General features: G+C 66.6%; 159 protein-coding genes and 85 pseudogenes (2 of these 244 running past the window's edge). 114 read left to right on the top strand and 130 right to left on the bottom strand.

Translation table 11 applies throughout. The features are described from left to right. From OG985_RS48085 to OG985_RS48070, 4 genes and pseudogenes are all read right to left on the bottom strand, one after another. A pseudogene (locus OG985_RS48085) lies at positions 1-249 on the bottom strand (IS30 family transposase); it reaches 949 nt to the left of the window's first position. 169 nt (positions 250-418) lie between these two features. Beyond that, entirely contained in the window at positions 419-1,117 is a 699-nt protein-coding gene (locus OG985_RS48080) for an IS3 family transposase (RefSeq protein WP_371666452.1), read from the bottom strand. Positions 1,118-1,290: 173 nt separating this feature from the next. Beyond that, positions 1,291-1,964, bottom strand: a pseudogene (locus OG985_RS48075) (IS630 family transposase); the annotation flags it as partial. A 47-nt stretch (positions 1,965-2,011) separates the two neighbouring features. Next, positions 2,012-2,630 (bottom strand): annotated as a pseudogene (locus tag OG985_RS48070) (IS256 family transposase); the annotation flags it as partial. A 53-nt stretch (positions 2,631-2,683) separates the two neighbouring features. Between OG985_RS48070 and OG985_RS48065 the strand changes: the two are divergent. The 3 genes and pseudogenes from OG985_RS48065 to OG985_RS48055 all read left to right on the top strand — a co-directional run bounded on the left by OG985_RS48065 (position 2,684) and on the right by OG985_RS48055 (position 4,507). After that, positions 2,684-3,307 carry a hypothetical protein gene (locus OG985_RS48065; RefSeq protein WP_371674707.1) on the top strand — a complete coding sequence of 208 codons (624 nt, stop codon included), beginning with the start codon at positions 2,684-2,686 and terminating at the stop codon, positions 3,305-3,307. 121 nt (positions 3,308-3,428) lie between these two features. Beyond that, a pseudogene (locus OG985_RS48060) lies at positions 3,429-3,884 on the top strand (transposase); the annotation flags it as partial. Next, a complete protein-coding gene (locus tag OG985_RS48055; protein ID WP_371666453.1) occupies positions 3,884-4,507 on the top strand; it encodes a transposase in 624 nt (207 codons plus the stop codon). The pseudogene OG985_RS48060 and the gene OG985_RS48055, both read left to right, overlap by 1 nt. Before the next feature lie 32 nt (positions 4,508-4,539). Here the strand turns inward: OG985_RS48055 and OG985_RS48050 are convergent, their stop codons facing one another. Beyond that, positions 4,540-5,949, bottom strand: a complete 1,410-nt coding sequence (locus tag OG985_RS48050; RefSeq protein WP_371666454.1) for an IS701 family transposase — start codon at positions 5,947-5,949, stop codon at positions 4,540-4,542. A 109-nt stretch (positions 5,950-6,058) separates the two neighbouring features. Between OG985_RS48050 and istB (OG985_RS48045) the strand changes: the two genes are divergently transcribed. The 3 genes from istB (OG985_RS48045) (at position 6,059) to OG985_RS48035 (ending at position 9,422) form a co-directional block, all read left to right on the top strand. Further along, on the top strand, positions 6,059-6,754 hold the full coding sequence (istB, locus tag OG985_RS48045) for an IS21-like element helper ATPase IstB (protein WP_371674203.1): 696 nt from the start codon (positions 6,059-6,061) through the stop codon (positions 6,752-6,754). Positions 6,755-7,458: 704 nt separating this feature from the next. Further along, positions 7,459-7,791, top strand: a complete 333-nt coding sequence (locus OG985_RS48040; RefSeq protein WP_371666455.1) for a hypothetical protein — start codon at positions 7,459-7,461, stop codon at positions 7,789-7,791. Then, positions 7,773-9,422, top strand: coding sequence for a recombinase family protein (locus OG985_RS48035; RefSeq protein WP_371666456.1), 1,650 nt, complete (start codon positions 7,773-7,775; stop codon positions 9,420-9,422). Before OG985_RS48040 ends, OG985_RS48035 begins: the two co-directional genes overlap by 19 nt. Positions 9,423-9,671: 249 nt before the next feature. On the opposite strand, the pseudogene OG985_RS48030 reads toward OG985_RS48035, so the two are convergent. The 6 genes and pseudogenes from OG985_RS48030 to OG985_RS48005 all read right to left on the bottom strand — a co-directional run. Continuing rightward, positions 9,672-10,172 (bottom strand): annotated as a pseudogene (locus tag OG985_RS48030) (transcriptional regulator); the annotation flags it as partial. Between the two features lie 194 nt (positions 10,173-10,366). After that, positions 10,367-17,239, bottom strand: a complete 6,873-nt coding sequence (locus tag OG985_RS48025; RefSeq protein WP_371666457.1) for an FG-GAP-like repeat-containing protein — start codon at positions 17,237-17,239, stop codon at positions 10,367-10,369. 401 nt (positions 17,240-17,640) lie between these two features. Further along, a complete protein-coding gene (locus OG985_RS48020; protein WP_371666458.1) occupies positions 17,641-18,015 on the bottom strand; it encodes a Rieske (2Fe-2S) protein in 375 nt (124 codons plus the stop codon). A 508-nt stretch (positions 18,016-18,523) separates the two neighbouring features. Then, positions 18,524-19,006, bottom strand: a pseudogene (locus OG985_RS48015) (transposase); the annotation flags it as partial. Next, positions 18,904-19,671: pseudogene (locus OG985_RS48010) on the bottom strand (ISAs1 family transposase); the annotation flags it as partial. The pseudogenes OG985_RS48010 and OG985_RS48015, both read right to left, overlap by 103 nt. Before the next feature lie 248 nt (positions 19,672-19,919). Then, positions 19,920-20,555 (bottom strand): annotated as a pseudogene (locus tag OG985_RS48005) (IS256 family transposase); the annotation flags it as partial. A gap of 89 nt (positions 20,556-20,644) precedes the next feature. On the opposite strand from OG985_RS48005, the gene OG985_RS48000 reads away from it, so the two are divergent. Beyond that, the gene (locus OG985_RS48000; protein ID WP_371666459.1) at positions 20,645-22,216 is read left to right on the top strand and encodes an ISL3 family transposase; all 1,572 of its coding nucleotides are present in this window, start codon (positions 20,645-20,647) and stop codon (positions 22,214-22,216) included. 131 nt (positions 22,217-22,347) lie between these two features. Next, a complete protein-coding gene (locus OG985_RS47995) occupies positions 22,348-23,508 on the top strand; it encodes an IS30 family transposase (RefSeq protein ID WP_371674193.1) in 1,161 nt (386 codons plus the stop codon). Between the two features lie 29 nt (positions 23,509-23,537). On the opposite strand, the pseudogene OG985_RS47990 reads toward OG985_RS47995, so the two are convergent. From OG985_RS47990 to OG985_RS47920, 15 genes and pseudogenes are all read right to left on the bottom strand, one after another. Further along, positions 23,538-24,080: pseudogene (locus OG985_RS47990) on the bottom strand (transposase); the annotation flags it as partial. 68 nt (positions 24,081-24,148) lie between these two features. Further along, on the bottom strand, positions 24,149-24,301 hold the full coding sequence (locus OG985_RS47985; RefSeq protein WP_371666461.1) for a hypothetical protein: 153 nt from the start codon (positions 24,299-24,301) through the stop codon (positions 24,149-24,151). Between the two features lie 435 nt (positions 24,302-24,736). Further along, positions 24,737-25,888 carry an ISAs1 family transposase gene (locus tag OG985_RS47980; protein ID WP_371666462.1) on the bottom strand — a complete coding sequence of 384 codons (1,152 nt, stop codon included), beginning with the start codon at positions 25,886-25,888 and terminating at the stop codon, positions 24,737-24,739. A gap of 472 nt (positions 25,889-26,360) precedes the next feature. Continuing rightward, positions 26,361-28,499 (bottom strand): peptidase domain-containing ABC transporter, encoded by a 2,139-nt coding sequence (locus OG985_RS47975; RefSeq protein WP_371666463.1) that lies wholly within the window; start codon positions 28,497-28,499, stop codon positions 26,361-26,363. Between the two features lie 186 nt (positions 28,500-28,685). Continuing rightward, complete coding sequence (locus tag OG985_RS47970) at positions 28,686-31,715, bottom strand: lantibiotic dehydratase (protein WP_371674204.1); 3,030 nt, start codon at positions 31,713-31,715, stop codon at positions 28,686-28,688. Positions 31,716-31,727: 12 nt separating this feature from the next. After that, positions 31,728-32,897: a lanthionine synthetase C family protein gene (locus OG985_RS47965; RefSeq protein ID WP_371666464.1), complete on the bottom strand. Its 1,170-nt coding sequence runs from the start codon at positions 32,895-32,897 to the stop codon at positions 31,728-31,730. Between the two features lie 873 nt (positions 32,898-33,770). Then, a pseudogene (locus tag OG985_RS47960) lies at positions 33,771-33,869 on the bottom strand (DDE-type integrase/transposase/recombinase); the annotation flags it as partial. 153 nt (positions 33,870-34,022) lie between these two features. After that, positions 34,023-34,424, bottom strand: coding sequence for a hypothetical protein (locus OG985_RS47955; RefSeq protein WP_371666465.1), 402 nt, complete (start codon positions 34,422-34,424; stop codon positions 34,023-34,025). Between the two features lie 415 nt (positions 34,425-34,839). Continuing rightward, entirely contained in the window at positions 34,840-35,502 is a 663-nt protein-coding gene (locus OG985_RS47950) for a nucleotidyl transferase AbiEii/AbiGii toxin family protein (protein WP_371674205.1), read from the bottom strand. A gap of 5 nt (positions 35,503-35,507) precedes the next feature. Further along, entirely contained in the window at positions 35,508-35,900 is a 393-nt protein-coding gene (locus OG985_RS47945) for a hypothetical protein (protein ID WP_371666466.1), read from the bottom strand. Between the two features lie 65 nt (positions 35,901-35,965). Next, positions 35,966-36,424, bottom strand: a pseudogene (locus OG985_RS47940) (transposase); the annotation flags it as partial. Positions 36,425-36,432: 8 nt separating this feature from the next. Further along, positions 36,433-37,340, bottom strand: a pseudogene (locus OG985_RS47935) (IS256 family transposase); the annotation flags it as partial. 60 nt (positions 37,341-37,400) lie between these two features. Further along, a pseudogene (locus tag OG985_RS47930) lies at positions 37,401-38,438 on the bottom strand (transposase); the annotation flags it as partial. Between the two features lie 471 nt (positions 38,439-38,909). After that, positions 38,910-39,473: a reverse transcriptase domain-containing protein gene (locus OG985_RS47925; RefSeq protein ID WP_371666468.1), complete on the bottom strand. Its 564-nt coding sequence runs from the start codon at positions 39,471-39,473 to the stop codon at positions 38,910-38,912. 594 nt (positions 39,474-40,067) lie between these two features. After that, entirely contained in the window at positions 40,068-41,066 is a 999-nt protein-coding gene (locus OG985_RS47920; protein ID WP_371666469.1) for a transposase, read from the bottom strand. Between OG985_RS47920 and OG985_RS47915 the strand changes: the two are divergent. The 7 genes and pseudogenes from OG985_RS47915 to OG985_RS47885 form a co-directional block, all read left to right on the top strand. Further along, positions 40,956-41,922 (top strand): annotated as a pseudogene (locus tag OG985_RS47915) (IS3 family transposase); the annotation flags it as partial. The gene OG985_RS47920 and the pseudogene OG985_RS47915 overlap by 111 nt on opposite strands. A gap of 223 nt (positions 41,923-42,145) precedes the next feature. Further along, a pseudogene (locus OG985_RS47910) lies at positions 42,146-42,889 on the top strand (IS30 family transposase); the annotation flags it as partial. Continuing rightward, positions 42,890-43,468 (top strand): annotated as a pseudogene (locus tag OG985_RS47905) (transposase); the annotation flags it as partial. It abuts the pseudogene before it with no gap. 81 nt (positions 43,469-43,549) lie between these two features. Then, positions 43,550-44,743, top strand: a pseudogene (locus OG985_RS47900) (ISAzo13 family transposase); the annotation flags it as partial. Positions 44,744-44,832: 89 nt separating this feature from the next. Continuing rightward, the gene (locus OG985_RS47895) at positions 44,833-45,045 is read left to right on the top strand and encodes a type II toxin-antitoxin system CcdA family antitoxin (RefSeq protein ID WP_371666470.1); all 213 of its coding nucleotides are present in this window, start codon (positions 44,833-44,835) and stop codon (positions 45,043-45,045) included. Continuing rightward, positions 45,042-45,362 carry a type II toxin-antitoxin system PemK/MazF family toxin gene (locus tag OG985_RS47890; RefSeq protein ID WP_371666471.1) on the top strand — a complete coding sequence of 107 codons (321 nt, stop codon included), beginning with the start codon at positions 45,042-45,044 and terminating at the stop codon, positions 45,360-45,362. The genes OG985_RS47895 and OG985_RS47890 overlap by 4 nt, the downstream gene beginning before the upstream one ends. A gap of 471 nt (positions 45,363-45,833) precedes the next feature. Next, the gene (locus OG985_RS47885; RefSeq protein WP_371666472.1) at positions 45,834-46,055 is read left to right on the top strand and encodes a hypothetical protein; all 222 of its coding nucleotides are present in this window, start codon (positions 45,834-45,836) and stop codon (positions 46,053-46,055) included. Between the two features lie 42 nt (positions 46,056-46,097). On the opposite strand, the gene OG985_RS47880 is transcribed toward OG985_RS47885, so the two are convergent. The 9 genes from OG985_RS47880 to OG985_RS47840 all read right to left on the bottom strand — a co-directional run bounded on the left by OG985_RS47880 (position 46,098) and on the right by OG985_RS47840 (position 53,264). Beyond that, on the bottom strand, positions 46,098-46,796 hold the full coding sequence (locus OG985_RS47880) for a hypothetical protein (RefSeq protein WP_371666473.1): 699 nt from the start codon (positions 46,794-46,796) through the stop codon (positions 46,098-46,100). Further along, positions 46,793-47,314: a SigE family RNA polymerase sigma factor gene (locus tag OG985_RS47875; RefSeq protein WP_371666474.1), complete on the bottom strand. Its 522-nt coding sequence runs from the start codon at positions 47,312-47,314 to the stop codon at positions 46,793-46,795. Before OG985_RS47875 ends, OG985_RS47880 begins: the two co-directional genes overlap by 4 nt. A 93-nt stretch (positions 47,315-47,407) precedes the next feature. Then, entirely contained in the window at positions 47,408-48,010 is a 603-nt protein-coding gene (locus OG985_RS47870) for a hypothetical protein (protein WP_371666475.1), read from the bottom strand. Positions 48,011-48,430: 420 nt separating this feature from the next. Continuing rightward, positions 48,431-48,955, bottom strand: a complete 525-nt coding sequence (locus OG985_RS47865) for a recombinase family protein (RefSeq protein ID WP_371666476.1) — start codon at positions 48,953-48,955, stop codon at positions 48,431-48,433. Continuing rightward, the gene (locus tag OG985_RS47860) at positions 48,865-49,164 is read right to left on the bottom strand and encodes a recombinase family protein (protein WP_371674206.1); all 300 of its coding nucleotides are present in this window, start codon (positions 49,162-49,164) and stop codon (positions 48,865-48,867) included. Before OG985_RS47860 ends, OG985_RS47865 begins: the two co-directional genes overlap by 91 nt. A gap of 40 nt (positions 49,165-49,204) precedes the next feature. Then, on the bottom strand, positions 49,205-50,512 hold the full coding sequence (locus OG985_RS47855) for a helicase-associated domain-containing protein (protein WP_371666477.1): 1,308 nt from the start codon (positions 50,510-50,512) through the stop codon (positions 49,205-49,207). 151 nt (positions 50,513-50,663) lie between these two features. Next, positions 50,664-51,844, bottom strand: a protein-coding gene (locus OG985_RS47850) for an IS3 family transposase (RefSeq protein ID WP_371666478.1) whose coding sequence is annotated in 2 segments (ribosomal slippage) — positions 50,664-51,580 and positions 51,580-51,844 — 1,182 coding nt in all. Because the reading frame shifts where the segments join, the coding sequence is not laid out codon by codon here. A gap of 127 nt (positions 51,845-51,971) precedes the next feature. After that, positions 51,972-52,709, bottom strand: coding sequence for a transposase (locus OG985_RS47845; protein ID WP_371666479.1), 738 nt, complete (start codon positions 52,707-52,709; stop codon positions 51,972-51,974). A gap of 159 nt (positions 52,710-52,868) precedes the next feature. Further along, positions 52,869-53,264 carry a DUF6444 domain-containing protein gene (locus OG985_RS47840; RefSeq protein ID WP_371674706.1) on the bottom strand — a complete coding sequence of 132 codons (396 nt, stop codon included), beginning with the start codon at positions 53,262-53,264 and terminating at the stop codon, positions 52,869-52,871. On the opposite strand from OG985_RS47840, the gene OG985_RS47835 reads away from it, so the two are divergent. Further along, a complete protein-coding gene (locus OG985_RS47835) occupies positions 53,209-53,385 on the top strand; it encodes a hypothetical protein (protein ID WP_371666480.1) in 177 nt (58 codons plus the stop codon). The two genes, OG985_RS47840 and OG985_RS47835, sit on opposite strands and share 56 nt — an antisense overlap. A 765-nt stretch (positions 53,386-54,150) precedes the next feature. On the opposite strand, the gene OG985_RS47830 is transcribed toward OG985_RS47835, so the two are convergent. Beyond that, positions 54,151-54,318 (bottom strand): hypothetical protein, encoded by a 168-nt coding sequence (locus OG985_RS47830; protein WP_371666481.1) that lies wholly within the window; start codon positions 54,316-54,318, stop codon positions 54,151-54,153. 704 nt (positions 54,319-55,022) lie between these two features. On the opposite strand from OG985_RS47830, the gene OG985_RS47825 reads away from it, so the two are divergent. The 3 genes from OG985_RS47825 to OG985_RS47815 all read left to right on the top strand — a co-directional run bounded on the left by OG985_RS47825 (position 55,023) and on the right by OG985_RS47815 (position 57,938). Next, a complete protein-coding gene (locus OG985_RS47825) occupies positions 55,023-55,184 on the top strand; it encodes a DUF1918 domain-containing protein (protein ID WP_371666482.1) in 162 nt (53 codons plus the stop codon). 617 nt (positions 55,185-55,801) lie between these two features. Continuing rightward, positions 55,802-57,421, top strand: a complete 1,620-nt coding sequence (locus OG985_RS47820) for an ISL3 family transposase (protein ID WP_371666483.1) — start codon at positions 55,802-55,804, stop codon at positions 57,419-57,421. A 217-nt stretch (positions 57,422-57,638) separates the two neighbouring features. Continuing rightward, the gene (locus tag OG985_RS47815; RefSeq protein ID WP_371666484.1) at positions 57,639-57,938 is read left to right on the top strand and encodes a hypothetical protein; all 300 of its coding nucleotides are present in this window, start codon (positions 57,639-57,641) and stop codon (positions 57,936-57,938) included. A gap of 129 nt (positions 57,939-58,067) precedes the next feature. Here the strand turns inward: OG985_RS47815 and OG985_RS47810 are convergent, their stop codons facing one another. The 3 genes and pseudogenes from OG985_RS47810 to OG985_RS47800 all read right to left on the bottom strand — a co-directional run. Continuing rightward, positions 58,068-58,823: a transposase family protein gene (locus OG985_RS47810; protein ID WP_371666485.1), complete on the bottom strand. Its 756-nt coding sequence runs from the start codon at positions 58,821-58,823 to the stop codon at positions 58,068-58,070. Positions 58,824-59,158: 335 nt separating this feature from the next. Then, positions 59,159-60,871 (bottom strand): group II intron reverse transcriptase/maturase, encoded by a 1,713-nt coding sequence (gene ltrA / locus OG985_RS47805; protein ID WP_371674221.1) that lies wholly within the window; start codon positions 60,869-60,871, stop codon positions 59,159-59,161. Between the two features lie 723 nt (positions 60,872-61,594). Continuing rightward, positions 61,595-62,521: pseudogene (locus tag OG985_RS47800) on the bottom strand (IS630 family transposase); the annotation flags it as partial. Positions 62,522-62,624: 103 nt separating this feature from the next. Here OG985_RS47800 and OG985_RS47795 point away from each other — a divergent pair. The 5 genes from OG985_RS47795 (at position 62,625) to OG985_RS47775 (ending at position 67,649) form a co-directional block, all read left to right on the top strand. Next, a complete protein-coding gene (locus tag OG985_RS47795; protein ID WP_371666487.1) occupies positions 62,625-63,890 on the top strand; it encodes an IS701 family transposase in 1,266 nt (421 codons plus the stop codon). 283 nt (positions 63,891-64,173) lie between these two features. Continuing rightward, on the top strand, positions 64,174-64,656 hold the full coding sequence (locus OG985_RS47790; RefSeq protein ID WP_371666488.1) for a transposase: 483 nt from the start codon (positions 64,174-64,176) through the stop codon (positions 64,654-64,656). Between the two features lie 55 nt (positions 64,657-64,711). Then, positions 64,712-65,227 carry a transposase gene (locus tag OG985_RS47785; RefSeq protein ID WP_371674705.1) on the top strand — a complete coding sequence of 172 codons (516 nt, stop codon included), beginning with the start codon at positions 64,712-64,714 and terminating at the stop codon, positions 65,225-65,227. Positions 65,228-65,230: 3 nt separating this feature from the next. Further along, entirely contained in the window at positions 65,231-65,368 is a 138-nt protein-coding gene (locus tag OG985_RS47780; RefSeq protein WP_371666489.1) for a hypothetical protein, read from the top strand. A 940-nt stretch (positions 65,369-66,308) separates the two neighbouring features. Then, complete coding sequence (locus OG985_RS47775) at positions 66,309-67,649, top strand: FAD-dependent oxidoreductase (protein WP_371666490.1); 1,341 nt, start codon at positions 66,309-66,311, stop codon at positions 67,647-67,649. A gap of 89 nt (positions 67,650-67,738) precedes the next feature. On the opposite strand, the pseudogene OG985_RS47770 reads toward OG985_RS47775, so the two are convergent. Continuing rightward, positions 67,739-68,982: pseudogene (locus OG985_RS47770) on the bottom strand (IS110 family transposase). 643 nt (positions 68,983-69,625) lie between these two features. On the opposite strand from OG985_RS47770, the pseudogene OG985_RS47765 reads away from it, so the two are divergent. The 3 genes and pseudogenes from OG985_RS47765 to OG985_RS47755 all read left to right on the top strand — a co-directional run. Then, positions 69,626-70,084, top strand: a pseudogene (locus OG985_RS47765) (transposase); the annotation flags it as partial. Further along, the gene (locus OG985_RS47760; protein WP_371666491.1) at positions 70,015-70,407 is read left to right on the top strand and encodes a hypothetical protein; all 393 of its coding nucleotides are present in this window, start codon (positions 70,015-70,017) and stop codon (positions 70,405-70,407) included. The pseudogene OG985_RS47765 and the gene OG985_RS47760, both read left to right, overlap by 70 nt. Beyond that, positions 70,344-70,601: a transposase gene (locus tag OG985_RS47755; protein ID WP_371674209.1), complete on the top strand. Its 258-nt coding sequence runs from the start codon at positions 70,344-70,346 to the stop codon at positions 70,599-70,601. The genes OG985_RS47760 and OG985_RS47755 overlap by 64 nt, the downstream gene beginning before the upstream one ends. A 343-nt stretch (positions 70,602-70,944) precedes the next feature. Here OG985_RS47755 and OG985_RS47750 read toward each other — a convergent pair whose 3' ends face one another. Beyond that, positions 70,945-71,157 carry a hypothetical protein gene (locus OG985_RS47750; protein WP_371666492.1) on the bottom strand — a complete coding sequence of 71 codons (213 nt, stop codon included), beginning with the start codon at positions 71,155-71,157 and terminating at the stop codon, positions 70,945-70,947. Between the two features lie 79 nt (positions 71,158-71,236). Here OG985_RS47750 and OG985_RS47745 point away from each other — a divergent pair, with 79 nt between their 5' ends. After that, positions 71,237-71,707 carry a single-stranded DNA-binding protein gene (locus OG985_RS47745; protein WP_371666493.1) on the top strand — a complete coding sequence of 157 codons (471 nt, stop codon included), beginning with the start codon at positions 71,237-71,239 and terminating at the stop codon, positions 71,705-71,707. Positions 71,708-72,231: 524 nt separating this feature from the next. On the opposite strand, the gene OG985_RS47740 is transcribed toward OG985_RS47745, so the two are convergent. Continuing rightward, complete coding sequence (locus OG985_RS47740) at positions 72,232-72,654, bottom strand: SSI family serine proteinase inhibitor (protein ID WP_371666494.1); 423 nt, start codon at positions 72,652-72,654, stop codon at positions 72,232-72,234. Between the two features lie 326 nt (positions 72,655-72,980). Beyond that, positions 72,981-73,215, bottom strand: a pseudogene (locus OG985_RS47735) (IS3 family transposase); the annotation flags it as partial. 56 nt (positions 73,216-73,271) lie between these two features. Between OG985_RS47735 and OG985_RS47730 the strand changes: the two are divergent. Then, a pseudogene (locus OG985_RS47730) lies at positions 73,272-74,465 on the top strand (ISAzo13 family transposase); the annotation flags it as partial. A 326-nt stretch (positions 74,466-74,791) separates the two neighbouring features. Here OG985_RS47730 and OG985_RS47725 read toward each other — a convergent pair. The 3 genes from OG985_RS47725 to OG985_RS47715 all read right to left on the bottom strand — a co-directional run bounded on the left by OG985_RS47725 (position 74,792) and on the right by OG985_RS47715 (position 76,798). Then, positions 74,792-76,135, bottom strand: coding sequence for an endonuclease domain-containing protein (locus tag OG985_RS47725; protein ID WP_371666495.1), 1,344 nt, complete (start codon positions 76,133-76,135; stop codon positions 74,792-74,794). Between the two features lie 67 nt (positions 76,136-76,202). After that, entirely contained in the window at positions 76,203-76,394 is a 192-nt protein-coding gene (locus OG985_RS47720; protein ID WP_371666496.1) for a hypothetical protein, read from the bottom strand. Between the two features lie 122 nt (positions 76,395-76,516). Continuing rightward, positions 76,517-76,798, bottom strand: a complete 282-nt coding sequence (locus tag OG985_RS47715) for a hypothetical protein (RefSeq protein WP_371666497.1) — start codon at positions 76,796-76,798, stop codon at positions 76,517-76,519. Between the two features lie 340 nt (positions 76,799-77,138). Between OG985_RS47715 and OG985_RS47710 the strand changes: the two genes are divergently transcribed. The 8 genes and pseudogenes from OG985_RS47710 to OG985_RS47675 all read left to right on the top strand — a co-directional run bounded on the left by OG985_RS47710 (position 77,139) and on the right by OG985_RS47675 (position 81,792). Beyond that, on the top strand, positions 77,139-77,561 hold the full coding sequence (locus tag OG985_RS47710; protein WP_371666498.1) for an ATP-binding protein: 423 nt from the start codon (positions 77,139-77,141) through the stop codon (positions 77,559-77,561). A 171-nt stretch (positions 77,562-77,732) separates the two neighbouring features. Further along, positions 77,733-78,127 (top strand): annotated as a pseudogene (locus tag OG985_RS47705) (IS6 family transposase); the annotation flags it as partial. A gap of 177 nt (positions 78,128-78,304) precedes the next feature. Further along, positions 78,305-78,787: a transposase gene (locus OG985_RS47700; RefSeq protein WP_371666488.1), complete on the top strand. Its 483-nt coding sequence runs from the start codon at positions 78,305-78,307 to the stop codon at positions 78,785-78,787. A gap of 55 nt (positions 78,788-78,842) precedes the next feature. Continuing rightward, positions 78,843-79,373 carry a transposase gene (locus OG985_RS47695; RefSeq protein WP_371674704.1) on the top strand — a complete coding sequence of 177 codons (531 nt, stop codon included), beginning with the start codon at positions 78,843-78,845 and terminating at the stop codon, positions 79,371-79,373. Positions 79,374-79,404: 31 nt separating this feature from the next. Continuing rightward, positions 79,405-79,548: pseudogene (locus OG985_RS47690) on the top strand (IS6 family transposase); the annotation flags it as partial. Between the two features lie 309 nt (positions 79,549-79,857). After that, on the top strand, positions 79,858-81,021 hold the full coding sequence (locus tag OG985_RS47685; RefSeq protein WP_371666499.1) for an acyltransferase family protein: 1,164 nt from the start codon (positions 79,858-79,860) through the stop codon (positions 81,019-81,021). A gap of 165 nt (positions 81,022-81,186) precedes the next feature. Then, positions 81,187-81,357: a hypothetical protein gene (locus OG985_RS47680; protein WP_371674211.1), complete on the top strand. Its 171-nt coding sequence runs from the start codon at positions 81,187-81,189 to the stop codon at positions 81,355-81,357. Positions 81,358-81,480: 123 nt separating this feature from the next. Next, positions 81,481-81,792: a hypothetical protein gene (locus OG985_RS47675; protein WP_371666500.1), complete on the top strand. Its 312-nt coding sequence runs from the start codon at positions 81,481-81,483 to the stop codon at positions 81,790-81,792. Between the two features lie 98 nt (positions 81,793-81,890). Here OG985_RS47675 and OG985_RS47670 read toward each other — a convergent pair. After that, a pseudogene (locus tag OG985_RS47670) lies at positions 81,891-82,239 on the bottom strand (transposase family protein). A 670-nt stretch (positions 82,240-82,909) separates the two neighbouring features. Further along, positions 82,910-83,242, bottom strand: a pseudogene (locus OG985_RS47665) (transposase family protein); the annotation flags it as partial. A gap of 1,069 nt (positions 83,243-84,311) precedes the next feature. On the opposite strand from OG985_RS47665, the gene OG985_RS47660 reads away from it, so the two are divergent. The 3 genes from OG985_RS47660 to OG985_RS47650 all read left to right on the top strand — a co-directional run bounded on the left by OG985_RS47660 (position 84,312) and on the right by OG985_RS47650 (position 88,685). Next, complete coding sequence (locus tag OG985_RS47660) at positions 84,312-86,333, top strand: neutral/alkaline ceramidase (RefSeq protein WP_371666501.1); 2,022 nt, start codon at positions 84,312-84,314, stop codon at positions 86,331-86,333. A 446-nt stretch (positions 86,334-86,779) separates the two neighbouring features. Beyond that, a complete protein-coding gene (sph, locus tag OG985_RS47655) occupies positions 86,780-87,748 on the top strand; it encodes a sphingomyelin phosphodiesterase (RefSeq protein ID WP_371666502.1) in 969 nt (322 codons plus the stop codon). Positions 87,749-87,935: 187 nt separating this feature from the next. After that, on the top strand, positions 87,936-88,685 hold the full coding sequence (locus OG985_RS47650; RefSeq protein WP_371666503.1) for a transposase family protein: 750 nt from the start codon (positions 87,936-87,938) through the stop codon (positions 88,683-88,685). Positions 88,686-88,700: 15 nt separating this feature from the next. Here the strand turns inward: OG985_RS47650 and OG985_RS47645 are convergent. The 4 genes and pseudogenes from OG985_RS47645 to OG985_RS47630 form a co-directional block, all read right to left on the bottom strand. Further along, positions 88,701-89,413 (bottom strand): annotated as a pseudogene (locus OG985_RS47645) (IS256 family transposase); the annotation flags it as partial. A 37-nt stretch (positions 89,414-89,450) separates the two neighbouring features. Continuing rightward, positions 89,451-91,022, bottom strand: coding sequence for an ISL3 family transposase (locus OG985_RS47640; protein WP_371666459.1), 1,572 nt, complete (start codon positions 91,020-91,022; stop codon positions 89,451-89,453). Between the two features lie 160 nt (positions 91,023-91,182). After that, positions 91,183-92,193, bottom strand: a complete 1,011-nt coding sequence (locus tag OG985_RS47635) for an IS30 family transposase (RefSeq protein ID WP_371674192.1) — start codon at positions 92,191-92,193, stop codon at positions 91,183-91,185. Positions 92,194-92,636: 443 nt separating this feature from the next. Next, a pseudogene (locus OG985_RS47630) lies at positions 92,637-92,924 on the bottom strand (transposase); the annotation flags it as partial. 127 nt (positions 92,925-93,051) lie between these two features. Here OG985_RS47630 and istA (OG985_RS47625) point away from each other — a divergent pair. Both istA (OG985_RS47625) and istB (OG985_RS47620) read left to right on the top strand, forming a co-directional pair. After that, positions 93,052-94,470, top strand: a complete 1,419-nt coding sequence (istA, locus tag OG985_RS47625; RefSeq protein WP_331719138.1) for an IS21 family transposase — start codon at positions 93,052-93,054, stop codon at positions 94,468-94,470. Then, positions 94,467-95,237 (top strand): IS21-like element helper ATPase IstB, encoded by a 771-nt coding sequence (istB, locus tag OG985_RS47620; RefSeq protein WP_189845846.1) that lies wholly within the window; start codon positions 94,467-94,469, stop codon positions 95,235-95,237. Before istA (OG985_RS47625) ends, istB (OG985_RS47620) begins: the two co-directional genes overlap by 4 nt. 13 nt (positions 95,238-95,250) lie before the next feature. On the opposite strand, the gene OG985_RS47615 is transcribed toward istB (OG985_RS47620), so the two are convergent. The 7 genes and pseudogenes from OG985_RS47615 to OG985_RS47585 all read right to left on the bottom strand — a co-directional run bounded on the left by OG985_RS47615 (position 95,251) and on the right by OG985_RS47585 (position 99,166). Further along, a complete protein-coding gene (locus OG985_RS47615) occupies positions 95,251-95,514 on the bottom strand; it encodes a hypothetical protein (protein ID WP_371666505.1) in 264 nt (87 codons plus the stop codon). A 56-nt stretch (positions 95,515-95,570) separates the two neighbouring features. Further along, complete coding sequence (locus OG985_RS47610; RefSeq protein WP_371666506.1) at positions 95,571-96,026, bottom strand: transposase; 456 nt, start codon at positions 96,024-96,026, stop codon at positions 95,571-95,573. 220 nt (positions 96,027-96,246) lie between these two features. Continuing rightward, positions 96,247-97,440: pseudogene (locus OG985_RS47605) on the bottom strand (ISAzo13 family transposase); the annotation flags it as partial. Positions 97,441-97,542: 102 nt separating this feature from the next. Then, a pseudogene (locus OG985_RS47600) lies at positions 97,543-97,953 on the bottom strand (transposase); the annotation flags it as partial. Positions 97,954-98,182: 229 nt separating this feature from the next. Further along, a complete protein-coding gene (locus OG985_RS47595) occupies positions 98,183-98,485 on the bottom strand; it encodes a hypothetical protein (RefSeq protein ID WP_371666507.1) in 303 nt (100 codons plus the stop codon). Between the two features lie 127 nt (positions 98,486-98,612). After that, the gene (locus tag OG985_RS47590) at positions 98,613-98,882 is read right to left on the bottom strand and encodes a hypothetical protein (RefSeq protein ID WP_371666508.1); all 270 of its coding nucleotides are present in this window, start codon (positions 98,880-98,882) and stop codon (positions 98,613-98,615) included. A 5-nt stretch (positions 98,883-98,887) separates the two neighbouring features. Further along, positions 98,888-99,166 carry a transposase gene (locus OG985_RS47585; RefSeq protein ID WP_371666509.1) on the bottom strand — a complete coding sequence of 93 codons (279 nt, stop codon included), beginning with the start codon at positions 99,164-99,166 and terminating at the stop codon, positions 98,888-98,890. An 86-nt stretch (positions 99,167-99,252) separates the two neighbouring features. On the opposite strand from OG985_RS47585, the pseudogene OG985_RS47580 reads away from it, so the two are divergent. The 3 genes and pseudogenes from OG985_RS47580 to OG985_RS47570 all read left to right on the top strand — a co-directional run. Further along, positions 99,253-100,464, top strand: a pseudogene (locus tag OG985_RS47580) (ISAzo13 family transposase); the annotation flags it as partial. A gap of 54 nt (positions 100,465-100,518) precedes the next feature. Continuing rightward, a complete protein-coding gene (locus OG985_RS47575; RefSeq protein ID WP_371674708.1) occupies positions 100,519-100,890 on the top strand; it encodes a hypothetical protein in 372 nt (123 codons plus the stop codon). 306 nt (positions 100,891-101,196) lie between these two features. After that, positions 101,197-101,697: an ISAs1 family transposase gene (locus OG985_RS47570; RefSeq protein WP_371674703.1), complete on the top strand. Its 501-nt coding sequence runs from the start codon at positions 101,197-101,199 to the stop codon at positions 101,695-101,697. A 179-nt stretch (positions 101,698-101,876) separates the two neighbouring features. On the opposite strand, the gene OG985_RS47565 is transcribed toward OG985_RS47570, so the two are convergent. Further along, positions 101,877-102,326 (bottom strand): SRPBCC family protein, encoded by a 450-nt coding sequence (locus OG985_RS47565; RefSeq protein WP_371666510.1) that lies wholly within the window; start codon positions 102,324-102,326, stop codon positions 101,877-101,879. Between the two features lie 297 nt (positions 102,327-102,623). Between OG985_RS47565 and OG985_RS47560 the strand changes: the two are divergent. Together OG985_RS47560 and OG985_RS47555 are read left to right on the top strand one after the other, a co-directional pair. Next, a pseudogene (locus OG985_RS47560) lies at positions 102,624-102,890 on the top strand (IS5/IS1182 family transposase); the annotation flags it as partial. 182 nt (positions 102,891-103,072) lie between these two features. Continuing rightward, positions 103,073-103,823 (top strand): annotated as a pseudogene (locus OG985_RS47555) (transposase family protein). Between the two features lie 6 nt (positions 103,824-103,829). Here OG985_RS47555 and OG985_RS47550 read toward each other — a convergent pair. Continuing rightward, entirely contained in the window at positions 103,830-104,405 is a 576-nt protein-coding gene (locus OG985_RS47550; protein WP_371674702.1) for a transposase, read from the bottom strand. A gap of 418 nt (positions 104,406-104,823) precedes the next feature. Continuing rightward, positions 104,824-105,843: an ISAs1 family transposase gene (locus OG985_RS47545; protein WP_371674191.1), complete on the bottom strand. Its 1,020-nt coding sequence runs from the start codon at positions 105,841-105,843 to the stop codon at positions 104,824-104,826. 670 nt (positions 105,844-106,513) lie between these two features. Here OG985_RS47545 and OG985_RS47540 point away from each other — a divergent pair. Continuing rightward, positions 106,514-106,738: a ubiquinol-cytochrome c reductase iron-sulfur subunit gene (locus tag OG985_RS47540; RefSeq protein ID WP_371666513.1), complete on the top strand. Its 225-nt coding sequence runs from the start codon at positions 106,514-106,516 to the stop codon at positions 106,736-106,738. Between the two features lie 228 nt (positions 106,739-106,966). Here the strand turns inward: OG985_RS47540 and OG985_RS47535 are convergent, their stop codons facing one another. After that, positions 106,967-108,346: an IS1380 family transposase gene (locus tag OG985_RS47535; protein WP_371666514.1), complete on the bottom strand. Its 1,380-nt coding sequence runs from the start codon at positions 108,344-108,346 to the stop codon at positions 106,967-106,969. Positions 108,347-108,842: 496 nt separating this feature from the next. Between OG985_RS47535 and OG985_RS47530 the strand changes: the two genes are divergently transcribed. The 4 genes and pseudogenes from OG985_RS47530 to OG985_RS47515 all read left to right on the top strand — a co-directional run bounded on the left by OG985_RS47530 (position 108,843) and on the right by OG985_RS47515 (position 118,401). Then, the gene (locus OG985_RS47530) at positions 108,843-109,862 is read left to right on the top strand and encodes an FKBP-type peptidyl-prolyl cis-trans isomerase (RefSeq protein WP_371674190.1); all 1,020 of its coding nucleotides are present in this window, start codon (positions 108,843-108,845) and stop codon (positions 109,860-109,862) included. Between the two features lie 120 nt (positions 109,863-109,982). After that, the gene (locus OG985_RS47525) at positions 109,983-116,939 is read left to right on the top strand and encodes an FG-GAP-like repeat-containing protein (RefSeq protein WP_371666515.1); all 6,957 of its coding nucleotides are present in this window, start codon (positions 109,983-109,985) and stop codon (positions 116,937-116,939) included. Positions 116,940-117,348: 409 nt separating this feature from the next. After that, positions 117,349-117,537 (top strand): annotated as a pseudogene (locus OG985_RS47520) (ISAzo13 family transposase); the annotation flags it as partial. Positions 117,538-117,651: 114 nt separating this feature from the next. Beyond that, positions 117,652-118,401: pseudogene (locus tag OG985_RS47515) on the top strand (transposase family protein). A gap of 868 nt (positions 118,402-119,269) precedes the next feature. On the opposite strand, the pseudogene OG985_RS47510 reads toward OG985_RS47515, so the two are convergent. After that, a pseudogene (locus tag OG985_RS47510) lies at positions 119,270-120,020 on the bottom strand (transposase family protein). A gap of 308 nt (positions 120,021-120,328) precedes the next feature. Between OG985_RS47510 and OG985_RS47505 the strand changes: the two are divergent. Beyond that, positions 120,329-121,705, top strand: a complete 1,377-nt coding sequence (locus OG985_RS47505) for an IS1380 family transposase (RefSeq protein ID WP_371666516.1) — start codon at positions 120,329-120,331, stop codon at positions 121,703-121,705. A 613-nt stretch (positions 121,706-122,318) separates the two neighbouring features. Here the strand turns inward: OG985_RS47505 and OG985_RS47500 are convergent. The 6 genes and pseudogenes from OG985_RS47500 to OG985_RS47475 all read right to left on the bottom strand — a co-directional run. Further along, positions 122,319-123,014 (bottom strand): L,D-transpeptidase family protein, encoded by a 696-nt coding sequence (locus tag OG985_RS47500; protein WP_371666517.1) that lies wholly within the window; start codon positions 123,012-123,014, stop codon positions 122,319-122,321. Between the two features lie 435 nt (positions 123,015-123,449). Further along, positions 123,450-123,557: pseudogene (locus tag OG985_RS47495) on the bottom strand (winged helix-turn-helix domain-containing protein); the annotation flags it as partial. A 111-nt stretch (positions 123,558-123,668) separates the two neighbouring features. After that, positions 123,669-123,830, bottom strand: a pseudogene (locus OG985_RS47490) (helix-turn-helix domain-containing protein); the annotation flags it as partial. A gap of 60 nt (positions 123,831-123,890) precedes the next feature. Continuing rightward, on the bottom strand, positions 123,891-124,232 hold the full coding sequence (locus OG985_RS47485) for a hypothetical protein (protein ID WP_371666518.1): 342 nt from the start codon (positions 124,230-124,232) through the stop codon (positions 123,891-123,893). Positions 124,233-124,658: 426 nt separating this feature from the next. Beyond that, positions 124,659-125,852 (bottom strand): annotated as a pseudogene (locus OG985_RS47480) (ISAzo13 family transposase); the annotation flags it as partial. A 420-nt stretch (positions 125,853-126,272) separates the two neighbouring features. Further along, positions 126,273-126,473, bottom strand: a pseudogene (locus OG985_RS47475) (DUF5372 family protein); the annotation flags it as partial. A gap of 124 nt (positions 126,474-126,597) precedes the next feature. On the opposite strand from OG985_RS47475, the pseudogene OG985_RS47470 reads away from it, so the two are divergent. Continuing rightward, positions 126,598-127,348 (top strand): annotated as a pseudogene (locus OG985_RS47470) (transposase family protein). Positions 127,349-127,500: 152 nt separating this feature from the next. On the opposite strand, the gene OG985_RS47465 reads toward OG985_RS47470, so the two are convergent. After that, entirely contained in the window at positions 127,501-127,974 is a 474-nt protein-coding gene (locus OG985_RS47465) for a hypothetical protein (protein ID WP_371666519.1), read from the bottom strand. Positions 127,975-128,198: 224 nt separating this feature from the next. Here OG985_RS47465 and OG985_RS47460 point away from each other — a divergent pair. Next, positions 128,199-128,425: pseudogene (locus OG985_RS47460) on the top strand (DDE-type integrase/transposase/recombinase); the annotation flags it as partial. A gap of 83 nt (positions 128,426-128,508) precedes the next feature. Here OG985_RS47460 and OG985_RS47455 read toward each other — a convergent pair. From OG985_RS47455 to OG985_RS47445, 3 genes and pseudogenes are all read right to left on the bottom strand, one after another. Then, complete coding sequence (locus OG985_RS47455) at positions 128,509-128,838, bottom strand: transposase (protein ID WP_371666520.1); 330 nt, start codon at positions 128,836-128,838, stop codon at positions 128,509-128,511. Positions 128,839-128,899: 61 nt separating this feature from the next. Then, positions 128,900-129,650 (bottom strand): annotated as a pseudogene (locus OG985_RS47450) (transposase family protein). A 112-nt stretch (positions 129,651-129,762) separates the two neighbouring features. Next, entirely contained in the window at positions 129,763-129,906 is a 144-nt protein-coding gene (locus OG985_RS47445; RefSeq protein WP_371666521.1) for a hypothetical protein, read from the bottom strand. Positions 129,907-129,968: 62 nt separating this feature from the next. On the opposite strand from OG985_RS47445, the pseudogene OG985_RS47440 reads away from it, so the two are divergent. Next, positions 129,969-131,413: pseudogene (locus OG985_RS47440) on the top strand (ISAzo13 family transposase). Positions 131,414-131,442: 29 nt separating this feature from the next. Then, on the top strand, positions 131,443-131,622 hold the full coding sequence (locus OG985_RS47435) for a hypothetical protein (protein WP_371666522.1): 180 nt from the start codon (positions 131,443-131,445) through the stop codon (positions 131,620-131,622). A gap of 315 nt (positions 131,623-131,937) precedes the next feature. On the opposite strand, the gene OG985_RS47430 is transcribed toward OG985_RS47435, so the two are convergent. The 4 genes and pseudogenes from OG985_RS47430 to OG985_RS47415 all read right to left on the bottom strand — a co-directional run. After that, a complete protein-coding gene (locus OG985_RS47430) occupies positions 131,938-132,312 on the bottom strand; it encodes a Rieske (2Fe-2S) protein (protein ID WP_371666523.1) in 375 nt (124 codons plus the stop codon). A gap of 819 nt (positions 132,313-133,131) precedes the next feature. Beyond that, a pseudogene (locus OG985_RS47425) lies at positions 133,132-133,351 on the bottom strand (transposase); the annotation flags it as partial. A gap of 3 nt (positions 133,352-133,354) precedes the next feature. Continuing rightward, the gene (locus OG985_RS47420) at positions 133,355-134,800 is read right to left on the bottom strand and encodes an NF041680 family putative transposase (RefSeq protein WP_371674215.1); all 1,446 of its coding nucleotides are present in this window, start codon (positions 134,798-134,800) and stop codon (positions 133,355-133,357) included. Between the two features lie 94 nt (positions 134,801-134,894). Continuing rightward, positions 134,895-135,357, bottom strand: a pseudogene (locus tag OG985_RS47415) (transposase); the annotation flags it as partial. 1 nt (position 135,358) lies between these two features. Between OG985_RS47415 and OG985_RS47410 the strand changes: the two are divergent. From OG985_RS47410 to OG985_RS47370, 9 genes and pseudogenes are all read left to right on the top strand, one after another. Continuing rightward, positions 135,359-135,573 (top strand): annotated as a pseudogene (locus tag OG985_RS47410) (transposase); the annotation flags it as partial. Positions 135,574-135,722: 149 nt separating this feature from the next. Continuing rightward, a pseudogene (locus OG985_RS47405) lies at positions 135,723-136,051 on the top strand (IS6 family transposase); the annotation flags it as partial. Positions 136,052-136,088: 37 nt separating this feature from the next. Further along, complete coding sequence (locus OG985_RS47400) at positions 136,089-136,331, top strand: type II toxin-antitoxin system Phd/YefM family antitoxin (protein ID WP_371666524.1); 243 nt, start codon at positions 136,089-136,091, stop codon at positions 136,329-136,331. Continuing rightward, entirely contained in the window at positions 136,328-136,774 is a 447-nt protein-coding gene (locus tag OG985_RS47395; RefSeq protein ID WP_371674216.1) for a PIN domain-containing protein, read from the top strand. Before OG985_RS47400 ends, OG985_RS47395 begins: the two co-directional genes overlap by 4 nt. 30 nt (positions 136,775-136,804) lie before the next feature. Beyond that, a pseudogene (locus OG985_RS47390) lies at positions 136,805-137,002 on the top strand (ABC transporter substrate-binding protein); the annotation flags it as partial. A 475-nt stretch (positions 137,003-137,477) separates the two neighbouring features. After that, positions 137,478-137,741, top strand: coding sequence for a hypothetical protein (locus OG985_RS47385; protein WP_371666525.1), 264 nt, complete (start codon positions 137,478-137,480; stop codon positions 137,739-137,741). Further along, on the top strand, positions 137,738-138,325 hold the full coding sequence (locus OG985_RS47380; RefSeq protein WP_371666526.1) for a hypothetical protein: 588 nt from the start codon (positions 137,738-137,740) through the stop codon (positions 138,323-138,325). The genes OG985_RS47385 and OG985_RS47380 overlap by 4 nt, the downstream gene beginning before the upstream one ends. A gap of 6 nt (positions 138,326-138,331) precedes the next feature. After that, positions 138,332-138,537: pseudogene (locus OG985_RS47375) on the top strand (transposase); the annotation flags it as partial. Between the two features lie 9 nt (positions 138,538-138,546). Beyond that, positions 138,547-139,092: pseudogene (locus tag OG985_RS47370) on the top strand (transposase family protein); the annotation flags it as partial. A gap of 63 nt (positions 139,093-139,155) precedes the next feature. Here OG985_RS47370 and OG985_RS47365 read toward each other — a convergent pair. The 4 genes from OG985_RS47365 to OG985_RS47350 all read right to left on the bottom strand — a co-directional run bounded on the left by OG985_RS47365 (position 139,156) and on the right by OG985_RS47350 (position 143,198). Continuing rightward, positions 139,156-140,451: an ISAs1 family transposase gene (locus tag OG985_RS47365; RefSeq protein WP_371666527.1), complete on the bottom strand. Its 1,296-nt coding sequence runs from the start codon at positions 140,449-140,451 to the stop codon at positions 139,156-139,158. Positions 140,452-140,945: 494 nt separating this feature from the next. Next, the gene (locus OG985_RS47360; protein WP_371666528.1) at positions 140,946-141,500 is read right to left on the bottom strand and encodes a hypothetical protein; all 555 of its coding nucleotides are present in this window, start codon (positions 141,498-141,500) and stop codon (positions 140,946-140,948) included. Next, the gene (locus tag OG985_RS47355) at positions 141,497-141,829 is read right to left on the bottom strand and encodes a helix-turn-helix transcriptional regulator (RefSeq protein WP_371666529.1); all 333 of its coding nucleotides are present in this window, start codon (positions 141,827-141,829) and stop codon (positions 141,497-141,499) included. The genes OG985_RS47360 and OG985_RS47355 overlap by 4 nt, the downstream gene beginning before the upstream one ends. 130 nt (positions 141,830-141,959) lie before the next feature. Next, positions 141,960-143,198: an IS256 family transposase gene (locus tag OG985_RS47350; protein WP_371674217.1), complete on the bottom strand. Its 1,239-nt coding sequence runs from the start codon at positions 143,196-143,198 to the stop codon at positions 141,960-141,962. A 305-nt stretch (positions 143,199-143,503) separates the two neighbouring features. Here OG985_RS47350 and OG985_RS47345 point away from each other — a divergent pair, with 305 nt between their 5' ends. From OG985_RS47345 to OG985_RS47335, 3 genes are read left to right on the top strand one after another with little or no spacing between them, the layout of a single operon-like run. Further along, positions 143,504-144,031 (top strand): transposase family protein, encoded by a 528-nt coding sequence (locus OG985_RS47345; protein ID WP_371666530.1) that lies wholly within the window; start codon positions 143,504-143,506, stop codon positions 144,029-144,031. Positions 144,032-144,041: 10 nt separating this feature from the next. Continuing rightward, on the top strand, positions 144,042-144,200 hold the full coding sequence (locus tag OG985_RS47340; protein WP_371666531.1) for a hypothetical protein: 159 nt from the start codon (positions 144,042-144,044) through the stop codon (positions 144,198-144,200). Next, positions 144,197-144,376, top strand: a complete 180-nt coding sequence (locus OG985_RS47335) for a hypothetical protein (RefSeq protein ID WP_371666532.1) — start codon at positions 144,197-144,199, stop codon at positions 144,374-144,376. Before OG985_RS47340 ends, OG985_RS47335 begins: the two co-directional genes overlap by 4 nt. Positions 144,377-144,450: 74 nt before the next feature. Here OG985_RS47335 and OG985_RS47330 read toward each other — a convergent pair whose 3' ends face one another. Together OG985_RS47330 and OG985_RS47325 are read right to left on the bottom strand one after the other, a co-directional pair. Beyond that, positions 144,451-144,630: a hypothetical protein gene (locus OG985_RS47330; RefSeq protein ID WP_371666522.1), complete on the bottom strand. Its 180-nt coding sequence runs from the start codon at positions 144,628-144,630 to the stop codon at positions 144,451-144,453. Positions 144,631-144,659: 29 nt separating this feature from the next. After that, positions 144,660-146,068: pseudogene (locus OG985_RS47325) on the bottom strand (ISAzo13 family transposase). Between the two features lie 480 nt (positions 146,069-146,548). Here OG985_RS47325 and OG985_RS47320 point away from each other — a divergent pair. From OG985_RS47320 to OG985_RS47300, 5 genes and pseudogenes are all read left to right on the top strand, one after another. Then, positions 146,549-147,550 (top strand): transposase, encoded by a 1,002-nt coding sequence (locus OG985_RS47320; protein ID WP_371674218.1) that lies wholly within the window; start codon positions 146,549-146,551, stop codon positions 147,548-147,550. A 209-nt stretch (positions 147,551-147,759) separates the two neighbouring features. Beyond that, complete coding sequence (locus OG985_RS47315; RefSeq protein ID WP_371666533.1) at positions 147,760-148,032, top strand: hypothetical protein; 273 nt, start codon at positions 147,760-147,762, stop codon at positions 148,030-148,032. 130 nt (positions 148,033-148,162) lie between these two features. After that, a pseudogene (locus tag OG985_RS47310) lies at positions 148,163-148,246 on the top strand (hypothetical protein); the annotation flags it as partial. A gap of 26 nt (positions 148,247-148,272) precedes the next feature. Continuing rightward, positions 148,273-149,081 (top strand): annotated as a pseudogene (locus OG985_RS47305) (ISAs1 family transposase); the annotation flags it as partial. Between the two features lie 317 nt (positions 149,082-149,398). Further along, positions 149,399-150,082, top strand: coding sequence for a transposase family protein (locus OG985_RS47300; protein ID WP_371666534.1), 684 nt, complete (start codon positions 149,399-149,401; stop codon positions 150,080-150,082). An 85-nt stretch (positions 150,083-150,167) separates the two neighbouring features. Here OG985_RS47300 and OG985_RS47295 read toward each other — a convergent pair. Continuing rightward, positions 150,168-151,080: pseudogene (locus tag OG985_RS47295) on the bottom strand (IS1380 family transposase); the annotation flags it as partial. Positions 151,081-151,244: 164 nt separating this feature from the next. Between OG985_RS47295 and OG985_RS47290 the strand changes: the two are divergent. The 3 genes from OG985_RS47290 (at position 151,245) to OG985_RS47280 (ending at position 153,842) form a co-directional block, all read left to right on the top strand. Further along, positions 151,245-151,721 carry an ATP-binding protein gene (locus tag OG985_RS47290; protein ID WP_371666535.1) on the top strand — a complete coding sequence of 159 codons (477 nt, stop codon included), beginning with the start codon at positions 151,245-151,247 and terminating at the stop codon, positions 151,719-151,721. 331 nt (positions 151,722-152,052) lie between these two features. Then, positions 152,053-153,687 (top strand): (2,3-dihydroxybenzoyl)adenylate synthase, encoded by a 1,635-nt coding sequence (locus tag OG985_RS47285; protein WP_371666536.1) that lies wholly within the window; start codon positions 152,053-152,055, stop codon positions 153,685-153,687. Continuing rightward, on the top strand, positions 153,687-153,842 hold the full coding sequence (locus OG985_RS47280; RefSeq protein ID WP_371666537.1) for a hypothetical protein: 156 nt from the start codon (positions 153,687-153,689) through the stop codon (positions 153,840-153,842). The genes OG985_RS47285 and OG985_RS47280 overlap by 1 nt, the downstream gene beginning before the upstream one ends. Before the next feature lie 52 nt (positions 153,843-153,894). On the opposite strand, the pseudogene OG985_RS47275 reads toward OG985_RS47280, so the two are convergent. Beyond that, a pseudogene (locus OG985_RS47275) lies at positions 153,895-154,008 on the bottom strand (IS5/IS1182 family transposase); the annotation flags it as partial. 318 nt (positions 154,009-154,326) lie between these two features. Between OG985_RS47275 and OG985_RS47270 the strand changes: the two are divergent. Both OG985_RS47270 and OG985_RS47265 read left to right on the top strand, forming a co-directional pair. Then, positions 154,327-154,950, top strand: a complete 624-nt coding sequence (locus OG985_RS47270) for a transposase (protein ID WP_371666538.1) — start codon at positions 154,327-154,329, stop codon at positions 154,948-154,950. Next, positions 154,865-155,389: a hypothetical protein gene (locus OG985_RS47265; protein WP_371666539.1), complete on the top strand. Its 525-nt coding sequence runs from the start codon at positions 154,865-154,867 to the stop codon at positions 155,387-155,389. Before OG985_RS47270 ends, OG985_RS47265 begins: the two co-directional genes overlap by 86 nt. Before the next feature lie 46 nt (positions 155,390-155,435). Here OG985_RS47265 and OG985_RS47260 read toward each other — a convergent pair whose 3' ends face one another. Continuing rightward, positions 155,436-155,798 carry a transposase gene (locus tag OG985_RS47260; RefSeq protein WP_371666540.1) on the bottom strand — a complete coding sequence of 121 codons (363 nt, stop codon included), beginning with the start codon at positions 155,796-155,798 and terminating at the stop codon, positions 155,436-155,438. A gap of 360 nt (positions 155,799-156,158) precedes the next feature. On the opposite strand from OG985_RS47260, the gene OG985_RS47255 reads away from it, so the two are divergent. After that, the gene (locus tag OG985_RS47255) at positions 156,159-156,914 is read left to right on the top strand and encodes a transposase family protein (RefSeq protein ID WP_371666485.1); all 756 of its coding nucleotides are present in this window, start codon (positions 156,159-156,161) and stop codon (positions 156,912-156,914) included. On the opposite strand, the gene OG985_RS47250 is transcribed toward OG985_RS47255, so the two are convergent. The 5 genes and pseudogenes from OG985_RS47250 to OG985_RS47230 all read right to left on the bottom strand — a co-directional run bounded on the left by OG985_RS47250 (position 156,892) and on the right by OG985_RS47230 (position 160,419). After that, positions 156,892-157,479, bottom strand: coding sequence for a transposase (locus OG985_RS47250; protein WP_371674189.1), 588 nt, complete (start codon positions 157,477-157,479; stop codon positions 156,892-156,894). The genes OG985_RS47255 and OG985_RS47250 overlap by 23 nt on opposite strands. A gap of 94 nt (positions 157,480-157,573) precedes the next feature. Continuing rightward, positions 157,574-157,825 (bottom strand): annotated as a pseudogene (locus OG985_RS47245) (IS110 family transposase); the annotation flags it as partial. 8 nt (positions 157,826-157,833) lie between these two features. Beyond that, entirely contained in the window at positions 157,834-158,589 is a 756-nt protein-coding gene (locus OG985_RS47240; RefSeq protein ID WP_371666485.1) for a transposase family protein, read from the bottom strand. A gap of 108 nt (positions 158,590-158,697) precedes the next feature. Continuing rightward, positions 158,698-159,707: pseudogene (locus OG985_RS47235) on the bottom strand (IS110 family transposase); the annotation flags it as partial. 253 nt (positions 159,708-159,960) lie between these two features. Next, a complete protein-coding gene (locus tag OG985_RS47230) occupies positions 159,961-160,419 on the bottom strand; it encodes a transposase family protein (RefSeq protein WP_371666542.1) in 459 nt (152 codons plus the stop codon). Positions 160,420-160,997: 578 nt separating this feature from the next. Between OG985_RS47230 and OG985_RS47225 the strand changes: the two are divergent. The 5 genes and pseudogenes from OG985_RS47225 to OG985_RS47205 all read left to right on the top strand — a co-directional run. Beyond that, positions 160,998-161,238 (top strand): annotated as a pseudogene (locus OG985_RS47225) (ISL3 family transposase); the annotation flags it as partial. Positions 161,239-161,474: 236 nt separating this feature from the next. Next, positions 161,475-162,677 carry an IS110 family transposase gene (locus OG985_RS47220; RefSeq protein WP_371674219.1) on the top strand — a complete coding sequence of 401 codons (1,203 nt, stop codon included), beginning with the start codon at positions 161,475-161,477 and terminating at the stop codon, positions 162,675-162,677. Between the two features lie 505 nt (positions 162,678-163,182). Continuing rightward, a pseudogene (locus OG985_RS47215) lies at positions 163,183-163,373 on the top strand (ISL3 family transposase); the annotation flags it as partial. A 50-nt stretch (positions 163,374-163,423) separates the two neighbouring features. Continuing rightward, positions 163,424-163,774 carry a DUF6444 domain-containing protein gene (locus OG985_RS47210; RefSeq protein ID WP_371666543.1) on the top strand — a complete coding sequence of 117 codons (351 nt, stop codon included), beginning with the start codon at positions 163,424-163,426 and terminating at the stop codon, positions 163,772-163,774. Between the two features lie 118 nt (positions 163,775-163,892). Further along, positions 163,893-164,288 carry a transposase gene (locus tag OG985_RS47205; protein WP_371674188.1) on the top strand — a complete coding sequence of 132 codons (396 nt, stop codon included), beginning with the start codon at positions 163,893-163,895 and terminating at the stop codon, positions 164,286-164,288. Here the strand turns inward: OG985_RS47205 and OG985_RS47200 are convergent. From OG985_RS47200 to OG985_RS47190, 3 genes and pseudogenes are all read right to left on the bottom strand, one after another. After that, positions 164,225-164,992 (bottom strand): sterol desaturase family protein, encoded by a 768-nt coding sequence (locus OG985_RS47200; RefSeq protein ID WP_371666544.1) that lies wholly within the window; start codon positions 164,990-164,992, stop codon positions 164,225-164,227. The genes OG985_RS47205 and OG985_RS47200 overlap by 64 nt on opposite strands. Continuing rightward, positions 164,979-165,710: a FadR/GntR family transcriptional regulator gene (locus OG985_RS47195; RefSeq protein ID WP_371666545.1), complete on the bottom strand. Its 732-nt coding sequence runs from the start codon at positions 165,708-165,710 to the stop codon at positions 164,979-164,981. The genes OG985_RS47200 and OG985_RS47195 overlap by 14 nt, the downstream gene beginning before the upstream one ends. Positions 165,711-165,998: 288 nt before the next feature. Next, positions 165,999-166,355 (bottom strand): annotated as a pseudogene (locus OG985_RS47190) (ISAs1 family transposase); the annotation flags it as partial. A gap of 36 nt (positions 166,356-166,391) precedes the next feature. On the opposite strand from OG985_RS47190, the gene OG985_RS47185 reads away from it, so the two are divergent. Then, positions 166,392-166,580 (top strand): hypothetical protein, encoded by a 189-nt coding sequence (locus OG985_RS47185; RefSeq protein ID WP_371666546.1) that lies wholly within the window; start codon positions 166,392-166,394, stop codon positions 166,578-166,580. Between the two features lie 40 nt (positions 166,581-166,620). Here the strand turns inward: OG985_RS47185 and OG985_RS47180 are convergent. Together OG985_RS47180 and OG985_RS47175 are read right to left on the bottom strand one after the other, a co-directional pair. Beyond that, a protein-coding gene (locus OG985_RS47180; RefSeq protein ID WP_371666478.1) for an IS3 family transposase occupies positions 166,621-167,801 on the bottom strand; the annotation gives its coding sequence in 2 pieces (ribosomal slippage) (positions 166,621-167,537 and positions 167,537-167,801; 1,182 coding nt in all). 63 nt (positions 167,802-167,864) lie between these two features. Continuing rightward, positions 167,865-168,386 (bottom strand): transposase family protein, encoded by a 522-nt coding sequence (locus OG985_RS47175; protein WP_371666547.1) that lies wholly within the window; start codon positions 168,384-168,386, stop codon positions 167,865-167,867. On the opposite strand from OG985_RS47175, the gene OG985_RS47170 reads away from it, so the two are divergent. Both OG985_RS47170 and OG985_RS47165 read left to right on the top strand, forming a co-directional pair. After that, entirely contained in the window at positions 168,361-168,888 is a 528-nt protein-coding gene (locus OG985_RS47170) for a transposase family protein (protein ID WP_371666548.1), read from the top strand. The genes OG985_RS47175 and OG985_RS47170 overlap by 26 nt on opposite strands. A gap of 10 nt (positions 168,889-168,898) precedes the next feature. After that, positions 168,899-169,606, top strand: coding sequence for an ISAs1 family transposase (locus OG985_RS47165; protein WP_371666549.1), 708 nt, complete (start codon positions 168,899-168,901; stop codon positions 169,604-169,606). Here the strand turns inward: OG985_RS47165 and OG985_RS47160 are convergent. Continuing rightward, a pseudogene (locus tag OG985_RS47160) lies at positions 169,584-170,334 on the bottom strand (transposase family protein). The gene OG985_RS47165 and the pseudogene OG985_RS47160 overlap by 23 nt on opposite strands. A gap of 275 nt (positions 170,335-170,609) precedes the next feature. Between OG985_RS47160 and OG985_RS47155 the strand changes: the two are divergent. Next, on the top strand, positions 170,610-171,302 hold the full coding sequence (locus tag OG985_RS47155; RefSeq protein ID WP_371666550.1) for a hypothetical protein: 693 nt from the start codon (positions 170,610-170,612) through the stop codon (positions 171,300-171,302). 88 nt (positions 171,303-171,390) lie between these two features. Here the strand turns inward: OG985_RS47155 and OG985_RS47150 are convergent, their stop codons facing one another. From OG985_RS47150 to OG985_RS47140, 3 genes and pseudogenes are all read right to left on the bottom strand, one after another. Continuing rightward, on the bottom strand, positions 171,391-171,594 hold the full coding sequence (locus OG985_RS47150; protein WP_371666551.1) for a group II intron maturase-specific domain-containing protein: 204 nt from the start codon (positions 171,592-171,594) through the stop codon (positions 171,391-171,393). 47 nt (positions 171,595-171,641) lie between these two features. Further along, a pseudogene (locus OG985_RS47145) lies at positions 171,642-171,833 on the bottom strand (IS6 family transposase); the annotation flags it as partial. A 315-nt stretch (positions 171,834-172,148) separates the two neighbouring features. Continuing rightward, positions 172,149-178,745, bottom strand: coding sequence for an FG-GAP-like repeat-containing protein (locus tag OG985_RS47140; protein WP_371674701.1), 6,597 nt, complete (start codon positions 178,743-178,745; stop codon positions 172,149-172,151). A gap of 495 nt (positions 178,746-179,240) precedes the next feature. Here OG985_RS47140 and OG985_RS47135 point away from each other — a divergent pair, with 495 nt between their 5' ends. Together OG985_RS47135 and OG985_RS47130 are read left to right on the top strand one after the other, a co-directional pair. After that, on the top strand, positions 179,241-180,083 hold the full coding sequence (locus OG985_RS47135; protein ID WP_371666553.1) for an IS5 family transposase: 843 nt from the start codon (positions 179,241-179,243) through the stop codon (positions 180,081-180,083). A gap of 94 nt (positions 180,084-180,177) precedes the next feature. Next, positions 180,178-180,720, top strand: a complete 543-nt coding sequence (locus tag OG985_RS47130; protein ID WP_331718632.1) for a hypothetical protein — start codon at positions 180,178-180,180, stop codon at positions 180,718-180,720. 518 nt (positions 180,721-181,238) lie between these two features. Here OG985_RS47130 and OG985_RS47125 read toward each other — a convergent pair. The 6 genes and pseudogenes from OG985_RS47125 to OG985_RS47100 all read right to left on the bottom strand — a co-directional run. Next, complete coding sequence (locus tag OG985_RS47125; protein ID WP_371666554.1) at positions 181,239-181,487, bottom strand: type II toxin-antitoxin system RelE/ParE family toxin; 249 nt, start codon at positions 181,485-181,487, stop codon at positions 181,239-181,241. Beyond that, a complete protein-coding gene (locus OG985_RS47120; RefSeq protein ID WP_371666555.1) occupies positions 181,484-181,750 on the bottom strand; it encodes a type II toxin-antitoxin system Phd/YefM family antitoxin in 267 nt (88 codons plus the stop codon). Before OG985_RS47120 ends, OG985_RS47125 begins: the two co-directional genes overlap by 4 nt. A gap of 57 nt (positions 181,751-181,807) precedes the next feature. Then, positions 181,808-182,284 (bottom strand): annotated as a pseudogene (locus tag OG985_RS47115) (transposase); the annotation flags it as partial. Between the two features lie 43 nt (positions 182,285-182,327). Further along, positions 182,328-182,498: pseudogene (locus OG985_RS47110) on the bottom strand (IS630 family transposase); the annotation flags it as partial. A 116-nt stretch (positions 182,499-182,614) separates the two neighbouring features. Next, a complete protein-coding gene (gene ltrA, locus OG985_RS47105; RefSeq protein WP_371674221.1) occupies positions 182,615-184,327 on the bottom strand; it encodes a group II intron reverse transcriptase/maturase in 1,713 nt (570 codons plus the stop codon). A 723-nt stretch (positions 184,328-185,050) separates the two neighbouring features. After that, positions 185,051-186,185 (bottom strand): annotated as a pseudogene (locus tag OG985_RS47100) (IS630 family transposase); the annotation flags it as partial. Between the two features lie 396 nt (positions 186,186-186,581). On the opposite strand from OG985_RS47100, the pseudogene OG985_RS47095 reads away from it, so the two are divergent. After that, positions 186,582-187,332: pseudogene (locus OG985_RS47095) on the top strand (transposase family protein). Positions 187,333-187,426: 94 nt separating this feature from the next. Further along, positions 187,427-187,510 (top strand): annotated as a pseudogene (locus OG985_RS47090) (hypothetical protein); the annotation flags it as partial. Positions 187,511-187,613: 103 nt separating this feature from the next. Here OG985_RS47090 and OG985_RS47085 read toward each other — a convergent pair. Further along, positions 187,614-187,835 (bottom strand): hypothetical protein, encoded by a 222-nt coding sequence (locus OG985_RS47085; RefSeq protein WP_371666556.1) that lies wholly within the window; start codon positions 187,833-187,835, stop codon positions 187,614-187,616. A gap of 374 nt (positions 187,836-188,209) precedes the next feature. Here OG985_RS47085 and OG985_RS47080 point away from each other — a divergent pair. Then, positions 188,210-188,404, top strand: a pseudogene (locus OG985_RS47080) (transposase); the annotation flags it as partial. Here OG985_RS47080 and OG985_RS47075 read toward each other — a convergent pair. Continuing rightward, a pseudogene (locus tag OG985_RS47075) lies at positions 188,352-188,465 on the bottom strand (IS6 family transposase); the annotation flags it as partial. The pseudogenes OG985_RS47080 and OG985_RS47075 overlap by 53 nt on opposite strands. A 296-nt stretch (positions 188,466-188,761) precedes the next feature. Here OG985_RS47075 and OG985_RS47070 point away from each other — a divergent pair. The 5 genes and pseudogenes from OG985_RS47070 to OG985_RS47050 form a co-directional block, all read left to right on the top strand. Next, positions 188,762-189,517 (top strand): HD domain-containing protein, encoded by a 756-nt coding sequence (locus OG985_RS47070; RefSeq protein ID WP_371666557.1) that lies wholly within the window; start codon positions 188,762-188,764, stop codon positions 189,515-189,517. 265 nt (positions 189,518-189,782) lie between these two features. Next, positions 189,783-190,100, top strand: a complete 318-nt coding sequence (locus tag OG985_RS47065) for a transposase (RefSeq protein WP_371666558.1) — start codon at positions 189,783-189,785, stop codon at positions 190,098-190,100. Beyond that, positions 190,097-190,624 (top strand): annotated as a pseudogene (locus tag OG985_RS47060) (transposase); the annotation flags it as partial. The gene OG985_RS47065 and the pseudogene OG985_RS47060, both read left to right, overlap by 4 nt. 142 nt (positions 190,625-190,766) lie before the next feature. Next, a pseudogene (locus OG985_RS47055) lies at positions 190,767-191,088 on the top strand (IS5/IS1182 family transposase); the annotation flags it as partial. Positions 191,089-191,178: 90 nt separating this feature from the next. Then, positions 191,179-191,824, top strand: a pseudogene (locus OG985_RS47050) (transposase family protein); the annotation flags it as partial. On the opposite strand, the gene OG985_RS47045 reads toward OG985_RS47050, so the two are convergent. The 3 genes from OG985_RS47045 to OG985_RS47035 all read right to left on the bottom strand — a co-directional run bounded on the left by OG985_RS47045 (position 191,798) and on the right by OG985_RS47035 (position 192,675). Beyond that, complete coding sequence (locus OG985_RS47045) at positions 191,798-191,989, bottom strand: hypothetical protein (protein ID WP_371666496.1); 192 nt, start codon at positions 191,987-191,989, stop codon at positions 191,798-191,800. The pseudogene OG985_RS47050 and the gene OG985_RS47045 overlap by 27 nt on opposite strands. Positions 191,990-192,111: 122 nt before the next feature. Continuing rightward, positions 192,112-192,393, bottom strand: coding sequence for a hypothetical protein (locus OG985_RS47040; RefSeq protein ID WP_371666497.1), 282 nt, complete (start codon positions 192,391-192,393; stop codon positions 192,112-192,114). A gap of 105 nt (positions 192,394-192,498) precedes the next feature. Further along, positions 192,499-192,675: a hypothetical protein gene (locus OG985_RS47035; protein WP_371674187.1), complete on the bottom strand. Its 177-nt coding sequence runs from the start codon at positions 192,673-192,675 to the stop codon at positions 192,499-192,501. On the opposite strand from OG985_RS47035, the gene OG985_RS47030 reads away from it, so the two are divergent. Then, positions 192,665-193,141 (top strand): ATP-binding protein, encoded by a 477-nt coding sequence (locus OG985_RS47030; protein ID WP_371666559.1) that lies wholly within the window; start codon positions 192,665-192,667, stop codon positions 193,139-193,141. The genes OG985_RS47035 and OG985_RS47030 overlap by 11 nt on opposite strands. A 477-nt stretch (positions 193,142-193,618) precedes the next feature. Here OG985_RS47030 and OG985_RS47025 read toward each other — a convergent pair whose 3' ends face one another. Then, complete coding sequence (locus OG985_RS47025; protein WP_371666560.1) at positions 193,619-193,831, bottom strand: hypothetical protein; 213 nt, start codon at positions 193,829-193,831, stop codon at positions 193,619-193,621. A 10-nt stretch (positions 193,832-193,841) separates the two neighbouring features. Between OG985_RS47025 and OG985_RS47020 the strand changes: the two genes are divergently transcribed. Then, positions 193,842-194,168: a hypothetical protein gene (locus tag OG985_RS47020; RefSeq protein WP_371666561.1), complete on the top strand. Its 327-nt coding sequence runs from the start codon at positions 193,842-193,844 to the stop codon at positions 194,166-194,168. A 253-nt stretch (positions 194,169-194,421) separates the two neighbouring features. On the opposite strand, the gene istB (OG985_RS47015) is transcribed toward OG985_RS47020, so the two are convergent. After that, the gene (gene istB / locus OG985_RS47015) at positions 194,422-195,192 is read right to left on the bottom strand and encodes an IS21-like element helper ATPase IstB (protein WP_189845846.1); all 771 of its coding nucleotides are present in this window, start codon (positions 195,190-195,192) and stop codon (positions 194,422-194,424) included. After that, positions 195,189-196,607, bottom strand: a complete 1,419-nt coding sequence (istA, locus tag OG985_RS47010; protein WP_331719138.1) for an IS21 family transposase — start codon at positions 196,605-196,607, stop codon at positions 195,189-195,191. The genes istB (OG985_RS47015) and istA (OG985_RS47010) overlap by 4 nt, the downstream gene beginning before the upstream one ends. Positions 196,608-196,665: 58 nt before the next feature. Here istA (OG985_RS47010) and OG985_RS47005 point away from each other — a divergent pair. From OG985_RS47005 to OG985_RS46995, 3 pseudogenes are all read left to right on the top strand, one after another. Continuing rightward, positions 196,666-197,010 (top strand): annotated as a pseudogene (locus OG985_RS47005) (transposase); the annotation flags it as partial. 115 nt (positions 197,011-197,125) lie between these two features. Continuing rightward, positions 197,126-197,874, top strand: a pseudogene (locus OG985_RS47000) (transposase family protein). A gap of 5 nt (positions 197,875-197,879) precedes the next feature. Next, positions 197,880-198,764 (top strand): annotated as a pseudogene (locus OG985_RS46995) (IS701 family transposase); the annotation flags it as partial. 386 nt (positions 198,765-199,150) lie between these two features. Here OG985_RS46995 and OG985_RS46990 read toward each other — a convergent pair. Beyond that, positions 199,151-199,514, bottom strand: a pseudogene (locus tag OG985_RS46990) (transposase); the annotation flags it as partial. A gap of 1,118 nt (positions 199,515-200,632) precedes the next feature. Here OG985_RS46990 and OG985_RS46985 point away from each other — a divergent pair. From OG985_RS46985 to OG985_RS46975, 3 genes are read left to right on the top strand one after another with little or no spacing between them, the layout of a single operon-like run. Next, positions 200,633-202,270, top strand: coding sequence for a transposase (locus OG985_RS46985; RefSeq protein ID WP_371666562.1), 1,638 nt, complete (start codon positions 200,633-200,635; stop codon positions 202,268-202,270). A gap of 53 nt (positions 202,271-202,323) precedes the next feature. Further along, complete coding sequence (locus OG985_RS46980) at positions 202,324-202,578, top strand: hypothetical protein (RefSeq protein WP_371666563.1); 255 nt, start codon at positions 202,324-202,326, stop codon at positions 202,576-202,578. Further along, positions 202,575-202,949 carry a PIN domain-containing protein gene (locus OG985_RS46975; RefSeq protein ID WP_371666564.1) on the top strand — a complete coding sequence of 125 codons (375 nt, stop codon included), beginning with the start codon at positions 202,575-202,577 and terminating at the stop codon, positions 202,947-202,949. Before OG985_RS46980 ends, OG985_RS46975 begins: the two co-directional genes overlap by 4 nt. A 151-nt stretch (positions 202,950-203,100) precedes the next feature. Here OG985_RS46975 and OG985_RS46970 read toward each other — a convergent pair whose 3' ends face one another. Then, the gene (locus OG985_RS46970) at positions 203,101-203,547 is read right to left on the bottom strand and encodes a transposase (RefSeq protein WP_371666565.1); all 447 of its coding nucleotides are present in this window, start codon (positions 203,545-203,547) and stop codon (positions 203,101-203,103) included. A 13-nt stretch (positions 203,548-203,560) separates the two neighbouring features. Further along, positions 203,561-203,929, bottom strand: a complete 369-nt coding sequence (locus tag OG985_RS46965) for a transposase (RefSeq protein ID WP_371666566.1) — start codon at positions 203,927-203,929, stop codon at positions 203,561-203,563. Positions 203,930-204,235: 306 nt separating this feature from the next. On the opposite strand from OG985_RS46965, the pseudogene OG985_RS46960 reads away from it, so the two are divergent. Continuing rightward, positions 204,236-205,320: pseudogene (locus tag OG985_RS46960) on the top strand (IS110 family transposase). A 36-nt stretch (positions 205,321-205,356) separates the two neighbouring features. On the opposite strand, the pseudogene OG985_RS46955 reads toward OG985_RS46960, so the two are convergent. The 7 genes and pseudogenes from OG985_RS46955 to OG985_RS46925 form a co-directional block, all read right to left on the bottom strand. Next, a pseudogene (locus OG985_RS46955) lies at positions 205,357-205,530 on the bottom strand (IS6 family transposase); the annotation flags it as partial. A gap of 34 nt (positions 205,531-205,564) precedes the next feature. Beyond that, a complete protein-coding gene (locus OG985_RS46950) occupies positions 205,565-208,264 on the bottom strand; it encodes a LuxR C-terminal-related transcriptional regulator (RefSeq protein WP_371666567.1) in 2,700 nt (899 codons plus the stop codon). A 537-nt stretch (positions 208,265-208,801) separates the two neighbouring features. Next, the gene (locus OG985_RS46945) at positions 208,802-210,544 is read right to left on the bottom strand and encodes an IS1634 family transposase (RefSeq protein ID WP_331719078.1); all 1,743 of its coding nucleotides are present in this window, start codon (positions 210,542-210,544) and stop codon (positions 208,802-208,804) included. Positions 210,545-210,637: 93 nt separating this feature from the next. After that, positions 210,638-211,105 carry a hypothetical protein gene (locus tag OG985_RS46940; protein ID WP_371666568.1) on the bottom strand — a complete coding sequence of 156 codons (468 nt, stop codon included), beginning with the start codon at positions 211,103-211,105 and terminating at the stop codon, positions 210,638-210,640. A 208-nt stretch (positions 211,106-211,313) separates the two neighbouring features. Then, positions 211,314-211,673 carry a transposase gene (locus OG985_RS46935; protein WP_371666569.1) on the bottom strand — a complete coding sequence of 120 codons (360 nt, stop codon included), beginning with the start codon at positions 211,671-211,673 and terminating at the stop codon, positions 211,314-211,316. 284 nt (positions 211,674-211,957) lie between these two features. Then, the gene (locus OG985_RS46930) at positions 211,958-212,290 is read right to left on the bottom strand and encodes an STAS domain-containing protein (protein WP_371666570.1); all 333 of its coding nucleotides are present in this window, start codon (positions 212,288-212,290) and stop codon (positions 211,958-211,960) included. A gap of 95 nt (positions 212,291-212,385) precedes the next feature. Then, on the bottom strand, positions 212,386-212,880 hold the full coding sequence (locus OG985_RS46925; protein WP_371666571.1) for an ATP-binding protein: 495 nt from the start codon (positions 212,878-212,880) through the stop codon (positions 212,386-212,388). Positions 212,881-213,209: 329 nt separating this feature from the next. Here OG985_RS46925 and OG985_RS46920 point away from each other — a divergent pair. The 4 genes and pseudogenes from OG985_RS46920 to OG985_RS46905 all read left to right on the top strand — a co-directional run. Next, positions 213,210-214,646: pseudogene (locus tag OG985_RS46920) on the top strand (IS1380 family transposase). Between the two features lie 1,183 nt (positions 214,647-215,829). Further along, positions 215,830-216,578, top strand: a pseudogene (locus tag OG985_RS46915) (transposase family protein). A 424-nt stretch (positions 216,579-217,002) separates the two neighbouring features. Next, positions 217,003-218,382: an IS1380 family transposase gene (locus tag OG985_RS46910; protein ID WP_371666514.1), complete on the top strand. Its 1,380-nt coding sequence runs from the start codon at positions 217,003-217,005 to the stop codon at positions 218,380-218,382. A gap of 173 nt (positions 218,383-218,555) precedes the next feature. Beyond that, positions 218,556-218,918: pseudogene (locus OG985_RS46905) on the top strand (transposase); the annotation flags it as partial. 29 nt (positions 218,919-218,947) lie between these two features. Here the strand turns inward: OG985_RS46905 and OG985_RS46900 are convergent. Continuing rightward, positions 218,948-219,958 carry an IS30 family transposase gene (locus OG985_RS46900; RefSeq protein WP_371666572.1) on the bottom strand — a complete coding sequence of 337 codons (1,011 nt, stop codon included), beginning with the start codon at positions 219,956-219,958 and terminating at the stop codon, positions 218,948-218,950. A gap of 281 nt (positions 219,959-220,239) precedes the next feature. Continuing rightward, a complete protein-coding gene (locus OG985_RS46895) occupies positions 220,240-221,811 on the bottom strand; it encodes an ISL3 family transposase (protein ID WP_371666459.1) in 1,572 nt (523 codons plus the stop codon). 89 nt (positions 221,812-221,900) lie between these two features. Here OG985_RS46895 and OG985_RS46890 point away from each other — a divergent pair. Both OG985_RS46890 and OG985_RS46885 read left to right on the top strand, forming a co-directional pair. After that, positions 221,901-222,617: pseudogene (locus OG985_RS46890) on the top strand (IS256 family transposase); the annotation flags it as partial. Positions 222,618-222,815: 198 nt separating this feature from the next. Then, positions 222,816-223,565, top strand: coding sequence for a transposase family protein (locus OG985_RS46885; RefSeq protein WP_371666503.1), 750 nt, complete (start codon positions 222,816-222,818; stop codon positions 223,563-223,565). 6 nt (positions 223,566-223,571) lie between these two features. Here OG985_RS46885 and OG985_RS46880 read toward each other — a convergent pair. The 3 genes and pseudogenes from OG985_RS46880 to OG985_RS46870 form a co-directional block, all read right to left on the bottom strand. Then, a pseudogene (locus OG985_RS46880) lies at positions 223,572-223,701 on the bottom strand (IS5/IS1182 family transposase); the annotation flags it as partial. A gap of 396 nt (positions 223,702-224,097) precedes the next feature. Then, positions 224,098-225,186, bottom strand: a pseudogene (locus OG985_RS46875) (RHS repeat-associated core domain-containing protein); the annotation flags it as partial. A 112-nt stretch (positions 225,187-225,298) separates the two neighbouring features. Continuing rightward, positions 225,299-230,686: the 3' portion of an FG-GAP-like repeat-containing protein gene (locus OG985_RS46870; RefSeq protein WP_371674186.1), read on the bottom strand. The gene runs 1,635 nt beyond the window's last position; the window shows 5,388 of its 7,023 coding nt (coding positions 1,636-7,023); the start codon falls outside the window, past its right edge; its stop codon occupies positions 225,299-225,301.

Raw genomic sequence — 230,686 nt, 5'->3', positions numbered from 1 at the left:
TTTCGCGTTCCTCGGGCGCTTGGCCGCCTGCTGAGCCTTCCACTGGGCGACCGTCGCGCGGTATTCCTGCTTGCCGCCGCGCGTGGCGGCGTTGCGGCGCAGTTCGCGAGAGATTGTCCCGGGGTCTCGCCCCAGGGCGCGGGCGATCTCGCGCACGCCCTTGCTCATCGCCATGAGGATCGCGATCTCCTCGCGCTCTTCGAACGTGAGGTACCGGCCCGCGGGCTCGGCCAACGAGATCGGAGGCATGCCGCCAGCGTGACGAAACCACCTCGCACCCACCGGCCACGACACGCCGACCACCAACGACGCCTCCACCGTCGTGACCCCCGTGGCGATCAGTCGCCAGAACTGGCGCTGCACGACCCGAGAAGGATCAGGCCGCCCCGGCGAACGCATCGCCGGCCGCAACGCACGGTCAGCGCGCCACTGCCGACGCCGCCCCTCCGGAACATCGCTGGTCTTCAAACTCCAGTCCGCCGTGGCCACGTCGCACACCTCCGAGATCAGGGTGTTGCGACGACCAGTTGAATCCACCGTTACTTCCGCGATCCGAGTGAAATATCGCGTCGGCCGAGAGGTTCCTGTTCCGTGCCGCGTTACGGATCGCCCTGGATATCAGTGGGGTTTGGTAGTGGTCGTCCATCGCGTAACCGATGACTTCCTTCGTGCAGCAGTCGATTACCGTCGCGAGGTACAGCCAGCCTTCCCCGGTCCCGATATAAGTAATGTCACCGACGAGCTTTTCGCCGGGCGCGTCCGCGGTGAAGTTGCGGCCGACGAGGTCCGGCACCTGGCCGGCCGCGGCCTTGGTGAGGTTGAACCTCTTCGGCTGTGGCTGGCAGGACTCAAGTCCCAGCTCGCGCATCAGGCGGCGGACCAGTTCCAGGCCGACGCTGATGCCCCAGCGGTGCAGCTGGGCTTGGATGCGACGGTGGCCGTAGGTGCTGTCGGAAATGTCGAAGGCTTTCTTGATGAGCAGTTTCAGTTCCTCGCGCCGCTGTGCCGTCGCGGATTCCGGGCGGGATCGCCAGTCGTAGTAGCCGGATCTGGAGACGCCGAGTCTGCCGCACATGAACTCGACGCTATATGCGCACTCCGCAGTGTCGAGCCGCATCTCATCGATGAACTGTACTTGCTTGCTACCGGGGATCCTTCGCGAAGTACGCCGCGCATTTTTTCAGGAAGGAGTTTTCCATCTCCAGCTCACGGTTCCGCCGTTCGAGTTCCTTCAGGCGTACCCGCTCGTTCACCGTCAATTCTGCATCGGGAGCCGGTTCCTGCTGCTTCTGGGGCGCCGTCGGGCCGGGCGGCCCGGATCGACTTCAGGGCCGCCAGGCTGTGGTCGCCGCCTTTGCGGCGGCGGGTCACACCCCAGAGCTGGTCGTCACCGATGGAGTAAGCAGCCGTGGAAGTAGCGGATGCCGTGCGTGCGGTGGTAGGTGGCCGGCAATCGCTCAGGTCTCTTCTCCGGAGCCCAGGCGGAGCCGTGGCAAGGGCGGATCGACAGCGGGCCGAACTGGTCGAAGGCGAAGCACCGATCCGGGAAATGCCTGGTCACGTGCTCGATACGGTCGAGCTTGGCTTCCTTGTCGGGGTCTTTTGGACTCCTTCCAGGTCCGCGTGCGCTGGAAGGAGATCCCGTGCTCGCGCAGGATCTGCCGCAGCCGCTCCCGGCCGATCCTGACCGTCCGGACCCGGTTGCGGGCCAGGTGGTCGGCGAGCTTGCGCAGACTCCAGTGCGTGAACGGACGTCCCAGCGTTGCGGGGCGGGTCTTGGCCGTCGCAATGATGAACTTGCGTTCCTCATCATTGATCAGGCGGGGACAGCCTCCCGCCCACCGAGGGTCCAGCGCAGCCAGGCCCTTCTTGTTGAAGGCGTGAATCACGTCGCGGACGGTGTCCTCGTGAGCAGCCACCAACCGGGCGATCGCCGTGACCGGGGTACCCGACGCCGACGCCATGATGATCAGAGCCCGCCTGACAGCGCCTTTGGGTATGTGCGCGAAGCAATTGCGCAGGAAGTGAACGCGGCACCGCTGATACGAGGAGCCCAGCATCACCTTGCGGATCGCCGCGATCAGTCCGCTGTGGTGGTCCGCGATGACCAGGCGGACGCCGCCCAGGCCGCGGGCACGGAGCGAGCGCAGGAACTCACTCCAGAACGCTTCGGTCTCGCTGTCCCCCACGGCGGTCCCGAGGACTTCGCGGCCGCCGTCTTCAGTGATGCCGGTGGCGATGACCACAGCCTGCGAGACGATCTGATGGTTCACCCGCACCTTGCAGTACGTCGCGTCCAGGTAGAGGTAGGGGAACCGGGTGTGGTCCAGAGGGCGGGTGCGGAACGCGGTCAGCGGCTCGTCGAGCTCGCCGCAGATGCGGGAGACCTCGCTCTTCGATATGCCACTGTCCCCGCCCAGGGCCTTGACCAGGTCATCGACCGAGCGGGTGGAGACCCCATGGACATATGCTTCCATGATCACGGCATAGAGGGCCTGGTCGATGCGCCGTCGGCGTTCCAGCAGGCTGGGGAAGAAGCTGCCGGTGCGGAGCTTGGGAATCTCCAGGTCCAGATCGCCGGCCGGCGTGGTCAGGGTCTTGTCCCGGTGCCCGTTGCGCCACGCTGTCCGGGAACCGCGCCCTGACCTGGAAGGGTGCCAGACGCCCTGGCGACTGGACGGCCGTGGAGCGTCACTTCCGCGACGGGCACACCGAGACCTGGTGGGCCGCCGATGCCCGACTGGGCGGCTACGGTCCCGACTCGCCCTGCCGACTGGTCGTGGCCACCACCGACCCAGCCCGGCTGCCGGAGAAGGCCACCTGGTACCTGGCCACCAACCTGCCCCACCCCGACGCACCCCACGCCGCCACCAGCCCGCATCCGCCGGCCGACCTCGCCGAGATCGTCCGCCTCTACGGCCTGCGGCCATGGATCGAGCAGAGCTACAAACAGATCAAGGACGAACTCGGCTGGGCCGACTTCCAGGTCCGCTCCGATCGCGCCATCCGCCGCCACCAGACCCTGGTCAACTGTGCCTTCTCCTTCTGCTGGGACCAGTGGTTCAACCCACCCGGACCCCTGGATGACACCGCCCCGGACCCGTGCCCCGACGAGGGGCCAGAGAGGGGGACCAACCGAACCCCACCCACCCCAACTGCCCTGCTGGCCCAAGGCATTACGTTCGGTCCGCGCCTGGCTCACCCCCGCCACCACCCTGAACCGATGGTGGCGATCCTGGACGGACAGAGACCCACCCCCCGACCTCCAGGCCCTGATCGACGCGGTCACCACCGGACACGGCCTTGATCTCTACCTCCGGATTTAACGAACTACCGGTAACGGTAGTTCGTTACTGACTTCGGCTCGTTAGGGTGATCTTCTTCGACGTCCCTGATGGGCCTGGAGTGTTGTCTGTATTCCGTGGTGTATGAGGTATGCGGATGGGGGCGGCCTGACCCCTGTGGGACGTCAGCGCCGGGAGACGGTACGGATGCAGGCGGCGGAGCTGTTCGAGCAGGACATCAAGCCGCCGGAAGTCGCACGGCGCCTGAGGGTGAGCCCGAAGTCGGCCTACCAGTGGCAGCAGATGTGGCGGGACGGTGGCGTGCAGGCTCTGGTCTCTCGTGGCTCGAGTGGATCGCGATGCCGTCTGTCCCCGGGCTGTCTGGAAAAGCTGGCTGCGTACCTCGATGAGGGGCCTGCCGCGCATGGCTGGGTGGAGGACCAGGTGTGGACGGCTGCCCGGGTGGCCACGCTGATCGGCAGGAAGTTCCACGTCTCCTACAGCGTCTCGGGTGCCACGAGGCTGATGCACCGGCTCGGCTTCAGTCCTCAAGTACCCGCGCGGCGGGTGGCCGAGCGCGATGAGCAGGCCGTGACCGTGTGGAAGGAGGCGACCTGGGCCGAGGTAAAAGAGCCCGGGCGGCGTGCGGGGGCTACGTCTGCTTCGAGGACGAGGCGGGCTTCACGCGACGACCGCCCAAAGGACGCACCTGGGGCCGGCGCGGCCGCACCCCGCAGGTCACGGTGAGCGGGCGACGCTCGGGCCGCCTGTCGGTGGCCGGACTCATCGCGATGCGGCCCGGCTCCCGCACCCGGCTGTGTCACCGCCTGCGCACCCATCCCGCGGGCAAAGGCAAACGCCGCAGCATAGGCGAACGGGACTTCATCGCGCTGATCGACGGAGTCCACCACCTCGTCAAGGCCCCGATCGTGCTGGTCTGGGACCGGCTGAACACCCACGTCTCCCACGCCATACGTGAGTTGATCGCCGAGCGTGAATGGCTGACGGTATTCCTGCTGCCCGCCTACTCGCCCGACCTCAACCCCGTCGAGTGGGTATGGGCACATGTCAAGCGCAGCCTGGCCAACCTCGCCGTCGTCGCCCTCGACCGGCTCGAAGTCCTCGTACGCAACCGGCTCAAACGCCTCCAGTACCGGCCCGACACTCTTGACGGCTTCATAGCAGGCACCGGCCTGACCTTCGACGACCCAGCGTCACCCTGATGCGCCGAAGTCAGTAAATCCGGAGGTAGAGATCAAGGCCGTGTCCGGTGGTGACCGCGTCGATCAGGGCCTGGAGGTCGGGGGGTGGGTCTCTGTCCGTCCAGGATCGCCACCATCGGTTCGGGGTGGTGGCGGGGGTGAGCCAGGCGCGGACCGAACGTAATGCCTTGGGCCAGCAGGGCAGTTGGGGTGGGTGGGGTTCGGTTGGTCCCCCTCTCTGGCCCCTCGTCGGGGCACGGGTCCGGGGCGGTGTCATCCAGGGGTCCGGGTGGGTTGAACCACTGGTCCCAGCAGAAGGAGAAGGCACAGTTGACCAGGGTCTGGTGGCGGCGGATGGCGCGATCGGAGCGGACCTGGAAGTCGGCCCAGCCGAGTTCGTCCTTGATCTGTTTGTAGCTCTGCTCGATCCATGGCCGCAGGCCGTAGAGGCGGACGATCTCGGCGAGGTCGGCCGGCGGATGCGGGCTGGTGGCGGCGTGGGGTGCGTCGGGGTGGGGCAGGTTGGTGGCCAGGTACCAGGTGGCCTTCTCCGGCAGCCGGGCTGGGTCGGTGGTGGCCACGACCAGTCGGCAGGGCGAGTCGGGACCGTAGCCGCCCAGGCGGGCATCGGCGGCCCACCAGGTCTCGGTGTGCCCGTCGCGGAAGTGACGCTCCACGGCCGTCCAGTCGCCAGGGCGTCTGGCACCCTTCCAGGTCAGGGCGTGCGCGGCCTCGATGGGGGTGTGCGGCTGGTCGGCCGGAGCCCAGGTGCCGCGGTGCGGCTTGAGCGCGACCACGTAGGCCAGGCCGGCCTCGCGCAGCGCGAGATACCAGTCGTCGCTGACGGAGTAGGCGCAGTCGGCGACCACGGCCCGGCAGCCGAAGCCCGCATCCTTCCCGCGGGCCGCGAGAGCGGCGGCCAGCTGCGGTTTCGTACGGAAGGCCAGATCAGCCCGGCCGCGGGCGAAGTGATGGGCGGGGGTGTAGGGAGTCGCGTGCAGCGGGTAGTACACGCGGCCGTCGGTCCACACCGTGGTCACCGTGACGACGCCGTTGTCCGTCTTGCCCAGCCGGCCCAGCCACTGCCGGCCCACGTGCGCGGTCGCGGTGCCGTCCTTGCGGTCTCCGGAATCGTCGATCACGATGACCCCGCCGTCGTGCGGAGCGGTCGCCGGCTCCTCGTGCAGCAGCTCAAGCCGCCGGTCGTTGATCTGCTCGGCCTCCCAGGGCGACTCGGACAGGAAGAACTGCAGCCGCTGCACCCCTGGCATTCCTGCACCTGCCACCGGTTCCGCCCCTGCCAGGCAGGTGATCGTCTTGTTCCGCTCTCTCGGTGCCAGCAGCCCGGTCAGGTATTCGCGAAACCCCCGCCGCTGGGCCAGGCTGAAGAAGAGGTCGTCGAACCGGGCCGCGTACTCCTCCAACGGACCCGGCGCGGGCGGACACGGACGGCGAGCAGTCATCTTCAGCCCCCAGCAAGGCAGTTGACTCCTACCACCGGCCTACGACCAACCCAACCCGTCGTCAATCCCCACCACCGGCCGGATTTAACGAACTACCGGTAACGAGGCGATCGAGCTCACCCGACGGCTTCGGCTCCCGCACGTGAGACGGCAGCTGAGCGACCTCATCCCCACCGCACGCGCCCAGCGCTGGGACCCCGCCGAACTCGTCCGCGTCCTGCTGGCGGAAGAGGCCGCCGGCCGGGACGCCGCGATGCTGGTCAACCGGCGCAAAAAGGCAGGCTTCCCAGCCGGGAAGACCTTCCAGGTGTGGGACGAGACGAAGTCCTCCATCCCCACCGCAACCCAGACCGCCTTGCGCACCCTGGAATGGATCTCACGGCAAGAGAACCTCTGCATCGTGGGACCCTCCGGCACGGGCAAGAGCCACTGGTGCGAAGCACTCGGCCACGCGGCCATCGAGGCCGGGATGACCACCTGCTGGTTCACCATCGAAGACCTCGGCACACTGGTGCGACGCCACCGCGCGGACGACTCCATGGCCAAGGCCATGTCCAGGATCATGCGGGCAGACCTCGTCATCGTTGACGACATCGGACTCCTGCCCATCGCGCCGGACGCCGCCGAGGGCTTCTACCGCCTGGTGGATGCCGCCTACGAAAAACGCTCTCTCGCGGTCTCCAGCAACCTCCACCCGGCTGGTTTCGAAGAGATCATGCCCAAGACCCTCGCCACCGCGACCGTCGACCGGCTCCTCCACCACGCCCACGTCGTCGTCACCAACGGAACGCAAAGCTGTACTTGACGGTCACGCTGGCATCCGAGGAGTCGGTGGAGGGGCTGTACTCGCGTCCTGAGCACCGTCGACGTCTTCGACGACCCATCGTGGAGAGGGTCCCAGATGTGCAGTGACCGTTGCCGCCGTGTTCAGCGAGAAGCACCGCTTCATGACCTCGGTATTCGGTGCGAGGAGCCGTCAACAGGGCGTGCGCTGTTGGTAGTTCCGGCGCGTTCAAAGAGTGCGGCGGGAAACGGTCGACACGGACTCGCGGCCGCCTTACCTTCCGAAGTAGGAGGCGGGGCCGATGAGCGAACCGACGAGAGTGAAGGTCCTGGAAACCTCCGGACTGCTGCACCCGAACCCGGAGATGGTCACCTCGCCGCTGTTCGCAGAGGGCGGCTTCTTCCTGGCCCACGACAAGGTCCAGGTCAAGTACGAGATGCTCCGGGCGCACGTGGTCGAGGGCCGGAGCGTGAGCGCCACAGCGGCGGCTCACGGCTATTCACGTTCGGCGTTCTACCTGGTAAAGGCGTCCTTCACACAAGCAGGCATGACGGGTCTGCTGGACGGGCGGCCCGGACGGCACGGCCCGGTCAAGGTCACCGAGGACATCGTGCCTTCATCCAGGCGGCACCCGCGGGCCTCTCGAGTGCAGTGTTGGCCGACGAGGTGGAACGAATCTTCGGCGAGCTGTTGCACCGGCGCACGGTGGAACGGATCCGGCGGCCATGACCACATCGTCGGGGCAGGGCTGGTTTCCGCTGCCGGGCGAGCACGCACAGGCCGAGTACGAACTGCTCCGCAGTCACGTCCTCGAACACAGCAGGATGCCGTCCTCGCTGGCTGCGGCCCGCTTCGCCCGCCGCGGACTGGTCGGACTCATCTCCTGGCCGGCCGGTGAGACAGACTTTATGGCCGAACTGTCCGGAGCGCGTCGACCTGCATGGACACCGCACCATGACCCGCGAATGGACGTGCTTGCCGCCGTGTTCGCGGTGCTGCTGGAGGCCGCCGACCGTCTCGGCTTCGGGAGTGATCAGGCATGGAGGTGGGTGCGGTGAAGGCCGCGCTCTATGCGCGGGTGTCCACCGAGGGGCAGCAGGCCCGCGGCACCATCGGCTCTCAACTGGCCGTGCTGCACGAACGGGTGGCCGCCGAGGGCGACGAGCTGGTCGCCGAGTTCACCGACGACGGCTGCTCGGGAGCCCACCTGGACCGGCCGGGCCTGGACGCGCTGCGGGACGCGGCCGAGGCCGGGCTGTTCGAGCGGGTGTGGTGCCTGTCGCCGGACCGACTCGCCCGGGTCTATGCCTACCAGGTCGTCGTCCTGGACGAACTGGCCCGCCTGCAGGTGAAAGTCTGCTTCACCGACGCCCCGCCGATCACAGACGATCCACAGGCAATCTTGCTGACACAGGTCCAGGGCGTGATCGCCGAGTACGAACGGGCCAAGATCGCTGAACGCTACCGGCGCGGCAAACTCTTCCGCTCTCGCGCCGGCGAGGTTATCTCCTGGCGCACGCCCTACGGCTACCGGCGACTTCCCCGAGAGGGTGAACGGGCCGCTCACCTGGAGGTCTTCGAGCCGGAGGCCGCAGTGGTCCGGCGGATCTTCGAGGACTACGCGGTGCGCGATCTGTCGATGCGCGAGATCATCCACGGGCTCGCCGCCGACCGCATCCCCACCCCGAAGAAGGGCAACGGCGTCTGGGGATCCTCCACCATCGCCCGGCTCCTTCACAACGAGGCATACGTCGGCCGGGTCTACTTCAACCGCACCACCACGGTTCCCGACCCGCGCCCAGAACGCCGTCCCCGCCAGGTCCCCAGGCCGCGGGAGGACTGGACCGCCATCACGGTGCCCGCCCTCATCAGCGAAGAGACCTTCCTCGCGGTCGGTCGCGTGAGCCGTAACAACAGCAAGTGGAGCCCGCGCCGGACCGAGCCCGGCCAGTGGATGCTGCGCGGACTGGTCAAATGCGGCTCCTGCCACGTGGGCACGAACTGTCACAAGATGCGCGGCCGCAACGGCGCCTTCCACCGCTATTACTACTGCCGCAACCACGACCCGATCCGAGCCGGCGGCAGCGACCGCCGCTGCACCGAACGCAACATCCGCGCCGACGTCCTGGACGCCTTCGTCATCGCCCAGGTCCGCGACGTCCTCCTGCGTCCCGACGTCCTCCTCGCTGGCCAGCACGCAATCGCGCAGAAGGCATCCAGCGATGAACTGCTGGCGAAGGAACTGAGTGGCCTCGACCGCAAGATCGCCGCGACTCAAGCCGAGCGGAGCCGTTTGGCGGATCTCTATCAGGCCGGTCTGATCGACCTCCTCGACCTGCAACGACGCGCCACCGCGATCGACCACCGCCGCCACGACCTGGCCCAGCGACGTGACGCACTCGCAGCCCGGCGCCACGAACTTGCCCAGACAGGCCAACTCCGCGACAGGATCGCCGACTTCACCAGTCGGGCCCGCGCCGGAATCGACGCCCTCGACTTCGACCGGCAACAAGCCCTCCTCCGCACAGTCATCGAGGAGATCGAAGTCACCGGCCGGCACGTCAAGATCCACCTACGGATCCCACTCGACGAGCCACCTCAGCAGCCCACCCCACCCAGTCCCTGGCCCCGCCGCCCCGCACCGTCCAGCCAAGACCATCTGCGTTCCGTTGGTGGCCACCCAGGGTGACAGCTTCCGGCTCACCCAGGCCACCGCAGGAGAGGGGGTGGTCCCCTTGAACTAGCTCTCACCTGGGGAAACGGCCTGTCCATCGGCGGGGAGATCTGCTGTCCATCAGTGGGGATGTGATCAGTCCGCCATCGGGGAGAAGCCCGTGTCCATTGACAGGCACGTATCCCATCCTCTCTGATGGCTCACAACGGAGCGGCAGAGAAGTCGGAACGGTTCAGGGCTCCACGCTACGAGGGGAAGCACACACCAGGCCTCCCCAGGTTCCACCTCGTAGCCCAGCTCCATCGCGTAGGCCACGGTGGGGGGCCATACCAAGCTGGGCCCTTGGGACGTTGGCCGGTCGGCGTGAGCGGCTGGGCAACAGGTCGCCGTCGAGGTCGCGCTACTGCTTGCCGACCTTTACCCGGTTCAGATCGACGTGGGAGAGGTCGACCAGCCATGGGCCCGGCAGCGCCGCATCGAAAGCCGGATCGGTGACGTGCACGGGCGGCGAGGCCAGGCCGACGACGGCGCCGTTGGCGGCCGCACCGAAGGCGAGGCTGAGTCGATACCGAGCAGGTGGCGCTTCATGCATTCCTTGTCGGGCAGGTCCCGCGCCCAGTCATAGGGCCTCCTCGAAACAGCTTTCCGTCGGGCCGCTCACATGGAACCGTGGCAGGTGCGCCGGGACGGGTGCCAGTCGGTCGCCTCTCTCGGCGCCGGGTCCATCGGGTCCGTGCCCGGCAAGCCAGGCGGGTGTTCGGTGTGCAACGCATCGAAGCTCCGTTGGTGACAAGCGATTGATGAATCGCTCGCCCCAACAGAGCTTCGATCTATTCGGTCACACCCCGCCTGACCAGCGCCTTAACGCGAGATCACGCCGACCTTACAAGAGCCCTGAACGAGAAGGGCCGCCTATGTGATCACGGCGCCTTGCAGTGCGATGATCATTTCAATATCGGTCAATGATTCACGAACGGCTCGTGCGAATAGTCCACTGCTACGAGGCCCGTTGGACCATTGGGATATCCCGCAAGATTCCTGGCCTGCGTTCGCCAAGCCCACCCATAGAGGGAAAGAGGCTGCACGGTTGTAACCACACGACTAGCTCCTGGCGCGTAGCCTCGCTGCATTAGCAGTACATCGTCACCTGACGAGAATGTACTGAAGCTCACATGAGCTCCCGGTCCGTCAATATGCCCAGGAAGTGTCACGAACGTGAAGCTTGTCGGGGTGGCTGAAATTACCCGTACCGGACTGTTTGAAATAGTCGGAAGCCACCCCTTCGGCGCGACTACACTTTCAGTCTCGACATTGTATAGATTATATTCATTCCCCACTCGGACCCTTCTGGCGCTTGCCGGGGGGAGGCCTGAATCCCATGACTGATGAGTGCTAGGGTCAACGGGTTGCACCGTGAAAGGGAAGATTGCGTTCGGATCTTCTTGCATGACGCCCATCTTGCTTTCTGCGGTGTCCCCAGCCTCAATCGAACCAACCCTCCAGACGAACGCATAATTTGCACCTTCCGTCACCCACATGGGTCCCGTGCCTATCAGGCGATTATCTCCAGAAAACCCGACTCTGGCATTTGCATTTTCCAGCTCTGTTTGTACCGGAGACAGGGCCTCCCCCGTTTCGAGGGGGCCTATAGCGGGTGAAAAGTCTCCGTCGGGGCCGCCGTAGGGGTTGACGTTGTAGCCGGCGTTGCGGAGGGCTTGGTTGAAGACGGCGTTGGTGCCGTCGCCGATTTGGACGGTGGTGTAGCCGTTGCTGTCGCTGCCGGTGTTGCCGCTGCCGCATGCGGGTCCGGTGGCGATGATGCTGGCGCAGGGGTTGATGGTCATGGTGGAGGAGGTGTCGATGGCTTCGCCGGTGACGGTTATTTCGTCGGCGGTGTAGGTGGCCATGGGCTGGTTGTAGGTGGCGAGGTCGTCGTATCCGGTGGGGTCGGTGGCGTTGAGGGGGTTGGAGTTGACGTAGGTGTAGGGGTGGTTGGTGGTGACGGGGTCGGGGGTGAGGAAGGTTTTGGCGGAGGCGTTGTAGATGCGTCCGTTCATGTTGATTTGGGCGGGGTTGTCGTGTTCGTGGCCGGTGAAGCCGCGGGTGAGGGTGCCCAGGGGGGTGGTGTCGGGGGTGCCGTCGGCTTTGATGCGGCCGCCGTAGGGGTCGTTGTAGGTGGTCTGCTGGATGGTGCCGGTGGCGTCGGTGACGGTGTTGGTGGAGCCGAGGTGGTCGGCGTGGGTGTACTGGATGGTGGTGCCGGTGGTGTCGGTGACGGCCTGGCCGATGGGTCCGTCGGGGCCGGTGAGGTAGTGGATGTAGCTGGTTTTGTTGTTTTTGTCGGTGCGTTGTTCGAAGAGTTTGCCGGCGTAGAGGGTGGTGCCGTTGGGGCCGGACTTGGAGACGCGGGTGCCGAAGGCGTCGTAGAGGTAGGTGGTGGGTGTGGTGTCACCGCGGAAGGTCTGGGTGCGGGGTAGGTCGAAGGGGGTGTAGGTGGTGGTGGCCTGTGATCCTTGTTCGTCGTTGGTTTCCTGGATGCGGTTGAGGTCGTCGTAGACGAATTTTTCTTTGTCCCGTGCGGTCAGTGCGTGGGGCAGGGTGCCGTCGGGGCGGCCGATGGTGCGGGTTTCGGCCTGGTTGGCTCCGGTGACGCCGGTGAGGTTACCGATGGTGTCGTAGCTGTAGGTGACGGGTTTTTCGGGGTCGGTGGCGTTGGCCAGGGTCCAGTTGGTGAGCCGGCCCATCGAGTCGTAGTCGAAGGTTTCGCCGCGTTTGGCGGTGGGGTCGTCCTGGATGCGGTCCTTGACCATTCCGTCGGGATGGAAGGTGTAGTGCAGGTCGAGGATTTTGGTGCCGTTGCTGGGTTTGGTGATGTCGATGTCGGTGAGCCGGCCGGTGGTGTCGTAGCCCTGGGTGCGGTTGAGGGCGTTGGGGCCGACGGTTGCGGTGGCCAGGGAGAGGTCGGCGTTGCGGCCGGTGGTCTTCCACAGCTGCTTGGCGCTCTGGCCGGGGGTGGTGTCGGTGACGGTTTCGGGGTAGCCGCTGGCGTTGTAGCCGGTGGTGAGGAACATACGGCTGGCGCCCGCGGCGGGGTAGATGAGGTCCTTGACCCGGCCGAGGGAGTCGTAGGTGGTGTCGGCGCGCAGTGTCTTGGTGGTGGCGCCGGTGGGCACGCTCAGGTTGGTGGTCTCCAGGCGGCCGAGGGTGTCGTAGCCGAAGGCGGTGGTGACCTGGTCGGGGCTGGTGGCCGAGGCCATCTGTCCGCTGCCGTTGGCGGCGGTGTCCCACACGAAGCTGGTGGTGAGGGTTTTGCCGGCGAGTTTGTCGGTGTCGGTGACGGTGGTCTGGCGGCCCAGGTCGTCATAGTCGTAGCTGGAGACGATCGCGTCGGTGCCGTTGGTCTTGAGCCGGGCGCTCTGGCGGACCTCGCCGCTGCCGAAGTACTGGGTGGTGCTGGTGCCGCGGTCGGGGTCGGTGTACTTGACCGTCCGGCCCAGGATGTCGAAGTCGCTGGTGGTGACGTTGCCCTTGGTGTCGGTGGCCTTCGCCTGCAGCCGGGGGTAGGTGTAGGTGGTGGTGACGGGGGTGGTGGAGCCGTCCTTGTTCTTCAGGACGGCGGTGGCGCTGACGGGCCGGCCGTCGACGTCGACGGTGGACCGGGTGGTGTTGCCGCGCGGGGACTGCACCTGGCTGGTGAAGAACGACGGGTAGGTGAACACGGTGGACTTGTGGTCTGGGCTCTCGGTCTGGATCGGCCGGTCCAGGCTGTCGAAGGTGGTCACCGTGACGCCCGAGGAACCGTCGTAGGGGTCGGCAGCGGTGGAGGGGCGTGAGTGCACAAACACCCGGCCCAGCAGGTCGTAGTCGGTGACCGACACACTGGCGGTGCCGTTGAAACCCTTCACCGAACTGGTCCGTGGCCGGCCGGCCGGGTCGCTCACGCTCACGGCCTGGCCGCCGTCGGTACTGGTGGTCTTGACCTCCGTGCCGGTGATGTTGCCGGCGTCGAGGTGTGCACTGTAGGCGGTGGTCACCGACGGCCTGCCGGTGGTCGCCGCCGTCAAGGGCCGGCCCAGGTCGTCCCAGGAGGAGACGGTGGAATCAACGCCGTTGACGTCTTCCGAGGCGACCGCGAACCCGAACGCCGGATGCATCGCCTGCCACACCGAGGGCCGGTGCGCGGCCACACTGTGCTCAGACCACACCTGCGAGACGAACATGCCCTCATCCGGCTGATCGCTGAACGCCGGCGCGTACTCGGTGTGGGTGACCCGGTCCGGCCGGCCCGGCGTCGTGGCGGTCACCTTCGACACCATGCCCAGGCCGGTGTAGTCGGTTTTCACGCTGCTGCGCAGATCCGCGTTGCCCGGCTCAGTGTTGTCCGGCTCAGTGTTGACTGCGGTCCGCCGGCCCAGATCATCGTGAGTGAACCCGGTCACCCGCACCACCGGAGTGGTGCTGCCGTGCTCGGTCCGCTGCACCGTCGTCTTGGACGGCAGTCCGGTCAGCCAGTCCTGCTGGCGTTGCGGGGAGAGGTCGTAGTCGGTGTGCGACTCGACGGCCGCACCTCCCACCGTCACGCTCTTGGCGTCGGTCTGGTTGCCGTAGTCGTCGAACGTGGTGGTGGAGTCCACCTGCCGCTTCACATCCGCCGGGTCGGGAACCTGCAGGCCGCCGACATGGCTCGAGGCCGCCGCATCCCAGTCGAGGCTGACGTTCTGCTCCCACACCTGGGTAGACGACGTCTTGGGGAACACCGCGAATGTCTTCCCGCCGTCCAGCGGACGGAACTCCGGCGTATTCGCCACCCGGGTGACCCGTGCGGTCGCCGAGGCCACCTTGCTGTTGACCTGATTCTGCGTCAGCACCGGAGTGGCGGTCATGGTATTCTTCGCCAGCGAGGCGAACGGATAGTGTTTCCCGCCGTCCTTCGTGGTCCGCAGATCATAGTTGGTGACCGTTATCGAGGGCCGGGTCGGATCCCACACCGACACCTGTCCGAACCCGAGACCGCCCTGCCGAACATGCGCCACCGGATCCCGGTACGAATAAAACACCGAACGCGCATTCTCCGACGCGTTCTTGAACGATCCTTCCCGCGACGTCACCTGACGCACCACCGTCATACCCCGGTGCACACACATCAGCGGGAAGTCACACTCGGCGTTTCCGGCACCAGCCTGGTCACTGAAGTCACTGGAATACGTCACCGACTCCCGGTTCCAGCCCGCGCCCTCGTCCCGGACCTTGGTGATCCGGGTGCCGGAGTCGGAGGTCTGCGTCAAAAGCTCCAGCTGGTTGGCCTCGGCCTTGAGGATGTCCGTGTTCCCGTCGCCATTGAAATCTCCCAGCCTGGCGATGCGGTCCATCGGCCCGGCGGCGACCTTCTCCAGGTCGAACGTACCGTCGCCCTTGGACAGCAGCAGGGACACCGACGACGTGCCGGTCTTGGCGAAGGTGACCACATCGTCGCGGCCGTCCTTGTTGACGTCCGCGATCTGCACGGTGGAATCCTGCCACAAGTCGATCGCATCGTGATCGATCTGCAGGCTGTCGTCGAGTGTCTTGCCGTCCCAGAACAGACCCTCGCCCGTGTTCCACAGGATGACGTCGTGGTAGCCGGGCACCCTCCCCATCAACAAAGTGTCCTTGAGGCCGTCCCCGTTGAGGTCGGCCTGGTAGGAATGCCACCCGTAGACGCCGTTTTCGTCAGCGGTCGGGAAGGGGGGAACATTGTGTCCTTCGAGGTCCTTCATCTCCCTTTCCCACTCGGGGTGCTGCGGTGCGAGCGGAGGGAACTTCCAGCCGGGATCACCAACATTGCTGTCCGAGCCCCGACCGAGCTCGATCTTGAGGGCACCCTGATCGTCCACGTGGACCGCATTGGTGTGGAATCCCACACCGCATACGTACTTGCCGTTCCGGTCCTTGACGAGCAGCGGCGTGTCGATGATCATGTCCGCTCGGCCGTCGCCATCAACGTCCGCGATCCTGGCTCCGGGGCACTTGCCTTTGATGGTGGAATCGACGCGGTTGGCGAAATGGTTGTCGCCCTTGTTCAACCGCACCGACAGATCCCTACGGTTGTCCGGGTCGTCACTTCCTGCCGCAACATCCGCGGCAATACGGTCCACCAGGCCATCGCCGTTGACATCCGCATAGTTGGAGTAGTACCCGTCATCGTCGAAAACGAGGCCGGTGCTCTCGAACTCGTGCTTGGCCTGATTCCAGTGCAGCACCTTCTCGTGCAGGCCCGTCAGGTCCGCCGAGCGGACCATGAATTCTGTTTTGCCGTCCCCGTCCGAGTCCAGGGGCCGTCCCTGTGCGAGGTCCAGCCCCGGATTGGCGCCCTGCGGCTCGACCGGAGGAAACGCACCGACCCCGCTCACCGCACGCACATCCGACAGCGGCGCCACCGAGCTGCCGTCGCGGACACCGAGGCGGGCTTGCACCCCCCGGCCGGTCGACAGGTTGTTCTGCGTCAGAATGTCATCGACGCCGTCCCCGTCCAGGTCCTGAACGGACATCACCGGGTCCATCGACGTGTCGCCGTCCGTCGGTGAAGCGGGCGCGGGATGCCAGGTACCCCCGAGGAACTGTCCGTCAAACGACGGCCTGTTCTCCGCATTGAACCAGTCGAACTCCTTGAACGGCAGACAGCCGCTCAGCGCACCGCACTCCTGAACTCGCCAGAGCAGACTTCGCGTCTTATCGTGATCAGCAGTCCCCGCACCAAGGTAAGAGAGATTGTACGTCCGCACCAAAGCCTTTTTACCCGGATTCGGCGCAAACATTTTGATCGTCTTGAGTCGCTGCGTATTGCTGTAACGGACACCAGCCACATACGAAGACGTCGGGTCGGGTCTGCTCTCATACCCGAACTCAACTGACCGCTCCGCCTGACGGCCCGGACCGAACGTGTAGTCGATCGCCTTCGGCAAGAAGCGGTTCCCGAAAAGCAGAGAAGTCTGCACGTCGTAGGAGTACCGCATCTCATTGCCGTTGCGGTCTGCCATCTTCTTCAGCAGCCACACCACACGCGGCGTGGAAACCTCATCGGAATGCTGCTGCAGGAACTGATCCGACAATTTGTCTCGAACCGTCCCCTTCTCGGTGAACGGGGTACCGGGGCTTCCATCAGGTTTAGGCGGGCCGGGCGTAGTCGCCGTGACCTCCCGGTCCACCAGCCAACTCTTCGTCAACGTCGCCGAATCCGCACCGACGCGCACCCCGGTCTGCGCCTCATACGTGCTGATCAGACCGTTCTTCCCGGCAACCACAAACTTGTCCGGACCACTGTCCAAACTCGCACTCGACCCGTCGTCGTTCACCGACACGATCTTGGCAAAACTCGATTCCGCGGTGTTGTACACCGTTCCGTCGGCACCATAATCACCCGACGTCCCCTGCTCCGCATCCACCCCGACGAGCCTGGCCCCGTCGAGACAAAACCGGTCGTTCTTGTCGTAATGCACACCGCTGCGGGTCCCGTCATCCTCCGGATTCTTCCCACACCGACTAATCGACGACGACATCCCGGACGCCGACCAGCCCAGCCCGAAAACCCCATCATGCCCGGCACTGGAATAATTCAGTGACAGACCCGGCTCCACACCAGCCCGGCCCGCCGGCACACTCAACGGCACCCGGTAAGTGAACGCACCACCCGGACCCACCCCACCCGAACCCGCCAGAAAACCAGCCTTCGCCCCAGCCACCTGCGGCAACTCCGCCGGCAACTTGACCGGATGCTTCGCCACCGGCGGCCCATCCACCGCCCATGCACCGGAAGAAAACACCACCCCCGGCACCACACCCACCAACAACCCCAAAGCGGCAGCAAACGCCGAACCACGACGCCTCCCGCCTCCTCTGCCAACCCTCGACAACATACGAAATGGCTCCTTGAAATGTACTGAGAAAACACAACGAAACTCGTAACTGCAGACGCCCTGATATCTTCCGGTCGAAATTCAATTCGCGGAAGAAACGAAAAACCACAGCGCCCGTCTAAACGGCACCACCTTTACCGGATGTAAGTGCACAACAATATCGAGTTTCGGAATTGCCCGGTTGGTCTTGGACCGCTGAAGGGTCAGCCTGCCGCGGGAGTAGGACTGCCAGGGGCACTTTGCCGAACCATGCTTGCGAGAACGTGCAGGCGGATCGATTCATGGGACGTCGGGCAGCCGCCTCCGTCGTCCTGTCCCTACCGAACGCTTGCTGCAGCGGCTCAGCCCTTGACGATCACTCCGTCCCGTTCGGTGACCTTCACCACGGGCAGGGCCTTAGTCGCCGGGCCGTGAACCGGCCGCCCCGTCACGGCATCGAATCGGCTGCCGTGGCACGGGCAAAGGATCTTCCCATCGCTCACCTCCGCGACGACGCAGCCCGCGTGAGTACAAATCGCGGAAAAAGCGCGTAGCTCACCACCCTCACCACGGGTCAGAACCACATTGGCCGACGGCACCACCAAACCCCCACCGCGCGGAACCTCATCCGCACGGGCCAACTCCGCAGCCGCCGCAGCCGCCGCCTCCCGCACCGCCCCCTCCTTCTCCTGCCTGCCACATCCGGCCAGCACCGTCACCGCCGCGGCGACAGCCAACCCCTCAACCACCACCCTCCGCCTCGACGCACAACCCGCTCCCGGACCAGTGCCAGCCGCTTCCGAACTCGACGCCATACACATCCCACTCCAGCAGTTTCAAACGCTGCCAACACCAGCAGCGACCACGCCACATCGGGAGATCTGCGCAACCGGCAACCTCTCGGCCACCGAAGAAACCACGCTTCCGACTACGCTCACAGCCGTCGCACATCACACCCGCGCCATGAGTATCCGGGCAGACAACACCTGCATCCTGAGTAACCACTGCCTGACCGATCGGCCTTTCTTCGCGTTCCGGGCATCGCGGGACTGTCCAATGGGTCTGTCAAACGAGCGGTGTAACTGGGTAGTTGGGGTTACTGACGGGCTGCGGAGAGGCGGCCGTCGAAGGTGATGTCGAAGGCGTTCAGCGCGGTCTTCCAGCGCATGGTCCAGCGGGCCTGGCCTTTGCCGGTGGGATCGAGGGACACAGGGCCCCGGCGTGTGCCTGGATCGTCCGGTTTGGTTATGTGATGCCGTAGAGGGCGAGGACGCGGGGGCGCTCGGTGTGGGCTCGTCGTCCGGCGGCGGTGTTGACGTAGCCGGCGAGCTTGAGCGCGCTGCGGATCAGGTCGCGGAGGGTAGCGAGTACGGCGGGCGCGTTGCGGGTTCTGACCTGGGACTTGTCCTCGTTGAAAGTGACATCTCGACACCAGTGGACGGTATTTTCCACGGTCCAGTGCCCGCGAGCCCAGGACGCGATCTCGGCTGCGTTCGCTTCCTCGGCGGGCAGGTCGGTGATGGCGTAGACGGTCTCGCTGGACCATTTTTCGCCCCGTAGAGACGGCGTCGGCGCTGGATCCGCAGGACCTGGGCCGCGTGCGGGAAGAGCAGGCCCTCGACGGTGACGACCTGCACGAGCCGCTGCTCGTGACGGCCGTGGCCCCGGGCGTCGTCGCGGTGGATCACAGGGATCTCCTTCCAGGGCAGGGCGTGGAGTTGACGGGCCTGGCCGCGCTGGTTGTTCTTGATGGTCAGCAGGTAGTGAGCGCCGCGTTCGCGCAGGTAGATGGCGTGGTCGCGTTGGGCGTGGAGGGCATCGGCGGTAACGACCACCCCCGTGAGATCCGCGTCGTCGATCTGGTCGAGGAGAGGTGCGAACTCGGGGATTTCGTTGGTCTTCGCGCCGATCTCGCGGGAGGCGAGAGTGACACCGTCGCCGTGACGGACGGCGGACAGGACGAAGACGCGGCTGCCGTCCGGGCGCCTCGCGCCGCGCAGGCACTTGCCGTCCACCGCGATCGCCCGCCGCCGGAGCCGTACCGGCTCGGCGCGGGCGGCCGCCCGGTGAGCCCGGCGCTGTTCACGTTCGGTGCCACCGTCGGGCATCACCGGCTCCGGCCGGCGGGGCTGTGCGGACAGCAGAGGCCGAAGGTAGTCGTAACCGGCCGCGCCGATCTCACCGGGATCGAGTCGCCCCAGGACGCTGCGCAGGGTTTTCTCGCTCGGCACCCGGTAGCGGCCAAGGAGTGGGTGGTAGGGCAGGCCGAAGGCGGCCAGTTCCTCCGGCGCCGCACGTCGGCACCACTCCGCCGCCGCGGTGATCGAGTCGTGGCCGGACGGGGTCATCGCGCAGACCACCAGGGCCAGCAGCGAGGAGAGCCGGTACCGCACTCCGCAAGCCCCTCTCGGATCGGTGACCGACTCGAACTCGGCGACCAGGCAGCGCACTTGCTCCTTGGCGGCACCCTCGCCGAGGGCTTCCAGGCAGGGCGCACAAGGCACGGGGACAGCGACAAGGGATGATGGAGAAACGAACACGGCACCTTCGTGGATCTTGCAGCGTAGAGAACTACATGATCCACAGGTGCCGTGTTCACCTGCTTCCGGGGCCCACCACCGAGATCAACACCCCAGACCGGGACGATCCAGGCACTCGCCGGGGCCCTGTCGAGGGACATGATCGCCATGTAGACGCATTTCAACGCGGCCTGCTCGTTGGGGAAGTGTCCGCGGGCCTTGACCGCCCGTCGGATCCGCGCGTTCACCGACTCGATCGCGTTCGTCGTGCAGACGATGCGGCGGATCTCGGTGTCGAACCGCAGGAACGGAGTGAACTCCTCCCAGGCGTTCTCCCACAGTCTCACGATCGCCGGATACTTCCGGCCCCAGGCGTCGGCGAACTCGGCGAACCGGTCCAAGGCGGCCTCTTCGGTGGGAGCGGTGTAGACGGGCTTGAGGAGCTTGGCGATCTTGTCCCAGTCCTGGCGGGCGGCATAGCGGAACGAGTTCCGCAGCAGGTGCACCACGCAGGTCTGCACGATCGTCCGCGGCCAAACGGTCTCCACTGCCTCGGGCAGGCCCTTGAGCCCGTCGCAGACCAGCATGAGGACGTCGCTGACGCCGCGGTTCTTGATCTCGGTGAGGACGTGCAGCCAGTGTTTGGCGCCCTCGCCGCCGTCGCCGGCCCAGAGCCCCAGGATCTCGCGCCGGCCCTCGGTAGTGACGGCCAGGGCCACGTAGATGGGCCGGTTGGCGACCGCGCCGTCGCGGATCTTGGTTCTGGCGACGATCTTGTGATCCGGACGCTTGTGCAGGTCGTTTCAGATGTTCGCGATCATGCATCGCGTGCTCTCGTAATGTGCTGTTGGAGTTGTTTCCCTACCTGTCCGCGTTGCTGATCGAGGAGGTCCAGCGGCGGCCCGACAAGGTGGTGCTGAGGACGCGCGCGCGAGCGACGACCGCGGCTTGCCGGTGCGGCCAAAGCTCGGCACGGGTGCACGGCCGGTATGTACGCCGGCTGCGTGATGTCGCCGTGGGCGGGCTCGGCGTCGTGATCGAGTTAGGCATACGCCGCTTCCGCTGTGAGAACCCTGCCTGCACGGCGGTGACGTTTGCCGAGCAGATCGCGGGACTGACCACCCCGCACAGCCGACATACCCCGCAGCTGCGTGGGGTGTTGACGCAGATCGGCCTGTCCCTGGCCGGCCGGGCAGGAGCCCGTTTGGCGGCCGCGGTCGGCCTCACCGTGGGCAGGGATACGCTGTTGCGGCTGGTCAGGTCCCTGCCCGAGCCGGAGATCGGCGAGGTGGAGATCCTCGGGGTCGACGACTTCGCCTTCCGCAAGGGCCGCCACTACGGCACGGTCCTGATCGACATGGCCACCCACCGTCCGCTGCACATCTACGACGGCCGCGACGGGGAGGACCTGGCCGCCTGGCTCCGCGATCACCCAGAGGTGAGGGTCATTTGCCGAGACCGTTCCAGCGGTTACGGGGAGGGCGCTCGGGTCGGGGCGCCGCAGGCCGAACAGGTCGCGGATCGCTATCACCTGTGGGCCAACCTCGGCCAAGCGGTTGAGAAGACGGTCAACGCCCATCGCTCCCACCTGACCGAACCGCATCCCGGCTCAGCCTCCGGCCCCGACCTCGTGGAGGTGGAACCCGAGGTGGTCCAGCCGCCGAAAGAGCTGAAGATCGTGATCCGGCTGCGTGAGCAGCATGCTGCCGCCCACGAACTGTGGCAGCAGGGGATGTCGAAGGCGGCGATCGGCCGGAAGCTCGGGCTGCACCAGGCCACCGTCCGCAAACTGGTCAACGCACGCTCCGCCGACGATGTCGTGGCCAAGAACCTCCAACGAGCGCATGTCGTTGATCCGTACGTCGGCTACCTGCACCGGCGCTGGAACGAGGGTGTCAGAAACGCTGCCCAGCTCTACCGGGAGATCAAGCAACTCGGTTATTCCGGCGGCGAGTTGGCCGTTCAGCGGCATCTGCGGCGTTACCGGACCGGGCGCGGACACGCACCCGATCCGGGACCGAAGCCTCCCTCGGTCCGCGAGGTCACCTCCTGGATCATGACGCACCCCGAGCACCTGCGGGACGAGGACGCTGACAACCTGCACCGGTTGCGTGAGCGCGATCCTGAACTTGACCGGCTCACTCTTCACGTCAGGAAGTTCGCCGCGATGATGACCGGACGGCACGGCGACCGCCTCGAAGACTGGATCATCGACGTCGAACAGGACAGTCTGGCTCCGCTTGCGGGCTTCGCGCGCAACCTCCGCCGCGACTTCGACGCAGTCCGCAACGGGCTGTCTCTACCGCACAGTTCCGGCGCCGTCGAGGGCAACATCAACCGGCTGAAGATGCTGAAACGCCAGATGTTCGGCAGGGCCAGTCTCGATCTCCTTCGCAAACGCGTCCTGCTCACACGGTGAGCCCCACCGCCCGAATCACAAGATCATCGCCAGAACCCAGATCTTCACGTTGATGCAGTCGATGAAGATGACCGGATAGACGGCTTGAGTTCTATTGGTTGTTGCGAACGCTCCGGAAGGAGAGTGTTTGCATGCCGAGGTACGCCCCCAACAGAGTGCCGACTGCGGTGAAGAAGAGGTACTTCGAGCTGCTGCACGCGGGGTATCGAGGTGCGGCTGCCGCCCGCCAGGTCGGGGTGTCCACGAGCTGCGGTTCGTTGTGGTTCATCGATGCTGGGAGCATGATCATTGCTGACCCCGGCCCGATATCGCCGCGCTTCCTCACCCAGGACGACCGCATCGCGATCGCCGACGGCCTGCACTCCGATCAGAGCGTGAAGCGGATCGCGGCCTCGATCGGGAAGAGCTTTCAGAGCGTCTACCGGGAGATCGAGCGCAACAGCAAGCCGGACGGCCGCTACAACCCCTGGTGGGCCCACAATCGCGCCCTCCTGCGTCGCAGGCGTCCCAAAGAGGAGAAGATCCGGGTCGGCGAGCCGCTGCGGACGTTCGTGCGCGAGAAGCTCACTGAGAAGTGGTCTCCTCAGCAGATCTCGCGTCACCTGGCCCGCGAACACGCCCACGACACATCGATGCGGGCATGCCCGGAGACGATCTACCGGGCCCTGTTTGCCGGCCTCCTCGGCCGGCGCGACGCCAAGCTCCGCACCGGCCGAACCCGACGCAAGAAGCAGCGTCGCGGCGTGCCCACCCTGAACAAGATCAAGAACATGACGCTGATCCACCGGCGCCCCGTTGAGGTCAACGACCGCAGATCTCCCGGGCATTGGGAGGGAGACCTCATCATCGGCCGCGGACAGGGCTCGGCGATCGGCACCCTGGTCGAGCGCACCACCCGTTACGTTCACCTGATCCACCTGCCCGGCGGCTGGAAGGCCCCGCAGGTGCGCAACGCGCTGATCACGCAGACCGCGCATATCCCGCCCCAGATGAAGAGAACCCTCACCTGGGACCAGGGGCGCGAACTGACGCTCCACGAGGACATCGAGGCCCTCACCGGCTTCCGGATCTACTTCTGCGACCCTCACTCGCCCTGGCAGCGCGGCACCAACGAGAACATGAACGGCCTGCTGCGGCAGTACTTTCCCAAAGGCACCGATCTGTCAGTCCACACCGCACAAGACCTTCGCGCCGTCGCCCGCCAACTCAACCACCGACCCCGCATCGTCCTCGGGGACAAGACCCCGGCCGAGGCCATGCAAGAATGCCTCACAGGCCCATTGACCAGGTGATTCGCAACCACTGATGGAAACCGCCCGGCGTCGAGCGGGCGGCTCTGCCATTCGGCCATGCCCTCCAGGACCTTGTCGGTGATGGTGGAGATGGTCTGGCGGGAAACGTCGGCCCCATAGACCTCGGCCAGGTGGGCCTGGACCTCGCCGGTGGTCAAGCCCTTCGCGGCCAGCGAGATAACCATCTCGTCGACGCCGGTCAGGCGCTTCTGTCGCTTCTTGACGATCTTCGGTTCGAAGGAGCCGTCGCGGTCGCGGGGCACGGTTATCTCCACCGGGCCGACGTCGGTCAGCACGGTCTTGGAGCGTTTGCCGTTGCGGGAGTTGCCGCCGTTCTTGCCCGCCGGATCGTGCTTGTCATAGCCGAGATGGTCGGTGATCTCGCCTTCCAGAGCGGACTCGAGCAGCCGCTTGGTCAGCTGCTGCAGCAGCCCGCCCTCGCCGGTCAGCTGCAGGCCCTCGGCCTGGGCACGGCCCACCAGCTCGTCGATCAACTGGTCGTCCACGGCCTTCACCGACGCAGCCTGCGTGGGCTCGACACTCTCGGACTCGGACTCGTTCTCACTGGTCATCGATGCATCTTCCATGATCGGGAGTTACACCGAACGATTCACAGTCCCGCTCGCCGAGTCCTTGACCATCAGCAGCCCTGAACCATGTTCCGGCAGGTCAGCCGGGCTTCCCGGCGCGGGAAGCACCCCGCGACCCGGCCCATCAGGACCTCGAAGGACTCGTCCCACACGGCGTGCGCTAGCGTGGCCTGCACGGCCACCGCGTCTTGATTCGTCGTCACAAACGATCACGATGCAGGTGGCCGTACCTCTGCCCTCAGGCACCCCATCCACCACTCTGACGAGTGACGACGTTCTACGCCTCACGAACTACAGCTGCCGTGTCCTTGCACTTCGAAAGCAGGTCAGGTGGGGGATCCAAAGATTCTGGCACCCCCCGTTCCGCTGACTACCCTCAGCTCAGGCAGCGCCCCCTGACTAGAGCAGCCGATACTCGATAGCGTGAACTGTCAGGGTTTTCTGGATCTGATCCGAAAATGAAGTAGTGCCCGGGCAGGTCGAGTTGACTCTCCGGCGTCGGTGTCCTGATGGATGCGGCAGGCGGGGAGGGTTCAGGTGGTGGCGGGGCAGGATTTTGGAACAGCCCTGGGCCCCACCTGATCAAGGGGTCGGTGTCCAGGGCGATTGCAAAGTCCTTCGATCGTGTGTCGCGCAGGTCAGTTGAGGCCGAGTAGGGCCAGTGGCCGCTCGTAGGGGCGGAGGGCTGTGGTGCGGAGTCCGGCGGCGATGTTGGTGTGGCCGGCGTCGCGGAGTTGGTTGATGGCGAAGCTGCGGAGGGTGGCCATGTTCTCCGGGCTGTGCCCGGTGCGGATCTTGGAGGCGTCTTCGCGGAAGGCGGTGTCGCGGACGAAGTGGAGCCTGTTTTCGATCACCCAGTGCGCCCTCAAGATCGTTGCGATCCGTTCGGGAGACGCCTGGCGGCTGGTCAGGTCGGTGATCACGTAGACCGTTTCCCGGCTCTGCTTGCCGGTCTTGGTGTCGGTGCGGTGGCGTACGACCTTGGCGACCTGGGCGGCGTGGGGGAAGTCGACGCCGAGGCCGGTGACGGTCAGGGCCTGCACGACCCGGGTCTCCTTACGTCCGTGGCCGGTGGTGCGGTCGTAGAACTTCGCCGCCGCCTGCCCCCAGGGCAGGGTCCGCAGCTGCTCGTAGAGGTTCTTCTGGTTCCGCTTCACGGTGAAGGCGTAGTGCGCCTTCTTGACGTCGACGAGGAAGCGGGCGTGCTCGCGCTGGGTGTGCAGAGCATCGCCGGTCACGGTGACACCCTGCAGGTCAAAGGGGTCCAGCAGGGCGGCGAAGCAGGTGATTTCGTTGGTCTTTTCCGGAACCCGGAGCTGGGTGACGGTCATCCCGGTGCCGGTCATCGCGGCCAGCAGGTGCGCGGCCGGGGTGGTGCCGTGGCGCGAGCCGCGGGCGCTCTTGCCGTCCAGGGCCAGGGTGTCGGTGCCGGCCGGGTCATGGCCGAGGAGGTCGGCCAGGCCGCCGGGGCAGGTGTCCTTGACGACCCGACGGATGGTCGCGCCGCTGGGCGGGACACGTACGGACAGGTCGGTCGCGGTACGGGCACCGAGCCGGGCCAGGACATCCTGCGGGGCCTCGGCCGCCCACTCGCTGATCGCCACGAAACTCCTCGCACCGGTGACCACGGCGGAGCAGGCGATCAGCAGCACTGCCACGAAAGGGTGACGCTTCCCGCGCCGGTACCGCGGATCGGCAAGTGCCCGCAGCCGCCCGGCCAGCGGGCCGATCACACGGTGCTGACGGGTGGGCGACTTGACCAGACAGACGGTGGCAGACTGACGGCACATCGAAGCTCCGTTGCGGGACGGCGACTTGGGAAGGTCACCCCCACAACGGAGCTTCGTTGCGTCCGGTCGCGCACCCGACCAGCATCCACACCGCCGTGACATGCGCATCCGAGAGATCACCACGACTTTGCAATCGCCCTGACCAGAGCCCCAAGGCTGAAGAGTTGACGCGTAGACACCTCGCTCAACAGCCCCGGGGCTCTGCCCGTTCCGCCCTCACCACACGTCACCCGATCAGTGGCCGAACTGAACAAGCTCAGTGTCCGAAAAGGTCGGCGAGGCCGCCGGGACACACCAGGATCAGCACCCGGCGCACAGTCGAAGGCGAGGCCGGCGAACCGCACCCCGAGCGGTCCGCGGGCATGAAACCCCAGGCGGGCGAGGGTGTCCTGCGGCGCGTGTGACGGGCCGGCAGCTCAGACAGTGCCTCTGCCGCTCTTCGGGGCTGGCTCTCCCAGGGTATGTCGCCGATTCACGATACTCCCGCTTCGTTGGAGACCAAACGGTGGTAGAGGCCTTCGAGGATCATCAGGTCGTCGTGGGTTCCCTGTTCGGCGATGGTGCCATGGTTCATGACTACGATCAGATCAGCGTGGGCGAGGGTCCTGAGACTGTGGGCGATCATGATTCGGGTGCACCCGAGCTGGGCGAGGTTGTCGTAGACCTGGCGTTCGGTGATGGGGTCAAGGGCACTGGTTGCTTCGTCGAGAAGGAGGATCGACGGTTCGTGGACGAGTGCCCGGGCCAGGGCGATGCGCTGTCGCTGGCCTCCGGACAGGGATGCGCCAGCGTCGATGAGTGGGGTTTCGTAGCCCATGGGCAGGGCTGTGATGTCGGCGTCGATGCAGGCCAGTGCGGCGGCACGGACGACAGCTTCAAAAGGAGCGCTGGGGTCGGCGAGCGCTATGTTGTCCCGGATGCTTGCTCCGAAGACGTACGCGTTCTGGGTGACGATGCCAAGCTGTTGCCGCACGGAGCGGGTGTCCATCGCGGACAGGTCCACACCGTCATAGCGGACTGTGCCGCTTTCGGGCTGGTAGAGGCCAAGCAGGAGGTGAGCGAGCGTGGATTTCCCGGAGGCGGACGGTCCGACGATCGCCACGGACTGCCCGGGCCGGATCTCCAGTGAGATGTCATGGACGGCTGGAGTGGCGAAGCCGTTGTACCGGAACGTCACTGCTTCGGCAGTGATACGTCCGGACAGATGCCCAGGTTTCCGCGGATTTTGGGATGCCTGCTCAGTCGGGGTGTCGAGCACGTCGTTGATGCGTTCGAAGTAGCTGGCCAGCCGTTGCAGATCCAGGACAGTGATCACCAGTGCGGTTAGTGGTTCGAGGAATCCAGCCGCCACGGCGACCAGTCCCAGCATGGTGCCCACGGAAAGCGCTCCGTCGAGGACCTGATATCCGCCGATGGCAAGGACCGCCAGCGGGGAGCCGAAACGAAAGCTGGCCAATGCGGAGTCAACCAGCGCGGAAAGGCGGCCTCGCTTGACGGCCGTGCTGACCTCGGCGATGTACAGGTTCGTCCAGTGGTCAAACCCGCGCCGTTCCGCTCCTGCCGCCTTGAGTGACTCGATGCCCGCCAGGAGCTGGTACACGTAGCCTTGGGAGCGAGCCTCGGCCTGCAGGCCCTCGGCCATCAGTTGTCGGTTGCGCTTGCGCGCGGCCACGAGCAGCGCCGCCTGCAGCCCGCCCAGCGTCAGCGCCAACGCACCGATGGGTGGGCTGAGAGCAAACAGGACGACGAGGTAGAGCGTGGCCAGGCCGCCGTCCAGCAGGGTCGAGATCGCTCCGTTAGCCAGGCTTTCGCGGATCACGCTGTTGGACTTGAGCCGCATCATCAGGTCCCCCGCTGAGCGCTGGAGGAAGAATGCATAGGGCAGGTCGACCAGATGCCCCATGAATCCAAGGGTCATCTGCAGGTCGAGGTCGGTGCGTAGTTGCAGCAGCAGCCGGGAACGCAGGAACGCGGTGATGAAGTGGTAGCCGGTCAGGACGCACATGGCAGTCACGAGAACGGCAAGCAGGTGGTGGTGGCCGTCGGGCAGAGTCCGGTTGACCAGAGTGGCGGTGAGCAGTGGCACGGCGAGTGAGAAAACCCGCAACAGCAGTGAGGTTACGAGAATGCGCCGCAGGTTCCGCGACTGTGCCAGCAACGGTCTTAGGTAGCGGAACAATCCCTTGGGAGCTCGGCCCCGGGGTGACAGGGTGGGCGTGGGCTCAAGCGTGATGGCGACGCCGGTGTAGGACTGATGAAGCTGGCCGGCCGGGACCCGGGTCCGTCCCGCTCGCGGGTCGATGATCTCGGCGGTGCCCCGGCGCCACCGGTCGAATACGACGAAGTGGTTGAACTCCCAATGAAGAATCGACCCTTGAGGCAGGCGGCACAGGTCGTCGATATCGGCGCGCACAGCGCGGGCTTGGAGTCCATACCGTCGGGCGACATTGACAAGTATCGCAGCGGTCGAGCCGTCGCGTCCGGTCCCGGTCGCGTCACGGACCTCGCTGAGGGGAACGTGACGGCCGTGGTGCGCGAGTACCATGGCCAGGCAAGCTGGCCCGCAGTCGGTCAGCCCCATGCCGGCGATGTACGGGATACCTTTAGCCATGGCCGGTCACGAGGCCTAGAAGCGACTGACCGTCGACCTGGTATGTCAAAGCGAGCAGGACACCGCCAGCCACGGTGACCAACAGGAGCCGGTAGGCGGTTGTCATCCACGACGCTCCGACTGGCAGCAGTTCGCCAGTGGGGCACCCACGCTGATAGTCCCGCGCCTCCTGGCGGAAGAGGTCCTTCATGCTTGCCTCTGGTGCAATCGGGCGTTGTACAGACGGTGGAGCAGGTCGTAGATCACGAATTCCTGGGCGCGGTGCTGGGAGCGCAGCAGCCGGTTGGCGTGCATGTGCGCGTAGCTGGCTGCAAGCTGTGCAACGGGCAGCCCGCGGCGCTGCAACTCGTGAACCACTGGTGTCAGCCCGGAGGAGCGGCGGCGCAGGATCGACAGGCCCGGCAGTAGGCCATGGGTGGAATCGGCGCCGTTCAGCAACTCGTTCAGGCCACGCCGCTCAGTGCGGAATCGTCGGCCGATCTGCCCGCCGAGCGCACCATTGGCCCGGAACTCGGCCGCGAAGGCATCCCGGCGCTCGCATGCCCATGTCGCTTTCTGCGAAAGGTCAAAGCCCAGGTTGGTCAGCAGTAGGTCGATACCGGCGAGGGTCAATCGCCAGCGTGCATCGGCGGCCGTGCCACTGGGCAGCGTTTCGACGATCGCCAGCACAGCCTCGCTGTCGTGACGGAACAGGTGCTCGGATAGCTCGATGCCGGCATCACCGCCGTACCGCTCGAGTTCCCGCTGGTAGGTGTCCAACTGCAGGCGCCGCAGGCGTCCGTCGTCCAGCAGCGGCGCGGCCGCATTGTGCAGCAAAGGCAGGACTTCTGCGGTCAGTCCGCCACGCGGACCGTGTAGGCGTAGCCGGATGTGCCAGTCGGGGTCGCCGTAACGGATGAAGAACCACGAGTCCACCGCATCGGAGCCGATAGCCTGATCGACCACGGGCCGCACCAGCTCGGTCAGCACCTGGTCGGCGGTGGCTGTGCCGGTGTAGAGCTTGGCATACAGCCACTCCGCACCGGGAGGAAAGTCGCGCCGAATACGCGACCTACGTGCAGGGGTCACTGACTTGACCGTTGCACTGGTTCGCACGAATGGCACGATCAGCTCGTGTGTAAACCGGCCCTCCCGCCCGGTCACACACAGTGTCTGTGGGCTGGCCAGCGCCTCGACCAGGGTCGCTCTCGTACGCCCCTTCAGCTGAGCCTCCAGCATCTCCACGGACTGCCGACTATCCAGGTCAGCAATCAGTTCGTTATCGCCGTCGGCGAGGGCGACCAGCTGCGGCAGCTGCCCTTCCGCACGGCGTTGAGTGATCTGGCGGATCTGTTCTTTGTGCAGCGTCCATCGCGCCCGCGACAGGACAAGCCTTCCGTAGGTAACCCGGGGCAGATACGGTGCCCCGTTCAGCGGGCCCCAGTCCCAAGAGGTTTTGCGCACGGTTCCGTCTCCGGCCAATGCGCACAGGAACCGGTACATTCCCAGAGTGCGGCGGTCGGCATTGTGAGCCGTGGTCATGCGGGGCACGACCTCGCACCCCAGGCGCCCGGACCGGAGCACGAACCTGTTGTTTCGCACTGAGAGCGTCAGATCAGCCACCGGAATCTGGGTCTCCGCAGGTGCCCCCGATCGGCCCAGGTACGGGATCTCGTATCGCCGCAGGACGGGACGGCACAGTATGTTGCCCATCCGCCCTTCTGGCAGGTGCACCACCTCGGCGAACACAGCGTCCGGACGTAGCTCTTCCTCCCTGCGCAGGTGCATCTTCACGGCTTGATGGAGGGCATCGTCCGCGTGACAGAACCGGCCCAGTAGCCCCGCCCCGGGGGCTCCGTCGACGCCACGGACGATCAGCCGAAAGTCGCCGCGGTCCACGGACTGCGTGGACGCGGCAGCGAGTACGGCCATCACAGAAATCGCATCTGGCGGGGCGGGGCGGTCGGCGGTCTCCAGCGAAGCTATGTCGTCATCGGTCAATGAGATCTCGTCTCGGTCGTCCCGGAGGGCACCAGTGAGCATGCCGAGTAGCACCCGGTCACGTGGGATCCAGATCTCCGAGAGATCCCCGGTGGGAGGGAAGTTCAGCCCGCGCAGCAGCGGCGAGGCCTCGTAGATTGGCCCCTCGAAGAAACCGAGGCCGATATCCTCATCGAGCGCCTCCGCGAGAGACACCTCACGGTCCTCGTATCGTTCAACGAAACGCTCACGAAACCGCCTCAACGCATCATTCGAGGAAGGGCGAGTCAGCCTCAACAGCACCTGGGCCGCATGGCCCATCTCAGCGATGACCTGCGGGCCGAGCTCTGCCCTGACTGCAGGCTTGATCATATCGACTTGAAAGAGCCGCGCCGGATCCGGCTGAGCAGGCAGCGGATCGAGTAGCCGTCGCACCCGTAGATACTCCGCGGGCGCCGCACCCATCCCTCCCGCGTCCAGCTTCTCCAACGCGACACGGACATTCTCAAGCAGTTCCGCCAGGTGACGCGTGGACTCCTGCTGGACAAGCCGATCGATGAGCACCGTCAGTGGCTCTGGACCCGTGACGGGCAACTGCAGGTCTGACACCAGCATCTGAGCGCTGGTCAATTCATCGATGAATGCCGTTGCCATCCGGGCTGTGACCTGGTCATCAACCAGAGAAAGGACCAACTCGTCAATCGTGGCTCCACGGCTGGCACGTTCCAGGGTCGCCTCGAGGTGAGCGGACCTGTCGACGGCGACCAGGTGATAGGTGCGCCGCCTACCCGACCAGCTGGCCTCGGCATAATGCAGGCGTCCGCCCAACGGGTACAGACTCGAGTTAGGCATCCACTTCAGAACCCGGCGCACCACCGGGTCAGCCTCCAGCGCCGCAATCAGCGCGAACAGGAAGTCATTGTCGAGTCTGGTACGTCTCCTGTAGTCAGCCTGCGGAGCAAGCTCCAAACGCGTGCCTTCGCCCACCGTGCCCATCGTGCAGCCGGCGAACAAACCAAAGGGCGTCGCGCGGGTACGCGCCCGGACCATATAAGCCGTCAGCGCGTGCAACGCCCTCGGTGACGACTGCTCGGGACTGTCCAGTGCCTCCACCAGCGCCGACGAGGCCAAATGCAGTGCCTCACGAATCACCGGATCCCGCAAACCCTGTTCAGAAGGTGCTTCATACGGCAACAACGGGGTGCGCAGGACAAAGAACCCCGACGGCGCATACTGCAGGACTCCGGCACTCATCATCGACTCCAAATTTCAGGACAGCAGCAAGACGCGGTCCCAGGCAGGCTCGGTCCCTTCCAGCGCTGCCAGCATCACCAGAGCGACTCCAGCCCTGCCCTCCAGGAAACCGGCCCCGGTGTTTGATGGAAGAAGCTCCACTGCCCGGTTAATCCAGCGACGGGCGGCATCAGCCAGAACTTTTTCGCCCGTGCTCTGGTACAGGCGGTTAAACACGTGGCCCAGACCAGCCGCACCGTGACAGATGCCCGCCTCACTCACAGAAGTCGCCTCAGGCCGTAGATGTACAGCGCTCAAGGCCATCTCCACCGCTGCCTCCTCCCATTCGGCGTGACCGAATACCCGGGCCGCCGCGAACAGCACCCCAGCCACCCCGGGGGCTCCGTAACACCAAGCGAACGGACGCGCCTCCCCTGCCTCACCGGAAGGGCCGACAAACGACGGAAGCCCGCCGTCCCCGCCCAAGGGGCGACGCTGGCTTAGAATCCAATGCACCGCTGCATCGGCCAGTGCGCTGGCAGTCTCGCTCCGTACACCCGCTCGGGCCGCGTGCGCCAGCAGCCAGACAACACCCGGAACACCGTGCGCAACACCCATGTTGTAATAGCCATGGGGGGCAAGCTGCCGGTTCCTCTCCGGCAACGCTTCCGGGCCCGTGAACCACGCGGCCCCTTCCTCCCGATAGACCGCCGCCATCGCCAAATGGTCCACAATCCGTTCGAGGCATGTCACGGCGGTAGGCCGAGGCAGCCGCTGCAGCACGTAGACACCAAGCCCGACGAGACCTGACACAAGGTCGTACTCCCGCGGCATCGACTCACCGGACAAAAACGCCAACAATGCGAGATCAACTGAATCGAGGACGTCCTCGTCAGCCAGATCGAACAGCAACCCGTTCAAGTGGGCGGTGACCCATGCAACCCCCGTCACCCCACAATAAAGCGATGTAGGAGCCGCCCCGCTGGTCACCGACCGAGACCAAGACGACTCAATCAGTGGCACCGCTGACGGACACGCTTTCCCTGCACAGGAAGCATATGCGTGCGCCAACGCGACGCCAGCATCGCCAGTTGCCAGAGAACCATCACGAAATGGGCCGACCAGCCCTTCCAGCGCAACCACTGTCGGGTGACTCACCGCGGATCCGACGTTGCCGAACTCGTCGATTATCGAATGCCATGCCATGTCTTTTTCATTTCACGTAACTTGCACTCGACAAGAACCCGATTGCCGGACGCACCCTCAGGGCGCGGGATTTAGTGCGCAATCTAATCATCGAAATCATTCATTAAAGGGGGGGGCGGGACGTTCTCGTCCCGCCCCTCACTTCTTCATAAATCCGCCACTGGACGTAGCGCACCACGAATCAGGATTACCCCTGCAGGTCAGTAGCCGCACATAGGGAAACCAGTAGGAGGCGGACAGCCTTCGGAACAAAGCGCACTAGCGCCTCCAGTGTCCATCATCATGCCGCCGACGACAACATCCATTTCCTCAAGAGTCAGCTCCTTGAGGGTCTCACGGGAAAAGCTGAGCTCAGGCCTGTCAACGCCGAGACCATTTCGGTTGAATTCATCGGCCGCCGCCATATCGGTCCTCCCATTTTCATTTCGTCGATCAACCGCAATTGCACATTAGGCGGGAAATACCTAAAGATTCCCGCTCCGACTGCTGCTACGCGTTCAGCTACAGAACCCACGTCGACTCACTTTAAGCCTTTGAAGGGCTAGCTACTATAGCCAGGGCGCAGATGCAGGCAATTCTGAATTGTATTGATGAGGGCGCCGTGCCCCCTGAGCAATCAATGCTCAACAAGTGAGGTTTTCCCGTGCGCCCAGTACTGATCTTTAAGGTCTTGCTTGACGATCTGTCAGTTCGGGCATATAGGCGGTATGGGGAGGGGTGTTGTCAGGTCGGGCGGGCCGTCGGTGGTGTGGTCCGGTTCGGGGCGTGTCCGGCCGTGGTGGTGGCGGTTGGCTCAGGCCGTGGCGGGCAGGCGGACGGTGCCGGCGATCTGGTCCCAGATCGCGAAGCGGATGATCCATCAGTTTCCGGAAGAAAGCGCCTGGCCGCGGGCTCGTCGCGGCGGTTCTGCAACAGGATGCCGAGCACGTTCCCGTCCTGGTCGACGGCCCGCCACAGGTACTTCTGCACGCCGTACCGAGCATCGCGATCAGGCCGGAGGCGAGGTAGCTGGCGGCGGCGTCCGTGAAGGAGAACAGGGCGCCCATCTGCGAGTTGGCGGACGCGAGCTTGTCACCTCGGGCGAGCGACGGTAAATAGCTGATCCCGGCCGTAGAGGAGACGTCGTTAACGGCGGCGAGCAAGGAGGCCGACGACACACAGCAGTGGCAGCGACAACCAACCGAGGTACGCGGCGAGCGGCACGCACAGCAACAGGACTCCGCCCCCTACCTTGCCCCAGGTCAGCAAGACGAGTTTGCGGTGCCGGTCGACCAGCACCCCGCCGAACAGGGCCGTCACCGCGGGCGGGAACCGCTGGGCGGCGTAGAGCACGCTCATCTCCAGCGGTGTCGCCTTCAGTGTGAGAAGGGCCAGAGTGAGCAGCGCGACGGATGTGACCGCGCCGCCCAGCACGCCGACTGCCAGCCCGTTGTTGAACAGCACGAGGTCCCGGTTGACCGTGTCGTCGGCGGCCACCGGCGCTGAAGCTGCGGCGGTATGCGGGAGTGGTTCATCGGAAGCCGTCACGCACAGCCTCCTTCGACCTCGGCCAGCAGGCTCAGCACGCGTGGGTGGCCTGGTCTTTGCTGCGGTGTCGAATGGTGGTTGCTCATTCCAGCTCCGCCGGGGCTGGGACGGATGGGGAACCGGGAAGAAGGAACTTCGCCGACTTGGCGGCCAGATGCCGGTCGAGGTATTCCGCGGCGTCGTCGGGACGCATGCGGGCCAGGGCGACCATGGCCGTGATGGCTACATCCGCGACTTCCGCATGAGCCTCCTCCCATGGAGTGGTCCCTTTGCGGGGGTTGGTGCCGCGGGCGCCGATGACTGCCTGGGAGGCTTCCCCGGTCTCCTCGGCGATCTTGAGGACCTGCAGGCTCCATTGCAGTGTGACAAGCTTTGCGATTTGTTTGCAGCTGTGATCTCATCAGGACGCGATCAGTCAGTCCGGATCATAGGCTTCTTCAAGGAGCCGGGTCGCGAGGTCGTCGGCCCACTCCAGGGCCCATGTGCGGAGAGCACTGATGGCGGCCTCGTCCAGGCCGTAGGCGGTGAAGGCTTCGTCGTCAGTCCACTCGGCGCCCGTGAGATTCGACTGCAGGTCCTCGCGCTCGAAGCGGCCGCGGGCGTGGCGGCGGCCGAACTCCTCAAGCTCGGCATTGGTCCAGCGGCGCGAGGCTGCGAACACGTCGATCAGATCACGGGGTGCTCCGCGGTCGGCCAGAGCGCGGACCTTGGTCCCGATCACGTCCTCCTCCGCGAGGACGGGCCCGTACGGGCTCTGAGCGACCGGCCGCCAGAAGATCTCCTTGAGGATGTCGACTTCGCAGTCTTGCCCGGTGGCCGGATCAGTCACGGTGAAGCGGGCAGACAGTGGGGCGGTCTCCAGCGCCTGCACCTGCCAACCGCGGGCTTCCAGGCCGGCGCGGAGCGTGGCCGCGATGTCGGCCATGGGCGCCGGGTTCTCGGTGGCGACGTCCAGGTCCTGGCTGGGGCGGTTCACGAGGTGGTGCGCCCGCACGGCGTACCCGCCGGTCAGAACCAGGGGGTACGCGGAGCCGAGGGCGATCACGTCCGCCAGGAGCCGCCTGTGCAGCTCCGGCATGTCCGTCACGCGGCTGCCTGGGTGCGGGAGGCGAGCTGGGGGAAGGCGTCTTCCCAGACGGTGCGCACGGTGCGGCCGACGAGGGTGCGCAGTACCGGCCACAGCTGAAGGAGCAGGTCCCGGTTGAGATACCGGGGCAGGTCGTCACGTAGGCCCTCGTGCAGGACGGTGCGGTACAGGCCCATGCGCTGACGAGGCTTGCTCATGTCGTACGAGGTCATCCCCGACCAGGCCAGGTGCAGCGGCAGCTCTACGACTCCCTGAGTCGGGCCGTGCAACTCGTCCAGCGACTCCGGCAGACGCAGCCGGAACTTCTCCCGATAGAGCGCGAGGTCCTCGGCGACCGCGCCCGAGAGGTCGCTCGCTGTGGGTGCGGGGTGCTGGGGGCTCGAGGGCATGAGTCCATTATGGCGGCCGGAAAAGTGGCGCGGGGGCGTTGTCAGACATCCCATGGCGTTGGGTGTCAACTCGTGGCGAGGTTGGCGTGGTGGGCCCAGGCGGTGGCCTCGTCGTAGCGGGTGCGGGTCTTGAGGCATCCGTGGAGGATGCCGACGAGGCGGTTGCCGACCTGACGCAGGGCGGGGTTGTAGTCGAGTTCGCGGGCTCGCTGCTTGTTGTAGTAGCGGCGGACTCCGGGTGAGTTCTGCAGCGCGCAGAACGCCTGGCGCTGCAGTGCGTCGGCGAGGCGGTTGTTGCGGACGAAGCGGGCCTGGACGGTGTGGCTCCTGCCGGAAGCGCGGGTGACCGGGCTGGTGCCGGCGTAGTTCTTGCGTGCCTTCGCGGACGCGTAGCGGGCGGGGTCGTCCCCGAACTCGGCGAGCACCCGGGCCCCGACGATCTCGCCGATGCCGGGCATCGACAGGTAGATCTCAGCGTCCGGGTGTGCCCGAAAATGTGCCTTCACTTCACCCTCCCTCGTGGTGTGGCCGATCATTCGGTGGGGTCGTTGGTGGTGTGGGGTGGTGCGGTGGCGCTTTCGGGGAGCTCTGGGTAGAGCTTGGCCATGCTTCCCTCCGGCAGGTAGCGGCGGGGAAGGCGATCCACTCGTCGTGCAGTTCGAAGAGAACGGCGGTGACCAGGCGCTCGAGCGCCCCGGGATTGGGGAAGACCTGTACGACGTCGGTGCGGCGTTTGATCTCCCGGTTCAGCCGTTCCAGGGGGTTGGTCGACTGGATCTTCTTCCAGTGCTGGAGCGGGAAGACCGCGAAAGCGGTCAGGTCTGTCTTCGCCGTCAGCAGCATCTCTTTCACCTTGGGGAACTGCTCGCCGAGCATGTCGGCAACGGTGTCCAGCTGGGTGGCGACCAGTTCCGCAGTGGGCTGGGCGAAGACGGTCCGGATCGTCGCGGCGACCATTTCACCAGCGCCTTTGGGTATGTGCGCGAAGCAGTTGCGCAGGAAGTGAACGCGGCACCGCTGATACGAGGAGCCCAGCATCACCTTGCGGATCGCCGCGATCAGTCCGCTGTGGTGGTCCGCGATGACCAGGCGGACGCCGCCCAGGCCGCGGGCACGGAGCGAGCGCAGGAACTCACTCCAGAACGCTTCGGTCTCGCTGTCCCCCACGGCGGTCCCGAGGACTTCGCGGCCGCCGTCCTCGGTGATGCCGGTGGCGATGACCACAGTCTGCGAGACGATCTGATGGTTCACCCGCACCTTGCAGTACGTCGCGTCCAGGTAGAGGTAGGGGAACCGGGTGTGGTCCAGAGGGCGGGTGCGGAACGCGGTCAGCGGCTCGTCGAGCTCGCCGCGGATGCGGGAGACCTCGCTCTTCGATATGCCACTGTCCCCGCCCAGGGCCTTGACCAGGTCATCGACCGAGCGGGTGGAGACCCCATGGACCCAGCAGTCCAGGTCGTGGCCGATGTTCGCGGCGAGCATCCACCCCTGGTTGACCTGCCACTTCTTGGACGGCAGGTTACGCAGGCCCATCGCCTTGTCACCACGCACGCGGTCCTCGACCGTGGCGTGGGAGCGGCTGAGGGCATCGAGCCACTGCGGCTGGTGGGAGCCGGCGATGCCCCACATGTGGCGGATGTTCGTGGCGACGATGCTGTACTTCCAGCCGGTCTTCTTCTCGAACGCGGTCAGCTTCTTGACCTGCCGCCCGGACGGTTTGACCCGGCGGACCAGCAGCCGCATCCCGTCCGGCCAGCCCGGCCGCCGGTTCAGCCCGGTCAACTCCGCGACCCCATAGCTTTCGTGGGGTGTGCCGTCCTGTTCGAGCAGCGCGTCCCAGGCTGCGGCCGGCAGTTTCACGATGGCCTGCTCGTCGTCGGCGGTGATGGTCCAGCCGGTCAGGTAGCGCACGGTGCGCCGGGCGGTGTTCAGCTTCTCCAGGTGCTCCAGCAGTTCGTGGGTGGCGCCCGCGCCGTCGACGCGGACCAGGATCTTCGCGCGGGAGCTGTCGGGGATCTGCCGAAGCGCGTCCGCGAGCACGGCGAGGTGGTCGGCGACCGTGTTCGAGCCCGCGTTGCCCTCGCGCAGCAGCATGGCCAACGACTCCTGGGTGTTGGCACACCACGCCGCGAGCGGGTGGAAGCCGAACGTCTTCTTGAAGGTGGCCGCGGCGCCCTCCTTCTTGGAGGACGCGTTGATGATCGTGGCGTCGATGTCGATCACGATCCAGCCGGTCAGCACCTTGCCGGCCACCGTCAGCCAGGGGAAGCCGCCGGAACGCAGCGCGAGCACGTCCCACACCCGGCGGCGTACCCGCGCGCGGGCTTTCGCGATCCGCCCGCGCGCCCGCCGGTCGAGGTCGGCCAGCAGACGGTGCGCGGTGGAGTCCGACGCGGCCGGGCCGAAGATCGCCTGGTGGTGGGCCTGGAGTTGCCCGGCGTCGGACAGGTTCGTCGCCCCGAGCACGATCGCCGAGGCCAGGCCCAGCAGCACGTGCGTACGGTCCCGCCAGTTCGCGCTCCCGCCTGCCGGCCACAGCCGCGCAAGCGCGGCGGTCAGCCCGACCTGGTCCGCGACCCGTGCAGCAGCACCCCGGCATGCCCGACCAGCCCCTTCCCATCAGCCGTCACAGACAGCCGCCGGTCCCACCCGGTACGCTCACTCACCAGAAAGGTGCACCTGACTCTTGCGCTGATACGACCTCGACACTCGCATCCTCGCAGGCCACGGGGCACCTTTCGCTAACTCCGAGTCAGACCGGCTCGCCCGGCTGAATACCCGAGGTTCGCTCTGCCACGCTGCGGACGAGCTCGATTCCGTCGGACGAGCGTAGTGACTCCAGCAGCCTTATCAGGTCAGACTGGGACAGGGCCATCACCTACTCCTCATGGTTGAACTGGGCGTTCACCAAGAAGAGTTACGTGATGGCCCTCCTCGCGTCAGGGAGCGTCGGACACCAGCAGAAGTGCGCCCCGGGCACCCGCCCGCGCACGCCCACAACTTGATCGGCTACACCACCAAGCGGGACATGACCAGCCAGCGTCGCACGTACAGCAGGACCCAGGACTGGGACGGATTGGACGGATCAGTGTGGGCGGCGACCGCCTTGAGTACCAGGTCCCACGGAACGCTGTCGAAGAATGCGCGGATATCCAGGTCGATGACCCAGTCCGCCTTCCAGCAGCGCTCCCGGCACCGGCCCACAGCATCAATCGCCGACCGCCCAGGACGGTAACCGTAGGAGTCGGGATGAAAGACCGGCTCGGCCTTGGCCTCCAGCACCCCGGCAACCACCGTCTGGGCTATACGATCCCCGATCGTGGGCACGCCCAATATCCGGACGCCCTCTTTCTTGGGGATCTCCACCGCACGCACCGGAGGCGGAAAATAGGTGCCGGAGGAAAGATGATTCCAGATCTTGTATAGATTGTTCTTCAGATCCTTCTCGAATTCTTCCATCGACACCGCATCCACGCCCGCTGCGCCCTTGTTCGACCTGACTTTCTCGTACGCCTCCCAGACGGAATGCTTGGAAATATTGAACGGCTTGCCTGACGCTTTCACCTCGTTCACACGACTCCTCCCGGGTAACGTCCGGTTGATCGAATAAACACAGTCACGAACGACCCGGCCCCTTCGCTCCGCCCCCGTTACAGGGGTTTCATCACTACTACGAGCCGGTCCGCCGGCGTACTTGGCGTCGGTACTCAGTCCCTCACGGCTTCGGACCGCCCGGGACGCTCCCTCTCTCCCCGCTCACCAGCGGAGACGTATCCAAGCCCGCCTTCTCCTGTTCCGTACGAAGGCCGCAGACCGGGCTCGCGTCGCCTGCATGCCGGACACCGCCTGGCCAATAAACGGGCACCCGCCAGACTCATCCCGGGACTGCCTTGACACCCCGGTTCTGATGTCGACTCTACTTTTCGACACGTCAGCAGCGATTCGCTTGCGCTCGCCTTCCCGATCCCCACCTGACGTCTCAATGGACGCCTTTTCCTCATCGTTCACCACGGCAGTCTTCAGCTAGCGCAGCATGAGGTGGTTTAAATTCTCCCCCCGCAGGGTGAATTTGAAGGGCCATACCTTCATCCTCCGTACAACATCGCTACAAGAAGAGTTCCTACATGCTTCTTCCTTTCACGTTCAGGACACAACAAGGCCGTGAAGTTACGGGCTGATCGTTGGCGTCAGGATGTTGATGCTGAGGGTGGCTTTGTAGGTGCGTCGGTCGACCTTGAGGCTTTTGTATGCGTATCGGGACAGGGGGCGTTTCACTGCGCGGGGGCTGACGCGGAGGCGGCGGGCGGGCATGAGCTGGTCCAGGACGGCTCGGCCGATCGTCCCGACGAGGTCGGTCACGGTGTCGGCGATGATGCCCGCGGCCTGGATGATCTGGCCGCGGGCGCATCGGAGCGCGACGCTGAAGCTGGCTCTGTCCGGGTCTGCTCCGGGTGTGGTCCCGGTGGCGTCGGCGATCGCGATCCGCAGGACCTGGTAGGCGCTCAGCAGAGCGTAGACCTCCTGGGCGATGCCGGCCCAGGTCTTCGAGCGCAGGACCCGGCGGCCCAGCATCGATTTCTTGATCGCGAAAAAGGCCGACTCCACTTCCCACCTCTCGTGATAGAGGCTGACCAGGTCTGATGCCGGATAGCGGTGGTGGTCAAGGAGGTTGGTGGCCAGCCGGTAGAGACCGGTCCGGCGGCCCTGGCTGGTGGTGATGGTGACCTCGCACTCGATGATGCGGACCTCGATGTCGCCGAAGCGGGAGAGGAAGGAGCCGTCGTCGTAGCGGGCCAGGACCGGCGGTCTGCGGGCGGCGGAGGCGCGGGCGAGGAAGGCGGCCTCGGTGGCGGCGACCGCAGCCAGGAACGTGTTCGAGGAGAAGCCCCGGTCCAGTAACACGATCATGCCGGTGTGCAGCGAGCGCATCAGCCGCTTGCCGTAGACGCTCTCGCCGCTGGACCGGGAGCCGAAGGCGGCGTACAGGGGGGTTAACCCTTGATCGTGGACACCCTGATCATTGGATCGTGAGGATCCGAAGAACAGGAGTTCCCGTTGGGGACGTCGAAGTACTCGCCTGAGTTCCGGGCCGATGCCGTCGCGCTGTACCGGGCCACGACCGGGGGTACCTACGCCTCGGTGGCCACGGACCTGGGCGTCAGTCACGAGACGCTCCGCACGTGGGTGCGCGACGCCGAGCCGGCCGCCCAGCCCGGTGCCGCCGAGGCGGGCGCGATGGAGAAGGAGAACCGGCAGCTGCGGGGGCGGGTGAAGGAACTCGAGCTGGAGCGGGAGATCCTGCGGAGGGCCGCGAAGTATTTTGCGGGCCGGACCAGCTGGTGAGCAGCCGCTTCCAGTTCGTTGACGATCATCGTGGCGCCTTCGGCGTCAAGCGGCTGTGCCGGATCCTGCATCTCTCGCGGTCCGGGTTCTACCGGTGGCTGGACGGCGCTAACGCGCGGGCCGGGCGGGTCCGGGCGGATGCCGACCTGGCCGAGCGGATCACCGCCATCCACGTCGAGTCCGACGGGACTTACGGCGCCCCGCGGGTCACCGCCGAGCTCCGCGAGGCCGGAGTACAGGTCAACCACAAACGCGTAGCCCGGGTCATGCGTGCGCGGGGGGGGCATCGTCGGCTTCCACCTGCGCAAGAAGGTCCGCACCACCATCCCGGAGCCGTCGGCGACACCGGTTCCCGACCTGCTGCGGCGCGATTTCACCGCGAAGACGCCGAACACGAAGTACGTGGGTGACATAACGTATCTCCCCGTCGGGAACGGCCAATTCCTCTACCTGGCCACGGTGCTGGACCTGTGCTCGAAACGCCTGGCGGGCTGGTCGATCGCCGACCACATGCGCAACCGGGCTGATCACCGACGCGCTCAAGGCTGCGGCGGCGGCCCGGGGCACCGACGGCCTGCACGGAGCGACCTTCCACAGCGACAACGGGGCGCAAGGTGGATTCAACTGGTCGTCGCAACACCCTGATCTCGGAGGTGTGCGACGTGGCCACGGCGGACTGGAGTTTGAAGACCAGCGATGTTCCGGAGGGGCGGCGTCGGCAGTGGCGCGCTGACCGTGCGTTGCGGCCGGCGATGCGTTCGCCGGGGCGGCCTGATCCTTCTCGGGTCGTGCAGCGCCAGTTCTGGCGACTGATCGCCACGGGGGTCACGACGGTGGAGGCGTCGTTGGTGGTCGGCGTGTCGTGGCCGGTGGGTGCGAGGTGGTTTCGTCACGCTGGCGGCATGCCTCCGATCTCGTTGGCCGAGCCCTCGAGCCGGTACCTCACGTTCGAAGAGCGCGAGGAGATCGCGATCCTCATGGCGATGAGCAAGGGCGTGCGCGAGATCGCCCGCGCCCTGGGGCGAGACCCCGGGACAATCTCTCGCGAACTGCGCCGCAACGCCGCCACGCGCGGCGGCAAGCAGGAATACCGCGCGACGGTCGCCCAGTGGAAGGCTCAGCAGGCGGCCAAGCGCCCGAAGAACGCGAAACTCCTGGGTAACGACCGGTTGCGTGAGTACGTAGAGGACCGGCTCGCCGGCAGCATCCGTCGCCCCGACAAGATGACCGTCACCGGGCCCAAGACGCCCGCATGGAAAGGGCTGAACAAGCCGCACCGTCAGGACAGACGTTGGGCGACGGCATGGAGTCCGGAGCAGATTTCGCACCGACTCCGTGTCGACTTCCCCGATGATGAGTCCATGCGCATCAGCCACGAAGCGATCTACCAGGCGCTGTTCATCGAAGGCCGTGGCGCGCTCAAGCGGGAACTGGTGACGTGCCTGCGCACCGGCCGGGCGCTGCGGGCTCCCCGTGCACGGTCGCAGAACAAGCCGCAGGGGCATGTCACCGCGGACGTCGTCCTCAGCGAACGCCCCGCCGAGGCCACGGACCGCGCGGTCCCCGGACACTGGGAAGGCGATTTGATTATCGGGACGGGCCGCTCCGCGATCGGCACGCTTGTCGAGCGCAGCAGCCGCTCCACGCAGATCGCGCTGGAGTCTTACGACCGGATCGTGGGCCTCGTCCTGGACCAGATCGCCGTCGACGGCTCGATCACCAAGGCCCCCGGCGGCGGCGAGGTCGCCGGGCGTTCCCCCGTGGACCGCGGCAAACAGGGCCTGAAGCGCTCGGGCATGACGGATGGTTACGGCATTCCGCTGGGCCGCGTCCTGGCCGGAGCCAACCGGCATGACTCCCCGCTGCTCGCTCCGACCCTGGACCGCCTGGACGACCTCGGACCGCTGCCCGATGACATCACCATCCATCTGGACGCCGGCTACGACTCCGACAAGACCCGTACTCTGCTCGATGAACGCGGCCTGCACGGCCGGATTGCGCGCAAAGGCGAAAAGGCGCCGGTCCAGGCAAGCTGGAGGTGGCACGTGGAGCGTACCCATGCCTGGCAGAACGCCTTCCACCGCCTCGCCCGCTGCTACGAGCGCCGGGCCACCGTCATCGACGCCTTCTTCGATCTCGCCGACACGATCATCACCGTCCGCAGCCTGATCCGCCAGGCATGGACAACCCACCGCTGGGACGAACGCCCCCACCGCCGTCCATGAGTACACGCTATCTGTGCGACCTCTTAGGGCTCGTAGCGAAACAAGTTATGAATCAGTCGCGCGGCGCGTACGTTTCCTGCTATGCCGATCGATATGGAGTCCCTGGCCCGGCGCTACGAGGCGATCCGGGATCACCTGACCGAGCGGCAGCGACGGTTGTGGCTCGGCAACGAGGCTCGTGAGCTGGGTGGCGGCGGTGCACGGATCGTCTGTGAGGCGACCGGGGTGTCCCAGGACACGATCCGACGGGGCCGCGGGGAACTGGACGATCCGCAGCCGCTGGCGGTCGGGCGGTCCCGGGGGCCGGGAGGCGGCCGCAGACGGGCCGAGGTCCTGGACCCGCAACTGGCCGTGGACCTGGATGCCCTGGTCGAGCCGGAGACTCGTGGTGATCCGATGAACCCGCTGCGCTGGACCACGAAATCGCTGTCGCACCTGGTTGCCGAGCTGGTCAATCGGGGACACCGGTGCACCGAGAACGTCGTGGCCCGACTGCTGCACGAGGCCGGCTACTCCTTGCAGGGCAACGCCAAAACCGTCGAGGGCAAGCAGCACCCCGACCGCGACGCCCAGTTCCGCTACCTCAACGATCAGGTCAGGGCGGCCCTCGCTGCCGGACAGCCCGTCGTGTCCGTGGACTGCAAGAAAAAGGAACTGATCGGGAACTTCAAGAACGTCGGCAAGGAATGGCGACCGCCTGGGGACCCGGTGAAGGTCAACGTCCACGACTTCCCCGGACCGGCCGGCAAAGCCATCCCCTACGGCGTCTACGACATCGGCGCCAACGCCGGCTGGGTCAGCGTCGGCATGGATCACGACACCGCCGCGTTCGCCGTGAACACCCTGCGGACCTGGTGGAACAACGTCGGCCGGGCCGCATATCCGCAGGCCACGACACTGACGATCACCGCGGACAGCGGCGGATCCAACGGCAGCCGACTACGGGCCTGGAAGACCGGGCTGGCTGCCCTCGCCGCCGAGACCGGCCTGTCGATCACCGTGCTGCACCTGCCGCCGGGTACTTCGAAGTGGAATCGCATAGAGCACCGGCTGTTCTCCGCAATCACCATGAACTGGCGCGGGACACCACTGACCAGCCACGAGGCCGCCGTTTCCCTGATCGGTGCGACGACGACCGAGACCGGCCTGACCGTGTCCGCGGCCCTGGACACCGGTGTCTACCCCACAGGCATCAAGATCAGCGACAAGGCCATGAAGGCCCTCCCGCTGACCCGTCACGAAACCCACGGCCAGTGGAACTACACCATCAGCCCACCCGCCGACACTCCCGAACCCGCAGACGTTAAATCACACTGAGCCCTTAGGTCCATAACATTGCTCACACTGAGCGTATGATGGCAGGTATGACGATGAAGGAGCGGGTTACCGTATCAATCCCAGCTGATCTTCTTGCCTGGGCTAAAGGCGCGTCCAGTGGAAACTTCTCTGCCTACGTCGAACGAGCTCTGCGTGCCCAGGCGCTCAGTGAGGCCTCGCAAGCCGTGGCCCAGTGGCGCGGGGACGCCACGGCCGCCATCGAAGAACTCGCTGACGTCTTTGGTGAGGAAGTCGCTTGAACGTCGCACGCGGCCAGGTGTGGCGAGTCTTGCTGGCCACCAAAACCAGAGCAGTGCTGGTCGTCGAGTCGGACGCGGCGATCAGAGCTCTGCCGGCCACGGTTGTCTGCATGATGATCGACGAGACCGGAGGTGCGCCCGACACCGTGATCACCGTTCCACTGGTCGAGCCGGTCGAGGGCGCGGCGGTTGCCGTCGATCTCGTGGCATTGACCGACAAGCGCATCCGTTCCGGCGCACTGATAGGAACTGTCGACTCCGTCACAATGGAACGGGTGTCATCGGCCCTGCGTGTCGTTCTCGACCTTACCGACTGAGCTCCTTCCGGGGGCGTTGTCATCTTTCGCCAGACGGACAACGCCAGCGGTGAGTCTTACGCAGTTCGGCGACCTGCTCGGTCGGCAGCGTCGTGATGCGAGTTGAGCGCGTCGGCGTTGACGGCCCGCCACAGGTACTTCTACTCCCCGCTGATCCCGCAGCAGCGAGCGGAGCTGGTTGGCGATACGGCATGGAGGAATGGGCTTTCCGGTGCGTATGTGGGTCTTCGAAGTCAAGCGGTGCGACATGGTCATGCCAACACGATGAGTCGTCGACCGGACGCCGCTCAGGCCAGTCGTTGCGCGGATGGCGCACCGCTTCAGCCGCCCGTCGGACAGCTGTCATGTACGCGTGCACCCGCTTAACTTCGAAGACCCGCATATGTGGCCGGTTGGCGGGTGAGCAGTAGGCCACCACCGCCCGCCCGCGCACGGAATGACGCCAGCTGTTTCATAGCGGCACGCGGTCACATGACGGTGCGCTGCCGACAGGGAAATGGGGCACTTCAGCGCGGCTGGGACAGCGGGCCCTGGGCGGTCGGCACCACCGTCTGGGAGAGCCGGGCAGCGGCCTGCGCCGACGTCTTCCACTTCATCGAGGTCGAGTACAACCGCACCAGGCTCCGCAAGCACCCCGACTTCGGGTACCTCATCCCACTCGAAACCCGCGCCCTGCTGCAGCAAGACCTCTGAGCCGCCCCGCGTAGAAACCCGCCGTTCAAGAACAGGGGAACGTCACATGTACTTGGGAAGGATGGTCTGGGCGACGATGTGACCCGCGGTGTCGTAGACGGTGACGCTGCGGACGAAGCTGTGTACCTGCTTCTTGTCTGACACGCTCAGATGCGGAAGCTTAGGGAGCTTGCTGGTGGCGTACCAGGCGCCCCAGCCGGGCTTGCCGGCGAGCTTCACCACGGTGCCGGCGATGGTGCCGTCCTGGGTGACGACCTTGACCCGGGCCGCGTCGCCCTTGCCCATGTAGAGCCCGGACAGGAAGTAGTTCTTGCCCACGGGTTCCTGCTGCATGCTGGCACCCTGGCCACCCATGTTGCCGTCGACCGCGCTACGGAACTGGCCCTCCGGCATATCCGGGGTGGACCAGTGCTTGCCGTCCTTGGTCAGCCACAGCTTCACCCCCGGGGCGGCCTGCACCCGCTCACCCGGCGCCACCACCCGCACCGCCGAAGCCGACGGGATCGTGGTTGCCGGACGCGCTGCGGTGTGGGTCTGTACCGGCGCGGCGATGTGAGGGGCGGTGATCGCCAGGGGCGCCAGCAGCAGGCCGCAGCCGACCGCCAGTCCTGCGGCCCGACGGCGGCGTCGTGCGTGGCTGGCCTTCTCGATGGCGGCCAGCGGGACGGGAGACGGTGTGATGTCGTAGGCGGCGTCGGCGAACACCTCACGCAGCCGCTCGGTGTCGGGCCGGGAAGTCATCGGCTTGCTCCAGAAGAAGTGGCGGGGGCGAAGAGGGGGTGGGCGCGCAGTGCCTGCAGTCCCCGGCGGGCGTGGGTCTTGACCGTGCCGAGTGAACAGTTCAGGACCTGGGCGATGTCCTGCTCGCTCAGGTCCTCCCAGTAGCGCAGTACCATCACGGTCCGCTGGCGGGCCGGCAGGGACGAAAGCGCCTGGGCGACTGCGGTGCGGTGTTCGACGTCCTCGGCGTGTCCGCCGTGCGAGCGGTGCATCGTCTCGGGAAGGAACGGCATCAGCAGGTGAGCGACGCGTTTCTTGCGGATCCGGCTGAGGTTGTTGTTGACCAGCGCGCGGCGCACGTACACATCGACCTCATCGCGCGGGATGCGTCCCCACCGGGTATGGACTTTGACCAGGGTGGTCTGCACCAGGTCCTCGGCCTCGTGAAAGTCGCCGGTGAGCATGTGCGCGGTCCGCACCAGCCGTGGCCAGGACACAGCGGCGAACTCGGCGAACTCGCCACGGCTCTCGTGCGTCACAACCAGCAGTTCCTTACAAGTGGGGCATACGCGGAGCGAAGAAGGTCGAAGAAGGTGGGGGCCTGGTCTGTGCCGGGCCCCCACCTAGTGGGGTCACATGTACTTGGGAAGGATGGTCTGGGCGACGATGTGACCCGCGGTGTCGTAGACGGTGACGCTGCGGACGAAGCTGTGTACCTGCTTCTTGTCTGACACGCTCAGATGCGGAAGCTTAGGGAGCTTGCTGGTGGCGTACCAGGCGCCCCAGCCGGGCTTGCCGGCGAGCTTCACCACGGTGCCGGCGATGGTGCCGTCCTGGGTGACGACCTTGACCCGGGCCGCGTCGCCCTTGCCCATGTAGAGCCCGGACAGGAAGTAGTTCTTGCCCACGGGTTCCTGCTGCATGCTGGCACCCTGGCCACCCATGTTGCCGTCGACCGCGCTACGGAACTGGCCCTCCGGCATATCCGGGGTGGACCAGTGCTTGCCGTCCTTGGTCAGCCACAGCTTCACCCCCGGGGCGGCCTGCACCCGCTCACCCGGCGCCACCACCCGCACCGCCGAAGCGGACTTGGAGGCCTTGGCCTTGGCGACAGCGGCCACCTGCGCAGTCGCCACCGAGGCCTTGGCCGGCGCGAACGCGTGCGCCATCGTCGGGACCCCCACCAGCGCGGCCGCGATCGCCGCGGCCGCCACGTACTTCTTCATCCGTGTCATGAATAAAATCTCCTTGCAGATCTCAATGAACAAGGTGGAGGGCGCCTCTCCACCCTCCTAAACCCCATCCACCCCAGACCTGGATGACACAAACCCGAAGATTTTTTCCGTCTCTCTCTGGCGCCTGCGCACACTGCATACAGCCCCCACACAGGGTCGGTAGAGCCGTCGTTTGCCAACACGGCCGCTCCAGCGAGTTCCACGGCGCTGGCCAACACGAACGAGCCGCAGCTCAAGGACGTCTGGAAGGGTTTCAGCTCAGCCCCTCCGGCTGGCGGTCGGGGCGCGTGAGGCGACGCAGTCCCGTGACGACCGACCGTCACTCTGTCCTCGTCGCCGCAGCGATCCGGTCGGCATACGCACGGTACGCCTTGCGTCCGGCCGGGGTGGAATCGTCGCTGACGAGGGTGGCGCACTACTTCAGCGCGGACTCATGGAGCGCAAGCGGAGCGGTAACGCGCACCGAGTAGCCCTGCCCGCGGCGAATGATCCGGCTGCTGCGCAGCGCCTCGTGGACGGCGGTGTCCCGCACGCCCTGAAGGTGTTCGGCGAGCAAGCCGGCACGTCGATGGTGTGCGGCCGCTCGGGCGCCTGTTCCTGGTCCTCGACCTGGCAGGCCACGCCGTCGAGTTCTTCCAGGACGTCGCCAACGTCGCGGGCGCCGGCCGCGTCGAGCACTCTACGGATGGTCTTGGGTGCGACGCCGTGCTGCCGGGCGAGCGCTTTCACCGCGGCGCCGGCGCGGTACGCGTTCGCGGCCTCGGCGGCCTGATCTCCGTCGAGCGCGGCCGGGCGCCCCAGGGTCCTGTCCGCAGCCTCGGCGGCGGCGACGCCTTCCTTCGTGTTCTCCGAGATCATGTCGCGCTGGAACTCCAGGACCCCGGCGAGCATCGTGACGAACAGCTTGGTCTGCGGGTCCTCACCGCGAGATCGAAGCCGGACCATGCGCCGGTCGCAATGCGCAGGTGCAGGCCGCGCCGCCCAAGGACCTCCCGGATCTGGATGACGTCCTTGGTCGAGCGGAACAGCCAGGCGGCGTCCGCGATGCGGATGGTGTCGCCGACCGCCGCCTCGTCGAGGAGCCGGCGGAACCCGGATCGGTTGACCGCGTAGACGCGGGACGACGTGGCCGGGTCCTCGTACGGTGGCTTGATCGCCTGCGGGAGGGAGGGGAGTTGGCGGGGTGAGTGGCTTTCAGGTGACGGGGTGTCCGAGGGTGAGGGCGGCTTTGCGGAAGCGGTCGAGTTTGTCGGCGGGGACGGAAAGGCGGGTGGCGAGCGCGCGGATGCGCCGGTCGCTGGCCAGCAGTGCGCAGGTGGCTGTGTCCGCGCACTCGATGAGGTGGACGGGTCCGAGATCGCGGGCTGCGCTGACGCGCCGCTCGGCGTCGGCCAGGAGCGTGGCGACTGTGTCCGGTAGGGCGGTGGCGGCGTGGTCGAGGTAGGTGCGTAGTTCGGCGAGGTTGCGTCCGGCGTGCACGGCGGCCAGCAGCGAGGCGGGGCTCAGGGCCCAGGTCCGGTCGCCGGTGCGGGTGGCGAAGGCGTTTAGGAGCAGGGCCTGGGCCGGGGGGAGGCCGTCGAGGGCGACCAGGTCGTGGTTGGCGAGGACCTTCAGCCCTGTGGCGCCCCCGGCGGTGGCCGGTTCGGGGGCCGGCCCGGGGAGGTAGGTGGGGGTCTGGCCGGTGGCGTAGGCGCCGAGAGGGGTCAGGCGGATCGCGCGCAGGCCGTCGTAGCGGCTGAGCCGCTCCAGCCAGTCGCCGCCCCAGTTGTGCCGGTAGTCGTCGCGCGCCCCGGCAGGGTCCACGTACTCGACGTCGATCAGCCCCAGGGGTGCGGCGTACTCGAACAGCACGGCCATGGTGTAGCGGCCCTGGAGCAGCGCCCAGGGGTGGTGGCCGTCGTAGCCGAGGCTGCCGTACTCGGGGTCTTCCAGGTAGAGCTTCCACAGAGCCCGTTCGGAACGTGCGACCGAGGGGTTGTGCCCCGCTGTGCGCATGGTGGTGAAGAGCTGGTCGACGGTGGTCCACTCGCCGGCGGCCAGGGCAGCCAGCGCGGCGCCGACGTGGCCGCGCCGTGGCTTGAGTGCGCTGAGCACGTTCGCGGCGCGCTGCCCTTTGACCGCTTCGACGCGGGAGAACTCGTCCAGGATCGTGCTGGAAAGCCAGCGTTGCCACAGGTGGGCCAGCACCTGGTGCGCGGGCTGGGTAAGGGCCTGCCGGCCGCGCACGGTCAGCGCGAGCTTGCCTGCGGCCAGCTGGGCCAGGCCGCCGGCCTGCAGGAGCAGGGGCCAGGCGAAGGCGGCTATCGGCTCATCGGCGTAGAAGTCGCCTGCGTCCAGTACCTGGGCCACCTGGGCGATGGTCGCGGCAGACGGGCGAACTGTCTTGGCGCTGCATTTCACCCGGCCCGCGGCGCACAGTTGCAGCAGGGTCCGCAGATCGGCCTGGGCTCGGTGTTCGGTGAGGCGGATCTGCGGGGTCTCGGTGTCGTGCGGGTGGGTCACATCGGCCCCGAGGCGAGAAGGTAGTGGTAGTTGCCCGCGCCGCGGGTGCGCTCCAAGGTGGCCAGCACCGTGCGAGCGTCGTCGCGGGGACCGTTGAGATAGAGTGACTGAGGGGCCTCGCGTTTTCCGGACAGGCTTCTGACCGTTTATTTCACGCGGCGATTCGCAACTTCTCGTACTCGGCATGGACTTCGCGTGGAGGGCGGTACCCCACCGCCGAGTGGAGGCGTTTGCGATTGTACCAGAATTCGATGTAGCGAGTGATGTCCTGCCGGGCGACCTCGCGGGTCAGGTAAGTCACCCTTGATACGCGCTCGTTCTTCAGGGCGCCGAAGAATGATTCGGCCATGGCGTTGTCGAAACAGATCCCGGTGCGGCCGGCAGATCTGCGGAGCCCGAACCGGTTTAGCGTCCTCCCGAACTCGGCTGACATGTAGTTACTTCCGCGATCCGAGTGAAATATCGCGTCGGCCGAGAGGTTCCTGTTCCGTGCCGCGTTACGGATCGCCTTGGATATCAGTGGGGTTTGGTAGTGGTCGTCCATCGCGTAACCGATGACTTCCTTCGTGCAGCAGTCGATTACCGTCGCGAGGTACAGCCAGCCTTCCCCGGTCCCGATATAAGTAATGTCACCGACGAGCTTTTCGCCGGGTGCGTCCGCGGTGAAGTTGCGGCCGACGAGGTCCGGCACTTGGCCGGCCGCGGCCTTGGTGAGGTTGAACCTCTTCGGCTGTGGCTGGCAGGACTCAAGTCCCAGCTCGCGCATCAGGCGGCGGACCAGTTCCAGGCCGACGCTGATGCCCCAGCGGTGCAGCTGGGCTTGGATGCGACGGTGGCCGTAGGTGCTGTCGGAAATGTCGAAGGCTTTCTTGATGAGCAGTTTCAGTTCCTCGCGCCGCTGTGCCGTCGCGGATTCCGGGCGGGATCGCCAGTCGTAGTAGCCGGATCTGGAGACGCCGAGTCTGCCGCACATGAACTCGACGCTGTATGCGCACTCCGCAGTGTCGAGCCGCATCTCATCGATGAACTCGTACTTGCTTGCTACCGGGGATCCTTCGCGAAGTACGCCGCGCATTTTTTCAGGAAGGAGTTTTCCATCTCCAGCTCACGGTTCCGCCGTTCGAGTTCCTTCAGGCGTACCCGCTCGTTCACCGTCAATTCTGCATCGGGAGCCGGTTCCTGCTGCTTCTGGTGCTTCTTCACCCAGCCGCGTAGCGTCTCCGAGTTCAGCTCAAGCTCCCGGGCAACTTCGGAGATCGTCTTGCTTGACCTCAACGCGATCTGGACTGCTTCCTCACGGAACTCCGGCGAGTACTTACTGGGTGGCGGCACTTCTTCCTCGTTTCCTGTTCAGGACAACCCTATTGGGTCCCTGTCCGGAAACTTCGGGGCCCCTCAGACTGTATAGCTGCCCCTGCTCGGGGCATGCCTGATCTTCGGTCGGCGGGACCGGTGGAGATCAGGTGGTGGCGGGCGTCCAGGGTCTGCCTCGCATGGCCTGGCTGAGGACGTCGAGCATGTTCTGGCCGTGACGGTCGGCGGTGGCCAGGTAGGTCCGGATCGCCGCGAAGTCCTGAGCCCCGCGCAGGGTCCGCAGGCTCCCGGACACCTTGATCCGCAGTTTCGCCATCCTGATCGTCTGCTCGGCCGGGTTGTTGTCGAAGGGCAGGTCCAGGTCGTGGACCCAGCGCAGGTAGTCGTCCCAGCGGCTGTGCAGTCGCTTGAAGAGCGCGTTGTGCTTGCACTCGGTCTTCGAGGAGCGTGCGACCGTGGCCTTGACCCCGTCGCGGACCGCCGTCCGCAGCGCCTTCAGCTCCCCGGCCTTGAGCCGGTCCGCGATCCGCTCAGCGCAGGCGGCGTGGGCAGCGTCGGCTGCCCTCTTCAGCGCCAGCAGCGCGTCGATGGACCGGTAGGCCGCGCAGCGGGCCTGTCCGGACCCGCATTCGGTGACCGCGACCAGCTCGCGCAGGGCATGCGCGGAGCACAGCGCGTGGGTGGCCTCGGTGTAGGTGTCGTACGGGGCCCAGGCGTCGTGCATGGCCACCCCGCGAAACGCGGGCAGGATCCCCGCGGCGTCGATCGCCTGGGTGCCGCGCCGCCGGTGCACGCTCAGGTGCACGAACATCCCGGTGGAGGCGGAGTGCAGCCAGTGCAGTCGGCCGGCGGTGCGGAACCTGGTCTCGTCGAAGAACGCCAACGGCGCGGCCCACCCGCCCGGCGACCAGGCGGCCGAACGTGTCCAGGGTCTTCGCGCAGCGGCGCACCCAGCCCGCCACGGTGGCCACCGCGACCGGAGCACCGAACAGGTCAGCCAGCGCGCGGGCAGTACGGTCCTTGGACAGGAACTGCCCATGCATCAGATACACCCCGACGGCGGCCAGCCGGGGCCCGTACTGCACCGGGGCGGCCCCGTCCGGAGCGAGGGCCCGGGCCTTCGTCCCGCAGGCGCACCGACCGAGAGCAGCCGGTGCTCGGTGACCCGCGGCCGTATCTCCTCGGGCAGGTCGAAGACCTGGCGGCGCTCCACCGAGACCACGGGCGCGTCGTCGAGGCCGGCCCCGCAGCCGGTGCAGGGCCCGGGCCGGTGAGTCACGGTCTCATCCGGGGTCTCGGTCTGCCGCAGCGTGGTGCCCGGCTGCCCCTTCGGACGGCCCGGGCCACGCCCGGACTTCCCGCGCAGCGACCTCGGGGCGGGCTTGGCCAGGCCGTCCGAGGACGGCGGCTTCGAGGAGTTCGAGGAGTTCTGGCCCAGCCGGGCCTCCAGATCCGCGATCCCGCGCTGCCGCCAACTCGGCGCGTACCGTGGTCAGCTCGCTCCGCAACTCAACTACCAGCGCCACGACTTCCTCATAGCTGGGGAGCAGCGCGACTGAGGACATGAGACCCAATGATCACGAAACCGGGCGTCGAGAGCAACTCGCCTACCAGTGACCAGCTATCCAGTCACGAGATAGAAAGGCATCCCCTGGTTCCCGAAGCCGATCTGCGGTAGCGCGCCGGCTGGTTCCCCCAGCACATCGGCGGCTTGTGTGAAGCCGGGGGCCGGCTCGAACCCGAGCTCGTGGGCGTAGGCGACGGCCCCGTAGACGATGGCCTGGGCCTGCTCGATGCCGATCGGCAGGGAGGGTTCCTCGAACGCGCTGTAGTCATGGTGCGGGGCTCGATCACGTTCTTGACGCCCAGGCAGTACACGTCCACCAGCACACCGGTCACCCTCACCCGGCTTGCCCGCTCCCGGCGTGCCACCAGCACCTGCGCGAACCCCGCCCCGGTTGCCTCCTCACTCGCTGAGGGATCCTGCGCCGCCCACCCAGGGCAGGCCGACAGGTCCAGCCCGCTGCTCCAGCCCGGGCTCACCCAGCAGCCCACCACCGGCCGGTCTCCCGCTTTAACCGCCTGGTCGGCTGCGGCGGCCCGCCGCACCAGCACCCCCGTCTGCCCGGGGCGAAGCCCCAACGCCCTCGCCACCTGCTTGGGACCGCTGCCGGCTGCCCGCAACGCCCGTACCCGTTCCAGCAGCTCTGTGTCATCGTCTTCGCGCACCGCGCCATTGTGCCCGACCAGCCCGAACCCCTTCGCCGCCGACCGCGGACCCCGGCGGCGCCTGGTACCGTGCCCGGGCACGACCTGGCAGGGCGTCAGCAGTCCGCCCAGCGGCGGTAGGCCTCGATCCATTGCGCGCCGCTCGGTGCGGGAGTGGGCAGGGGCAGATCCAGAAGTCCGATGGCCTGCCGCTGTCTACCGCGGGCGCAGGCCGCCACGATCCCACTCGCGGTGAGGTCGACGCCGATGACGCTCACCTCCACTCACGGGACCGTCGTGGCGAACGCATGGCCAGATGCTCCTCGACCATCGTGAACAGGCCCGACTTCCTCGTCCTCGCCGTAGGCCCTGAAAACCAACTACCCGTTTTGCGGTGTTTTGTACTGACTGGTTCGCGGTGCTCAGCGCGTGGGACCCCTATGGGCGGATGCCGTGGGTTGCCTCGTTGGGGCTGGTGCGGTCGTGTCGGACGTGGGTGACGTGACCGCACGAGTCGTGTTGACACCCCGCGTGTCCTTGACGAGGCCGGGCGCGTTGAGCAGGCGACACGACGCGTGCAACGTGTTGGCGGTCTCGATCTGTCTCTGCCCGGTGGCGGGTCGGGCCGCGCTATTACCTGGCGCACCGGCCGGGTGACGCGGCGGCCCCGGGACGTCATGGCAAAGACCCCGGGGCCGTCTTCGTGTCTGACCGTGCCGGGCCACAGCCCCGGGCTGGCATAACCGGGTCGACGGGTGCCGGTCCACGCCCCCTGGACCAGGCCTGTTGCCGAACTGTGCGGCGCTCCGCGCTCCGCGCTCTGGTCGGGCTCGGCGACTTCGCGCGCCTGGGGTGCGACACGGTCGCGGGGGCGGGACACTGCCCATGCTGGACTGGTTTTTCCGGCCCCGGCCGGGCAACAGACAAGGGGGCCTGTCATGGGCTCAAGTGGGTGATGTGCTGCGGTTCGCCGGCCCGCAGGGTCGGGATGGCCGAGCAGCGGGCGGTGGTGACCGTCGTGCTGGGCTCAGACGGGCAGCCGCCGTACCGGGTGCAGTACGAAGACGGCCGCCAGACGGAGATCTTCCCCGGCCCGGGCTGCTGTGTCGAGACCGGTGAGGCCCACCGGGTCTCCCCGCGCGGGGACTGACAGGGCGGTGCGGCATGCCGCGGCGGCTGATGTCGGTGGAGCTGACACGGACGGATATGTGATCTCGTGCCCCGGGTCGGATGTGGTCGGGCGCGGGCCAACCGAGTCGGACGCGTGGCGGGATTTCTGGGCTGCGGCGCGGGCGAGCTGGACGCCGCCGCCCACAGACGGACTGCCGGCAGCCTCGGGTGACTGGCTGCCTCCGCGCCGGTTGACCTGGCGAAGGATCCACACGATCCGGGTGCGGGACCTGTTCGGCTGACCCGCCAGGCGGCTTCCCCGGCCGATATTCCCGTGTGCCGCGGTCCACCCTGTGCTTCAGCCACAGGGCGGTCGTGCCATGTCTGCGGCCTCGGCCAGAGCGCCGGACGGGGAGGATGCCGGGGCCGGGGCCCCGACCGCAGGCCCCATATCAGACGGGTGGATGTCATCGCCTCCTTGATGCGCTTCCTCGTCTCCGGTACCCCACCATCCAAACGGTCCCAGCTCGCCGGGGCCACGGGCCCCTAGCGCTGCCGGTCCCTTCTTTCGGTGCTCTGCGCTGATCATGCCGGGTTCTGGATCACTTTCAGTGCTGGGGCCACGGAGGGTCACCGAAACCGCGATCATGAACGGTCGTGGGTGATGTTCTCCTCCAGAACCTGTGGTTCCACCAGGTCCAAGGTGTCGTGATCGAAAACGTTGTGCCTGACGGCGAGTTGGTGGCCGTGCGGGCCCGGGCGGTTGCGGAGCGGGTCGTATGTCCAGCGTGCGGGACGCTGTCGTCTCGGGTGCACAGCCGGTACGTACGGCGGCTCGCCGACAGCTCGGTCAGAGGGCGTCCGGTGCTGATCGAGTTACAGGTGCGGCGGTTCCGCTGCGGCCAACGTTTGTGCAGACAGGCGACGTTCGCCGAGCAGGTCGACGGACTGACCGTCCGGCACGGCCGACGCAGCGCCGGGCTGCAGACAGTGCTGGAGCGTGTGGCGGTGATGCTGGCCGGCCGTGCCGGTGCCCGCCTCTCCCAGACTCTGGCCGCCGGGGTGAGCAGGTCGACACTGCTGCGGTTGATCCGTCGCCTGCCGGAGCCCGAGACCTCGACACCGCGGGTGCTCGGGGTGGACGACTTCGCGCTGCGCAAGGGCCACAAGTACGGCACGATCCTGATCGACATCGAAACCCGTCAGCCCATCGACCTGCTGCCGGACCGGACGACGTCGACGGTCGCCAAGTGGCTCGCCGACCATCCCGGCATCGAGGTGATCTGTCGGGACCGCTCCACCGCCTATGCCGAGGCCGGACGGCTCGGCGCCCCGAACGCCATCCACGTCGCGGACCGATGGCACATCTGGTCGAACCTTACTGAGGCCGTCGAGAAGACAGTCGTTCAACACCGCGCTCTGCTACGTGAGCCGCACGACGCCGCCACGGCCCAGGCCGTCGCGGACACGGAGAACACGAACCTCGATCCGCCCTCTCCCAGAGGGCCGCGGACAACCGGCCGACTCTCCGACCGCATCCGGGAACAGCACGCGGCTATCCACGCTCTCCTCGAGCAGGGCATCGGACTGCGCGCGATCGCCCGCCAACAGGGGCTGGCCCGCAATACCGTCCGCCGCTTCGCCAACGCGGCAAGCGCGGACGAACTCCTGGTTGGCCGGTGGACCGGCCGAGCCAGCATTCTCGACCCCTACAAGCCTTACCTGCACCAGCGGTGGGCGGAGGGCTGCACCGTCGCCCGCCGCCTGTTCGAGGAAGTACGCGAACGTGGCTACCCCGGCGGCGAGAACGTGGTGAAGGTCTACGTGGCCAAACTCCGCGAGAACTTTCCGCACGACCCGCCCCACAAGACGCCGTCCGTGCGGAATGTGACCAGCTGGCTCACCCGCCATCCCGACCGCCTCACCGAGGACCAGACCCAGCAGCTCAAAGCGATCCTGGCTCGCTGCCCCGCGCTCGACCGCACCGCCCACCACGTCCGCACGTTTGCCGAGCTCATGAACAACCGTCAGGGCCGGGACCTGAACAAGTGGATCACGAGCGTCCGGGCCGAGGACCTGCCAGCCCTTCATACCTTCGTCACCGGTCTCGGCCAGGATCTCGATGCCGTCGTCGCCGGCCTCAGCCTTCGCTACAGCTCCGGCGCGGTCGAGGGTCAGAACAACAAGATCAAGATGTTGAAGCGGCAGATGTTCGGCCGAGCCAACTTCGACCTGCTCCGCAAACGGGTCCTCCTCACCGCGCGATGCCGTTCATGATCGCGGTTTCGGTGACCCTCCGTGGCCCTAGCACTGAAAGTGATCCAGAACCAGGATTCAGGCGTCGCCGAGACGGATGGAGCCGCCGGACTGACGAAGTCTGCACCTTCTCCTGACCGCGAGCCCCTGAGGCTTGCTTGAGCCGTGTGCGGTGAACAGCTGCTTGCACGGTTCTGAGGGGGCGGGGACGCAGCGATGCGTCCCCGCTACCCGACTGATGCGGGCCGTGATCCCCGCCCGGCGGACCGTATCGCACGAGACCCCGACCCGGTCCGCGATCACCACCCGCGGAGCGACCGCGCCGGCCGAGGTGTCCAACGCGAGCAGCACCCGCGCCCGCCTGATCATCGACGCGCTGCGGACCCCCGTCGTCGTCACGCGCTCCAAAGCCCGACGATCTTCGGCACACAACGCGACCGGATACTTCTTCTGCGAGGACACGGCACCCCTGCCCGGCCGAACGGAAGCGACAAGTGACGCTCGCTCGGCCAACTCCACCAACCAGGAAGACACTTAGTCGCGACAGCCTACTAGTGTCCTGCGCCAGAGATTCGTCGGCAGAGGCGGGCGAGGGAGTCGAGGATCTCTTCGGCTGTCTTGGTCCAGATGAACGGCTTGGGGTCTTGGTTCCAGTCATTGAGGATTTTCAGCAGTAGCTCTCAAGGGTGAGGACGGCTTTGGCTGCGGTGGTGAGCCAGGTGGGGCTGCAGCGGGCTTTGCGGAAGATCCGCCAGGTCTTCAATCGGGCCATGCCGCGCTCGACCGGGTAGCGCAGGCGGGCATGAGCCCTGTTCAGCGATAGCTGCCGGCGGTTGAGTTCTTTGCCGGGAGAACGTCGGATCGGGGTGGTGATGGTGCCGCCGGCACCGAGGTAGCCGAGGTCGGCCAGGACCGGGATACCGAGTCTGCGGCAGGTGTCGATGATCCGGTGGGTGCGGGCGGCGGTGAGGTCGTGGGTGCGACCGGGCAGCGCCTTCGAGATCCATACGATGGTGCCGTCCGGATCGGTGACGACCTGCAGGTTCACACCGTGACGCCGGTGCTTTCCCGAGTAGTCCCCGCGGCCGTCACCGACCCGGTCGCACTCCGCGAGGGTGCCGTCCACCAGCACGTATTCCGCCCGGGCCTTCACTTCACGCAGGGCCCGCGTCAGCCCCGGAGCCCGGCGCGCCAGCAGGCCCACCACGGAGCGGACATAGGCGTGCGCGGTCCCGACGCTGATGCGGAAACCAGCGGCGATCTGGGCCAGCGTGGTGTGCTGGCGCAAGTACACGAGCGCGACAACCGCACGCGCGGACGGACGGAGCTTGCACCGGCGGTCACCCTCACGAAGGACGATCAGCATCGTGACCGTCTCCACGAGGGCATGCGGGAGGTCGAGTGCGGCAGGATACGTAATCAACGGGGCTCCCCGGCAACCGAGATCGCATGTCAGATACCTCTCTCAACTGCCTGGGAGCCTCGTCCGTTGCCCTGCCAGCCATCCCCTTGCATCACTCGATCAGTGGCCACCCTGAAAACGCTCATTGACCCAGGACCGGATGTCGGCTTCGAGGGCCTGAATGTTCTTGTGTGCGCCGCGGCGGATCATCTGGTGGGCGAGGTAGCCGAACCACCGCTCGTCGGGTAGGACCGCTGCATTGCTGCAGCGGTCCCCCCTCAGAACCGGCCGTGCCCGCTTTCCGAGCAACCGGCTCAAGCAAGCCCCTTGGGCTCGCGGGCGAACAGAAGTGCTGGTCACCGGCCGGGGCCAGTGGCCAGCCGACGCTGGCAGTGGGTGTGTATCAGGCGTGAGGCGGCGGGTTTGTCCGGCTTGCCGTTGCCCGCATCGGTAGTGATCGCGTGTTTGCGGATCGCGGTGCGGGTGACCTTGAGCCACTGCTCCCACTGGTCGGGGGTTTGCGGCTCGTGGTCGGCGTGCAGCAGCAGCCCTCCGCAGAGCGGGCATCGGCCGTCTTGCATCTGCAGCAGATGCAAGGTGCCTTTGCCCAGCGGGAGTTTGCCGCGGCGGCGCCGCTTGGCCCAGAAGTCGGCCAGGGCGGGATCGTCGGTTGACGCTCTCCCTGGCACCATCCGGTGCCGGACGATCGGCGTCCAGGCGAACTTGTAGAGGTAGAAACCGCTGGTGCGGTCCCCGAATACCCATGTGTCCTGCCTGAACGGGTTGAACATGCCGAAGTACCGGGCGGTCACCCAGCGCATCGGCTTGTTCGGGTGGGAGAACTTGGCCCACTTGTAGACCAGTCTCCACACGTAGGCGTCCAGCGAGTTGAACGCCCGCTTGGACACCCCGATCCGGTAGTAAGCGACCCAGCCCTTGATGATCGGGTTGAGCTTGGCGATCACCGCGTCGGCGTTGGCCCCTCGCAGGGCCAGCACTTCGGCGGCAAGCCGTTCCCGGATCCGCCGCAGGGCCGCGTTGCTCGGCTTGGTCAGCAACTTTCCGCGATAGCGTCGGATGTTGAACCCCAGGAAGTCGCAGCCCTCATCGAGGTGGACAATGCGCGTCTTGTCCTCATTGAAAGCCAGCCCCCGGGGCGCGAGCCACGCGGCCAGCCGAGCCTTGACCTGCTCGGCCTGTTCCCGAGAATGACACAGGGCGAGAAGGTCGTCGGCGTAGACGACCAGAACCGGAGAATCGCGCGCCAGAATCGTGGCATCACTGCCGAGAGCCTGGTAGCGGACTCCAGCGGCCTTTCCCATTCCGTGCAAGGCGATGTTCAACAACGCGGGACTGATCACCCCGCCCTGGGGAGTTCCCTCCACCGTCGGGGTGAACCAACCTTTCTCGACCACACCGGCCTTCAGCCATCCGGCAACCATTCCCCTCGCGGGAAAGTCCCCCAATGACGCGAGCAGGTGATCGTGGTCGATTCGGTCGAATGCCGCTTTCAAGTCAGCGTCGAGCACCCACAGGCGTTTAGCATTCTTGCCGCTCGCCGTCGTGTGGATGGCAACGATCGCGTCATGGCAGCCGCGACCGGGGCGAAATCCGTAGACCTTCGGTTCCAGCCGTGCCTCCCACTCGGGCTCCAGTGCATTCAGCGTCAGAGCTTGTAGGCATCTGTCTGCGATCACGGGAATTCCGAGTGGGCGCTGTTTCCCATTCGCCTTGGCTATATACACCCGCTTGACGGGCTTGGGCTTCCACGGGGCCGCGTCATGCTGGACCCAGTCGGCCAAATCGGCCTTTCCCTGGGGCAGCAGGACGACTTTCCCGTCGATGCCCGCCGTCTTGCGGCCATCGTTGACCTCCGTGACCCGCCGCACACTCGCGAGTGTGTTGGCGCGGGAGCGGAGCATCAACTTCTGCAGGTTCCGGACCTTGGCCAGGTCTCCTGCCTGCGATGCCGTAAAGATGCGTTGCCGCAGACGCCGTACGTCGTCCTCGACCTTCCGCCAGTCGATCGACGGCCAGTCGGTGATCTCGTCCTCCGGTCCGTTCGCCATGCCGGCTGCGGTCGCAGCGGCTTGCGCCGCCCCAGCCACGTGTGTCGTCACGGCGTCCAACTTGCCCTTCGGTTCAGGTGTCTTTGGTCATCGTTTCTTCACGGGCTCACCAGACCCACGTCAGCACCTTTTCAGGTCGAGGCATCGGCCCCTATCCGGCCAGTTATGCGGGAACCGCCGACGGAGGTGTCGGCATATGGTTCCCGGTTTCCTGCTGCCTTTCGGCGACCGGCATTCGCTTGTTGGGTCTTCCTGCATCCGCTGGAGAGTTGGGCCTTCCTCGCGGTTGGCTTACCAGGCCAGAACTGCATTGCCTGGACTCCATCGGGGTTGTCACGTTCCGCATGAGAGAGATGCTGCCGGGGAGGGCGCCCTCTGCACCCCGGGGACGGCGGTGCACTCCCGACCGGTCAAGTATCTCCAGTCGGCGCCTGCCGCTTTCCAACGGCCAGTCCCTATCTCCCGCTGAAACAACCCATCGGCGAGAGTGATCATGACGAGGCATCATCAAGGGTTCATTCGCATTCACCCGTCCGGCATTTCCCAGCCTGTAACCCCCGGATGGAACGAGGATCCTTGGGCATTTCCTCAGGCTTCGCACCCCGCGATTACTCGCAACGCACGCTGAGGCGGGAACGAGCCTTGCACACTGGCTCGGGTCCTACACCTTCGACATCGGCCGAACCTCCTTGGTGATTACCACTCTTCTCAAGCGACTTCGTGTCGCACGACCTGGTTGATCCAGGAAGAGCCGGTCGGGGTGAAGTGCAGCTCGAACCGCGGGTGCTTGGCCAGCCAGGCCTTGATCGCCGGGGTCTTGTGGGTGCCGTAGTTGTCCACGATCAGGTGGATCTGCAGGTGCGCGGGCACCGCCTTGTCGATCCGGATCAGGAACTTCTTGAACTCCACGGCCCGGTGCCGGCGGTGCAGGGCGGTGATGACCTCACCGGTGGCGACGTCGAAGGCAGCGAAGATGGTGGTCAGGCCGTTGCGGACGTAGTCGTGGGTGCGCCGCTCGGGCATGCCCGGCATTATCGGCAGCACCGGCTGGGACCGGTCCAGGGCCTGGATCTGCGACTTCTCGTCCACCGAGAGCACCACCGCACCCTCGGGCGGGTTGAAGTACAACCCCACGACGTCATAGACCTTCTCCACGAACAGCGGGTCCGTCGACAGCTTGAACGTGTCCGCCAGATGCGGCTTGAGCTGGAACTGCCGCCAGATCCGGCCGACGGTCGACTTGGACAGGCCGCTGTGCTGGGCCATCGATGTCCGCGACCAGTGGGTGGCGTTCTTCGGGAGCTGTTCCAGCGTGGTGACCACCACCGCTTCCACCTGGTCGACGCTGATGGTGGGCGGCCGGCCCGGTCGGGGCTCGTCGACCAGTCCGTCCAGTCGCTGGGTGAGGAAGCGTCGCCGCCACTTGCGGACCGTGTCCGCGGTCACCCGCAGATACCGGGCGACCGCGACGATCGGCGGGATTTCCGGCCCCGCGCATGCCAGCACGATCCGTGCCCGCAGGGCCAGGGCCTGGGCCGATGTCGCCCGGCGCGTCCACCGCTCCAACTCTGCCCGCTCGTCATCAGACAGCAGCAACGGCTCGAGTTTCGGGCCCCGACGAGGAACTGACGCACCAGCAGTAGAAGTCACACCACTACTAACGAGCAACTACTGGCGCAGGACACTAGTAGGGCTTGGTCAGGTCGGTTGTGGTGGTGCGTGTCCTTTGGGCCCGGTGTGGCGTTGAGTGTGTGTGACTCCGGACGAGATTGCTGTGGTGCGTGGTGAGTTGGAGGCGTTTGCGGCGGAGGTGTTCGAGCCGTTCGCGCGCAAGGATCAGCGCCGGTGGGGGCAGGTTTATCTGCGGGGGCTGCTGACCGACGGACAGCGTAAGTCGGTCGAGCCGATGGCCGCCCGGCTCGGCCAGGACGGCAATCGTCAGGCGCTGGCCAACTTCATCACCACCAGTCCCTGGGACCCGGCACGTATCCGGGCCCAGCTCGCCTGGCGGATGGAGGAGGCGATCGGACCCGAGGCCCTGGTCTTCGACGACACCGGGTTTTTGAAGGACGGCCAAGCCTCGGCGTGTGTGTCGCGGCAGTACACCGGAACGGCGGGAAAGGTCACCAACTGCCAGGTCGGCGTCTCGCTCCATTTGGCCTCCGACCACGCCTCGGCGGCGGTCAACTGGCGGCTGTTTGTGCCCCAGAGCTGGGATCCGGCCTCGCCGAAGGCCGATGCGGGCAAGGTCGCCCGCCGTGCCGCCTGCCGGATCCCGGACGATGTGGGGCATGTGGAGAAGTGGCAGCTGGCCCTGGACATGCTCGATGAGACCCGCTCCTGGGGACTCGACGTGCCGCTGGCCGTCGCGGACGCCGGATACGGTGATGCCGCCGCGTTCCGGCACGGAGTGCAGGCCCGCGGCCTGAACTATGTAGTGGGGATCTCCAGCACGCTGTCGGCCCAGAGCGCCGACGCGGTGGCGGTGGCTGAGCCGTACTCCGGCAGCGGACGCCCGCCGGTGGCGAAGTATCCCGACACGGCGCGGTCGGTGAAGGAGCTGGTCATCGCGGCGGGCCGGAAGGCAGCCAGGCCGGTGCAGTGGCGGGAGGGCTCCCGGCCCGGCGCCGGCCCCTCGGGCCGCAAGCGGATGTACTCCCGCTTCGTGGCCCTGCGGATCCGGCCCGCCGGACGCGAGGTCCGCCAGCACACCGACGGCCCGGAACTGCCCGTGTGCTGGCTGCTGGCCGAATGGCCCGCCGACGCGAGCGAGCCGGTGCAGTACTGGCTCTCCGACCTGCCCTCCGGCATGCCTTTGACCACACTGGTCCGCCTCGCCAAACTCCGCTGGCGCATCGAGCATGACTACCGGGAGATGAAACAGGCCCTGGGACTTGCCCACTTCGAGGGCCGCACCTGGAACGGATGGCACCACCACGTCACCCTCGTCTCCGCCGCGCACGCCTTCTGCACCCTGCAACGACTGGCCCGCGCCCCAAAAGACGCGGCGCCGGCCTGAGCCTCTACCAGATCGTCCGCGAGCTACAGACACTCCTCGCCCTCTTGACCGGCGCCTGCCCCACCTGCCACCACGGCATACCCACACCACTACGAACCTGACCAAGCCCTACTAGTGCTGGATTCCGCTTTGGTTGGGTATATGTCTTGGTGGCGGGGTAGTTGATGGTGCTCGGGGGCGGGTGCTGGGCATGGTGTTATGGGCACGGCCGGGCTGTGACGAGGACGAACGGGCAGTTGTCCGTCGGTTGTCGCGGGCGCGGAAGGCGCCGCGGGATGTGGTGATGCGGGCCCGGATGATCGACCTGAGCTGGTCGGGGCTGCGGGTGCCGGCGATCGCGGTGGAGCTGGGCTGCAGCGAGAAAACGGTCCGCTGCTGGCTGCACCGCTTCAACCGCTCCGGGCTGGAGGGGCTGGATGATCTGGGCGGGCAGGGCCGCAAGCGGCGGATCACCGAGGCCGAGCGATCCCGGATCATCGCTCTGGTCAAACAGGTGCCGCCGGGCCGGCTGCGGTGGGAGCCGGGCGGGGAACTGTGGGCGGCCGACGAAGCCGGGCCGGCCGAGTGGACGCTGGACTCCCTGGCCGCCCAGGCCCGGCAGCTGGGTATCGAGGTCGGCCGCTCCCAGGTGCGCAGGATCCTGGTTGCCGAGGGGGTGCGCTGGCGCCGTACCCGATCCTGGACCCGTTCAAAGGACCCGGACTTCGCGGGAAAAGGACGCGGATCATCGGCCTCTACACCCAGCCACCCGACGGCGCGACGGTGATCTGCGCTGACGAACTGGGGCCGGTGATCCCCCGCACTTTTCCGCCCGCACCGGGCTGGTCACCCGACGGGCACCGGATCAAGTCCGAGCTCGACTCCGGCCGCGGGCCAGAAAAGACCTGGGTCTACGGGGCTTTACGCATCCGGGACGGCCAGCAGATCACCATGGCCGCATCCTCCCGCAACAGCGTCTTCTACCAGCAATTCCTTCAACTGGTCGAGGACGCCAATCCGGCCTCGAGGACGCCAATCCGGCCGGTGAGATCTGGATCGTCACCGACAACCTGTCCTCCCACAACAGCCTGTCCACCCGGACCTGGCTGGAGGACCACCCCCGCATCCACCACGCGTTCATCCCGGTCGGCGCCTGCTGGCTGAACCTGCAGGAAGGCTGGTGGCGGATCTTCCGCAAGACCGCCCTGGCCGGACGGTCCTTCGCCAACCCCGACGACATCACCCAGGCCACAGCCGTAGCCACCCGGCAACTCAACGCCCGAGCCCGCCCCTGGATCTGGGGCCGGCCAGCCCCGCCCACCCGCCAACTACGACGCCGATATGCGTACATCCAATGAGGAATGCAGCACTACGCCGCGCTGCGCGAGCTCCTGGCCGACGACGCTGAGACCGGTCAGACCGAGGTACTGCCCGACGTCACCGTCTACAGCGTGGACATCGGGAAATGGCTCGCCAAGCAGCGGAAGCCCGCTGCCTGAGCAACCCTGACGGACGGGCAGCGTAAGCGCCTGAAACAACCCGGCATCACGACGCCACCCCGGAGCCGAAAACGGCGGTGAAGCCGTCCACGGCGACCATGAGCGCCTTCGAGAAGGGCGTTGCCGCCCTCGCGCAGTACAAGGCCCGCACCGGCGCCGTGACCGTCCCCACAGCCCACGCAGAGACATTGCCGGACGGGTCGGAGGTCAAGCTCGGGGTGTTCCTGTCGAACACGAAGTCAAGGCGCGCCAAGCTCACACAGACAAGCTCGCTGCTCTCAGCGCCCTCAGACTCGACTGGGCGGAGACGTAACGCTGCCACGAGAAGGAGCGGCCCCGGCCACATTGCGCCCCGTCACGGGGACCGGGGCCCATCCCGCGCACTCCCTACCGGCACGGGCCGAAGCCGAGCGTAGCCCCGTCCAAGCGAGAGGCGGAAAGCTGACCCAAGTACGCATGCAGGGTCTTTACGGCTGAATCCAATCGCCACACGGCTGACCGTGCCGGTTCCGTCCTGACCAACCGCCAAGAACGCCCCCAGCCGCAGACCAGACCATGACTACAGATGAAGTAGCGATCACTCACCCAAAAGACGGAACCCCATGATCATCTGGGATGGACACAACAGGTTACCCCCGCAGTGTCAGGCGCGGGGTTGTCCCGGCAGGGGCCGGGACAACCCCGCAGCCCCAACAACAACGAACAAGCCAGCTGGCTTCAGACGCAGAAGCAGCACTCGTGTGCTTGGTCATCTGAAGGACTGGAAGATCACCAGACCAGTGGGTAAGGGCGCGACACAAAATGCCGGTTCTACCCCTCCGAACAGCGCCCACCACTGTCGGCGATAACTGGATGGAGCCAGGCCGGCTAACCGTGACTGTCATGCTCTCGTCTTGCAGGCGACCTTCCCTTACCGCTCACCTGAACAGGATTCCTTCGCATGAAGTCACCGAACGAAATCGGGCGCCGCAGGCTGCTGCTCGGCTCGGCTCTCGCCATGGCCGTCACGGGGACGGTGGCTTCCTGTAAGCCGAGCACAACGCCAAGACGCGGCAACCGGGCGGTTCCGGAACCGGTGGCGTACCTACGAACGTCCTGGTCCATCGACCCCTTCGCCCATTGCTCCTACTCCTATCTTGCGCCCAGCAGCCTGGGTGCGCGGGCCCGCACAATGCTTGCTGCGCCGGTGGATGACCGTCTGTACTTCGCCGGTGAAGCGACGTCTTCCGAAGCACCTTCCACAGCCCATGGCGCCCTGGAAAGCGGACGACGCGCAGCCGCACAAGTCATCAGCGCCGCCGAAGAGGGCGAGCACATCGTGATCATCGGGTCCGGATTCGCCGGACTCGGCTGCGCTCGCGCTCTTGTCGACGAGGACTACCAGGTGACGGTTCTCGAAGGGCGAAATCGAGTCGGCGGGCGCATATGGACGCGGCACATCGCTGGAGCGCCTGCGGAGATGGGAGCATCCTGGATCCACGGCTCCTCGGGCAACGTCATGACTAAAATTCTCAGAGAAACCGGCGACCCGAGCTACACCTTCGACTATGAGAATTCCGCTGGCCAACATGAACACGCGATGCGTGAACTCGCCCACTATGAAGAGAAACTCGACGATGTCGATGATCCGAACGAAGTCACCGTCGCCTCCGTGATGCCGCACAGTCCTTCAGCCGCGCTGCGCACCGCGCTAAACATCAACTATCCGTTGGAGTACGCCGCGGAGCCGAGCCAGCTCTCAGTGGAGGCCACTCTCGAGGGCAGGGATCTGAGGGGCCCCGATCTTCTACTCCCGCGGGGCTACGACCGGATGCTCGCGCACGTCCGCGGCGATATCCCGGTGCGCATACGGCAGGTCGTCGCCAGCATTCAGTACGGCCCGCACGGGGTGAGCGTGACCCTGCGGGACGGCAACACCGTACAGGCCGACCGCGCGGTGATCACCGTCCCGATCGGCGTACTCAAGGCCGCAACCATCGCCTTCGAGCCGGCCCTGCCCGATGCCAAACAGAAGGCCATCAAAGCACTGGGAGCCGGTCTGCTCGACAAACTGTGGCTCGAATTCCCCAAGCCCTTCTGGGACAAAGACGTCGACGTCATCGAATGGTTCGACCCCAAGCACCCCAACCTATGGTCCTGGTGGGTCAACGGATACAAGGCCTTCGGCAAGCCTGTACTCCTCGGCCTCAACGGCGGCGATCAGGCTCACCAACTCGCCCGTGCATCCGACGACGAGGTCATCGACAGCGCAATGAGAGCCCTGCACCACATGCACTCCTGACGCGTAAATAGCAGCAGGTCAGGGTGGGGGTAGGCAGGGCTGGGTGCCCGGTGGCTGTGGCGCTCGCCGGGTGTCTGGGTGCGGGTCGGTCAGGCCGCGCCTTCCAGCGGGTTGAGGGTGACGGTGTAGCCGAGCTGATTGAGCGCACTGATCGCGCGGCGGGTGGCGCGTTCGGGGTCGCGCTGGGCGAAGTAGGTGCCGCCGAGCTCGTGGTAGGTGACGTTGTCGGTGAGCATGTGCCAGATCGCGGTGATGATCGAGTGCTCGACGGCGACCAAGGCTCGCATCGGGCCGCGGCGGGCGGTGAGCCGCTTGTAACGGGCCTGCAGGTAGGTGTCCTTGGTTCTCACCGCGCCGAGTGCGGCGAGTCCGAGGGCGCCTTTGAGATAGGGATGCCGGGTCGGACTTTGGTGCTCTTGGTTCGGCCGGCGGACTCGTGGTGGCCTGGGCAGACGCCGGCCCAGGACGCGAGGTGCCTGGCGGAGGCGAACCGGCTCATGTCCCCGCCGGTCTCCGCGATGATCACCTCGGCGACGGCCCGGTTGATCCCGGGGATGGTGTCGAGGAGGTCGAGCGAGGGACGAAAGGGAGCCATCGCCCCCTCGATCCGCTCGTCCAGCTGCCGGATCGCGTCGGTGAGCTGGTCGTAGTGGTCCAGGTGCAGCCGGGCCAGGAAGGCATGGTGGCTGCGGAAGCGTCCGGTCAGCGCCTCGGTCAGCTCGGGGATCTTGTTGCGGAGCTTGCGTTTGGCCAGCTCCGCGAGGACCTGCGGGCCGCGTTCCCCGCCGATGAGGGCTTCGAGCATGGCCCGGCCAGAGACCCCCATGATGTCGGAGGCGACCGCGGACAGCTTGATCCCGGTGTCCTCCAGCAGCTTCTCCAGCCGCTGCACGATCTGGCCGCGCTCGCGGGTCATCTGGGTGCGAGCCCGGGTCAGGTCTCGCAGCTCGCGCACCGGCTGGGGCGGCACGAACGAGGCCCGCACCAGGCCATGCGCACCGAGCTGGGCCAGCCAGGCCGCATCCGAGACGTCCGTCTTGCGGCCGGGCAGGTTCTTGACCTGCCGCGCGTTGACCAGGATCACGTTCAACTCCCCGGCCAGAAGGTAGTAGAAGAGCTTCCAGTAGTCCGACGTCGCCTCGATCACGACCAGGGTGACCTCGGCGGCGAGCAGGTGATCGCGCAGGGCGAGCACCGCGTTCGTCGTCGAACCCCACGTCGTGGTCTCGGTCGCGAAGGCCCCCCGCCGCTTGGTACTCGGGGTGCGGACACACGCCTTGGCATCCTTCTTGCTGATGTCCACACCGGCGCAGCGCTCGTGCAGCACATCCACGTCCCTGTCCCTCCCTCAACGGCCGAGTGGTACGCCGTTCCGGGGGGACCAAGGTGAATCAGGAATTCTGACGCACGTGCTCGCAGCAACACTCCACGGTTCCCGTGGACGGCCCCCAGCACCACGCTGACCTGCGAGCTCACCGGCATCACAGAGCATTCGGTTTCGGCCGGAACGAACCCCACCAGCGTCCCGCAGCGGTATCAGCCCGCGTCAGAGGCAGACGGAAGCACCCCAGCGCGCGCCACAGGATTTACCACGCCCCCGGCGCGCACCGACGGTGCGCTGGACCGCTGACTTGTTGAATCGACCCCAGACGCGCGATCTGCAGCCGTAGCGTCCAGGGTGCCGACCGGCACGGGCTCGCGTGACCTCATGCCGCCCCAACTCGGGCTGGCTCATGATGAGTTTGCCGCCGCCGGCCGGCACCCGCGCGGTGTGGCTCGACAGAGGCGTGACCAATGGACGCTGAGACTTCAAGTCAGAGTGCCCACCGCACCCCTCCCATCCCGTTCGACCTGGGCAAGGTGCACGTGATCACCATCGGTATCGATCCCCACAAGTCGTCCCACACCGCCGTCGCGTCGACGCCGCAGGACACCAGCTCGCCCAGCGCCGCTTCGTCGTCAACGCAGGGACCGGCCGGCAGCTGATGGGCTGGTGCGAGCGGTGGCCCGAGCACCGCTTCGCCGTAGAGGGTGCCAAAGGACTCGGCCGCAGCCTCGCCCAGCAGCTGGCCTCCACCGGCGAGCATGTGGTGGACGTGCCCTCCACCCTTTCCGCCCGGGCCCGGCTCCTGGCCACCGGCGGGGACCGCAAGACCGATGCAGCCGACGCCCTGCACGTCTCTCAGGTCGCCCTCTTCCGGCACGACCTGCGCAAGGTGGAGCCGGAGGACCAGTCGACGATCCTGCGGCTGCTGACCGAGCGGCACGATGACCTGGTCGACGAACGCACCCGCATCATCAACCGCCTCCATGCCGTGCTGACCTGGTCGACGAACGCACCCGCATCATCAACCGCCTCCATGCCGTGCTGCGAGACCTGCTGCCCGGCGGTGCCCCCATCCGTCTGTCCGCGGAGAAGGCCGCCGCCCTCATGAAGGGCATCCGTCCAGCCACGGCCACCGACTGCTGCCGCCGTGACCTCGCCTGGGATCTCCTCGCCGACCTGCGGCGCGTCGACCGGCAGGTCCGCGATAACGAAGGCCAGATGCGTGACGCCCTGGCCGCCGCCCGCACCGCGCTGACCGCTCTGCCCGGCGTGGGCACCGTGCTCGCCGCCAAGCTCCTCGGACACGTCGGCGACGCACGCGCTTTCCCACCGAGCACCACTTCGCCAGCTACACCGGTACGGCACCGCTGGACGCGTCCAGCGGCAAGAACACCCGCCACCGCCTCAACACCGGAGGCAACCGCGCGTTGAACTCCGTACTGCACATCATCGCGGTCTGCCAGATCCGCGACGGCGGCCGAGGTCAGGACTACTACTACCTGCGGAAGATCGCCGAAGGCAAGACGCCTGCAGAGGCCCGCAGGGCCCTCAAACGGCGCCTGTCGAACGTCGTCTACCGCACCCTTAAACGTGACCGCCATACGACTCTCGCTGCGGCCGCTTGACACACAGAGGCACTCATCAGTCCCACCTGACCCTCTGTCACCACACTCCGCATCTCGGGGACGACAGGACGTCCACGGCCGACACGCCGACTTCCGGAACCTGCCGGGACATCCTCTGTTGAGTCAGACCGTGGCCGGACACCGGGCCGGCGGCACACCCCGAGCGGGCCAGCCCCGAGAGGCGGCAGGAACCTCACGAGCCATCCAACCCAGCGTCCTAACGGAACGCTACGAGCGGCCAACCCGACCGCGCTCCGCTACGGCCAATACAAGTCGGAACCTCAAGGCGAAGCGACTCCGGGGTGAGGGTCGGCTGCGGGGGAACCTCGCCGCGACAACTGGTCTACCTGCGACGGGATGCCTGGGCGGCGGCCAGCAGATTCCGGATCTCGATGATGTGCCTACCGGTGCGCATCGCGATCCGGGCTGCCGACTCCCCACCCTGGTATGCGGCCACGATCGCCGCGGTCAGGTTCCGGCGAGCCGTGTGGACGGCTTCCTGCGCATCGTGCAGTGCCTGGGCTGCCGTCTCCAGCGTGTGCTCCTCGCTCGTCATACGGTCATCGTGCCAGCCAGGGTGCAGGGCCGGTACGGTGGGCGTATTGCGGTGAGCGGACGGCAAAGAGGGTGGCGGTATGGCGGGCGAGACGCTGGTGACGGTGGTGGGCAACCTGACCGCCGACGTGGAACTGCGCTACACCAACTCCGGTATCCCGGTGGCCGGGTTCACCGTGGCATCCACCCCCCGCGTCTTCGACCGTGACCGCAATGAGTTCGTCGACGGGCAAACCCTTTTCCTGCGCTGCTCGCTGTGGCGACAGGCCGGCGAAAATGCCGCGCAGTCGCTGGCCAAGGGGATGCGTGTCATCGTTCAGGGCCGCCTCAAACAACGCACTTACGATGGCAAGGAAGGCCAGCGCCGCACCGTCCTTGAGATCGACGTCGAGGAAGTCGCCGCATCCCTGGCGCATGCGACCGCGACCATCACCAAGACCTACCGCCCAGGAATGCCCGCCCAGGGCCAGCCCGCCCCAACGGCCAGACCCGACTCCGCTCCAGCACAGTCGCCGTCGAGCCCGGCTCCCGCGGAACCGCACCCGTTCTGACCAACAGCTGACCAGTCCCAGAACGCCTGACACGGATCGTCCAATAGGGCCAGAGCATCGTCCAGAGACCTGGGCCCTTGCCCCAAGGCCGGGTAGCTACTGGCTTCGGCGCTTCGGGGTCTGGATCTGTGTCGGGACCAGTGACGCGGTCCGTCCGAGCGGGGGTTAGCCAGGTCAAGCCCCAAGGACGGCTTGCGTAGAGGGCAGAAGGCCGCTTCAGCGGGGCCGCAGGGGGGTAGAACCGGGAGGTGATGGGTGCTCGGCCCGTACCCCCACAGTACGGGCCGAGCAGCATGAAGCGAGCTGATGCCTGCTGTGATACTCCCCAGTTCCACAGGGCAGACAACTCGCCTCCTGTCGAACTGCTCATGCCTGGGACGAGCAGTTCGAACTTTGAGGGTTGTGCTCACCGGAGGGCGCTGCGGGAGATGAGCGGACCCAAGACACGGAAAAAACAGGACGAGAGGCTGGGCAAGTAGCGGCGGCGAGCGGTATCAGGTCACGTTGGAAAGCCGGCTCCGGGATCATGTGGGCGGCGGGTGGCGTGGCTGCGCCCGGGTTTCAGAAGGCGGAAGACGGTGTTCGCGCTGATGGCTGCGTCCTTCTCGCAGGCGTTGGCGAAGGTGAGCTCCAGGGATCGTCACGGGCCGGTAGGTCTTTACGCAGGGCCGGTCGTCCGCAAGGGAGAGAAGAGTGCCGACGTCGCCGGCCGTAGCTCTTTGCATGCCACAGCAGGCAAGGGGTGGGTTCCTGTAGGGCGCGGCGCGCGCACAGCTGAGAGTCACCGCCCGCTCGACAACGGCGTGGGCCCCCTCACCACGGGAGGTAGTCAAGACGAGCGCCGAGGGCGCATACAGGCCGAAAGACTCAGCGTGAGCGGACGGAACGACCACCGCAAGCCCGGCCGCAGCGAGCGCCGTCGCAGCGAGGCCCGTGAATTTACGCATGAAGGGTTTGCTCCTCCTTTAAGAGTGCCGAGGTCGAAGTGGAGTGAGTCTGTCGTACCCGAGGCACCACCATCACCCGGACCGCCTCCTTCCAGACGCACGATGGACGCGGGCAGCCAGTGGGAGAACAGGAGAGGATATGTGCAGGTCGTGGGGGACTTGAAAAAGTCACGAAGGAATGTATTCAGCTACCTCGAACATGACTTGCTCTAGTCTTTGCTTGAGTAAGCCCTTCCTTTTAGTGCCAGGTTGGCCAGAAGTGGGCAAGCTGAGAGACACCTGGCACGTGTTGCCGGTCACACCCGAACCGTACGGCCGAGACCTCACAGCACCCCAATATCGCCGACGTACTTCGCGTTCACCGTGGATGCGGTGAAATCGCGGCCGATCAGGTCCGGGGCCTTCACCGCGGCCGGGTCCGCGACGGTGGTGCGGTGCCGGCGCCGCAGACGCACTCCGGCGAGCCCGACGGCCCGCACGACGCGGGCGACGCGGGCGACGCGCTTGTGGTTCACGGCCTGGCCGCCGTCGGAGTTCGGCAGTAACCCTGGGGACACCGTAAGGGCTCGTAGCGAAACAAGTTATGAATCAGTCGCGCGGCGCGTACGTTTCCTGCTATGCCGATCGATATGGAGTCCCTGGCCCGGCGCTACGAGGCGATCCGGGATCACCTGACCGAGCGGCAGCGACGGTTGTGGCTCGGCAACGAGGCTCGTGAGCTGGGTGGCGGCGGTGCACGGATCGTCTGTGAGGCGACCGGGGTGTCCCAGGACACGATCCGACGGGGCCGCGGGGAACTGGACGATCCGCAGCCGCTGGCGGTCGGGCGGTCCCGGGGGCCGGGAGGCGGCCGCAGACGGGCCGAGGTCCTGGACCCGCAACTGGCCGTGGACCTGGATGCCCTGGTCGAGCCGGAGACTCGTGGTGATCCGATGAACCCGCTGCGCTGGACCACGAAATCGCTGTCGCACCTGGTTGCCGAGCTGGTCAATCGGGGACACCGGTGCACCGAGAACGTCGTGGCCCGACTGCTGCACGAGGCCGGCTACTCCTTGCAGGGCAACGCCAAAACCGTCGAGGGCAAGCAGCACCCCGACCGCGACGCCCAGTTCCGCTACCTCAACGATCAGGTCAGGGCGGCCCTCGCTGCCGGACAGCCCGTCGTGTCCGTGGACTGCAAGAAAAAGGAACTGATCGGGAACTTCAAGAACGTCGGCAAGGAATGGCGACCGCCTGGGGACCCGGTGAAGGTCAACGTCCACGACTTCCCCGGACCGGCCGGCAAAGCCATCCCCTACGGCGTCTACGACATCGGCGCCAACGCCGGCTGGGTCAGCGTCGGCATGGATCACGACACCGCCGCGTTCGCCGTGAACACCCTGCGGACCTGGTGGAACAACGTCGGCCGGGCCGCATATCCGCAGGCCACGACACTGACGATCACCGCGGACAGCGGCGGATCCAACGGCAGCCGACTACGGGCCTGGAAGACCGGGCTGGCTGCCCTCGCCGCCGAGACCGGCCTGTCGATCACCGTGCTGCACCTGCCGCCGGGTACTTCGAAGTGGAATCGCATAGAGCACCGGCTGTTCTCCGCAATCACCATGAACTGGCGCGGGACACCACTGACCAGCCACGAGGCCGCCGTTTCCCTGATCGGTGCGACGACGACCGAGACCGGCCTGACCGTGTCCGCGGCCCTGGACACCGGTGTCTACCCCACAGGCATCAAGATCAGCGACAAGGCCATGAAGGCCCTCCCGCTGACCCGTCACGAAACCCACGGCCAGTGGAACTACACCATCAGCCCACCCGCCGACACTCCCGAACCCGCAGACGTTAAATCACACTGAGCCCTAAGTCCCGTCCGAGTCCCGGGGGACGTGGCGCATCCGGGCCGCGAGCCGGGCGGTCCGCCGCCTGGCGGGCGGACCGCCCGGGGGCGGTGCCGCGCCAGGAAGAGAAGCTGGACTGGGTGATGCCGAGGATGGTGCACAGCCGCTGCCGTGCAAGCAGAATGCAGAACTGCGGCAGGAGCGGGGCCCGACCGGACCGTACGACGCCAGGCCAATGCGGCCCGTCACCCCCAGCCGGGCGGGTACGGGCTGGGGTTGATGCAGGGTCACTTGTCGTTCGTTCAGAACAGCGCCAGGCCTTCACCCCTGGTGTCGGCGATGACCGGCCGGGACTGGGCGGGCAGGTCGTCCAGGCGGTCGGGTCCGGCCGCGGCGGCCACGGCCGGGGCGGCCTGTGCCAGCCAGATGCGGAACTGCTCGGCGGCTTCGCGGTAGGGGACTCGCGCCAGGACCCGGTGCTCGCCGGAAGGACAGAAGTCGACGGCAACCGTGAGCAGGCAGGATCCGGGTGCGTTGTGGTCGCCTGTCCAGGACACGCGCAGCACCCCGCAGGGTTTGCGCCTGCTGGAGCCGCGGGGTGCGCGGTGGGTGGGGCGCAGCGGTCGGCAGGCTATGTGGGCGGTCCAGGCGGCGAGGTGGGCCAGTGGCAGGGTGGTGCGGGCGCGGCAGCCGCAGCAGCGGTGCCAGTGAGGCAGCCAGTCGGCGACGTCGGTGTCGAAGAGGCGTGTGTAGTGGCCAGCCACGCGGATGTCGTTGCTGTACAGGTGGTCGGGCCGTTCCTGCGTGTTACAGGAGTGACAGACCGGGGCGCGGACATAGCCGTGTTCATGGCAGTGATCCAGGACCGCGGCGGGTGCCGTGCGGCAGACAGCACAGGCCCACCCAGCCACCTTGCCGGAGATACCAGGCTTCCTGCTGAGTACCGAGTACAACCGGCCCTTCAGCTCCCCGTTGTACAGACGCAGTGCGGTGGCCGGGCCGTTCGTGGTCGTCGTCTCTGGGCCGTCGGCGGTTTGAGCCTGCCGGTGGGAGGAGGGCGGTTCAGTCACGGCCTCACCTGGCTGCCGTACGGCTTGCAGCCACTGCCTTTCGGCATGCCCGGCGGCGTCCAGCAGCCTGACCACAGAGCGCGGCAGCCACCATGACCCCGCAGTCCGCCCGTCGGGCTGCTCTACGAGTATCCGGCGCCAGTCGACCCCCGCCGGGTGGTACGACTGGCCGCCTTCACCTCGTGCCGCCCCCTCAGGGCCAGGCTCCTGCAGTTCCCCGGCCACACGCTGACGCCACCGCAGCAGCATCCCCTCCATACGCTCCTGCCGCGGCAGGCCACGGAACGGACCGATACGGACCAGGTCCCGGCGGTCCACCTCCACCGCGCACAGTGCCGCAGCCGCCCGGCGCACCTCCATCTCCACAACACTCCACTGCTCGGCACCTGCCTTCACCGCCGCCACCACACGACCACCGAGCAGGACATACCCCAGCCGGGCATCAGCAGGAGAGCAGGTGAACGGTGCAGAAGCCGTCGGGACAGCACTATCGGCCGTTAAGCTGGCCCACAAGGCGTCCGCAGCGCTCAGGGAGATCAGGCCGCCGCCACTGCCCGGGATGACACGCTCTGACATATCAGCAGGCTAACGGCGAGCAGCGGCACGTGAAGCTGGTGATCAACATCGGCATCGTGCTGTGCGGTCAGCGTACCGGCCACGGGGAGCGGCGGGTGAGGGTCGTCCACTCCTCGTCCGCCCGGCCGGGCACGGCCCGCCCGGCGCCGGCCCACCGGGCGGCGAGTTCAGTGAAGATCGGCTCCAGCTCGGGGCGGGAAACCGCACTGCCACTGTGCTGGGCGCCGGGAAGGGACGGAAGCCGCATCGTCTTGGTCACACCGGATTCAACGTCTTCCGCACCATCCCAGTCACCCACGGCCGGGGCGGGCCTCGTGGAGGCCCGCGCGGACAACAGCGGCCGCAGCCACCGCGCGCGTTTCCGATCCCGAGTGGTGGGGTCTACGCGATGTTCGTAGCGAACAGGCGTTGCATCGCCGTGGATACTCCGGTCACCTCCAGCGCGATACCCACCTTCTGGCACATGCGGTGGGCCCGGAGGGCGGCGCTGAGCGTGGCGGGTGCCGGCTCCCCAGCGGGAACGCTGAGGATCACGCAGCGGGGCCGGCAGGCACGGACGAAGGCCTCGATCTCCTGGACGGCCGCGGCCCGCGTGGCGATGTCGAGATTGCAGTGCAGGGTCACCCGCAGCACGTCGCCGTCCAGGCTGTGACTGAGCAGCATGATGGCCTCCACTCCGGCGGTGAACTCACCCCCGTATTCCCGCTCCGGCCCGGCCCGGGGTTGTCTGACCTGGCAAGGATGACAGCCAGGGCGCGTCACCGCAGCTCACGGCGCGCCCTGCGACCAGCAACCGGCCAGGGGAAACAACGGCATACCAAACCACCGATTTTTGGTTTTGGGTATGGACTGCTCAGGGAGCCTGCGCTCGACGGGAGTGTGCTGGAAGTACCAGAAGAAGCATTCCGGCCCCCTTCCGGACAGGCAGTGATCTTGATGACGACCACCACGATCTCCCGCAGCCGGCAGCCCCGCGCCGCACGCCGCCGCGGCCGGTGCGCGCGTGTTCAGCCTGCCACTGGAACACGGACCGCTCGCACCGGCCACCGCCCGCCGTGCCGCCCGCCCCATCCTGGCCTCCTGGGGACTGGACGAAGACCAGCTCTACGACGCCCTGCTGGTCATCTCCGAACTGGTCACCAACGCCGTCACCCACGCCCTGCCCCCCGTCGCCCTGCACCTGCACACCACCACCAACGGCCCAGGCCGCGTCCAAGTCCACGTCAGCGACGGCGGCCCCCACACCGCCTCCCCCACCACCAGCTGGGCCACCACCCGCCCCACAGACGAACACGGCCGCGGCACCACCATCATCACCACCCTCGCCCACCACACCGGCACCACCCCCAACACCAACAACGACAACGACACCAACACCGACACCGACGGTCTCATCGACCACTGGGCCGACCTCGGCGCCGCCTGACCCCACCAGGCATCCTGGAAGAACCCCGCCCCACACGCGGGAGCACCAGGAAGCCAGCCAGCCCTGGCCCACCCGAACATCTCCGGAGGCGGCCATGCGAGCGGACCAACTGCTCCAGACCCACACCCTGTGGCACGGAGACACCGTCCTGCTCCGCCTGACCGGAGAACTCGCGGCGTCATCGTCTCGTATGAGACGGTGCGCCGGTGGTGCCTGAAGTTCAGCCAGGCCTCCTACGCCAACGGCCTGCACCGCCGGCGCCCCCGGCCCGGCGAAAAGTGGCACCTGGACGAGGTCTTCATCAGGATAAACGGAGACAGAAGTAGCTGTGGTGGGCCGTCGACCAGGACGGCGATGTGCTCGACATCCTGGTCCAGAACCGGCGCGACAAGGCCGCGGCCAGGCGTTTCTTCCGCAGACTCGTCAAGGAGACAGGCACGGTACCGCGGGTGGTCGTCACCCACAAGCTCCGCTCCTACGGAGCCGCCCACTGCGAGGTAATGCCGTCGATGGAGCACCGCTCCCACAAAGGGTTGAACAACCGGGCCGAGAACTCGCACCAGCCCACTAGCTAGTGCTGGATTCCGCTTTGGTTGGGTATATGTCTTGGTGGCGGGGTAGTTGATGGTGCTCGGGGGCGGGTGCTGGGCATGGTGTTATGGGCACGGCCGGGCTGTGACGAGGACGAACGGGCAGTTGTCCGTCGGTTGTCGCGGGCGCGGAAGGCGCCGCGGGATGTGGTGATGCGGGCCCGGATGATCGACCTGAGCTGGTCGGGGCTGCGGGTGCCGGCGATCGCGGTGGAGCTGGGCTGCAGCGAGAAAACGGTCCGCTGCTGGCTGCACCGCTTCAACCGCTCCGGGCTGGAGGGGCTGGATGATCTGGGCGGGCAGGGCCGCAAGCGGCGGATCACCGAGGCCGAGCGATCCCGGATCATCGCTCTGGTCAAACAGGTGCCGCCGGGCCGGCTGCGGTGGGAGCCGGGCGGGGAACTGTGGGCGGCCGACGAAGCCGGGCCGGCCGAGTGGACGCTGGACTCCCTGGCCGCCCAGGCCCGGCAGCTGGGTATCGAGGTCGGCCGCTCCCAGGTGCGCAGGATCCTGGTTGCCGAGGGGGTGCGCTGGCGCCGTACCCGATCCTGGACCCGTTCAAAGGACCCGGACTTCGCGGGAAAAGGACGCGGATCATCGGCCTCTACACCCAGCCACCCGACGGCGCGACGGTGATCTGCGCTGACGAACTGGGGCCGGTGATCCCCCGCACTTTTCCGCCCGCACCGGGCTGGTCACCCGACGGGCACCGGATCAAGTCCGAGCTCGACTCCGGCCGCGGGCCAGAAAAGACCTGGGTCTACGGGGCTTTACGCATCCGGGACGGCCAGCAGATCACCATGGCCGCATCCTCCCGCAACAGCGTCTTCTACCAGCAATTCCTTCAACTGGTCGAGGACGCCAATCCGGCCTCGAGGACGCCAATCCGGCCGGTGAGATCTGGATCGTCACCGACAACCTGTCCTCCCACAACAGCCTGTCCACCCGGACCTGGCTGGAGGACCACCCCCGCATCCACCACGCGTTCATCCCGGTCGGCGCCTGCTGGCTGAACCTGCAGGAAGGCTGGTGGCGGATCTTCCGCAAGACCGCCCTGGCCGGACGGTCCTTCGCCAACCCCGACGACATCACCCAGGCCACAGCCGTAGCCACCCGGCAACTCAACGCCCGAGCCCGCCCCTGGATCTGGGGCCGGCCAGCCCCGCCCACCCGCCAACTACGACGCCGATATGCGTACATCCAAAGAGGAATGCAGCACTAGGTAACGCGAAGGCGCGATGAAGGGCTTCTAGGTCGGCGAAGCCCAACGGTTCGTGGCCGCGTTCAGCGGCATATCACCCCACTTCCGGCCCGGCCGCCACCGCCTCGAGATGACCATTCGATTCACGATCTGGGACCAGATCACCGGCGCCGCCGGCCTGCCCGCCGCGGCCTGACCGAGAACTGACAGCCGACTCGACCACGCCCTGACGCACCGCCAGACGCCACACCCACGACAACGTGACGACGCCGGCGCTTGAACATCCATAGGGGCATCAACGCCCCGTGGAGAATTCCTACAACTGCGGTGACCTAGATTCGATAAGCGGCTCTGGCGCATAGCGATCAATTGAGCATTATGTACTCGCGCCAAGATCGGCTCCAGCCGTCAGCATTCGAACAGGCCTTTCCCTCTTGATCTCGAAACGGACTGCATGAAGAATGCTTCAGGTCCCTCATCTGGGCTGGGCGAACCACCCAGACGCGTGACGTCCGGCCGGGGCTTCCCGTCCGCTGCCGCACGCGGCGGCCGGGTCGACGGGCTCGACGGCCTGAGGACAGTGGCGGTGGCGATGGTCCTCGTCTACCACGTCAGGCCGGACCTGCTGCCCGGCGGCTCGGTCGCGGTGGACGTGTTCTTCACCATCAGCGGGTTCGTCATCACCCGCCTGCTGATCGCCGAGTACTCCCGCACGGGCGGCATCGACCTGCGACGTTTCTACCGGCGGCGCCGGCAGAGACTCGTCCCCGCCCTGCTGGCCGTGTGCGCGGCGTGCGTCGTGCTGTCGCTGACCACATCGCTGTGGGCCTTCGACGGCGCCTCGGCGGCGGCCGGACTCGCGGCGGTCTTCGTCGTGAACATCGTGCGGGCCGGGGACGACGGCGCGTACTCCGACGTGACTGGTCCGCTGGCGCACACCTGGTCCCTCAGCGTAGAGGAGCAGTTCTACCTGCTGTGGCCGCTCGTCCTGCTGTTCCTGCTGCGGCGGTTCCGGGCCCGCACGGCCCTGGTGTGGACGGCCGTGCTGTGCGCGGCGCCGGTGCTGTGGCGGTACACGCTGTGGAACCCGGACGCGGCCCACCGCATCTACAACGGCACCGACACCCGCGCCGACCAGCTGCTCGCCGGCGCCCTGGTGGCCGTCGTCCTGGCCCGCCTCCACGCGGACGGCCCCCGGCTGGAAGCCCTGCGCGGATGGGCCGGCCGACTGGCCCCGCCGGCCCTGGGCCTGCTGTGCATGGTCGCCTGGAAGGTACCCGTCACCGGTGACGAGGGCGCCTGGACCGCCGCCTGGTACACCGTCGGATTCCTGGCGGTCGCGATGGTGTCCGCGACGCTCGTCACGGGACTCGAACTGCGCCGCGACGGACACCTCTCACGGCTTTTGTCCCTGGCTCCGCTCGCCTGGACGGGCCGCAATCTCAGCTACGGCATGTACTTGTGGCACTACCCGATCGTGCGCCTGCTGGCCTCCCTCGGCGTACAAGACGGCCGCCTGTCGGCCACGGTCGTGCTGTCCACCGCCATGGCCCTCCTGTCGTACGCCGTCATCGAGGCACCTCTCCAGCGCCGAGCCCGACGGCTCGGCTCGGTGCCTGGACACTGCTCGGCGCTGGGCACCTCGACAACAGCACCTCCCCCGACATAGCCCGCTGCCGACCGAGGCGGCCAACAGCGTCACACCGCCGAACCCGAGGACTGCGATCGCACGGGCTGCGGCCTGGGCCGGTGCGCGACGCGCTGCTGGCGCTGCCGCGCGAGGTGGTGATGCCGCAGGCGTACGTGCGGTGCAGAGCGCGTACCGACGGCGCTCATCGAGCAACTCGCATCCGGCGGCCAGCTCCTCGTGCACGTCACCAGCGCGTCGCCGTCATGGCCGGGCCTCGCCGTCGTGGAGCGCACCTGCGACGGGCGGATCGCGGCGGAGCTGCGGGCCGTGGAGTTCGCGCACCGGGCAGGCCACGGCATGGAGCGGATTGGCTGAGCGAGGAATTCCGCCAGCACATCAACGCCGAGCCGGGCACCCGGACTCAGCGAACCATACTGACACCGCCGGCCGACCGACCGGAGCCTATGGCTGGCCGCGTACCACCTCCTCGGCGGGCTGGTGCGGGACTTCAGCGCCGAGCATCTGGTGATCGGCGCGCCCGCCTGCGGCTCGTGGCTGCGCGTGGAACCGGTGGGCCACAAGCGCTGGAACGTCACCACCCAGGGGCCGCGCGACATCTGGAAGGCACTTCAGGACCTGGCGGCCCGGTGGCGGGCGGCCGGCAGCCCCAGCCGTACCGCCTCCACCTCGATCCGAACGGCGGCCAGCGGGCAGCCTCGGCGTGCGACCGCCGGTGTCGGAGATCCGGCGCTCGTAACGACTGTGGACCCGGGCCGACGAAGCCCCGCAGCTAGAGCAGGCAGCCGATAGCTCGCTGCCTCGGACCTGCAGCCGCACCGTCCGGCCGCTCACCCTGACGAAGTCGACGTGGAGCCTGACGAAGTGCGGGAACAGAACAGTGAGCTTCTTCAGCGTTGCTTCTCCAGGGTGAGGACGGCCTTGGCGATTGACGTGAGTGTGTTGGGGCTGACGCGGGCTTTTGCGGAAGATCCGCCAGGCTTTGAGTCGTGCGAAGGCCCGTTCGACGGGCGAGCGGAGTCGGGCGTGTGCCCGGTTGACGGCCTTCTCTTTGACGGTGAGCTCACGGTTTCGGTGTCTTTTGACGGGTGTGGCGAACGTTCCGCCGGCACCCTGGTACGCCTTGTCCGCGAGGGCGGGGATCTTCAGTCGCTCGCGTAGGTACACGAGCGTGATGAGGGCCCGCTGAGAGGCCGGCAGTTTGCACCGGCGGTCACCCTCGCGGGTGATGATCAGCATCGTGACCTACTCCACGAGGGCATGCGGAAGGTCGAGTGCGGCAGGATAGGTAACCAACAAGGCTCCCTGACAAATGAGTTGAGACGTGAGATCTCTCGCTCAACTGTCCGGGAGCCTTGTCCGTTACGAGCCCTTGTCTGTCACCCGATCGGTGGCCAACTCGAAGAAGCTCAGTGATGAGCTCAGCAACAGTCACCCAGCATGATCACGAGTCTTCATGATCGACATCTCGGGTTTCACGGAACTGATGCTGTTGGTGATCTCTAGGCCGTCAGCCTTTGGCAGAGCTGCCGGAAGTGGCTTGGTGGTCGTAGTGAAGCCGATGTGGTGCCGGGCGGGAAGCATTCGCTGAGTCGGACGATGAACCGCCCCGGGTTCGGTAGAGATCTCGGTTGGTGGTCGTGACCTGGGGTTTCGTGGTTGTCAGGTAGTAGTCGGTTTCGTACTCGACGGGTGGGACGTGGCCTATCTCACCGTGCAGGCGTCGGTGGCAGTACCAGTCGACCCACTCGGCGGTGGCCAGCTCGACCTGGCTGACGGTCCGGCCGGCGGCGGTGACGGCGGACAGCAGGTGGGCGGCGGGCCCGGTATCGGTGCGCGATCCGCGGGCACTCTTGCCGTCCACCGCGACCGTCTCCGCCCCGGCCGGGCCGTGTCCGAGAAAGTCGGCGAGGGCGCCGGGACACACCAGGACCAGCACCCGGCGCAGAGTGGAGAGCGAGGCCGCACGGCGTACCTGGAGAGGCCCGCGTGCATGAAACCCCGGGCGGGCGAGGGTGTCCTGGGGTGCGTGGCGGGCCCACTCGCCGATGGCCAGGTAGGAGCGGGCGCCGGCCAGGACCGCGCACGCGGCGGTCAGTAACACCGAGGTGAGCGTGTGGCGGCGTCCGCGCCGGCCACGGGGATCGGCCAGGGCACCCAGCCGGGCAGCCGTGTCCGACAGCTCACGCTGCTGACGGGTGGGCGACTTGATCAGACAGATGGTGGCAGACTGGCGGCACATCGAAGCTCCGGTGGTCGGGCGACTTGGTAGGTCTCCCTGATCATCGGAGCTTCGTTGCGTGCGGCATTGCCGGAGTGAAGGTTCGTCACATCCCTGTGACCTGCTGGTTCTCGCAGCCGTAAGGACTTTGAATCAGCCCTGATCCACGGGCCGGCCAACTCGACGATGAGCGCCCCGAGTCGACGCCTCGAGATGCCGTGCAGATGCGATGCAAGAGAGCCGTACGGGCCAAGGATCGCTTCACAACCATCCCAACCCGTACGGCTCTCCTCACGTTCCCCACCAGCCAAAACCGCTTTCGTACACCACACCGTTACTCCAACTCGCCTGCAGCATCATCTGTTTGAGGCGACTCAGAACCTCATTGTGAAACGATCAGTAAGCCGCCCGCAGGAAAGGTTCCGCTCTTCCGATAGTGGGCATAACTAGAACACGTCCGCCTATACGATTCCGGCGATACGGTACATGCCTACAGCCCTGTGGTCGCCGTGAATGCAATTGGCATGTGAGTTCAGCCGTTCCATGCAAGATCCGCCCCGCATTGGGAATGTGCCACAGTCTGATGGTCAATGGCACAACCTTGCTCTGATAGTCGACGGCTTGCCGAGCAGGGCAGATGTCGTGCTGTGATCTCGGCGTCGGCAGGCCCGCTATCGCAGTGACGTTGATCAGTGGCAGGGCGCCACCTTTGATCCTGTGCAAGTTTCGATGTGATCAACGTTGCCGACTCCGGCGGCCAGCAGCACCGGATATTTCTTCACCTTCGACAAGATTATTCTTGCGCATCTCGCGCAGCCTGGAAGAGAGTCCGGTGCCGCATATCAAGTTCCTGCCACTGTGGAATAGATACAAAGATCTTGAAATCCGATCCTTCCGTATCGGCCAACGTCGCTCTGATAGGAGGTCTGCCGAGATCGCACCAGTACATCTGCCCTGTTCAGCAAGCTATCGACCGGCGCAAGCAGAGTGACGTTGCACGTAGCGGCAGGCTGGTATTCATCGGCAGTTGCGAGTGGTCAGTGCCCTCCGGAAACGAGACCCCCTAACCCGACAGGAGAGGACTGCGCTCATGTCAATGAGTAGGAGGCGTCTACTGACCGGTGTAGCCGGCCTGTCGGTCGCCGCCCACGTGTTCAACTCCGCGGCGCCCGTCGCGGCACAAGGCGAGTATCTGGTCGGGCGCGGGATCTCGGATGTGACCGGGCCAGGGGCCGAGAACGGCATGATGGGTTACTCCTTGACCCAGCAGAAGACCACCGGGATCCATATTCGCTGCAGGGCTCGGGCGTATGTAGTGGTGGATTCTTCGGGCCGACGCGTCGTGTTCGTCACCGCCGATCTGGCTGCGATCTTCCAATCCGTGCATCAGGGTGTGCTGGCACGGCTGGCGAAGATGTACGGGGGCCTCTACACCGATCAGAACGTTCTGCTGAATGCCACGCACACACACTCCGCGTCTGGTGGCGAATCACATTACGCGCTGTACAATCTTGCGATCCTCGGATTCCAGCAGCAGACCTTTAGCAGCGTTGTCACGGGGATCGTCGAGGCGATCAGCAAAGCGCACAACGATCTCGAGCCTGGAAGCATGATGATCGGGCGCACTGAGCTCACCGACGCCAGTGTCAACCGGTCGAGGGTGGCGTTCGAGCGCAACCCTGCAGAAGACAGGACGCAGTTCCCGTTGGCGATCGATCCCGCTGTGACGGTGCTGCGGTTCAGGCAGGGCGGTCACGATGTCGGTTCGATCAACTGGTTTGCTACGCATGGCACGTCGATGACGGGTGCTAACCGGCTCATCAGCGGTGACAACAAGGGCTACGCCGCCTATGCGTGGGAGCATGACTACGCCGGGGTTCGCTACCTCGATGGTGTGCCTGGTTTCGTCGCGAGCTTTCCGCAGACCAATTCCGGGGACATGTCGCCGAATCTGAACCTTCGACCGGGGTCGGGACCGACGGAGAACGAGTTCGAGAATACTCGGATCATCGGCGACCGCCAGTTCCGTGCGGCACTGCGCGCATTCGGCTCGGCGACCGAGCAGGTCACCGGAGGGGTGGACTCCCGGCTGTGCTATGTGGACATGTCCGCGGTGGCGGTGGCCGGGCAGTACACGCCGGACGGGAGACTGCACTCGACGTGTACAGCCGCGATCGGCGTATCCATGCTGGCGGGCAGCACCGAGGATGGACCCGGAATCCCCGTGCCGGAAGGTGCCAAGAACCCGCTCGTCGAGGCGCTCGGCGGACTGGACGCGCCGATCCCGCAGGCTCTTGCCGATGCCCAGGCTCCGAAGCTCGTGGCCCTGCCCACCGGGGCAATGCGGCCATACCCATGGACACCAGATGTGCTGCCGTTGCAGATCCTTCGCATCGGTCAGCTGCACCTCGTCGCGGGACCCGCCGAGTACACGATCGTCGCCGGGCTGCGTATCCGCCGAACCGTGGCCGCGGAACTTGGTGTCCCGCTAGAGCACGTGCTCCTCCAGGGGTACGCCAACGCCTACAGCCAGTACGTCACGACACCCGAGGAGTACGACTCCCAACAGTACGAGGGCGGATCGACACTCTTCGGCCGCTACACCCTCCCCGCCTACCAACAGGAGTTCGCAAAACTCGCGGCCTCGCTCCGCACGGGAACGTTCCCCGACCAAGGCCCCGTCCCACGTGACCTGTCCGGAAGTCAGCTCAACTTTCAGACTGGCGTCGTCTTCGACGACCCGACGCCGTTCAGGAACTTCGGTGACGTCCTCACTCCGCCCAAGAGCAGCTACCGTCGCGGTGAGCGGGTCTCAGTGGGGTTCGTCACCGGCCATCCCAAAAACAACCTGCACCGCGGCGGAACCTTCCTCGAAGTACAACGTCTCACCGGTGGACAGTGGATCCGCCACGCCGACGACGGCGACTGGGCCACGAAATACCGCTGGACTCGCACCCTCGGCGCCACCTCCACCGCAACGATCACCTGGGACATCCCCGCGGACACACCCGTCGGCACCTACCGCATCCTCCACCACGGCGACTGGAAAAACGGACTCACCGGCCACATCACATCCCTCAGCGGCACCTCACATGCATTCACCATCTCTTGAAACCTCCGCGCCGCGCAGAACCCGTAACCGCGAAGGCTGACTTGGCGGATAGACACCCGCATGGAGGGTCTTCGCACGTGGCCGACCGGCTCGGATCCCCGGAGCTACTTGCGCGCCCTGGACACCGGAAAACCCATGACCACCCCACCCAGGCCCGCCGCCCGGTCCAAGTACCAGCGGTGAACCAGCCTGCACGCCCAGCCGCCGACGCGAAAACCGCCGAGCCTGGGAGCACACCGGGCTTCCTGCCCACTTCTGCCGACAGAACGGTCTCACCGAATAGGGGATGGAAAGCCCCGAGCTGAGCCGGCCTCAGTCAGACGACTCACGGACACCGTAATCAACCCTCGACGGAAAGTGACACGTCGGAGTCCGAACTGACCCCTTCGAGTCGGATCAGCGGCTGTCAACAGCGCGTCGCCGGAATCGACAAGAGAGGCATCAGCATGAAGACCAGATCCTCCACACTGGCCGTGGCGGCCACTTGTCTCGCGGCCGCCACGGTGTTCGGCACCACCGCGAGCGCCGAGGCGGCGCCCCGGAGCACAGCCGCCATAGCTCCGTCCCTGAACATCGTGTCCAGCAACACGATGCTGCTCCCGTCCGTGGTCGTCGACCAGTGGGCGCAGGACTTCCGTGGCGGCCTCATTGGCACATCAAGCTATACGCAGAACCACGACGTCGTCGTCTTCCAGGAACTGTTCGACAACAGCGCCTCAAACATCCTGCAGAACAAGATGAAGGCGCAATACCCGTACCAGACGCCGGTGATCGGCCGTTCCACCAGCGGGTGGGACTCCACACAAGGCGACTACTCCTTCTTCACCCCGGAAGACGGCGGCGTCGGCGTCATGAGCCGCTGGCCGATCACCAAGAAGGTGCAGTTCATCTACAACGAGTCCTGCGGCAACGACAGCCTCTCCGGAAAAGGCTTCGCCTACGTCCGGCTCAACGTCAACGGAACCGCGGTCAACGTCATTGGAACCCACCTCCAGTCGGACGACGACGGCTGCGACGCCAGCGAGCCAGCACGGGTGCGGACGGCCCAGCTCAGGGAGATCCGGGCCTTCGTCGACAAGCTCAAACTCCCGGCGAGCGAAGAAGTCGTCTACGCCGGCGACATGAACATCGACCGCTACAGGCCCGAGTATTCGACCCTGCTGTCGACCCTGAACGCCGCAGCGCCCTCCTTCGCCGGTGTGCCATACACCATGGATCCGGCCACCAACTCGATCGCCAAAGCCCGCTACACCGGCGAGCCACGCCAGTGGCTCGACTACATCCTCTTCAGCAACTCGCACGCCCGCCCTGCGACCTGGACCAACACTGGGCTCAACGTCCACCCCCACACCTGGACATTGAACGACACGCAGTACTACGACTACTCGGACCACTACCCGATCCAGGGCTCGTGATCAGGCCTTTCACCGCTCGTTCGGGGTCTGTCCAGTAAACGGTGTAAGCGGTTTGGTTTCTGGAGCCTTTTCCATGTGTACGGCTGGCGGGTGAGGTGGTGGGGCGGCGTTGACTGTGGCGTGACGAACGGGGCATCCCGCTGGTTTGGAAAGTCGCCAAACGTATCCTCACCTGCGGAGATGCCCCGTGTTCTTCTATCCTGCCGCATGCGACCTCGACGAAGAGCTCCTCGAACTGGTGACGATGGCGATCGTCGCGTGTGACGGTGACCGTGCCTGCAAGCTGCGCCCGTACGATCGGGCCCGGTGCACGCTGGTCTACCTGCGCAAGCACGACACCTTCGAACAGCTCGCCGCAGGGTTTGGTATCGGTGTGGCCACGGCCTGGCGCTACACGAACGACACGATCGAGTGCCTAGCTGCTTTCGCCCCGTCGTTGACCGAGGCGCTGACCAGCCATCACGCCGACGGATACGTGCTGCTGGACGGCACCGTCGCGGAGACCGACCGGGTCCAGGAGCCAGGCCACTTCTCCGGGAAGGTCCACCGTGAGGGCGTGAACCTGCAGGTCATCACCGCGGAAGAGGGGAAGCTGCTGTGGCTCTCGCCCGCCCTGCCCGGAGGCACCCACGACGTGAAGGCCGCCCGCGAGCACGGCATCATCGACACCTGCGCACAGCTGGATCTCGAGGTCCTGGCGGACAAGGGCTACGCCGGAGCCGGCGGCACGGTCATCACTCCGATCAAGCGCCGCCCGAAGACCGAGCTCAGCGACAAGCACAAGAAGTCGAACAAGGTCCACGCGGCCCTGCGGGCTCCCATCGAACGGACGATCTCCCGGATCAAGCGGTGGCGGATCTTTCGCCACGCCCGTACCAGTCCGAACAGGCTCACGTCAGCCGCCGCAGCGATCCTCACCCTCATGATCTACACGTGAAAAACGCTCCTGGGTTCAGATTCGGTTGTTGGTGAGGCGTCCGTCGAAGGCGATATCGAAGGCCTGGAGGGCTCGTTTCCAGCGGGTGGTCCAGCGTTTTCGGCCGGTGCCGGTCGGGTCGAGGGACATCACCGCGAGGTAGACGCACTTCAGAGCGGCGTTCTCGGAGGGGAAGTGGCCGCGGGCCCGGACCGCCCGGCGGATCCGTGCGTGGACCGACTCAATGGCGTTGGTGGTGCAGACGATCCGGCGGATCTCCGCGTCGAACTGCAGGAACGGCACGAATTCGGCCCACGCGTTCTCCCACAACCGCACGATCGCAGGGTATTTGCTGCCCCATTCCTCGCTGAATTCGAGGAACCGGCTGGGGGCCGCGTCCTCGGTCGGCGCCGTGCAGACCGGCTTCAGTGCTTTGGCGATCTTGTCCCAGTCCTGGGGCTGGCATAGCGGAACGATGCCCGCAGGAGGTGGACGACGCAGGTCTGGACGACGGCCCGCGGCCAGACCTCGCCGACCGCGTCGGGCAGGCCCTTGAGCCCGTCGCAGACCAGCATGAGGACGTCTTCGGCGCCGCGGTTTTTCAGCTCGGTCAGGACGCGGAGCCAGTGCTTGGCGCCTTCGCCTCCCTCGCCGCCGGCCCACAGTCCCAGGATGTCGCGGTGCCCCTCGGCCGTGACTGCCAGAGCCATGTATATCGGCCTGTTGGCGACCTGGCCCTCGCAGATCTTGGTTCTGGCGATGATCTTGTGATTCGGGCGGTGGGGCTCACCGTGTGAGCAGGACGCGTTTGCGAAGGAGATCGAGACTGGCCCTGCCGAACATCTGGCGTTTCAGCATCTTCAGCCGGTTGATGTTGCCCTCGACGGCGCCGGAACTGTGCGGTAGAGACAGCCCGTTGCGGACTGCGTCGAAGTCGCGGCGGAGGTTGCGCGCGAAGCCCGCAAGCGGAGCCAGACTGTCCTGTTCGACGTCGATGATCCAGTCTTCGAGGCGGTCGCCGTGCCGTCCGGTCATCATCGCGGCGAACTTCCTGACGTGAAGAGTGAGCCGGTCAAGTTCAGGATCGCGCTCACGCAACCGGTGCAGGTTGTCAGCGTCCTCGTCCCGCAGGTGCTCGGGGTGCGTCATGATCCAGGAGGTGACCTCGCGGACCGAGGGAGGCTTCGGTCCCGGATCGGGTGCGTGTCCGCGCCCGGTCCGGTAACGCCGCAGATGCCGCTGAACGGCCAACTCGCCGCCGGAATAACCGAGTTGCTTGATCTCCCGGTAGAGCTGGGCAGCGTTTCTGACACCCTCGTTCCAGCGCCGGTGCAGGTAGCCGACGTACGGATCAACGACATGCGCTCGTTGGAGGTTCTTGGCCACGACATCGTCGGCGGAGCGTGCGTTGACCAGTTTGCGGACGGTGGCCTGGTGCAGCCCGAGCTTCCGGCCGATCGCCGCCTTCGACATCCCCTGCTGCCACAGTTCGTGGGCGGCAGCATGCTGCTCACGCAGCCGGATCACGATCTTCAGCTCTTTCGGCGGCTGGACCACCTCGGGTTCCACCTCCACGAGGTCGGGGCCGGAGGCTGAGCCGGGATGCGGTTCGGTCAGGTGGGAGCGATGGGCGTTGACCGTCTTCTCAACCGCTTGGCCGAGGTTGGCCCACAGGTGATAGCGATCCGCGACCTGTTCGGCCTGCGGCGCCCCGACCCGAGCGCCCTCCCCGTAACCGCTGGAACGGTCTCGGCAAATGACCCTCACCTCTGGGTGATCGCGGAGCCAGGCGGCCAGGTCCTCCCCGTCGCGGCCGTCGTAGATGTGCAGCGGACGGTGGGTGGCCATGTCGATCAGGACCGTGCCGTAGTGGCGGCCCTTGCGGAAGGCGAAGTCGTCGACCCCGAGGATCTCCACCTCGCCGATCTCCGGCTCGGGCAGGGACCTGACCAGCCGCAACAGCGTATCCCTGCCCACGGTGAGGCCGACCGCGGCCGCCAAACGGGCTCCTGCCCGGCCGGCCAGGGACAGGCCGATCTGCGTCAACACCCCACGCAGCTGCGGGGTATGTCGGCTGTGCGGGGTGGTCAGTCCCGCGATCTGCTCGGCAAACGTCACCGCCGTGCAGGCAGGGTTCTCACAGCGGAAGCGGCGTATGCCTAACTCGATCACGACGCCGAGCCCGCCCACGGCGACATCACGCAGCCGGCGTACATACCGGCCGTGCACCCGTGCCGAGCTTTGGCCGCACCGGCAAGCCGCGGTCGTCGCTCGCGCGCGCGTCCTCAGCACCACCTTGTCGGGCCGCCGCTGGACCTCCTCGATCAGCAACGCGGACAGGTAGGGAAACAACTCCAACAGCACATTACGAGAGCACGCGATGCATGATCGCGAACATCTGAAACGACCTGCACAAGCGTCCGGATCACAAGATCGTCGCCAGAACCCAGATCTTCACGTTGATGCAGTCGATGAAGACGACCGGGTAGACGCGGCGGTTTCCATCAGTGGTTGCGAATCACCTGGTCAATGGGCCTGTGAGGCATTCTTGCATGGCCTCGGCCGGGGTCTTGTCCCCGAGGACGATGCGGGGTCGGTGGTTGAGTTGGCGGGCGACGGCGCGAAGGTCTTGTGCGGTGTGGACTGACAGATCGGTGCCTTTGGGAAAGTACTGCCGCAGCAGGCCGTTCATGTTCTCGTTGGTGCCGCGCTGCCAGGGCGAGTGAGGGTCGCAGAAGTAGATCCGGAAGCCGGTGAGGGCCTCGATGTCCTCGTGGAGCGTCAGTTCGCGCCCCTGGTCCCAGGTGAGGGTTCTCTTCATCTGGGGCGGGATATGCGCGGTCGGCGTGATCAGCGCGTTGCGCACCTGCGGGGCCTTCCAGCCGCCGGGCAGGTGGATCAGGTGAACGTAACGGGTGGTGCGCTCGACCAGGGTGCCGATCGCCGAGCCCTGTCCGCGGCCGATGATGAGGTCTCCCTCCCAATGCCCGGGAGATCTGCGGTCGTTGACCTCAACGGGGCGCCGGTGGATCAGCGTCATGTTCTTGATCTTGTTCAGGGTGGGCACGCCGCGACGCTGCTTCTTGCGTCGGGTTCGGCCGGTGCGGAGCTTGGCGTCGCGCCGGCCGAGGAGGCCGGCAAACAGGGCCCGGTAGATCGTCTCCGGGCATGCCCGCATCGATGTGTCGTGGGCGTGTTCGCGGGCCAGGTGACGCGAGATCTGCTGAGGAGACCACTTCTCAGTGAGCTTCTCGCGCACGAACGTCCGCAGCGGCTCGCCGACCCGGATCTTCTCCTCTTTGGGACGCCTGCGACGCAGGAGGGCGCGATTGTGGGCCCACCAGGGGTTGTAGCGGCCGTCCGGCTTGCTGTTGCGCTCGATCTCCCGGTAGACGCTCTGAAAGCTCTTCCCGATCGAGGCCGCGATCCGCTTCACGCTCTGATCGGAGTGCAGGCCGTCGGCGATCGCGATGCGGTCGTCCTGGGTGAGGAAGCGCGGCGATATCGGGCCGGGGTCAGCAATGATCATGCTCCCAGCATCGATGAACCACAACGAACCGCAGCTCGTGGACACCCCGACCTGGCGGGCGGCAGCCGCACCTCGATACCCCGCGTGCAGCAGCTCGAAGTACCTCTTCTTCACCGCAGTCGGCACTCTGTTGGGGGCGTACCTCGGCATGCAAACACTCTCCTTCCGGAGCGTTCGCAACAACCAATAGAACTCAAGCACGGTCGAGAGGACGGCTCTGCCATTCCGCCATGCCGTCCATGACCTTGATGCTCCTATCGTTGGTGCGGCAGCGAGCCAGCTGCGATAGGCGTCGGCGAAGGTGTCATCGCGTCGGAGGCCCGTTCGATGTTGGAGATGACGGCGGGCCAGACGCCGAGGTGGTTCGCTGCGGCGGTGAGCGTGATGTTCTTGGCCTGGCGGGCGAGCCTGAGATCCGCGACCTCAGGAACCTGGACTGCAGTTGTCAATAGACGGAAGACCTCCCGGGCGATGGCGCGTTTGAGGAGCCGGATGATTTCCTTCTTCGCCCGACCGGCATCGGTTTGACGCTCCACGTAGTCACGGGTGCGCTGGTCGCGGCGCATGCGGACGAGCGCAATGCGGTAGAGGGCTCCGTTCGCGGCGCGGTCGCCGCCGCGTGAGAGCCGGTGACGGCTGGTCTTGCCGCTGGAGGCCGGAACCGGGGCGACACCGCACAGAGCGGCGAAGGACGCTTCGGTGCGCAGGCGGGCGGGGTTGTCACCGGCGGTGTGTCGGCGTACACACGATCGTCCCCGGTCGCGTACGAGTGAAAAGGGACGCTTGATGGTGCGGTGAATCGTGGTGCCCGGCACTCTTCTGCTCGTCCGGTGAAGGGTGGCGGAGGGTGGTGACGCGGTGGTTTTGGACCCGCAGCGCTGGCTGGAACTGCGGCGGTTCCGTGCTCTGGTCGAGTCAGGGGCGGTCAGTCTGACCGAGGTGGCCAAGGAGACTGGGCTGGACCGCAAGACGGTCCGCAAGTATCTGTCGAGCACGGCGGCGTCGGTGCCGCCGAGGCGGACGTCGAACGGCCGGCCCCGGAAGAAGGCGGTCGACGAGGTCGCCCCGTTGATCGACGCGATGCTGCGGGCAGAGATCCTCATCAAGGGTGCTGTGGTGCACGAACGCCTGGTGAAGGAGTACGGCTCGACGATCAACTACCAGCGGGTCAAGCTCTATCTGCAGGAGGCCCGGCCGCGGATCGCGGGTGAACTGGGGATCGAGCCGCGGGAGTTGGCGGGTATGCACCGCCGCTTCGAGGTGGTTCCCGGGGCCCAGGCTCAGGTCGACTGGGGCGATGAAGGCAAGATCCTCGCCCACCTGGGAATCCCGAAGGTCTACTCGTTCCATATGGTGCTGTCGTACTCGCGCGATCCGTTCTGCTGCTTCACCACGAGCCAGGACCTGCAGACCTTCTTCGACTGCCACCGGCGGGCATTTGCGCACTTCGGCGGGGTGCCGATGTCGATCGTCTACGACCGGACCAAGACCGTCGTGCGCCGGCACGTCGCTCCCGGTGAGGCGGTTCCGCTGCATCCGGAAGCGGTCGGCTTCGCCGGCCACTACGACTTCGACATCGACGTGCTGGCCGCCTACCGGCCCACCGGGAAGGGTCGGGTCGAACGCCAGGTGTTGATCGTGCGTGATCACGTGCTGGCCGGGCGGGCGTTCTCCTCGCTCGAGGAGTTGGATGCCGCGTTCTTGGCGTGGGTGCCGCAGCGACGCGCCCGCACCCACGCCACCCACCACGAGGTCATCGGACACCGGGCCGCCCGGGATCACGCCGCCCTGAAGCCGTTGCCGTCCTCGCCCTATCTGGTGGCCGAGCGGCATCTGCGGCCGGTGGGCAAGGACTGTCTGGTCGCGTTCGGCGGGAACCTCTACTCGGTGCCCGCCCGCAAGGTCCGCCCGCGTCAGCTGGTGGAGATCAGAGCGACGAAATCCCAGGTCATGCTGCACACGACCGTCCCCGATGCCAGCGGCGAGACGTTGCTGTCCAGCCATCCGCGGGCGGTCGGCCGCGGCGTGGTTGTCAAGCAGGATGAGCACTGGGACGGCCTGCCAACCGGCAAGAACCGCCGCACTACGACGGGCGACGAGCCGCCACCACCGCAGAGCGAGTTCCCCGCGGCGGGTCGCATCGGGCCCTTGCAGGCCCTGTTGAACCGGGCCGCTGCAACCCAGATCGAGGTCGGGCGGCGGCCGCTGTCGGTCTATGACGAACTGACCGGCACCCGGCCCTTCACCACCAACTCCCCGACGAAGGAGTCGTCTTGAGCGAGCTGACCGGCAACCGCATCCGCACCACGGCCGGCAAGCTCGGCCTGCCCCACCTGGCGGAGACCATCAACGAGTACACCCGCCGAGCCGACGAGGCGAAGATGGGCTACCTCGACTTCCTCGACCTGGTCCTTTCCGAAGAGCTCGCCGTCCGCGACGACCGCCGCTTCCGCCAGGGCCTGCGACTGTCCAAGCTGCCACACCACAAGACGCTGGACGAATACGACTTCTCGTTCCAGCCCGAGCTCGACCCGCGCAAGGTCAAAGACCTCGCCAGCCTCTCCTTCGTCGACGGCAAGGCGAACGCCGCGCTGCTGGGGCCACCGGGAGTGGGCAAGACGCATATCGCTGTCGCTCTCGCTGTCGCGGCCTGCCGGGCCGGCTACTCGATCTACTTCACCAGTCTCGACGACATGGTCCGCAATCTGAAGGCTGCCGAGTCGGCCGGACGGCTGGTCAACAAACTCGGCACCTACCTGCGGCCGAGCGTCCTTGTGATCGATGAGGTGGGCTACCAGCCCCTCGAACGGGCCGAGGCGAACCTGGTCTTTCAGGTCATCTCCAAGCGTTACGAGAAGGGCTCCATCATCCTGACCTCCAACAAGACCTTCAGCGAATGGGGACAGGTGTTCGGCGACGAGGTCCTCGCCACCGCGATCCTCGACCGGCTCCTCCACCACTGCGAAGTGATCGCGATCAACGGCCCGAGCTACCGGCTCAAGAACCGCCTCCAGGCCATCGAGCGGGAGAACGAAGTGGCCTAACACCTGGGGACGTTCAAACGTACCGGCCCGGCCCGAAGCGAGAGTACGCCGACACGGTGATCAGTAGTTGCGTAGCGGTGTCGGGACCGATGCCGTAGGTGGCACGCAGGCCAGGGTTGAGTCGCGTGACCAGGACGTCCAACTCCGCGGTCAGAGCGGCGTGTTCGGTGGTCAGATTTTCAACGCGTTGTGCGAGCACGCGCAGAGAGATCAAGATCGGGTCGCTGCCGGCCCGGAGCCGGACCAGGGCGTCGATACGCCTGTCACCGCGCAGCACCTCGTACTTCGCGCGGATATTCTCGGGCGCGCTGATCAGGATGTGTCCGATCTGGTTCAGCGCTGCTGTACGGGCCTTGATCGCGGATCGTGCCGCATTGTGCAGAGCCCGGATTCCGGCAATGGCATCGCCTTGGGAGCACTGCTGGCCCGGCCGGACACGACCGCACGAGCTGCGGCGTAGGCATCAATCGGATCAGATTTCCCGATCCTGCGGCGCTCGGCCTTGTCCGGCCCGTTGACTTCGACCACGGTGACGCCGGCCTCGCGGGCCGCGCGCGTGAAGCCCGCCCCGTAGGAGGACGTGCCCTCCACCCCGACGGCAGCAACGCTGCCGTGGGCTGCGAGGAAGGCCAGAGCAGCCTTGTATCCGGCGGCCGTTGTGGGAAACTCAGCATCAGCGACCTGCCCACCGCGGTCTGTCACCACGGCGACGTGGACAGTGTCGGCATGAGAGTCCACACCGCCGATCACCACGTGCTCGATAGCTGCTGCAGTGTCCGTTCCTGTCATGCTGAAGATGCCTTCCTGACCGGAGGTGGCTCCAGCCGGGTGGGGCAGACAGGACAGTGATGGGGCCTCTGACCAGGCTCCTATGAGGTCATGATCCACCCGGCCGGGGCCTCGGGAACGGGCCCCGGCAGCCGGACAGACCAAGGCGAAGACAGTCCAGCAGGACGTCAGTAAGGGCTCAGTGTGATTTAACGTCTGCGGGTTCGGGAGTGTCGGCGGGTGGGCTGATGGTGTAGTTCCACTGGCCGTGGGTTTCGTGACGGGTCAGCGGGAGGGCCTTCATGGCCTTGTCGCTGATCTTGATGCCTGTGGGGTAGACACCGGTGTCCAGGGCCGCGGACACGGTCAGGCCGGTCTCGGTCGTCGTCGCACCGATCAGGGAAACGGCGGCCTCGTGGCTGGTCAGTGGTGTCCCGCGCCAGTTCATGGTGATTGCGGAGAACAGCCGGTGCTCTATGCGATTCCACTTCGAAGTACCCGGCGGCAGGTGCAGCACGGTGATCGACAGGCCGGTCTCGGCGGCGAGGGCAGCCAGCCCGGTCTTCCAGGCCCGTAGTCGGCTGCCGTTGGATCCGCCGCTGTCCGCGGTGATCGTCAGTGTCGTGGCCTGCGGATATGCGGCCCGGCCGACGTTGTTCCACCAGGTCCGCAGGGTGTTCACGGCGAACGCGGCGGTGTCGTGATCCATGCCGACGCTGACCCAGCCGGCGTTGGCGCCGATGTCGTAGACGCCGTAGGGGATGGCTTTGCCGGCCGGTCCGGGGAAGTCGTGGACGTTGACCTTCACCGGGTCCCCAGGCGGTCGCCATTCCTTGCCGACGTTCTTGAAGTTCCCGATCAGTTCCTTTTTCTTGCAGTCCACGGACACGACGGGCTGTCCGGCAGCGAGGGCCGCCCTGACCTGATCGTTGAGGTAGCGGAACTGGGCGTCGCGGTCGGGGTGCTGCTTGCCCTCGACGGTTTTGGCGTTGCCCTGCAAGGAGTAGCCGGCCTCGTGCAGCAGTCGGGCCACGACGTTCTCGGTGCACCGGTGTCCCCGATTGACCAGCTCGGCAACCAGGTGCGACAGCGATTTCGTGGTCCAGCGCAGCGGGTTCATCGGATCACCACGAGTCTCCGGCTCGACCAGGGCATCCAGGTCCACGGCCAGTTGCGGGTCCAGGACCTCGGCCCGTCTGCGGCCGCCTCCCGGCCCCCGGGACCGCCCGACCGCCAGCGGCTGCGGATCGTCCAGTTCCCCGCGGCCCCGTCGGATCGTGTCCTGGGACACCCCGGTCGCCTCACAGACGATCCGTGCACCGCCGCCACCCAGCTCACGAGCCTCGTTGCCGAGCCACAACCGTCGCTGCCGCTCGGTCAGGTGATCCCGGATCGCCTCGTAGCGCCGGGCCAGGGACTCCATATCGATCGGCATAGCAGGAAACGTACGCGCCGCGCGACTGATTCATAACTTGTTTCGCTACGAGCCCTAAGTGATCGAGCCACGACCACCGGGAACCCGGATACCACTATCACTGTCGGTGATGGTGGAGATGGTCTGCTTGGAGACCTCCGCCCCGTAGACCTCGGCCAGGTGAGCGGCGATCTCCCCATGGGTGAGGCCCTTCGCCGAGAGCGACAGGACCATCTCGTCGACTCCGGTCAGCCGCCGCTGTCGCTTCCTGACGATCTGCGGCTCGAACGTGCCCGAGGTGTCACGCGGGACCTTGACCTCGACCGGCCCGACGTCGGTCAGCACGGTCTTGGCTCGGCTCCCGTTGCGGGAGTTGCCGCTGCCCCGGCCGCCGGCATCGTGCTTCTCATAGCCGAGGTGATCAGTGATCTCACCTTCCAGGGCAGATTCCAAGACCCGCTTGGTCAACTGCTGCAGCAGCCCACCCTGCCCGGTCAACTGCAGTCCCTCCGACCGGGCCCGTTCCACCAACATCGCGACCAGCTGCTCATCGGACACGGGCGCAGGCTTCCCGGACGGGACGCTCTCGACAGGTTCCACGGTCTCCAACTCCACGGCGGTGTCGGTCACTTGACGTCTCTCCCATGATCGTCGGATCCGCCGTTAGATTTACACTCCCCCGGGCGAGGAAGGTAATGACCGATGTCGGCCCGGTGGTGGTGAACGTGCCCGTGACCGGCTCGGGACCTTCCGTCCCGGACTGCTACGGCAGCTGTAGATAGCCGCTGCTGAGTTCTGATAATGGTGTGGCGTCGGCGTATGTGTGCCAATTCCGGTGGCAGAGGCGGGCGCGGTGTTGATGGCGGCGGCGCCAGATGGACCACCACAGCAGGTGGTCGGGGTCTCGTCGGGGTGGCGGAAGGATCAAGACCCGTAGCAGGCGGAGGAGTTCGTGGCTGCTGAGCGGGACGAGGTCGGCTTCGGCGGGGTCGTCGCGGGTGGTCTGGGCGGCGCGTTCGAGGGCGGCGGTGACGGCCGGGAAGGCGTAGGCGACCAGGGCGATCACGTTTCAGCGGTGCCAAGAGTTCCAGCAGGTGACCTGCCTTTGTCGAGGTGGCAGGTCTCCTTCGCGTCCTGGAAGTCGTCCTCTACCCGCCACCTGCGGCACACCAGTGACACCAGTCGCGCCAGCGTTACCGGCCCGGGGGCGAAGCAGCGGTAGTGGGACACGGTGCGGGTGTAGCGGTGCCGGCGGACCAGCAGCACGGACGTCCCGTGTCGTGATCGTGCCCGCCGGGGGTGTCGTCGGCGGTGACCTCGATCATCGCCCAGTCGTAGTCGCGTACGCCCTTCTGGCCCGCGCCGGTCCGCATCCGCTGCCAGGCCCGCTTGGGCAAGAGGGTGACGGCCTGGGCCACGCTCAGCTTCGTGGCCGGGGTGGTGACCTGGTGATTGGAGCGCACTGCCACTAGCCCAGGCCCAGCTCGCGGCAGGCGGTATGCAGTTCCCGTCCTCCGTAGACCTCATCCCCGAGGAAGAACGAGGCGGATACGCCGCCCTGCCCGATGGCGCTGCGGAGCATGTCCACCGCGAGCTGAGGCTTGGTCGCAAAGCACAGCTCGTCGGGGACACCGGTCAGCTCGCGGCGTTCCTCGTCACCGGCCCATTCCTTGGTGAAGTACAGGCGCCGGTCGATCAGGCAGTGCCCGGCGGCTGTGGCGAAGGTGAGGTGCACAGCGACTGGCACAGATCCACGCCGCCGAGGGCCTGTCCATAAATAACTTTCAGAGTTGACCTGCGAGATGGTCGTCAGTGGGACGCTGGAATGTGACTGTGCCTTCGCAAGTCCGTTTTCCCGCTGCCGAGTTGCAGTGCAGGTTCGAGCAGGTTCTGCCGCATCTCGATGAGCGCCGTCGCCGGCTTTACCTCGCCAGCGAGGCCGTCTCGCTCGGTCATGGCGGAATCACCCTGGTAGCTGCCGCCTCCCGAACCAGCACCGCCACCATCGCGCGCGGCATCGCCGAACTGGAGACGCACGTGGCGCCGACGCACCGTATCCGGGCTCCGGGAGGCGGGCGCAAGCCGTTGACGGCCACCGACACCGGTCTGCTGCCGGCTCTGGAGATGCTGATCGAGCCGCATACCCGCGGCGATCCAGTCTCCCCGCTCCGCTGGACCACACTGTCGCTGCGGAGCTTGGCCCGGGCCCTGTCCGCGCAGGGGCACCTGGTCGGCGCTACGACCGTCGGACGTCTGCTGCACGCGATGGGATATAGCCTGCAAGGCACGGCCAAATCATTGAAGGCGCACGCCATCCGGACCGCGACGCCCAGTTCGCCCAAATCAACGCCACCGCCACCGCCTTCCTTGACGACGGCGAGCCGGTGATCAGCGTTGACACCAAGGCCAAGGAGTGGATCGGCAACCGCGACCGGCCCGGCCGTGTCTGGCGCCCCGGCAAGGACCCGATCAAGGTGGACTGTCACTCCCACCTCTTCGATGACGACCAACCGGCGGCCATTCCCTATGGGGTCTATGACCTGGCCACCAACACCGGCTGGGTCAACGTCGGGATCGACCATGACACCGCCGAGTTCGCCACCGAATGCATCCGCCGCTGGTGGCACCGCCGCGGGCGAGTGGACCATCCGGATGCGGACCGGTTGCTGATCACCGCGGGACGCCGACGGCTCGAACAACCCCCGCTACTGGACCTGGAATAAGCAGTTGCACACCTTCGCCCGCGAGAGCGGACTGGAGATAACCGTGTGTCACTTTTCCGCCGGGTACTTCGAAGTGGAACAAAATCGAGCACCGAATGTTCTGCCATATCACCGCCAATTGGCGCGGTCGGCCGCTGACCAGCTACCAAGTCGTGCTCGAGACCATCGCCGCAACGACCACTGCGACCGGGCTGAGGATCGGTGCCGAACTGGACACTGGCGACTACGCCCTCGGCACCACCGTCACGACCGCCGAGTTCCACGCCCCCTGCCGATCACACCCGATGCGTTCCACGGCAACTGGAATTACGTTCTGGCCCCGGATCCCCCAAGCCCTTCCGAAGCACCGGCGACTCGTCGGCCGATCGATCCCGCTGTGACCTCGATGCTTTCCGATCCGGCGCTGACCGGCATGGCTCGCTCCGAGTTCGCACGCCTCGTGGCGATCTCGGAACCGTACTGGGACGCCCTGGCCGAGGCAGCCTTCCAGCGTCGCTTCCACTGCCCACGGGGCTACCTCCTCGCCGCCGCAAGGCCGCAAGGCCGCAAGGCCGCAACCAGCACCCTGATGGCTCAGATCCTGAGCGTCACACGCACCAACCTGTCCAACCTGTTCCAGGACGGCCACCGAATTCTCGACCTGCACCGCATCCCCGTCACGCCGATACCCGGCTCACCAGCACGCACGCTCCAGCAACTGCAAACTCGTCTAACGTCCGTGGAGAACACCCCCACAGATCAACTCTGACAGTTATTTACGGACAAGCTGTCGGTGACGTGCGCAACTGCCAGGTCATGGTGATGCTCACCTACGCCTCCCGCGCATACACACCTTCATCGACCGGCGCCTGTACCTGCTCCATGAGTGGGCCGACGACCCCGAGCGCCGCCGCGAGGCCGGTGTCCCCGACACCGTCAGGGGTCTGTCGTTCTCGCGATTGGCGGGGAATGATCAGTTGAGTCCGAGGGCGGTCGGCGGCCGGGTCATGCCCGCCCGTGACTACAGGGTCCTCATTCGACCAACCAGCCCACCGCCCACCGTCAGCCGGCGGCCCTGCCGTGGCGGGACATCCCCGTCCAGCACACCGCCTCCGGGGCAGGACACGGCAGGCGCGAGTCCCGCTCGATCAAGACCTGCGCCGTCGCGGACGAACTCGGCGGGATTGCCTTTCCCTACGCCCGCCTGGCCATCCGCGTCCACCGCCGCCGCAAGCAGACCGGCAAGCGCGAGACCCGTGAGAACGTCTACGCCGTCACCAGCCTCGACGCCCACCAGGCCGGCCCGACAGACCTGGCCGCCGCAATCCGCGGGCACTGGGGAGTGGAGAACTCCTCGCACCACATCAGAGATGTCACCTTCGCCGAGGACGCCTGCACCGTCCACGCCGGAACCGCACCACGGGCCATGGCGACCCTTCGCAACCTCGCCATCGGCGTACTGAAGACCCTCGGAGCCGACAACATCGCCAAGACCACCCGGGTGATCCGCGATGAACCCCAGCGAGCACTCCCCATCCTGGGCATCACCAACGATCCGGACACCTACGGAACTTGATCAAGCCCTGGCACCTTCACCCCACAGAGACAGGATGGAAACGGCTCAATGAGCCTCTTCAGCGGGCACTCCCCAAGGTGAATGGGTGCCCGAAGGTTGACCGCGGCACGGCCTGCAGCGATCGGCAAGCTTTGCGGAGACGGCCGTCACCCGATCGGTGCCAAGCTGAAGAAGCTCAATCACGCGTTTCGGCAGGCTTGATCGAATTCTTGATCTATCGCCAGACGCAGCCGCTCCATCCCTTCCGGGACGCCGCCTTCCATCCCTGCAGAAACGGCCGCCTCGTAATCTTTTGCCAACTCCCCATGCAATGATAGAACCTGAGAAATCTTACACCCTCTGGGCAAGGTGGGCGAGGAGGAGAATACCCACTTGGCAAGAAGTTTCGTCCTGGGGACTGGGAACATTATTTCCGCCTGCGATCCCTTAATTACGTTCACTATTTCCCAACGTACGGGATCGCCTTCTTTGGTCACGGTAACGCCTTGACCACCAATGGAAAAAGTACCCTCCAGGCGGACCTCAATAATCGCCGGATCTACGTTCACCCAATTTTCGACGTTCGACCAAAAGTCCCAAGCGAACTTGCGGGACGCCTTGGTTTCAATTTCACTAGAGAATGACCACACTGACGGAATTCCTTTAATGGGATGAATCCTGAGAGATGCGGGCAATATTACCGGACCGCCTGGGCTCGTGGGACTGATCCTTTTCAGCCTGGCGTGTGTGCCGGTGGGAAGAGATTGCCGGAGGCCTTTTACTGAGGTCTTCTCACCGAAACTTATTGCCAGGTGTTGTTGAGGGCGCGGGCGGTGGTGGGGCGGGGCATGGGGGTGCTGGCAGACGGTGCGGGTGCCGAGATCAACGGAGCCGCCAGGATGAGAAAATACGTCAGGCCGCGCATTGTAGTGTGCTGATCTATGTGGACCCGTACCCTGCTCGATGAACGCGGCCTGCACGGCCGGATTGCGCGCAAAGGCGAAAAGGCGCCGGTCCAGGCAAGCCGGAGGTGGCACGTGGAGCGCACCCATGCCTGGCAGAACGCCTTCCACCGCCTCGCCCGCTGCTACGAGCGCCGGGCCACCGTCATCGACGCCTTCTTCGATCTCGCCGACACAATCATCACCGTCCGCAGCCTGATCCGCCAGGCATGGACAACCCACCGCTGGGACGAACGCCCCCACCGCCGTCCATCAGTACACGCCTATCTGCGCGACCTCTTAAGCCGTAGGCCGTGGGTTCGAGCCCCACCCGCCCCACTGAGCTTGTTCAGTTCGGCTACTGATCGGGTGAGGTGTGGTGAGGGCGGAACGGGCAGAGCCCCAGGGCTGTTGAGCGAGGTGTCTACGCTCAACTCTTCAGCCTTGGGGCTCTGTTGGTTCCTTATCGTGCCGTACTCGATGTTCCGCATGCCCTGGTGGAGTGGGTCACGATGCTCATTGTCACCCGTGAAGGTGACCGCAGGTGCAAGCTGCCAGCGTCCGAGCGCGCCCTGGTCGCACTGGTATACCTGCGGAAGAACGACACCCTGCGTCAGCTCGCGGCCGGCTTCGGTATCAGCCTGGGCACCGCACACGCCCACGTGCACGCCGTGATCGGCCACCTCGCAGAGCTCGCGCCCGGTCTGACCGCGGCCCTGAGATCGCCCCGACGCCCGCTACCTGCTGCTGGACGGGACACTCGCCGAGTGCGACCGGACCGGCGACGGCCGGGCGGACTACTGGGGAAAGCACCGCCGGCACGGCGTGAACCTGCAGGTGGTGACCGCTCCCGACGGCACGCTGGTGTGGATCTCGCCCGCGCTGCCCGGCCGGACCCACGATCTGACCGCGGCCAGACGGCACCGGATCATCGCTACGTGTATCCGCCTGGGCATCCCGATCCTGGCCGACCGCGGCTACCAGGGCGCCGGTGACATCGTCGTCGTGCCCCACAGACGACGACCGGGCAAAGACCTCACCGTCAAACAGAGAAGCGTCAACCGGGCGCACTCGCGTCTGCGGTGGTCCGTCGAGAGATCCATCGCATCGGTCAAGACCTGGCGGATCCTCCGCAAAGCCCGCTGCAACCCGAGCCGGATGACGTCAATCGCCAGAGCCATTCTCACCCTGGAGACTCACCGCTGAACAAGCTCACTGATTCCTAATGCCGATTGTCAAGTAAGCATTCAGAAGGTCGGCCGTGCGTCCGTCTCCTGACGATGTGACAGGTGCGGGGTGGGTGCGGCAGGATCCGTGGTCATGCTGTCCGGGCTGGAGTCTGCGTCGCGTGAGGATCTCCTCGCGATCGGGCTGCTTTAGCGACAGGTGGCGGCCGTGGAGGCTCAGGCGGCGGAACTGGCCGCGGCCAACGATCGGTTGACGGCGCGGGTGGCGGAGCTGGAGCGTCGCCTGGGGCGTAACTCCGGGAACTCCTAGATGCCGCCGTCCTCGGACACCTTCGGCTGCGGTTTGGTGCGGAAGGCTGGATCCGAGCGGCCGCGGGCGAAGTGATGGGCAGGGGTGTAAGGAGTCGCGTGCATTCGGGTAGTACACGCGGCCGTCGGTCCACACCGTGGTCACAGTGGCAACGCCGTTGTCCGTCTTGCCCAGCCGGCCCAGCCACTGCCCGCCCACGTGCGCGGTCGCCGTGCCGTCCTTGCGGTCCCCGCAATCGTCGACCACGATGACTCCGCCGTCGTGCGGAGCCGTCGCCGACTCCTCGCGCAGCAGCTCAAGCCGCCGCTCGTTGACCAGCTCGGCCTCCCACGGCGACTCCGACAGGAAGAACTTGCCACTGCACCCCCGGCATCCCCGCGCCTGCCACCGGCTCTGCTCCTGCCAGGCAGGTGATCGTCTTGTTCCGCTCCCGCGGCGCCAGCAACCCGGTCAGATACTCGCGAAATCCTCGCCGCTGGGCCAGGCTGAAGAAGAGGTCGTCGAACCGGGCCGCGTACTCCTCCAACGGCCCCGGCGCAGGCGGGACACGGACGGCGAGCAGTCATCTTCAGCCCCCGGCAAAGCAGTTGACTCCTACCACCGGCCTACGACCAACCCGACCTGCCACCAACCCACACCACCACCGAATTTAACGAACTACCGGTAACGCAGGGCGATTGCAAAGTCCTTCGATCGTGTGTCGCGCAGGTCAGTTGAGGCCGAGTAGGGCCAGTGGCCGCTCGTAGGGGCGGAGGGCTGTGGTGCGGAGTCCGGCGGCGATGTTGGTGTGGCCGGCGTCGCGGAGTTGGTTGATGGCGAAGCTGCGGAGGGTGGCCATGTTCTCCGGGCTGTGCCCGGTGCGGATCTTGGAGGCGTCTTCGCGGAAGGCGGTGTCGCGGACGAAGTGGAGCCTGTTTTCGATCACCCAGTGCGTCCTCAAGATCGTTGCGATCCGTTCGGGAGACGCCTGGCGGCTGGTCAGGTCGGTGATCACGTAGACCGTTTCCCGGCTCTGCTTGCCGGTCTTGGTGTCGGTGCGGTGGCGTACGACCTTGGCGACCTGGGCGGCGTGGGGGAAGTCGACGCCGAGGCCGGTGACGGTCAGGGCCTGCACGACCCGGGTCTCCTTACGTCCGTGGCCGGTGGTGCGGTCGTAGAACTTCGCCGCCGCCTGCCCCCAGGGCAGGGTCCGCAGCTGCTCGTAGAGGTTCTTCTGGTTCCGCTTCACGGTGAAGGCGTAGTGCGCCTTCTTGACGTCGACGAGGAAGCGGGCGTGCTCGCGCTGGGTGTGCAGAGCATCGCCGGTCACGGTGACACCCTGCAGGTCAAAGGGGTCCAGCAGGGCGGCGAAGCAGGTGATTTCGTTGGTCTTTTCCGGAACCCGGAGCTGGGTGACGGTCATCCCGGTGCCGGTCATCGCGGCCAGCAGGTGCGCGGCCGGGGTGGTGCCGTGGCGCGAGCCGCGGGCGCTCTTGCCGTCCAGGGCCAGGGTGTCGGTGCCGGCCGGGTCATGGCCGAGGAGGTCGGCCAGGCCGCCGGGGCAGGTGTCCTTGACGACCCGACGGATGGTCGCGCCGCTGGGCGGGACACGTACGGACAGGTCGGTCGCGGTACGGGCACCGAGCCGGGCCAGGACATCCTGCGGGGCCTCGGCCGCCCACTCGCTGATCGCCACGAAACTCCTCGCACCGGTGACCACGGCGGAGCAGGCGATCAGCAGCACTGCCACGAAAGGGTGACGCTTCCCGCGCCGGTACCGCGGATCGGCAAGTGCCCGCAGCCGCCCGGCCAGCAGACCCGTCGCACCATGTTGACGGGTGGGCGACTTGACCAGACAGACGGGCAGACTGACGGCACATCGAAGCTCCGTTGCGGGACGGCGACTTGGGAAGGTCACCCCCACAACGGAGCTTCGTTGCGTCCGGTCGCGCACCCGACCAGCATCCACACCGCCGTGACATGCGCATCCGAGAGATCACCACGACTTTGCAATCGCCCTGCGGTAACGCCATGTAAGTAAGGGCTGCTCACGTTTTGCGATCTCTGTTTTGAGATCCTGCAGATCCGGGTTGCTGGCGGACGGATTGGTTCAGGTGGAGGGCAGTCCGGCCTGTGCAGTCCGTTGTCCGTGTTTGCTGGTGTTGTGCACGGGTTGGCGGTTAGAGAGGGACGTTCATGGAGGCGGGTTGCAGATCCGGGTGGGTCGGGGTTGCGGCCGGTGTGGGGCGGCGGGCGGTGGTGAGGGACGGACTGGCCGTTGCTGGGCCGTGACGGTACTGGCGGGCTGCGGCAGACGGGAGAAGCAGGGCGCGGTGCGGTAGGAGGCGGCTGCTGCGGCTGCGGAGCTGGCGCGTGGGGATGAGGTGCCTCGGGGCGGGGGCTGGTGGCGCCCGCTGGCAATGTGGTGCTTGCGCGCGGCGAGGACGGCGAGCTGTGCGCTTTTTTTGGTGGTGTGCACGCATGCGGGATGCGTGGTGGCCGAGGTGGCTGATGGAGAAATTCTCTGCCCGTGCCATGGGGACCGGTTCGCTCCGGCGGCGGAGAGGCCGGTCCGCGGCCTGGCCAGGAAACTGCTGCGGAAAGTGTCCGTCGCTGAACCTGATGGGGTGATCGTCACTCGCTGAGTTCCTGGCAATTGACCTTTTCCAGCGGTCGCTCCTGGGTGAACGGTCCTCTTAGCCTCGATCGTTCATGAGTCCTTGTCGGTTTGTTGACGGGGACTCTGCGTTTGTGTGGTGGGGTCTTTTCGGGGCTGGGGCAGGCCGAGGGCCCGGCTCTCGCGTCGGATGGGCGCCGGGTTCCACTTCACCGGTGTGGTGGTGCGGGTTTGTCGGGACGGGCGATGTGGCTGGTCAACCGGGGTTCGGCAGGGCGTGGAGCCTGACGATCGCGTGGCTGATGACAGCGGTCCAGGGCCATCGGGCGGGCAGGCGGAGCCAGCGGCGACGGCCGGTGTTCACGAGCTGAGCGGCGGCGGAGAACAGCCGCAGCCGGAGCTTCTTGGGTTCCCAGCGGCGGGCCTCGCCGGTCAGCGCGAGCATCGGCATCCAGGCGAGGAGGTCGAGCGCGAGGGAGACGATCTCCAGCCAGATCTGGTTCTGGGCCGTGTCGTGCAGGGGCAGATTGCGCAGGCCGGTGGCACGGGCGCCTCGGATGCGGTCCTCGCAGCGTGCCCGTCTGCGGTGACGCAGTTCGAGGTCGGCGAGCTGGCCGCCTTTCGTGTTGGTCGCGAAGCAGGTGAGCCGGTTGCCGTCGAGGTCGGTGAAGCGCAACTGGGCGCCGGGGTGCGGGCGTTCTTTGCGGACGATCAGCCGCATGCCCGTGGGCCAGGTACTCAGGTCGGGCATGTCGGTGATCTCGGCGACCCAGGCGCCGGGCCGCTCGGTGCCGTCGGCGTCGTAGGCGGGTGTCCATGCCTTCTTCGGGATCTTCAGTACGGCCTGGTGGATGGCGTCGGTGGTGGTCATTCCGACGGAATACGACAGCCACCGGCCCCGGCGGGAGAGCCAGTCGAGGAAGGTGTGGGTGCCGCCGGCGGAGTCGGTGCGGATCAGTGTCTGCCGTCCCCGCCGCAGGTGTTTGGGCAGTTGGGCCAGGGCGAGTTGGGCGGTTTCGATGTGGTCGGCGGCGGTGTTGGAGCCCGCGTTGCCGGGCCGCAGCAGGGCGGCCACCGGTTCCCCGGATCCGGCTGGGCCGTGGTCGACGAACGCGACGAGCGGGTGATGGCCGAAGGTCTTCTTCCAGGTCGGGGTGGCGTCCTGCTTCTCGGAGTGTGCGAGCACCAGTACCCCGTCGATGTCCACGATCACTTGGCCGTCGGCGGCCGGACTGCTTGTCCCGGCCAACTCCCAGACCCGCGTGCGTACTTCGGAACGTGCGCCCCGGATTGCCGCAAGAGCCTTCGGGCCGGAGGCGGCGAGCGCGTCGACGAGGCGGGAGACGGTCGGATCGGAGGCCACCGGGCCGAACACAGCCGGCTCGGCCCGCAGCATGCCGACGTCTGCCAGACAGTTGCCGCCGAGCGCGACGGCCAGCGCCACATCCAGCAGGATCTTGCCTGGGTCGTGCACGGCCCGCGGCTTGCGCCACGGTGCCAGTGCCGCCGCTATCGCACCGTCCAGGCCACACTTGCGGGCCGTCTCGACCAGCAGCACCGCCCCGGCCTGCGAGACCACCCCGCGGCCGCCGCCCTCGACACGGACGCGCGGGTACGACCCGCTACTCTTCTTCACCTGGAGAGTGCTTCTTTCCTTGCAGTGACAGGACCCTCGACAAGTCCCATCGTTGCAGGTCAGCAGCACTCTCCGCTTTTTTGATCAAGACCCGGACAGACCCACTCGCGAAAGCGCGAGGTTAGTAGGTTGGCTTCCTCCCGACCTGTGGCAGGAGTCGGCTCCTGCCGGAAGCAGCTGTTACCCGATCGGTGGTCACTTCGAAAAAGGTTTGCGGCTTAGCCGGGGTTCTGGCCGCCCCAAGTGTGGTGTTCGGGCCCGTCGGGGAGTCGGTGATTTTTGGTCCCGCCGGTGGGGGTATGCATTCCGTCGGTTTCATTCGGTTGCCGTTATAGGCCGAATGGGTTGGCGGCCTCTGCTGAGGAATCCCGCCGCGCAGAGTCCTGGCGAGGATAACGCTCGAGGCTCTCGATTGCTGTGCCGGTCTCATTCGCGTGATTCGGATGGTGGATTCCGTAAACCTTTCCCTTTGTATGTTTGAGCGGTATTGAGAGGCGTGATTGTGGCTGGCTGGTTGCGGTATCGGCGGTTTTGGTGTGTGCCGGTGGTGGTGTTTGCGGTGGGTGTGGCTGGGGGCTGTGATGCGGGTGCGGGTGGGGGGCGGTCGGCTGCTGCCCGGCATTCCCCGTCTCCGGTTGCGGTGCCGGCGCCGGTGGCTTCTGCTGCGGTGCTGCCTGTGGTGTCGGGGAAGGCGGGCGGCAGGCCGGTGGTCGGGATTCCGCGTGAGGCGCCGGGTAGGGCGTTCGTGGTGCGTACCGTGTCGGCCGGGAAGGGGCCGGAGGTTCGGAAGGGCCGGGTGGTGGTGGCGCACTATGTGGCGAAGGTGTGGAAGTCCGGCCGGACGGTGATGGATTCCCGGCGCGGTGGCGGGAGGCCGCAGGTGTTCACTGCGGGTGGGGGTTCGCTGTTGCCCGCTTTGGAGCGGGCGGTGGCCGGCCGGCGGGCGGGGAGCCGGGTGATGGCAGTGGTTCCGCCGGGTGGGGTGTTCGGCCTGGACCGGTTGCAGTCGGCCGGTGTGTCGGCGAAGGACACACTAGTTTTTGTTCTTGACATTGCCGCGGTGATCGATCCGGTTACGGCGGTGGCAGGCACCGCGCGTCCGGCTGCGGGTCTGCCGCGGGTGGACAGTTCGGCGCCGGGGCAGTTCGCCCTGACGGTGCCGGAGGGTTCGCCGCCCCGGCGTCTGGTGGCCCGCACGCTGATCGCGGGTTCGGGCCGGCCGGTGGGGCCGCGCAGCAGGGTGTTGGTGCACTACGCCGGAGCCGTCTGGGCGTCCGGCCGCGGCAAGCCGGCCGAGGTGTTCGACTCCACCGCCCAGCGGGGGCAGCCGGTGCTGGTGCGTATGGGTGCCGGTGAGGTGATCAAGGGCTGGGAGGAGGGGCTGCGCGACCAGAAGGCCGGCAGCCGGGTCCTGCTCGTGGTCCCTCCGGGCAAGGCGTACGGGACGCGGTCACACGCCGGCGTCCCGGCGGGCTCCACTTTGGTGTTCGCCGTCGACATCCTTGCCGTCCTGTAACTGCCGGAATCTGTTGTTTCCAGCGCGTGAGAATTCCGACCCTCGCCACCTCCGTGTTGGGGAAATCGAGGTGGGAGGTCGGGGTGTGAGGGGCTCTTCGAGGGTCCTGCTTTCGGCGCGGTGCGCGAAGTGACTGGGCAGGCCGGTCGCCAGGTGCTGCGCCCTTTCTTGTTTTCCTCTTCTTCTGAAAGTCGTGTCATGTGGAAATTGAAGAGACGGTTGTTGAGATCGTCGGTGGCGGCGGGAGTTGCTGCTGCTCTGGTGGGGTCGATTGGACCGGTGGTGTTTGCGCCGGGTGCGGTTGCGGCCGATGGCCCGCCGGTACCGAAGCATCCTCTGCCGGTTCCGTCGGGTGATCCCGCGGCGGCGGCGAAGGCGGGTTATCTGCCGGGTTCGGGGAGTGTGGGGCCGAACGGGGCGTTTACCTATGGGATGCCGCTGACTGTGCCCGAGGGCCGGGCCGGGGTGCAGCCGCAGCTGTCGTTGAACTATTCCAGCAGCGGGGGTGATGGGGCTTTCGGGCTGGGCTGGTCGTTGTCGGGGATGGGCTCGTCGATCACCCGGTGCGCCACGGCTCCGGACAGTGAGGGCGCCCGGTCGGGTATTTCCTACGACAAGAAGGACCGGTACTGCCTGGACGGGGCGAAGCTGGTCGGTGTGGGTGCGTCCGGGCCGGGGCAGTCCGGCGAGTACGGGGCTGACGGCACCGAGTACCGGACCGAGAGCGACGGTTTCGCCAAGATTGTTTCGGTGAACGCCAATAATCCGGATATGGGCCCGGACAAGTTCCTGGTCTACGGCAAGGATGGCCGGATCAGCACGTATGAGGCGCAGGCGGCGCTGCGTACCACCGATTCCGTCAATCTGGCGAAGGAGTGGGAAGAGCTCAGGACGGAGGTGTATCACACCCCGGACGGGACGGTTTTCACCAAGCGGATACCGGACATCATGTCCGCGCCGTATGTGAAGCAGCATTCGACGGTGCATTCGATGCCGCGGGTGATCTGGCTGCTGAAGAGTGTGAAGGACCGTTCGGGCAATGAGATGCGGTACACCTATGACCCGACGACGTCTGCTCAGTTCGGCAACAAGTATCCGCTGAAGAAGATTGATTACACGTTCGGGCCGGGCCGGGATGCGGCCCGGAGTGTCGAGTTCGCCTACGAGTCCCGTCATGATGCGACGTCCGCGTGGGTGAACGGGGTGCGGTACGTCAACGACGAACGCGTCAAGTCCGTCACGATGAAGGCGCCCAACCCGACGGCCACCACCGCGGTGCGCACCTACAATTTCACCTACCGGGGTGCGGGCACCGCGGACCATGACAAGACGCGCAGTCTGTTGTGGAAGGTCCAGGAGTGCGGGGCGAAGGGCGGCTGCCTGCCGTACAGAGAATTCAGGTGGACGGGGGCGGAGGATCTGCCGTCGTTCACCACCTCATCTTTGGGGAACTGGAATCCTGCTTCCGAGCCGAGCCCCGACGGCCTGCGTCCGTCTGCGCAGGTGCTGGACGTGGACGGTGACGGCAGCGACGACCTCCTGACCCAGAACAGCAGTGCCACCGGACGGCAGGTCGAGGCGCGGCTGGGTTCGCGCAATGCGGCGGGAGTTGTCTCGCCGCTTGCGGACCGGCGGCAGGTCAGCGGGGTGGGAGGGTTCCCGGACGTCCTGCCGGTCGGTAACGCGCCGGGGCTGGACCTGCGGGAGGGCCGGCCGGTGGACATCGAGGGTGATGGCACACCGGAGTTCATGGTCAAGACAGTGGATCTGACCGGGACGCATGAGCGGATGCTGCGCTGGAACAAGGGGGCGCACCGGTTCGACAGCACCAGTCTGGTCTTCGACGCCGACGGCTATTTCTCCGATTTTGCGGACCTTGACGGCGACGGTTTGATGGACCGGATCTCGGCGGATGTTCCCAGCGCGAGTCCGGATGAGGGCAACCGGCGGACCTTGTCGGTGCGGATGAACAAGGGCGGTGGCACCTTCGGTCCCTCGGTCAACTCCGACATCCCCGGCAAGTGCCCGGGGGCGCGTGTGTCCGACACTGATGGTGACGGACGAGCGGACCTGATCCTGGACAAGCCGCTGACCACCCCCGACTACAACGGCAAGTTCGCGTGTTCGACGGGGCAGCACACCGTTGCGGTGCGTGCCGGCAGTGACGGCTCGGGCGCTCTTCAGGCTGTGCCGGGCAAGGGCGCGGATGACGCCGTGGGGACGGGCGGCTGGAAGTTTTCACCCCTTGCGCCGCAGGGAGTGTCTTCGCGGAAGGTTTCCTCACCGGACGACGCCGAGGGTGGTCTCTATCTCGGCTACAGGTTCAATGCACTGGCCAATTGGATTATCCGGCCCGGGGACTATAACGGCGACGGCCTGCAGGACACTCTGATGATGTCCAAAGTGCAAGGTGCGGACAGTGTCATGCTGTGGAACACCGGTGCCGGTCTCTTCTGGGACGGCAAGGCCGTGCAGATTCCTCTGGGGAGCCTTCCCGCCACGGAAGAAAATGTTCAGGTCGCCGACGTGAACGGTGACGGCCGGGACGACGTCGTCGGTTTCCGGTCGGAAATCGACGGTCCGGTGCAGAAATATGTGGCCATCATGCTGTCGAAGGGGGACGGCACGTTCTCGGTCGATGAGGTCACGGCCGGTCCGATCGACCGGATGGCGAAGCTGGGTGACTTCAACGGCGACGGCCTTCTCGATCTGCTGCGTGCCGAGAAGACCGCACTGAAAGTCATGATCCAGAACGCGCCTCAGTCCGGCGGAACGCGGATCAGTGATGTGCGCGACGAGGATGCACCATATTCCCGGAATGTAGTCACTTACTCGCAGGAGTGGAATGACCACCCGGATCTGATGGGTGAGGACACCTGCCAGGCACCGTTGCAGTGTATGCGGCGGGGGATGACGGTGGTGCGGGAGCTGCTCACCCGTGAGCACGGGCTGATGACGTCGCTGGGTTCGAGTGAGTACTTCTCCTACCGGGATCCGGTCGCGCATGTCCGGCAGGGTTTCCTCGGTTTTGGTGAAGTAACCAGCTGGAAGCCCACCCGGCCGTCGCAGACGGTCACCACCTACGATCTGCGGACCACGTTCGACGGGGGGAAGCGGTATCCGTTCGCGGGGCGCCCCAAGACGGTGACCACGGTGACGCCGATCCTCAGCCAGAACGAGGTGGCGGACAAGCCGGCCGCGGCGAATGCCCGGATTTCGGTGACCGGCAGCAGTGACGAGTACCGGCCCGGCAACGGCGGCAAGACGTTCGCGGTGTTCCCGAAGAACACCGGCACCGACGTGTGGGATCAGAGCGTCGCGATCAACTGGGGCGAGTCACTGGCCGGCTCTGAGAATGCACAGCACGTCGAGTGGGTGGAGCACCAGCCGCAGAGCGGCCCCGACAAGCAGGTCAAGGCCTCGAGCACGTATGACTCCTACGGCAATCTCACCGACACCACCAGTGCCACGACCGGTGGGGTCAGCGGCAGCACACACACCGATTTCGACCTCTCGCCGCAGCGGCAGCTCGACTGGCTGGTCGGCCTGCCCGAGAAACAGACCGCACAGCAGACCGAGGCCGGCACCAGCAGCCCGGTGACCACCGTCACCGGTTTCGAGCACGACGAGCGTGGTCTGCCCACCGCAGTGCACACCGAGCCGGGCAATACGGACGAGCTGCGCAGCAGTGCGCGCACCGAGTTCGACGGCCTGGGTGTGCCGGTCAAGATGACGGCGAGTGCGCCAGGCCGGCCGGACCAGGTCACCCACCTCGAATACGACAACGGCAAAATGTTCGGCTCGACGCAGCCGGATGAGCGGATCTACCCCTCGCAGACCTGGCAGGAGTATGCGGTGGCCGCCTACCGGCCCACCACCTGGCAGGCGGTCCACCCCGCGCTCGGCGTCACGGTTGCGACCGAGGACGTCAACGGCACCGGCTCCACGACATCCGTCGATGACCTGGGCCGCCCGGTGCGCAGCGAGGCCGACGGTACTCAGCCGACCACCCTCGCCTACGCCCCCTACAAGGTCACTGCGGGCGGGAACGTGCTGGGCATGCAGGTGACGGCCACCACCGGCCAGAACGTGACGAAGACGGTCACGGCGCCGGCGGGCAACACCCACCTGACCACCACCACCGGTTTCGCCGGGGAAACGGTCACCACCGCCACCGGCTACGACAACCTGGGCCGCGTCGCCTACACCACCCGGCCCTCCGCCGGCACCCCGGACCCGTCCGAGGCGACGTCCGTCTTTTACGACAGCCTGGACCGGCCGACCGAGACCGAGTACCCGGACGAGACCAACTCGAGCGTGACCTACCCCTCGTTCTTCACCACCCAGACCGAGGATCCCCGCGGCGCGAAGACCGTGACCACCACCGACGTCGACGGCCGGATACGCACCACCGTCGGCAAGCTCCGCAAGCCGGGCGGCACCACCGCAGACGTCACCACCACCTACGCCTACAAGCGGCTGCAGAGCGTTGTCACGGACGACAAGGGCAACAAGACCACCACCGACTTCGACATCCTGGGCAGGCCCACCAAGCTGACCGACCCCGACCGGGGAACATCCACCACCAGCTACTACGGCAACGGACAGGTCAACACGACCACCCGTCCCGGCCAGCAGACCGGCTACCACTACGACGCCCTGGGCCGCCCCACCTCGACCGTCGCTGACGTCGGCGGCACCAAACGCACCGACACCTACGTGTGGGACACCGCCCAAAACGGTGTGGGCCAGCTGGACCGTGCCACCAGCGGCGACAACATCACCACCGCCTACCGCTACGACGACATGGGCCGCCCCATCGGCACCGACTACACCGATGCGGCCACCAACACCACCTACAAGACCGACCAGCACTACGACGCCCAGGGCCGTCCCGACACGATGACCTACCCGGCCGTTCCCGGCCGCAACCGCCTGAGCGTGTCCCCCACCTACAACACCTACGGTCACATCAGTGACATCAAGGACACCACCGACCCGCAGGCCCCCAAGCAGCTGTGGCACGCCACCGCCCGCAACGCGGACATGGCCCTGACCGCCGCCACCCTGGGCGCCGGCGCAACCATCAGCCTCAGCAACACCTACAACCCGCAGACCGGCCGGCTGGAGAAGTCCACCGCCGAACGGGCCTCCGACAAGGCAGTCCTGCAAAACCGCGGATACACCTACTACGACGACGGCATGGTCCACACCCGCACCCAGACCGACACCACCGCCAACCGCAGCGAAACCTTCACCTACAACGACTTCGACCAGCTCACCGGCTGGAACCTCACCAACGGCCCCGACCCCCAACTCACCACCAGCTACGGCTACAACACCATCGGCAACCTCGAGACCGTCACCAACAACAAGGGCCTGACCGACACCCGCACCTACGGCCGCAACGACGGCACCCTGCCCCACGCCCTGACCAGCCGCACCACCACCGGCGGCGAACCCGCCGTCGACGAGACCTACACCTACGACACCCTCGGCCGCCAGGAAGCCACCAAGAAAACCACCACCACCCTCAGGGCCACCACCTACACCCCCTTCGACCTGCCCCGCACCGTCACCAAAGACGGAAAAACCACCACCTTCGCCTACGACGCCTTCGGCACCCGCATCAAGAAAACCGGCCCCGACGGCACGTCCTTCACCCTCCCCGGCCTCTTCGAGGACCGCACCGACACCGCCGGCAAACACTCCTACGTCTTCTACCTCACCGGCCCCGAAGGTGCCATCGGCCAGGCCGTCCACGACGCCACCGGCACAAAAATCGACTACACCCTCACCGACCAGCTCGGATCCGTCTCCACCACCGTCAACGACACCGGCCAGATAGGCCAGACCTTCTTCTACGACCCCTACGGCGCCCGCACCACCGCCGCCGGCACCCGCACCACCACCACCGGCAGCCACACCCACGGCTACACCGGCCAGGAACACGACGACAACCTCGGCCTCATCAACATGAACGCCCGCGCCTACGACCCCGACCAAAACCAGTTCCTCACCCCCGACACCGTCCTGAGCAACCACCCCTACAACTATGCAAACGCCAGCCCCCTCAACCACACCGACCCCACCGGCAACGACCCCACCTGCCCCCTCGGCCTCTGCCCCAGCAACAACGTCACCGCCGGCATCATGACCGCCGGCGCCATCGGCACCGGCCAATACCAGTCCGGCTACGAAACCCCCGGCGGCCCCGGCGGCATGTCCGGCCTCGGCGGCGGAAACTTCGGCTTCGGCAACCCCTACGGAACCTTCGGCAACGCCGGCTCCGACGGCGGCTCCTTCACCCCCATCATCAACAACACCCAACAAATCCTCGACGACATCAAAGCCACCTACGACGACTACGTCTACACCTGGGACCGCCTCCGAAACGAAGGCATCTCCTACAGCCTCACCGACCCCTACGACGAACTCGCCGGAATCAACCGCGAAACCTACAACACCAACGTCGGCGCCGTCATCGACACCGCCGCCATAACCGCCGCAGCAGCCAGTCTCGCGTATGGCACTGCGGAAGTTTTGACCCACACCGGCATAGGGAATCTCGACTATTCGGCATGGCAAGCTGTGGGCGATATCGTTGACATCTTGGACGAAGGTCAGAAACTAGGCGGTTCATTTTTGGAACCGGTTCTTGATCCGACGACAGATGGAGTCAACCCTTGGTGTGGCACCTATAACTGCATAGGAGCCTCGATTGCGGACGATGCCACGGCGAATAACCACCCCGCCCTCGCAGTTCCAGCTTACGAAGAGAAGGATGCAGGGTACGTCTGGGATATTGAAGATTATCAAAGGTCTCTAGGCATTAAAGAAGGCGTACTGACGGCCAGCAATAACAGTCAGCTTGAGCGGAGAATTCGCAGCATGGGAGACGGTTCCCGCGCCATAGTAGTTGGACACAATCACTCCATACCTAAAACTCTAAACCACACATTCACCGTCAGGAACGTGGGTGGAATTATTGAATGGCGAAACCCGCAACGAGTTGCTGTCGATATAGAGAGGAGGGCTCGCGGATATAGAGGTTTCTGGATATTTCGTACCAAATAGTTGGCTGTGGAAATTAAGGATCTTGCCGCAAGGCTCCGCGGTTACCCAGCCACTCAGTCCGGTAACAGGGCTATCGCCCACGACGTGATGCACGATATCGGTCGCGGGGTCGGAGTCTTGACATAAAGAGGGCCGTACGGGTTGAGCGTGTGGGACGAACCTCGCCCGTACGGCCCTTTCTCATCGCATCTGTACCGACGTCTCCCCGGACGTAACTTGGCCGGCCCACTCAGCTTCTTCGAGTTGGCTACCGATCAGGTGAGGTTCCGCGAGCGCAACGAGCGAGGCCCCCGAGCCGTTGATCGAGATGTCTGACGTCTCAACCAGCTGCCCGGACGCCTCGTTGGTCATCTATCCTGCCGCACTCGACCTACCCCATGCGCTCGTAGAGTGAGTCTGATTCGACGCCGGGGACCCGGTGATCGGCGTCGATACGAAGAAGAAGGAAATCGTGGGGTCGTACGGGAACGGCGGCCGCGAGTGGCGGCTCGCAGGCGACCACGTGCAGGTCAGCACCCATGACTTCCCGGACAAAGTACTCGGGAAGGCCGTGCCCTATGGCATCTATGACCTGGCTGCGAACACCGGCTGGGTCAGTGAGCTTGTTCAGTTCGGCCACTGATCGGGTGACGTGTGGTGAGGGCGGAACGGGCAGAGCCCCAGGGCTGTTGAGCGAGGTGTCTACGCTCAACTCTTCAGCCTTGGGGCTCTGTTGGTTCCTTATCGTGCCGTACTCGATGTCCCGCATGCCCTCGTGGAGTGGCTGACGATACTGATCGTCACCCGGGAGGGTGACCGAAGATGCAAGCTGTCCCCGTCGCGGCGGGCCCTGGTCGCACTGGTGTACCTGCGGAAGAACGACACCCTGCGACAGCTCGCGGCCGGTTTCGGCATCGGTTTGGCACCGCCCACGCCCATGTCCACGCGGTCGTGGCACTTCTGGCCGATCTTGCACCGGGATTGACAGCGGCCCTGAGATCGGCCGACACCCGGTACGTTCTTCTGGACGGGACACTCGCCGAATGCGACCGAACCGGCGACGGCCGCGCGGACTACTCGGGCAAACACCGCCGACACGGCGTGAACCTACAGGTCGTGGATAGCACCAGATGGAACACTCGTCTGGATTTCGCCTGCTCTGCCGGGTCGTACTCACGATCTCACCGCGGCCCGCCGACACCGGATCATCGCCACCTGTATCCGTCTCGGCATCCCTGTCATCGCAGACCGGAGCTACCAGGGCGCCGGCGACATCGTCGCCGTCCCGCACCGACGCAAACCCGGGAAAGACCTCACACTCAAACAGAAATGCGTCAACCGGGCCCACTCCCGACTTCCTTGGCCTGTCGAACGGACCATCGCGGAGATCAAGACCTGGCGCATCCTCCGCAAAGCGCGCTGCCACCCCACCGCAATCACGTCAATCACCAAAGCCATCCTCACCCTGGAGACTCACCGCTGAACAAGCTCAATTGCTCCGCACCCAACCCGGTTGTAACCTGCCAGCTCAACGACCCCGCCCCGGCAACACCTGTCTTGTGCGAGAACTCGTCAGGTTACCGAGCGGGGTCGTTGCGGTTGACCAAGGGGTGGAAGCCTCCCCGTGGGCTTGTGAATAACCCTCCTGGTGAAGGCATTCCTCAAAGCGGGCATCCTCGGCGAGGATCGCGGACTGCGAGAAACCAGCGCCGGAACCCCAGGGTTCGATCTTGTCGCCGTTGCTCAGCAACGTGGCCCTGTCGGTCCTGGACGAGTACGTCGCCCAGGGACCGGGAGCACCCGGAAGCAGCAAGCTGGGGCGGGAAGAGCGTCGCCTGATGGGACCTCCGCCGCCGCTACTGCGGGGGTGGTTGGCGGCCAGTTGGAGAGGAACGGACGCTGTTCGACCCCGGAAAGGTGCGCACAACACGCTACCGCTACCGGGGCGCGGCCATCCCTTCCCCCTGGCCGACCACGGCATGAGGACGATCATCAACAGCAAAACGGGACTTGTGGAGCGCCCGGTGCCATGAGAGTGGCACGCCGGGTGCGGGAAGCGGCCCGAAGAAACGGCTCGATTGAAAGAGGAGACCGTGCTTCGGGCCGACTTCACCGCCCCAAGGCATACGCCCCGGACCCCTTCGACCAGCCGAGCCCCGACCTCTCCCCACGCTGACCGCCCTTCACGAGGCCCAGCGTGAGACGCACGTGGACAAACGACGCGGCCACCGGCCACGCGCCAAGGGCGACGGCAACACGTCTCCTGGCCGCCGTCCTTTATTACCGGCACGGCCTACCCCAGATCGCTATCGCCGCCCTGTTCCATGTCCGGCCCGAGACACTGAGCTTGTTCAGCGGTGAGTCTCCAGGGTGAGAATGGCTCTGGCGATTGACGTCATCCGGCTCGGGTTGCAGTGGGCTTTGCGGAGGATCCGCCAGGTCTTGACCGATGCGATGGATCTCTCGACAGGCCACCGCAGACGCGAGTGCGCCCGGTTGACGCTTCTCTGTTTGACGGTGAGGTCTTTGCCCGGTCGTCGTCTGTGGGGCACGACGACGATGTCACCGGCGCCCTGGTAGCCGGGGTCGGCCAGGATCGGGATGCCCAGGCGGATACACGTAGCGATGATCCGGTGCCGTCGGGCCGCGGTCAGATCGTGGGTCCGGCCGGGCAGCGCGGGCGAGATCCACACCAGCGTGCCGTCGGGAGCGGTCACCACCTGCAGGTTCACGCCGTGCCGGCGGTGCTTTCCCCAGTAGTCCGCCCGGCCGTCGCCGGTCCGGTCGCACTCGGCGAGTGTCCCCTCGAGCAGCAGGTAGCGGGCGTCGGGGCGATCTCAGGGCCGCGGTCAGACCGGGCGCGAGCTCTGCGAGGTGGCCGATCACGGCGTGCACGTGGGCGTGTGCGGTGCCCAGGCTGATACCGAAGCCGGCCGCGAGCTGACGCAGGGTGTCGTTCTTCCGCAGGTATACCAGTGTGACCAGGGCGCGCTCGGACGCTGGCAGCTTGCACCTGCGGTCACCTTCACGGGTGACGATGAGCATCGTGACCCACTCCACCAGGGCATGCGGAACATCGAGTACGGCACGATAAGGAACCAACAGAGCCCCAAGGCTGAAGAGTTGAGCGTAGACACCTCGCTCAACAGCCCTGGGGCTCTGCCCGTTCCGCCCTCACCACACCTCACCCGATCAGTAGCCGAACTGAACAAGCTCACTGGTCGACGTCACCTGGCCTGGCGGCGCACAGGAAGGCCCCCGGCGGCCGTGTCCACCTGAGATCTCTAGCCTCGCGCTTTCACGAGGTGGGCTGTCCAAGCGTTGATCAGAAACACGGAAAGTGCCCTTGACCTGCAACGATAGGACTTGCTGAGGGTCCTGTTGGCTGCAAGGAAAAGAGCACTTTCCAGGTGAGAGAGCCTATCTCGTCGTACCCACATGTCCGTGTCCGGGGAGACGGTCGGCAGGTGGTCTCGCAGGCCGGTGCGGTCCTGCTGCTGGAGACGGTCCGCAAGACGGGCCTTGACCAGGCGATATCCGCAGCTCTGGCTCCGTGGCGCAAACCGCGGGCCGTCCACGATCCCGGCAAGATCCTCCTGGACGTTGCCCTGGCGGTCGCACTGGGCGGGGACTGCCTCGCGGACGTCGCGATGCTGCGGTGTGAGCGGGCCATCTTCGGCCCGGTCGCCTCCGATCCGACCGTCTCCCGCCTGATCGACACCCTCGCCGCGTCCGGCGAGAAAGCCCTGCAGGCCATCCGGTCCGCACGCTCCGAAGTCCGCCATCGTGCCTGGTCGTTGGCCGGCGAGAACGCCCCGGACGCCGACGGTCAGGTCACCGTCGACCTCGACGGCGTCCTCGTGATCGCCCACTCCGACAAGCAGGACGCGGCGCCAACGTGGAAGAAGACCTACGGCCATCACCCGCTGACGGCCTTCGTCGACCACGGACCGGGCGGAACCGGAGAGCCGGTCGCCACCCTCCTCAGACCGGGAAACGCGGGCTCCAACACCGCTGCCGACCACATCACCACCGCCCAACTCGCCCTGGCCCAACTGCCCAAGCGATACCGACGAGGACGGCAGACGCTGATCCGCACGGACTCCGCCGGCGGCACCCACGACTTCGTGTCCTGGCTCGCGAAGCGGGGCCGATGGCTGTCCTACTCGGTCGGCATGACGGTCAGCGAAGCCATCCACGAACACGTGCTGAAGGTCCCCGCCTCGGCCTGGACCCCGGCCATCGAGACCGACGGTGAGGCGCGGGACGGGGCCTGGGTCGCCGAGCTCACCGGTAAGCTCCTGGACGGCTGGCCCAAGGGCATGCGGCTCATCGTCCGCAAGGAACGGCCTCATCCTGGCGCCCAGTTGAGGATCACGGACGCGGACGGCATGCGGATCACATGCTTCGCGACCAACACCACCGGCCGGCCGATCGCCGAGCTCGAGCTGCGTCACCGGCTCCGGGCACGGGCTGAGGACCGGATCCGGGCCGCCCGGGCCACCGGCCTGCGCAACCTGCCCCTGCACGGCACCGCCCAGAACCGGGTCTGGATGGAGATCGTCCAGATCGCGCTCGACCTGCTGGCATGGATGCCCATGCTCGCGCTGACCGACCGGGCGAGGCTCTGGGAACCGCGTCGCTTGCGCTTTCGCCTGTTCTCCGCGGCCGGCCAGCTCATCACAACCGGTCGGCGCAGGATTCTCCGCCTCGCCCGGCACTGGCCCTGGACCGACGAGATCACCGCCGCCCTCGAACGACTCGCGCTCCTGCCCGACCCCGGCTGACCAGCAACCCACCGTCCCTGCGACAGCATCACCCGCCCCGGGCAGTGGAACCCGGCGCCCACCCGACGCGACAGCCGGGCCACCAGCCTGCCCGGCATCAGCTCCGGAAAGCAAAAGGGTCCACCGACTCCGTCGGCGGACCCTCACGAAAGATCGAGGCTAGTGCTGCGATGTTTCGTTTAAGGACTGATTGAAACGCTCATACTCGGAATCTCCAGAAGGCAGTAGCCCCGACTTGACCATAGCCGCGCCAATTTTTCCAATTCCACCTCTTCGTCGTCGCACTCAAGTCCACACTGAATCACCTCCGCACCATTTCAGTAGTGTTTTCTTTGAATATGGAACCGCTGTCTGCCTGGTAGAACCAGGCTTCGTAGACAACGGAATCATCAATCGCTACATCCAAAGCTCGCATGTATTGAGGACGCCCTCGTCGTCTGCTACTTCCGAAGATGACACGCGCTCCTTGGCGGGTAGGTTTTCCCCGTCGTAGGCAACGCCGCATAATGCAAGCTGCTCAACTTGAGCCGGAGTCAGTTGTTCCACGGAAGTAATTTTGCGCATATTTATAAAATCGACGTATCTGGACACTATCAACTGCGCCTCAGCCGTCTCAGGTGCCCAGCTTGCGGCCGTACACGAAGACGTCGTCGCCCTTCTTCAGAAGCGACCAGTACTTCTTGGCGGTGGTCGTGGTCATGTTGACGCAGCCGTGCGAGCCCGGCGGGTTCCACATGCTGAGGCCGACCGAGTGGAAGGCCTGGCCGCCGTCGAAGAACTGGCTGTAGGGCATGGGCACGTCGTAGATGCTCGAGACGTGGTCGATGTCGCGCCAGTAGATCTTCTTCAGGCCTGTGCGGGTCTCGTAGCCGTCGCGACCGGTGCGGACCGGCACCGGGCCGTAGACGAGCCGGCTGCCGTCCTGGATCCAGCTGAGCTGGAGCGTCAGGTTCACGCAGGCGATCCGGCCCTTGTTGACCGGGCACCTGCCGTCCCTGTTCGGGTTGTTCCCGACGGCCTTCTGCTTGTTCATCAGGTCCATCACGCCCCAGGTGACGGGACCCGCGTAGCCGATGTTCGGTGTGATGCCGTGCTTGTTCTGGAACGACTGGATGGCCTTGCAGTCGGCGGAGGACTGCCTTCCGTCGACCGGACGGCCGAGGAACTTCTCCACCTTCTTCTGGTACGGCCCCGCCGCCGTGGTACAGCTCGCGGCCTGCGCCGGAGCGGCGCCGAGCGCGAGAGTGAGCGGTGCCACCAGTCCGGTGATCCCCAGTACGACGGCTCCCCGCCTGCGTATATCTGCCATGATGAGCCTCCCCTTGCATAGTTTGTGGCCTCCATCAACTAGAGCGGGGCGGGGGGACGTCGGTTGCAGGAAGATCGGATTGCGACCAAACGGTGACACTGGTGCGCTCGGTGAGGTGTTGTGACGTCGTCGGGTGTGTTGACGCCTGACGGTATGTTAGGGCGTGTGGTCGGTTCGCCCGTGGGCTATTGGTCAGGCCACAGCGGGCAGGCTGGCAACGGGGGTGATCTGTTCCCAGACGGCGAACCGGGTGATCATCTCGAGACGGTGTTCCGGGGCGGTCATGAGGTGGCAGCGTGGTACCGGCCGCCCAGGCGGCGGTGCAGTAGGGCCAAGTCCTTCTTCGTGTAGCCGCCCGACGCCTGACAGACCCATCCGCCGTCGGCGGTGACCTGCGCGCGGATGGGAAGCCGCTGGCCACGTTTCCGTGCGCCATGCGGCAATCGCCTCCTCGTTCCGCTCCACGGCCCCCAATTTCGACACCTGCCACGACCAGCCCATCCGGTCCAGCAACCGCCAGACCCCGGAGATCTCGTACCGCACCGAGAACGCTCCCCGATCAGCACCCGACCCGGGCCAGCGTCCACCGCTGGTCCTCCCAGTCGTACGCCGCCGGCCCCGCCCGCAGCAGATCCTCCAGTTCCTGCTCCGCGCTCAGGTACGAGTTGCCGCCCACCCCTTGGATAGCAGAGCCTCCCGGCCACCCGCCTCACAGGCCCGACGCCACAGGCTGACTGCTTGCGGCGTTACCCCGAGCACCTTCGCGACCTTGCTCTGACGCATCCCATGCTCGAAAAAATCAACCGCCTGCATGCGCCGCCGCTCAGAGTCAACTGGCTTGGCAGCCTACGAGTTCGAGTCCTCATGCTGCCGGGATCAAAGCCCGGGGCCGGTATAACCGGGGTCAGGGTGCTGGCGAGGCGTGTACCACTCGGTGAGCCCCCACAGCCCGAGAGCGAGTGTCGCCAGGGTCGTGAGCACCGCGATGCAGGGGCGACCCGTCGACCGCGTGGCCAGCGTCCATGTGAAGAGCGGAACCACCGTGCCACCGAGCAGAATGAGCGGCAGGTCTAGGAAGAGTACGCTCAGATCGCGGGCATGGCCCTCGAAGCCGCCATCAATGCTGAACGCGGCCCGCGGTGCCCACACCAGCAGTCCAGTTACTGCACCGAGGCCAGCGAGGACCCAGGCTGCGGTGCCCTCGATCTTCTGGTTCATGTGGCCTACCGCCTGAGTCGTTTTGCAGGCGCTGGTGGCCGTGCAGCAGCAATCTAGGGGATTGGAAGGGGAACATGGGTGAGTAGGCTTTGCTCCAACCCTACTTGCACCGCCTGCACAGCAGCCTCGGCTACCTCAGCCTGCCGAATACGAGACTGCCCCCCTCTCTCTGTCAGCCGTTGGGTGAGACGTTCCGAGGGCACGACAGGAGAACCACCCCCTCATGACCAGCACCAAGCCCGCCGGACCCGACCCGGCTCCGACACTGCTGCGCAATTCGCTGCGGAGGTAGCGGAGGGGTGCGCGATTGAGGTTGGGTCGTGCTGGCCTGGTGGGTTGGCTGGAGGTTGATCATCGTTCGGCGGCTCGGTCGGAGATTAGGGCTCAGTGTGATTTAACGTCTGCGGGTTCGGGAGTGTCGGCGGGTGGGCTGATGGTGTAGTTCCACTGGCCGTGGGTTTCGTGACGGGTCAGCGGGAGGGCCTTCATGGCCTTGTCGCTGATCTTGATGCCTGTGGGGTAGACACCGGTGTCCAGGGCCGCGGACACGGTCAGGCCGGTCTCGGTCGTCGTCGCACCGATCAGGGAAACGGCGGCCTCGTGGCTGGTCAGTGGTGTCCCGCGCCAGTTCATGGTGATTGCGGAGAACAGCCGGTGCTCTATGCGATTCCACTTCGAAGTACCCGGCGGCAGGTGCAGCACGGTGATCGACAGGCCGGTCTCGGCGGCGAGGGCAGCCAGCCCGGTCTTCCAGGCCCGTAGTCGGCTGCCGTTGGATCCGCCGCTGTCCGCGGTGATCGTCAGTGTCGTGGCCTGCGGATATGCGGCCCGGCCGACGTTGTTCCACCAGGTCCGCAGGGTGTTCACGGCGAACGCGGCGGTGTCGTGATCCATGCCGACGCTGACCCAGCCGGCGTTGGCGCCGATGTCGTAGACGCCGTAGGGGATGGCTTTGCCGGCCGGTCCGGGGAAGTCGTGGACGTTGACCTTCACCGGGTCCCCAGGCGGTCGCCATTCCTTGCCGACGTTCTTGAAGTTCCCGATCAGTTCCTTTTTCTTGCAGTCCACGGACACGACGGGCTGTCCGGCAGCGAGGGCCGCCCTGACCTGATCGTTGAGGTAGCGGAACTGGGCGTCGCGGTCGGGGTGCTGCTTGCCCTCGACGGTTTTGGCGTTGCCCTGCAAGGAGTAGCCGGCCTCGTGCAGCAGTCGGGCCACGACGTTCTCGGTGCACCGGTGTCCCCGATTGACCAGCTCGGCAACCAGGTGCGACAGCGATTTCGTGGTCCAGCGCAGCGGGTTCATCGGATCACCACGAGTCTCCGGCTCGACCAGGGCATCCAGGTCCACGGCCAGTTGCGGGTCCAGGACCTCGGCCCGTCTGCGGCCGCCTCCCGGCCCCCGGGACCGCCCGACCGCCAGCGGCTGCGGATCGTCCAGTTCCCCGCGGCCCCGTCGGATCGTGTCCTGGGACACCCCGGTCGCCTCACAGACGATCCGTGCACCGCCGCCACCCAGCTCACGAGCCTCGTTGCCGAGCCACAACCGTCGCTGCCGCTCGGTCAGGTGATCCCGGATCGCCTCGTAGCGCCGGGCCAGGGACTCCATATCGATCGGCATAGCAGGAAACGTACGCGCCGCGCGACTGATTCATAACTTGTTTCGCTACGAGCCCTTAGGCCGGCGATGGCGGCGAAGGTCTCGTCGAAGTGCTCGCGGCGTCCGATGTAGCGCTGAGAGGTGCGCCACTGCTTGTGTTCGGCGTTGGAAGTGTTCCACCCAGACCCGTTTCGCCGGCCGCGGGTTAAGCGTCCGCGTCGCCCGCAGTGCGGCCTCTTTCGGGTTGTTCGTCGCGTTGCCGGCCATGCCGCCTCCCTCGCTCACGTGCTGCCTCAAGAATTGCGTCGCGGCCCCTCACGGACAAGAGCGCGCAGAGGCACCGGATCACGTATCCGTGCAGGCCAGTCGGCATGGCGTGCACTGTCTCGAGCACCGTGCGCGGGACGCGCGCCCACCACTGCGGCGTGAATCCCAAGGCGTTCACGGCGTCATCTTCTTGACATTCTCACCGCGGCCGTCGAGGTGGTCGATCAAATCGGCCAGGGCGAGCAGATCCTCGGTGCGGAACGGGCTGCTGCGGCCGGCGGCGAGAACGACGAAGGGGTCCTCGCCGCCCGCATCGGTCCACGCCGTCGGCGCGGACAGGACTTCTCCCGCCTCGTCGCGGAAGTACACGCGGTCCTCGCCCCACGAGCTTGTTCAGTTCGGCTACTGATCGAGTGAGGTGTGGTGAGGGCGGAACGGGCAGAGCCCCAGGGCTGTTGAGCGAGGTGTCTACGCTCAACTCTTCAGCCTTGGGGCTCTGTTGGTTCCTTATCGTGCCGTACTCGATGTTCCGCATGCCCTGGTGGAGTGGGTCACGATGCTCATTGTCACCCGTGAAGGTGACCGCAGGTGCAAGCTGCCAGCGTCCGAGCGCGCCCTGGTCGCACTGGTATACCTGCGGAAGAATGACACCCTGTGTCAGCTCGCGGCCGGCTTCGGTATCAGCCTGGGCACCGCACACGCCCACGTGCACGCCGTGATCGGCCACCTCGCAGAGCTCGCGCCCGGTCTGACCGCGGCCCTGAGATCGCCCCGACGCCCGCTACCTGCTGCTGGAGGGGACACTCGCCGAGTGCGACCGGACCGGCGACGGCCGGGCGGACTACTGGGGAAAGCACCGCCGGCACGGCGTGAACCTGCAGGTGGTGACCGCTCCGGACGGCACGCTGGTGTGGATCTCGCCCGCGCTGCCCGGCCGGACCCACGATCTGACCGCGGCCCGACGGCACCGGATCATCGCTACGTGTATCCGCCTGGGCATCCCGATCCTGGCCGACCCCGGCTACCAGGGCGCCGGTGACATCGTCCTCGTGCCCCACAGACGACGACCGGGCAAAGACCTCACCGTCAAACAGAGAAGCGTCAACCGGGCGCACTCGCGTCTGCGGTGGCCCGTCGAGAGATCCATCGCATCGGTCAAGACCTGGCGGATCCTCCGCAAAGCCCACTGCAACCCGAGCCGGATGACGTCAATCGCCAGAGCCATTCTCACCCTGGAGACTCACCGCTGAACAAGCTCAGTGTCTCGGGCCGCACGACGAACTCGTACGACCGCCCATGCCATGGATGGAACGAGTGCGTGACCGTCACAAGTTGCTCCACACCATGCGGATCTGGAGCATTTGACGGCGCTGTCCAAAAGCGGCGTCGAAGGGATGATCGGTTACTTCCGCCGCAACCACTTCACCCCGGTCCCTTCTCTGAACTTGCCGGAGTGACGATCGAGCCTGCCGTGGAGTTCGTGGTAGGTGCGGAAGTGGAAGAAGCGTAGGCCGTCGATCACGGTCCCGGACTCGATTTCTCGCAGAGTCCAGGGGTTGGCGGAGTAGTCGTCAACCGCAACACCCCCGTGCTCAAGGAGCAGCGCGACCAGTTGGTGAAGCTCTGCAGTGCCATCGATCCGCCCTGAGATGTCGATCTGCACTGCCCAGCCGGGGTGATGTCCGACGGCCGCTTCGAGGACTGCGACATCATTGGGTTCCCAGTCGGAGAAGAGGTGCCCGGTTTCCTCATCGTTGATGTCGATGTAGAGGCTTCCGTCCAGAGTCCACGGATCGCGCTGCTGGGGCAGGTGCTGATCGAGTGATGCGACAGTCTCGGCTCGCTCACCTGCGGGAAACACGAACACGCTGCGCATGGGATGGAGCGTAGGCGGTGCGGCTTCGCGGTGACCACGGATATTCAGGCCAGGTGCGGGTCGGCCGATGTGGTGCGGACGGGGGGCCTTCCCCGTGATCGTGGACACCGGTTGTCATGCGGTGGTGGCTAGCGTAGTTGATCGCTGTTCATAGGGGATCGGGCTGATCTGACCGAGGCGGGAGTGCCGTCGGCGGGCGAGGAACCCGCCGAGGCGTTGTCACGTTGTCCTCGGTCGAGCACCGCTCCCACAGGAGGGTGAACAACCGGGCCGAGAATTCCCACCAGCCTACCCGGCAGCGCGAACGCGCGATGAAAGGCTTCCGCGGCGTCGGCACGGCCCAGCGGTTCCTGTCCGCGTTCAGCGGCATCTCACCCCACTTCCGACCCGGCCGCCACCTGATGACCGCCCCCAACACCGTCTCGAGATGACCATCCGCTTCGCCATCTGAGATCAGATCACCGGCGCCGCCGGCCAGCCCGCCAGGGTCTGACCCAAGGCCGCCACCCGGCCCAACCAGGCCCTGACGCGGCGTCATACAGCCCATACCCTAAACAACATGACAACGCCCTCACGGACCTTCTGGGTCAGGGCATCGGCCCAGACGAATGCGTAAGGGCCTTGGTCCAGGGGCCGGTTGCGGAATGCGGCGACTGCTCGTCCAGGTGCTTGGCCATCGCGCTCCTCTGGGACTCGACAGTTGTGTGACGACCAGGGACTCGGCGAGCTTCTCGACCCGGCGCGTACTGACGCCGAGCAGGTAGGCGGTGGCGACCACCGAGATGAGGCCTGTTCGGCCCGGCGGCGCCGTTCAAGGAGCCAGTGCGGGAAGTAACTGCCCTGGCGCAGCTTGAGGATGGCCAACTTGACGGTGCCGGCGCGGGTGTCCCAATCGCGCGGGCGATATCTGTTGCAATGAGCTTGTTCAGCGGTGAGTCTCCAGGGTGAGAATGGCTCTGGCGATTGACGTCATCCGGCTCGGGTTGCAGTGGGCTTTGCGGAGGATCCGCCAGGTCTTGACCGATGCGATGGATCTCTCGACGGGCCACCGCAGACGCGAGTGCGCCCGGTTGACGCTTCTCTGTTTGACGGTGAGGTCTTTGCCCGGTCGTCGTCTGTGGGGCACGACGACGATGTCACCGGCGCCCTGGTAGCCGCGGTCGGCCAGGATCGGGATGCCCAGGCGGATACACGTAGCGATGATCCGGTGCCGTCGGGCCGCGGTCAGATCGTGGGTCCGGCCGGGCAGCGCGGGCGAGATCCACACCAGCGTGCCGTCCGGAGCGGTCACCACCTGCAGGTTCACGCCGTGCCGGCGGTGCTTTCCCCAGTAGTCCGCCCGGCCGTCGCCGGTCCGGTCGCACTCGGCGAGTGTCCCCTCCAGCAGCAGGTAGCGGGCGTCGGGGCGATCTCAGGGCCGCGGTCAGACCGGGCGCGAGCTCTGCGAGGTGGCCGATCACGGCGTGCACGTGGGCGTGTGCGGTGCCCAGGCTGATACCGAAGCCGGCCGCGAGCTGACACAGGGTGTCGTTCTTCCGCAGGTATACCAGTGTGACCAGGGCGCGCTCGGACGCTGGCAGCTTGCACCTGCGGTCACCTTCACGGGTGACGATGAGCATCGTGACCCACTCCACCAGGGCATGCGGAACATCGAGTACGGCACGATAAGGAACCAACAGAGCCCCAAGGCTGAAGAGTTGAGCGTAGACACCTCGCTCAACAGCCCTGGGGCTCTGCCCGTTCCGCCCTCACCACACCTCACCCGATCAGTAGCCGAACTGAACAAGCTCAATGGTTGACGCTTTCGTCGTTGACCCGCCCGTATTCGGCGTTGCAGAGAGTAACCGCCTCGGCGGACATGAGCGCGTCGGCGAACGTCTTGATCATCGCGCGCAGTAGTTCGGGACTCGCCGCGGCGAGGTTGTCTTCCACGAGGGCGCGCAGGGCAGGGAGCTGCCGAACAATAACTCCTCGGTATTCATGGGCTGGATGCGGTGGTGTCGGAGGGGACGAAGGCAGAACTGGTGGATGTGTTCGGGCTGTTGCTGCCACATCTCGATGAGCGGCAGCAGCGTCTGACGCTGGGTGCGGCGGCGGCCCGTGTTCTGGGCCATGGAGGGATTCGCAGGGTGGCCCAGGCGGCCGGGGTGGCTGAGTCCACGGTGTCGCGCGGGAAGCGGGAGCTGGAGGACAAGGAGGAGTCTGCGGGTCGGGTCCGGGCGCCGGGCGCGGGGCGGAGGTCCTTGCGGGAGGTGGATCCGGGGCTGGTGCCCGCGTTGCTGGCGCTGGTCGAGCCGGACCAGCGGGGCGACCCGGAATCTCCGCTGCTGTGGACGGTGAAGTCCACCCGGAATCTGGCGGCCGAGCTGACTCGGCAGGGGCGCCGGGTCGGCTCGGACACGGTGGGCCTCACTGCTGAAGGCGGAGGGGTTCTCCCTGCAGGGCACCTCGAGGACCACCGGGGGAGCCCGGCACCCGGACAGGACGCCCAGTTCCGTTACATCAACGATCAGGTCACGGCATACCTCGCCGACGGGCAGCCGGTCATCAGCGTGGACGCCAAGAAGAAGGAGACGCTGGGCAGCTACGCGGTCATCGGACGCGAATGGCACCGCGCCGGGCAGCCGGTGCAGGTCCGCGCGCATGATTTTCCCGAGAAGGGCGCCCAGAAGGCGGTGCCCTACGGAATCTACGACATCGGCGCGGACGCCGGCTGGGTGTCGGTGGGCTGCGACGGGGACACCTCCGCCTTCGCCGTGGCCACCTTGCGCCGCTGGTGGAACGGTGAGGGGCGACGCCGCTACCCGCACGCTTCCCGCCTGTTGGTCACCGCCGACGCCGGAGGCTCCAACGGCTACCGTGTGCGCGCCTGGAAGAAGGAACTCGCGGACTTCGCCTATGAGACGGGCGTTGATGTGACGGTCTGTCACTTTCTGCCGGGAACTTCGAAGTGGAACAAAATAGAGCACCGGCTGTTCTCGCAGATCAGCATCAACTGGCGCGGCAGGCCCCTGACCAGCCACGAAGTCGTCGTCAGCACCATCGGAGCGACCACCACACGCAACGGACTGTCGTCCACGCCGACTTCGACCCTGGCACTTACCCCACCGGGGGCACCGTCCCTGACAGTGTCATGGACCGCCTGCCCCTCACGCCGCACGACTGGCACGGCACGTGGAACTACACCCTGCGCCCCGAACCCCTCGCCCCTGAACCACCCCCGCCCGGTGCCGAGTTCGGGCGTTTCCCGGCCGGTGACAAGCTGCCTGCCTGGCTGCGGCACCCCAGCCTCACCGGACTCGAGCCCGCCGCCTTCGACGAGCTCACCGCCCGCTACCAAGCTGGTGCACCGAGCACCCGCCGATCTTTCTGCCCGGAAAGCGCCCCGCCGGCGGCCCCGGCGCCGGCGGCAGACGGCTCTCCGTCGCCGACCAGCTGATCGTCTTCCTCCTCAAGAAGCGCTGGTCCATGGACCAGGCACCGCTCGCCGAGGCAACCGGCCTGCCCAAGAGCAGGATCGGCGCGACCCTCCGGGAGACCACCCCCGTTCTCGCCGCGCTCGGGCACACCGTCTCGACCGGCGCCCTCACCATGACCACGGCCCAACAGCTCGCCGAGATCGCCGGGCACGACCTCACACCCCCGTGATCCTCACCAAGATCGAGGAGTTATTGTTCGGCAGCTCCCTGCCCCGCCCCGGCAACACCTGTCTTGTATGAGAACTCGTCAGGTTACCGAGCGGGGTCGTTACTGTTGACCAAGAGGTGGAAGCCTCCCCGTGGGCTTGTGAATAACCCTCCCGGTTGGTCTTGGACCGCTGAAGGGTCAGCCTGCCGCGGGAGTAGGACTGCCAGGGGCACTTTGCCGAACCATGCTTGCGAGAACGTGCAGGCGGATCGATTCATGGGACGTCGGGCAGCCGCCTCCGTCGTCCTGTCCCTACCGAACGCTTGCTGCAGCGGCTCAGCCCTTGACGATCACTCCGTCCCGTTCGGTGACCTTCACCACGGGCAGGGCCTTAGTCGCCGGGCCGTGAACCGGCCGCCCCGTCACGGCATCGAATCGGCTGCCGTGGCACGGGCAAAGGATCTTCCCATCGCTTACCTCCGCGACGACGCAGCCCGCGTGAGTACAAATCGCGGAATAAGCGCGTAGCTCACCACCCTCACCACGGGTCAGAACCACATTGGCCGACGGCACCACCAAACCCCCACCGCGCGGAACCTCATCCGCACGGGCCAACTCCGCAGCCGCCGCAGCCGCCGCCTCCCGCACCGCCCCCTCTTTCTCCTGCCTGCCACATCCGGCCAGCACCGTCACCGCCGCGGCGACAGCCAACCCCTCAACCACCACCCTCCGCCTCGACGCACAACCCGCTCCCGGACCAGTGCCAGCCGCTTCCGAACTCGACGCCATACACATCCCACTCCAGCAGTTTCAAACGCTGCCAACACCAGCAGCGACCACGCCACATCGGGAGATCTGCGCAACCGGCAACCTCTCGGCCACCGAAGAAACCACGCTTCCGACTACGCTCACAGCCGTCGCACATCACACCCGCGCCATGAGTATCCGGGCAGACAACACCTGCATCCTGAGTAACCACTGCCTGACCGATCGGCCTTTCTTCGCGTTTCGGGCATCGCAGGGGAGTGTCATGAATCAAACTCTGTTTTGGTGACGGCAGGTGACGGGTGTCGTTGATGTTGTGTGCGAGATGTCAACTCCCTTGTGGATATGCATGCCTGAGCCGGCCACGCCCGACCGAAACGACACACCCGCCGTCGCCCTGGGGCCCACCGCGCTTGTTCTCGGGACTATCTCCGCGATAGGCGCGTGGCCGACGCTCGTCTTCGTCGCGCTCCCATGGTCATCCTTGCTGGCGCTCTCTCTGTCACGTTCGGCACGGCGGGTATCTACTGCGCTAGCCGCGGCGTCGGCCGCTTGTGGATCGCCACCGTCGGAACCGTCCTTGGAGCAATCGGACTGGCTGGCGTTATGGCTTTTATCGGGGGTAGCGCCTAGACCTGTCTGTAGCTGGCCGTCCCATCGTTGCGAGTGGGCGCCGTGAGGAACAGAGCACGCAGCACTCATCGTGCATCCAGGCTGCTTGCGGGAGCTGATACCGCCGGGGCGTCGGCGATTCGGGTCGACGGGCTGGCTTGCGGGTGATGCGGCGGGTCATCAGCGTGATGGCCGCCCAGGTGATCAAGGTCTCCGAGTGCTGGACGAGGCGTTCGTAGTCGCGTGCATGCCGGCGGGCGTGCATCAGCCAGGCCAGGGTGCGTTCGACGACCCAGCGGCGGGGCAGGACGACGAAGCCGGAGGTGTCCTTGGGGCGGCTGACGGTCTTGATCGTGAGGCTCAGCTTGTTCTTTATCTACCAAGACCTTCCCGGCTTGCCGATGGCTTTGAGGCTCTCGGGGCGTTTGACGGTCTTGCCGACGTCGTAGCGGGGTGCCCGGTGTCTGTTCTTGGCGCCGGGTGGTCGTCCGGGGCCGGTGCCTCGGGGTTTGGGAACACGGGTCGGGCAGGCGAGGTAGGCGCGAATGTTCCTGAACCCCCGGCGGACCCGGGCCGGGGTGAGCCGGTCGGAGGTGGCGGGTTTCTCCCACGGCCGGCGGAGGTCTTCGGCGAGGGGCCGGGCGAGCCGGAGCTGGGTGTGAGCGACGATCAGGATCCAGGTCCAGCGGTCCGCCGCCTCGGGAGTACGCAGTTTCGGAGTGGTCCAGCCGAGGGTCTGCTTCGCGAATCGGAAGGTGTGCTCCAGGTCGAAGCGGCGGAGGAATGCCTGCCAGAAGCGGTCCACGTCTTCCGGGGTGGCGCCCGTCTTGGAGGACCATAACCATACCGGCGGGGCATCGCGGTCCTTGGACAGATGCTCGACTTTCAACCGGATCAACGTCCCCTCGACCAGGGGAAGTTCACCGTCGTGGTCGAGCCATGAGGAGCGGTGGGTGAGCCGTGGGTGGACCCGGTCCCAGGCCTGGGTTTCGGCCTTGCCGTAGTTGGTGGTGTCAGTGACCGTGGTGATCGCGGGCTCGGGCCAGGTTTCCGGCCTGGTGAAGCGGAATTCCGGGCCGTGCTTGGGTGGCCGCCCGCCCTTCGGGTCGTGGACGCGAGGCGGCTTCGGCAGGCGCATGACGCGGTCGGAACGGACCCGGCCGACCAGCTCGACGGGCAGGTCGCGCAGGACCCAGGCCAGGCGGGTGACGTCGTAGCCGGCGTCCATGACGATCACGATATCCGGGCCCCCGACCTGCCACTGGCCTGCGGCGATGAGCCGTTCGATGACACCCCGCAGCTGGGAGGCCGTGACCGCGGTCGCGTCGTCCGCCGGGCCGAGCCGGACCGCGTCCAGGATCGCGGTCCAGGACGTGGCACCCGGCTCCAGGACGGCCACGAAGGAATAGGGCCAGCCCGGAATGAACTGCGATGCCGTCTTCGCGCGGCCATAGACGTGACAGAACAGCCGGTCGGCTGAGCACGGCGCGTCCGAGCGGAGCCACGGCGACACATCGACCGCCAAGACCAGGCGCCCGCCGTCGAAACGCGGCAAGGGCAGCCCTGCCAGCAGCGTCCGAAGCCGGTCGACGTCGATCCGGCCGCGGTTCAAGCCTCCGTACATCGCTCCGTGCCCGCGCCGATGCTCGGGCAGAAGGGTCAAGTCCACCGCGGACTTCACCGCACCATCGGCACACAGCACCGCGTCCACCAACTCGAACAGTTCGTCGCGCCGAGCGGTCAGACACTCGTAGAACTCGCCCCGGAAGCGTGACGCTTCCGCGAACGCTTCCCTGCGGACAGCATCAGGCAGCAGACTCATCCTCACGGCCTTCGTCGTGGTCACGTGCACCTTGGTCGGAGCACATGATCAGACGAAGGCCGCCCCCACGTCCGACGAACCCTCAGGTGAGCGACTTAGTTCGAGACACCGTTCGGGGCCGGAAGAAAAAGAACAAGCTCAGGTGCTGTTTCGCCCAGCCGACGAGCTTTCCGGCATAGGCGGAGTCGGCCCAGACGATGGTGATCTCGGGCATCAGGCGGAGCCGGAAGAGCACTTCCTTGGCCGCGTCGCGGTCGCTGAGGGAGGCCGGGGTGACCATGACCAGTAGCGGAAGACCTCTGGTATCGACCACGAGATGCCGCTTGCGGCCATTGATTTTCTTGCCCGCATCAGTAGCCGCGGGAGTCCTTGCCGACGGTCTCGGCAGCCTTGACGCTCTGGGAGTCGATCACGGTGGCCACCGCTCTGGGGCCTTTTCCCATCTCGCGGCGGATCCGGCCGGCGAGCTGGTCGCGGATCTGTCCGATGACTCCGGCGACGGCCCAGCGGGCCATGAAGCCCCAGACCGTCCGCCAGGGCGGGAAGTCCGCGGGTAAGTCGACCAACCCCCTGGAACGGTTGAACCGGGAGATCTCTTCCCCAATCCCGGGGCGCTCGAGCGCCTGGTCACCGCCGTTCTCTTCGAACTGCACGACGAGTGGATCGCCTGCCCCCGCCGCTACCTGCCGGAGGGAAGCATGGCCAAGCTCTACCCAAAGCTCCCCGAAAGCGCCACCGCACCATCCCACACCACCAACGACCCCACCGAATGATCGGCCACACACGAGAAGGGACGCCATTCTATATATGGGCACCACACCGGTGAAAACAGATGACACCCAGCAGTGAAAGGGTTTGTGGCGAGCGCGGTGCTCCGGATCTGGGGTTCTGAACATCTGGGAGGGGCTGTCGTGGAGGCGGAGCGACACCGTCGTACAAGAAGTACCGGTACCCGCGGAGGTCATGTCCCGCTGCGTGTGGCTGTACCACCGCTTCCCGCTCAGCTTCCGCGAGGCCGAGGAGCTCATGCCCGCCCGCGGCGTGATCGTCTCCCACGAAACCGTCCGGCAGTGGTGCACCAAGTTCGGGCCCCAGTACGCGGCCGGCCTGCGCCGCCGCAGGCCGAAGGCCTGCGATGAGTGGTATCTGGACGAGGTCTACGTGAAGATCAACGGCGAGTGGCGGTACCTGTGGCGGGCGGTGGACCAGGACGGCAACGTCCTGGACACCCTGGTCCAGTCCCGGCGGAACGCCCGCGTGAGACACGGGGTGTAGTAACATGTAGTACATGGATGCCACGGCTCGGGAGTTTAATCAGAAGTCCTCGCAGATGCTTGCTGCGGCAGCGCGCGGAGAGACCATCACGGTCACCAAGAACGGTGTCGCGGTGGCCCGGATGGTGCCGGTCAGCGACGATGACGTCCCCTCGCACCCCATAAACCCCATGGGCGAAATTGACCTGCCCGACCTCGGCCTCCCTGATCTGGCCGACGATGAGATCGAAGAGACGCTCAGGGGAATGGGCGCCTGACGATGATTGCAATTGCCGATACCAACGGCCTGTACCGTCTCCTCGATCCGAAGCTCACCGGCCATGAAGCGCACAAGGAAGCCCTCGCGGCAGTCAGCCATCTCGTCATCTCTCCCATGGTCCTGGCAGAACTGGACTATCTGATCTCAACACGGGCCGGAGCCAGCAAAGCCCTCACCGCGGCACGGTTCATCGAACGCAACACAGCCGTGCGCCGCTTCGAGATCCCCTCTCTCGCCACACACCTGAGCGCGGCGATCGCCGTCGCCGAAGGCTATGCAGACGCCGACCAAGGCAAAGGCGTCGGACTGACCGACGCCATGAGCGTCGCCCTCGCAGCCGCCTACCGGACCGAGGTCCTTCTCACTACCGACCGGCATTTCCGCATGATCCGGCCGCTGACGGGCCACCAGGCATTCCGCCTCCTGCCCGACGACCTGTAGACCGAGCACCTACGCGACGCGGTCGCCTCCACCATCCAGGTCTACCAGGAGGCGGGTCTCTCCCACCTCGACCCTGGCTAGATCTATGTCTCGGACGCCGGCCAGGTCGCCAACCTGCTCTTCCGCCGCCTGACGCAGTTCCAGGAGGACGGCAAGGGCGGCGTCTCGGTCGTCGGCAACCTCGCCACCGACTCGGGCAAGTCCTCCGACGGCGGCAAGACCTGGACTTCACTATGAAGCACAGGCACACCGCATTTTTCGTGTCAGAGCCACTTCAGCTCGTACGCCGACGACACCGGCCACCGCTACTCGGCGATGCTTGCCCGCCGAGCCGAACAGCAGCCGCGAGCAGGCGCGGCACCGGGCACCAACTGGCCAGCGCAGCGCGGCAGGCCCTCGCCGCGACCCACATCGAGTCACGGCCCGCCGTGACGTGGGCACGCGAGGACAAGATTTTCCAGGCCGCCGAGCGCGCGTGGGCCGACATGGTCGAGCACGGCACCCCCGTGACGTCTGCCACTCGCTCGCTCAGCGCCCCCGTGCGCCACGGTGAGCACCAGCTGCTCACGCCGCGCCCCGGGATGCGGCGGAACCTGGGAGACCAGGCCCGTTCTGACCCGTTCGACCGTGGGCACACCGGGCGGATTTCCCATCAGGAATGTGTGACGCAATGGGCACGACTTCACAACTTTCGGCCGGACCGGTGGCCGAGAAAGTGATCCGAGTGTGGGCACAGGCCCTGTTCTGCTCGCCCCTGCGCCCACCGGACCAGATCAGTACAAAGACGGTGTGCGCGGCGGTCGCCGAGGAGCTGGCCCGCCACGCGACAGTGCCCGGCGGGTGCGCGGGAGCGGTCGCGCAGCGGGCCGGGGACTGCCCCGAGCTCTTCACCGCGCGGATGGCCTGGTGCCTGGAACAGGCCACCCACGCCTACACGGCGCCGGCCTGCGGTGGATGCCAGGCATGACCAGCCCAGCAGGCGCCCAGCCGGACAACGCAGGCTCCTGCACCACAGCCGCGAGCGGCATGCCCTGCGGGGCGGAAGACGCCGCACGCAGCCAGCTCTGGTGGACCGTCCACCAGGCAGCCGGCGGCCCCGGACGCATGCCCGCCCACACCGACCGCCTGCGCCGGTGGTCCGGCCTGCTCATCGACGCCCTCCTGGCCTTCCATGACGATATGACGCGCCTGCCCGGATCGCAGGCCCGTATCTGGCAACTACGCCTGGCGCTGACCACCGAGCAGCGACTCCGGCCCGTTACCGGCGGCATCCCGGCCCACCGCTGGCTGGTCCACGCCCGCCACCGCACCCAGACTCGCCCCAATCCCACGCTCGACCGACGGCTCTACCAGTCCTGGATCCCGCATCTGGTCGCCGCGGTCCGCGACCTCATCAACGAAACCGCCGCAGCAATCGCACACACCACAAACACCGAACAAGACCCCGCCACCACGGTCCACCTCCTGCAAGCCCGCCACATCCTCCAGCACACCTGCCGCCACCTGAACAAGCCCCACGAACTACGACCACCGCCAGCCAGGAACAAATGAGGTCAGTTGATCGGGCAACTGGTGGACCGCGCGAAGGCTGGCGGGATCAAGTTGACCGGTGAGGGCGGGCTAATGCAGCAGCTGACGAAGAGGCTCTTGGAGTCCGCTCTCGAGGGTGAGATCGCCGATCATTTGGCCACGAGAAGCATGAAAGGGCCGCCGACGGCCACACCCGCAACAACACTCGTTCGAAGACCGTGGTGACCGCAGTGAGATCGTGAATGCGGCCGGCGAGGGCCGGCGAAATCCAGACCAGGGTTCCGTCCGGTGCTGTGATGCCGAGTAGCCGAGGGGGATCTCACCCCTCGGCTCTCACAGATCCGTACGTGACAGTCTCCCGTCATACGGCTCTTGTCGTTCTGGTCATCAGACCAGGACGGCGCCCGCGGTCAGCCTCCAGTGTGCAAACATGCGGGGGTATCGCCGGGCGATCTCCTGCATCTTCGCGATGGTCTTCCGCCTGGCCGCGAGCCGTTTGTACGGGTCCTGGCACGACATCCGCGCCTGGCGGGAATCGGGCTTCCCTGGTCTGTTCCCCGACTGCGAGACGATGGGTGACCTCGGCTATATCGGCACCGGCGTCCTCACCGGCCAGGCGCAAGCCACCCAGCCGGGAACGACCCCAAGCCGACAAGATCCTCAACCAGTCCATCAGCACCCTGCGCGCCGCCGTCGAACGAGCGATCGCACACCTGAAGGACTGGAAGATCCTCGCCACCCGCTACCGCGGCCGCCCACTCGACACCCTCCCGAGCATCGTCCGCACCATCACCGCACTCGCGTTCTTCCGAACCCAGGGCCCCGGCGTGTGCCTGGATCGTCCGGTTTGGTTATGTGATGCCGTAGAGGGCGAGGACGCGGGGGCGCTCGGTGTGGGCTCGTCGTCCGGCGGCGGTGTTGACGTAGCCGGCGAGCTTGAGCGCGCTGCGGATCAGGTCGCGGAGGGTAGCGAGTACGGCGGGCGCGTTGCGGGTTCTGACCTGGGACTTGTCCTCGTTGAAAGTGACATCTCGACACCAGTGGACGGTATTTTCCACGGTCCAGTGCCCGCGAGCCCAGGACGCGATCTCGGCTGCGTTCGCTTCCTCGGCGGGCAGGTCGGTGATGGCGTAGACGGTCTCGCTGGACCATTTTTTCGCCCCGTAGAGACGGCGTCGGCGCTGGATCCGCAGGACCTGGGCCGCGTGCGGGAAGAGCAGGCCCTCGACGGTGACGACCTGCACGAGCCGCTGCTCGTGACGGCCGTGGCCCCGGGCGTCGTCGCGGTGGATCACAGGGATCTCCTTCCAGGGCAGGGCGTGGAGTTGACGGGCCTGGCCGCGCTGGTTGTTCTTGATGGTCAGCAGGTAGTGAGCGCCGCGTTCGCGCAGGTAGATGGCGTGGTCGCGTTGGGCGTGGAGGGCATCGGCGGTAACGACCACCCCCGTGAGATCCGCGTCGTCGATCTGGTCGAGGAGAGGTGCGAACTCGGGGATTTCGTTGGTCTTCGCGCCGATCTCGCGGGAGGCGAGAGTGACACCGTCGCCGTGACGGACGGCGGACAGGACGAAGACGCGGCTGCCGTCCGGGCGCCTCGCGCCGCGCAGGCACTTGCCGTCCACCGCGATCGCCCGCCGCCGGAGCCGTACCGGCTCGGCGCGGGCGGCCGCCCGGTGAGCCCGGCGCTGTTCACGTTCGGTGCCACCGTCGGGCATCACCGGCTCCGGCCGGCGGGGCTGTGCGGACAGCAGAGGCCGAAGGTAGTCGTAACCGGCCGCGCCGATCTCACCGGGATCGAGTCGCCCCAGGACGCTGCGCAGGGTTTTCTCGCTCGGCACCCGGTAGCGGCCAAGGAGTGGGTGGTAGGGCAGGCCGAAGGCGGCCAGTTCCTCCGGCGCCGCACGTCGGCACCACTCCGCCGCCGCGGTGATCGAGTCGTGGCCGGACGGGGTCATCGCGCAGACCACCAGGGCCAGCAGCGAGGAGAGCCGGTACCGCACTCCGCAAGCCCCTCTCGGATCGGTGACCGACTCGAACTCGGCGACCAGGCAGCGCACTTGCTCCTTGGCGGCACCCTCGCCGAGGGCTTCCAGGCAGGGCGCACAAGGCACGGGGACAGCGACAAGGGATGATGGAGAAACGAACACGGCACCTTCGTGGATCTTGCAGCGTAGAGAACTACATGATCCACAGGTGCCGTGTTCACCTGCTTCCGGGGCCCACCACCGAGATCAACACCCCAGACCGGGACGATCCAGGCACTCGCCGGGGCCCTGCTTCCGAACCTCCTGGTGAGGCTTATGAGTAACCCTCACGAGCTCGGTCAATTGCTCCGCATCCAACCCGGTTGTAACCTGCCAGCTCAACGACCCCGCCCCGGCAACACCTGTCTTGTGAGAACTCGTCAGGTTACCGAGCGGGGTCGTTGCTGTTGACCAAGGGGTGGAAGCCTCCCGTGGGCTTGTGAATAACCCTCCTGGTTTCCATCTTGAGAATCCGAATCGACTTGCCGAGCCCACGCGCGAGTCTGGAAGCTTCCTGGATCCCAAACAAGAAGATGATCACGAGCTGCGTTTCTGATCATGGTCAAAGTCCTCTGGGTTTCATACACAAGGAGGCTGCCGTGTAGCGGACGATGACGTCACGCTCTCGGCTGAGGGCTTGCGGTTGCCGGGGGCTCCGTCATCTGCTGGTGCAGTCGGTTGCTTGATCCGTCCAATTCGGCTGGATCTTCATCCTCGAGGCGCCACGCGAGAATTGCCGTGGGCAGCCAGATCAACATCTCGAGAAGCAAGAAGATCCCGATGCCTGCGACGCGGACCGGGTGTCGGCCGATACTGAAGAAGAAGACGATCAAGAGGATCCACGCGGCCGCCGTGATGATGCCGTAGGCGCGACGGTAGGCGCTGTGTACCTGCTGAAGCTGCAGTTCATCCAGCAAGTGAGACGGAGCCAGGGACAGACCGCGGATGCCTCGCCAGGCAATCCAGCGGAACATGCCTTGAGCAAGGATCAGTGCCGCAAAAAGCCACACCCCCACCTGCCAGGGAGTCATCACCGCCAACGTCATCGTGATGACGGTCAGCGCCAACACGACAAGCAAAGTCCGCCGAGTTCGTCTCCGCGGCATGGGTTCTGGCGCCGACTGGCCCAGCTGGAAGAGGCGTTCGTTACGAAGAAAGGTATTACGGATCATGGCATGTTCTCTTCGGGATTGACGGATGCGGGCACGCCGAGCTCCGCGGACGGTGAGGGTGAATCGGTGACGAGGGCCTCCCCGGTGAGCCGAGGAAAGGGATGCGGAGAAAAGACAGCCTCCACGGGCACACCGAAGCAGTTGCAGATCCGGAAAACCAGCTCCAGGCTCGGGTTGTAGTCGCCCCGCTCCAAGTAGCCGATGGTCTGGTAGTTCACCTTCGTAACCTCTGCAAGGTCGCGCCGCGACCAACCACGCTCTGCTCGCAACATCGCAAGCCGGTTGTAGATCCGCATCGGTTGATCGTTCGAACCCTGCGTCTTCCTCATGCGGCAGAGTGTTGCATTTATACAACGGGTGAGTCAATGCATAAGACGAGCAGTGAGACCTACAGGGGTGCACTTCACCTACTCAAGGATCGCGAGGTCCGGATGGCGTCCCTTCTCGTGGTGTGGCCGATCATTCGGTGGGGTCGTTGGTGGTGTGGGGTGGTGCGGTGGCGCTTTCGGGGAGCTCTGGGTAGAGCTTGGCCATGCTTCCCTCCGGCAGGTAGCGGCGGGGGCAGGCGATCCACTCGTCGTGCAGTTCGAAGAGAACGGCGGTGACCAGGCGCTCGAGCGCCCCGGGATTGGGGAAGACCTGTACGACGTCGGTGCGGCGTTTGATCTCCCGGTTCAGCCGTTCCAGGGGGTTGGTCGACTGAATCTTCTTCCAGTGCTGGAGCGGGAAGACCGCGAAAGCGGTCAGGTCTGTCTTCGCCGTCAGCAGCATCTCTTTCACCTTGGGGAACTGCTCGCCGAGCATGTCGGCAACGGTGTCCAGCTGGGTGGCGACCAGTTCCGCAGTGGGCTGGGCGAAGACGGTCCGGATCGTCGCGGCGACCATTTCACCAGCGCCTTTGGGTATGTGCGCGAAGCAGTTGCGCAGGAAGTGAACGCGGCACCGCTGATACGAGGAGCCCAGCATCACCTTGCGGATCGCGGCGATCAGTCCGCTGTGGTGGTCCGCGATGACCAGGCGGACGCCGCCCAGGCCGCGGGCACGGAGCGAGCGCAGGAACTCACTCCAGAACGCTTCGGTCTCGCTGTCCCCCACGGCGGTCCCGAGGACTTCGCGGCCGCCGTCCTCGGTGATGCCGGTGGCGATGACCACAGCCTGCGAGACGATCTGATGGTTCACCCGCACCTTGCAGTACGTCGCGTCCAGGTAGAGGTAGGGGAACCGGGTGTGGTCCAGAGGGCGGGTGCGGAACGCGGTCAGCGGCTCGTCGAGCTCGCCGCAGATGCGGGAGACCTCGCTCTTCGATATGCCACTGTCCCCGCCCAGGGCCTTGACCAGGTCATCGACCGAGCGGGTGGAGACCCCATGGACATATGCTTCCATGATCACGGCATAGAGGGCCTGGTCGATGCGCCGTCGGCGTTCCAGCAGGCTGGGGAAGAAGCTGCCGGTGCGGAGCTTGGGAATCTCCAGGTCCAGATCGCCGGCCGGCGTGGTCAGGGTCTTGTCCCGGTGCCCGTTGCGCCACGCTGTCCGGGAACCGGTGTGCTCATTCCAGCCGGCACCGATGTGCGCGCTCACCTCGGCTTCGATCAGTTCCTGCAGCATTCGCTCTGCCACGCTGCGGACGAGCTCGATTCCGTCGGACGAGCGTAGTGACTCCAGCATCCTTATCAGGTCAGACTGGGACAGGGCCATCACGTACTCCTCATGGTTGAACTGGGCGTTCACCAAGAAGAGTTACGTGATGGCCCTCCTCGCGTCAGGGAGCGTCGGACACCAGCAGAAGTGCGCCCCGGGCACCCGCCCGCGCACGCCCACAACTTGATCGGCTACACCACCAAGCGGGACATGACCGAGGTCCGCCGACTCGTCGGAGCTGGGGGAGCTGCGCGTCGCTCAAGGCCGAGAGGTTGCCGCTGGCGGGCGGCCGATACGCGTGCAGGCACGGCTTCCCGGTGATCATGGAGTGTCGAGTTCGCTGATCACCACAACGGAAGACCGTGCCTGCTGCGCCAGCATCACTCATCCCCGTCGGGCTGGGCCAACTCGCGGGCGGCAATCCGGCCTGCCCCGACGAACTGCCCGACCTTCTGGCCCGGCTGTCTCGCTTGCCCGACCCGCGCCGCCGCCCGGGCCGTCGTCACCCGCTGCCGTATGTCCTGGCGGTCGCCGCCTGCGCGGTCCTGGCCGGAGCGAAGTCCCTCACCGCGATCGCCGAGTGGGCTGCCGATGCCTGTGACCGGCTGCTGTTGTGCTGCGGGGCCGCGCTGCGTGATCCGGACCGACCTTGCCGGGCGCCCAGCGAAGCCACCGTGCGCCGGGTACTGCAGCGCATCGACGGCGACGCGTTCGACGCGGCGATCGGCGGCTGGCTCACCGGCCGTGCCGCCGCCTCCCGCGCCGCGGCCAGGACAGACACCCACCGGACAGTCCGGCGCGGGCAGCGGTTGCGGTGGACGGCAAGTCCCTGCGCGGAGCCATTCGCGCCAACGGCCGCGCTGCGTCCACCTGATCTCCGCTCTGCGTGACGACAGCATCGTGCTGGCCCAGCGTAAGGTCAACGCCAAGAGCAACGAGATCACCGCGTTCCGCCCCCTGCTGAACCCGCTGGACCTGACCGGCGCGGTGGTGACCTGGCCGAATGCGTTCGCGGGCATTGGGCTATTGAGAATCGTGAGCACCATGTCAGGGATGTGACGTTCGGGGAGGACGCCTCACGGGTGCGAACCGGCGGTGCACCGCGGGCGATGGCCTCCCTGCGGAACCTGGCCATCGGCGCGCTCCGCCTGACCGGCTGGGACAACATCGCCGCGGGCCTGCACCATCACGGACGGGACACGACCCGGCCGCCGACCGCCCTCGGACTAAACTGATCATTCCCCGCCAATCGCGAGAACGACAGAGCCCTGGGAGCTGCCGAACAATAACTCCTCGATCTTGGTGAGGATCACGGGGGTGTGAGGTCGTGCCCGGCGATCTCGGCGAGCTGTTGGGCCGTGGTCATGGTGAGGGCGCCGGTCGAGACGGTGTGCCCGAGCGCGGCGAGAACGGGGGTGGTCTCCCGGAGGGTCGCGCCGATCCTGCTCTTGGGCAGGCCGGTTGCCTCGGCGAGCGGTGCCTGGTCCATGGACCAGCGCTTCTTGAGGAGGAAGACGATCAGCTGGTCGGCGACGGAGAGCCGTCTGCCGCCGGCGCCGGGGCCGCCGGCGGGGCGCTTTCCGGGCAGAAAGATCGGCGGGTGCTCGGTGCACCAGCTTGGTAGCGGGCGGTGAGCTCGTCGAAGGCGGCGGGCTCGAGTCCGGTGAGGCTGGGGTGCCGCAGCCAGGCAGGCAGCTTGTCACCGGCCGGGAAACGCCCGAACTCGGCACCGGGCGGGGGTGGTTCAGGGGCGAGGGGTTCGGGGCGCAGGGTGTAGTTCCACGTGCCGTGCCAGTCGTGCGGCGTGAGGGGCAGGCGGTCCATGACACTGTCAGGGACGGTGCCCCCGGTGGGGTAAGTGCCAGGGTCGAAGTCGGCGTGGACGACAGTCCGTTGCGTGTGGTGGTCGCTCCGATGGTGCTGACGACGACTTCGTGGCTGGTCAGGGGCCTGCCGCGCCAGTTGATGCTGATCTGCGAGAACAGCCGGTGCTCTATTTTGTTCCACTTCGAAGTTCCCGGCAGAAAGTGACAGACCGTCACATCAACGCCCGTCTCATAGGCGAAGTCCGCGAGTTCCTTCTTCCAGGCGCGCACACGGTAGCCGTTGGAGCCTCCGGCGTCGGCGGTGACCAACAGGCGGGAAGCGTGCGGGTAGCGGCGTCGCCCCTCACCGTTCCACCAGCGGCGCAAGGTGGCCACGGCGAAGGCGGAGGTGTCCCCGTCGCAGCCCACCGACACCCAGCCGGCGTCCGCGCCGATGTCGTAGATTCCGTAGGGCACCGCCTTCTGGGCGCCCTTCTCGGGAAAATCATGCGCGCGGACCTGCACCGGCTGCCCGGCGCGGTGCCATTCGCGTCCGATGACCGCGTAGCTGCCCAGCGTCTCCTTCTTCTTGGCGTCCACGCTGATGACCGGCTGCCCGTCGGCGAGGTATGCCGTGACCTGATCGTTGATGTAACGGAACTGGGCGTCCTGTCCGGGTGCCGGGCTCCCCCGGTGGTCCTCGAGGTGCCCTGCAGGGAGAACCCCTCCGCCTTCAGCAGTGAGGCCCACCGTGTCCGAGCCGACCCGGCGCCCCTGCCGAGTCAGCTCGGCCGCCAGATTCCGGGTGGACTTCACCGTCCACAGCAGCGGAGATTCCGGGTCGCCCCGCTGGTCCGGCTCGACCAGCGCCAGCAACGCGGGCACCAGCCCCGGATCCACCTCCCGCAAGGACCTCCGCCCCGCGCCCGGCGCCCGGACCCGACCCGCAGACTCCTCCTTGTCCTCCAGCTCCCGCTTCCCGCGCGACACCGTGGACTCAGCCACCCCGGCCGCCTGGGCCACCCTGCGAATCCCTCCATGGCCCAGAACACGGGCCGCCGCCGCACCCAGCGTCAGACGCTGCTGCCGCTCATCGAGATGTGGCAGCAACAGCCCGAACACATCCACCAGTTCTGCCTTCGTCCCCTCCGACACCACCGCATCCAGCCCATGAGGAGTTATTGTTCGGCAGCTCCCAGGGCTTCGGCGTAGTCGCCGGGCGTCCGGTTCATGACGGTTCGCCTGGTTGATCGGTCAGGGAGAGCGGAACAGGCACGGCTTCCAAGATCATGGACTTCTCGACGCCCCGTGACCTGCCTGGAAGACCGTGCCTGCCGAAGCATCATCGCTGATCCCGTCTGCCCTTGACCAACTCCGCGAGCATCCAGGTGTCGGCGTACACGTGAACGTGGCCCTGGCAAGATTTTCGTGAAGCGGGGCTGTGCCACCGTGCGCCGGTGACGCTCCGTCACGGGTAGTGGGACCTTCGGCGAGTGTGATGATCTCGTACGAATTGTGTCGCCGCACCTGGATGCTGGTGCGGGGGAACGGGTGTGGTCGTCGGGTGGCGTGGTCCGTATCGCTGTCCGTACCTGCGAGTTGATGGTGGCGTGTCCGGATTGCCGGTGCGAGTCGGCGCGGGTGCACAGCCGGTATTCCCGCACGCTGGCCGATGTCGCCGGGGGCCGCCCGGTGCTGATCAGTTTGGCGGTGCGGCGGTTGTTTTGTGACAGTGTGGATTGCGGGCGGCGGACGTTTGCCGAGCAGGTGGAGGGGCTGACGGTGCGCTGTCAGCGTCGCAGTCCGCTGCTGCAGCATCTGGTCGAGATGGCCGGGGTGTTGCTCGCCGGCCGTGGCGGGGCCCGACTTCTGCGCATCTTGAGGACGCCGTTGTCGCGGACGAGTGTGCTGTTCCAGTTGATGCGCATGGGGCTTCCGGCGGTAGCGACACCGCGGGTGCTGGTTGTGGATGACTTTGCGTTGTACGCGGACGTCTACGGCACGCTGCTGGTGAATGCCGACACGCGGCTGCCGATCGAGTTGTGGGCCGGGCGCGATGGCGAGCAGCTGGCCTCCTGGCTGCGAGCGCATCCCGGCGTCGAGGTGGTGTGCCGGGACGGTTCGCTGGTCTACCGGCAGGGCATCGCCCAGGGAGCCCCGGACGCGGTGCAGGTCAGCGACCGTTTTCACCTGTGGCAGGGGCTGTCGAAGCGGGTCTCGGACATCGCCGCGGCCCACCGCGGCTGCCTGGCCGCCGCAATACTTCAACCCGAACCGGCCCCACCGCCGTCGGACGAACCGTGCGAGGCGGGGCGATACTCCCGCCCTCCGTCACGCGAAGCGACTGTTCGAGACCGTCCAGGGGTACACCGGCACGGCCCGCAGTCTCAGTGCGATAGCCCGCGAGCTCGGCTTGAACCGCCGCACCGTGGCCAAGTACGCACGCGCTGCCTGTTGGCAGGAGTGCGTACGGCGCACTCCGCCCCGCCGACCCACGAGCCTCGACCCGTATCTGGAGTATCTGAGGCAGCGGTGGGAGGAAGGCGAGCACACCGCGACCGTGCTGCACCAGGAGATTGCCGCCAAGGGCTACGGCGGCCATGACCAGCAGGTCAAGATGGCCATCGCGCCGCTACGCCGCGGTCTGCCGATCGACACACCGCGCGAGCGGCCACCTTCGCCCCGCCAGGTCGCCCGGTGGATCACCACCACACCGCCGAAGCGCGGCCTGCACCCCACCGAGGCACTCCGTCGGCTGCTTGAACACTGCCCGGAGCTCGACCAAACCCACACCGGTAAGGCAGTTCGCGGCCATGCTCGATGCCCGCGACGCCGCCCCGCTGCCGGCCTGGCTCGACCAACTCGCGGCCTCTGGCCTGCCCGCCTTGGCGAGCCTGGCCAACGCCATCCGCGAAGACCAGCCGGCAGTCGTACAGGGGATCACCACCCCGTTCAACTCCGGCATCAACGAAGGCCGCATCACGGACCTGAAACTCCAGAAACGGATCATGGCCGGCCGCGCCGGCATTCCGCTCCTACGCCACCGCGTCGTCCTCATGGCCCACCTCCGACGCCACTACCCGTGACGGAGCGTCACCGGCGCACGGTGGCACAGCCCCGCTTCACGAAAATCTTGCCAGGGCCACTTCAACTCGTACCCAGACACCAGGACTCGCGCCGGAAGAAGTGCCCGGACTGCTGGGCCGCCTCGCCCAGGTGCCCGATCCGCGTGATCCCCGTGGAGTGCGCCACTGTCTGGTCGGCGTCCTTGCCCTGGCCGCCTGCGCGGTACTGGCGGGGGCGACGTCGCTGCTGGCGGTCGGCGAATGGATCACCGACGCTCCCCCCACGTGCTGGAACACGGCGGCGTGCGACTCGACCCCCTTTCCCCCAAACGGGCCCTGCCTGCGGAAACGACAGTCCGACGACTGCTGGCCCGGATCGACGGCGACGCATTGGACCCGGCGGTCGGCCGCTGGCTGTCCGACCGCCGCAACCAAACCCAGGGCCGGCCGAGCGGCTTGGCGGTCGACGGCAAAAGCCTTCGCGGAGCGGCCAGGGCCAACGGCCGCAGGATCCACCTGCTCGCAGCCCTGGACCACACCACCGGCCTGGTCCTGGCCCAGCTGGACGTCGGTGAGAAGACGAACGAGATCACCTGCTTCCAGCCGTTGCTGGAGACCATCACAGACCTGGCCGGGGTGGTCGTCACCAGTGACGCCATGCACACCAACGCGAGCACGCCGACTACCTCCTCGGCCGCGAAGCCCACTACATCGTGATCGTCAAAGGCAACCAGAAGAAGCTCCGCAAGCAGCTCAGATCCCTTCCGTGGACAGAGATCCCGCTGCAGGGCCGTGTGAAGGGCATCGGCCACGGCCGCTCGGAGATCCGACGGATCAAGGTGGTCACGGTCAACGGCCTGCTCTTCCCCGGAGCCCGCCAGGCCGCCCAGATCAAGCGTCGCCGCACCGACCGCAAGACCGGCAAGACCACCATCAAGACCGTCTACGCCGTCACCAGCCTCACCGCTGAGCAGGCCGGCCCCGCCCAGCTGGCGGCCCTGATCCGTGATCACTGGCAGATCGAAGCCCTGCACCACGTCAGAGACACCACGTTCGCCGAAGACGCCTCACCACTGCGAACCGGCAACGCGCCCCGGGCGATGGCCACTTGGCGCAACCTCGCCATCGGCACCCTGCGGCTGGCCGGCGCGACCAACATCGCAGCAGCTCTGCGACACAACGCCCGCAACGCGGACCGCCCGCTCGCCCTGCTCGACCTCAAGTGATCACGAAACGGACACCCACCTACTTCGCCGAAGCCCTGCGGGGCGGGGTCGTTGGGTTGGCAGGTTACAACCGGGTTGGATGCGGAGCAATTGACCGAGCTCTGGCTCGGGTGCATACGGCGCTTGGCGGCAGCGGGCGGGTCTCGCGGGGACGGCCGTCCGTGCTGGGGCTGTACTGGTCAGTGGTGATGGTGCCGTTCCTGCTGCGGCAGAACCCAGTCCAGCAGGCGGCGGCCGAGCTGTTCGGCTGCAGCCAGTCCACCGTCTCACGTCGGCTCGATCTGCTCGGGCCGCTGCTGGAGCAGGTCCTTGCCGAGTTCGTCCCCGACCCGGCGGAGGCGAGCACGGGGAAGGTGGTGCTGGTCGACGGCACGCTGGTTACCACCTGGGACTGGGCGGGCCGGGGCACCGAGCTGTTCAGCGGCAAGCATTGCGACACCGGGTTCAACCTGCAGATCGCCGCCACTTTGGACGGCGGCCTGCTCGCGGTCTCCGCCCCCGTTCCGGGGTCCTGGCACGACATCCGCGCCTGGCGGGAATCAGGCTTCCCCGGTCTGTTCGCCGACCGCGAGACGATGGGTGACCTCGGCTATATCGGCACCAGAGTCCATCAGCACCCTGCGCGCCGCCGTCGAACGAGCGATCGCACACCTGAAGGACTGGAAGATCCTCGCCACCCGCTACCGCGGCCCACTCGACACCCTCCCGAGCATCGTCCGCACCATCACCGCACTCGCGTTCTTCCGAACCTCCTGGTGAGGCTTATGAATAACCCTCCCCGTCAGCTTGCTGACGGGGAGGGTGTGTCTGTGTGGTGGGGTCTTTTCGGGGCTGGGGCAGGCTGAGGGCCCGGCTTTCGCGTCGGGTGGGCGCCGGGTTCCACTTCGCCGGTGTGGTGGTGATGGTTGTCGGGATGGTCGAAGTGGCTGGTCAGCCGGGGTTCGGGAGGATATGGAGCCTGTCGTCGCGTGGGTGATGACGTCGGTCCAGGGCCATCGGGCGGTGAAGCGGAGCCAGTGGCGGCGCCCAGTGTGCACGAGCTGTGCGGCGGCGGAGAACAGGCGCAGGCGGAGCTTCTTGGGTTCCCAGCGGCGGGTGGCGCCGGTCAGGGCAAGCATCGGCATCCAGGCCAGGAGGTCGAGTGCGAGGGAGACGATCTCCAGCCAGATCTGGTTTTGTGAGGTTCCCCCGGCGTGCGGGGGCAGGTTGCGCAGGCCGGTGTCGCGGGAGTTTGGGATGCGGTCCTCGCAGCGGGCCCGTCTGCGGTGACGCAGTTCGAGGTCGGCGAGCTGGCCGCGTTGGGTGTTGGTGGCGAAGCAGGTCAGCCGCAGTCCGTCGAGGTCGGTGAAGCGCAACTGGGCGCCAGGGTGCGGGCGTTCCCTGCGGACTGTCAGCCGCATCCCGTTGGGCCGGGAGGAGAGGTCGGGTTATGTCGGTGATCTCTGCTACCCAGGCGCCGGGCCGCTCGGTGCCACCGGCGTCGTAGGCCGGTGTCCACGCCTTCTTCGCGATCTTCAGGACGGCTGGTGGATGGTGTCGGTGATGGTTATTCCGACGGAATACGACAGCCAAGGCCTGGCTTGGTGAGCCAGTCGAGGAAGGCGTGCGTGCCGCCGGCGGAGTCGGTGCGGATCAGCGTCTGCCGTCCCCGCCGCAGGTGTCTGGGCAGCTGGGCCAGGGCGAGCTGGGTGGTGGTGATGTGATCGCTCGCGGTGTTGGAGCCTGCGTTGCCGGGCCGTAGCAAGGCGGCCACCGGCTCCCCGGACCCGGCCTGACCGTGGTCGACGAACGCGACGAGCGGGTGGTGGCCGAAGGTCTTCTTCCAGGTCGCAGTGGCGTCCTGACCCGGACATGAAGATCGCGCCCTCAACCAGCTAGAGCACTATCCGATGAGCCGATTTTTTCGGTTTTGGGTATGGACTGCTCAGGGAGCCTGCGCGCCACGGGAGTGTGCTGGAAGTACCAGAAAAAGCATTCCGGCCCCCTTCCGGACAGGCAGTGATCTTGATGACGACCACCACGACCTCCCACAGCCGGCAACAGCGCCCCGCGCCGCACGCCGCCGCGGCCGGTGCGCGCGTGTTCAGCCTGCCACTGGAACACGGACCGCTCGCACCGGCCACCGCCCGCCGTGCCGCCCGCCCCATCCTGGCCTCCTGGGGACTGGACGAAGACCAGCTCTACGACGCCCTGCTGGTCATCTCCGAACTGGTCACCAACGCCGTCACCCACGCCCTACCCCCCGTCGCCCTGCACCTGCACACCACCACCAACGGCCCAGGCCGCGTCCAAGTCCACGTCAGCGACGGCGGCCCCCACACCGCCTCCCCCACCACCAGCTGGGCCACCACCCGCCCCACAGACGAACACGGCCGCGGCACCACCATCATCACCACCCTCGCCCACCACACCGGCACCACCCCCGCCCCCGACAACGACACCGACGGCCTCATCAACCACTGGGCCGACCTCGGCGCCGCCTGATCAACGTCTCGTCTGCCTCTGTCTCACATTCGGTGGTGACGGTAAGTCATGACGGCGATGGACAGGCCATCGGCCACGAACCCGCCAGATCGTGCCTCGCAGCCGATCTTCTCTGAGATCCCGCACTTGGTGTCTAGTCGTGACAGTTCGACGCGACAAGGCTGGCGCCCCGGCGGGATACCGGCCGCTTCGAAACATCGTAGTCAGAGCGCCAGCCGTACTCTCCTACCATGGCCCGGGACCGTCCGCGGTTGCGAAGCTCCACCGGAGCCCAGAGAGCCCGGTAAATGCCGGGGCGGCTGATCAAAGTGGCGAAATTTTGAGGAGAATTATGATGCTTGATGGGTGTGTTCCCTGGCCGGCAGAGTTTGCCGACCGGTATCGCAGCAGGGGCTACTGGGCCGGTATTGCCCTAGGTGAGCTGCCCGCCATGTGGGCCCGGCGCTTTGGTGACTGCATCGCCGTGGTCGCCGGTGACAGACGCTGGAGTTACGCCGCGTTGGAAGAGCGCATCAACCGGATGGCTACTGGGCTGCAGCGTCTTGGCATCGGGCCGGGCGACAGGGTGGTGTTGCAGCTTCCGAATGTGGCGGAGTTCGTGGAGATATTCTTCGCATTGTTCAAGCTCCGGGCCATTCCCGTCGTTGTGCTGCCTGCATACCGCCGCAGTGAGGTGACGTACGTCTGTCAGCACACTGAGGCGGTCGCCTACATCGTTCCCGATCGGCACGCCGGTTTCGACTTCCCGACCTTGGCCTCTGAGGTCCAGAGCAGCGTGCCCTCGCTGAAGCATGTGATCGTCGTTGGCGAGTCGAAAGGGCGGCTGTCGGCCGACGAGGTGCGGGCCGAACCGGGCGAAGCGGAGACTAGGTGGCAGGTCGCCGACCCGGGCGATGTCGCAGTGCTACATCTGTCCGGCGGCACTACTGGGACTCCGAAGCTGATCCCCCGCACCCACGACGACTACCTATACGGGGCGCGGGCCGGCGCGGAGCTGTGCGGCTTTACCCATTCCACCGTCTACCTGTGCTCGCTGCCAGTGGCGCACCAGTTCTCGCTCAGTGCGCCCGGGGTGCTCGGCACCTTCCTCAACGGCGGACGCGTCGTTCTGTCCCCCAACTCGGCGCCCGATACCACCTTTCCCTTGATCGAGCAGGAACGCGCCACGGTCGCAGCGCTGGTTCCCCCACTGGTCGAGGCGTGGCTCAGCGCCGCCGCCCAAGCGTCGGCGGATCTGTCCAGCCTGGAGGTGCTGCAGGTAGGCGGTGCCAAACTCAAGCCGGACCTCGCCCAAAGGGTGCGGCCAGGGCTCGACGCCCGGCTCCAGCAGGTGTTCGGGATGACCGAGGGGCTGCTCAACTTCACCCGTCTCGACGACCCAGACGACCTCCTGTTCACCACCCAGGGCCAGCCCCTGTCACCCGACGACGAGATCCGCGTCGTCGACGACGATGACCACGACGTACTACCCGGCGAGCCGGGCAACCTCCTCGTGCGCGGCCCCAACACCATCCGCGGCTACTACCGCGCACCCAACCACAACAAGGCGGCTTTCACACCTGAAGGCTTTTACCGCACCGGTGACGTCGTCCAGCAGATACCCACCGGGCATCTCGTCGTCGTCGGCCGGGCCAAGGACCAAATCAACCGGGGCGGCGAAAAGATCGCCGCTGAAGAGATCGAATACCATCTCCTCGCCCACCCCGGAGTCGCCGAAGCCGCCGTGGTCGCCATGCCCGATGCCTTCCTCGGCGAACGCGTCTGCGCCTACATCGTGCCCAGCGACTGCCCAGCCGCTCCCGGTCAACTGGTCAACTTCGTCCGCAGCCGTGGTCTGGCCGAGTACAAGCTCCCAGACCGGATCGAGAGCATCGACGCACTGCCCCGGACCGCCGTCGGGAAGATCAGCAAACAGAAACTGCGCGACCGTATCACCCTCGCCCTCACCGGATACGGAGCCAACTGATGAACACCCACAAACTCAAGCCTGCCCAGGTACGCTCCGATATCGCCGCTCTGCTGGGCGTACCCGAAAAAATCGAACGCTGGCGTTGCGCCGGAGTCCACGTCAGCTTCGCCGCGCTCATTGCCGGTAGCGCAGGCGTGTTTCGTGGGACGTGAGGTAGCCCCAGTGAGTCTTTGTCAGTAATGGGTCACGACGGTGTGTGATCGTTCAGATGGTGCGGTCGTGTTCGATCTGGAGCAGGACGAGGGCTGCGGCGGCGATCTTCGTGATGCGGCTGGGGTCGAGGCTGACTCTGCGCAGGGCTTTGAAGGTGATCTTGACCCTGTTGCCTATTGGCTGTTGAGGGCTGACAGGGGCTTGGTAGTGCTGACAGGGTTGGTGGTGCGGCCGGTTCTTCCTGATCCCCGAGCGTGGGGTGGGCTGGGCGTGTCGCTGGAGCCGCAGTCGTGGCCGGAGCCGGATCCCGTGGTGGCGCGGGCGGTGCGGGCGAAGAATTTGGGCGGCAGGTGCCGTTGCCGGTGACGGTGCGTGACCGGCTGGGGGAACTGTTCCCGATCGGGGAGTTCGCGGAGGCTTTCGGCGTGACCGGGCCGGCGAGCTGGTCCCCGGGCCGGCTCGCGTTTGCCGACGGTGTTCCAGATGGCCGAGAACCTGACGGACCGCCAGGCTGCGGAGGCGGTGCGTGACCGGCTTTCGTGGGCGTACGCGCTCGGGTTGGAGCTGACCGACACCGGCTTCGACTTCACCGTGCTGTCCCAGTTCCGTACCCGGGTGGTCGAGCATCATCTGAAGGAGAAGGTCCTGGACCTGCTGCTGGAGAGGCTGACGGAGCAGGGTCTAGTCGGGGCCGGAGGCAAGCAGCGCACCGACTCCACCCATATCGTCTCCGCGGTACGGGGCCTGAACCGCCTGGAGCTGGCCGGGGAGAGCGTGCGGGCGGCGGTGGAGGCGTTGACGGTGGCCGCGCCGCACTGGGTCGCCGGCGTGCTGGACGTGCCCGGCTGGTCGCACCGCTATGACACCCGGATCGACACCTGGCGCATGCCCTCCTCCACTACCAAGCGCGACCAACTCGCGCTGACCTACGCCCGCAACGGCTTCGCCCTGCTCAGCGCCGTCTACTCCGCGCTCCGAACCCTGGCTGCGCGAGCTGCCCGCGGTGCAGACCCTGCGCACCGTGCTGCTGCAGAACTACACCCGCACCGCCGCACGCGGCGGTCGCGAGGTGGTGGCCCGCCGGACCAAGACCGAGGAGGGCGGTAACGGGCTTCCGTCCGGCCATCTGCGCATCGCTTCTGCCTACGATCCCGACACCCGCTGGTCCGGCAAGCGCGACACCTTCTGGAACGGGTTCAAACTGCACGTGAGCGAGAGCTGCACGGAGGCGCCCGAGAAAGAGCGCACCGCCCCGAACCTGATCACGAACGTGGCCACCACCGCCTCCACCGTCCCCGACACCAAGGCCCTGGACGGCATCCACCAGCAGATGCAGCGCCGCGGCCTGCTCCCGGGTGAGCACTACCTCGACTCCGGCTACCCCAGCGCCGACCTGATCGTGAAGTCCCGCCACGCCTACGGCATCGCACTGATCACCCCGGTCCTGCTCGACCAGTCCCGCCAGGCCCGCGAGAGCGCCGGCTTTAAGCCGACGCGTTCACCATCGACTGGAAGTACCAGCAGGTCACCTGCCCCAGGGGTGTGAGCGATCACGTAATTCGGCTCTGTCGCTGATCTTGTGATCGGGCGGGTCAGGATCTCTGCAGGATGCGGGTGCGGAGGAGGTCGAAGTTGGCCCGGCCGTATCCATCCCTTTTGATCCGTTTCGCCCTCGTGTTCTGGCCCTCGACCTGGCCGGAGCTCCAGGAGCTGGACAGGCCGGCGATGACGGCGTCCTGGTCCCGGCGCAGGCCGTTGACCAGGGAGTGCAGTGCGGGCAGGTCGTCGTGTTCGACGCGCTCCATCCAGGCGGGGAGTTCGTTGCCGGTCAGGTCCCGCAGCATCGTCGCGAAGTCGCGGACGTGCTGGGTGACCGCGTCCAGTTCGGGACAGACCGCACGGATCTCCTTGAGCGCGAGGGCGTCCTCGTCCGGGAGATTGCCGGGGTTCGTCATGATCCATCTGACGATACGGCGGGGCCGTGGAGCCACACGGGGCGCTGCCGGTGCGGCGGTGAAGGTTTTGAAGGAGCGAAGGTAGCGCCGGGTGGTCTGGATGCTGCCCCGGAAGCCCATGGCCTGGATTTCCTGGTGGAGTTGTGCGCTTCGCGGCAGCCGTCGTTCCACCGATGATGAAGGCGGGCCACCGTGTACGGGTCGAGGATGCTGACTCGGTTCGTCCCGTTGACCAGTGAGCGTTTTCAGGGTGGCCACTGATCGAGTGATGCAAGGGGATGGCTGGCAGGGCAACGGACGAGGCTCCCAGGCAGTTGAGAGAGGTATCTGACATGCGATCTCGGTTGCCGGGGAGCCCCGTTGATTACGTATCCTGCCGCACTCGACCTCCCGCATGCCCTCGTGGAGACGGTCACGATGCTGATCGTCCTTCGTGAGGGTGACCGCCGGTGCAAGCTCCGTCCGTCCGCGCGTGCGGTTGTCGCGCTCGTGTACTTGCGCCAGCACACCACGCTGGCCCAGATCGCCGCTGGTTTCCGCATCAGCGTCGGGACCGCGCACGCCTATGTCCGCTCCGTGGTGGGCCTGCTGGCGCGCCGGGCTCCGGGGCTGACGCGGGCCCTGCGTGAAGTGAAGGCCCGGGCGGAATACGTGCTGGTGGACGGCACCCTCGCGGAGTGCGACCGGGTCGGTGACGGCCGCGGGGACTACTCGGGAAAGCACCGGCGTCACGGTGTGAACCTGCAGGTCGTCACCGATCCGGACGGCACCATCGTATGGATCTCGAAGGCGCTGCCCGGTCGCACCCACGACCTCACCGCCGCCCGCACCCACCGGATCATCGACACCTGCCGCAGACTCGGTATCCCGGTCCTGGCCGACCTCGGCTACCTCGGTGCCGGCGGCACCATCACCACCCCGATCCGACGTTCTCCCGGCAAAGAACTCAACCGCCGGCAGCTATCGCTGAACAGGGCTCATGCCCGCCTGCGCTACCCGGTCGAGCGCGGCATGGCCCGATTGAAGACCTGGCGGATCTTCCGCAAAGCCCGCTGCAGCCCCACCTGGCTCACCACCGCAGCCAAAGCCGTCCTCACCCTTGAGAGCTACTGCTGAAAATCCTCAGTAGTTCGTCGATGCTGGTGGCGCGGGCGAAGCGGCGCACGGTGGACCGGTCCAGCCGCAGCGTCCGGCAAATTCGTTCCAACGAGCTTCCGTCGGCCAGGAGTTGCTGTACGGCGGCGTACCGCTCCTTCGTTCGGGTCACCAGGCGGCGCTCGCGTCCGCAGACGTCGAGCGTGGAGTCGGTGGCGGGCGGCGGTAGCTGCCAGATGTCGTCTCCGGGCGGCGGGGTGAGGGGTACGGTGTTCGCGAACACGGTCCGGATGCAGGCATGATGGGCGCCAACGGTCTTCTCCACCGCTTCACCGAGGTTCTTCCACAAATGCCAGCCATCGGCAATCTGCGCCGCCTGCGGGGCCCCGGTGCGGGCGCCCTCGGCGTAGGCCCCGCCGCGGTCCCTGCAAATGATCTCCACCTCGGGGTGGTCGCGAAGCCAGGTGGCCAGCGGTTCGGCCTCGCGGCCCGGCAGCACGTCGATGGGTCGCCGCCGTTCCAGATCTACCAAGATCGTCGAGTACGAGTCGCCCCTGCGCATGGCGAAATCGTCAACACCCAGCACTCTGACGCGTAAATAGCAGCAGGTCAGGGTGGGGGTAGGCAGGGCTGGGTGCCCGGTGGCTGTGGCGCTCGCCGGGTGTCTGGGTGCGGGTCGGTCAGGCCGCGCCTTCCAGCGGGTTGAGGGTGACGGTGTAGCCGAGCTGATTGAGCGCACTGATCGCGCGGCGGGTGGCGCGTTCGGGGTCGCGCTGGGCGAAGTAGGTGCCGCCGAGCTCGTGGTAGGTGACGTTGTCGGTGAGCATGTGCCAGATCGCGGTGATGATCGAGTGCTCGACGGCGACCAAGGCTCGCATCGGGCCGCGGCGGGCGGTGAGCCGCTTGTAACGGGCCTGCAGGTAGGTGTCCTTGAGGATTTTCAGCAGTAGCTCTCAAGGGTGAGGACGGCTTTGGCTGCGGTGGTGAGCCAGGTGGGGCTGCAGCGGGCTTTGCGGAAGATCCGCCAGGTCTTCAATCGGGCCATGCCGCGCTCGACCGGGTAGCGCAGGCGGGCATGAGCCCTGTTCAGCGATAGCTGCCGGCGGTTGAGTTCTTTGCCGGGAGAACGTCGGATCGGGGTGGTGATGGTGCCGCCGGCACCGAGGTAGCCGAGGTCGGCCAGGACCGGGATACCGAGTCTGCGGCAGGTGTCGATGATCCGGTGGGTGCGGGCGGCGGTGAGGTCGTGGGTGCGACCGGGCAGCGCCTTCGAGATCCATACGATGGTGCCGTCCGGATCGGTGACGACCTGCAGGTTCACACCGTGACGCCGGTGCTTTCCCGAGTAGTCCCCGCGGCCGTCACCGACCCGGTCGCACTCCGCGAGGGTGCCGTCCACCAGCACGTATTCCGCCCGGGCCTTCACTTCACGCAGGGCCCGCGTCAGCCCCGGAGCCCGGCGCGCCAGCAGGCCCACCACGGAGCGGACATAGGCGTGCGCGGTCCCGACGCTGATGCGGAAACCAGCGGCGATCTGGGCCAGCGTGGTGTGCTGGCGCAAGTACACGAGCGCGACAACCGCACGCGCGGACGGACGGAGCTTGCACCGGCGGTCACCCTCACGAAGGACGATCAGCATCGTGACCGTCTCCACGAGGGCATGCGGGAGGTCGAGTGCGGCAGGATACGTAATCAACGGGGCTCCCCGGCAACCGAGATCGCATGTCAGATACCTCTCTCAACTGCCTGGGAGCCTCGTCCGTTGCCCTGCCAGCCATCCCCTTGCATCACTCGATCAGTGGCCACCCTGAAAACGCTCCTTGGTTCTCACCGCGCCGAGTGCGGCGAGTCCGAGGGCGCCTTTGAGATAGGGATGCCGGGTCGGACTTTGGTGCTCTTGGTTCGGCCGGCGGACTCGTGGTGGCCTGGGCAGACGCCGGCCCAGGACGCGAGGTGCCTGGCGGAGGCGAACCGGCTCATGTCCCCGCCGGTCTCCGCGATGATCACCTCGGCGACGGCCCGGTTGATCCCGGGGATGGTGTCGAGGAGGTCGAGCGAGGGACGAAAGGGAGCCATCGCCCCCTCGATCCGCTCGTCCAGCTGCCGGATCGCGTCGGTGAGCTGGTCGTAGTGGTCCAGGTGCAGCCGGGCCAGGAAGGCATGGTGGCTGCGGAAGCGTCCGGTCAGCGCCTCGGTCAGCTCGGGGATCTTGTTGCGGAGCTTGCGTTTGGCCAGCTCCGCGAGGACCTGCGGGCCGCGTTCCCCGCCGATGAGGGCTTCGAGCATGGCCCGGCCAGAGACCCCCATGATGTCGGAGGCGACCGCGGACAGCTTGATCCCGGTGTCCTCCAGCAGCTTCTCCAGCCGCTGCACGATCTGGCCGCGCTCGCGGGTCATCTGGGTGCGAGCCCGGGTCAGGTCTCGCAGCTCGCGCACCGGCTGGGGCGGCACGAACGAGGCCCGCACCAGGCCATGCGCACCGAGCTGGGCCAGCCAGGCCGCATCCGAGACGTCCGTCTTGCGGCCGGGCAGGTTCTTGACCTGCCGCGCGTTGACCAGGATCACGTTCAACTCCCCGGCCAGAAGGTAGTAGAAGAGCTTCCAGTAGTCCGACGTCGCCTCGATCACGACCAGGGTGACCTCGGCGGCGAGCAGGTGATCGCGCAGGGCGAGCACCGCGTTCGTCGTCGAACCCCACGTCGTGGTCTCGGTCGCGAAGGCCCCCCGCCGCTTGGTACTCGGGGTGCGGACACACGCCTTGGCATCCTTCTTGCTGATGTCCACACCGGCGCAGCGCTCGTGCAGCACATCCACGTCCCTGTCCCTCCCTCAACGGCCGAGTGGTACGCCGTTCCGGGGGGACCAAGGTGAATCAGGAATTCTGACGCACGTGCTCGCAGCAACACTCCACGGTTCCCGTGGACGGCCCCCAGCACCACGCTGACCTGCGAGCTCACCGGCATCACAGAGCATTCGGTTTCGGCCGGAACGAACCCCACCAGCGTCCCGCAGCGGTATCAGCCCGCGTCAGAGGCAGACGGAAGCACCCCAGCGCGCGCCACAGGATTTACCACGCCCCCGGCGCGCACCGACGGTGCGCTGGACCGCTGACCTGCCCGACTGGCTCCTCGGGAAAGGCTCGGAGGAGACGTAACAGCGTGTCCTTCGCCACCGGAACTCCAAGAGCCGCCGCGAGCCGGCTCCCCGGCCGCCCGGCCAGCGCCACCGCGATGCTGGTAAGCATCTCGCGCAGCAGCCGGGTGAAGCGGGCATGTGGGCTGGTCAGCCCGGCAACCTGTTCGACGAACGTCACTGCCGCGCAAGCGGCGTTGAGGCACCGGAACCGGCGCACCAGCAGCAGCTCGATCACCACCCGGGCGCCGCTGATCGCCGCATCCGACAACCGTCGCGGATACCGGCCGTGCACCCGTCCCGAGGAACTGCCGCAGTGCGGGCACAGCCCATCGGCCGCACGCGCGCGGGCATGCAGGGTGATCCCGCCGACAGGCCGCTCCACCAACTCCACCACGACACCCGTCAGATGAGGAAGAAGCGCCTCGAAGCTCCGCGAAGTACACACGAATCATGATCACAGCCGCGCCGTCCGGAGATCACCCGATCGCAAGATCAGCGACAGAGCCGAATTACGTGATCGCTCACAAGGGGCAGGTGAGCTCTTCCTCGAGCCCGTGCACCCAGCACGGCTATCCGATGATCGTGGTCGCTTTCTCCAAGCCGGCCTGCGGCCCCACCAGCCCCACCACCAGCCGCCGGGGCTTCCGCCAGCTCACCTTGAACCCGCGCTCGCTGACCGAGCCCTGCACACCGCCCGCGCCGAGCAGGCCGGCCGGCACTGGCAGGACGCCTACGCCCTACGCTCCGGCGTCGAGAGCACCATCCACCAGGCCCTCGCCGTCACCATAACCGCCGGGCCCGCTACCGCGGCCTGGCCAAGACCCACCTCGAACACGTCCACAACGCCGTCGCCCTCAACCTCATCCGCCTGAGCCTGGTGGAACAGCAAGCCACTGGACCGCCGCCACACCAGCCACCTCGCCCGACTCGAACTCAGCCTCGCTGCATAGCCGAATGGGCAACAGGGTCAACCTGTGCGACAAAGTTGTGGCCGAGGTCCGCGCCCACGCCCCCTGCTGGGCCATCGTCAACCCGCCCCGGCCCGGCGGCGTGCGCGAGCAGACTACCCGCGAGCGCTGGCACAAAGTCCACGCCCTCCTCGACTCCGGCGTCGGCCTGCTCGACCGCTCCCGCAGACTGAACCTCGCCTTGAATACCGTCAAGCGTTACGTCCGCGTCCCTTAAACCACCCGCGGACCGCATCGCCCCCCCATTACCTTCTTGATCAGCACCGCAATGGGGTTCCCGGCCTCCGGGACGGCATGACTGCTCCCCCCTGTTGATCATGATCTGGGGGGTGGTGTCACCGCTCCCGGAGGCACTGGTAGACCGCTGATGAGGGGCATGACCACCAACTCCTTCGGGAGGCAGGGAGGTTCTTCGTAATGTGGATGCCGGCATCTGGTGCCGCAGGTGAGGCCGGGACCGTACGACCGGAGAGTGCTTGTGATCGACACCAGCGACATCGGCGCCTTCCTGGGCCTGGACGTCGGCAAGGGCGAACACCACGCCACCGCGCTGACCCCGGCCGGGAAGAAAGCCTTCGACAAGCGGCTGCCCAACAGCGAGCCCAAGCTCCGCGAGGTCTTCGCCAAACTGATCGCGAAGCACGGCACCGTACTGGTGGTCGTCGACCAGCCCGCATCCATCGGGGCCCTGCCGCTGGCCGTGGCCCGGGACGCGGGCTGCAAGGTCGCCTACCTGCCCGGGCTGACGATGCGGCGGATCGCCGATCTCTACCCGGGCGAGGCCAAGACCGATGCCCGCGACGCGTTCATCATCGCGGACGCGGCCCGGGCGATGCCGCACACACTGCGGTCCATCGAGCTCACCGACGAGACGGTCGCCGAGCTGGAGATGATCGTGGGCTTCGACGACGACCTCGCAGGTGAGGTCACCCGGGTCGCCAACAGGCTCCGTGGGCTGCTGACCCAGATCCACCCGCACCTGGAGCGAGTTGTCGGCCCGCGCATCCAGCATCCGGCCATCCTGACGCTGCTGGAACGCTTCGGTTCCCCGGCCCAGATCCGCACGGCCGGACGCCGACGACTGGTCACCCTCATACGCCCGAAGGCCCCCAGGATGGCCGAGCGCCTGGTCGACGAGATCTTCACCGCCCTGGACGAACAGACCGTGGTCGTTCCAGGCACCGATGCCGCCGCACTGATCGTCCCCAGCCTCGCCGCCTCCCTCCAGGCAGTGCTTGACCAGCGCAAAATCCTCGCCACCAGGATCGAGGAACTGCTGGCCAACCACCCTCTTTCGAAGGTCCTGACGTCCATGCCGGGGATCGGCGTCAGGACCGGAGCCCGCATCCTCATCGACGTCGGCGACGGCAGCAGCTTCCCGTCCGCCGCCCACCTCGCCTCCTACGCCGGCCTCGCACCGGCCACCCGCAGCTCCGGCTCCTCCATCCGCGGCGAACAACCCTCCCGCCGCGGCAACAAACAGCTCAAGAGAGCCTTCTTCCTCTCCGCGTTCGCCGCCCTCGCCGACCCGGCCTCCCGCACCTACTACGACAAGAAGATCAAGCAAGGCAAGCACCACACCCAGGCCATCCTCTGCCTCGCCCGCCGCCGAGCAGACGTCCTGTTCGCGATGCTCCGCGACGGCACCTCCTACGAACCCAGAACCCCACGCCTCGCTTGACGAAAGACATGGGTGCGCCGTGAAGCGCGAGTTGTTCGGGTGGCGGTGAAAGGACGCCACCGCCGTCCTGTCGCAGTAGGGCGGTTGAAGCTGAGGGCAGCCCGATCCGGGAGGTGCCGGGGAGGGTGGCAAGCGGCCCTGACAAAGCCGGGACGTATCAGCACTGCCAGATGGTGCGGGTCCGGCAAGCGAGACGGAAAGGAGTACGCGAGGAACCGGCGTTGACGCCTCCTTACTCGTCACCAGCTCGAACCTGGCGGATCTGGGCTGGATGCGGTGCGTCCCTGCCTTGCTATGGGGGCGGCCTGTTCGACCTCCAAGCGGTGGCGGTCACTCGCTACCGCTACAGAGGCAACACGATCCCCAACCCCTGGACCCGCCCCAACCACGCCTGAACGGCAGAGTCCGTGGAGAGCCCGGTACTCGGAGACGGGTACGCCGGGTTCGGCGAGCGGCACGGAGAAACGGACCGATGGCAACACCGGCACCGCGCTCCGTGCCGACTCAACGGGCCCCCCGCTACCGACCCACCCTTGTCGACCCCTACCGCGACCACCTGCGCCGACGCCGGCCCGACATCCGGCCGTTCCCGTCACGCACCTCCTACACGAGATCAGGGAACTGGGCTATACCAGCAGTGCCAACCTGCTGGTCCGCTACCTCAATCAGGACCGCGCCGAAGGCGACCGCCCCGTGGCCGCGAGCGCGGCCAGCTCCTCCACACGCAGCCCCTGGCCGCCATTCGGGTGTCGGAGTTGGAGCGGCGTCTTGGGGCGCGCAATTCGGGCAACTCCTCGATGCCGCCGTCGTCGGACACCTTCGGGCGGCCGGAGAAGAAGGCGGCACCCAAGAGCGGACGTAAGCGGGGCCGTCAGCCCGGGGCGGGCGGGGCTGGACTGGCCATGGCCGAGCACCCCGACGTCACCGAGGACCATGTCCCGGCGGCCTGTACCGGCTGCGGAAACACGTTGGATCAGGGCGCCAGCGTCGGCTTCGAGCGGCGCCAGGTCCGTGACATTCCCCTGGCCACGGTAAAGGTCACTGAGCACCGGGCTCATCGCTGCCGGTGCGCGTGCGGCACGGTCACGGCGGGCTGATGCCCGGACAGATCGCCGGATCGCCCTCCTCCTACGGCCCGAACCTGCGCGCACTGGCCGTCTGCCTGCTGGTGTTCCAGCACATCCCGGTCGAGCGGACGCGCGGCTGATCAAGGATGTGACCGGGGCGGAGGTCTCCACCGGCTGGGTGGCGTCCCTGCTGAGCGAGGCCGTCGGCCTGGTCGAAGACTCACTGAACCTGATCCGGGCGCTGCTGGTGATGGGCCACATCCTGCACGCGGACGAGACCACCACCTGGATCGGGGCCGTACGGCGCTGGCTGCACGTCGCCTGCACCGGCTTCCTCACTCTGCTCCACCTCGCGCCTCGTTCCCGGGACGGCGCCGGCCAGGGTGGGGTGCTGCCGCACTACCGCGGTGTCCTGGTCCACGACTCGCTCTCCATATATGGCGGGTGGTTGGCGTCCCGGGCGTCGTTCAGGGCAGGGGGTCAGGCTGTGCCGTGGAGGTTCTTGGCGGTTGGTGACGTCCGTACCGTGGCCGGGTCGGGGTAGGTTCCCAGGAGCCGGTCGGCGCTCGCGGTCGTGGTGACCGTGAACCAGTAGTGCTCGTTCTTGTAGTGGTGTAGCCGGTGGTTGCGCCAGATGGCTTTGTAGGCGCTGCTGCGGGGCTGGTAGTCGCTGTGGATCAGGTAGTGGGTCCACTCGTAGAGGAGCCCGGTCACTGCCACGGTGACCATGAAGGTCAGGGCTTGGCCCAGGCGCGGGAAGGCGATGAGGGCCATGATGTTGTAGCCGGCGATGACCCAGACGAGCGCCCGCCAGGGGATAAAGACCAGGGGGACGTCACGTGGGTCGACATGGTGTTCGCGGTGTTTCCTGGCCAGGAGAGGGTCCAAGACGACGCCGGCGACCTTGCGCGGACGCCAGTGCAGTACGAAGACGTGTATCAGCCATTCCAAGAGCGGGAACAGCAGGATGAGGGCGACCGGGGCGTAGACGTCGTCGGTACGCCAGTCCCCCAGGGCAATCCGGCAGGCAAGCACCGTCACCAGGGTGCCGCTGATCATCCAGGGGGAAGGGTGACGCCAGAAGGCCAGGAACACGTTTCCCAGCGTGACGTCTCTCCGGTGTGGTGACGTCGGCTGTGCTTTCTCGGCCGCGCGGACCTCGTCCGCTCGGAGGCGGGCTCGGGTGGGGGCATCCGAGGCCTCGTCGGTGGACGGCCGCATCCGCATGAGCGTCCTACGCAGGTTCATCGCTCTCCTTAAGTTGGTCGATGACGTCGATCAGAGCCTGGGTCGCCGGGCGGAGCAGATCCTCAGCACGGGTGCGAGCGGCGGTCGCGTCGCGCTGAACTATGGCGTCGGTCAGGGCCGTGTAGGCATCCGTCCGGTTCACCTCCGTGGCCATGACGTGGACCAGGGCCTCTAGGGCGGGCTCGTAGGCGGTGCGCAGGCTGTTGAACATCAATCGGAAGGTCACGGACTCGGCCGCGTCCGTGACGTGTTCCCAGAAGGTCAGGGCGCGCCGTTGCCTGCTCACGGGATCGGTGTCGGTGTCGAGCGCCCGGACGGCGTCCTGGAGTAGGGCGGCGAGGGCGGGTCCCTTGCGCCGAGCTGCCAGTTCGGCGATCTTCGGGCCGATGTGAAACCGTGCTTCCAGGATGCTGCGGGCAACTTCCAGGTCGATCTCGCCGCCGGGGAAGAGGAGGCGAGGGAGCAGATCGAGACCGCCCGCTCTGCGGATGTCCCGCACAGTGGTGGCATCGCCTTGGCGGACGTCCAGAAGACCTGCGTGCGCGAGTCGTTGCAGCGCTTCCCGTACGGCGGAACGTGAGACGCCGAGGACTTCGGCGAGGCGCCGTTCGCTAGGAAGACTTTCACCGGGGGCGAGATTACCGCTGACGAGTTCGGTGAAGAGCTGGTCGAACACTTCGTCAGGAACGGAGCGCCGGTTGACGGGTTGTAGAGGCATGCGGAGACCCTACGATTCTAGTGGACTGATGGTCCAGTGGTCAGACCAGTCAAGGTGAAAGATGTCGTACCTACGATGTGCGTGTCCTACATGGTCAGGGCTTCGGCGAAGTAGGTGGGTGTCCGTTCGTGATCACTTGAGGTCGAGCAGGGCGAGCGGGCGGTCCGCGTTGCGGGCGTTGTGTCGCAGAGCTGCTGCGATGTTGGTCGCGCCGGCCAGCCGCAGGGTGCCGATGGCGAGGTTGCGCCAAGTGGCCATCGCCCGGGGCGCGTTGCCGGTTCGCAGTGGTGAGGCGTCTTCGGCGAACGTGGTGTCTCTGACGTGGTGCAGGGCTTCGATCTGCCAGTGATCACGGATCAGGGCCGCCAGCTGGGCGGGGCCGGCCTGCTCAGCGGTGAGGCTGGTGACGGCGTAGACGGTCTTGATGGTGGTCTTGCCGGTCTTGCGGTCGGTGCGGCGACGCTTGATCTGGGCGGCCTGGCGGGCTCCGGGGAAGAGCAGGCCGTTGACCGTGACCACCTTGATCCGTCGGATCTCCGAGCGGCCGTGGCCGATGCCCTTCACACGGCCCTGCAGCGGGATCTCTGTCCACGGAAGGGATCTGAGCTGCTTGCGGAGCTTCTTCTGGTTGCCTTTGACGATCACGATGTAGTGGGCTTCGCGGCCGAGGAGGTAGTCGGCGTGCTCGCGTTGGTGTGCATGGCGTCACTGGTGACGACCACCCCGGCCAGGTCTGTGATGGTCTCCAGCAACGGCTGGAAGCAGGTGATCTCGTTCGTCTTCTCACCGACGTCCAGCTGGGCCAGGACCAGGCCGGTGGTGTGGTCCAGGGCTGCGAGCAGGTGGATCCTGCGGCCGTTGGCCCTGTGAGGGGCCTCGCGTTTTCCGGACAGGCTTCTGACCGTTTATTTCACGCGGCGATTCGCAACTTCTCGTACTCGGCATGGACTTCGCGTGGAGGGCGGTACCCCACCGCCGAGTGGAGGCGTTTGCGATTGTACCAGAATTCGATGTAGCGAGTGATGTCCTGCCGGGCGACCTCGCGGGTCAGGTAAGTCACCCTTGATACGCGCTCGTTCTTCAGGGCGCCGAAGAATGATTCGGCCATGGCGTTGTCGAAACAGATCCCGGTGCGGCCGGCAGATCTGCGGAGCCCGAACCGGTTTAGCGTCCTCCCGAACTCGGCTGACATGTAGTTACTTCCGCGATCCGAGTGAAATATCGCGTCGGCCGAGAGGTTCCTGTTCCGTGCCGCGTTACGGATCGCCTTGGATATCAGTGGGGTTTGGTAGTGGTCGTCCATCGCGTAACCGATGACTTCCTTCGTGCAGCAGTCGATTACCGTCGCGAGGTACAGCCAGCCTTCCCCGGTCCCGATATAAGTAATGTCACCGACGAGCTTTTCGCCGGGTGCGTCCGCGGTGAAGTTGCGGCCGACGAGGTCCGGCACTTGGCCGGCCGCGGCCTTGGTGAGGTTGAACCTCTTCGGCTGTGGCTGGCAGGACTCAAGTCCCAGCTCGCGCATCAGGCGGCGGACCAGTTCCAGGCCGACGCTGATGCCCCAGCGGTGCAGCTGGGCTTGGATGCGACGGTGGCCGTAGGTGCTGTCGGAAATGTCGAAGGCTTTCTTGATGAGCAGTTTCAGTTCCTCGCGCCGCTGTGCCGTCGCGGATTCCGGGCGGGATCGCCAGTCGTAGTAGCCGGATCTGGAGACGCCGAGTCTGCCGCACATGAACTCGACGCTGTATGCGCACTCCGCAGTGTCGAGCCGCATCTCATCGATGAACTCGTACTTGCTTGCTACCGGGGATCCTTCGCGAAGTACGCCGCGCATTTTTTCAGGAAGGAGTTTTCCATCTCCAGCTCACGGTTCCGCCGTTCGAGTTCCTTCAGGCGTACCCGCTCGTTCACCGTCAATTCTGCATCGGGAGCCGGTTCCTGCTGCTTCTGGTGCTTCTTCACCCAGCCGCGTAGCGTCTCCGAGTTCAGCTCAAGCTCCCGGGCAACTTCGGAGATCGTCTTGCTTGACCTCAACGCGATCTGGACTGCTTCCTCACGGAACTCCGGCGAGTACTTACTGGGTGGCGGCACTTCTTCCTCGTTTCCTGTTCAGGACAACCCTATTGGGTCCCTGTCCGGAAACTTCGGGGCCCCTCACCTGGCCGCTCCGCGAAGGCTTTTGCCGTCGACCGCCAAGCCGCTCGGCCGGCCCTGGGTTTGGTTGCGGCGGTCGGACAGCCAGCGGCCGACCGCCGGGTCCAATGCGTCGCCGTCGATCCGGGCCAGCAGTCGTCGGACTGTCGTTTCCGCAGGCAGGGCCCGTTTGGGGGAAAGGGGGTCGAGTCGCACGCCGCCGTGTTCCAGCACGTGGGGCGGAGCGTCGGTGATCCATTCGCCGACCGCCAGGTCGAAGTCCGGATCCTTCGAGCGGGTCCAGGACCGGGTACGGCGCCAGCGCACACCCTCGGCCAGCAGGATCCGGCGGACCTGGCTGCGACCGACCTCGATGCCCAGCCTCCTGGCCTCGGCGGCCAGTGCGTCAAGGGTCCACTCCGGCGGCCCAGACTCATCCTCCGCGGCCAGCTCGCCGTCCGCCTGCACCGTCAGCCGGCCCGGCGCCGCCTGCTTGTGATCACCACAACGGAAGACCGTGCCTGCTGCGCCAGCATCACTCATCCCCGTCGGGCTGGGCCAACTCGCGGGCGGCAATCCGGCCTGCCCCGACGAACTGCCCGACCTTCTGGCCCGGCTGTCTCGCTTGCCCGACCCGCGCCGCCGCCCGGGCCGTCGTCACCCGCTGCCGTATGTCCTGGCGGTCGCCGCCTGCGCGGTCCTGGCCGGAGCGAAGTCCCTCACCGCGATCGCCGAGTGGGCTGCCAATGCCTGTGACCGGCTGCTGTTGTGCTGCGGGGCCGCGCTGCGTGATCCGGACCGACCTTGCCGGGCGCCCAGCGAAGCCACCGTGCGCCGGGTACTGCAGCGCATCGACGGCGACGCGTTCGACGCGGCGATCGGCGGCTGGCTTACCGGCCGTGCCGCCGCCTCCCGCGCCGCGGCCAGGACAGACACCCACCGGACAGTCCGGCGCGGGCAGCGGTTGCGGTGGACGGCAAGTCCCTGCGCGGAGCCATTCGCGCCAACGGCCGCGCTGCGTCCACCTGATCTCCGCTCTGCGTGACGACAGCATCGTGCTGGCCCAGCGTAAGGTCAACGCCAAGAGCAACGAGATCACCGCGTTCCGCCCCCTGCTGAACCCGCTGGACCTGACCGGCGCGGTGGTGACCTTCGACGCGCTGCTGACCCAGACCGACCACGCGAAGTTCCTGGCCGAGGAGAAGGGAGCGCACTACATCGCCGTACTCAAGGGCAACCATCCGAGCCTGCACGCGCTGGTGAAGAACCTGCCGTGGAAGGAGGTTCCGCTGCTGGACCGTACCCGGCCCACCGCGCACGGCCCTGACGAAATCCGCCGGCTCAAGGCCGCCATCGTGCCGGGACTGCCATCGCACGCCGACCAGGCGCTGCAGATCGTCCGCAGGCGGCGCACCCTGCGCACCGGGAAGGTGTCGCTCGAGCGCGTCTACGCGATCATCGGTCTGACGGTGCACCAGACGAACGCTGCTGACGAACGCGTTCGCGGGCATTGGGCTATTGAGAATCGTGAGCACCATGTCAGGGATGTGACGTTCGGGGAGGACGCCTCACGGGTGCGAACCGGCGGTGCACCGCGGGCGATGGCCTCCCTGCGGAACCTGGCCATCGGCGCGCTCCGCCTGACCGGCTGGGACAACATCGCCGCGGGCCTGCACCATCACGGGCGGGACACGACCCGGCCGCCAACCGCCCTCGGACTCAACTGGTCATTGAGCTTGTTCAGCGGTGAGTCTCCAGGGTGAGAATGGCTCTGGCGATTGACGTCATCCGGCTCGGGTTGCAGCGGGCTTTGCGGAGGATCCGCCAGGTCTTGACCGATGCGATGGATCTCTCGACAGGCCACCGCAGACGCGAGTGCGCCCGGTTGACGCATCTCTGTTTGACGGTGAGGTCTTTGCCCGGTCGTCGTCTGTGGGGCACGACGACGATGTCACCGGCGCCCTGGTAGCCGCGGTCGGCCAGGATCGGGATGCCCAGGCGGATACACGTAGCGATGATCCGGTGCCGTCGGGCCGCGGTCAGATCGTGGGTCCGGCCGGGCAGCGCGGGCGAGATCCACACCAGCGTGCCGTCCGGAGCGGTCACCACCTGCAGGTTCACGCCGTGCCGGCGGTGCTTTCCCCAGTAGTCCGCCCGGCCGTCGCCGGTCCGGTCGCACTCGGCGAGTGTCCCCTCCAGCAGCAGGTAGCGGGCGTCGGGGCGATCTCAGGGCCGCGGTCAGACCGGGCGCGAGCTCTGCGAGGTGGCCGATCACGGCGTGCACGTGGGCGTGTGCGGTGCCCAGGCTGATACCGAAGCCGGCCGCGAGCTGACACAGGGCGTCGTTCTTCCGCAGGTATACCAGTGCGACCAGGGCGCGCTCGGACGCTGGCAGCTTGCACCTGCGGTCACCCTCACGGGTGACAATGAGCATCGTGACCCACTCCACCAGGGCATGCGGAACATCGAGTACGGCACGATAAGGAACCAACAGAGCCCCAAGGCTGAAGAGTTGAGCGTAGACACCTCGCTCAACAGCCCTGGGGCTCTGCCCGTTCCGCCCTCACCACACGTCACCCGATCAGTAGCCGAACTGAACAAGCTCATGCTTCGCCAATCGCGAGAACGACAGGGCCCTGCCTGCCCACCGCAGCCTGACAACACCGTTGAGGACCGCCCGGTTAATGTGTGTCAGCATATAATTTGTGCACCCCCGGGGGTGCCCGAAAAAACCAGAACTGGCGGCCAAAATCAGGAGAACACTCAATGGCATTCAATATAGAATTTCAAATGCAGGTCAAATTCAACTCTCGCAGTGAATTCAAGACGTGGCGCGAGCAAGTTCTAATTGAGCAGCGGACGAGACTAGAATCACTCCAGGGATTCTCAGAAAAATTCGATGAGTCCGACGAGGACCTGCTAACCGACCTGATCATCGAGGACACCGCCACACTAGAAGAGGCCCTGGATGAGCTACGGCGCGTCGGCCACGAGATCACGGCCGAGGATATCGCGGAATGGAGGCCGGCGGTAGACGATGAAGGAAGTCCCGGCATCTACCTTCTTGAGAACAGAAAGCTGAGGCGGGATTCACCGGTCGACGCTCTTTTCGATCACCTGCACGACAATCCCGCCCCTGCCCAACTGAGGATCAACCGCATCTCGCTGAATGATCATGCCAATGTGACGGCGAGCGGATCCTTTCGAGACTTTGACGCATATTGCTACTATCGCCTCCCGTTGATCTTTGCCGGAACATCCGCCCAGGAGTTTGGTGGCAGGGGTCATGTATCCTTCTTCGGAGTCGAAAGAGGAGTGCTTGTTGCCTTGTTCTGCGATTTCCAAGAGAATGGTATTCGAATCAACGAGCCCGATGTTCAGGATGCGGTCGCTTGGAGAGTTCACGACCGCTTCGACAGCATCGAATTGACCAGTGAAGGACTTCGACACCGGCTTTAGCCGCCGAGTAGCCGAGGGGATTTTCACCCCTCGGCCCTCACAGATCCGTACGTGACGATCTCTCGTCATACGGCTCTTGTCGTTCTGGTCACCAGACGCGGGGGGCATGGGTGGTCCAGGCCCAGTGGGCGAACCGGGGTCGCCGTGCGACGGCCTGGTTCCACGCCGTTTGGGCTTTCTTCCTGCCCCGCAGCCGTTTGAACTTCTTGCGCATCCACCGCCTCAGGTAGGCGTTGACGCGTTCCAGGAGGGGATGGAGGGCCGACTGGTAGAAGGCTCCGTAGTACGTCATCCACCCGCGAATGATCGGGTTGATGAACCGTGCGAGGTCTGCTTCCGGCGACGGCGTAGGGCGGCCGCGTACTGAGGCCCGAACCGGTCACACCACTGCCGGATGGCCTCGTGGGAGACGATGATCCCGCGCGCCAGCAGCAACTCCTCGACCTCGCGGTAGCTGAGCGGGAAGCGGTGGTACAGCCACACCGCCTGGGAGATGACCTCCGCCGGGAACCGGAAACCCTTGTACGACACCGTCGCTTCGGACTCCACGGCCGCCCCCTCCCCGGACGATCAACAAACCCGACGATCATCCCAGCCCCGAGGCCCCTCACTCAACTTGACAGCGCCGCCCTGGACCCACGAGATCACAGGCGCCCTCGAACAGCTCGCGCTCCTGCCGAACCCCGGCTGACAGCGGATCCACCTATCCCTACGAAACAACACCCCGGAGCAGCGGAACCCGGCGCCCACCCGACACGACACTCGGGCCGTCGGCATGCCCGCCATCAGTCACAGAAGCGAAACGGTCCACCGACTCCGTCGGCGGACCGTCATGCAAGATCGAGATTAGCCGCCGTTCCTAGCTCGTCCCAGTGTTCCTGCTGCTTCTCGCACCAGTTGCTCTCGCGACTTGACAAGTCTGATCGCAGCGTCGACCCAATACGCTGCCTGGCCAACTGCTGCTTTATAACCATCGCGGGCGAGTTGCCTTTCATAGGCATCCGGCGATGCTGTCTGCTCGTGTCTCACAGCAGCCCTTACGGCGGCGTCGAAAGCTGATCGGGCGTTTGCGAGATTGACCTGCGCCTCCCGGAGGGCGCCCTCCCACATGGCCTTCTTTATTTCCGCGTAGCCGATCGCTATCTCCCTTTGTGCCTGCACAGTGTCTGGGATAGCAGGTTTGACCATCTCGCTGACTTGGGCGGCGCATTTTTGGTCTGTGGCGCACATGGTGCCGGTTCCTGATGCACCTGTGACTGTGGGTGCTGCTGCGGGGATGAGGGCGTCGGCTACTGCAGCAACAGCTGTCGCTCCCCCGACCACAACTAGCACTCCAATCCATTGAGTGATGTAGGAGTCTCTGGTAGTGATCCAGACTTCATTAAGTCCGTTGGGTCCTTCGTATTTCTGGTAGGCGGCTGGGGTTCCGTCGGCGGTGCGGAGGTCGGTGGCGCAGTCTTCGGTGCAGAGTCCGGCGGCGGCTGTGGTGTTGTTGAGGATGTCGCCTGATCCGGCTTGGGTGCTTCCCTTGGCGTCGGCTTTGGCGGTTTTGGCTGCTGCTCTGTCGGCGGCTTCGATGGCGGCTTTGTCGGCTGCGTTGGCCTGGTTCCAGAGTGCTTCGGCGTTGGAGCCGCTGTTTTCTCCGGTGACGGGGGTGCAGCCGCAGTCGTTGCCGATGTAGCCCTTGCCGCCGTAGACGCCGGGTGCGCCGGTTGACTGTGCGCCGGCGATGCCGCTGGATCCGCTGCCGGGTTGGTCGCATTCACCGGGGTGGGTGAAGGCGCAGGTGACTTTGCCGCTGGGGTCGGTGTTGTTGAGGGGGTCGTTGTGGACGTAGGTGTAGGGGTTGAGGGTTTGGCTGGTGGTGGTGTCCAGGACGGGGTCGGGGGTGATGAAGGTGTGATTGTTGGGGTCGTAGAGGCGGCCCTTCATGTTGATGAGGCCGGTGTTGGGGGTGTTTTCGTGGCCGGTGAAGGTGCGGGTGAGGTCGCCGGTGGTGCCGGTGAAGGGTGTGCCGTTCTTTGTGACGAGGCGGCCGAAGGGTTCGTAGTAGAGGGTCTGGAGGGGGTTGCCTGAGGTGTCCAGGGTGGTGGCGGTGGAGCCGAGGCGGTCGGTGAGGTTGTACTGGACGTCGGTCTTGACGCCGTCGAAGACGGCCTGGCCGATGCTGCCGTCGGGGCCGGCGAGGTGGAAGACGTCCTTGTCGCCGCTGCCTTTGTGGAAGCGGTGCTCGAACAGGCCTCCGATGTAGAGGGTGTTGCCGATGGGGGTGGCTTCCATGATCTTGTTGTTGAAGGCGTCGTAGCGGTAGGTGGTGGTCACGCCCCGGGTGGTGACGGTGCGGGGCAGGTCGAAGGCGGTGTAGGTGACCTGGCGGGTGACGGTGCCGGCGGCGTTTTTCACGGTGGTCTGCCGGCCGCGGTTGTCGTAGCCGTAGGTTTCCTTGGCTCCGCCCATGCTGGTGGCATCGTGACCGGTGACGGTATGCGGCTGCACGGTGCCGGTGGGGTAGGTGAGGGTGTCCGCAGTGCCGTCGGGCTGGCTGATCTTGGTCAGGCCGCCCAGGGCGTCGTAGCTGTAGTCGATGCTCTGTGAGCCTGCGTCATGGCCGAGGTTCCAGCCGGTGAGCTGGCCCACGGTGTTGTAGTCGTAGGTTTCCGAGCGCAGCGGGGTGGTGGCGTCGTCGCGGGTCTGCTTGATGACCCGGCCGGCCGCGTCGTAGTCGTAGTCCAGGCCCATCACCTTGGTGCCCGCGCCGGTGGTGGCGGTGAGGGTGTCCAGGCGTCCGCCGGCGCTCTGGTAGGTGTTCTTGAGGGTGACGCCGTTGCCGAGCTGGGCGGTGTCCGTCTGCAGGTCGGGGGTGCGCTTGCTGACCGTCCACAGGGTTTTCGGGTCCTGGCCGGGGGTGATGTCGGTGACGGTGTTGGGGTAGCCGGCTGCGTTGTAGCCGTAGCGCAGGGTGAGCGGCTCGCGTCCGGTGACCTCGGGGTAGGTCAGCGTGTCGGCGGTGCCGTCTGCGTTGTAGGTCTGCGAGGTGGTGTAGGAGCGGCTGGTGGTCTGGTCGGTGTATGTGGTGCCGGCGGGCCGGCCGTAGGAGTCGTAGGTGAAGTCGGTGCGGATTTTATCGATCTGTTCGGGGCTGGTGGCGTAGTCCAGCTGGCCGATGCCGTGGGGGGCGCTGTCGTAGACGAACGCGGAGATGCCGTCTTCGGTGGTGCGGGAGGTCATCCGGCCCAGGTCGTCGTAGCCGAAGACGCTCTGGTGCTGGGCGTCGCCACGGGTCTCCCGCTCGATGAGGCCGTTACCGAAGTAGGCGGTGTCGGTGACTCCGCGGTCCGGTTCGCTGAGCCTGGTGCGGCGCCCGCGGACGTCGTACTGCATGGTGGTGACGTTGCCCTTGGCGTCGGTGATCGACTTCAGCAGGTCGAACGGGGCGTAGGTGTAGGCGGTGTTGAGGCCCTCGGCGCTGCCGTCGGGCTTGGTGCGGTAGTCGGTGTGGACTTTCAGCCGGCCGTCGGCGTCGTAGAGGTCGAGCCGGGTGGCGCCGGTGGGGTCGGTGACCGTCGTGGAGGCGAAGGCGGGTTCGAACACGGTGGATTTGCCGTCCGGGCCGGTCGACTTCACCATCCGGTCCAGGCTGTCGTATTCGAAGTAGCTGGTTGCCTTCCCTCCGGTCGGCGAGGGAGCGGACGTGGCCACGGTGCGGCCCAGCGTGTCGTAGGTGACGGCGGTGGCCAGTTTCCCGCCGACGTTGTCGAAGTCCTTGCCGAAGGAGGCGACCGGCCGTCCCAGGACATCGGTGGAGGCGGTGCTGGTCTTGGGTCCGGTGGTGGTGGTGACGCTCACGCCGTTGATGCCGCCGGCCAAGTCGCCGCGGCCGGCGTAGGTGATGTCGGTGGGCGCAGTGCCGTCGGTCTCGGCGTGGACCTGTCGGCCCAGATCATCAATTTTCGCTGTGGTGGTGCGGCCGTTGACGTCTTCGCTGCCCAGCGTGATGCCGAACGCGGGATGGGTGACCATCCATGTCGCCGGCCGGTAGGCGGCCACCTTGTAGTCGACCCACACCAGGGAGGGGTAGATCTCCTCGTTCGGCTGGCCGGGAAACGCCGGCTCGTAGGCGGTGTATACGGTGCGGTCCGGGCGCCCCGGCGTCTTGGACGTCACCGACGTCACCGCGCCCCGCGCGTTGTAGGCGGTGATCGTCGACTCGCGCACCCTGTCGGCATCATCGTCCGTGTTGTTTTTCTCCACGTCCGTTCTGGTCAGCAGGCCGCGCTCGTCGTGGAGGTAGGAGACGTTGCGTTCCCGCGTGGCGCCGTCGGCCGCGAAGCTCACCGTCTTGGACGAGAGAGCCTCACCGACCCGCCACTCCTCGATCAGCTCGGCCGCGGTGTCGAACTTCGTCGTCGTGATGAGCGCGGTGCCGCCATCGGTGGCCCGCGACAGCGAGGTCGGGTTGCCGAACTCGTCGAACACCGCAGCACTGTCGGTGCGCCGAAGCGCCGTGGCCGGCTCACTGACACCGGTGATCGCTGCGCCCGCCGCCTGGCCGTCCCAGTCGATAGCGACTTGCTGCGCGCCGGACTGTTCCCATTCCTTGGTGGTCGAGCTCGTGTCGAAGACAGCCATCACCTTGCCGCCGTGCTGCGGCCGGGCCTCATAGGCGGAAGACGTGCGTGTCACCCGCGCGCGGGCCGTGGCCGGCTTCGCGGCAGCCTGCTCGGCGGTAAGGATCGCCACCACCGTGGTGACCAGCGAAGGCCGCCCGACCTCCGGGTAGAAAGCGCCGTTGCTGACGCTCTTGCGGTGCGCGAACACCATCTCCGTCTGGGAGGCACGCCGCTTGTCGAAGACCCGGAACGTGCCGAACCCCAGGGAGCCGTTGCCCCGCAGGTCAGTGACCGGATCGGCGTAGGTGTACTGCCACACGCGGGCCGCGCCGGCAGAAGCGGTGTTGACCTGTCCAGCCCGCGACACCCGCTGGCGCACCACCGGGAAGCCCTTCTTCGGACACGTCAGCGGATACGTGCACGTGGCCGTCTCGGGCGTGCTGGACCAGGTGTTGGAGTAGGTGATGCTCTCCCGCTGCCAGGCCACTCCCTCGTCGTGCACCGACACCAACTTGTCGACCTGGCGTTCGTTTTGCTGCAGGATCCGCATCCGCCCCGAATCGATCTTCACCACGTCGGTGCGGCCGTCACCGTTGACATCCGCCAGCTGCGAAGTGGCCCGCCCGGCACTCTCGTCCTTAGTGCCGCCGCCCAGATCAATGTCGGAGGAGGTGAACGTGCCGTCACCGTCCGAAACCGCAAGATGCGTCGCTACGGCGTCGAAGGAGACGATGTCATCCCGGCCGTCGCCGTTGACGTCAGCGACCCGCAAATCCATCGAATCGTCATGCCCGATCGACACACTGTGCGGATCGGCAAGGCCCCGGCCAGTGTTGAACAGCAGGATGCCGTGCAGATCGTAAATGTGCTTGGCCGGGTCCGTCTTGGGCGGCAGCAGCAGCACATCCTCCAGACCGTCCGCGTTGAAGTCCCCCGGAAACGTCTCGAAACCAGACTGCTGGGGTGCCGCCCGGCTGTAGAGGCGGCCGGACTTGACCACCGACTGCGCACTCACCGTGGCCACGCCCGCATCACTGACACTCAGCGACGACACCGACGCCAGACACGTGCCGTCCGCCGACACGTTCGCCGACAGCTGCTCGGCCCGGCCGTCACCGTCCAGATCCGACACTCCCAGATCACAACGGGCCTTCATACTGCTGGCCGTAGCCGGCTTGAACGTGCCCGGCCCGTCCGCGATCCGCACCGACACCGTCGGCACCTTGTCCGATGCCGCCCCATCGGGGCTGAGCATGTCCAAACGGCCGTCACCGTTCACATCCGCCAGGTTACCCACCGCGTTCTCCGGCAGGTCGAACGGCGTCATCATGTCCTCAACGAACCGGGCGGCCTTCTTGTCCCACTTCAGCAGATGCGACGTCCACTTCTTCGTCACCGCCGAAAAGACCGGCAGCAAAATCTCCGCCGCCCCGTCGACGTTCGCGTCCACCGCGCGCGCCCGCCCCAGATCGGTCAGCTCCCCCGGCCAGCCCAGCGCCGGGGTCAGATCCCTCTGCGCATCCGGCGAGACACCGAACTTCACCCGGTCCGGCTTCCCCGGCCCCCGCGAATACAGAAGATCACTTCTGCCGTCCCCGTCCAGGTCCAGCACCCGCATCCGCGGATTACCAGCCGCCGTGTCCAGTGTCACCGAACCCCCGTCGACCACCGTGAACGACGGCGCCGCCGGCTGACTGGACCAGCCGAACTCCTTCTTCTTCACACACCCGCCCGCGCTGCCGCACTTCTGCAGCGAGGCCAGCAGACTCTGCCTGCTCGACGACACCGTGTAGGCGAGGTGGTACTGCCACGCCAGCTTCGTGTCATCCGGCATCGGCGCCAGCATACGGATCGTCTTCAACCGCTTCGTATGCGCAAACCGCACCCCCGCCGTATACGAGAACCTGGCCCCCGCAGCATCGTCCTCGTAATCGAACTCCACCCGCCGCTTCGCCGCCACCCCCCCGTTGCTCGTATACTCGATCTTGGAGATGAGGATTTCGTTGCGGGCCCTGCCGTCCTTGTCGTACTCGTAGGAGACCGTGTTCCCCGACGCATCCGTCTCATGGTCCAGCAGCCACGTCACCCGCACCGGCACCGCGAGATCCGTATCCATCAAAGGATTGTTGGCCGTGTCGAAACCGACCCCTGTCCTCGACCGGGTCGCCGTGTGCGGCAAAAACGTCTGCGTCACCCCCTTCTTGTCCGTCACCTCGAACCGGTCCGGACCCGTAATCCCCGGCGTCGTCCCCCCGAACGCCACAATCCTGCGGAAGCTGTTGCTCCGCGTCCGGTACTCCGAGCCGTCCCCTCCGTACTTGTCCGTGCCGCCCTGCACCGCCCCGACAAGAATCAGACGCTCACCATTCAGACAAAACCGGTCGTTGGGATCGAAGTGCACACCCCCGTGCGTGCCGTCCACCGCCACCGACTGTGCGCACCGGGCAATCGCCGACCCCGCACCCGACAACGACCACCCCACCCCCACCGAAGACCGACCGGCCCCCGACGCATACTGCAGCGACAGCCGCGGACTCATGGCCGCCCGCCCCGCCGGCACATCCAACGGCACCGACGTCGTAAACACACCCGACGGCAACACCTCCCCCGACGACGGCAAATACCCCGCGTCTGCTCCCTTACCTACCGCCGCGGACACAGACAACGCCTTCGGAATCACCGGCACACCCGACACCGGATCAGCCGCCGACGCCACCGGCGCCTGCCCCACCACCCCAGCCACCAACGCCGCCACCACAACCGGCGACAACGCAGCCAACCAACCAGGTCTCAGCAGACCCCCCGACCGCAACACACCACGACCAGCCACCATCGCCTCACAACCAGAGAAGACAAGGCCGAAACCCACGGCATCAGCCACCTCCCCCAAACAACCCCCACCCCCACCACCCCGCCAGAGCAAACCCCACTCACACCACACTGAGCTTGTTCCACCATTGGTGTGGTGGTCAGGCTGCGAAGGCGGTCTCGTATTCGGCGGGGCGGTAGCCGCGTCCGGATGGCGTCCCGCTGAGTGGTGTAGGGGATCTCCGCGGTTGAGTGCGCGGGTTCTCTGCTCCCTGGGGTGCACCGTCTGCCGGTGTCTGCTCCCTGCTCAACTGGCAGGCCATCGTGCAACTGTCCGGAGTGGACGGGCAGTTCGACCCCAGGGGGTGCACGATGGCTTTGTCCCAGCAGGACCTACTTCGCCTGCTTGAGTCACTACGAGCTCGCGCAGATAGACGTCGTGGGGAGCCCCCAGCGACAAGGTGGGCACAGGTCCCGGTGATCATGGAGTTGCGACGCTCTGTGATTACTGGGGGGACCTGTGCCCGTGCTTCCATCATGGCTGACTGACCCGCTCTGGGAACAATTCGCGGCGCTGCTGCCCGAGCGCCCTACGGTCGATCCGTCCCACCCGCTGGGGTGCCACCGGCGCCGTATCAGCGACCGGATCGTGTTCGACAAGTTGCTGCAACTCCTGCGGTTCGGCTGCTCCTACCAGGCGATCTCCGACACGACCTGCTCGGCGACCACCATCCGCAACCGCCGCGACGAATGGATCCGGCTCGGCGTCTTTGGCCGACTCAAGCAGATCACGCTGGAGTCCTACGACCGGATCGTCGGGCTCGTGCTCGACCAGATCGCCGTCGACGGCTCCATCACCAAGGCCCCCGGCGGCGGCGAGGTCGCCGGGCGCTCACCGGTCGATCGCGGCAAACAGAGCTTGAAACGCTCGGGCATGACGGATGGTTACGGGATCCCGCTCGGCCGGGTCCTGGCCGGAGCGAACCGCCACGACTCGCCGCTGCTCTCGCCGACCCTGGACCTGCTGGACGACCTCGGGCCGCTGCCCAACGACATCATGGTGCACCTGGACGCCGGCTACGACTCGGACAAGACCCGCGCTGAACTGGCGGCCCGCGACCTGCGCGGACGCATCGCGCACAAGGGTGAGAAGGCGCCGATCCAGGCGAGCCGGCGGTGGCATGTCGAGCGTACGCACGCCTGGCAGAACGCCTTCTACCGCCTTTCCCGCTGCTACGAACGCCGCGCTACCGTCGTCAACGCCTTCTTCGATCTCGCGGACACGATCATCACCATCCGTAGCCTGATCCGTCGAGCCTGGGCCACCCATCGCTGGGACGAACGCCCCCACCGTCGCCCTTGAGTACCCGCCCTGCGCGCCTACCATGAGGCCGAAGCCGCCAGCACAGGATGGGTGACCCGAAGAAGACGGCCAACCGCCGTAGAAAGAAGTCGGCATGCTGCCAGAGTCGGAATTCGCCGTCATCCTCGGGATGTCCCCCGAACAGCGTGCGGCCTTCGTCGCAGGGGTAGCCGAGCGGGTCTTCGACCTGTACATGGACTGCGCACGGCCGTACCGCAGCAACGTTTGGGAAGCGATCACAGCTGCATGGGGCCGGGCATCCGGCGAGACCATACCTGGCGAGACCGCCGCTCGTCTGGCAGAAGCCCTCGATCAAGAAGCAGCCAGCTACTGCGACGATCTAGATGAGAGCATCGACATTCCCTTTGAGGTGATCACCGCCGTCGGCCACGCGCTCAAGGCCGCCTTCTTCGGCGACCCCAAAGACGCTGAAGCGGCCGCGAACTTCGCGACGGGCGGCATCGCCCGCGCAGCTCACGCATGCAACGACGATCAGGACAGGGCAGTACAGGAAGAACTCGGCTGGCAACTCGACTGGCTGCGTTACGTCAGTACGACCGAGGCGGAAGCCACCCGCGACGGATTCTCAGCACGCACAGTGACCAAGCCGACTTGGTATCTGCGCTGGGAGAACTGAACCCGCCAAACTGCACCGCCACCAATCTGCGTGACCTCTACGTTCGGCCGATGGTCTTGAACTCGTCCGCGAGGTCGCCGAAAGGCTGCTGCAGGAACTGATCGAGGCCGAGGCCACCACAAAGATCGACGCCGAGTGGGGCGAACACACCGACACCCGCACCACCACGTCGAGGCGCACCACTACCTCGACGCTGACATGCCCTGGCTGGAACGCATGCACCACAAGCGCCACTGGATCCTCGAACGTCGCGGCTTTACCGCCACCTCTCCCGGCCAGCTGCCCCAGCCGCCCTCCCGCCCCGTCGTCATCGCCGCCGACCGGATCCCGCACCAGCCGCGGCGAACTCGCCGGTGCCACAGGTACGGCAGTGGGCCAAGGACCAGGGCATGGATGTGCCTGATCCAGGCCCACTCCGCACCGACATCTGGGACGCTTGGTATGCGGCCCACGCCCAGCCGGTCGGCTGATCCATCATCACGGCCCGACCACTGGCTCGAATCGCCGGGTAGCCCCGCTCAGCCGGTGTGTCCTACATGCTCAATGTGCAGCGTGCTGTTCTGGACGTCGATGCGGTACAGGACCCTCCACGGGCCGCTGTGCAGACGCCGGTGGCTGCTTCCCCACGCGCGAGAGCCTTCGGGGGCCGGATCGTCCGCGAGCCGGTCCGTGGCATGCAGCAGTGCGTCCACGCCGGCGGAATCGGCCTTCAGAAGGCCGGCTGCCTCGTTGAGCGCTGTGGGCTCCCACGTGACGCTCCAGCTCACTCTCCGCTCCGGCCTGCTGCGTCGAGGAGTGCGAGACGCGCCTCGGCATGCGAGACGGGAGCCGGAGTGATCCCCAGGGCCCTGTCGCGCTCCAGGCGCGCGACGGCCAGGGCGTCTTCGAGGTCTTCCAGCTCCGCCGGGGAGATCAGGACGGCGGCGGGTGTCCCCCGGTCGGTGAGGGTGATGTGCTCGTGCTGGGCGGCACGACGCGCGAGGTCGCCTAGACAGGTGCGGGCTTCAGCGATCGGATAGGTACTCGACATGAATCTAGAGTACACCCACATAACACTTAGTGTGATGCGCCGGAAATCGCGGGCTTAGGAGTCATGCCGGTTGGCTCCGGCCAGGACGCGGCCCAGCGGAATGCCGTAACCATCCGTCATGCCCGAGCGCTTCAGGCCCTGTTTGCCGCGGTCCACGGGGGAACGCCCGGCGACCTCGCCGCCGCCGGGGGCCTTGGTGATCGAGCCGTCGACGGCGATCTGGTCCAGGACGAGGCCCACGATCCGGTCGTAAGACTCCAGCGCGATCTGCTTGAACCTGTCGAAGACGCCGAGCCGGATCCACTCGTTGCGGCGGTTGCGGATCGTTGTGGCCGAGCACGTCGTGTCGGCGATCGCCTGGTAGGAGCAGCCGAAGCGCAGCAGCTGCAGCATCTTGTCGAAGATGATCCGGTCGCTGATGCGTTGGCGGTGGCAGCCCAGCGGATGGTCCGGGTGGTCTTCCGGTCGTTCGGGCAGCAAGGCAGCGAATTGGCCCCAGAGCGGTTCGGTCAGCCATGATGGCAGCGCAGGCACAGGTCTCCCCAGTGATCACAGAGCGTCGTAACTCCATGGTGAGGTAGTCGGCGAGGGATTTGAGGATCTCGTCGGCGGTCTTGGTCCAAGTGAAGGGCCTGGGGTTCTCGTTCCACGAGACGATCCATGCCCGGATGTCGTCTTCGAGCGCCTTCACCGAGGTGTGGACGCCACGGCGGATGAGTTTGTCGGTCAGCAGGCCGAACCACCGCTCGTCGGGTAGGACCGCTGCATTGCTGCAGCGGTCCCCCCTCAGAACCGGCCGTGCCCGCTTTCCGAGCAACCGGCTCAAGCAAGCCCCTTGGGCTCGCGGGCGAACAGAAGTGCTGGTCACCGGCCGGGGCCAGTGGCCAGCCGACGCTGGCAGTGGGTGTGTATCAGGCGTGAGGCGGCGGGTTTGTCCGGCTTGCCGTTGCCCGCATCGGTAGTGATCGCGTGTTTGCGGATCGCGGTGCGGGTGACCTTGAGCCACTGCTCCCACTGGTCGGGGGTTTGCGGCTCGTGGTCGGCGTGCAGCAGCAGCCCTCCGCAGAGCGGGCATCGGCCGTCTTGCATCTGCAGCAGATGCAAGGTGCCTTTGCCCAGCGGGAGTTTGCCGCGGCGGCGCCGCTTGGCCCAGAAGTCGGCCAGGGCGGGATCGTCGGTTGACGCTCTCCCTGGCACCATCCGGTGCCGGACGATCGGCGTCCAGGCGAACTTGTAGAGGTAGAAACCGCTGGTGCGGTCCCCGAATACCCATGTGTCCTGCCTGAACGGGTTGAACATGCCGAAGTACCGGGCGGTCACCCAGCGCATCGGCTTGTTCGGGTGGGAGAACTTGGCCCACTTGTAGACCAGTCTCCACACGTAGGCGTCCAGCGAGTTGAACGCCCGCTTGGACACCCCGATCCGGTAGTAAGCGACCCAGCCCTTGATGATCGGGTTGAGCTTGGCGATCACCGCGTCGGCGTTGGCCCCTCGCAGGGCCAGCACTTCGGCGGCAAGCCGTTCCCGGATCCGCCGCAGGGCCGCGTTGCTCGGCTTGGTCAGCAACTTTCCGCGATAGCGTCGGATGTTGAACCCCAGGAAGTCGCAGCCCTCATCGAGGTGGACAATGCGCGTCTTGTCCTCATTGAAAGCCAGCCCCCGGGGCGCGAGCCACGCGGCCAGCCGAGCCTTGACCTGCTCGGCCTGTTCCCGAGAATGACACAGGGCGAGAAGGTCGTCGGCGTAGACGACCAGAACCGGAGAATCGCGCGCCAGAATCGTGGCATCACTGCCGAGAGCCTGGTAGCGGACTCCAGCGGCCTTTCCCATTCCGTGCAAGGCGATGTTCAACAACGCGGGACTGATCACCCCGCCCTGGGGAGTTCCCTCCACCGTCGGGGTGAACCAACCTTTCTCGACCACACCGGCCTTCAGCCATCCGGCAACCATTCCCCTCGCGGGAAAGTCCCCCAATGACGCGAGCAGGTGATCGTGGTCGATTCGGTCGAATGCCGCTTTCAAGTCAGCGTCGAGCACCCACAGGCGTTTAGCATTCTTGCCGCTCGCCGTCGTGTGGATGGCAACGATCGCGTCATGGCAGCCGCGACCGGGGCGAAATCCGTAGACCTTCGGTTCCAGCCGTGCCTCCCACTCGGGCTCCAGTGCATTCAGCGTCAGAGCTTGTAGGCATCTGTCTGCGATCACGGGAATTCCGAGTGGGCGCTGTTTCCCATTCGCCTTGGCTATATACACCCGCTTGACGGGCTTGGGCTTCCACGGGGCCGCGTCATGCTGGACCCAGTCGGCCAAATCGGCCTTTCCCTGGGGCAGCAGGACGACTTTCCCGTCGATGCCCGCCGTCTTGCGGCCATCGTTGACCTCCGTGACCCGCCGCACACTCGCGAGTGTGTTGGCGCGGGAGCGGAGCATCAACTTCTGCAGGTTCCGGACCTTGGCCAGGTCTCCTGCCTGCGATGCCGTAAAGATGCGTTGCCGCAGACGCCGTACGTCGTCCTCGACCTTCCGCCAGTCGATCGACGGCCAGTCGGTGATCTCGTCCTCCGGTCCGTTCGCCATGCCGGCTGCGGTCGCAGCGGCTTGCGCCGCCCCAGCCACGTGTGTCGTCACGGCGTCCAACTTGCCCTTCGGTTCAGGTGTCTTTGGTCATCGTTTCTTCACGGGCTCACCAGACCCACGTCAGCACCTTTTCAGGTCGAGGCATCGGCCCCTATCCGGCCAGTTATGCGGGAACCGCCGACGGAGGTGTCGGCATATGGTTCCCGGTTTCCTGCTGCCTTTCGGCGACCGGCATTCGCTTGTTGGGTCTTCCTGCATCCGCTGGAGAGTTGGGCCTTCCTCGCGGTTGGCTTACCAGGCCAGAACTGCATTGCCTGGACTCCATCGGGGTTGTCACGTTCCGCATGAGAGAGATGCTGCCGGGGAGGGCGCCCTCTGCACCCCGGGGACGGCGGTGCACTCCCGACCGGTCAAGTATCTCCAGTCGGCGCCTGCCGCTTTCCAACGGCCAGTCCCTATCTCCCGCTGAAACAACCCATCGGCGAGAGTGATCATGACGAGGCATCATCAAGGGTTCATTCGCATTCACCCGTCCGGCATTTCCCAGCCTGTAACCCCCGGATGGAACGAGGATCCTTGGGCATTTCCTCAGGCTTCGCACCCCGCGATTACTCGCAACGCACGCTGAGGCGGGAACGAGCCTTGCACACTGGCTCGGGTCCTACACCTTCGACATCGGCCGAACCTCCTTGGTGATTACCACTCTTCTCAAGCGACTTCGTGTCGCACGACCTGGTTGGTCCAGGAGGAGCCGGTCGGGGTGAAGTGGACGTGGAATCGGGGGTGTCTGCCGAGCCAGGTCTTGATCTCGGGAGTGTTGTGGGTGGCGTAGTTGTCACACGCCAGGTGCACGTCGAGTCCGGCGGGGACCGCCTTGTCTATCGTAACCAGGAACGTCTTGAACTCGATGGCCCGGTGGCGGCGGTGCAGTTCACCGATGACGGTCCCGTCGGCGATGTTGAAGGCGGCGAACAGGCTGGTGATGCCGTGCCGCAGGTAGTCGTGGGTGCGCCGTTGGGGCATGCCCGGCATCATCGGAAGTACCGGCTGCGAGCGGTCCAGGGCCTGGATCTGGGACTTCTCGTCCACGCATAACACCACCGCCTTCTCAGGCGGGTTGTGGTACAGGCCCACGACGTCGACGACCTTCGCGACGAACTGCGGGTCGGTGGAGAGCTTGAAGGCATCCTGCAGGTGCGGCTTGAGGTCGAACCGTTTCCAGATCCGGCCGATGGTGGACTTCGACAGCCCGGTCCGGGCCGCCATGGAAGCCCGCGACCAGTGCGTGTCCTGGCCCCGGAGTGGATTCCAGCGTCGCGGCGATGACGTCCTCGACCTGATCGAGCAGGAGAGACGGCGGCCGCCCCGGCCGCGGCTCGTCGACCAGCCCGTCCAGCCGCTGCTTGACGAACCGAGCCCGCCAGCGGCTCACCAACTGCTCGCGCACCCCGAGCTCCGCCGCCACCTGCTTGTTCGTCCCGCCCTCCGCGCACCGCAGCACGATCCTCGCCCGCAGGGCCAGGAACTGCGCGGTCTTCGCCCGCCTCGCCCACCGCATCAGCTGAGCCCGTTCGTCATCACTGAGCACCAGCTCCAACTTGCGCCGGCCCGGCCGCGGCTCATCCGCAAGCCCGGCCATCCGCTGGTCAACGAACCGCGAGCGCCACTTCCTCACCGTTTCCACGGTCACCTTGAACTCCGCCGCGACACGCGTATTCGGCTTCCCCTCCGCGCATGCCAAGACGATGCGTGCCCGCTCGGCAAGACAGGGCGCCACTGCCCCGCCCGCCCAGCGCAGCAACTCGGCGCGCTCCTCATCGGACAGCACCACTTCGACGGCACGAGGACCCCGGGACATGAAAACAGGCTACAGACTTAAGCCCGCGATTTCCGGCCCATCACATTAGGCGAACTGGCCCCGGTGGCGGACGTGGAGGCCGGCCAGCTGCGGCCAGGCGGCATGGGCGCTCATGTTCAGGTACAGCTCAAGCTGGAGCCGGGTGTGTTCCGAGGGCGTTGGCACAGCGGACATCCTGCCGCAGGGCCGGGGATCGGGATGGGGCAGGATGCGGCCTGTCGTAATCCACTTCTCGTGATCCGCATGTCTGCCTTGCCCGTTGCCTCCGCCTGCCCGATCACTGAGCTTGTTCAGTTCGGCTACTGATCGGGTGACGTGTGGTGAGGGCGGAACGGGCAGAGCCCCAGGGCTGTTGAGCGAGGTGTCTACGCTCAACTCTTCAGCCTTGGGGCTCTGTTGGTTCCTTATCGTGCCGTACTCGATGTTCCGCATGCCCTGGTGGAGTGGGTCACGATGCTCATCGTCACCCGTGAAGGTGACCGCAGGTGCAAGCTGCCAGCGTCCGAGCGCGCCCTGGTCACACTGGTATACCTGCGGAAGAACGACACCCTGCGTCAGCTCGCGGCCGGCTTCGGTATCAGCCTGGGCACCGCACACGCCCACGTGCACGCCGTGATCGGCCACCTCGCAGAGCTCGCGCCCGGTCTGACCGCGGCCCTGAGATCGCCCCGACGCCCGCTACCTGCTGCTGGAGGGGACACTCGCCGAGTGCGACCGGACCGGCGACGGCCGGGCGGACTACTGGGGAAAGCACCGCCGGCACGGCGTGAACCTGCAGGTGGTGACCGCTCCGGACGGCACGCTGGTGTGGATCTCGCCCGCGCTGCCCGGCCGGACCCACGATCTGACCGCGGCCCGACGGCACCGGATCATCGCTACGTGTATCCGCCTGGGCATCCCGATCCTGGCCGACCGCGGCTACCAGGGCGCCGGTGACATCGTCGTCGTGCCCCACAGACGACGACCGGGCAAAGACCTCACCGTCAAACAGAGAAGCGTCAACCGGGCGCACTCGCGTCTGCGGTGGCCTGTCGAGAGATCCATCGCATCGGTCAAGACCTGGCGGATCCTCCGCAAAGCCCGCTGCAACCCGAGCCGGATGACGTCAATCGCCAGAGCCATTCTCACCCTGGAGACTCACCGCTGAACAAGCTCACTCTGACCGCTTCCGAGCGCAAGCGGCTCAAGACGATGGCGGTCACAAGACAGAGCACCGGCTCCGTCAGCGCGCCCAGGTCGTCCTGCACGCGGCCCGGAATCGCTCGAACGCCCGCATCGCCGGGGAGACCAGGCTGCACCTGGACACCGTCCGCACCTGGCGCGGCCGATTTGCCGAGCACCGGCTGCCCGCCCGGTCCGACCGCAAGCGCTCCGGCCGTCCGACCTACTTCACGCCGTTGCAGGCGCCCAGGTCAAGGCCCTGGCCTGTCAGCTGCCCGCCGAGAGCGGGGTTCCGCTGTCGCGCTGGTCGACCCGGAGCTGGCCCGCGAGGTCGTCGCCCGCGCGATCTCCGCCTCCACCGTGCGGTGCTGGCTCAAGCAGGACGCGCTCAAGGGGAGGGTTCTTGCGGAGTACGAGACGTTGGACAAGAAGGGCAAGGACACCAGCGACGAGGAGATCGAGAAGCTCAAGGCGGATGACCCCGACCATGGGTGCGCACCCTCATGGTCCTTTGCGGCGCTGCTTCATGTGAGGGAGCGTCACGGGGCGGGTAGTGGTGTTTGGGCGTTGATTACTCATTCTGCGAGGAGGTGTCGGGGGTGAGGGTGGTGTCCGAGGCAGTTTTCGCATCATGTGCTGTGAGCCGGGATGGTCAGTCAAGAGAGGAGCCCTTGACCTCGGAAGAGGCCACTGTCACCAGCGGGACAATCGGTGGCAACCCTTGACGAGTAGTCCCTTCACAGTGCCGGTTCGCATGCTTGTGCAGGGGTCTCGCCCTGCCTGCAGGGGGTTGCGTCCAGAGAAGTGGTGTACGGGTTCGACCTGATCCGGGGGTTTGCTCCGGCATCGGGATGGTGCCCGCACGTCGCACCGACGTGGTCGGCATCTTCCCCGACCGCACCACCGTCATCCGCCTGGTCGGCGCGGTCCTGGCCGAGCAGAACGACGAATGGACCGAAGCCCGCCACTACACGGGCATCGAACTCCTCGCCAAAGCCCGCCTCCACCCGATCGCCGGACGGTTTCGTGGGAGACGATCACGCCGCGGGCGAGCATGAGCTCATCGACCTCGCGGAAGCAGAGCGGGAAGCGGTGGTGCAGCCACACGCAGCGGGACATGACCTCCGCCGGGTACCGGTACCCCTTGTACGACGGTGTCGCTCCGGCCTCCACGACAGCCCCTCCCAGATGTTCAGCAAACCCCAGATTCGGAGCACCGCGCTCAACTTGACAATGCCCCATTGACCCATCTACAGCTGCCGTGTTCGGGGAGGAGGCTCGCTTCAAGTGAGGTATCAACTACCTAGCTCTTCAGGGGTGAGGCGATCGTCCTCCGGGACATAGTGGGACCCGCCCAAAACTCAGAACATGACCTATGTGTTCGAGAAGCGGGGGACTTCAGGAGAGTTTCATCAGTGACCACCAGCATCGAACCTGTCCCCCAGCCCCGCCCTGGTCACGGCCAGGAGGGATTGGAACGAATGGCCGTTCTGCCGTCGATCGCCATGATGGGCACCGCGCATCACGCCACCGGCGAGGAACTGCTGGCTGAGCTGCGTCCTGGCAAAGTGTTCATGATGGGTGACAACCCTGCTCTGCCCCCGATGCCCGAGCGTCCGACTCTGGCGGACTTCTTCCGGCTGCGCCTTGAGCCCTTCACCGCCCGGCATATGCTGCACAGCGCCCGCCGGGCCCGAGACTTGGGGCTGAACGAGGAGGTGGTGCTGGCCTGTCTCCTCCACGACATCGCTGTGGGCGGCCTGCTGCGCAGCCACCATGGACACTGGGGCGCCCAGCTGGTGGCCCCTTACGTCTCCGAGGAAGTCGCCTGGGCTATCCGCCAGCACGAGATCCTGCGTTTCTTTCCCGACCCGTCGGTTGGCTACGACTACCCCGAGGCATACCGGACCTTCTTCGGCCCGCAATACGCCCCACCCGCACACATACACAGTGCCTATGAGCACGTTCGTGCACACCGTTGGTACATGACAGCGCGTCTGGTCACCCTCAACGACCTGTACACCTTCGACAACGAAGACGACATCGACATCGCCGAGTTCGAAGACATCATCGGCCGGCACTTCCGGCAACCCGATCAGGGCCTGGGCTTTGATGGCTCACCGGTCGCACACATGTGGCGCACCATGATCTGGCCTAACAACTTCCTGTAGCGCGGCCAGGGCGGTGCCTTCCGGCAGTCGGCCGGCTTGCCGGACACGGGCGCGGAGCGGGCCCTGGTGCGGGAGGTGGAGCTCCCGGTCCCCGGATGGAGTTGACGGTTGAGTGGAGGCCCTCTCGGCTGGCATGATCCGGCCGGCGACAGCGTGCACCTCACGCTGCCGGCCGGAAGGAACGCGGTGAACACCAACGAGCAGCACAGGTCCGGGCACGTCGTGATCGGCGTCGACACACACAAGCACGTGCACGTCGCCAGTCATGGACACCATCGGCAAAATCCTGGCGACATTGACTATCCCCACGGACACCGGTGGATTCCAGCAACTCCTGGACTGGGCAACCTCGTTCGGCAAGGTGCTCGCATTCGGGGTCGAGGGCACCGGCTTCTACGGCGCCACCCTGGCCTCGTTCCTTCGCCGGGCCGGTCACAAGGTGGTCGAGGCCGGCCGGCCGGACCGGCGGCTACGGCGGATGAACGGCAAGTCCGACACGCTGGATGCCGAGAACGCCGCCCCGCGGTTCTCGCCGGCTTTGCCACCGCCACTCCCAAGACGGCGGACGGCGAGGCCGAGATGATCCGCCGGCTGAAGATCGCCCACGACCAGGCCGTCGAACAGCGCGCGGCCGCGAGGGTCACCATGAAGGCGATGCTCGTCCACGCCGGCGATGGCCTGCGTCACGAGACCGCCGGCACAACGCAGATCGCTCTGGCCCGGCACCTGGCGGGCCTGCGTCCTCGACAGCTGGAGGGCCCTGAGGGCGCACTACGTCACGCCCTGCGCACGCTGGCCAAGCGGTGGCAGTACCTCGACGCCGAGGCCAAAGAGCTGACGAAGATGATCGATGACCTGGCGCACCGAGCCGCCCCGCAGTTGCTCGAGCCGTTCGGCATCGCAGTGGACACGGCCGCGGAAATCCTCGTCGCAGCCGGCGACAACCCCGAGCGCATCAAGTCCGAAGCCGCACTCGCCAAACTCGCGGGCATCGCACCCGTGCCCACCGGCTCCAAAATGACCAGCGCCAGGCACCGCATCAACCACGGCGGCCATCGCCAGCTCAACGCCGCGATCTACCGCACCGTCATCGTCCGCATGCGATTCCACCAGCCCACGATCGACTACGCCGCCCGCCGAACCGCAGAAGGCAAGACGAAACGCGAGATCATCCGATGCCTCAAACGCTACGTGATCCGCGAGGTCTACCACCTCATCCGGCCTGCCCCGAACGCGATCACTGCGTCCACACTCCGGGGGTCACCTCACTGGGGTCGACGGCGGCTATCGCAAGCACTTCGTCGAGCACGCCGCCACTCTCGGCATCGACTTGGAAATCACCGCCCGTACCCCCGGGAGCAGGGGGTTCATCCCGATCCCGGACGGTCGAGCGGACCTACGGCTGGCTGATGCTCCACCGCCACCTGGCGAGACCCTCCCTGCCCGATCCGAAGCCATGATCGATCTACCTCGCCATGACCGACCTCATGGCCCGCCGACTCACCGGCGAGGCCACCATCTCCTGGCGCAACCGGGCGGCGAAGCATGAGCTTGTTCAGTTCGGCTACTGATCGGGTGAGGTGTGGTGAGGGCGGAACGGGCAGAGCCCCAGGGCTGTTGAGCGAGGTGTCTACGCTCAACTCTTCAGCCTTGGGGCTCTGTTGGTTCCTTATCGTGCCGTACTCGATGTTCCGCATGCCCTGGTGGAGTGGGTCACGATGCTCATTGTCACCCGTGAAGGTGACCGCAGGTGCAAGCTGCCAGCGTCCGAGCGCGCCCTGGTCGCACTGGTATACCTGCGGAAGAACGACACCCTGCGTCAGCTCGCGGCCGGCTTCGGTATCAGCCTGGGCACCGCACACGCCCACGTGCACGCCGTGATCGGCCACCTCGCAGAGCTCGCGCCCGGTCTGACCGCGGCCCTGAGATCGCCCCGACGCCCGCTACCTGCTGCTGGAGGGGACACTCGCCGAGTGCGACCGGACCGGCGACGGCCGGGCGGACTACTGGGGAAAGCACCGCCGGCACGGCGTGAACCTGCAGGTGGTGACCGCTCCGGACGGCACGCTGGTGTGGATCTCGCCCGCGCTGCCCGGCCGGACCCACGATCTGACCGCGGCCAGACGGCACCGGATCATCGCTACGTGTATCCGCCTGGGCATCCCGATCCTGGCCGACCGCGGCTACCAGGGCGCCGGTGACATCGTCCTCGTGCCCCACAGACGACGACCGGGCAAAGACGTGATAGCTGGTGATCGACATCGGCATCGTGCTGTGCGGTCAGCGTACCGGCCACGGGGAGCGGCGGGTGAGGGTCGTCCACTCCTCGTCCGCCCGGCCGGGCACGGCCCGCCCGGCGCCGGCCCACCGGGCGGCGAGTTCAGTGAAGATCGGCTCCAGCTCGGGGCGGGAAACCGCACTGCCACTGTGCTGGGCGCCGGGAAGGGACGGAAGCCGCATCGTCTTGGTCACACCGGATTCAACGTCTTCCGCACCATCCCAGTCACCCACGGCCGGGGCGGGCCTCGTGGAGGCCCGCGCGGACAACAGCGGCCGCAGCCACCGCGCGCGTTTCCGATCCCGAGTGGTGGGGTCTACGCGATGTTCGTAGCGAACAGGCGTTGCATCGCCGTGGATACTCCGGTCACCTCCAGCGCGATACCCACCTTCTGGCACATGCGGTGGGCCCGGAGGGCGGCGCTGAGCGTGGCGGGTGCCGGCTCCCCAGCGGGAACGCTGAGGATCACGCAGCGGGGCCGGCAGGCACGGACGAAGGCCTCGATCTCCTGGACGGCCGCGGCCCGCGTGGCGATGTCGAGATTGCAGTGCAGGGTCACCCGCAGCACGTCGCCGTCCAGGCTGTGACTGAGCAGCATGATGGCCTCCACTCCGGCGGTGAACTCACCCCCGTATTCCCGCTCCGGCCCGGCCCGGGGTTGTCTGACCTGGCAAGGATGACAGCCAGGGCGCGTCACCGCAGCTCACGGCGCGCCCTGCGACCAGCAACCGGCCAGGGGAAACAACGGCATACCAAACCACCGATTTTTGGTTTTGGGTATGGACTGCTCAGAGAGCCTGCGCTCGACGGGAGTGTGCTGGAAGTACCAGAAGAAGCATTCCGGCCCTTCCGGACAGGCAGTGATCTTGATGACGACCACCACGACCTCCCACAGCCGGCAACAGCGCCCCGCGCCGCACGCCGCCGCGGCCGGTGCGCGCGTGTTCAGCCTGCCACTGGAACACGGACCGCTCGCACCGGCCACCGCCCGCCGTGCCGCCCGCCCCATCCTGGCCTCCTGGGGACTGGACGAAGACCAGCTCTACGACGCCCTGCTGGTCATCTCCGAACTGGTCACCAACGCCGTCACCCACGCCCTACCCCCCGTCGCCCTGCACCTGCACACCACCACCAACGGCCCAGGCCGCGTCCAAGTCCACGTCAGCGACGGCGGCCCCCACACCGCCTCCCCCACCACCAGCTGGGCCACCACCCGCCCCACAGACGAACACGGCCGCGGCACCACCATCATCACCACCCTCGCCCACCACACCGGCACCACCCCCACCCCCGACAACGACACCGACGGCCTCATCAACCACTGGGCCGACCTCAGCGCCGCCTGACCCCACCAGGTTGAACGGGTCGGCGGGCGGGACGGCGATCCGGGTTCGGCGCCGCAGCGGGGGCAGGGATGGCGCTCGACTCGTCCGCGTCGGTCGGGGAAGGCTTGTGAGGGTGCCTGCAGGCACCCTCACGCGCCGAGGAAGCCGTCAAGAACGCCCAGAAGAGCCGAGGACCCGTCACCGTCGCCGGCGTCGCCCGCACAGCGGGTATCTCCCGCTCCTGGCTCTACACGCAGAGCAATCTGGTCGACGCCATCAAAGCTGAAGCAGGGAGTACCGTCACCCGTGCGGACCGGTCAGCAGCCGACGGGCACCGCCTCACTGCACCGGCGCCTGGAAGCCGCCCTGTTGCGGGTCAAGAACTCCGGGCGGCCAACACCGAGCTGACCCGACGCCTGGAAAGGGCCCACGGCGAGATCCGGCGACTGCGCACGGAGTGTCCATGACGTGACCGCGGCGTTCCTGGACGGGGTTCGATTACCGGCGACGTGTCGCCTGGGCGGCGGCCAGCAGATTTCGGATCCCGATGACGTCTCTACCAGTGCGCATCGCGATCTGGGCTGCCGGCTCGCCGCTCTGGTATGCGGCCACGATCGCCGCAGTCAGATTCCGGCGGGCCACATGGACCGCTTCTTGCGCATCGTGCAGCGCCTGGGCTGCCGCCTCCAGCGTGTTCTCCTCGCTCGCCATATCGATCATCGTGCGTGGGGCCACAGGACCGGTACGGTGGCCCTGCTGGAACTCCTGGCACCGCTGGAGCGTGATCGCCCTGGTCGCCTACGCCTTCCTGGCCGTCACCGCCGCCCTCGAACGCGCCGCCCAGACCACCCGCGACGACCCCGACGAGGCCAACCTCGTGCCCCTCAGCAGCCACGAACTCCTCCGCCTGCTACGGGCCTTGATCCTTCCGCCACCCCGACGAGACCCCGACCACCTGCTGTGGTGGTCCACCTGGCGCCGCCGCCACCAACACCGCGCCCGCCTCTGCCACCGCCGCTGGCATGCATACGCCGACACCCCGCCATGATCGAAAACTCGGCCGCTGCTCTACAGCTGCCGTATCCTTCCTTCGTTATTACGCCGCCTGCCACCCCAACGAGCCCGTTTCCGCGAGACTCGGCAGGGCACGCGCCGCGGACCATGTTTCCGTTCTCCCGGGTGAGCAGGATGATCTGACTCAGCAATTCGAGACTTCCGCCACCGCTACTGCTACCTGCGGGGGCTGATGTCGGCGTACTCTCGCTTCGGGCCGGGCCGGTACGTTTGAACGTCCCCAGGTGTTAGGCCACTTCGTTCTCCCGCTCGATGGCCTGGAGGCGGTTCTTGAGCCGGTAGCTCGGGCCGTTGATCGCGATCACTTCGCAGTGGTGGAGGAGCCGGTCGAGGATCGCGGTGGCGAGGACCTCGTCGCCGAACACCTGTCCCCATTCGCTGAAGGTCTTGTTGGAGGTCAGGATGATGGAGCCCTTCTCGTAACGCTTGGAGATGACCTGAAAGACCAGGTTCGCCTCGGCCCGTTCGAGGGGCTGGTAGCCCACCTCATCGATCACAAGGACGCTCGGCCGCAGGTAGGTGCCGAGTTTGTTGACCAGCCGTCCGGCCGACTCGGCAGCCTTCAGATTGCGGACCATGTCGTCGAGACTGGTGAAGTAGATCGAGTAGCCGGCCCGGCAGGCCGCGACAGCGAGAGCGACAGCGATATGCGTCTTGCCCACTCCCGGTGGCCCCAGCAGCGCGGCGTTCGCCTTGCCGTCGACGAAGGAGAGGCTGGCGAGGTCTTTGACCTTGCGCGGGTCGAGCTCGGGCTGGAACGAGAAGTCGTATTCGTCCAGCGTCTTGTGGTGTGGCAGCTTGGACAGTCGCAGGCCCTGGCGGAAGCGGCGGTCGTCGCGGACGGCGAGCTCTTCGGAAAGGACCAGGTCGAGGAAGTCGAGGTAGCCCATCTTCGCCTCGTCGGCTCGGCGGGTGTACTCGTTGATGGTCTCCGCCAGGTGGGGCAGGCCGAGCTTGCCGGCCGTGGTGCGGATGCGGTTGCCGGTCAGCTCGCTCAAGACGACTCCTTCGTCGGGGAGTTGGTGGTGAAGGGCCGGGTGCCGGTCAGTTCGTCATAGACCGACAGCGGCCGCCGCCCGACCTCGATCTGGGTTGCAGCGGCCCGGTTCAACAGGGCCTGCAAGGGCCCGATGCGACCCGCCGCGGGGAACTCGCTCTGCGGTGGTGGCGGCTCGTCGCCCGTCGTAGTGCGGCGGTTCTTGCCGGTTGGCAGGCCGTCCCAGTGCTCATCCTGCTTGACAACCACGCCGCGGCCGACCGCCCGCGGATGGCTGGACAGCAACGTCTCGCCGCTGGCATCGGGGACGGTCGTGTGCAGCATGACCTGGGATTTCGTCGCTCTGATCTCCACCAGCTGACGCGGGCGGACCTTGCGGGCGGGCACCGAGTAGAGGTTCCCGCCGAACGCGACCAGACAGTCCTTGCCCACCGGCCGCAGATGCCGCTCGGCCACCAGATAGGGCGAGGACGGCAACGGCTTCAGGGCGGCGTGATCCCGGGCGGCCCGGTGTCCGATGACCTCGTGGTGGGTGGCGTGGGTGCGGGCGCGTCGCTGCGGCACCCACGCCAAGAACGCGGCATCCAACTCCTCGAGCGAGGAGAACGCCCGCCCGGCCAGCACGTGATCACGCACGATCAACACCTGGCGTTCGACCCGACCCTTCCCGGTGGGCCGGTAGGCGGCCAGCACGTCGATGTCGAAGTCGTAGTGGCCGGCGAAGCCGACCGCTTCCGGATGCAGCGGAACCGCCTCACCGGGAGCGACGTGCCGGCGCACGACGGTCTTGGTCCGGTCGTAGACGATCGACATCGGCACCCCGCCGAAGTGCGCAAATGCCCGCCGGTGGCAGTCGAAGAAGGTCTGCAGGTCCTGGCTCGTGGTGAAGCAGCAGAACGGATCGCGCGAGTACGACAGCACCATATGGAACGAGTAGACCTTCGGGATTCCCAGGTGGGCGAGGATCTTGCCTTCATCGCCCCAGTCGACCTGAGCCTGGGCCCCGGGAACCACCTCGAAGCGGCGGTGCATACCCGCCAACTCCCGCGGCTCGATCCCCAGTTCACCCGCGATCCGCGGCCGGGCCTCCTGCAGATAGAGCTTGACCCGCTGGTAGTTGATCGTCGAGCCGTACTCCTTCACCAGGCGTTCGTGCACCACAGCACCCTTGATGAGGATCTCTGCCCGCAGCATCGCGTCGATCAACGGGGCGACCTCGTCGACCGCCTTCTTCCGGGGCCGGCCGTTCGACGTCCGCCTCGGCGGCACCGACGCCGCCGTGCTCGACAGATACTTGCGGACCGTCTTGCGGTCCAGCCCAGTCTCCTTGGCCACCTCGGTCAGACTGACCGCCCCTGACTCGACCAGAGCACGGAACCGCCGCAGTTCCAGCCAGCGCTGCGGGTCCAAAACCACCGCGTCACCACCCTCCGCCACCCTTCACCGGACGAGCAGAAGAGTGCCGGGCACCACGATTCACCGCACCATCAAGCGTCCCTTTTCACTCGTACGCGACCGGGGACGATCGTGTGTACGCCGACAGCTGATGCTGGACGGGCGGCGTAAGTCGATCCAGCCGATGGCGGAGCGGCTGCCGGACGGCAACGAGCAGAACCTGCAGCAGTTCGTGAATCAGTCGACGTGGGATCCGGTGCCGGTACGGCGGCGGATCGCCGAGCGGATGGTGCCCCAGGTCTGCCCGGATGCCTGGGCGGTCGATGACGTGTCGTTCCCCAAGGACGGGAAGATGTCGGTGGCGGTCGCCCCCCAGTACTGCGGAGCGCTGGGCAAACAGGCCAACTGCCAGGTCGCGGTGAGTGAGCTTCTTCGAGTTGGCCACCGATCGGGTGACAGACAAGGGCTCGTAACGGACAAGGCTCCCGGACAGTTGAGCGAGAGATCTCACGTCTCAACTCATTTGTCAGGGAGCCTTGTTGGTTACCTATCCTGCCGCACTCGACCTTCCGCATGCCCTCGTGGAGTGGGTCACGATGCTGATCATCACCCGCGAGGGTGACCGCCGGTGCAAACTGCCGGCCTCTCAGCGGGCCCTCATCACGCTCGTGTACCCACGCAAGCACGACACCCTCGCCCAGATCGCCGCCGGCTTCCGGATCAGCGAGAGCACCGCCCACGCACATGTACACAGCGTGATCACCCACCTGGCCGCCCGCGCACCCTCTCTCACTCACGCGCTGCGGCAAGCCCGCCCTGAGCACATCCTCGTCGACGGCACGCTCGCCGAATGCGACCGCGTGGGCAACAGCCAGAACGACTATTCAGGCAAGCACCGCAAGCACGGCGTGAACATCCAGACGGTCACCGGCCCGGCCGGTGAGCTCGTCTGGTACTCGCCGGCCCTGCCCGGACGGACCGCGGACATCACCGCCGCCCGCACCCACAACATCGCCCCATCTGTGAGCGACTGAAGATCCCCGCCCTCGCGGACAAGGCGTACCAGGGTGCCGGCGGAACGTTCGCCACACCCGTCAAAAGACACCGAAACCGTGAGCTCACCGTCAAAGAGAAGGCCGTCAACCGGGCACACGCCCGACTCCGCTCGCCCGTCGAACGGGCCTTCGCACGACTCAAAGCCTGGCGGATCTTCCGCAAAGCCCGCGTCAGTCCCAACACACTCACGTCAATCGCCAAGGCCGTCCTCACCCTGGAGAAGCAACGCTGAAGAAGCTCAGTGTGCACGCGGTCTCCGACACCGCGTCGTGTCCGCTGCAGTGGCGCCTGTTCGTGCCCCGGGAGTGGGCGCAGGATCCGGTCCGCCGGCGCAAGACCGGGATCCCGGAGGAGACCGGGCACCGGGAGAAGTGGCGCCTGGCTCTGGACACTGGTGATGAGCTGGCGGAATGGGGTCTGGTTCCGCCGGTGCTGGTGGCCGACGCCGGCTACGGGCAGAACGCCGACTTTCGCGACGGGCTGGACAGCCGGGGCATCGGATACGTGGTGGCGATCCGCTCGGATGTGGGCGTCCACCCGCACGACGTGCAGCCCGCCGCCTCCGCCTGGTCCGGCAGCGGCCGCAAGCCGCAGCCCCGTTACCGCGACAAGCCGTCCCCGGTGGCCGCACTCGCCGCCGGCCACGGACGGCAGGCCTTCAGCGAGGTGACCTGGCGGGAAGGCTCCCGCGGGCCGATGCGCTCACGCTTTTTGGCCCTGCGGGTGCGGCCGGCCGGGATCAAATCCCGACGCATCGCTCAGGCCGCCGCCGGCGACAACAGCTGGGACGGCGTCCTGCCTGAGCTGACGCTGCTGGCCGAGTGGCCCGCCGGCGCCGAAGCACCCACCGACTACTGGCTGTCCAACCTGCCCGCCGACACCCCGATCACCGAACTGGTCCGTCTGGCGAAGATCCGCTGGCGCATCGAGCACGACTACCGGGAACTCAAGCACGGCCTCGGCCTGGACCACTTCGAGGGCCGTTCCTGGAACGGCTGGCACCATCACGTCACCCTGGTCACCGCCGCACACGCCTTCCTCATCGAACAGCGCCTGGCCCCAAAAGCCGATACAGCCAACTCACCCTCTACCAGACCCTCGACGCCATCCAGGACCTGCTGAACTGCTGGACCGGCACCTGCACCACCTGCCACCGCCCCCTGCCCAGAACGGCCACCAGCCCGAACTCAAGATCCAGAGCAACCTAACGGAGTCCTAACCATGTACAGGAATATACATCGGTATATATGCAGGTCAGTCCCTCTGGTCCGTTCGGGTACGCCTTGCTGGCGTGAAAACATGACTGTGGCGCCTGCCCGCCGATGCCGGTCGCTCGGTGGGACGTTGAGCCCGTAGGTCAGTCTGGTGCCGGGGCCGCAGAGGGGCCACGCACTGTTGCCATCGAGCACGCCGGTCAGATTCTCGCTCCTCCCGCGGCCCCCTGGGCAGGTGTCATCCCGTACGGATCGAGACCTGGGAGTGGCGCATGACGGACACCAGCGGCAGCGGATGTCGCGGGTGGTCATGCCGCGGGAGTACAGGGACAGGATCATGTCGTCGACCTGCGACAGACGCCGCTTGCCCTTCACGATCACCGGCTCGAAGTCCGCCTCCCGATCCCGCCGGCACCTGGACGGTCACCGGGCCCGTCGAGGTGCTCAGCGTCTTGGCGCAGGAGTCGTTGCGGGACGTCCCCAATCCACGGCCGGCCGGGTCCCCGGTCTCGTAGTCGAGGTGGTCGGCCATCTCGGCCTGCAGGGCCCGCTCCAGCACCGCCTTCATCATCTGCTGCAGCAGACCGCCCGACCCGTCGATACCGACCCCGGCCGCCTCCGCGTCCGCCAGCAGCTTGTCGATCGTCGCCGGCGACATCACCGACGCCAGCCGACGCCCCGCCTCCTCGCGGTCGTCACGGGACTCCACTGTCTGCATGAACTCGTTCATCAAGTCACTCACTGTGCGTCACATTCCTGGTGTCAGCCGAAGCCCGACCAGCACCCAACAAGATCATCGCTTACACAAGGAAGTGAACACCCTCGGCCGCCTAGCGGGCCCGGCGCAGGCCGGTGATGTCCAGGGCCTGATTGATCGTTCCTTCGACGCCGGCGAAGGGCGTACTTGGCCTGCCAGGCGTGGGTCCCCGACATCGCGCCTCAGCCGGAAGAGGTGTCCTGATCAGCCCCGCAGCCCTGAGATCGCTGCCGTGTCGGGGCCAGCGAGAATGCGGCAGCACCGCAGGGCCGCATCTTCGAGAACCATGTGATGAGAGAGGGAGCGCGGATGACGGGAGCCGGTGCGCGGGTGATCGCGGTCATGCCCGACGGTCAGGAACTGCGGGCCTCCAGTACGGGGTCGGGATCACCGTCTGGGGGACAGGGAACGGAGGCCGTCCGGAGCCGGTCGAGTACCGCGTGTGGTTGGGAGCCGGCCATGTGCGTCCCCTGGAAGGCGGCGACTACAGCACGGTGCCGGCCCGACCGGCCGGCACGCCCGTTGCCTTCGCTCCGCGAGTGCAACGCCGCCTCCTCACTTCCCTGACGCCGGAGCTCCGACAAGTAGGTCACATCGTTTCGCACGGATCCGGTAGGCGTCACCGGCGGGGAGGGAGTGCGGGCCTCGGCATCCTTTCGGATGCCGAGGCCCGGATGCGGTCCGGCTGTACCCAGAGCGCGGGAAACCGGTCCTGGCCCGCGCACCCGTGTCGGCGCGGACTGATCATGAACCTAGCGGGGCCAGTGCCACGCTGTACCCCGGAAGGGAAAGGCGAGGCGACGACGCGCGCCGTGTGGCGCTGCAGCTCTCCTTCAGTGCGTCTCAGGAGGACCGAACGCCCCTACACCGACGCCCGCACAGGCCCCTGGCAGCAAGCAGGGCTCGGAGGCGTTCGAACGCAATCATTCAGCAGGTAATCGGAGTGTGACGGTGGCTGCCGTGATGTGACGGTCCGTGAGGGTGTGAGGCGTCGGTTGTGCGGTGTGGTGGATCTTGCCGTGCCCGAGCTGGAGTCGATGACGCGTGACGAGCTGGTCGTGCTCGCCCGTGGTCAAGCAGCCCGGCTCGATGAGCTGGCGGTGGTGATCGCCCGTCAGGATGCGCAGATCGCGGCCATGGCTACGCAACTCGCCGACTTGGTAGACAAGTTCGAGCGGCAGGCCCAGGAACTGGCGAAGCTCCAGCATCTGCACTCGCGCAACAGTTCCAACTCCTCGATGCCGCCCTCGAAGGACGACACCCTCGGGAAGGTGCCGCCGCGCAAGGAGCGCCGGGCCAAGCCGAGCGGTCGCGGTAAGGGCAAGCAGAGGGGTGCGCCCGGGTCGGCGCTGTGCTGGCGCGGGGACGATGAGATCGACGACCGCCTGGACCGTTTCCCCCAAAAGGCATGCGGCTGCGGGGCCGACCTCGTCGACGCGGTCGGCCTGGGTGTGGTGTGGTGGACCGCTACCAGCAGCACGAGATCCCGCTGGTGGCGGTGGCCGTCACGCAGTACGACCAGCACGCGGTGGCCTGCGCCTGCGGGAAGGTCCACCGCCGAGCGTCCCGCGGGTGCCGGGCGTGGACGGGCGGAGTATGGGCCCAGCCTGCGCGCATTCGCGGTCTACCTGCTTGTGGTGCACTTCGTGCCGGTGCACCGGATGCGTGAGATCCTCGCCGCGCTGACCGGCGCCGAACCCTCCGTCGGCTTCGTCCACGCCCTGCTGGCGCGGGCGGCGTCCCTGCTGGCGACCTGCGACTTCGTCATCCGAACCCTGATCACCCTCGCCTTCACGCTCTGCTGCGACGAGACCCCGCTGAAGGCCTGCCCGGCCACCCCCGCCCCGGGCAGAGTCGAGGCCAAGAGCTACCTGCACGTCGCCTGCACCGGGCTGTACACCAACTTCCTGCTGGGCGACCGCTCCATGACGACCTTCCGGCAGTTCGTCTACCGCGACCTGGAGCCCGGGGCGGTCATCGTCCACGACCGCTACCAGAACTACGACAGCATCCACCTCGGCACCCTCCAGCACCAGTTGTGCCTGACCCACGTGCTCCGGGACCTGGCCGGCGCCGCCGGGCTCTACCCCGAACAGGCCTGGCCCACCCAGCTCGCCGACGAGCTGCGCGAGCTGATCCACCGCGCCAACCAGGCCCGCGACCGAGGCGAGCAGACCTTGGCCGCACGGATCAGGCAGGTCGCCCTGACCGGCCTGCGGCACGCCGTGCGCATCGGCCTCGCGCACACCGCCACACTGGCGGACGCCCGGCCCGGCGCCCGCAAGGCCCGCCTGCTACTGCAGGCCCTGCGCGAGCGCGAGGACGACTTCCTGCGCTTCACCACCGACCTGCGCATCCCGCCGACCTCGAACCAGGCCGAACGCGACCTGCGCCCCTCCAAGACCCAAGAGAAGATCTCCGGGCGGCTCACCGACCTGCAACGCGCCAAGGACCGCTACCTCATCCGCGGCGTGCTCTCAACCGCGACCAAGCACGCGGTCAACTCCCTGACCGTGCTCCGCGACGCCTTCACCGGCACGCCCTGGCTCCCCCGGCAGCCACCGCACCCGCCTGACCACCCCACACAACAGCCGCTGACCACCGGCCACCGGCCGTCACCGCACACCCAAAACCGTCACACAGCGCAGCCCTGCTGAATGATTGCGTTCGAACGCTTCTTCCGGAGTTCTACCGGCGGTAGAATCGGGGTATGAGTAAGCCAACGAGCATCAAGACCAGCGAGGAAGTGCGCGACCGGCTGCGTACCCTTGCCGACGAGCGCGGCACCACCATTACTGAGCTGCTCGAAGAGCTCGCTTCCCGCGAGCTCACGGAATGTGAGCGTGAGCAGCGTGCCGTCGAGGCGGCCCGTGAGCTTGGCATCGAGTACAGCGAGCAGGTCCAGCAGGTCGGCCAGGACGCCTGGGCGAAGATCCGCTCCCATCAGAGCGGCGCCGCCGCGTGAACCTGACGGCCGTCCTGGACCATACCGTTCTGACCGCTCTGTATCGCGCGGATCTCTTCTCCACCGGCCTCTACGTCGAAGCCTCGCGCGGCGCCGGCCGCGTTCTCATCCCGTCGCTTTCCATCGTTGCTGCTGAGCGGCAGGACGCCGGCGCGGGCAGGCACGCGGCATCGCTGCGGTTCGCGGAGAGCGTCCCGTTCACCGCCGCTCATGCGGTGGATGCGATGGACTGGAGAGATACGGATTGGCCGGTGGCTCACGCGGCTGCCATCGCCTGGCAGGCAGTGAAGGCGGGGGATCCGATCACGGTCCTGTCACTGGACCCCGAGCTGTATGCGGGCACCGGCATCACCCCGCTGAACCCCACCTGACAGTGAGGATGTGAGTGGTGGTTCTGCTGATGCGTCTGACTCGCCACCTGACTGACGTCTTCGACTGTCCTGTTTGGGATTGTCGGCGCGTCGGCGGGCCTCCATGCACGCGGCCGGACGGGCGCTTGTGACTTCATAGCGCCTCTGTGTGTCAAGCGGCTTGAGCGAGGTGACTCCGTTGGTCGCGTTTCATAATCCGGTAGACCACGTTGGACAGGCGGCGCTTGAGGGCCCGGCGGCCCTCGGATGGTGTCTTGCCTTCCGCGATCTTGCGGAGGTAGTAGTCCTGCCCGCGGCCGCCGTCGCGGATCTGGCAGACGGCGATCGTATGCAGAACCGAGTTCAGCGCGCGGTTGCCGCCGGTGTTGAGCCGATGACGGACGTTGTTGCCGCCGGAGGCGTCCAAGGGTGCGCTTCCGGTGTAGCTGGCGAAGTGGTGCTCGGTGGGGAACCGGCTGACGTCCCCGATGTGGCCGAGGACCTTCGCGGCCAGCACGGTGCCCAGGCCCGGCAGGGCGGTCAGCGTGGTGCGGGTCGCGGCGACGGCCTCGCGCATTTCGGCTTCGTTGTCCTTGACCTGCCGGTCCAGTCTGCGCAAATCGGCCAGCAGGTCACGGGCTATGTCCCGGCGGCAGTTGTCGGTGGCCGTGACCGGCCGGATGCCCTTCGTCGGTCTTGCGGTCGGCGCCGGTGGCCAGCAGCCGGGCCCGTGCCGACAGCGTGGACGGCACGTCGACCACGTTCTCGCCCGCGGCCGCCAGTTGCTGGGCGAGCGAGTGGCCCAGGCCGCCGGCGCCCTCGACCGCGAAACGACGGTCAGGCCACTGCTCGCACCAGCGCATCAGCTGGCGGAAGGTTCCGGCGTTGACGACGAACCGGCGCTGGGCCACCTGGTGGCCTGCTGTGTCGACGGCGACGGCGGTGTGGGACGACTTGTGGGGATCGACACCGATCAGGATCACAGGCTGCTGCTCTCGCACTCGATGAGTCAGGAAGGGGAGTGCGGTGGGCACCCTGACTTGAAGTCACCGTGTCGCCTTCATGCCTCTGTCGAGCCACACCGCGCGGGTGTCAGCCGGCGGCGGCACGCTATCAGTGAGCCAGCCCATGGGCGGCAAGGAGCACTGCGGGCCCGTGCCGACCGACACCCTGGACGCTACGGCTGCAGACCGAGCATCTGGGGCCGATTGAACAAGTCAGGAGCCTGGTCGAGAAGCCCCGTCACTGTCTTGTCCACCCGCCCGACCGGCGCGTGCCGCCCTCGGAACGGACTCACAAGGACGGACATGACCAGCATGACGCACGACGGCCCGGAGATCACCGGCGGAGTCGACCCGTGGTCTGACGCACCATGGGGCGGTGATCGACTCCATCGGCCGGCACCTGGCCGACCGGGAGTTCCCCGCCTCCATCCGCGGTTACCGAGACCTTCTGGACTGGATGCGCTCTCATGGTGAGCTCGTCGCGGTGGGAGTTGAGGGCACCGGCGCCTACGGAGCCGAGCTCGCCCGCGTGCTGACCGCGGCCGGGTCACGGTCGTCGACGACGTGGACCAACCGGACCGCAAGACCCGGCGGATGAAGGGCAAGTCCGACCCGATCGACGCCTACGCCGCCGCGACGGCCGTTCTGTCCGGCCGGGCCACCGGGACGCCCAAGAGCCGGGACGGCGTGGTCGAAGCGGTCCGCGTCCTGCGGACAGCCCGCCGCAGCGCGGTCAAGGCCCGAACCCAGGCGATGAACCAGATCCGTGGACTGCTGGTATCCGCACCGGCGATGCTGCGCGAGCAGGTCGCGGGCCTGGAACGGGCTGCGCTGATACGCACCCGGGGCCGGCTGAGGCCCGGCAGTGAACTGTCACGCCCGCTGGCGGCAACCCGGGCGGCACTGCGCCGCCTCGCCCGCCGCCATCAGGCGATGGACGAGGAGATCGCCGAGCTCGACGCCGAGATCGGCCCGCCGGTCAAGCAGGCCGCCCCTGTACTACTGGAACTGTTCGGCGTCGGCCCGAAACCGCCGGCCAGCTGCTGGCCACGGCCGGGGACAACCCCGAACGGATGCGTTCCGAGGCCGCGTTCGCGCACCTGGCCGGAGTCGCGCCGATCCCCGCATCATCCGGCCATACCCACCACCACCGGCTCAACCGCGGCGACGATCGGGCCGCGAACAACGCCCTGCACATCATCGTGCTGACCCGCATGCGCTTCGACGAACGCACCCGCGCCTACGTCGAGCGCTGGACCACGGAAGGACTGTCCAAGAAGGACATCATGCGCTGCCTCAAGCGATTCGTCGCCCGCGAGGTCTACCGCGCCCTGACCAGCACACCAACGGAACAAATCACTCAAACCGACCTTGCTCCAGCGGCTTGACGACTATAGGAGTCGACCGTTCACCTGCGGTGACGCCCCGCAGGCCCGGCACCACCGGCGGACCGTCTCATAGGAGGTGACGACGCCGCGGGCGAGCATCAGCTCCTCGACCTCACGGAAGCTCAGGGGAACCGAAAAGTACAGCCACACACAGTGGGAGATGATCTCCACCCGGTACCGGGGCCCTGATACGACGGCAGCGCTCCCCACGGCCAGACCCTTCCCAGCATGATCAACCTGGAGATCATCCCACCCCGTCAGCCAACGTGACAACGCCGTTGGGGGGCATCGTCGGGGGTCGGGTGATGGGCTGGCCGAGAGTGTTGGCGAGTTCCCGGCGGGTGGTGACGCCGAGTTTGGCGTAGGCGTGCTGGAGGTGGTTGTCGATGGTGCGCACGGACAGGTGCAGAGCGTCAGCGATGTCTTTGCTCGATATGTCCGCGGCGGCGAGTAGGGCGATCTCCCGTTCCCGGGGGGTGAGGGCGGATGCGGCCTCGGCGGTGGCCAGGAGTGGGGTGTGGGCGCCCTTGCAGCGGGTGGCGCAGACCTGGGCCCGCTGGGTTGCGGAGGCGGCCCGGCGGGCCCGTCCTGTCCGCCGCCAGGCCGCGGCTGCGGCGGTGGCCGCCTCCGCGGCCAGCAGGTCCGCGCCGATGGTCTCCAGTTCGTCGGCGGCGGCCAGGAGTCGGTCGGGGGCGTCGGCGGCCAGCGCGGCCGCCAGGTGTGCACGGGCCGGGGCGAATGCCCCATCGCACAGCTGGGCGAGTTCGTTGAGGCGGCCGGTGACTTCCCTGGCGCCGCCCAGGCGGGCGGCATCGGTGAGCAGGAGCGCCTCCGAGGCGACGTGTCCGATTGATCGGGCGGTTTCGGCGGCTTTGGTGAGTCTCGCTCGGGCCTTGGCTAGGTGGCCGCGGCCTGCTTGAACCCACGCCGTGCCAAGGCACTCTTCAGTTGGGAAGTAGCCCACCTGGGGGTAAACTTTGGCCTTTACCTGCGCAGCTTCGGCTATCTGGACGTCACCGAGAATCGCTGTCGTTGCGGCCAGGCCCGCCAGCACCGGCCGCAAGGCCCTAGTCTGATTACGGGCCCGACAGAGGGCGGCAGATTCGGCGTACCAGTGGCGAGCCCTGGCGTAGTGGCCGGCCATCGACTCTGCCCGAGCAAGAAACAGAGCCGTCCATAGCTCGGGTATCGGTGCATTAGCCGCGAGAAGTTCCGCGTAGGCGTGCTCTCCGATATCCCGGGCTTCGGTCAGCCTGCCGGCCTCTGCCAGTGCAACAACCATCGGAGCCAATTGGGTGGCGGGGGGAGGCCTGAGAGCCTGCTCATCCAGACAAAGATTGGCTTCGTGCGCGTGCCCAGCCCACCGAACTGCTGCAGTTGTGCGGCCCGTGAGCGCCAATCCCATCGTCTTGAGGGACGCGCCGTGCAACCACGTATTGACGTCCGGAGCCTGCCTGGCTTCTCCAAGTCCCTCTAGTGAGTTCAAACCTCGCACGAAGTCCCCAGATCCGACGCGAACCACTCCTTCAAGAGTCAGCAGCATGCTTAGACCGCCTGCACTTGTCACCTGTGCTTCGGCTGCCTGCCTTACTGCCAGCGCCTCTGCGGTTCGACCCGCCCCCCAAAAAAGGTTCGTCATCCGGAGATTTGTCACCAGTAGCTTCGCCGCCTCATCGACGGTCCGCGCATCGGCTGCCGCCAATATGGCCTCCGCCTGGTCGTTCTTGCCCATTTCAAAAAGTGCTTCACCCTGCATCAGGTGGGTGGCGGTGGTGCGGGCAGTGTCGGGCAAAGCCTGCAGTAGGTCGAAGGTCTGCTGGTAGTCGTGGGCGTGCCGGGCCAGGACGGCCGCCTGAAGCAATAGCGCGGCGTCGGCGGTGCCGGTGGCGGCCAGGCGCCAGGTGGCGATGTGCAGGGCGTCGTCGCGGCGGCGGGCACCGCTGGCCTCGACCCGCTCGGCCTGAGCCAGGAGCAGGGTGCGGCCGCGTAGGACGGGCAGTCCGGCGCGCAGTATCTCCCTGTAGAGCGGGTGCGTGAGGGCGATGGTGGTGCGGTGCCGGTCGGTGGTGACCTGGAGCAACCCTGCTTCTTCCAGGTCGACCAACACCCTCAGAGAGGCGGCCGCTTGGGCGTCGGCCAGCGGCAGTGGTTCGCACAGGGCCAGCAGCTCCAAGACCGGGCGGGCGGTGGGACCGACGGTTACCAGTCGGGCCTCGATCAGCTCGGTCAGCTTTGGCGTGCCCTGCGGCCGGTCCCTGGTGAGTTCCCAGATCTCGCCGTCGCTGGCCAGGGCCCCGGCCTGCAGGGCGCCCAGGACCAGCTCGTGCAAGTACAGCACGTTCCCGCCGGACGCGGTGCACAGCTCGTGGAGGGTGCGCCGTCCCACCGGCCCGCCCAGCGCCGCCTGCAGAACCGTTTCCAGTTGTTGCGGGCTGAAGGTAGTCAGGTCGATCCGGTGCACCGCGTCGCCGCCCGTCAGCGCCTGCACCGCCTCGCCAACCGGCTCCCCGGTGCGGACAGTGGCGATCAGCCGCACTACGCCGGCGTCCAGCAGCTGGCGCAGCAGCACCGCCGAGGTGGCGTCCAGCAGGTGCAGGTCATCGACCCACAGCGCCCACCGGCGCCGTCGGTCAGGTCCGGTCAGCGCGGAGGCGACCGCGGCGAAGCCCTTCACCGGGTCGGACAAGTCCACCCCGGCCGGGATCAGGTGCGCGATCGCGCCCAGCGGGACCGTGGCGACCGCCTTGGATGCGGTCGCGCGGCGACCCTTCCAGCCGTCGTGGACGGCTCGGGCCAGGCACTCCTCGGCCAGCCGGGACTTGCCGACCCCAGCCTGCCCGTAGATCATCAGCCCCTGGCAGCGGCGGTTGGCCCACGCCGCAGTGAAGGCCTTCAGCTCGCTGTCGCGGCCTACCAGCGGCCAGCGCGAGATCCGCTCGTCCATGACGGCCTCCCGGCGGCGCTTCCGGCCCGAGGGCACCGGCTGGCACTCAACGCGGCCCGCCGCATACCACCCACACTACTCATTTCGGCTCGCCCGGGCTCTGGATGTCAGTCGCAGAGGTGCGGATGGCTGGGGATCCCTCGGCGGCATTGTGCCCGGAGACAGTGGCCTTGGGTGTGGCTGTGGGGTTGCTGTTTGCGGGTGTCCGATCCTGCTGGCTTATTCGGTCACGCGGCGAGGGAGAGGCCGAGGCGGGCAAGGTGACTGACGCGGGTGCGGTCGAGCGGTCGCAGGGCTCCACCAGGTGCTGGTGTCCCCGCGTGGGCAGGTGGCCTGCCGCTTGTCCCAGCCGATGGTGAACGCGGTGCGGTCGAACCCGGCGCCGGCACGCGCCTGGGGTGAGCTGTTCATCCCGGGTTCATCAGTCGGTGGGCATGTGGGAGTGCTGAATCCGGGGGCTGACCTGGGGTTATGGGCATGACGAGGCCCCGGTGCCGTGTGCCCACGGTGCCGGAGCCTGTTTTCGCTGGTGAGGGGCTATTCGGGGGTGGTGAGGCCGCTCATCTTTGGCGGTCGCGAGACGGCGCAGTCCTTGAAGAGTTTGGTCTGGGTGTCGGTCAGGCGGGTGGTCTGCCGGAGGGTGCCGGCAGGGCCGGTGAGGGTGACCTGGTGGATCCGGCCGAGTTCGGTGTTGATGCGGGGCCAGGTGTGGCCGGTGGCGCGTTCGGCGACGCGGATCAGCAGCAGGGCGAGCCAGCACAGCAGCACATGGGTGTGTATCCGCTCGTCGAGGCGGTGGTAGACCGGCCGCAGGTCGAGCGTGGTCTTCATGGTGCGGAAGGCGCGTTCGGCTTCCAGGAGGTTCTTGTAGCCGAGCGCGACGTCCTCGGCGGACAGGTCGGGATCGGAGGTGGCGAGCAGGTACTTGCCGTCCAGGCGGGCTTCGGCGGCGACCTTGGCGGCGTCGACGGACAGCCGCCCGGTGGCCGGGTGCTGCTTGGCCCAGCGCCCGAGCGTGGGGTGGTCGCGCAGCGCGCACTCGGCCTTGCGATGCACCGCGTCGGAGGGGGCCGTGGGGCGCTTTCCGGTCTTGGCCGTCTTGGCCTTCGCCTTCTTGGCGTCGGCCTCCCGCGCGGTCTTGATGCGGGCCAGCTCCTGGCGAACGGCGGTGAGCTGGTCATCGCGTCGTGCGGCGTCGCGCATCGCCTCCACCGGGTTGTGGCAGATGATCCAGCGGCGGCCGTCGTCGCCGTCGAGGCGGACTTCCTTCACGCGCAGGTTGTCGCGGACCTGCTGGTAGCGGCCCTGCCGGGCGAGGGCCTGGTCCGCGAGGCGGGAGCCGGCGCGCATCTTGGCGCCGGTGATGTAGTGGCCGCCGGCGCGCTTGAGGTAGGTCTGGTTGGCTTCGGAGGAGAACCCGGTGTCGCACACGGTGACCACACGGCCGAGCCGCCAGTCCCGCAGGCCGTCCTTGACCTCGGTGATGACGGTCTGGTCGTTGGTGCCGCCGGGCCAGGTCCAGCAGCGCACCGGGATGCCCTCGCGGGTGACCGCGAGGCCGATGACGATCTGCGGCAGGTCCTTGCGGTGGTCCTTGGAATGCCCGTACTGCCGCAGTCTGGAGCCCTCGCCGTCCGGGTCGTCCGCTTCGTCGCGCTCGAAGTACGTGCTGGTGGTGTCGAAGAAGACCAGGTCGACCTCCAGGTTGAGCAGGTTCGCGGCCGCGAAGAACACCGCCTCCTGGACCTGGGCCCGCATGTCCGCGCCGGCGAGCAAGTCCATCGCGCGCAGGGCCTGGTTGTTGCCGTCCAGCGCCGCGAGCCCGGGAATCACCACGTCGCAGGTGACCCACTCGCCGGCGGCGAGCTTCGAGCCGGGGGCGATGGCCCGGTTCGCGACCAGGGCGAACAGCGCGCGCTCCATGTCGGTACGGAACTCCCGCTCGCCGGCGATCGCGCGGATCGCCGCGGCGATGTCCAGGCGCTTCCACAGCCCGTCCAGCAGCCACGTCGCCCCGATCGGCCGGGAGGACTCCACACTCAGCGGACCCGCGGCCGCATCGGCGGCCAACGGCACGACCACGTCGTCCTCGTCGCCCAGATAGCGGTTGATCGACGCGACCAGGCGGCGCAGTCCCTCGACGTCGAGACGGTCCTCACGACCGAGGTTGGCCACCACCTCCGCCACGGTCGTGCCGCCCTTGCGCCGGTTGTGCGCGAGCTGCAGGTAGCGCACCACCGACCCGTCCTTGTTCCGTCGCTGGATCTTCCGTAAATACATGCCCGCATTCTGCCGTAACAGCCCAGCGGATAGCCAGCCTCAAGCCCCGAAACGTTTGCCCACACAAAATCAGCCCACAGGAACACCTACACCTCACTGACCAGCACTTACGCCCGCCAGACCCCTCCCGTATGCCCGCTGACTGATGAACCCGGGTTCATCAAGACCGGGATGATCCCCAAGTTCTTCTTCATCTCCACGATCAACTCGGGGGAGGCGTAACCGGAATCGAGGAAGTGCTCGGCAGGCAGGAGATCGCGGGCAGCGAGCATGGACCGGTTCGGCCATTTCCGCATCGGTCACGGTGGCGTCGGTGGTCGCGATGCCGGTGATCAAGTGAGGCGGCGGTCCGTCGGCTCCGGGGATCAGCGCCTGGCCGTCGGCAGCTGGGTCCTGGGCATCGGCATCGTCGCAGGGCTCATGGATCTTGTAGCCGGTCCACCAGGAGCCCTGTTTGAGGCCATAGCGCGCGCCGGTGTCGTACGGAGAGGCGAGCCGCAGTCTGCCGGGCGGGAGGTCTTTGCGCTCCCGCCGCTTCACCTCCGCTCCGGCCTCGGTCACGGTGCGGTGGTAGTTCTGGACCTACATCGTGCGCAGGACCTGCACCGCCGGGAGTTCGCGCGCCATGCCGGGGCATCAGGGGCATGCACCGCCTCCAGCAGCGTGAACCCGTCCCGGCCGTAGACCAGGGCCATCTCCTCGCGCTTGCTCGTTGAAGCCGGCGAATGCCAGGAGTGAGTCTGTGGGCCGTGTCCCGAACGGCCACCGCCTAGGTCAGCCAGGTTGGGGCCGCGCAGGCAAGCGCCTCCAGCGTGGCCCGCAGTGTTTCCCCGGCCAGCTCCAGCCTGTTCAGGTCGCGTACTGCCGCCAGCACGCGGGTGGAGTCGGTGCGCTGCTTACCTCCGGCCTTCACCAGGCCCCGGTCCTTGAGCGCGGTCAGCAGCAGGTCGAGTGCCTTCTCCTCCATCCCGTGCTCGACCAGCCGTGTGCGGAACTCGGACAGCACCGAGGCGTTGAACCCGGGATCATCCAGTTCCAGGCCGAGTGCGTATTTCAGGTCCATGCCGTACCGCACCTGATGCGCTGCCGCCCGGTCGGTGAGGTTCTCGGCGAACTGCAACACCGTCACCAGCGCCAGCTGGCCAGCCCGGCCGCTCAGTTCCGAACGTCTCGGCGAACTCGGCGTCCACGAACAACTCGCCCAACTCGTCACGGACCCGCATCGCCAACGGGTACGGGCCCGTGCCGCCACCGCCCGCGCCACCTGCGCGGTCAGCTCGGGCCCCTTCGGCCACGGCCTCGGCCGCATCGACATTCCACACCCCACCCGCTACCGGGAACGCCAAGACGGCCGCTGTTGCCCGACCAACGAGCCGCCAGCCCCGCCGGGCACGGAATAGGCCAGCAGGATCGTCAGTGCGGGAGAGCAGGTGGGGTCCAGGGGGAGGCTGTTCCGAGGCTGGTGAGGGTGCGGTGCAGGTTGGGGTGGAGGCCGGTGAGGTGAAAGGTGACGTGGGCGGCGTGGAGGGTGTCGGTGAGGTGTTGCAGCGCGTGTAGGCCGGTTCCGTCGCAGAAGACGAGGTCGGTGAGATCCAGGTGGAGGCGCCAGGGATGTCCGGCCAGTGCTGTGGTGAGTGCTTGGTGGACGAGTGGGGTGGTGGCGAGGTCGAGTTCTCCGGTCAGGCGGAGCAGGACGGTGTCTCCGTGCCACAGGGTGTGGGTCTGGAGCAGTTGGTCCGCTCGCATGGCCGCCTCCGGAGATGGTCGGGTGGGCCAGGGGCTGGCTGGCTTCCTGGTGCTCCCGCGTGTGGGGCGGGGTTTTTCCAGGATGCCTGGTGGGGTCAGGCGGCGCTGAGGTCGGCCCAGTGGTCGATGAGGCCGTCGGTGTCGGTGTCGTTGTTGGTGTTGGTGTTGGGGGTGGGGGTGGTGCCGGTGTGGTGGGCGAGGGTGGTGATGATGGTGGTGCCGCGGCCGTGTTCGTCTGTGGGGCGGGTGGTGGCCCAGCTGGTGGTGGGGGAGGCGGTGTGGGGGCCGCCGTCGCTGACGTGGACTTGGACGCGGCCTGGGCCGTTGGTGGTGGTGTGCAGGTGCAGGGCGACGGGGGGTAGGGCGTGGGTGACGGCGTTGGTGACCAGTTCGGAGATGACCAGCAGGGCGTCGTAGAGCTGGTCTTCGTCCAGTCCCCAGGAGGCCAGGATGGGGCGGGCGGCACGGCGGGCGGTGGCCGGTGCGAGCGGTCCGTGTTCCAGTGGCAGGCTGAACACGCGCGCACCGGCCGCGGCGGCGTGCGGCGCGGGGCGCTGTTGCCGGCTGTGGGAGGTCGTGGTGGTCGTCATCAAGATCACTGCCTGTCCGGAAGGGGGCCGGAATGCTTCTTCTGGTACTTCCAGCACACTCCCGTCGAGCGCAGGCTCCCTGAGCAGTCCATACCCAAAACCGAAAAAATCGGGCATCAGGCAGTGCTTTAGGTGACATGTCGATCTTCAGTCCGGGCGGCTTGCGGGAGGTCTTGGCTGGTCGAACTGGTGGGCTGTGCCCCGGACGCATCGGACGGCAAGGTGCTCTTGTGCGTTAGCCTCGCCGTTTCGCTTGGGTACGGCTGGCTCTGGGGCGGAAACGCGAAAGTGCCTTCCTGACCTGGGACGATGAACCTTGCTGAGGGGTTCTGTCGGTCCAGGCGGAGGGCACTTTCTACGTGCAGGCTATCGGGTTGCGTCCCAAGGTCCATGTCAGTGCCGATGGTTCGGGGGTGGTCGGGCATGCCGGGGCACGGTTGCTGGCGGATCTCGCTGACGCCACAGGGCTGACCGCCGCGTACTCCGCCGCTCTCAGGCCGCTTCGGCCGCGCGGGACCGGGCATGACCCGGGACGGGTAGCCACCGACCTTGCGGTGATGCTCGCCGACGGCGGTGAGGCGATCGCGGATCTGGCCGTGCTGCGGGACCAGGCAGGGGTGTTCGGCCCGGTCGCCTCCACACCCACCGCTTGGCGGTTGCTCGCCGACACCGACGAGGCTGCACTCGCTTCGCTGCGAGCGGCCCGCGCTTCAGCCCGGGAAGTCGCCTGGATGCAGGCCGCCGAGACCGGCGAGGGCATACCTGCTGCTCGGGCCGGCGGACGAGAACTTCCCGGCCTGGTTCTGGACCTCGACGCCACGCTGGTCGCCTGCCACTCGGAAAAAGAACAGGCCGCCCCGACCTACAAGGGCGGCTTCGGCTTCCATCCGCTGCTGTGTTTCCTCGCGAACACCGGCGAGGCCGTGTCGGGACGGCTGCGGCCAGGAAACTCCGGAGCCAACACTGCCGCCGATCACATCGCGGTGCTCGACCAGGCGCTCACGCAGATCCCCGACGCCCACCGGCACGGCACCGACATCCTCATCCGCGCCGACAGTGCCGGATCCGCAAAGCCTTCCTCGCCCACGTCCGCGACGCGAGGAAACGAGGAATCCGTGCCTTCTTCTCGGTCGGATACGCCATCACTGAGCCGGTCCGCCGCGCTGTCCGGGCCATGCCCGACCGCCTCTGGTATCCCGCCCTGGACCAGGACGGCACCCTGCGTGATGGCGCCGAGGTCGCCGAACTAACCGGCATGGTCGAATCTGGACGGCTACCCGGTCGGCACCCGCATCATCGTGCGCCGCGAGCGGCCGCACCCCGGAGCCCAACTGTCCCTGTTCGACCAGGACGAGGGCCTGCGTCACCAGGTATTCCTCACCGACACCCCTTACTCCAGTGGTGGCTCCGCCCAGTTCCTGGAGGTCCGCCACCGCGGGCATGCCACCGTCGAGGACCACATCCGGTGCGGCAAGACCACCGGCTTCGGCCGCTTCCCCTCCCGCCACTTCGGCGTCAACACCGTCTGGCTCGAACTCAGCCTCACGGCCATCGACCTGCTGGCCTGGGCCCGCGTCCTGCTGCTGGACGGTGAACTGGCCGCCGCCGAGCCGAAGAAGCTCCGCTACCGGTTGCTGCATGGCGCCGCACGCCTCACCCGCGGCGGCCGCCGCCTGCGCTTGCGAATATCGGCGACCTGGCCCTGGAGACACGAACTGACCACGGCCTTCCATCGCCTCGCCGCACTGCCCCGTCCCGGCAGCTGACCAGCGAACCCTGGCCCACCACGACTCGAAGGACCTTGGAGAAGCCGACCACCGCGCCGGGACTCCGCCATGCCCGAGCACCGAGATCGCGTCAGCCACCCAACCATGGCCCCCAGCGACGCCTCATCGCCTCAACCGAAACGGCGAGGCTAGTGGCAGGGTGCCGGGGTCGGCTGGGTGGTGGGCTGGGAGTCGGCGGTCGCGTTGGGTGCTGAAGGCCTGTCACGATGCTGGTGCTGGCCGTTAGCCTGCCGGTATGCCAGAGCGTGTCATCCCGGGCGGTAGGGGCAGCCTGGTCTCTCTGGGCGCTGCGGACGCGTTGTGGGCTGACCTGACGAGGGGTAGTGCCGTGCCGACGGCTGCTGCGGCGTTCACCAGCGCTCCTGCCCACACCCGGGCGGGGTACGTCCTGCTCGGTGGCCGCGTGGTCATGATCGTAAAGGCAAGCGGCGCCCTATGGAGCGTTGCGGAGACTGAGGTGCGCCGGGCGGCAGCGGAACTGAACGCGGTGGAGATGGACCACCGGGACCGACACCAGCGGCGAGGGTCTGGCGCTGTTCTGAGGTGTCGGACCAGCGCTTCGTGCCGCGCCTTCGGCCTGGCCTGGTGATCTGAGGGCCGGAGAAGGAAGCGTGCTGTTTCCTTCCCGGCTGCCGCACACTCCGCCGAGATCCGGTGATGTGTCGCTGTTGGGACTGCAGGGCTGTCCCGGCCCCTGCCGGGACAGCCCTGCGCCTGACACCGCGGGGGAAACCTGTTGTGTCCACCCCAGATGATCATGGGATTCCGTCTTTTGGGTGAGTGATCGCTACTCCATCTGCGGTCACGGCCTGGTCCGCGACCGGGCGTGCTCCTGGCGGTCGGTTGACGGAACCCGGCACGGTCAACCGTGGCGACTGGACTCAGCCGCAAGACCCTGCACGCGTACCCGGGTCGGGTTTCCGCCTCCCTCGCCAGGACGGACTACGCTCGGCTCCGGCCCGTGCCGGTAAGGAGTGCGCGGGACAGGCCCCGGTCCCTGGCCAGCTTGCCCACCATGAGCTTTTTGCGCCTGCTCTTGCTATTACTGAGCTTCTTCGAGTTGGTCACCGATCGGGTGACAGACAAGGGCTCGTAACGGACAAGGCTCCCGGACAGTTGAGCGAGAGTTCTCACGTCTCAACTCATTTGTCAGGGAGCCTTGTTGGTTACCTATCCTGCCGCACTCGACCTTCCGCATGCCCTCGTGGAGTGGGTCACGATGCTGATCATCACCCGCGAGGGTGACCGCCGGTGCAAACTGCCGGCCTCTCAGCGGGCCCTCATCACGCTCGTGTACCTACGCAAGCACGACACCCTCGCCCAGATCGCCGCCGGCTTCCGGATCAGCGAGAGCACCGCCCACGCACATGTACACAGCGTGATCACCCACCTGGCCGCCCGCGCACCCTCTCTCACTCACGCGCTGCGGCAAGCCCGCCCTGAGTACATCCTCGTCGACGGCACGCTCGCCGAATGCGACCGCGTGGGCAACAGCCAGAACGACTATTCAGGCAAGCACCGCAAGCACGGCGTGAACATCCAGACGGTCACCGGCCCGGCCGGTGAGCTCGTCTGGTACTCGCCGGCCCTGCCCGGACGGACCGCGGACATCACAGCCGCCCGCACCCACAACATCGCCCCATCTGTGAGCGACTGAAGATCCCCGCCCTCGCGGACAAGGCGTACCAGGGTGCCGGCGGAACGTTCGCCACACCCGTCAAAAGACACCGAAACCGTGAGCTCACCGTCAAAGAGAAGGCCGTCAACCGGGCACACGCCCGACTCCGCTCGCCCGTCGAACGGGCCTTCGCACGACTCAAAGCCTGGCGGATCTTCCGCAAAGCCCGCGTCAGTCCCAACACACTCACGTCAATCGCCAAGGCCGTCCTCACCCTGGAGAAGCAACGCTGAAGAAGCTCACTGAGAAACACCCCGACTTTGACCCCCCGACTCGACTCGTCCGGCAACACCTCTACGTGGGCCTGGGGACCGTCGGGACTGTAAGAAAAACGGTGTAACTCCGATCATGGAAGAGTGCACCTGTGACCAGCGAGAACATAGCTAAGCCGTCTGAGGCGGGGGCCGCGTCGGCGGCTGTGGATGACCGGTTCCTGAACGAGCTCGTGGCCCGGGCTCAGGCCGATGGCCTGCAGTTGACGGGTGAGGGCGGTTTGCTCCAGCAGCTGACGAAGCGGTTGCTGGAGTCGGCTCTAGCCTCGCGCTTTCGCGAGTGGGTCTGTCCGGGTCTTGATCAAAAAAGCGGAGAGTGCTGCTGACCTGCAACGATGGGACTTGTCGAGGGTCCTGTCACTGCAAGGAAAGAAGCACTCTCCAGGTGAAGAAGAGTAGCGGGTCGTACCCGCGCGTCCGTGTCGAGGGCGGCGGCCGCGGGGTGGTCTCGCAGGCCGGGGCGGTGCTGCTGGTCGAGACGGCCCGCAAGTGTGGCCTGGACGGTGCGATAGCGGCGGCACTGGCACCGTGGCGCAAGCCGCGGGCCGTGCACGACCCAGGCAAGATCCTGCTGGATGTGGCGCTGGCCGTCGCGCTCGGCGGCAACTGTCTGGCAGACGTCGGCATGCTGCGGGCCGAGCCGGCTGTGTTCGGCCCGGTGGCCTCCGATCCGACCGTCTCCCGCCTCGTCGACGCGCTCGCCGCCTCCGGCCCGAAGGCTCTTGCGGCAATCCGGGGCGCACGTTCCGAAGTACGCACGCGGGTCTGGGAGTTGGCCGGGACAAGCAGTCCGGCCGCCGACGGCCAAGTGATCGTGGACATCGACGGGGTACTGGTGCTCGCACACTCCGAGAAGCAGGACGCCACCCCGACCTGGAAGAAGACCTTCGGCCATCACCCGCTCGTCGCGTTCGTCGACCACGGCCCAGCCGGATCCGGGGAACCGGTGGCCGCCCTGCTGCGGCCCGGCAACGCGGGCTCCAACACCGCCGCCGACCACATCGAAACCGCCCAACTCGCCCTGGCCCAACTGCCCAAACACCTGCGGCGGGGACGGCAGACACTGATCCGCACCGACTCCGCCGGCGGCACCCACACCTTCCTCGACTGGCTCTCCCGCCGGGGCCGGTGGCTGTCGTATTCCGTCGGAATGACCACCACCGACGCCATCCACCAGGCCGTACTGAAGATCCCGAAGAAGGCATGGACACCCGCCTACGACGCCGACGGCACCGAGCGGCCCGGCGCCTGGGTCGCCGAGATCACCGACATGCCCGACCTGAGTACCTGGCCCACGGGCATGCGGCTGATCGTCCGCAAAGAACGCCCGCACCCCGGCGCCCAGTTGCGCTTCACCGACCTCGACGGCAACCGGCTCACCTGCTTCGCGACCAACACGAAAGGCGGCCAGCTCGCCGACCTCGAACTGCGTCACCGCAGACGGGCACGCTGCGAGGACCGCATCCGAGGCGCCCGTGCCACCGGCCTGCGCAATCTGCCCCTGCACGACACGGCCCAGAACCAGATCTGGCTGGAGATCGTCTCCCTCGCGCTCGACCTCCTCGCCTGGATGCCGATGCTCGCGCTGACCGGCGAGGCCCGCCGCTGGGAACCCAAGAAGCTCCGGCTGCGGCTGTTCTCCGCCGCCGCTCAGCTCGTGAACACCGGCCGTCGCCGCTGGCTCCGCCTGCCCGCCCGATGGCCCTGGACCGCTGTCATCAGCCACGCGATCGTCAGGCTCCACGCCCTGCCGAACCCCGGTTGACCAGCCACATCGCCCGTCCCGACAAACCCGCACCACCACACCGGTGAAGTGGAACCCGGCGCCCATCCGACGCGAGAGCCGGGCCCTCGGCCTGCCCCAGCCCCGAAAAGACCCCACCACACAAACGCAGAGTCCCCGTCAACAAACCGACAAGGACTCATGAACGATCGAGGCTAGAGGGCGAGATGACGGACCATCTCGGCTATGACCGGCACGATCCGGCCGGGAAGAACGGCGGCAACTCCCGCAACGGTAAACGGTCCAAGACCGTCGTCACGGACGTCGGCCCGGTCGAGATCGAGGTGCCCCGGGATCGGGAAGGCGGGTTCGATCCGCAGATCGTGAAGAAGCGGCAGCGGCGGCTGACGGGTGTCGACGAGATGGTGCTGTCCTTGTCGGCGAAGGGCCTCACGCACGGGGAGATCTCCTCGCACCTGGCCGAGGTCTATGGCGCCGATGTGTCGAAGCAGACGATCTCGACGATCACGGATTCGGTGATGGAGGGCATGGCGGAATGGCAGGCCCGCCCTCTTGATCGCGGGCGGTTTCCATCAGTGGTTGCGAATCACCTGGTCAATGGGCCTGTGAGGCATTCTTGCATGGCCTCGGCCGGGGTCTTGTCCCCGAGGACGATGCGGGGTCGGTGGTTGAGTTGGCGGGCGACGGCGCGAAGGTCTTGTGCGGTGTGGACTGACAGATCGGTGCCTTTGGGAAAGTACTGCCGCAGCAGGCCGTTCATGTTCTCGTTGGTGCCGCGCTGCCAGGGCGAGTGAGGGTCGCAGAAGTAGATCCGGAAGCCGGTGAGGGCCTCGATGTCCTCGTGGAGCGTCAGTTCGCGCCCCTGGTCCCAGGTGAGGGTTCTCTTCATCTGGGGCGGGATATGCGCGGTCTGCGTGATCAGCGCGTTGCGCACCTGCGGGGCCTTCCAGCCGCCGGGCAGGTGGATCAGGTGAACGTAACGGGTGGTGCGCTCGACCAGGGTGCCGATCGCCGAGCCCTGTCCGCGGCCGATGATGAGGTCTCCCTCCCAATGCCCGGGAGATCTGCGGTCGTTGACCTCAACGGGGCGCCGGTGGATCAGCGTCATGTTCTTGATCTTGTTCAGGGTGGGCACGCCGCGACGCTGCTTCTTGCGTCGGGTTCGGCCGGTGCGGAGCTTGGCGTCGCGCCGGCCGAGGAGGCCGGCAAACAGGGCCCGGTAGATCGTCTCCGGGCATGCCCGCATCGATGTGTCGTGGGCGTGTTCGCGGGCCAGGTGACGCGAGATCTGCTGAGGAGACCACTTCTCAGTGAGCTTCTCGCGCACGAACGTCCGCAGCGGCTCGCCGACCCGGATCTTCTCCTCTTTGGGACGCCTGCGACGCAGGAGGGCGCGATTGTGGGCCCACCAGGGGTTGTAGCGGCCGTCCGGCTTGCTGTTGCGCTCGATCTCCCGGTAGACGCTCTGAAAGCTCTTCCCGATCGAGGCCGCGATCCGCTTCACGCTCTGATCGGAGTGCAGGCCGTCGGCGATCGCGATGCGGTCGTCCTGGGTGAGGAAGCGCGGCGATACCGGGCCGGGGTCAGCAATGATCATGCTCCCAGCATCGATGAACCACAACGAACCGCAGCTCGTGGACACCCCGACCTGGCGGGCGGCAGCCGCACCTCGATACCCCGCGTGCAGCAGCTCGAAGTACCTCTTCTTCACCGCAGTCGGCACTCTGTTGGGGGCGTACCTCGGCATGCAAACACTCTCCTTCCGGAGCGTTCGCAACAACCAATAGAACTCAAGGCGTGTACCCAGTGGTCTTCATTGACTGCATCAACGTGAAGATCCGGGTTCTGGCGATGATCTTGTGATTCGGGCGGTGGGGCTCACCGTGTGAGCAGGACGCGTTTGCGAAGGAGATCGAGACTGGCCCTGCCGAACATCTGGCGTTTCAGCATCTTCAGCCGGTTGATGTTGCCCTCGACGGCGCCGGAACTGTGCGGTAGAGACAGCCCGTTGCGGACTGCGTCGAAGTCGCGGCGGAGGTTGCGCGCGAAGCCCGCAAGCGGAGCCAGACTGTCCTGTTCGACGTCGATGATCCAGTCTTCGAGGCGGTCGCCGTGCCGTCCGGTCATCATCGCGGCGAACTTCCTGACGTGAAGAGTGAGCCGGTCAAGTTCAGGATCGCGCTCACGCAACCGGTGCAGGTTGTCAGCGTCCTCGTCCCGCAGGTGCTCGGGGTGCGTCATGATCCAGGAGGTGACCTCGCGGACCGAGGGAGGCTTCGGTCCCGGATCGGGTGCGTGTCCGCGCCCGGTCCGGTAACGCCGCAGATGCCGCTGAACGGCCAACTCGCCGCCGGAATAACCGAGTTGCTTGATCTCCCGGTAGAGCTGGGCAGCGTTTCTGACACCCTCGTTCCAGCGCCGGTGCAGGTAGCCGACGTACGGATCAACGACATGCGCTCGTTGGAGGTTCTTGGCCACGACATCGTCGGCGGAGCGTGCGTTGACCAGTTTGCGGACGGTGGCCTGGTGCAGCCCGAGCTTCCGGCCGATCGCCGCCTTCGACATCCCCTGCTGCCACAGTTCGTGGGCGGCAGCATGCTGCTCACGCAGCCGGATCACGATCTTCAGCTCTTTCGGCGGCTGGACCACCTCGGGTTCCACCTCCACGAGGTCGGGGCCGGAGGCTGAGCCGGGATGCGGTTCGGTCAGGTGGGAGCGATGGGCGTTGACCGTCTTCTCAACCGCTTGGCCGAGGTTGGCCCACAGGTGATAGCGATCCGCGACCTGTTCGGCCTGCGGCGCCCCGACCCGAGCGCCCTCCCCGTAACCGCTGGAACGGTCTCGGCAAATGACCCTCACCTCTGGGTGATCGCGGAGCCAGGCGGCCAGGTCCTCCCCGTCGCGGCCGTCGTAGATGTGCAGCGGACGGTGGGTGGCCATGTCGATCAGGACCGTGCCGTAGTGGCGGCCCTTGCGGAAGGCGAAGTCGTCGACCCCGAGGATCTCCACCTCGCCGATCTCCGGCTCGGGCAGGGACCTGACCAGCCGCAACAGCGTATCCCTGCCCACGGTGAGGCCGACCGCGGCCGCCAAACGGGCTCCTGCCCGGCCGGCCAGGGACAGGCCGATCTGCGTCAACACCCCACGCAGCTGCGGGGTATGTCGGCTGTGCGGGGTGGTCAGTCCCGCGATCTGCTCGGCAAACGTCACCGCCGTGCAGGCAGGGTTCTCACAGCGGAAGCGGCGTATGCCTAACTCGATCACGACGCCGAGCCCGCCCACGGCGACATCACGCAGCCGGCGTACATACCGGCCGTGCACCCGTGCCGAGCTTTGGCCGCACCGGCAAGCCGCGGTCGTCGCTCGCGCGCGCGTCCTCAGCACCACCTTGTCGGGCCGCCGCTGGACCTCCTCGATCAGCAACGCGGACAGGTAGGGAAACAACTCCAACAGCACATTACGAGAGCACGCGATGCATGATCGCGAACATCTGAAACGACCTGCACAAGCGTCCGGATCACAAGATCGTCGCCAGAACCAAGATCTGCGAGGGCCAGGTCGCCAACAGGCCGATATACATGGCGCTTGCGGTCACGGCCGAGGGGCACCGCGACATCCTGGGACTGTGGGCCGGCGGCGAGGGAGGCGAAGGTGCCAAGCACTGGCTCCGCGTTCTGACCGAGCTGAAGAACCGCGGCGTCGAAGACGTGCTCATGCTGGTCTGCGACGGGCTGAAGGGCCTCCCCGACGCGGTCGGCGAGGTCTGGCCCAAGACCGTTGTCCAGACGTGCGTCGTCCATCTCCTGCGGGCATCGTTCCGCTATGCCGGCCGCCAGGACTGGGACAAGATCGCAAAGGCGTTGAAGCCGGGCTATAAGGCGCCGACCGAGGATGCGGCCACCAGCCGGTTCCTCGAGTTCAGCGAGGAATGGGGCGGTAAATACCCTGCGATCGTGCGGTTGTGGGAGAACGCGTGGGCCGAATTCGTGCCGTTCCTGCAGTTCGACGCGGAGATCCGCCGGATCGTCTGCACCACCAACGCCATCGAGTCGGTCAACGCACGGATCCGCCGGGCGGTCCGGGCCCGCGGCCACTTCCCTTCCGAGAACGCCGCCCTGAAGTGCATCTACCTCGCGGTGATGTCCCTCGACCCGACCGGCACCGGCCGCAAACGCTGGACCACCCGCGGGTTGCCACTCACGATGGTGATGTTCGGGGATGAAGAGAGCCCGCTGGTGGGGGTTTCAGCGGGCTGAGGCGGCATGGCCGGCAACGCGACGGGCGACCCGAAAGAGGCCGCATTGCGGGCGACACGGACACCGATTCCTGGAGCCTTTTCCATGTGTACGGCTGGCGGGTGAGGTGGTGGGGCGGCGTTGACTGTGGCGTGACGAACGGGGCATCCCGCTGGTTTGGAAAGTCGCCAAACGTATCCTCACCTGCGGAGATGCCCCGTGTTCTTCTATCCTGCCGCATGCGACCTCGACGAAGAGCTCCTCGAACTGGTGACGATGGCGATCGTCGCGTGTGACGGTGACCGTGCCTGCAAGCTGCGCCCGTACGATCGGGCCCGGTGCACGCTGGTCTACCTGCGCAAGCACGACACCTTCGAACAGCTCGCCGCAGGGTTTGGTATCGGTGTGGCCACGGCCTGGCGCTACACGAACGACACGATCGAGTGCCTAGCTGCTTTCGCCCCGTCGTTGACCGAGGCGCTGACCAGCCATCACGCCGACGGATACGTGCTGCTGGACGGCACCGTCGCGGAGACCGACCGGGTCCAGGAGCCAGGCCACTTCTCCGGGAAGGTCCACCGTGAGGGCGTGAACCTGCAGGTCATCACCGCGGAAGAGGGGAAGCTGCTGTGGCTCTCGCCCGCCCTGCCCGGAGGCACCCACGACGTGAAGGCCGCCCGCGAGCACGGCATCATCGACACCTGCGCACAGCTGGATCTCGAGGTCCTGGCGGACAAGGGCTACGCCGGAGCCGGCGGCACGGTCATCACTCCGATCAAGCGCCGCCCGAAGACCGAGCTCAGCGACAAGCACAAGAAGTCGAACAAGGTCCACGCGGCCCTGCGGGCTCCCATCGAACGGACGATCTCCCGGATCAAGCGGTGGCGGATCTTTCGCCACGCCCGTACCAGTCCGAACAGGCTCACGTCAGCCGCCGCAGCGATCCTCACCCTCATGATCTACACGTGAAAAACGCTCCCGGTAGGCACTGGCGTCGTGGCGGTTGCCCGGCAGTGGGCGTCCCGCCGCCACGACCAGCCGCGTGTTGGCGTCGATGGCGACCTGGTGGTTGGCGGAATAGGTAGTTCTTGCTGGAAGCGGCCACGCTTGCCATGACTCGATCCTCTCAAACGATCGAGTCCCTACCGAACCCGGAACGGTTCAGTCGCCGAGGAGGGGCGCGTTCTTGACGGCACGGTCCACACCCTCCTGGTCCGGCAGGAATCGGGGCCTCTCCGCGACAAAAATGGCCGCCGCTTCGTAGAAGCGGCGGCCATTCTGGCGTCATTCATTTCTGAGGACTAGACATCTTGAAGACTGTTGCGGAAAACGGCGCAGCTCAAGCGGGTAAGGGGAAGGACGTAGGCGACTTCTATCACGCCAACTTGTCAAGCCTTTACTTTGCTTACTTCCGCGGCAACTTTACGCTTCTAACAACGAGGTGCGCTATGCATCTCCCAGCCTCCTGCAATGTGCTTGGATGACGCGCGACGGAAGAAGTTCACCAAGCGAGACCCCTACCCCCTTTATCAGGCAAGAGTTGCTTAGTCGCCTCCAACGCCCCCTCGATCTCCGAAAAGTAATCAGCGTATGCCTCAATCGATTTGAATCCCAGCCTTGCGGCTAGATCGTGTATGTCGTCTCCAGCCATACCCTGAATTCTCTTAACCTCCGCATTGAGGGCTAGCGCCGTTTTGCGGATATCATCATATCGGGTTATGGCGGCCCGAATTTCCGCCCCGGCAGATCCGCCGTTATCTGCAACGATTCTCTGCACTCCCGAGACATTGTTCGTTGCGGTTTCTATTGTTTTGGTGACGGTTGTTGTGCATTGTTGGTTGGTAGCGCAGAGGGTGCCGGTTCCTTCGGCTGCTATGACGGTGGGTGCTGCGGCGGGGATGAGGGCGTCGGCTACTACTGCAGCAACTGCCGCTCCCCCGACAACGGCTATCACTCCGAACCATTGAGTAATGTAGCTGTCTCTGGTGGTTTCCCAGACTGCTTGTAGTCCGTTGGGTCCTTCGTATTTCTGGTAGGCGGCTGGGGTGTTGTCGGCGGTGCGGAGGTCGGTGGCGCAGTCTTCGGTGCAGAGTCCGGCGGCGGCTGTGGTGTTGTTGAGGATGTCGCCTGATCCGGCTTGGGTGCTTCCCTTGGCGTCGGCTTTGGCGGTTTTGGCTGCTGCTCTGTCGGCGGCTTCGATGGCGGCTTTGTCGGCTGCGTTGGCCTGGTTCCAGAGTGCTTCGGCGTTGGAGCCGCTGTTTTCTCCGGTGACGGGGGTGCAGCCGCAGTCGTTGCCGATGTAGCCCTTGCCGCCGTAGACGCCGGGTGCGCCGGTTGACTGTGCGCCGGCGATGCCGCTGGATCCGCTGCCGGGTTGGTCGCATTCACCGGGGTGGGTGAAGGCGCAGGTGACTTTGCCGGTGGGGTCGGTGTTGTTGAGGGGGTCGTTGTGGACGTAGGTGTAGGGGTTGAGGGTTTGGCTGGTGGTGGTGTCGAGGACGGGGTCGGGGGTGAGGAAGGTGTGGGTGTTGGGGTCGTAGAGGCGGCCCTTCATGTTGATGAGGCCGGTGTTGGGGGTGTTTTCGTGGCCGGTGAAGGTGCGGGTGAGGTCGCCGGTGGTGCCGGGTTACAGTACCCACCACCAGTCCCGGAAAAGCGAAAAGGTCCGCCAACAACGTCGACGGACCTCACGCAAGATCGACTTAGGGCAAAAGCTTTTTAGTTGCCTCTATTGAGTGTACGAGCTCGTCATGGTACTCCCAATATTTTGAATAGACCGAGAATCCCATCTCTGCGGCGAACTCGCGCAGGTCCCGACCTGCTGGAGCTTGGACCCGCTCTAGTTCGGATTCCATGGCGGAGATCGTTTGACGTATGGCCTGGCCGCGGTCAATTGCGGCACGGATTTCCGCAGCGGCAGGTCCACCGTTATCTGTGACTATCTTTTGAAGTCCTTGCCCACCGTTTGTTACGACTTCTACTGCTTTGGTGACTGTTGTTGTGCATTGTTGGTTGGTGGCGCAGAGGGTGCCGGTTCCTTCGGCTGCTATGACGGTGGGTGCGGCGGCGGGGATGAGGGCGTCGGCTACTGCAGCAACAGCTGTCGCTCCCCCGACCACAACTAGCACTCCAATCCATTGAGTGATGTAGGAGTCTCTGGTAGTGATCCAGACTTCATTAAGTCCGTTGGGTCCTTCGTATTTCTGGTAGGCGGCTGGGGTGTTGTCGGCAAGGTATCCGCTGGTTCCGCAGTCGATGTCGGTGTCGTAGCAGGTGCCGACGACGGGGTCGGTGGCGCAGTCTTCGGTGCAGAGTCCGGCGGCGGCTGTGGTGTTGTTGAGGATGTCGCCTGATCCGGCTTGGGTGCTTCCCTTGGCGTCGGCTTTGGCGGTTTTGGCTGCTGCTCTGTCGGCGGCTTCGATGGCGGCTTTGTCGGCTGCGTTGGCCTGGTTCCAGAGTGCTTCGGCGTTGGAGCCGCTGTTTTCTCCGGTGACGGGGGTGCAGCCGCAGTCGTTGCCGATGTAGCCCTTGCCGCCGTAGACGCCGGGTGCGCCGGTTGACTGTGCGCCGGCGATGCCGCTGGATCCGCTGCCGGGTTGGTCGCATTCACCGGGGTGGGTGAAGGCGCAGGTGACTTTGCCGCTGGGGTCGGTGTTGTTGAGGGGGTCGTTGTGGACGTAGGTGTAGGGGTTGAGGGTTTGGCTGGTGGTGGTGTCCAGGACGGGGTCGGGGGTGATGAAGGTGTGATTGTTGGGGTCGTAGAGGCGGCCCTTCATGTTGATGAGGCCGGTGTTGGGGGTGTTTTCGTGGCCGGTGAAGGTGCGGGTGAGGTCGCCGGTGGTGCCGGTGAAGGGTGTGCCGTTCTTTGTGACGAGGCGGCCGAAGGGTTCGTAGTAGAGGGTCTGGAGGGGGTTGCCTGAGGTGTCCAGGGTGGTGGCGGTGGAGCCGAGGCGGTCGGTGAGGTTGTACTGGACGTCGGTCTTGACGCCGTCGAAGACGGCCTGGCCGATGCTGCCGTCGGGGCCGGCGAGGTGGAAGACGTCCTTGTCGCCGCTGCCTTTGTGGAAGCGGTGCTCGAACAGGCCTCCGATGTAGAGGGTGTTGCCGATGGGGGTGGCTTCCATGATCTTGTTGTTGAAGGCGTCGTAGCGGTAGGTGGTGGTCACGCCCCGGGTGGTGACGGTGCGGGGCAGGTCGAAGGCGGTGTAGGTGACCTGGCGGGTGACGGTGCCGGCGGCGTTTTTCACGGTGGTCTGCCGGCCGCGGTTGTCGTAGCCGTAGGTTTCCTTGGCTCCGCCCATGCTGGTGGCATCGTGACCGGTGACGGTATGCGGCTGCACGGTGCCGGTGGGGTAGGTGAGGGTGTCCGCAGTGCCGTCGGGCTGGCTGATCTTGGTCAGGCCGCCCAGGGCGTCGTAGCTGTAGTCGATGCTCTGTGAGCCTGCGTCATGGCCGAGGTTCCAGCCGGTGAGCTGGCCCACGGTGTTGTAGTCGTAGGTTTCCGAGCGCAGCGGGGTGGTGGCGTCGTCGCGGGTCTGCTTGATGACCCGGCCGGCCGCGTCGTAGTCGTAGTCCAGGCCCATCACCTTGGTGCCCGCGCCGGTGGTGGCGGTGAGGGTGTCCAGGCGTCCGCCGGCGCTCTGGTAGGTGTTCTTGAGGGTGACGCCGTTGCCGAGCTGGGCGGTGTCCGTCTGCAGGTCGGGGGTGCGCTTGCTGACCGTCCACAGGGTTTTCGGGTCCTGGCCGGGGGTGATGTCGGTGACGGTGTTGGGGTAGCCGGCTGCGTTGTAGCCGTAGCGCAGGGTGAGCGGCTCGCGTCCGGTGACCTCGGGGTAGGTCAGCGTGTCGGCGGTGCCGTCTGCGTTGTAGGTCTGCGAGGTGGTGTAGGAGCGGCTGGTGGTCTGGTCGGTGTATGTGGTGCCGGCGGGCCGGCCGTAGGAGTCGTAGGTGAAGTCGGTGCGGATTTTATCGATCTGTTCGGGGCTGGTGGCGTAGTCCAGCTGGCCGATGCCGTGGGGGGCGCTGTCGTAGACGAACGCGGAGATGCCGTCTTCGGTGGTGCGGGAGGTCATCCGGCCCAGGTCGTCGTAGCCGAAGACGCTCTGGTGCTGGGCGTCGCCACGGGTCTCCCGCTCGATGAGGCCGTTACCGAAGTAGGCGGTGTCGGTGACTCCGCGGTCCGGTTCGCTGAGCCTGGTGCGGCGCCCGCGGACGTCGTACTGCATGGTGGTGACGTTGCCCTTGGCGTCGGTGATCGACTTCAGCAGGTCGAACGGGGCGTAGGTGTAGGCGGTGTTGAGGCCCTCGGCGCTGCCGTCGGGCTTGGTGCGGTAGTCGGTGTGGACTTTCAGCCGGCCGTCGGCGTCGTAGAGGTCGAGCCGGGTGGCGCCGGTGGGGTCGGTGACCGTCGTGGAGGCGAAGGCGGGTTCGAACACGGTGGATTTGCCGTCCGGGCCGGTCGACTTCACCATCCGGTCCAGGCTGTCGTATTCGAAGTAGCTGGTTGCCTTCCCTCCGGTCGGCGAGGGAGCGGACGTGGCCACGGTGCGGCCCAGCGTGTCGTAGGTGACGGCGGTGGCCAGTTTCCCGCCGACGTTGTCGAAGTCCTTGCCGAAGGAGGCGACCGGCCGTCCCAGGACATCGGTGGAGGCGGTGCTGGTCTTGGGTCCGGTGGTGGTGGTGACGCTCACGCCGTTGATGCCGCCGGCCAAGTCGCCGCGGCCGGCGTAGGTGATGTCGGTGGGCGCAGTGCCGTCGGTCTCGGCGTGGACCTGTCGGCCCAGATCATCAATTTTCGCTGTGGTGGTGCGGCCGTTGACGTCTTCGCTGCCCAGCGTGATGCCGAACGCGGGATGGGTGACCATCCATGTCGCCGGCCGGTAGGCGGCCACCTTGTAGTCGACCCACACCAGGGAGGGGTAGATCTCCTCGTTCGGCTGGCCGGGAAACGCCGGCTCGTAGGCGGTGTATACGGTGCGGTCCGGGCGCCCCGGCGTCTTGGACGTCACCGACGTCACCGCGCCCCGCGCGTTGTAGGCGGTGATCGTCGACTCGCGCACCCTGTCGGCATCATCGTCCGTGTTGTTTTTCTCCACGTCCGTTCTGGTCAGCAGGCCGCGCTCGTCGTGGAGGTAGGAGACGTTGCGTTCCCGCGTGGCGCCGTCGGCCGCGAAGCTCACCGTCTTGGACGAGAGAGCCTCACCGACCCGCCACTCCTCGATCAGCTCGGCCGCGGTGTCGAACTTCGTCGTCGTGATGAGCGCGGTGCCGCCATCGGTGGCCCGCGACAGCGAGGTCGGGTTGCCGAACTCGTCGAACACCGCAGCACTGTCGGTGCGCCGAAGCGCCGTGGCCGGCTCACTGACACCGGTGATCGCTGCGCCCGCCGCCTGGCCGTCCCAGTCGATAGCGACTTGCTGCGCGCCGGACTGTTCCCATTCCTTGGTGGTCGAGCTCGTGTCGAAGACAGCCATCACCTTGCCGCCGTGCTGCGGCCGGGCCTCATAGGCGGAAGACGTGCGTGTCACCCGCGCGCGGGCCGTGGCCGGCTTCGCGGCAGCCTGCTCGGCGGTAAGGATCGCCACCACCGTGGTGACCAGCGAAGGCCGCCCGACCTCCGGGTAGAAAGCGCCGTTGCTGACGCTCTTGCGGTGCGCGAACACCATCTCCGTCTGGGAGGCACGCCGCTTGTCGAAGACCCGGAACGTGCCGAACCCCAGGGAGCCGTTGCCCCGCAGGTCAGTGACCGGATCGGCGTAGGTGTACTGCCACACGCGGGCCGCGCCGGCAGAAGCGGTGTTGACCTGTCCAGCCCGCGACACCCGCTGGCGCACCACCGGGAAGCCCTTCTTCGGACACGTCAGCGGATACGTGCACGTGGCCGTCTCGGGCGTGCTGGACCAGGTGTTGGAGTAGGTGATGCTCTCCCGCTGCCAGGCCACTCCCTCGTCGTGCACCGACACCAACTTGTCGACCTGGCGTTCGTTTTGCTGCAGGATCCGCATCCGCCCCGAATCGATCTTCACCACGTCGGTGCGGCCGTCACCGTTGACATCCGCCAGCTGCGAAGTGGCCCGCCCGGCACTCTCGTCCTTAGTGCCGCCGCCCAGATCAATGTCGGAGGAGGTGAACGTGCCGTCACCGTCCGAAACCGCAAGATGCGTCGCTACGGCGTCGAAGGAGACGATGTCATCCCGGCCGTCGCCGTTGACGTCAGCGACCCGCAAATCCATCGAATCGTCATGCCCGATCGACACACTGTGCGGATCGGCAAGGCCCCGGCCAGTGTTGAACAGCAGGATGCCGTGCAGATCGTAAATGTGCTTGGCCGGGTCCGTCTTGGGCGGCAGCAGCAGCACATCCTCCAGACCGTCCGCGTTGAAGTCCCCCGGAAACGTCTCGAAACCAGACTGCTGGGGTGCCGCCCGGCTGTAGAGGCGGCCGGACTTGACCACCGACTGCGCACTCACCGTGGCCACGCCCGCATCACTGACACTCAGCGACGACACCGACGCCAGACACGTGCCGTCCGCCGACACGTTCGCCGACAGCTGCTCGGCCCGGCCGTCACCGTCCAGATCCGACACTCCCAGATCACAACGGGCCTTCATACTGCTGGCCGTAGCCGGCTTGAACGTGCCCGGCCCGTCCGCGATCCGCACCGACACCGTCGGCACCTTGTCCGATGCCGCCCCATCGGGGCTGAGCATGTCCAAACGGCCGTCACCGTTCACATCCGCCAGGTTACCCACCGCGTTCTCCGGCAGGTCGAACGGCGTCATCATGTCCTCAACGAACCGGGCGGCCTTCTTGTCCCACTTCAGCAGATGCGACGTCCACTTCTTCGTCACCGCCGAAAAGACCGGCAGCAAAATCTCCGCCGCCCCGTCGACGTTCGCGTCCACCGCGCGCGCCCGCCCCAGATCGGTCAGCTCCCCCGGCCAGCCCAGCGCCGGGGTCAGATCCCTCTGCGCATCCGGCGAGACACCGAACTTCACCCGGTCCGGCTTCCCCGGCCCCCGCGAATACAGAAGATCACTTCTGCCGTCCCCGTCCAGGTCCAGCACCCGCATCCGCGGATTACCAGCCGC

The sequence above is a fragment of the Streptomyces sp. NBC_00289 genome (assembly GCF_041435115.1).
Lineage (GTDB): Bacteria > Actinomycetota > Actinomycetes > Streptomycetales > Streptomycetaceae > Streptomyces.
The sequence above is the reverse complement of the archived record's forward strand: the minus strand, read 5'-3'. Positions and strand labels throughout refer to the sequence as shown.

Bases quoted from the DNA above. Each gene is read 5' to 3' on its own strand.
- OG985_RS48080 (WP_371666452.1), bottom strand. From the start codon at position 1,117: ATGCGGCTCGACACTGCGGAGTGCGCATATAGCGTCGAGTTCATGTGC.
- OG985_RS48050 (WP_371666454.1), bottom strand. From the start codon at position 5,949: ATGACTGCTCGCCGTCCGTGTCCGCCCGCGCCGGGTCCGTTGGAGGAG.
- OG985_RS48040 (WP_371666455.1), top strand. From the start codon at position 7,459: ATGACCACATCGTCGGGGCAGGGCTGGTTTCCGCTGCCGGGCGAGCAC.
- OG985_RS48035 (WP_371666456.1), top strand. From the start codon at position 7,773: ATGGAGGTGGGTGCGGTGAAGGCCGCGCTCTATGCGCGGGTGTCCACC.
- OG985_RS47995 (WP_371674193.1), top strand. From the start codon at position 22,348: ATGCCGAGGTACGCCCCCAACAGAGTGCCGACTGCGGTGAAGAAGAGG.
- OG985_RS47980 (WP_371666462.1), bottom strand. From the start codon at position 25,888: ATGTGCCGTCAGTCTGCCACCGTCTGTCTGGTCAAGTCGCCCACCCGT.
- OG985_RS47975 (WP_371666463.1), bottom strand. From the start codon at position 28,499: ATGGCTAAAGGTATCCCGTACATCGCCGGCATGGGGCTGACCGACTGC.
- OG985_RS47970 (WP_371674204.1), bottom strand. From the start codon at position 31,715: ATGATGAGTGCCGGAGTCCTGCAGTATGCGCCGTCGGGGTTCTTTGTC.
- OG985_RS47965 (WP_371666464.1), bottom strand. From the start codon at position 32,897: ATGGCATGGCATTCGATAATCGACGAGTTCGGCAACGTCGGATCCGCG.
- OG985_RS47950 (WP_371674205.1), bottom strand. From the start codon at position 35,502: ATGCCGGAGCTGCACAGGCGGCTCCTGGCGGACGTGATCGCCCTCGGC.
- OG985_RS47945 (WP_371666466.1), bottom strand. From the start codon at position 35,900: ATGCCCTCGAGCCCCCAGCACCCCGCACCCACAGCGAGCGACCTCTCG.
- OG985_RS47895 (WP_371666470.1), top strand. From the start codon at position 44,833: ATGACGATGAAGGAGCGGGTTACCGTATCAATCCCAGCTGATCTTCTT.
- OG985_RS47885 (WP_371666472.1), top strand. From the start codon at position 45,834: ATGACGGTGCGCTGCCGACAGGGAAATGGGGCACTTCAGCGCGGCTGG.
- OG985_RS47880 (WP_371666473.1), bottom strand. From the start codon at position 46,796: ATGACTTCCCGGCCCGACACCGAGCGGCTGCGTGAGGTGTTCGCCGAC.
- OG985_RS47870 (WP_371666475.1), bottom strand. From the start codon at position 48,010: ATGACACGGATGAAGAAGTACGTGGCGGCCGCGGCGATCGCGGCCGCG.
- OG985_RS47865 (WP_371666476.1), bottom strand. From the start codon at position 48,955: ATGGTCCGGCTTCGATCTCGCGGTGAGGACCCGCAGACCAAGCTGTTC.
- OG985_RS47825 (WP_371666482.1), top strand. From the start codon at position 55,023: ATGGCCGAGCAGCGGGCGGTGGTGACCGTCGTGCTGGGCTCAGACGGG.
- OG985_RS47815 (WP_371666484.1), top strand. From the start codon at position 57,639: ATGCGGGCCGTGATCCCCGCCCGGCGGACCGTATCGCACGAGACCCCG.
- ltrA (WP_371674221.1), bottom strand. From the start codon at position 60,871: ATGGCGAACGGACCGGAGGACGAGATCACCGACTGGCCGTCGATCGAC.
- OG985_RS47790 (WP_371666488.1), top strand. From the start codon at position 64,174: ATGCGGGCCCGGATGATCGACCTGAGCTGGTCGGGGCTGCGGGTGCCG.
- OG985_RS47780 (WP_371666489.1), top strand. From the start codon at position 65,231: ATGCAGCACTACGCCGCGCTGCGCGAGCTCCTGGCCGACGACGCTGAG.
- OG985_RS47775 (WP_371666490.1), top strand. From the start codon at position 66,309: ATGAAGTCACCGAACGAAATCGGGCGCCGCAGGCTGCTGCTCGGCTCG.
- OG985_RS47750 (WP_371666492.1), bottom strand. From the start codon at position 71,157: ATGACGAGCGAGGAGCACACGCTGGAGACGGCAGCCCAGGCACTGCAC.
- OG985_RS47745 (WP_371666493.1), top strand. From the start codon at position 71,237: ATGGCGGGCGAGACGCTGGTGACGGTGGTGGGCAACCTGACCGCCGAC.
- OG985_RS47740 (WP_371666494.1), bottom strand. From the start codon at position 72,654: ATGCGTAAATTCACGGGCCTCGCTGCGACGGCGCTCGCTGCGGCCGGG.
- OG985_RS47725 (WP_371666495.1), bottom strand. From the start codon at position 76,135: ATGTCAGAGCGTGTCATCCCGGGCAGTGGCGGCGGCCTGATCTCCCTG.
- OG985_RS47715 (WP_371666497.1), bottom strand. From the start codon at position 76,798: ATGCTGCTCAGTCACAGCCTGGACGGCGACGTGCTGCGGGTGACCCTG.
- OG985_RS47700 (WP_371666488.1), top strand. From the start codon at position 78,305: ATGCGGGCCCGGATGATCGACCTGAGCTGGTCGGGGCTGCGGGTGCCG.
- OG985_RS47660 (WP_371666501.1), top strand. From the start codon at position 84,312: ATGTCAATGAGTAGGAGGCGTCTACTGACCGGTGTAGCCGGCCTGTCG.
- sph (WP_371666502.1), top strand. From the start codon at position 86,780: ATGAAGACCAGATCCTCCACACTGGCCGTGGCGGCCACTTGTCTCGCG.
- OG985_RS47635 (WP_371674192.1), bottom strand. From the start codon at position 92,193: ATGATCATTGCTGACCCCGGCCCGATATCGCCGCGCTTCCTCACCCAG.
- OG985_RS47610 (WP_371666506.1), bottom strand. From the start codon at position 96,026: ATGACAGGAACGGACACTGCAGCAGCTATCGAGCACGTGGTGATCGGC.
- OG985_RS47540 (WP_371666513.1), top strand. From the start codon at position 106,514: ATGTGGTGCTTGCGCGCGGCGAGGACGGCGAGCTGTGCGCTTTTTTTG.
- OG985_RS47500 (WP_371666517.1), bottom strand. From the start codon at position 123,014: ATGGCAGATATACGCAGGCGGGGAGCCGTCGTACTGGGGATCACCGGA.
- OG985_RS47485 (WP_371666518.1), bottom strand. From the start codon at position 124,232: ATGAACCAGAAGATCGAGGGCACCGCAGCCTGGGTCCTCGCTGGCCTC.
- OG985_RS47465 (WP_371666519.1), bottom strand. From the start codon at position 127,974: ATGCGCAGCGTGTTCGTGTTTCCCGCAGGTGAGCGAGCCGAGACTGTC.
- OG985_RS47435 (WP_371666522.1), top strand. From the start codon at position 131,443: ATGGACCAGGCACCGCTCGCCGAGGCAACCGGCCTGCCCAAGAGCAGG.
- OG985_RS47420 (WP_371674215.1), bottom strand. From the start codon at position 134,800: ATGAGTCTGCTGCCTGATGCTGTCCGCAGGGAAGCGTTCGCGGAAGCG.
- OG985_RS47400 (WP_371666524.1), top strand. From the start codon at position 136,089: ATGGATGCCACGGCTCGGGAGTTTAATCAGAAGTCCTCGCAGATGCTT.
- OG985_RS47380 (WP_371666526.1), top strand. From the start codon at position 137,738: ATGACCAGCCCAGCAGGCGCCCAGCCGGACAACGCAGGCTCCTGCACC.
- OG985_RS47360 (WP_371666528.1), bottom strand. From the start codon at position 141,500: ATGATCCGTAATACCTTTCTTCGTAACGAACGCCTCTTCCAGCTGGGC.
- OG985_RS47355 (WP_371666529.1), bottom strand. From the start codon at position 141,829: ATGAGGAAGACGCAGGGTTCGAACGATCAACCGATGCGGATCTACAAC.
- OG985_RS47350 (WP_371674217.1), bottom strand. From the start codon at position 143,198: ATGGCCCTGTCCCAGTCTGACCTGATAAGGATGCTGGAGTCACTACGC.
- OG985_RS47330 (WP_371666522.1), bottom strand. From the start codon at position 144,630: ATGGACCAGGCACCGCTCGCCGAGGCAACCGGCCTGCCCAAGAGCAGG.
- OG985_RS47320 (WP_371674218.1), top strand. From the start codon at position 146,549: ATGGTGGCGTGTCCGGATTGCCGGTGCGAGTCGGCGCGGGTGCACAGC.
- OG985_RS47315 (WP_371666533.1), top strand. From the start codon at position 147,760: ATGCTCGATGCCCGCGACGCCGCCCCGCTGCCGGCCTGGCTCGACCAA.
- OG985_RS47290 (WP_371666535.1), top strand. From the start codon at position 151,245: ATGACGACCACCACGACCTCCCACAGCCGGCAACAGCGCCCCGCGCCG.
- OG985_RS47285 (WP_371666536.1), top strand. From the start codon at position 152,053: ATGATGCTTGATGGGTGTGTTCCCTGGCCGGCAGAGTTTGCCGACCGG.
- OG985_RS47280 (WP_371666537.1), top strand. From the start codon at position 153,687: ATGAACACCCACAAACTCAAGCCTGCCCAGGTACGCTCCGATATCGCC.
- OG985_RS47270 (WP_371666538.1), top strand. From the start codon at position 154,327: ATGGCCGAGAACCTGACGGACCGCCAGGCTGCGGAGGCGGTGCGTGAC.
- OG985_RS47260 (WP_371666540.1), bottom strand. From the start codon at position 155,798: ATGACGAACCCCGGCAATCTCCCGGACGAGGACGCCCTCGCGCTCAAG.
- OG985_RS47200 (WP_371666544.1), bottom strand. From the start codon at position 164,992: ATGAACCTGCGTAGGACGCTCATGCGGATGCGGCCGTCCACCGACGAG.
- OG985_RS47195 (WP_371666545.1), bottom strand. From the start codon at position 165,710: ATGCCTCTACAACCCGTCAACCGGCGCTCCGTTCCTGACGAAGTGTTC.
- OG985_RS47175 (WP_371666547.1), bottom strand. From the start codon at position 168,386: ATGAGTGATGCTGGCGCAGCAGGCACGGTCTTCCGTTGTGGTGATCAC.
- OG985_RS47155 (WP_371666550.1), top strand. From the start codon at position 170,610: ATGGCATTCAATATAGAATTTCAAATGCAGGTCAAATTCAACTCTCGC.
- OG985_RS47150 (WP_371666551.1), bottom strand. From the start codon at position 171,594: ATGACGTACTACGGAGCCTTCTACCAGTCGGCCCTCCATCCCCTCCTG.
- OG985_RS47140 (WP_371674701.1), bottom strand. From the start codon at position 178,745: ATGGTGGCTGGTCGTGGTGTGTTGCGGTCGGGGGGTCTGCTGAGACCT.
- OG985_RS47130 (WP_331718632.1), top strand. From the start codon at position 180,178: ATGCTGCCAGAGTCGGAATTCGCCGTCATCCTCGGGATGTCCCCCGAA.
- OG985_RS47120 (WP_371666555.1), bottom strand. From the start codon at position 181,750: ATGTCGAGTACCTATCCGATCGCTGAAGCCCGCACCTGTCTAGGCGAC.
- ltrA (WP_371674221.1), bottom strand. From the start codon at position 184,327: ATGGCGAACGGACCGGAGGACGAGATCACCGACTGGCCGTCGATCGAC.
- OG985_RS47085 (WP_371666556.1), bottom strand. From the start codon at position 187,835: ATGGTCGGGGTCATCCGCCTTGAGCTTCTCGATCTCCTCGTCGCTGGT.
- OG985_RS47065 (WP_371666558.1), top strand. From the start codon at position 189,783: ATGGACACCATCGGCAAAATCCTGGCGACATTGACTATCCCCACGGAC.
- OG985_RS47040 (WP_371666497.1), bottom strand. From the start codon at position 192,393: ATGCTGCTCAGTCACAGCCTGGACGGCGACGTGCTGCGGGTGACCCTG.
- OG985_RS47030 (WP_371666559.1), top strand. From the start codon at position 192,665: ATGACGACCACCACGACCTCCCACAGCCGGCAACAGCGCCCCGCGCCG.
- OG985_RS47025 (WP_371666560.1), bottom strand. From the start codon at position 193,831: ATGGCGAGCGAGGAGAACACGCTGGAGGCGGCAGCCCAGGCGCTGCAC.
- OG985_RS46980 (WP_371666563.1), top strand. From the start codon at position 202,324: ATGAGTAAGCCAACGAGCATCAAGACCAGCGAGGAAGTGCGCGACCGG.
- OG985_RS46950 (WP_371666567.1), bottom strand. From the start codon at position 208,264: ATGGACGAGCGGATCTCGCGCTGGCCGCTGGTAGGCCGCGACAGCGAG.
- OG985_RS46945 (WP_331719078.1), bottom strand. From the start codon at position 210,544: ATGTATTTACGGAAGATCCAGCGACGGAACAAGGACGGGTCGGTGGTG.
- OG985_RS46930 (WP_371666570.1), bottom strand. From the start codon at position 212,290: ATGCGAGCGGACCAACTGCTCCAGACCCACACCCTGTGGCACGGAGAC.
- OG985_RS46925 (WP_371666571.1), bottom strand. From the start codon at position 212,880: ATGACGACCACCACGACCTCCCACAGCCGGCAACAGCGCCCCGCGCCG.
- OG985_RS46900 (WP_371666572.1), bottom strand. From the start codon at position 219,958: ATGATCATTGCTGACCCCGGCCCGGTATCGCCGCGCTTCCTCACCCAG.